The following is a 230,686-nucleotide window of genomic DNA, read 5'->3' as shown; positions in this document are numbered from 1 at the left end:
AAAAAGCTTTAGTTTGATTGAATTCCTTACCTATGAGTATAATCGGTATCACAATAAGCGAAGCTAAAAATATACTTAAATACAATATAATTGTCTCTAAACTAAATGGTAAAATTTCAGCCAATAAAAATGTGATTGTAGAAAGTGGCGTCCCATAGTAGCTAAGATCATTTGGCTGATGAAATCCAGCTATCATATCTCTAGCGCCCTCAGCATATGCGTAGCCATCATTTGTGCTTATCATTAGTTGGTTATTCCATATAAAATCACTATATCCACTAGCCCATATCACCCACTCCATCCGACAAAGTATGGCAAACAAATAGGCAATTATTATAAATATAGGAATTTGGTATTTATTTAAAATTTGCATATATATCCTCTAGTTCATTAATGAGATTTTTCGATATGATCGTTTTGTCAAATTCTCTAGCTCTTATAATAGCGTTTTTTTCATAATATTTGACAAAATCAGGCTCATCAATCGCTTTTTGCATAGCAATTTGCGTTGCATTTTCGTCCCCAACAGGCACTAAATATCCCCATTTATTTTCACCTATTAGCTCCCTAGCGCCACTTTTATGATCGCTCGAAATTACCAATTTCCCACATGCCAAAGCCTCTATCAAAGCGTTTGAAAACCCCTCAAACAAGCTTACAAATACAAAAGCATAGCATTTTGCCATATATTTATATGGATTACTATCAAATCCAAGTAAAAAGACTCTATTTTCCAAATTTAACTCTTTAATCAACCCTTCTAATCTCTGCCTTAAAACCCCTTCACCTAAGATAATTAGCGATTTATCGCAATTTTTAAGCTTAGAATAAGCTTTGATTAAAAGTTCATGATTTTTGCCGCTATCTAACCTACCAACGCTCAAGAAAAACTCCCCCTTAAACTCAATTGGCTCATCAGATTTAGCCTTGATATATTCAAGATCAATAGCGTTATAAAGCACTCGCATTTTCTTCTCATCAATGCCAAAATTATCACACAAATCACTCAAATTACCAAGACTATTTGGATAGATAAAATCAGCCTTTGGATAGAGATATCTAATCAAAAATTTACTAATTTTGGATTTTAAGCTATCATTAGAGTATAATACAGATGGTGTTGAGCACTCATTAAAAACTAAAGGTTTTTTATCTCCAAAAATCCTAGCCAAAGCCGCCACATAACAAGGGCGATTCATCCATACAAAATGTAGATCAATCCCGATCTCATCGCATAATTTTTTATATTTTAAGGCTAAAAATGGTAGCTTGGCAAATTTTAAAAAGCCATTTTCAAAAGGTTTTGAATTCTCCAAATAGTGAATTTTACTCTCATGTGGTATTTTATATGATATTGTCGAATTCATCAAAATTAGATGAACTTCATATCTCTTAACAAGCTCATTTAGTAGATTTGATACCACTCTTTCAGCGCCACCGCCAGCCATTGAGTAGATAAATAGTGATAATTTTTTCATTATTGTCCTTTTAGCTCTTTGATTAACTCTTCCCATTTAAGGGCGATATTCTCTGCTAAGAATCGGTATAAATTTATATTTTTTACTAAATTCACTCTTAAATTTTCATCTTTAATCGCTTTTATGATAACTCTACTTAGTGCTTGCGGGCTAAAATCTTTGGCTATTAGAGCATCTACCTCATCACGCAATATCTCCAAAGCCCCAGCCGTAGGGGTGCTAATCCTAACCACGCCATAAGCTCCAGCTTCATTTAAGACATTACCAAAAGCCTCGCTAAGGCTAGGTAAAACTAAAATCTCCGCCCTTTTATATAGCTCATCAAGTTCGCTAACATGGCCTACAAATTTGATACCCAATCCCAAATTCCTAGCCATTAACTCAAGCTTCTTACGCTCACTACCATCTCCTGCGATGATGATTTTATAACCATTTAAGAGATTTTTATCTATTAATGCAAGTGCGTCTAAATAGAGATTATAACCCTTTATAGGCTCTAATCTACCAACGCTTAAAATGAGTTTTTCTTTTTTAATTATATTTTGAGATTTAATATATAGAGGATTATATATAATTTTACAATTTTTAACAAAGCTATAATACTTCTTATCTATATTGCTTAACACCACCAAAGCATCGCAAAATCTATAGCTAAAATCTCGTATTTTACGCCAAATTTGTGATTTTAACGCATCATGGCTAAGGTGCTCTGTAGCGATAATTTTAGGCTTTAAAAATATAGTTGAGATGATTAAATTTATATTTGTTTGATCCATAAATGAGATGATGATATCGGGATTGGCTCTTTTGATATAGGCTCGAATTTTAAAAAATTTGCTAAATTTATTTAAGAAATTTCTATTTTCATAGATATTTAAATGTGTTATCTTGCCACTAATTTTATATAAATTTAAATTCTCTTCAAAATAGAGAGTCTCTACTTGATGATTTTTGCTAAACTCACGGCTCAAGAGCTCCACCACTCTCTCAGCCCCACCATTTCTAAGAGCTGAAATCACTAACATTATCTTCACTTCAAGGCCTTATTAATGAGATTTAACCAATTTTGATAGATATTTTCTAAATCAAATTTATCCCTATTTTCAAAGCTATTTTGCGCTAATCTCTTCCTTAAAAGCTCATCTTTTATAACTAAATTTAATCTCCCAGCCAAGCTTTTGGGGCTAAAATCATCGCTTATTAGCCCATCTATATTATCACAAATCAACTCACAAGCCCCAATCGTCGGCGTAGCAACCCTAGCAATTTTATAATAACAAGCTTCGATCAAGACATTGCCAAGGCCTTCATTTCGTGAGCTAGATACTATGATTTTGGCTCGTTTATAGTAGCTTTTCATATCATTAACTCTGTTTAGAAATTTGATTTTATCACTACTAAACTGATCTTTTAATCTCTTAAACTCACTACCATCACCGCAAATCTCAACCCTATAATCACCTAAATCGCAATATTGAAGCGAATTTAAAAATATATCACACCCTTTTATCGGCTCTAATCTACCAACAAATAGTATTAAATTCTCCTTTTTCATCTCCCCAATATCACTATCGCCAAAAAATGGATTATGGATCACAGATCTATTTTTAACATAGCTATAATATTGATAATCACTCCCACTAAGCACAGATAGCCCATCACAAAATGGATATAATAGCCTTTTAGCGATTTTCCACCTCCAAGATAAAAGGCTATGATGGCTGTGTTCTGAGATTATCAATTTTTGTTTTAGACCTAAATTCGCCATCAAGCAAAGCAAATTTGTGCTATCCATAAAGCTAATTATAATATCATATTTAGCACTTTTAAAAATCTTTCTAAGAGCTAAAATTTTATTAAATCGCTTTTTTAACCCCCAAAATCCACCGTTTGAAGTTGGTAAATTTATGATTTTTACACTTTTATTAATCTCATAAAATGGCTCTTTATTATCAAATTTAATAATATCTACGCTATTTTCAAGGCTCATTTGGTTTGCCAATAAACTAAGCACCCTTTCAGCCCCACCAAACTCAAGCGTAGATATCACAAACCCAACTCTCAAAATTTCCCCCTAATCTTGCGTATGAAGCTTGATTTTTGACTCTTGTCAAATATCATCACAAAAGCGATTAAATAGCCTAAAATCGATATCCCACTAGCATAAACTATAAACTCAACCCAACTACTTATCTCTAACATTTTTGATATTGGATACAAAACTCCTAATATAAAGGCAAAAATCGCAAGATTTTTAAAATATATAGGATAAAATGCCCCAAGCCCAATACCCAAATTCGCCCCAGCATTTGCCACATCAAATAGCGTTACTTTCAGCACTATTCCAACGCAAATTGCAATCATTATCTCCCTTAATCCAAACTCAAAAAAGCTAAGCCCCACAATCTGAATACAAAATACACAAATCGCCACAAATAGCATCACCAAAGCCGGCCTTTTGAGCTGATTGGTAATCAAATTTATACTAATTAATGGCCTAGCACTAGCAAATACAATAGATGGTAAAATAGATATTAGCACCAAATCATATATATAATCAATCTCATCTTGACTCTTAAAAGGCAACCAAAGCCTATAAAACTCATCAGCCAAAACCACAAACGAAGCGATCAAAGGCAAAGTTATGAAGCTCACACTTTTAAGGGCCAAAATCACCTCATCTCTAAGCGGCTTATTATCTGCGTGGATCTTCACAAGATGGGGATTCCACGCTACTGAAGTTGTGATTACAAAGCTTTCAATAATCATAGTTACAGACCTAGACAGAGCCAAAATTCCCATACTAACAGCGCTAATATAAATATTAACCAAAAGCAAGCTAACACCGCTTAATAGCACTTGGCTAAGCATATTAATACTATTAAATAATCCGCTTTTAGCTAGGACTTTTATAAAATTGATTTTAAAATATTTGGGGCTAAATCTTAAATTTAAACCAAATTTACGATTTAAATATAGAGCACTAAAAAATACAAAAATAGATGAGATCAAAGCCGCCACCGCGGTATAATATATCATCGCATCAAAAAGATAAAACAACAAAAGAACGCTCATAGCATATATAGTAGTAGATATGGCATTTCTAATCGAGATTAAATACATCTGATTTTTAATAAAGGCATGAACGCTAAAAATAGCATTAAATAGCCCTACACTAAAATTGATAAAATATATAGCAATTGTGAGTCTAACATCGCTTATAAGGGTTTGAGAGATATTAATAATAGATTGAATTTTAATCAAAAATATAAGTGAAATCAACGCCACAATAATGCTAAACAAAAAGTTAATTATCAAAACCGAGCTATAAAATTTAGAAGCTTTGAGCCAATTTCCTCTATGATATGCTGAAGCGATAAATCTACTAGCAACAGAGTTTATAACGATAGTTAGGATAAATCCATAATTTACAAGCGAATTTGCTAAAGCCAAAAATCCATAAGCTTCATCGCCTAAGACCTTTAAAATATATGGAGTTAAGAAAAAATTAATAGCCGTTTGTAGGCCAAATACAGCTATTGTAGTAATTAAATTTAGATACATATAGCCATTTTTTGTGATTTTAAATTTAACTTAGCGATCATCATTTTCCTTAAAATTAATAGCAGTAATTTTAGCTAAATTTAATAAATCTTAATTTAATCAAAAAATGGTAATTTAAGCCAAGATTAGATAATATTTTAAATTCGAAAATTATCAAGGATTTATTTATGGATTATTTGGCACTAGCTAAGAAGTATAAAACTCCGCTTTATATATATGATTTTGATCATATTAAAGCCCAATATGAGAAGCTAAAAAGGGAATTTAACGCTAGAAAATCACTAATTTGCTACGCCGTGAAGGCTAATTCAAATTTAAGCCTTTTAAAGCATATTGCCGCTCTTGGCGGTGGATTTGATTGTGTTAGTATCGGCGAGGTAAAACGAGCTATATTAGCAGGTGGTAGCAATTATAAGATAATTTATAGTGGTGTTGGCAAGAGCGATGAAGAGATTAAAGAGGCTCTAAATTTGGATATTTTGATGATAAATTTAGAGAGTTATGAAGAGATGCTAAGAGTAGAGCTAATAGCCAAAGAGCTAAATAAAAAGGCTAGAATTTCAGTGCGAGTAAATCCAAATGTAGATCCCAAAACCCATCCATATATATCCACAGGATTACATAAAAACAAATTTGGCGTAAGCATAGATGAAGCTAGAAAGATCTATCTCCACGCTCATAAAAGCGATTATTTAGACCCAGTTGGCATCCACTCTCATATAGGAAGTCAGCTAAGTGATATAAGCCCTGTGATAGAAGCGGCAAATATCGTTAGTAGCTTGCTTAAAGAGCTTAGAGCAGCTGATATAGATATCAAATTTTTTGATGTCGGCGGCGGAATAGGCATAAGATATAAAGATGAAAATGAGCCAAATTTATATGAATACGCTCAAGGAATTCTAGCCGCTTTAAAAGGCCAAGACGCCACGATAATCTGCGAACCTGGTAGATTTATAGTAGGCAATAGCGGTGAGTTGCTAACTAGCGTATTATATGAAAAGAGAAATACAAATAAACGCTTTGTAGTAGTAGATGCAGCGATGAATGATCTACTTCGCCCAAGCCTATATGAGGCTTATCATGAGATTGTAGCCTTAAAAGATGGCGCAAAAAGCCCGTGCGATGTAGTAGGGCCGATCTGCGAAAGTGGGGATTTTTTAGCCAAAGATATAGAGCTACCTAGGCTAGAACACGGCGATTTATTGGTTATCAAATCAGCTGGAGCATATGGATACTCAATGTCTAGTAACTACAATACAAGAGGGCGTGCCGCTCAAATCGCTATAGAAAGTGGCAAAGATCGCTTAATAGGTCAAAGAGAGAGCTTTGAAGATATGATTAGAAATGAAAAGGAGTTTATATAATGTATTTTATAGATGTCCAAGGTACATTAATAAGCGATAGTGATAAAAGTCCTATTAATGGTGCTTGTGAGCTGATTGAGAGATTAAATTTAGATAAAATTCCATATATTGTTATTACAAATAACACAAAAATCAAAAGCGATGAGTTTTTAAACACCTTAAGACAAAAGGGCTTAGCTATCAAAGATGGCGCTTATCTAGATCCATTTTGCGTATTAAATGAGACTATCAGCCCATCTAATGTAGCCTTATTTGGTGCGCCTGAGTTTGTAGATACGATGGAGAGTATAGGCTACACTCAAGATAGGAATAACCCAAAAGCGATTTTAATTGCTAGTTGGGATAAATTTAGCTTTGATGACTTTGCCACAATCAATGAATTAGCACTAAAAGGGGTCAAAATCATCGCTATGCATGAGACTAGCATTTACAAAAAAAATGGTAGATTATACCCTGGAGTTGGGGCTATTGCTAGTATGATCTCTTACGCTACTGGGGCAAATTTTAGTAGTATTGGCAAGCCTAGCTTGGGATTTTATACAGCAGCCCTTAAACTTTTAAAAGCTCAAGACAATAAGGCTAATTTCAAAGATATAACCATAATTAGCGATGATGCCACTGGCGATTTATATGGAGCCAAAGAGCTTGGTATGAAGACAAATTTGGTATTAAGTGGCAAGATAAGCAAAGATAATATCGCAAATTTAATTAGCGATAAAATTGATAATATTTATGATGATATTAGCGGGATTTTGGGGGTTATAGATGAGCATTGATGATCTAAGAGCTGGAATTGATAAGGTAGATAATGAGATCTTAAATTTACTAAATCAAAGAATGGAATTTGTCAAAAAAATTGGCGAAATCAAGCTTGGCTCAAACGCTCCAATCTATCGCCCAGAGCGTGAAAAAGCGATATTAGAAAGATTAAAATCCTTACCAAACAACACTCTAAGCCCAAAAGCAATTGAAGCTATATATTTAGAGATTTTTGCCGTTAGTCGCAACCTTGAGTTACCTCAAAAGGTGGCTTTTTTAGGCCCTATTGGGACTTACACTCATCAAGTAGCTCATAGCCGATTTGGTGCGATGAGTAGTTATAGCGCTATTAGTAGCATTGAAGGGGTCTTTCGTGAGCTAAATAACGGCGAGGCAAAATATGGCGTAGTCCCGATAGAAAACAACACCGAAGGCGCCGTAGGAGCGACACTTGATTGCCTTAGAAAATATAATAATGTCAAGATCGTATCTGAAATTTATATGGATATTCACCATAGCTTTATCAGCCTAAGCCAAAATATCAATGATATACAAAAGATCTACTCACACCCACAAGGCTATAACCAATGCCACACATTTTTAGATGATCACTCATTAAGCTCAGTTGAGTTTATCCCGACTAAATCCACAGCCCAAGCCGCACTTCTAGCATCGCAAGATCCGCATTCAGCGGCGATTTGCTCTAAGATAGCAGCGCATATTTATAAGGTGCCTATAATGTTTGAAAAGATCGAAGACAATCTAGCAAACAAGACTAGATTTTTTGTCTTAAGCGACTTTAAAAACGCCCAAACCAACTGCGACAAAACTAGTATTTTAGCACTCACAGCTCATCGCCCAGGTGGCTTGGTGGAGCTTTTAAATATGTTTAAAGATGGCGGAATAAATCTAACCAAACTTGAGAGCAGACCGACAAAACAAAATGATTTCAAAACCGTATTTTATATAGATTTTGAAGGCCATATAGATGATGAAAATGTGAGCAAAGTTTTACAAAAAGCTACCCAAAACGGCCATGAGATCACCTGGCTAGGTAGCTATCTAAATCAAGAAGGACAATAATGAATTTCAACCCACAAATATCAAATTTACCAATATACGAAGCTGGAAAACCAATAGAATTAGTCATTAGAGAATTTGGCATAAACCCAAAAGATATAATAAAATTAGCTAGCAATGAAAATCCCCTAGGATGCTCGCCACTTGCGCTAGAAGCTATGGAAAAATCCATAAAATCAGCGAATTTATATCCTGATGATAGCTACTATGAGCTAAAAGAGTCTTTGGCAAATTTATATATGGTAAATAGCAAAAATATTGTTATCGGAAGCGGAAGCGATCAGGTAATAGAGTTTATCATGCATGCTAAATTAGACCCAAGCAAGGCTATATTAAGCGCTGGTGTGACCTTTGCTATGTATGGAATTTACGCTCAACATATCGGCGCTAAAATCTATAAAACCACAAGCCCTAATCACGATCTAAATGAACTAAAAGCCCTATATAATCAGCATAAAAATGAGATTAAAGTTATATTTTTATGCTTACCAAATAACCCTCTTGGCGAATGCTTGGATGCTAGCGAAGTATATGAGTTTATCTCTGGTGTAGATAGCGATACACTAGTTGTGATCGATGGAGCGTATATGGAATTTGCTAAATTCAAAGATAAGAAAAAAGCTATAAACCCAAAAGATATAGTCTTGCTCTCAAACGCAATCTATCTAGGCACCTTCTCTAAAGCTTATGGTTTAGGCGGAATGAGAGTCGGATATGGAATCGCAAATGAGCTAATAATCAACAGGGTTAGCAAGCTTAGAGCGCCTTTTAATATCACCACACCGAGTCTAGCTGCGGCAATAGCAGCTATAAAAGATCAAAATTTCATAGATCAAACCTTACAAAACAATCTAAAAGAGATGAGCATATATGAAGCATTCGCCCAAGATAACCATATAGAGTTTATCCCAAGCTACACAAATTTCATAACTTTTGTATTTGATAATAGCAAAAATTCAACTAAAATTTGTGATAATCTACTAAGAAAAGGTATAATTCTACGCAATTTACAAAGCTATGGATTAAATGCTATAAGAATCACAATCGGAACAAAAGAGCAAAATATCAAAGTTTTAGAAGCATTGAAAAAGGAAATTTAATAGATTATGGATTTTAAAGCCCTATTTCAACAAATTAGTCAAGTCGTCCAAAACTTAAGCTTAAAGCAAAAGATAGTAGCTGCTAGCTCTATTGTTTTGGTGATTGGATTTTTGGTCTTTTTGATGCTATTTAGCACCAATAAAAGCCCAGAAGCTCAATTTGAAGGCTATAGCGTATTATTTCGCAATATAGACCCAGCTATGTCAGCTCAAATCATAAATGAGCTTGAAACACAAGGAGTTAGCTATAAACTAGCCGATGAGGGGACAATTTTAGTCCCAACTAATGATGTCTATCGCCAAAGAATAGCAATAGCAAGTCTTGGAATAGTAGGCGATAATAAAAAGGGCTTTGAAATTTACGATACTCAAGACTTTGGCGCTACTGAAAACGAACAAAGAGTCAAATTCCAAAGGGCAATCCAAGGAGAGCTATCTAAAACCATAGAGAGCCTAGAGCCAATAGAGCGAGCTAGTGTATATATCGCATTCCCTAAAGATAGCGTATTTACCGAGCGTCAAGTCCCGCCAACTGCCTCAGTAGTTGTGAAAATAAAAGATGGCTCAAAGCTAAATCGCAGACAGATTGAAGGGATAAAACGCATAGTATCTGGATCTGTGCCAAATTTGAAATTAGAAGATGTCAAGATAGTTACTCAAGATGGGGTATCTTTAGGTGATGATGATATAATGCTAGAAAACGAGCTTGTAGCAGCACAGATCAAATATAGAAGCGAATTTGAAAGCTCATATGAGCAAAAAATCATAGATATGATCGGCAAATTCATCGGTGGCAAAGATAAGGTTACGGCTAAGGTTAGCATTGAGTTTGACTTCTCAACCAAGGATAGCATAAATGAAATTTATGACCCAAATTCAGTTATTAGAAGTGAGCAAAATATAGAAGAAAAAAGGGAAGGAAAAGAGCCAAAAGATGTAGGCGGTGTGCCGGGTGCTGTTAGTAATATCGGCCCAGTCCAAGGCCTAGAAGATAATAAACCAACCGAGCTATACTCCAAAAATGTCGCCAATACCAACTATGAAATTTCAAAACAAACAATAAAAGTAAAAGATCAATACGCCACGATAAAAAGAGTAACCGCAGCCGTAGTCGTAGATGGAAAGTATGAATTCCAAACCCTAGAAGATGGCTCCAAAGCCCAAACCCCAACATATATCCCATTGGATAATACAGAATTAGACTCTATCAAAAGCCTAGTCCAACAAGCAATCGGCTATAACGCAAATAGAGGCGATGAAGTAACAGTTAGTAATTTCGAATTTAGAAAAACAGGCACAATTATACAATTAAGCCCACTTCAAAAAGTGATAGATACATATTTCAAACCAATTATGCCAATACTAAAATATCTAGTAGTTTTATTGATTTTATATATATTTTACAAAAAGGTTATCACGCCATTTCTTACTAAGATGCTTGAAGAGTCTAAAGAAGATGAGCTTGAGCCAGTTCCTGAAGAGACAAATATACAAGAAGAGGCCGAAGATACATTGGAGAAATTCAAAGCAGCTAGAAAGAGAGTTGAAGATGAGCTTGGTATCGGCGATAACTTTGATGAAAATGAGCTTAAATATGAAGTTATGCTAGAAAAACTCAAACTAATAGCAGGCGAAAGAAGTGAAGAGATCGCTACCTTACTTCAAACAATGTTAAAAAACGATAGCGGATTTAACTCTAATAAGGACTTTTGATGAAATTAACCGAAGAACAAAAGATGATTTATGATGATCTTAGTATGGCTGAAAAGATCGCTATTTTGCTTATTCAGCTAGGCGAAGATATCACGACTTTGCTTTTTTCTCATATGGATATTGATGTTATTACAGAGATATCCAAATACATCGCAACTGCTAAAACAATTGATAAAAGCGTTGCAGCCGCTGTTTTAGAAGAATTTTACGCCGTTAGCCAATCTAATCAATATCTCAAAAGTGGCGGTCTTGAGTATGCTAAGGAAATTCTATTTAGAACCTTTGGCCCAGAGATTGCTCAAAAGATCATGGATAAATTACAAAAATCTATGGAGACTACCAAATCATTTGGCTATCTTGGTCAAGTCCGCCCTCAACAACTAGCTGATTTCATCGTAAAAGAGCATCCACAAACCATTGCTTTGATAGTAGCTCACATGGACGCAACTAGCGCAGCTGAAACCTTAGTATATTTCCCAGATGATATCAGAAGCGAGGTTATAATCCGTATGGCAAACCTAGGCGATATCAGCCCATCAGTAGTTAAGCGTGTATCAACCGTGCTTGAGTCTAAATTAGAAAGTCTCACAAGCTATAAAGTCGAAGTCGGTGGCCCAAGAGCGGTTGCGGAAGTGCTAAACCGCCTTGGTCAAAAAGCAAGCAAATCTACAATTGATATAATAGAAAAAAACGACCCAAGCCTTGCTACAACAATCAAAGAGCTTATGTTTACATTTGAAGATATAAATTCACTTGATAATAGCGCTATTAGAGAGATCTTAAAAGTTGTAGATAAAAAAGTTTTGATGGTTGGTTTAAAAGGAAGTGGCGAAGAGTTAAAACAAAAATTCCTATCCAATATGAGCCAAAGAGCAAGCGAAGCATTTGTAGAAGAGATGCAATTTTTGGGTGCGGTGCGTGTAAAAGAGGTAGAAGAAGCACAAAGAAAAGTTGTAGAATTAGTCCAAAAACTAGCCGAAGATGGAGTATTCCAAGTAGGCGTAAGCGATGAGATGATAGAATGATATTAAGCAGTATAATTGACAAAACAAAGGGCGAACACACAGTAGAGCCTTATAGATTTAAAGTCTTAGCACTCCACTCACCAGAGCCAAAAGAGCTACCAAAAGAGCCTAAAATAGTACTCCCAACAGATGAGAATCAAGAACCTAACAATGAAGCTATAAACTCAGAACCAATACAAAATATCGAAGAAGAAAAACCAAACACAGTAGAATCTACATTTATAGAAGAGCTTTTAAAAAAAACAGATGAGCTAAGTGGAAATATCGTAAAACTACAAATGCAAATAGAAAATCAAGAGAGTGAATTTAAAATTCGCTTAGAAAACGAAACCGCAAGAGCCAAAGAAGAGGGCCTAAGGCAAGGCGCTGAAAATGCCAAAGCTCAATATGAAAATCTATTAAATGAAAATAACAAAAAATACGCTAGCTCAATCGAAAAGCTCGATGACCAAGCAGCCAAGCTAGAAGCTCTATTAAGCTCAAGCCAAAATGAGATCGCTGCTACGGCAATTGAGATAGCAAAAGAAGTTGTATTAAAAGAGATTAAAGATAGCTCATCTCAAATCGCTCTAAATATCGCCAAAAGCCTAATAGAAGAGCTAAATCAAGCCACAGCTATAGAAGTTAAGGTTAGCCCGCAAGATTATGAGTTTTTACAATCAAATTTATCTCAAAAATCTCATATCAAAATCACTAGCGATGACGCAGTCTTGGCCGGCGGAGTGATAGTATTAAGCGATATTGGCAATATAGATGGTAGCGTGATGAATCGATTTAATAAAATTAAAAAGATATTAAGCGAATAAAATGGATATAAAATCTTTAAAACCTAGCGAATTAGATACCCTAGCAGCCAATATTAGAGAGAGAATTTTAAGCGTAGTAAGCACAAATGGCGGGCATTTAAGCTCAAATTTAGGAGTCGTAGAGCTTAGTATTGCGATGCACTATGTCTTTAATCCGCCTAAAGATCCATTTATTTTTGATGTTAGCCATCAAAGTTACACCCACAAGCTATTAAGCGGTCGCTGGGATGAATTTGATAGTTTGCGTCAATTTGGTGGAATTAGCGGATATACCAAGCCTAATGAGAGCGAATATGACTACTTCATAGCTGGCCATAGCTCGACTTCTATTAGCCTTGCTGTTGGTGCCGCTAAGGCTATTAAGCTTAAAAACGAAGATAGATTACCCGTAGCTCTAATCGGCGATGGAGCATTAAGCGCTGGGATGGCGTATGAGGCTTTAAATGAGCTAGGCGATCTTAAATATCCATGTGTTATTATCTTAAATGATAATGAGATGAGTATCTCAAAACCGATTGGCGCTATGAGCAAATACCTATCACAGATGATGGCGGGGCCATTTTATCAAAAATTTAAAAGCAAAATTAATCAACTTTTAGAGCTTATGCCAGACTCAGCGGCTTATATGGCTAAAAGATTAGAAGAAGGCATTAGACTCATTACTCCTGGGATGTTTTTTGAAGAGCTTGGGCTTGAGTATATAGGTCCAGTAGATGGGCATAATATCAAGGATTTAATCTCAGCTCTTAGCGTAGCAAAAAATATGAAAAAACCAGTTATAATTCATGCCCAAACGATAAAAGGTAAAGGCTATGAGATCGCCGAAGGCCCAAAAGAGAAGTGGCATGGCGTAAGCCCATTTAATCCACAAAATGGCCTAGCTTTGAAAAAGCCAACCCAAAAGAGTGCTACTCAAATTTTTAGCGATCTGCTCTTAGAGCTTGCTAGCAAATATGATAATATCGTAGGAGTAACCGCAGCTATGCCTAGTGGCACAGGGCTTGGGGCGTTGATTGAGAGATTTCCAAATAGATTTTGGGATACAGCAATTGCCGAACAACACGCCGTTACATCCATGGCAGCGATGGCAAAAGAGGGATTTAAGCCCTATATCGCTATATACTCTACCTTTATGCAAAGGGCTTATGACCAAGTAATCCATGATTGTGCGATTTTGAATTTACCTGTTGTATTGTGTATGGATAGAGCAGGAATTGTCGGCGAAGATGGTGAGACTCATCAAGGAGCCTTTGATATTAGCTTTTTAAATGCTGTGCCAAATTTCAGCTTAGTTGCTCCAAGGGATGAGGCGATGTTTAGGCAGATTATGGAGTTTTCATACAAATTTAACTCACCTCTTGCTATTAGATATCCTAGGGGCAATTTTGGGCTTTGTGATGAGTTTAAACCTATTAAAATAGAGCTTGGCAAAGCTCAAATTCTATCGCAAAATATCGGCGATATCGCCTTTATCGGATATGGCAATGGCGTAGCTAAAGCCTGTAAAGTGGCTAAAATTTTAGATATTAATCCTACAATTATAGATCTGATTTTTATCAAACCACTTGATAAAGAGTTACTTTTAAATCTTGCTAAAAATCATAAAAAATGGTATATATTTAGTGATAGCGTTAAGCGTGGTGGAGTTGGTGAGATTTTATCTGGTTTTTTACAAGAAAATAACATTAATCATATTAATATCACTAGCTTTGAATATGAAGATAAATTTATCCCACACGGAGCTACAAATTTAGTAGAAGATAGCTTAAATATAAGCGCCGAAAAGATCGCCAATATCATAAATCAATCTCTTAAAAGATAAAAAATATTATTTGATAAAGTTAAATTTAAATATTTTTTTGATAGAATTAGCCCATTTTAATTAAGAGGAAAAAAGTATGGATTGCATGGAACTTTTAAAACAAGCCAAACTCAAAGCCACTCCACAAAGACTTTGCGTTCTAAAAATACTAAGTAATCACACACACCCAACAATAGATGAGCTATATGAACAGATCAAAACTGAATATCCATCTATATCCCTTGCGACAGTATATAAAAACCTAAACACCCTTATAAATGAAAATTTAGTAATAGAAGTCAATAGCCCAAATCAAAAGGCAAAATACGATATATACGAACACCCACACATCCATCTTGTATGTAACAATTGCGGAAATATCCAAGATATCAATGCTAGTGACGCACAGATGACCGCATACCAAACGCATTTAGAACAAAAAATAGGAAATCTAATCGATAGATTAAATATCGTAGCCAATATCTCAAGTTGCTCAAAATGCTGCTAAATTTAAAGTCTTATATATAAGGCTTTAAAGCTATATTTTAGTAGTTTTAGTGTAAAATTCTCACTTTCATTTAAGGATAAATTTTGCAAAATATAAACTATCTAGATATAACATCCAAACTCCCAAAGCTAGGTGCGAAAAAGCTATATTTTAGCCTAGATATTAGCGCTTATGATGGTGTTAGATTGCTAATTTTACAAAAGCTATTTTTAATTGATGGGCTTAGAAAAAGGTATTTAAAAGATAGAGATATAGCCTTGTTAATTAAGATAAATAGCTATTTTTTACAGATTAATACACTTATTAATAGCTTTGATTTTATATTCGATAAGCTTATAGTTGCTAAATTCAACAAACTCTTAGGCAAAATTTTACCACTTCTTGGAAATATCGAGAGCTTCAAAAAAGATAAAAATCATAAATTTAAAGAGCTGTTAAATGATATTGAGAGATACTTTGATAGCGGATTTGAGTCGTTTTGTTTTGAATTAGAGATATTCTTATATGATACGCACTCATTTTATTGTGCCTCAAACTCTTTGATATCTCATAGTGCATCTTATGCGATCCGCAAAAAAATCGTAAATTTAAGACAAAATATAAGAGCCAAAAGTGCGTTAAAATCAAATTTACTTCAAGAACTTTTGATACTTACTAATATATTTTTAGAGCTTTTTAAATTAGATAAATTCGACTCCAAACTAAGTAAAATTACAAATTTATACATAAAATATAAAAATATTAATGAAAAAAATATCAAAAAAAGCCTAAAAAAAGAGCTAAATAAAAAGCTAAAAAAATTTGATAAAAAGCTATCAAAACAATCCAAAAAGCTAAAATCACACTACCAAAAGGATAATTAAGTGCAAAATCAAGAGAAAATCATAGATATGTTTAACGAAATCGCCCCAACATACGATAAAGCAAATAAAATTCTAAGCTTTGGTATAGACGCCTCTTGGCGAAGCACTGCTTGTGATTTGGTACTTGAGAATTTCAACTCATCTTTACATATCACTGATGTAGCTTGCGGGACTGGCGATATGGTGCTTGCTTGGATAAATAGCGCTAAAAAAGCAAATCTAACTATCAAAAAAATCACCGCCATAGACCCAAGCGTAGAGATGCTAAAAGTAGCTAAAGCAAAGATTAAAGGGTGCGAATTTATAGAGTCTATGGCTGATAATTTAAAGCTAGAATCAAATACTCAAGATATTCTTAGCATCAGTTATGGTATCAGAAATGTCGTAGCTAGAAAACAAGCTTTGCGTGAGTTTAATCGTGTCTTAAAAATTGGCGGATATTTGGTAGTTTTGGAATTTACCAAAAGGCAAAAAGATGGCCTAATAGCAAAAATTCGAGATTTTTATCTCCAAAAAATCCTACCTACAATTGGCGGAATAATCAGCAAAAACAAAGAAGCCTATGAGTATCTACCAAAGAGTATAGATGGGTTTTTGGACTCAAATGAATTTTGTGCTGAAATTAAAAATAGCGGCTTTGAGATTGTGATGGTAAAGGGCTTTAGCATGGATATTAGCACAATGTTTATTGCTAAAAAGGTGAAAAATATATGACCGTAAGCGATCTAAATGAATCTGCTAAGGCTCTATTAGAGTCTCACTTCAACTCCATTGAGGTTGAAGGCGAGATTAGTCGCCTTACTAAGCACAATAGCGGACATTGGTACTTTACCCTAAAAGATGAAAAATCAGCCATTAGCGTCGCTATATATAAATTCGCTAATCAAAATATCAAATTTGATATCAAAGATGGTATGAAAGTTACCCTAATTGGCAAACTCTCAATCTATAGCCCAAATGGTAGCTATCAGTTTATCGCTAATCGCATAATGCCTATTGGCGTAGGAGAATTGGAGCTTGCTTTTAATCAACTTAAAGAGCGTTTAGCTGCTGCTGGGTTATTTGATAAAGAGCATAAAAAGCCACTACCAAAATACCCTAATAGAGTTGGCATTATCACAAGTGCGAGCTCAGCAGCATTTGCTGATATGTGTAGAGTGATTAATGATAGATATATTTTACCTAAATTTTATCTATTTAATTCCTTAGTTCAAGGAAATAACGCACCAGCAAATTTAATCAAAATGGTTAAAATCGCTGATAATATGGATCTTGATGTGATAGTCATAGCTAGGGGTGGAGGATCTAAAGAGGATCTTTGGTGCTTTAATAATGAAGCCTTAGCTTATGCTATTTATGAGGCTAAAACACCGATTATTTCAGCTGTTGGGCATGAGATTGATTATAGTATTAGTGATTTTGTAGCAGATCACAGATCGCTTACACCTACAGCTGCTATGGTGGATCTCCTCCCTGATAGCAATGAGCTTTATCAAAGACTTGATATCATCCAAAATAACCTAGAATCCATCTTAATATCCAAATTTAGTAGATATGAAAATCTACTTAATCTAGCAAAAACAGAGATAAAATCCAAAGCAATAGAGCAAAAAATAGCCCTAGCTACTCTTAATTTAGATAGTTTTAAGTCGAATTTGGATAACTTTTTACACAAAAAGCTAGATCTCGCTAGGTCCAAAATTGAGAAATTTGAGCTAGTTTTAAAAAGACAAGAGCACTTTTATAAGATCACAAAAAATATGGTTCAAATTATAAAAGATTCTCAAATAGTCTTGCTATCTGAGCTAAAGAGTGGCGATGAAATCACTATTAATTCGCAAGATACATCTAAACAAGCAATCATAAAATAAGGGGGATAAAATGAGTAGAGTTTTAAATTTTAGCGCTGGTCCAAGCGCAATTCCATTGGCTGTTTTAGAGCGCGCTAAGGCTGAATTTACCGATTATCACGGCTTTGGTTATAGCATTATGGAGGTAAGCCATAGGGGGAAAGTTTTTGAAGAATTACACAATAACGCCATTGCTAAGCTAAAAAGTTTTTATAATATCGGTGATGATTATGCGGTGCTATTTTTACAAGGTGGTGCGACTTTGCAATTTGCTCAAATTCCGATGAATATCTACACTGGTGGAGTGGCCGAATATGTAAATACCGGTGTTTGGACGCAAAAAGCAATCAAAGAAGCCAAAATCCAAAATATCAATTACAAGGTAATAGCAAGTAGCGAAGATACTAAATTTGATCACATTCCAAATTTTAATTTTAGTGATGATGCTGATTATGGCTATATCTGCTCTAATAATACAATTTATGGCACACAATACGCCACACTTCCAAGCCCAAAATGTCCTTTGGTAGTAGATAGTAGCTCTGACCTTTTAAGCCGTGATATTGATTTTAAAGCACACAATATCGGATTATTCTATGGTGGAGCACAAAAAAATGCCGGCCCGGCTGGAATTACAATAGTAATTATCAAAAAAGATTTAGCAAATAGAGTCAAAGAGAGTGTCCCAACCCCACTTCGCTATACTACACAGATCGAGGCAAACTCACTATCAAATACTCCGCCTACATTTGGAATTTATATGTTTGATCTAGTCTTAGACTGGATAAAAGACCAAGGCGGATTAAGCGCTATAAATGCAATAAATAGACAAAAAGCCGATATGCTTTATGAGTTGATTGATAATTCTGGATTTTATACAACATTTGCTAAGCCAGACTCAAGAAGTTTAATGAATGTAAGCTTCGCTACACCTAATGCGGAATTGGATATGAAATTTGTCAAATTAGCAGAAGAAAATGGCATGATAGGGCTAAAAGGCCATAGAATTTTAGGTGGTTTAAGAGCTTCAATATATAACGCAGTAACCACCCAAAGTGTCCAAACTCTATGCGAATTTATGAAAGAATTCCAAAGAACACACGGATAAACCTATCCTAAGCAAGCGCTTTTTCTAACTCTAAAATCCTAGTACTTATAGTCATGATTTTAGTTATTAAATTAGCAGCTTGCTCCGTTAAACTCATTAGCATATTTTTAGCATATTCATTTGGAATACTAGATAGAGCTTTTATTTTTTCTTCAACCTTAGATAATTGCTTTTTTAATCTTTCTAGTTGCTCCTCTAAAAGCTCTATAGTCTCTTGAATCATAGCAGTTGGACTTTTACTTTCTTGAGTATCCATATTATCATCTTTTTTATTAATTGAAATCTTTTTTGTATTGCTAAAATCTTGTGAAGTTATACCTATTGGATTGATTTGCATCTATTACTCCTATATTAATTCATTATATTTTAATATCGGAATAAATATTTAAATTTAAAGAAGTTTAAAGCCCCAAAAATGGAGCTTTAAATTGAATTATAGTTTATCACCATCAGTTGAAAGATAGCTAGCTACGCCTTCAGTTGTAGGTTTCATACCTTTATCACCTTTATTCCAACCAGCTGGGCAAACTTCACCATGTTCATTTGTAAATAGCATTGTATCTACCATTCTTACCATTTCATCGATATTTCTACCAAGTGGAAGGTCATTGATAACAGCGTGGCGAACTGTGCCATCTTTGTCTAATAAGAAGCTACCTCTTAGAGCAACTGCTTCATCAAATAATACATCAAATCCTTTTGCCCACTCTTTTTTAAGGTCAGCTACTAGTGGGAATTGAACTCTACCGATACCGCCTTGTTTAACATCAGTTTCTCTCCAAGCAAAGTGGCAATATTCATTATCTGTGCTAACACCAATTACTTCAATGCCTCTTTCTTTGAATTCTTTATATCTATGATCAAATGCTATAATCTCACTTGGACAAACAAAAGTAAAATCTTTTGGATAGAAAAACACTACCGCACCTTTTGGGCCGATATTTTTATATAGATCAAAATTTTCTTCAATTTGACCATTGCCTAGAACTGCTGTACCACTTAGTTGTGGTGCTTTATTAGTAACTATCATACTAAATCTCCTTAATAATTTTTATGAATTGCGAAATTGTATCTATGTAAAATTAACTATAATTAAACGCATATAAAATAATAGAAAAATTATTAAAAATATAAATTTAAAGAAAATTTTGCTATAATCGCCCAATTTTTTATCAAAGGAAAAAAATGCTAGGTGATTTTTTTTCAAAAATACGCAAAAAACAATCTCACCCAAGTGAGGCACCAAGCCATTGGGTAAAGTGTAATAGCTGTAGTTCTTTGATGTATTTTAAAGAAGTTGAGGCTTGCCATAATGTCTGCCCAAAATGCGGATATCATATGAGACTAAGCGCCCAGCAAAGAATAGAATTGATAACCGATATTGGAAGTTTTGTTGAATTTGATGCGAATTTAAAGCCTGTTGATCCTTTGAATTTCGTAGATAAAAAATCATATAAAAAAAGAATCGAAGAAGGCCAAAGCAAAAATGGCAAAACAAGCTCGGCAATATCAGGAGAAGCCACGATAGATGGTCAGCAAATTCAATTAGTGGTTTTTGATTTTGCTTTTATGGGCGGAAGCCTTAGCTCAGTTGAGGGCGAGAAGATCACTAGAGCCGTTCGCAGAGCCATAGAAAAGCGAAATCCACTTATTATAGTAAGCGCAAGTGGCGGAGCTAGAATGCAAGAGAGCACATTTAGCCTTATGCAAATGAGCAAAACAAGCGCAGCTTTAAAGTTATTAAGCGATAATAGATTGCCTTATATTTCTGTTCTTACAGATCCTACGATGGGTGGTGTTTCGGCCTCTTTTGCTTGGCTTGGAGATCTCATAATAGCCGAGCCAAAAGCATTAATTGGCTTTGCTGGTCAAAGAGTAATTGAACAAACCATAAAAGCAAGCTTGCCTGAGGGTTTTCAAAGAGCTGAATTTCTGCTAGAACACGGCCTTATAGATGCTATAGTGCCTAGAGATCAGCATAAAAAATATCTTAGCGATATGGTAAGATTTTTTATGAAAAATGATAGCTTTTATAATCCTATAAATGAGGCTATTTAGTGCAAATTTTGATCCATTGCCTTCAAAAACTTAGCGATGATATAGCCTTAAAAGATTATATAAAAATGAGTAGCAAATGGGCTGATATAAAAGAGATTAACAAATTTAATTCTCAAATCGCCAAAGCCCAAAAAGAAGGCGAATTCGCCTCTCATAAAGCCTATGAAGAAGCCTATAAACCTTGTATAAATGGCTATTGTATCGGACTTGATGAACGTGGAGTTATGCTTGATAGCTTTGAGTTTGCTAAACTTTTAAAAGATAAACCCCAAATTTCATTTTTTATCGGCGGGGCTTATGGTTTGGGTGATAATTTAAGAGCAAAAATGGATAAGCTAGTAAGCCTCTCTAGACTAACATTAGCTCATAAAATAGCCAAGCTTGTCTTATATGAGCAAATTTTTCGTGCTCTGTGTATAAACGCAAATCACCCTTATCATAAATAAAAGGAGTTATATGAAACAAAGCGATTTGGACTATTTCAAAGAGTTGCTTTTAGCTAGAAAAGAGCAAATTCAAAAAAACATCAACGACGCAGCTAATGAAATAGATGGTCTTAGACAAAGTGGCGCTACAGATGAGTTTGATTTTGCTAGTATCAGTGCCGATGAAGAGTTGGAACACTCAATATCGATCAAGCAACAACAAGAGCTAAATGAGATCGATCAATCTCTTAAAAAAATTGACTCTGGAGTTTATGGAATTTGTGATATGTGCGAAGATGATATCGATATTGAACGCCTAAAAGTCAAGCCACACGCAAGGTATTGTATCACATGTCGTGAAATTGCTGAAAAAACAATTATAAAATAGGAGATCCAAGATGAAAACTAGACGATTTTTTTTATATTCTATTATATATATTGGGATTATTTGGTTGGCTATATTCTCATTTGTCAATCAAAATTATGCCCTGAATATCCTTGGATATAGTCTTGATATCCCTATTGCGACTTGGGTTGTTTTGCCTTTGATTTTGTTTGCTATTTTAGCTCTTTTTCATATGAGTTATTATGGATTTAAGATCTATTTAGAAGGCAGAGCGATGAGAAATGATGCTCAAATTTACAATGTTTTAGCTAAAGAAATTTATCTTGGTTTAGAATCAAATAAAGATTTCAAAACAGATCTATTTAATGCATCAAGTGAAGTAACAAAATCTCTATCTCCATGGCTAAATTTAGGCAAACCAAACTTCGAAAATAGCGATTTAAAAGCAGCTTATGAGATTTGCTTTGAAGTTAAAAATGGCAAGGTTTGTGATTTGAAAAAATTTAAACTTTTAAAGACCAATCCGCTCTATATCCAAAACGAAAAAAACAAGATAAAAGCCGATTATAAATACGCCATCACCATCCTATCAAATAAAGAAACAAATGATGAGTTAATATCGGTAGCCTCTAAAGCCCTAGTCGAAAATGCGACATTTTTAGAGCTATCTAAATTCAATCCAACTTACACAAATAGCGATATTTTCATACTTATTGATAGATATGTTAATGATAAATTTGAGATTAGCACCAATGATATTTTTGCGACTATTAGTAAGGTGAAATTTACTCAAAATGAGTATATCCAAATAGCCAAAATCCTAAAAGCCAAAATCGACCCAGACCTTTTAATATCAATGTTTGAACGCCTTAAAAACGAAGAGCAATTAGCACTTGAAGCCTATCTATATCTACTTTATGATTTTGGCATGATAGATCGGTTAAGGGAGATTATCGCAAGCGAAAATAGCAAATTTGAACGGATAGAGACTCTACTATTTTTAAGAGATCATGGTAAAATTTCTAAAGCGGATCTATTTTATTAATGATAGATTTTAGCTCTAAGCCACTTTTTTTAGCTCCATTAGCTGGTTTTTCCGATCTGCCACTTCGCACCTTAGCCAAGAGATTTGGGTGCGATTGTACTATTAGTGAGATGATTAGCTCAAATGCCCTTGTATATGAAAATGACAAGACCATATCAATGCTTGAAAAATCCCCCCTAGAAACGCCCTATATCATTCAAATTGCCGGAAGTCAAAAGGATATAATAGCCAAAGCTGTGGATATTTTAAACAAATTTGATGGGATAGATGGAATCGATTTAAACTGCGGCTGCCCCGTACCAAAGGTAATCAAGCAAAACGCCGGCTCAGCTCTTTTAAACGATCCTAAGCTACTTTGTAATCTCATAGAAATCATCAAAACCAAATCCAACAAACGCTACACTTCAGTGAAAATTCGCCTAGGATTTAATACCAAAATGGCTCACGAAATCGCAAGAGATCTAGCAAATGCTGGGGCTGACTTTATCTGCGTTCATGGTCGCACAAGAGCCGGCGGATATAGCGCGCCAGTAGATTATGAAGCCATAGCCAAGATCAAAGCCTCTACCACAATTCCAGTCATTGCTAATGGCGATATAAATTTGGATAATTATCAAAAAGTTTTAGAGATAACTGGCTGCGATGGACTCATGATTGGTCGTGCTAGTATCGGCTCTCCATGGATTTTTAAAGAGATCAAAGATAGCCAAAGTTTAAATTTAGCTCAAAAAAAAGAGATCATCAAAGAACATTTTGAATTAATGCTAAAGACATATAGCGAGCATGCTGTTGGCATATTCCGCAAGCACTTACACGAATACTCCAAAGGCTTAAGCGGCGCTAGTGAATTTAGATCTAGTATCAACCAAATTCACTCACCAGATGATATGAGAGCCGAAATTGAGCGATTTTTTGATCCATGCAAGGCTATATATTAAAAGTCCAAAAAGTCAGAGATGAAGACTGCCTAGTCACCATCCTTGCCAAAAACAGACAGATAAAATGCTATAGATTTTACGGCGCTAGGCATCCTATTATAACGCAAGGATTTAAGCTAGATTTTGAGTTAGTTGAGAGTAAGGCGTTTTTGCCACATCTTCGCTCTACTATGCATCTGGGGTTTTCATGGTTGCTTGATAGAGATAGGCTCTTGATTTGGCAAAATTTTATGCGACTTTTGGCCACTCATCTGCGTGATGTAGAAGAGAGCGATGAGTTTTATTTTGAATTATTAGAGAGTTGTGCTAAAAAATTTTATCGCCAAAATCCGCTTAGAGTGCTGCTTGAAGCTTATATTTTGATTTTGAAATTTGAAGGCAGATTACATTTAGATAGCAACTGCTTTATTTGCGATGGCATTATCGCAGATGAAGTAGCACTCGGTAGGGCGTTTTTGCTCGCTCATCCTAAATGCATAGGCAAAAACAAATTACCCAAAGATGATATTATCAAATTTCTATCCACCGCATCTACAGCGCATTTGAGCGATGATATTATAAAAGAGCTATATTTGATTCTTTTAGAAGGATTATAAAAAACCCCATAAAACGAATTCAAATTTTATATAAATTTAAAAATATACTATTTAAATATATTATAAAATTTTTTCTATTTTGTGTTATCGTATTAATAATTATTTTGTATAATTATCTAAAAATATTGATAAAAGGATGATTATGAAAGTATTAATAGCACTAAGCGGAGGTGTAGATAGCTCAATGAGCGCAAAATATCTACAAGATCAAGGCTATAATATAGTAGGTTGCTATATGATGCTACACGGCAGAGAAGACTACCACAAAAAAAATATCGAAAATGTCAAAAAAGTTGGTGATTTTCTAAATATACCAACCCATGTTCTAGATCTACAAAACACATTTAAAAAAGAGGTTTATGATCTCTTTGTCAATTCATACAAAGATGGAATCACCCCAAATCCTTGCGCCCATTGTAATAGATTGATTAAATTTGGCGCTCTTTGGGAGTTTGCCAAAAGCCTTGGCTGCGACAAAATCGCTACCGGACACTACGCCAGAATAGAAAATGGACTAATCAAATCAGCAGTAGATGAGACCAAAGATCAAAGCTATTTTCTAGCAAATTTAGACCCAGAGATTTTGCCACATATTATATTCCCACTTGGCGATAAGTTCAAATCCGATATCAAAGCCCAAGCCGCTCAAATACCACAAATTTCATCCTTAGCAACACAAAAAGAGAGTAGCGAAATATGTTTTGTTGAGACAACTTATATCGATGTTTTAAAGCAACATTACAACACCAATCTACCAGGTATCGTTCGCAACGCAAATGGCGATGCTATCGGCACTCACGAAGGTTACATGCACTACACCATCGGCAAGCGAAAAGGCTTTAAAATCACAGGCGCCCACGATCCACACTATGTAACTGCCATCAATCCTAGCTCAAATGAGATCACCGTAGGCAAAAAAGATGATTTAGAGTGCTACGGCTTCAAAACTCGCAATTTCAACAATTTCACCCCGCAAAAAGAATTTGAATCTCTCGTTAAAATCAGATATAGATCCAAGCCAATTCCATGCATAGTCCGCCAAGAAGGCGATGGCGCAACTATTGAATTAAAAGGCAACGCCGGTGCCGTCGCAAGCGGCCAATTAGCGGTATTTTATGACAATGACCAACGAGTACTAGCAAGCGGATTTATAGCTTAAATTTCTTTAGATGGATTGATTTTTATTAATCCATCATTTTAAACTATGAAATTTTAAATTTATATTTTAATTATTCCAAACTATTTTTTCTTATTACATAATTTTATGATAATCTTAAATTTGCTAAAAAGATTTGGGGCGAATAATTTGGGTACCCCTATTTTAACTCCGCACGGCAACAAGTCGCCGTTTGCGACAGGGAGTTACACTCCCTTGACCCACCTAAAGCCCCACTTCGTGGGGTACCCCAGTTATCCACCACAAGTCTTTTTTAGCAAATTTAACTAATTTTATTAAAAACTCAAAAGAGTTTTTAATAAAATTAGTTAAATTTGTGCGAAGCACAGCACCTTAGAAGGCTTTTACAGGGGGTTAGGGGTTGTTAAGGGGGAAGGGGTAGCGGCTGCCAAAAAAGCACTCCCCCTTCCCACTTAAATTAAATTATCTTTTACTTCGCAGACTAGCAAAGCTAGTCTTTGCGACCAAAGACAAGTCTTTCACAGAGACCACCCTTTGGGGTTGCATTAGCTGGTTTTGGAAACGCACTAAAGCCCCACTTGCAGGGTACCTCACTTTAGACTTCAAATTTTTACTAAAATTTTTAATTTTAGAAAATTTGAATTTTAAATTTATATTTCTTTTTTATGGATTTAAATTTTTTGAAATATGAGAGAAATTTAAATTTCTATTATTCTAAAAATGATTTTTCTTAAAGCTCTTTTAAGTTTTAATAAAAATCATTTTACAAGTAATGTAAGTTTAACTACCATCACAAACCAACACCCCCCCCAAAAAAAACACAAAAAATAATCATCACACATTCCACTACTCTTTTTCAGTACTCTATCTCTTTTTTAAATCGCAATCTCCCCAAATCAACCAAAAATCCCTCACAACCTCAAAAATTTAATTATATTACAATTATAAATTCTTTTTAATCCTTTTTTTCTTTAATTTTTCATACGCCACCTACAGCTCAATTATAAAATCTAATATATTTAAGCTAAAATTAAAATTTATAAAATTACTTAGTAGATACACATATCTTTTTTAAATCAATAATAAAATAACTCTATGATAAATAAAAAAGTTATTTGATTGCTAATATTAAAATTTAAATAACTTAGATAAGCGAGGCAAATAAAGAAATTTTAATAAAAAGATAAATAATAACACAAATAAAAGTAATTACAATATATTAATTTAAAAAAATAAACATAAAAAAACTATTTAATAACATACCAATTTCATATATCTATACCTAAATCACTAATAAAAATAGAGCTATTATAAAGTTTCATAATGGTATATTAAACACCCTATCATATCATATCATATCATATCATATCATAACATTAATTATTTATAACCAAATCTCCTATTAAGAGTATAAAGTTAAAAATTCAAAAGCCTGGGGCAGATAATAAAGATAATAAAGATAATAAAGATAATAAAGATAATAAAGATAATAAAGATAATAAAGATAATAAAGATAATAAAGATAATAAAGATAATAAAGATAATAAAGATAATAAAGATATATTCAAAAGCATACAAACATTAAATCTGGGAATATAAATAAATATAAATAAATATAAATAAATATAAATAAATATAAATAAATATAAATAAATATAAATAAATATAAAAAATCTTTTAAAACTACAGTAATCATAAATAGTTTAACAATTTAAAAAGATTAATCTATAAATAATTCCATAAAAGAGGATTAAGAGATAAAAAGAAAGAATATTAAAAAGATTTTAACAAAGCTCGCAGCAACCTACTTTTCCAGCATCCCAGTAAGGGAGAGTATCATCGGCCATGAAAAGCTTAGCTTCTTGGTTCGAGATGGAGCAAGGCGTTTCCTAATCATGTATAGCCACGAGCAGTGTTAAATAAAATATCATATCAGAAAAGATGATATCTTATTTAACACTGCTTAGAGTATTAAAGCTAAAAATCACTAAGTTTAATATCTAAAAATATTCTAAAAACCTAAAAGGATTATATTTTATCCTTAACAAGGAAGTGATGCTTATAAGATAAGCAAACGAGCTATTAGTACTGGTCAGCTAAAGGACTCTCATCCATTACACACCCAGCCTATCAAACTAGTAGTCTACTAGAGCTCTTAAAAGAAGATTCATCTTGGAGTTGGCTTCGAGCTTAGATGCTTTCAGCTCTTATCACATCCCAGCTTAGCTACTCAGCGATGCTCTTGGCAGAACAACTGATACACCAGTGGCTGGTTCAACCCGGTCCTCTCGTACTAGGGTCAACTCTCCTCAATCTTCTTACGCCCACGGCAGATAGGGACCGAACTGTCTCACGACGTTCTGAACCCAGCTCGCGTACCGCTTTAAATGGCGAACAGCCATACCCTTGGGACCTGCTCCAGCCCCAGGATGCGATGAGCCGACATCGAGGTGCCAAACCTCCCCGTCGATGTGAGCTCTTGGGGGAGATCAGCCTGTTATCCCCGGGGTACCTTTTATCCTTTGAGCGATGGCCCTTCCACACAGAACCACCGGATCACTAAGACCGACTTTCGTCTCTGCTTGACATGTACGTCTCGCAGTTAAGCTGGCTTATGCCTTTATACTCTACGAACGATTTCCAACCGTTCTGAGCCAACCTTTGTAAGCCTCCGTTACACTTTGGGAGGCGACCGCCCCAGTCAAACTACCCACCAGACATTGTCCTACCTAAGGATAACTTAGGCTAGTTAGCTACCCAAATAAAGAAGAGTGGTATCTCAACAATGGCTCACCATAAACCAGAGTCTATGGATCAAAGCCTCCCACCTATCCTGCGCATCTTTATCCAAATAGCAGTGTCAAGCTGTAGTAAAGGTCCACGGGGTCTCTCCGTCTTGCCGCGGGTAGGAGGAATTTTCACCTCCACTACAATTTCACTGGATCCCTCTTTGAGACAGCTCCCATCTCGTTACGCCATTCATGCAGGTCGGTATTTAACCGACAAGGAATTTCGCTACCTTAGGACCGTTATAGTTACGGCCGCCGTTTACTCGGGCTTCGATCAAGAGCTTCGCTAATGCTAACCCCATCAATTAACCTTCGAGCACCGGGCAGGCGTCACACCCTATACATCCTCTTACGAGTTAGCAGAGTGCTGTGTTTATGGTAAACAGTCGGGAGGGACTCTTTGTTGTAACCTTCAATGCTTTAGGAGTAAATCTTAATACAAAGTTAGGCACACCTTATACCGAAGATACGGTGCTATTTTGCAGAGTTCCTTAAAGAGAGTTCTTCCACGCGCCTTAGAATACTCATCCCACCCACCTGTGTCGGTTTACGGTACGGGCAATTATTACTAAACTTAGAAACTTTTCTTGGCTCGATAGTATCATGGATTCTCCATCTACTCCGAAGAGCGTCAAGAGCCTTTGAGGTCTCGGATAGAGAGTTACGGATTTGCCTATAACTCAACCTACGCCCTTAGACTAGCACTTCCATCCGCTAGCTCCATTAACTTTAAGCGTCCTTCCATCGCACATAATAATTGGTATTGGAATATTAACCAATTTTCCATCGCATACCCCTTTCGGACTTTGCTTAGGACCCGACTAACCCTACGATGACGAGCATCGCGTAGGAAACCTTGGGTTTACGGCGAAGGGGATTCTCACCCCTTTTATCGCTACTCATGCCTGCATGCTCACTTCTATCCGCTCCAGCACTCCTTACCGGTATACCTTCAACGCTGAATAGAACGCTCTCCTACCACTTGCACTTAATTCTAACTACTTCTAATTATTTTAGCTAAACTATTTTCTCATAATTTAATTTATATGAGTACAATTAAATTATGAGAAATATAACTTAAAAGCTCATAGCCAAATTTATAATCAGAATTAAGTGCAAGTCTAAAGCTTCGGTACTCATTTTAGCCCCGTTATATTTTCCGCGCAGAATCACTAGACCAGTGAGCTATTACGCTTTCTTTAAAGGATGGCTGCTTCTAAGCCAACCTCCTGGTTGTTTCAGTAACTCCACATCGTTTTCCACTTAAATGAGATTTAGGGACCTTAGCTGTTAGTCTGGGTTGTTCCCCTCTCGACGACGGATTTTATCACTCGCCGCCTGACTGCTGTGATTACACTTTGCGCATTCGGAGTTTGATAGGGTTTGGTACATTGGTGTATGCCCTAGCCCATTCAGTGCTCTACCTCACAAAGTTACTACACAACGCTATACCTAAATATATTTCGGAGAGAACCAGCTATCACGATGTTTGATTGGCCTTTCACCCCTATCCACAAGTCATCAGGAGCCTTTTCAACGGCCGTCTGTTCGGTCCTCCACTGGCTCTTACACCAGTTTCAACCTGCTCATGGATAGATCACATCGTTTCGGGTCTGCAGCATCTGACTATACGCCCTATTAAGACTCGCTTTCGCTACGGCTCCGGGTTTCCTTAACCTCGCCAGACACCACAACTCGCAGGCTCATTATGCAAAAGGCAGTCCATCACCCTGATAAATCATAGGGCTCTGAATGATTGTAAGCAAATGGTTTCAGGTTCTATTTCACTCTGATCACCTCAGTTCTTTTCACCTTTCCCTCACGGTACTTGTGCACTATCGGTCTAGTAGTAGTATTTAGGGTTGGATAGTGGTCTACCCAGCTTCAGACAGGATTACACGTGTCCCGCCCTACTCAGGATACTGCTAAGTATAAACGCACTTTCATATACGGGAGTATCACCCTCTATGCTTAAGCTTTCCAACTTATTCTATTAGATTGTTTAAGTCTATATTGCAGTCCTACAACCCCACTAGCAAGCTAGTGGTTTGCCCTCTTACGCTTTCGCTCGCCGCTACTAGCGTAATCTCGTTTGATTTCTTTTCCTGTTGGTACTAAGATGTTTCAATTCCCAACGTTCGCTCCGCATTGCGGTAGTATATATCACTATATACTGGGTTGCCCCATTCAGAAATTCCCGGATCAAAGCCCCTTGACGGCTCCCCGAGACTTATCGCAGCCTGGCACGTCTTTCATCGCCTCTACTAGCCAAGGCATCCACCATTTGCTCTTAGTAGCTTACCTTTTTTTAATTAGATTATTGATATTCTAATTCGCATCACTTCCTTGTTAAAGATAAAAATAGATAGCTAATCTTAAAATATAAAGAAGATTTTTACTAGATTTTACTAGATTTTTTACTACTCTTTTCTTTTATTAAAGATATGGCTATTAGATTTATAATATTTGAATTTAAATTTAATAAGACGGAAAGTATTAACTACTATTAAGTAAGTTTTAAAGCTTAATAGCTTGTGAAGTTAATATTTATAAACTATATCTTTTATATTATTGGGATAACAGTGTTTGATATAGAATATTTGAAATTAAACTAAATTCAAAGCTCTAACAAGTCCTGTAAAATTGTTTTAAATATTAAAACTTGATTGTGACTTTTAACAATGGTAATTTAAGTAACTTCACTTTTTAAGATATTCTTTAAAAGTGAGTTGGAATTATACAAGAGTAATGCTTAAATAATTATTAAATTTCTAATATTTTTAAAAGAAATTTTACTAGAGTAAAAACAACAAAAAACATAATAATAGCAATAAATATATCTATAATCTTGTTAATTATCGGTTTTGATAAGAAGTGACTAAATTTTTTAGCACCAAAGCCTAATGAAAAAAACCAAATAAACGAAGCAGAAAGACTACCAAGTGCAAAAATTATCTTCTCTTTCATATCAAATGTTAGCGCTGAAGCTCCAACCACAAAAACAGTATCTAAATAAACATGTTGGTTTAAAAGCGTAATACAAAGGGTTAAAATAATAGTTTTTTTAATAGAAAAATTTGAATGTTCTATCTCAAATATTACACTATTTTTGGTAGAAAATGCTGAAATTAATGCTGTTATAGCATAATAACTAACAAATAAAATTCCAAGAACTGTGATTAATACATTTACTATCACATTTTTTGCTATAACTTCACCAACGCCGAAAATTCCAGCTAATATCAATACAAAATCACATAAAAAACATACAAGGCAAACATAAAATACATTATTTTTAGCTATACCTTGTCGCAAAACAAAAGCGTTTTGAGCTCCAATTGCCATAATAAGCGAAAGCGATAAAAAGAATCCTTTTAAAAAAATAAAATTTTGCATAACTATAATCCAAAAATTTTCTTTACTTTATCAAAATCATTTTTATTAACAAAAATATAATCTCTTTCGTAAGCTGATACAACTAATACGCTTATACATTCTTCTTTGAGAGGTCTTAATATCTCAAACAGAATTCCGCTTTGTGAAAAATCAAAAATTTCATCTATATAAAATGCTTTGAATAATTTGCGTATTACATGAACTTTTTAATTTATTTTTTTATAACTGTATAACAATCAAACTCATTAACTGCTCAAAACAAATCATCAGATAAATTTATTGTGGCATTTTATCTATTTTTTCTATTACAATTCCCCACTTTGAATTTTTAATTTCATTCTAAAACCTCTATATCAAAACCTACGCTAGACCTATAACCAACTTCGTTAATATTTATTTGAGAATTTTCTGTTACTTCATGCCATAATTCACTATTTAAATCCGGCTGGATAATTCCTTGACCATTTTTTAATATAGTTTCAAATATTTTTGTTTTTTTATCATTTGCATAAATTATACTTTTTGCGCCATTGATATTTTGTCTATCGATAACAAAAGCAGACATTATAAAATCCATTCCATCTTGGCGTATTCCTTCTGATGAATTTGTAGATTTTCTACCATTTTCACAGAATATAAGTGTATGATGAGCTGTAATTGCAAATTTATATTTTTTTGTATATCTACCTATTTTAAAAGAGATAAATTTAAGCATAGTTCTTAAATCATCATCAAATAAATTATCAGGTAATTCTTTAAATTTTCTTTCATTTTTTCCATAATCAAACTTTTCATCTGATACAGATGCAAGAGATTGGAGAAAATTATTTGCGAATATTCTTTCAATTTTATAATTTTCGTTTTTAATATCTATAATATATTTCGAAATAAGTCATTTTCTATTTGATTTAAATAATGAAATTGTTTTTAAAGCACTATTATCTAAATTTATAGATGAAAAATCAAAATTAATATTTTTATAAATTTCATCATTATTAATTTTCATAAATTTAGAGATATAATCGATTTTGTTTTTATGAAACAAATATAAATCATCTTCATATTCATCATAATATGATTGTAGTTTATTTTGAATTTTTTCTAAATCTAAACCAATGTCAATGTAATCAACAATAGTAATAGGAAAAACTATTTTATTCATTTCTTGCTCCTAAAAATAGGAATTAGATAAGATATAAAATAAATTAAGAAAGAGAATAAAATATTCATTAGTAGAAGAAATATAAATGGTGGGCCTAACAAGACTTGAACTTGTGACCTCACCCTTATCAGGGGTGCACTCTAACCAGCTGAGCTATAGGCCCTTAATAACTACTTTTAAAAATCAATCTCTCAAACCTAAACAAGTGTGATTGAGATATATTGAAGTGATAATTGTGAGATTATCACTTTGTACTCTAGAAAGGAGGTGATCCAACCGCAGGTTCTCCTACGGTTACCTTGTTACGACTTCACCCCAGTCGCTGATTCCACTGTGGGCGGTAGCTAGTTTAGCATTCCGACTTCGAGTGAAATCAACTCCCATGGTGTGACGGGCGGTGAGTACAAGACCCGGGAACGTATTCACCGTAGCATGGCTGATCTACGATTACTAGCGATTCCGGCTTCATGCTCTCGAGTTGCAGAGAACAATCCGAACTGGGACATATTTTATAGATTTGCTCCATCTCACGATATTGCGTCTCATTGTATATGCCATTGTAGCACGTGTGTCGCCCTGGGCATAAGGGCCATGATGACTTGACGTCGTCCACACCTTCCTCCTCCTTACGAAGGCAGTATATTTAGAGTGCTCAGCCAAACTGTTAGCAACTAAATACGTGGGTTGCGCTCGTTGCCGGACTTAACCGAACATCTCACGACACGAGCTGACGACAGCCGTGCAGCACCTGTCACTAAGTTCTAGCAAGCTAGCACCCTCTTATCTCTAAGAGGTTCTTAGGATATCAAGCCCAGGTAAGGTTCTTCGCGTATCATCGAATTAAACCACATGCTCCACCGCTTGTGCGGGTCCCCGTCTATTCCTTTGAGTTTTAATCTTGCGACCGTACTCCCCAGGCGGTATACTTAATCCGTTAGGTGCATTACTGCCATGACTAGCACAGCAACAACTAGTATACATCGTTTAGGGCGTGGACTACCAGGGTATCTAATCCTGTTTGCTCCCCACGCTTTCACGCATTAGCGTCAGTTGAGTTCTAGCAGATCGCCTTCGCAATGGGTATTCCTGGTGATCTCTACGGATTTTACCCCTACACCACCAATTCCATCTGCCTCTCCCTCACTCTAGATTATCAGTTTCTCAAGCAGTTTAATGGTTGAGCCATTAGATTTCACAAAAGACTTGATAATCCGCCTACGCGTCCTTTACGCCCAGTGATTCCGAGTAACGCTTGCACCCTCCGTATTACCGCGGCTGCTGGCACGGAGTTAGCCGGTGCTTATTCCTTAGGTACCGTCAAATTTCTTCCCTAAGAAAAGGAGTTTACGCTCCGAAAAGTGTCATCCTCCACGCGGCGTTGCTGCTTCAGGGTTTCCCCCATTGAGCAATATTCCCTACTGCTGCCTCCCGTAGGAGTCTGGACCGTGTCTCAGTTCCAGTGTGACTGATCATCCTCTCAGACCAGTTATGCGTCATAGCCTTGGTGAGCCATTACCTCACCAACTAGCTGATACAATATAGTCTCATCCTATGCCGAAAAAACTTTCCCAACTTAACTTGTGTTAAGAAGGAGTATGGAGTATTAGCAGTCATTTCTAACTGTTGTCCTCCAGCATAGGGCAGATTAACTATACATTACTCACCCGTGCGCCACTAACTCATAAGAGCAAGCTCTTACTTGTCCGTTCGACTTGCATGTATTAGGCACGCCGCCAGCGTTCACTCTGAGCCAGGATCAAACTCTCCATAAAAAAATACTTTACAAAATAGTAAAGCAAGATCTTTATTATGAAGTTTTAATCTAAAAACTTAATTGTTTGTAACTATTAAATTAGCAATTAATAATTTAAATAATTAAAATTGCTTGGCTCAATCGATCACTTGTTTAGATTTCAAAGATTGACTATAAAAGATAGTTTAACATTATAAAATTAAAAAACAAAACAGACGATTAAGATATGATTTATCCAACCTTTGAAGTGTGGTAAGATGGTTTCTTAATTCGTGAGCTGGAATTATATAAGAGTTATACTTAATGTATGCTTAAATTGAGTAGGATTTGGGTGGGAAAGTTGATTTAAATTCAAAATTTTATAACTTAATTTAATAATTTTTCTCATTTTTGTATAAATATTTTATATATTATGATAAAATTTTGGTTCGAAAATGGAGAAAAATATGGAAAAATATATAAATTTACTCAAAGAAAATAATCTCTTAAAAATTATAGATAAGCCTTGCGATATAGAGCTTGAGATCGCTCATATAAGTTATATAGAGGTTAAAAAAGATGATTCTAAGGCTTTAATATTTACTAATCCAACTAATAAAAATGGTGATAAATTTCCACCTGTGATAACAAATATTTTTGGTAGTTTTAAGGCACTTGAGATAATTTTTGGGCGTGATATTAGTGATATTTCTGATGAAATTTCAGCTCTTTTAAAGCCTAAAAAGCCAAATTCTCTGAAAGAAAAAATAGATTTTTTTGGCTATCTTTTGAGTTCAAAATCCATTTTTCCAAAAAGATTAAAAGGCAAGGGTATATGTCAAGAGTGCGAATTTAAAGAGCCAAATTTATATAAACTTCCGGTTTTGAAAACTTGGGATGATGATGGCGGCGCCTTTATCACGATGGGTCAAGTCTATACTAAGGCGTTAAATGGAACTACTCAAAATTTGGGTATGTATCGCCTTCAAGTCCATAGCCAAAATGAGCTTGGAATGCACTGGCAAATTCACAAAGATGGGGCGCATTTTTTTCATGAATATAAAAAAGCAGGGATGAAAATGCCAGTCAGCGTGGCGATCGGTGGCGATCCGTTATATATTTGGTGTGGGCAGGCTCCATTGCCAAAAAATATTTTTGAATTAATGCTATATGGATTTATCCGTAAAAAACCAGCAAAATTGGTAAAATCACTTACTAATGATATTTATGTGCCTTTTGATGCTGATTTTATTATCGAGGGATTTGTAGATCCAAATGAGCTAAGAGATGAGGGTAAATTTGGCGATCATACTGGCTATTATACCCCAATAGAGCCGTTTCCAGTAATGAAAGTAAGCAAAATTACGCATAAGAAAAATCCAATATTTGCTGCAACTGTCGTGGGCAAGCCGCCTTTAGAAGATAAATATATGGGATATGCAACTGAGCGTATATTTTTGCCACTTTTGCAAACTACTGCGCCAGATCTGATTGATTATAAAATGCCTGAAAATGGAGTATTTCATAACTTAATATTAGCTAAATTTAATAACCTTTACCCCGCTCACGCTCAGCAGTTGATGCATGCATTTTGGGGAGTTGGACAGATGAGCTTTGTCAAACACGCTATTTTCGTGCCTAGTGATGCGCCGAATTTGGGGGATTATAAAAATTTGGCTAAATTTGTCTTAGATCGATTCAGCCCTAAAAGCTGTCTAATCACAAGCGGAATTTGCGATCAATTAGATCATGCGAGTCCGAATTCGTGCTATGGTGGGAAATTAGGAATCGATGCTTCTATCGATAATGCCACGCAAGCGCCAAATATCTTAAGCGACGCTGAATTACTCAGTAAATTCCAAAAGATAGACCCTAATATCTTAGAAGTTTATCAATACTTCACCCAAACCAAAAACCCAATATGTATGGTAAAAATAGATAAAAAATCAAATTTAAAACCGCTTTTTAGCTCTATTTTGGCGCTTAGGGAGCATTTTAAAATATTGATTTTTACTGATAGCGATGCGAGATTGGATAATCCATATATGATGACTTGGCGTATCACAAATAGCATCGATGCTGGGCGTGATATATTTATAGATAATGAGCAGATTATAATCGACGCTACTAGAAAAAATATAGATGATAACTATACAAAAGAGTGGCCTAAAGAGACAAATTGTAATAAAAATATAGTAAATAACCTTATTAAAAGAGGTTTGATAGATGATGATACAAAATTATTTGAAAAATTTGAGATATTTGGCTGATGGTTGTAGCGATATTTGACTCTGGATTTGGGGGGCTAAGTCTTTTAAATGAGGCTAAAAAGGAGCTTAAAGGGTGTGATTTTATCTATTTTGCTGATAATGATAATGCACCTTATGGGGTAAAGAGCATTGATGAGATAAGAGCTCTTAGCACTGATGCGGTCGAGTTTTTACGCCCTATGGCTGATATAATCGTAATTGCGTGTAATACCGCCACGAGTGCTGCTATAAGCGACCTTAGGCAGAAATTTAGCATACCGATTATCGGGATGGAACCAGCAGTGAAGCTAGGTCAAAGCGAAGATGGCAATATACTAGTTATCGCTACGCCAGCTACGATAAAGGGTGCTAAGCTAAATGAGCTTTTAAAAAGATCAAATTTAAGCGATAAAACCTATCTTTTACCCATGCCAAAGCTAGTAGAATTCGCTCAAAATATGGAGTTTGTCTCACCATCGGTGAAGCGATATATAGCTGAGCAAATAGCTCAAATCAATGCTACAAATATATCACTTTTGGTGCTAGGATGTACGCATTTTAACTATTTTAAAGATAGTTTTGCTACTTTAATGCCAAATTGTAAGATTGTAGATGGGATAAATGGGACTATAAAGCAGATCAAAAGAAAATTAGATGAGCTAGAAAATGGCAAAAATTTAGATAAAAATTTGATCTACTACTCATCTAAAAAACAAAAAGATATAAATCTCATCACCCCATTTCTCTCAAGGCTTGATGAGATGAGAAAGATCTAATCAGATAAGCCGTGGGATATATACTTAGATTGCTATAAGCTATCTATTATTTAATCTTTTATATTGATTACAACCAAATTGATCGCCTAAATCGCACGCCTTGCCATAATACTCCTTAGCTATGGCATAATCTTGTCTTACTCCTTCGCCTACTTCGTATAAGATGCCAAGAAGGACACAACCATATGGATCTCCAGCATCACAAGCTTTTTGATATAGTTCGGCTGCTTTTTGATAGTTTTGTTTTACGCCTTTACCATCATAATATAGCCTTCCAAGAAGGCTACAACTATATGGTTCTCCACCATCACAAGCTTTTTGATATAGTTCAGAAGCTTTTTGGTAGTTCTGTTTTACACCTTCGCCCTTATAATATAAAGTTCCAAGAATGCCACAACCATATGGATTTCTGCCATCACAAGCTTTTTTAGATAGCTCGGCTGCTTTTTGGTAGTTTTGTCTTACACCTTTGCCCTCATAATATAAAGCTCCAAGAAAGCCACAACCAAGTAGATTTCCACCATCACAAGATTTTTGGTATAGTTCAGAAGCTTTTTGGTAGTTTTGTTTGACACCTTTGCCCTCTGCGTATAAGGTGCCAAGAAAGCCACAACCAAGTAGATTTCCACCATCACAAGCTTTTTGATATAGTTCAGAAGCTTTTTGGTAATTTTGTTTGACACCTTTGCCCTCATAATATAAAACTCCAAGAGAGGCACAACCACTTGGATTTCCGCCATCACAAGCTTTTTTAGATAGCTCGGCTGCTTTTTGGTAATTTTGTTTGACGCCTTCGCCAGTATAATATAGCTTTCCGAGAGAAAAGCAAGCACCCATATCACCATTATCACAAGAGCTTTCTAGCTTTTTAGGATCCATGTCCTTAGCCACAATCACGCTAAAAAGTAGCGCAACAATCCAAATAATCTTTGTCATCATATCTCCTTATATTATAAATTTAAAATTCAAATAAATTTAAACTTAAAATTCAAATCCATACCCACAACCATACTAAGTAGATAAGCCCTAAGATATATACTTAGATCATTATAAGCTATCTATTATTTAATCTTTTATATCCATCACAACCAAGTTGATTGCCTAAATCACACGCCTTGCCAAAATACTCCTTAGCTATAGCGTAATCTTGTCTTACGCCTTTGGCTTTTTCATATGCGATTCCAAGGTTAAGGCAACCTAGTGAGTTGGCATTATCACAAGCCTTTTGGGATGATTTGATAGCATTTTGGTAATTTTGTTTTAAGCCCTCGCCTTCACAATATAAGTTTATAAGGCTACCACAACCCCATAAATCGCCGTTATCACAGGCTTTTTCGTATAATTTTGCGGCTTTGCGGTAGTTTAGCTCTACGCCTTTGCCACTTACATACAGATCTCCAAGAGCAGAACAGGCAAATGCGTAATCATTATCGCAAGCTTTTTGATATAACTCGGCGGCTTTGTGGTAGCTTTGCTCTACAAATTTGCCATATTTATAGAAATATCCAAGATAAAAGCAAGCATCCATATCGCCATTATCGCAAGAGATTTCTAATTCTTTTAAATTCAAATCCTTAGCCACAACCACGCTAAAAAGTAGCGAAATAATCCAAATAAGCCTTTTCATAATATTTTTATTAAATTCCTATTCTACCGTTACGCTCTTAGCAAGGTTTCTTGGCATATCTACATCATTGCCTAATCTAATAGAAATTTCAAGCGCAAAAAGTTGTAAAACAACCATAATTTCAAAGAATTCACTCATCGGATGTGAGTGAGAATTAATCTTAATAAAGTCATCGCTAAGCTCAAATTCCAAAGGCGAAATGGTAGTGATGAAGGCATCTCTAGCGGCCAATTCTTCAACATTTGATTTAGTTTTATCATATAAGATAGTTTGTGGTAAGAGCGCTATTGTATATAGCCCCTCATCGGCCAAAGCGATTGGCCCGTGCTTCATCTCACCAGCCGGATAACCCTCGGCGTGTAGGTAGCTAATCTCTTTTAATTTCAATGCCCCTTCAAGAGCAAGCGGGTAAAATATATCCCTACCGATAAAGAAAAATCCATGCCCATGGACATAGTGCTTGGCTTTGCGATAGATTTTCTCTTGTAAGCTCTTATCGAAATTCACAACAGATGGGATATTTCTCAATGTTTTAATCTCATTTTCTAAGGTTTTATCATCGATCGTGTGGCGAATTTTAGCTAATTTTAGGGCTAACATCCATAAGCATATCATTTGAGTAGCAAAGGCTTTGGTACTTGCTACACCCTTTTCTATCCCAGCACGAGTTAGCAACACCTCTTTGGCCATTCTGACAATACTAGAATTATCCACATTACAGATAGCTAGGGTTTTTAAATTTGCGTTTTTAGCGATTTTTAAGGCTTCTAGCGTGTCTGCTGTTTCACCGCTTTGGCTAATTACTATAAATAGCGAATTTGGATTTAAAAATGGCTCTTTATATCTAAATTCGCTAGCCACAACTACGCTAGCTCTGATTTTGGCTAATCTTTCTAATAGATAGCTAGCAGCTAAGGCCGCATGGTAGCTAGTCCCACAAGCACACAAGACCACCTCATCAATATCATTAAATAAGCTTATATCGATATCCAAATTCAAATCATCATCGCTCAATCTACCCATCAAGCACTCAGCGATCACTTGAGACTGCTCATATATCTCTTTTTCCATAAAAAATCTATAACCATCTTTTAGGGCGTAGCCTTTGTCTTTTGGTAGTTCGGTGAAATTTGGCTTTATCTCTTGATTATTCTCATCAAATATAGTTAAATTTCCTAATTTCGCCACTCCATAACTGCCATCTTCTAGATATATAGCCTCCTTAGCTAGGCCGATTAATGGGGAATCCGAGCTAGATAGATAAATTTCATCCCCATCTCTAGCGATAATCAAAGGAGCCGCATTTTTAGCAAAAAATATCTCATCTGGAGCAGCCTTGGTAACAAGCAAGGTAGCATAAGCACCCTTTAATCTGCCAATTGTCTTTTTATAAGCTTCAAATGGGGTTTTAGCACTTTTATTATACTCTTCAAAAAGATGGACTATAACCTCTGTATCAGTCTGACTTAAAAACTTCACCCCACTAGCTTCTAGCTCATCTTTTAACTCTTTGTAATTTTCTATAATTCCATTATGAATAACAAAGCTATACTCACCTAAATGCGGATGAGCGTTTATCTCAGTAGGTTTGCCATGTGTCGCCCATCTAGTATGGCCTATAGCTACGCCATTACCCTGGTATTGGCACTCTTTCATTTTACTAGCTAAATTCTCAAGCTTACCAACAGCCTTATAATAGCTCATCTCATTACCTATGATAATCGCCATCCCCGCACTATCATATCCACGATATTCAAGCTCTTTTAATCCATTTAATATAATATTTTTTTTCTCTTTTTTACCGATATAGCCGACGATTCCACACATATTTTACTCCGTTATAATCTCTTTTAAAAACTCATCCACTACGCTCTTTAAATCATTATTTATAGATAAAAGAAACATATTTCTGGTACGATTTTTAATGGTTTGTATTCTAGCATTTGCTAGCTTAATTTGGAATTTGCTAAGCATACTTAGGATATAGATCATAAATCCACGCTGGTCTTTGGCGTTGATATTTAATTTCGCATAATTTTGAGAATAGTTCATATCAAAGCTAACTTCATTAGGCAAAATCACTGGCTTGTCATATTGCGGTTTCTCTTTAGAGCATAGTGCCTGGATAATCTCGCTTTTGCTCTTATCGATACTGGAATTATAATCTAGTCTTATATAGCTCTTACCATCAAAAAGCTCACAAATCTCCATATACGCAAGATCAAACCCACGAAGCTCCCTAAGAGCCATCGCCATATTCCAATTGCTCTTGGCTATGATTTGTAGGCTATGGCTAGTTAGTTCTAAATCGATATTTGAGCACTCACTAGCCCTAAGGGCAATATCTATTATCTGCTGCTGGCTATACTTGCTAAAGAGCAAATTTGACTCTATGCTTAGAATTTGCTCTTTTATATCCTTATCTAAAGCGATAAATTCTCTCTGTTTTTTGAGTAATTCTATCTTTTTTGTCCGTTTATTAACGCTATCCATCAAGCTCTCATCGCTATCAAAAGCACTCAAAGCACTATCATAAATTTGACGCAATTTGGCATTGTCAATATCGCTAAAATGATTTAAATTCCTAGCTTTTAACCTAGCGTAAGTTAGGATATATAGTAGTTTTAGAGCTTGTTTTTCTTTGATAGAGCTTACTAAATTTAGCATTATTGGCTCACTAATTGGCTCTGATAAGATATCTATTAATTGATTTTGATTTTTTATCAGATTTATCCCCATATTTATGGTCTTTTGTAATAGATCTAATTTCGCACAATACGATCTAAATATATTAGCGCTACTTACATAATTTGGCGAGGCTTGATGTATAAGTGCTACTAGCTTTAATAGCATTTTGCCATTAGCACAAAGATCATTATATAGACTAAGAACAAATCTATCTTGGATATTTTCTATCTCTCCTACGATCGCCACACAACTCTCATCTAGGCTATACTCACCTTCTAAACTAGCCAAATGAGTGCTAAACTCCATCGGCTTTATAATCTTAAATAGCTTTGAGCTATCTAAGAGTAGCTTTAAGATATCCTTACTATATCTACGATTTAATATCTTTTTTAATCCATCATATATTTTTGGATGGTTGCTATCATCTAAACGCTTTATATACATAAGCACACTTATATCAAATTTCAGCTCTACATCTGGCAAAAAGCTTAACTCTTTAAGCGCTGATTTGAGATCGATTGGCTTTTTGCGGCTTGGTGCGTAGATGGTATTTGCGATATTGTATAGACCGCTTGGCAAACGGCATATTCTAGCTGTGCCTAATGATATTTTCACCCCAAAAGCACGCCTAGCTAGATATCTTGAATAGATATATATAGTATGCATAGCCCATAGACATTTACTTAAGAGTATCTCTTGTGGGCTTAGACCCTTTTTGGCTTTTGTTTGCATAACTTCGGTTACCAAATCTAGATATTCACGCCCCAATATCTCGCCACCGCCGCTAATTTGAAGGGCAGAGCGAAGCGAGCTGATATAATCAAAAGCCAAATTCAACTCACTTAACTCATCTTCATCAATATACTTTAATATATTTGTCTTTAATGTCCCACCAAAAAGGCTAAAAAGCCAAAATATCCTTTTATAATCCATAAATCCGCCGCTACCATTAAGCAAATTTGGACTACAATCTAAATATTGCGGACAACTCATCGGCTCAAGCTTTCTTAAATGATAGCTAATTAGCTCATCTTTTTTCTTTTCATTGAGTTTTGAAATTTGATTTTTGATATTTTTATATAAGATTTTTGATCCACAAACCAAGCGAATATGGCTAAATAGCACCATAAGCTCAATATCATTAGCCAAAGATAATAGCTCATCTTTTTCACAAATTTTAGCCTCGATATCTAGGCCAACTTCTTTTAAGATATTAGCATATCTTTGCGCTATGGCATTTGAGTTGTATCCTAGCTCGTTTTTGTATATTATGGCTAGGTCGATATTGCTCTTGACACTCATCTCACCAAGTGCGTAGCTACCGATTGCCACCACACACAAAGGCACACTCTCATCACTTGGGTCAAACTCCCCAAATGAATCAAATTTGAGTATATTAAAGGCTGTTTTTAGAAATTTATCTATCTCTTTGGATTGATAAATCCCATAATTACGCCCACCAAGTCGCATAAAATTGCTTTTAAGGCTATTTTTACACTTTATAATCTCATCTTTAAGTTTTAAATTTGTTTTATTCATCAACTTCCCTTTGATAAATTCTATCTTAAATCAACTTTTAGCTAGATTAGATAAATTTGAATTTAGCTAATATTTTTAGCGCCACAATCAAATATTTTTACCCGTTACGCACTCGTAGATTAGGGATTTTTTATACTCTTTTAGTGCGGTAATCTGCTTAGTATAATTCTCATTTAATCTATCTATTTTTTCGCATTTTTTATCCAAAAATTCTGCTATTTCTTTTTGCTCATTGAGTGATGGAACAATTAACTTAATTAAAGCAAAATTTGAATAACGCATGGCTTGACCATCTCTAATCAAATTTGTAGTAGATTGAAGTGCATCTATATATTTTGACGATTTAAAAAGCCACCTAAAATAGCGATTATTAACAAATTTAGAATTTGGTATAAGCATAACATAAGCAGAACTTATAGAACCACTAACATTGCTATATTCTAATCCACCTTGAAAGCTTCTCATGCTTATAACAAAATCGCCTACTTCAACATGTTTTAAAATATCAAAGCCTTTTAGCACTTTTACCATATTGTAGCCTGTTTTTCGTGTATATTCTTCTTGTGAAATAATACCGAATTCCTGACTGGCTGTGTATTGAATTTCACCACTTTTTGCTTTTTGATTTCTTTGTTTAAATAGAATTTTAGGATTTATAACTTGCCAGTCGCTAGGAATTTGCGGACACCAAGGGATCCCACTATCTTTGAATTCCATATTTTTAGGATTTAGCCCTTTGGTTACGCACTCGCTTATAAGAGTTTTTTTTATACTCCTTTAAACTCTTAATTTTTCTCTCTAAATTGCTTAATCTTTTGTCAATTATCTCGCACTTTTTATCTAGAAATTCAGCTATTTCTTTTTGCTCATTGAGTGGGGGTAAAGGAATTTTAAAATTTTTAATACTATTTATAGAAACTCCACCAATTAAGCCAATTAAGTTTAATTTAAATTCAGAAATGAAAGATGGATTTTGACAATAATAATACAAGAATTTTTTTGAAAAATCAGGTTTAGCAACAAAACAGCAAAGTTTATTTACAAAACAAACATCTTTATTGATAAAAGATATTTTTCTACCTGCGCTACCACCTTCAATACAAAGCAAAATTGAATTTTTAGGCGCAATTTTAAAACTAGAATTTAATTTTGGTATATACATACCATTTTTATAATTCACCAAATTTGTATCAAGTTCAATATCTTTCGTTGCTATATAAGGCAAAGAATTCTCACTATTTGTAAAATTGTCTTTTTGGCTGTCACTTATACTATTACCAGTAAATAAATTTGCGACATACTTTATTTTTGAAATCTCCCAATGTTTCGGAATTTCGCCTATCCAAGGGATCCCACTATCTTTGAATTCAATATTTTGCTTACTCATCAAAAGGCAACCTTATTAGTTTTTTATATAGCATTTTATAAGAAAACTTATTATATAATTCACTCAGTTTAGGGATCAAATCGCCATGACTTAGGCAAATACTCGCAAGAGATGGTACCCTAAACTCTTTTATCTTGCCTACCAAATCTCACGCCCTTTTAATCTCTTTTTTAAATTTCACTCTCTTTGGCTCTGATATCATCACTAAATTAGCTTATAATCTATAAAAATTTATGATTTTAAGCCTTACCTTTTTATTGTTTTATCCAATAATTTTAAAACGCCTCTTGATTATATAAACTACTATAAGCTAAATTGTATTATTATTTTATTTACAAATGCTGATATCTCTAAAAGGCTATTTGATGCTTATATTATTGATTTAATCAAATTTTAACAAAATTTGACTTTAATAAATTTAAATTTTATTAATTAATATAAAAAATAAAATTATAGATAAAAGCAAATAAATGAATTTTAAAAAGAATAAAAATAAAATTAAGATAAATTTAGATAGAGCAGAGCCTAAGCCCTGCCCTACTAATCTAAATAGCATTGATATTTAGATTAGTCAAGTACCTTATGATTATAAGGTTTGTTATTTTTGTCTAGCTCTAAAAGCTTCGCATTTGGGCCATCATTGATATTATCATGTTCATAATATCTATCACCAGCTTTATGACCTTTAGCTGTGCTTTGGCGAGCGTCGTTTAGATCTACTTTGTAGCGAATTTCACCTGGATTTAACTTTTGGATATCTTCAAAACCTAAATCACTAGTTTTGAAATCACTAAATCCATATTTTAGAGCTATTTCGCTTAGTTTAGTTTGACCCATTCTAGCCATTTCTAGTGCTTGAAGCAACATTCTGCTAGCTTCTCTTGGACTATGGAAACCAGTTGAGTTTTCAGCACCTACGAAGTCGCCTCTCATTTGACCTTTTCTATGTAGCTCTAAAACTTCTTTTAATACTGCAGAGATTTTTTTGTCATCTGCTTTGCCATCTGTTTGGAACTCAGGAAGGGCGCCTAGTCTATCACGCATATTTTTAATATCATTTATTAGGCTTACTGTAGCATACTCTACTGATCTTAAATCAAATGCGATTGATCTTTGGATATCTTTAATTTGCGCTTTTAAATACTCTTCGCTTTGAGTGTGGCAGCTTTTACAAGCAGCGTTAATATCTTTAAGCGGAGAAGTAACATTGTGATTTGTCACTTTGCTTGAGCCTTTTCTTACATAAGGCATGTGACAATCAGCACAACTCACACCATTTGCCGCATGGACTGAGCTTGAGTATAGCTCTGTTTCTGGGTGTTGGATTTTTAGCATTGGTGCTTTTGTAATTTTGTGAGCCCAATCTTGTGGGAATATAGAGCGAGTTACATTCTCGTCATAATACTCATCAAACATCTCAATTCTAAATGGTTTATTTTTGCCCCATTGTTTCCATGGGAATACTAGCTCGATACCAGCAACTTCAATTTCAGTAGCTTTGTTGCCATCTCTCCAGCTATCGAATTCATCATAAGTTTTTTGAGTGCCGTTCCACCATTTTTTATCTGTATCACTAGCGATTGATTCACCGATAGTTTTAACTTTTTCACCTGTTGGGCGGAAATAGTATTCAACATGACATTGCGCACAAACTAAGCTTCTCATCTCACTTCTAGTAGCTTTCACACCTGTTACAGGATCTGGCTCATAGCCTCTCCATTTTGTCAAAGCATTGATTAAAGCGGTGCGAGTTACACGAAGTTCCATTGTATTTGGTACATGGCAGTCAGCGCAGGCAACACCCATTCTTTTACCGCCGTGAGGGCCGCTGTGTTCTGGGCTATTTTCTGTGATGCCTTCTAATGCTGGGACATTTTTGATCATTGTCCAGTATTTAGCACTATTAAATGAGATCCATTTTTCACGAGGAGTATCGCCTAAAGCAGCGTTATTTTCTAGCCATTTTGTCCAACCGCTATGGCAATTCATACAGGCAGCTGGCTGACCGTTAAAAGCAGGAAAACCATGTGAATTTAAGAAATCTTTATTGTTTCTTGCTGTATCCATTTGATCTACTTGAATCCAGAAGTGGCCACGCTCTTCATTTGCATCTATTGAAAATGGATATCCCGCCCATAAAATTGTAAGTTGCGGATATCTAATCAATTTGGAATAAGAGTGATTACCGCCAAATTCAGTCTCAAACGGTGCTTCAGTTTCGACTGTTTGATACATATCCATATGTTCAGGGAAATTTTTGCCCCAGACATTAAAGCGTGGATCATCATCACTCATAGTCACCACATCTTTAGAGACTGCACCAGCCATATCAGGCTGAGCTTTTTTGCTTGAGATGTCTTTGTTAAATAAAACAAAGCCGATCAAAACAATAATGGCTAATATCGCCAAAAGAGCCTTTTTCATACTCTATATCCTTTCTGTGAAATTAAATTTACTTTGTTGCCAAAGTTCATAAATCAGCCTAAAATCCACGAGTGTGACCTACACTAGCGTGGCATTTAACACAGCTTAGCTGCTCGTTGGCATGATTTATCTTTGTTGTTGGATTTACCACTACTGATACCATTTGAGAGTGGCAGCGAACGCAGTTTGCTTGAACCATATTTTTACTCATTTTAGTTGCAGTGAAATTTTGCGGTAAATCATCTAGCTTAAAGGTAAATGCATAAGCGTGAGATACGCCACTTTGGGCTTTGGCTATCCATTTATCTACAAATTCATTAGGCAAATGGCAGTCATTACAGCTTGCTATTGGCTTGCCGTTTATCTCTCTTGAGTGGGCGCTTTTACGCCAACTAGCATATACATCATTCATGACATGGCAGTTATTACAGGCGGCACTATCATCGCTAAAATACGACATACCTTTAGCATTGTAAAAAGTATATCCAGCAGCTATGATAATGATAGCTACAACAACTAAAAACCACATAAATGTAGAGTTTTTACTACTACTTTGCACTTTATCCTCCTTCCCCAAAAAGATAAAAATGTAAATGAAATTGTAATGAAATTTAATTTGTTTGTCAATAAAAATAAACTTAAAGTCGATTTTACGATGGTTTAAAGGCTTAATATTTACATTTTTTCGTCTAAATTTAGTTTAATTTTAATTAATATATTTTTTATCTTATTTTATACAACGGCTTTGGTTTGCCACTTTTTGCTCTTCCAACGCCAAGAATTTACAAATCCACGAAGCGCCTCATCAGCACAAAATCCAATCCAAACTCCCAAAATGCCAAGCCCAAAATTAAAGCATAAAATATATCCCACAGGCAACGAAACCCCAAACATAAACACCACTCCACTAAAAAAGCAAAATTTCGCATCGCCACTAGCACGAAGTGAATTTACCATTATGATATTAAATGTCCTTACTACTTCAAGGAAGATTGATAGCGTAAATAGCGGTATCATCAGCTCTTTTAAGCTTGGATTTAAATTTAGTGCGTTCATTGTCTCATCTTGGGCTAAAAAGCTAGTAAATGCTACCAAAAATGACGCCAAAACGCTAACATACAAGGCTCGCCAAGTGTGTTTATAAGCTATTTGTAGCTTTTTGGCGCCGACTAATTTGCCAATTATAATCTCATTTGCCACGCTGATTGCTTGACCTATCAACATTATAAATAGCGAAATTTGAAAATAAATAGTTTGGACGCTTAAATTCTCTTTGCCTAGACTAGCGACAAAACCAAATGCGATTGTGTATTGGACTATCCAAAGTAGATTCTCCCCAGCTGCCCAGCCGCCAATTTTGATAATTTTGCTTATAACGGCTCTTTCAAGCTTGATAAATTCGCTAAATTTAGGTATAAATTTCAATATATAAATGAGTATAAATATCAAAATAATTATAGCCACCACACGGCCAATTATAGTGGATAATCCAACACCAAAAAGCTCACTTTGGGTGAAATTCAACACATAATAATTGCCAATAAGTGTAACTCCATCCATCAAAATAGTAACAAACATAACGCTATAAGCTCTATTATAAACCCTAATTATCGATGCTAAAACTATCCCAACCGCATCAAAAAATAGGCAAATTCCAAGCATATATAGATAGATTGAGCTTTGAGCCATTAGCTCTTTTGGGACATTCATTAGCTCCAAAATCAACTCACCATGCCACACTATCCCAGCAGCACAAATTAAGCCTAAAATAGAGTTTAAAAATAGACTTTGATGGATGGCTTTGCGGGCTAAAATTTTATCCCTAGCGCCAATAGCTTGAGTTATAACTACTGAACAACCAATACTTAAAAAGGTAAAAATCGTGATAAAAATATCTAAAATTTGATTACCCGCACCCATAGCACCAACTAAGAAATTTGAGTGCGCTGCGACCATTAAGGTGTTGATAATAAGCGACAAATACCGCAAAAATAATTCAAAAAATATAGGCACGCTAAGGGCTTTTAAAGATAGTTGCTTAGAGGACATTTGACCGCCTAATTATGGGATTTTGGATAGATTATTTTATCAAATTTAATATAAAATATATTTTATTTATAACTTAAATTTATGATTATTTAGTTGTAATATTAAATTTATTTTAGATATAATTCTAGCTCAAAATTATGACAAATCTTCATAAAACATAGTTTTTGGCTATGTGGGATATAATATGCAATTTATATTTAGGAAAAACAGTGCAAGATTATACAGTTGTCTCTTTATTTAGTGGATGCGGTGGTTTGGATTTGGGAATTAGTGGAGGATTTTGTTATCTTGGTAAAGATTATAATAAAAATCCATTTAAAATTATCTGGGCTAATGATATCAATGAAAAAGCCACCAAAACACTAAAATTAAATTTTCCAAACACACATGTGATATGTGGTGATATTGTAAATATTTTAGATAACAATCATCAAAATAATTCTTTGTTTGATAATGATTTTAAACTACCAAAATACGCTGATATAGTAATAGGCGGGTTTCCTTGTCAAGATTTTAGCCTAGCTGGTAAAAGAAAAGGCTTACATGTTCAAAGAGGAAAACTATACCAAAGTATGGCCAAAACTATCAAACGACTAAAGCCAAAGCTATTTTTAGCTGAGAATGTCAAAGGATTAATATCATGGGAAAATGGCTTAGCTATTAAAACCATTACCGACGATTTTACAAAACTTGGATATGAAGTAAAATATAAACTATTTAATGCTGCAGATTATGGCGTACCACAAACTAGAGAGCGTGTTATAATCATTGGAATAAGAAATGATATAAAGGCTAAATTAAACTGGCCTATGCCTACACATTCAGCAGATGTGGGTGCAAATTTAAAGCCTTGGGTTACAATCAAAGAAGCGATTGGCGATTTAGAAGATGAAAGCTTGCATAACTCATTACCAAATAGCGGTTACTCGAAGGCTAAATTATATCAAGGCAAACAAGGCAACACCATCACAAAAGCCAATAAACCAGCTCCAACAATGAGAGCCGAACATCACGGTAATATCGAATTTCACTATAGTTTGCCAAGGCGATTATCGGCAAGAGAAGCTGCACGAATCCAAACATTTCCAGATGATTTTGAGTTTATCAAATCCACTACAGACGCATATAGACAAGTTGGTAACGCCGTTGCTCCAGTATTTGCATGGCACTTGGCACAAATGCTAAAAGATATTTTAAATCAACAAGGCACTTAAATGAGTATTTATGATAAACTATTTGATGATAAGCTAATTATAAAAAGGGTTAAAAATAAATTACCTCATCTATTTCAATTAGCAGAATTAGAAAGCTCAAGAAATGGCAAACTTGGCATGGAAATAGGCTCTGTTAGAGAGAGAATTCTTATAGCACTTTTAATGTATAAATTTGGCATAGATATCGTAGATCCAAATATTCCAATAACTGCACCTGAAATTGATGTAATAGTAAATAATGAACCACTATCTATAAAAACAATGACAACACAAAATAAATCTTGGATGCCAATTAAACTAATCTGGACTGTAGATCATCAAAAGGCAACTGAATTTAAAGAACGATATCAACCATCTTGCGCTATGATGATAGCTAAGATTTGCTGGAATTCTCAAGGCAAATTATTATTATTTTCTAAAAAATCTCAACTAGAAATATTAAATTTAATTGGTAAAGATAGATATATAAAATTGCCAAAACCCAATACAAACTCAAGAGGTGTAGAGATCACAACTGAAGCCCTTGCTATGCTAGAACAATCAAGTCACACAAAATGTATTGATATAAATTTTGTTAGAAAAAATATTGATTATAGAGAGATCTATACAAAATGGCTAGATGCTTGGATAGAAGATTACTAAATTAAAGGAGTTAAATGAAGCCAAAATACCATTTTTATAACAACACACTATACGCATTAAGTGGCATAAAGGCAATGTGGCGTGGTGAGAAGTCATTTCGCATTGAGATATTTATCATTGTGCCTTTATTTATCGTTATTTGGTTTTTACCGCTTGGTGCTTTGGAGCAGATAGCACTTGGGGTTAGCCTACTTTTTATCCTTGCGATGGAGTCCTTAAATAGCGCTATTGAGGCGTGTGTGGATCTTGTTAGTCCTGATTTTCATCCATTAGCTAAAATATCCAAAGATTGTGGTAGTGCGGCTGTATTTATCTCTATTTGTTCAGCGGTGCTGACTTGGATTATCATCTTATATAATCTAATTTGGTGAAACTATGCTTAAAAATAGCTTATATTGGGATGAATTTTATAAGAGCGAACACAAAGAGATTGCTAAACCTACGCTTTTTGCTAATTTCATTTATGAAACCTATATAAAAGATCAAAATATTGCGAATTTAATCGAATTTGGCTGCGGTAATGGTAGAGATAGTCTATATTTTGCCAAAAATAATTTAAGCGTTACTGCTATAGATAGCTCACATATCGCTATAAACGCTCTAAAAAAGCAAAATAGCGATATCAGATGGATAAATGCGGATTTTACTATATCTTTGGATATTAGAGATAAATTTGATATCTGTTATAGTAGATTTACTCTCCATGCCATAGATGATGCCGGTCAAAATGGCTTAATAGAAAATATCAAAGCCCTACTTAAGCCAAATGGCCTTTTTGTTATAGAGGCTAGAAGCATAAATGATGGCAAATTCGGCCTTGGCCAAAAGGTCGGCAAAAATGCCTTTATATTTGATAATCATTATCGCAGATTTATAGATCCAAATGAGCTAAAGATAGCTCTATCAAATAGCGGTTTTAATATAATTTATATAGATGAGAGCGGTGAGTTTGCCCCCATCAAAGATGAAAATTGCGTTTGTATAAGGGTGGTGGCTAGATATTAAGGCTATCTAGCTCGGCTTTGGTTTTTAAATTCAAATAGTCATTTGAGCTAAATCTCTTTGGAATTTCAATATAATTTTCGCCATACATAAAGCATAGATATTGATGATAATTTTTTAAAACACTTAGGCTAAAATCCTTATAATTTATGCGATCAAACCCACCATCAAATATTGCCCTTGGAAAATAAAAAAACCTCCCATCATCATAGTCACAAATCTTGAATTTACCATAATCATCAAAAAACCCAATATCTATAACAACCCCATCGCTATTTGTGATAGTAATCCGCTTGATATCACCAGATTTAAGCCTTATATCATCTTGGATATAACGCAAATTTACTTGATACTCGCCACCTAATAAATTTGGCAAATTCTTAGCCAAAAACTCTAAATCACCATATCTCATCACATATAAATCCACATCACTCACCACGCTCAAAGCCCTACCACGCAAGATAGATATAAGCCCAGAATTACAGATGAAATAATCCATCTCAATCTCATTAAAATACCTATCCAAAACCCGCATAATCTCATCAGTCAAACGCTCCCTAATAGGCGTAGAAAATGAGATATCCTTCTCATCTAAAACCATAATTTTATCACTTTTTAAGCCTAAATTTAGTAACTGAGCCTCCATCTCATCAGCCCAAATCCCACCAATATATACAAAATCAAATTCCAATCCCAAAATCTCATCAACGCTATAAATAGGAATATCCATATATTTACTGCCTTGATTTTGTTTGTTATTGTCTATAAAAGCAACAATATTATTATTTGTAGCAATAGCCCTATATATCGCTCTACCAGCTGCACCAGTGCCGAAAATAACTATATTTTTCATATAAAATCCTTTATTATTTTGTGATATTTTAACATATATAAAGGTTAAATTTAATACAATTTAGCCCAATTTTTTATATTTTTACAAATTTCTTGGGGGGGGGTAGGCATGAAAATTGAAATTCAAAATCTAATAATCCAAACGATCAAAACTATCAAAAAAGACGCCATCATAGATGAGAATTCATATATCTTTGGTAGTTCTAATGCTCTGTTTGATAGTGTTGGATTGATTGAATTAGTAGTAGAGTTAGAAGAGGCGATATATGAGAAATTCGGCCAAAATATCAGCCTATCTGACGCAAAGGCCATGAGCCAAAAGACTTCACCATTTATAAACATCAACTCCCTAACCAAATATATCCAAAAGTCCTTAAATGAGTAATATCATCATCACAGGCACTAGCAAAGGGATCGGCAATGCCCTTGCTAAACTCTATTTAGATGAAGGGCACACTATCATAGGCTGTTCTAAAAGCAAGCCCAATATCACCCACACAAACTACCATCACTACACATTAGACGCTAATGATGAGAAATCTGTAATTGATATGATTAGAGAGATTGGGCGTAAATTTAAAGTAGATATCTTAATAAACAATATCGGCACCGCCTCACTCAATCACATAGCCACTACAAATTTAGATTTAGTAGATGAGCTATATAGAGTGAATTTCAAAACTACATTTTTATTTACCAAAGAGGTAGCCAAAATTATGCTAAAGCACCGCCAAGGCTCTATAATCAATATCTCTACCATCGCAGTCCCATTAAGTCTAGAAGGCGAGGCGGTCTATGCTAGCATGAAATCCGCCATTGAGAAATTCACCCAAATCAGCGCTAAGGAATTTGGATATTATGGTATTAGGATAAATGCCTTAGGTATTTCGCTGACCAAAACTGATCTTACAAAAACCTTACCAAAAGATAAAATAGATAATATCTTATCTAAGCTTATTATCAAAGATTATTGCGAATTTCAAGATATTAAAAATACAATTGATTTCTTAACTAGTGATAAAAGCAGATTGATAACCGCTCAAACCATATATCTAGGTGGCGTATGCTAAACACGCTAAAATCTCATAAAGATAAGATCGCTATCATATTTAAAGGCCAAAAATTCAGCTATCAAGAGCTTATAGATAAAATATATGAGTATCAAAAATTATTTAAAACTCAAATTTCAAATAGCGATATAATAGCCCTAAAGGCTATTTATAGCTTTGAAAATATCGCTATATTTTTAGCTTTGTATCTAAATAAAAATATAATAGCCCTACTACCAAATAGCCCAAATTTAGATGAATACCTAAAAATCTCAAACGCTAATAAACTAATAAACTCAAATCACCAAATCCAAACCATAAGCCCCACAAACACAACAATCAAAACCCTAAATAACCAAAGCGGCCTAATCATATTCTCTAGCGGCACACTAAGTAAACCAAAAGCCATAATCCACAATCTAAATAATATGATAGAAAATCTCAAAGGCAAAAGACCAAAATCACTAAAGATTATTCTATTTTTGCTATTTGATCATATAGGTGGGATCAATACACTTTTAAGCGGCTTGATGAGTGGATCAACTCTCATTATAGCTAGCGATTTCTCGCCTAAAAATATATGTGAGCTAATCTCAAAATACAAAGCCAATATCTTGCCTACTACTCCAAGTTTTTTAAATTTACTTCTAATAACCAAAGAGTATGAAAACCACGATCTAAGCTCTCTAAAACTCATTACCTACGGCACTGAAAGGATGGATGAAAATATCTTGAGTAGACTTAAAAATATATTTAAAAATACCAAATTCATTCAAACTTTTGGCACTAGCGAGACGGGAATTTTACCTACCATATCCAAATCTTCTACCTCAACATACTTTAAGCTAAACCCAAATGAGTATAAGATCGAAAATGGAAAACTATTTTTAAGGTCCAAAACCATGTTTTTAGGCTATATGGGTTTAGAGAATAACGATAAATGGTTTGATAGCGGAGATTTGATCGAGTGCGATGAAAACGGATATATAAAGATCGTTGGTAGAGATAAAGAGGTTATAAATGTAGGCGGCAAAAAGCTTACAGCTAGTGAAGTTGAGAGCTGTATATTAGAGCTTAGCCAGATCAAAGATGCCTTGGTATATGCCTTGCCTTGTGAGCTTTTAGGTCAGATGGTGGCGTGCGATGTAGTGTGCGATCTACCCAAAACAGAAGCAAAAGAGCTGATAAAATCGCATTGTAAAGCCAAATTAGAGCGATACAAAATCCCACTCAAAATCAATGTAGTAGATAAAATCAATATCACAAATCGCTTTAAAAAAGATAGAAAGCTTAGATAAACTCCACCTTGCTATCATCAGCTAGGGATTTTACCTTATTAATTAGCCTATTATTTAGTGAGTTGAATTTGGATTTTTCTAATTTTAGAGTGTAGATTTCATCACTTTTGACTATCTCAAAGCCAAAAAATTGATTAAATCTCAACGCATTTTGGTTATTTAATCTAATCTTAGAGTAGATAAAATCGCTATTTTTTAAGATTTTTGATAAAAATAGATAAGCAAAGGCTGATCTAATCAAAGGCTCCACACTATTTTTATAAAAAATCCCCCAAAAATCATTATAAAAACTCACCCCACCCACAATCTCATCATCCAAAATCATAGCAAAATACGCCCCACTTGGCACCCCTAAAAGCCATTTTTGATGAGCATCTATATCGATAATTTCGCTATTTAAGCTCACCTGCCTTATCTTTCTATCATTTCTGATATTTAGAATTTCACCGCTCTCATCTTGACTTAATAGCTTATAATCTTTAAATTTAAATTTCATATCACTACTCTAAAATATATTTTATAAATCCATTATAACATTAAAAGTTTATATTTTAATATTTTGTCTTTGACTCTAGCAAAGTAAAAAATAAAAACCTAAATTCAAGCCGCTTTGTCAGATGGTTAGCTTTAAGTGGGCTGGGGGAGTGTAACTCCCTGCCGCAAACGGCGACTTGTTGCCGTGCGAAGTAAAAATGGGGGGGATACCCCCACGAAGTGGGGCTTTAGTGCGGGGTCAATGGCGAATGAGTCACATTCCAAATTTTCGCCACAAAACAACCTTAAATGGTTGTTTTGCTATTGCGAAAATTTTGTAAAAGCCTTTCAATGGGTGGCTTACGCCACGGATTTTTATAGGGGTACCCCGCTTGCGGGGCTTTAGGTGGGTCAAGGGAGTGCAACTCCCTGTCGCAAAGCTGGGCTTAGCTCAGCTGCGAAATTAAAATATTTTTATGAGCCAATTACGCCGCCATCTTTTTTACGGATTTGGACTATTGTACTTCGTGGAGTTAAGTTGCCGCCATTTGGATAGTGGCTATTTGCTAGATTTTCGCCTGGGTGTTGGATTCCTACAAACATCGTTGTATAATCTTCATTAAAGGCAATTCCCGTAATCTCACAAGCAACTGGCCCAGTCAAAAATCTTCTAACCTCGCCGGTGATAGGATTGGCGCATAGCATTTGGTTATTTCCCATCCCTTCGTAATCACCTTTATTTGAGTATTTGCCATCGGTTTGTATCCAAAGTCTGCCAAATTTGTCAAATTTCAATCCATCTGGGCTATTAAACATATTTTCTACATTGATATTGCTAGTTCCTTTTCTTAAATCATTTGGATATTTTAAAGGATTTCCCGCAAGTAAAAATATATCCCATTTAAAGCCACTATCAGCGTGATTACCGCCTTTTGGGGACCATCTTAAGATGTGGCCATAGATATTATTGGCTCTTGGATTTGACTCGCTCACTTCTGTTCTTTTGGTGTTGTTGGTTAGGGCAATATCCTGCACATAGCTTTTGACCTTTCCCTGCTCTGCCTGTTTCAAAAGCTGGTAGGTGTCTTTGCTCCATGCCACCGTTTCTTCCCGGACTTCTCCAGCAAATGTCTTTCCTTTCTCCGGCACATGCAAGCCCTGTTCCCAGCTCTGCTCGTTGCACCGTTCCTTTAAGTCTTTAAGGTCGTGCTTACTCAGAGGGTAATTTAGGGTATAACAAAATAACCCACCCGAATATCGTTTTTTTTATTTGGTGAGTTTGTTCTTTCAAATACGAAACAAAAAGAGCCGATGATTCGTGAATTGTTCCACAATTTCATCGGCTCTGCGTCTTAAGCGTCTGGCTCTTTGATGACAGTTATCTTCAAGTTGTCAACTTTAATCAATCTTTCTTGTCTGCATTTTGGACAATAAAGGGGATAATTCTCCAAAACAGTGTCCTTCCTAATTTTATTACGGGTTTTGCTCCCACAAACAGGACACAATATCCATTCGCATTTCATCATAATTAGTCTCTAATCCTTTCAAATCTCATTTTATATGACTTTTGCAAGCTGTTAAGCTAACTTGTGGAACATATGCCGAACCTTGTCTATACGGCTATTCGGGCGGCGGGGTTGGCAAATAAATTTACCAATAGCTGGCTGGTATCCTTTTAACTCTGTCAAGCAGACTCCCTGCCCATTTGTGAAACAAGTTAAATCGTTCCTGTATTCTTGAATACATCTAGCAGGGATTTCTCCTTTCAGAATGACCTCGTCATTCTTTATCTGAGTACTTACAATATCTGCACAATACCTTGGAGCATCATGATACGCCCGTGAGAGATATTCCTGCGGTGCATAAATTTCAAAGTGGAGATATGGCTCTAATAGTTCTGTCCCTGCTTTTTTTAAAGCCTGCTCCAATACGATAGGGGAAAGCAGCCGAAAGTCTGCGGGGGTACTTACAGGACTATAATACAATCCATATTCAAAACAGATTTTACAGTCTGTCACTTTCCATCCATACAGCCCCTGCTCGCAGCCATAAAGAACCCCCTCCATAACCGCATTTTGGAACGATTGATTTAAATATCCAAGTGAAACTCTGCTTTCATACTGCACTCCGCTTCCAATAGGGAGCGGCTCTATGGACAACCCGACAGAAGCCCAGAAAGGATTTGGCGGGACTTCTATGTGGATGGTATATTCTGCTTTTCTAAGCGGTCTTTCCATATATATAACAGTAGGCTCTTTTATTTCTGCCTCCACATGATATTTTTCCTCAAGGATGGCACAAATGACTTCCATCTGCACATTCCCCAAAAAAGAAAGTATAATCTCATGCGTTGTAGTATCCACATAATATTTTAAAAGAGGGTCGCCATCTGAAATTTCTGTAAGTGCCCCAAGCAATATTTCCCGCTGTTCAGGTTTCTTTACTGCAATCGTTGTTTGGAGCATAGGGAGAGGATTTTCAATAAATTTTCTCTGCGGCAACAGCATTTCGTTCCCCAAAATACTGTTTAGCTGCAAAACATCATTTGGTAAAATTACAATATCACCAGAGCAGGCTGTATCGGATGGATATAATTCACCGTTTGTCGGAACACACATCTCTGTGATTTTTATTTTCTCTTTTTCAGATATTCTAATAACATCCCTCAAATGCAATGTTCCGCTATATATACGCACATAAACAAAACGCCGCCTTTTCTCTGAATATTCAATCTTAAAAACCTGCCCGCATAATTCAGATTGACCTTCAGGCGTTGATGAATAAAATTTACTGGCAATCACTTCTATAAGCTGCCGAATCCCCAGATTGTTTTTAGCGCTTCCGTGATAAACGGGAAATAACGTTCCGTTTTGGAATCTCCTGTTTTCTTCCTGTTCCAGTTCTGACATTTTAAACGGTTTCCCTGACATATATTTCTCTAATAGTTCATCGTTTCCCATAATTACCGCATCCCACTGTTCCATATCGTCATTGTCCGTTACATTTATATGGGGATGCTGCCCAACCTTTTGCTTCACTATAATTTCCGAAGAAAGCTTTGCTTTCATTTCCCGATATACCATTGGCAAATCAATCCCCTCTTGGTCAATTTTATTGATGAAAAAGATTGTCGGAATCTTCATTGTCTGTAGTGCATGAAACAGTATACGGGTCTGTGCCTGTATGCCATCCTTTGCAGAAACTAATAATACTGCTCCGTCTAATACGGATAAAGAACGGTATACTTCCGCCAAAAAATCCATATGGCCTGGCGTATCTATAATGTTGACTTTTACATCCTCCCACTGAAAAGATGTCACTGCTGTCTGGATAGTGATTCCCCTTTGACGCTCCAAATTCATTGTATCTGTCCTTGTTGTGCCTTCATCTACGCTCCCTAGTTCTGCAATTGCACCACTGGTATACAATAAACTTTCCGTTAATGTTGTCTTTCCTGCGTCAACGTGAGCCAGAATGCCTAAGTTAATTATTTTCATGTGATTTTCTTCCTATCAACACCCAAAAAAGGGCATAAAAATACCCAGTGATAAATACTCCTATCACTGGGTAAATAACTCCAATAGCCCCAAAACACTTATATGTTTTCGGGCATATAAAATTACATGATAAAAGTATTCTTAAACTGGGTACAAAAAACTAAGCCCCATATTAAAAGTGAAACGGGACTGCTACTTTTTGTTCCCACTATCAAATTGACAGTTTATTTAAGAATACCTTGCCGCATATTTATTAACTCCTTGTATAATACTGAATCTAATTATATTCCTTAACCCTTTATTTGTCAAGCTGACAAACTAAAGCAGAAAAAGCGGCAGGATTTCCCCCTGCCACTAATCATCTGTTTATGCAAAAATAATTTCCTTTTCCACAATCTCCCTCGCACAAGCCCTTATGTTATTGAGGCATCCTGTCCATTCTAAGGCGTTTTCTGCCTTTAGCTGTTCCGTTATGCCCTGTGCCTGTTTCATACCCTCTATGAGCCTTTCAAAGCGTTCCTGTGCCTGTCTGTTGATGTCGGCAAGGTAGGCGTTTAGCCTGCCGCTTGTAAGAAGATTGGTGTATGTAACTTTACGGTACTGTTTTAGATAATCTAAATGCCGTTGCCCCCAGATGCCTATTGCCTGTTCTTCTTCGGCGGGTACAGTTAAGCACGGTATCAAATAATCCCCTTGCCTTTCGTATTTGCCGCCCAGTTCCTCAAATAATGATTTTGCCATTGTCTGTTACCTCCACATTCTTTTTTATTTTGAATGTCCGCAAAATCCGTCCTACATCCATTGGAGCTTATGACCGTTCTCATAATTTACGGAATTGACAATAAAGTGCGTGTGTATATGCCCCTTGTCTATATGCGTGGCTATCAGAACTTCATGCCCTTTCCATGCCTTTGTATGCTCTGCCAGCTCGACAGCGTTCTTGTGAGCCTGCTCCGGGGCTTATAACTGCTAAGTAAATTATAAAAAAATCTATAAAATTATATAAATATTTTATAGATTTTACTTGACTTATTTTTTAAAATTTGCTAAAATAGTCCTATGAATAAATTATTATCAATCGGTCAAGCTAGTAAAGCTCTTGGTGTTACTATCCAAACTCTTAGAAATTGGGATAAAAAAGGCTTATTAAAACCTGATGATATGACTAAGGGTGGAGAGCGTAGGTATAAGCTAGAAACATTAAAAGCTATAAATAAAAACCTAGTTTTTAATAAAGATAGCTTAAAAACTATTGCTTATGCTCGTGTTTCTAGCCACGACCAAAAAGATGATTTAATAAGGCAAGTTCAAGTCTTAGAGCTATATTGTTCTAAACAAGGCTTTAATTATGAAGTTATACAAGATTTAGGCTCTGGTATGAATTATTATAAAAAAGGCTTAACTAAATTGCTAAATCAAATTCTAGATGGCAAAGTAAAAAGATTAGTTTTAACTCACAAAGACAGACTTTTACGCTTTGGTGCTGAGCTAGTATTTGCTATATGTGAAGCCAAAGAAGTAGAAGTAATAATAATAAATAAAGGCGAAGAAAGCGTAAAATTTGAAGAAGAATTAGCCAAAGATGTGTTGGAAATAATCACAGTATTTTCAGCTAGACTTTATGGCTCACGCTCAAAGAAAAATAAAAAACTTTTAGATGAAATGCAAGAAGTGGTGGTAGAAAATGTCAGCAAATAATAATGAGCTTATTAGCATTTCTCATAAGATAGAGTTAAAGCCAAATAATAAAGCTAAAACTCATTTTAAAAAAGCCTTTGGTTGTGCTAGACTTGCTTATAATTGGGGACTTGCAAAATGGCAAGAATACTACAAGCAAGGCATTAAAGTAACACATTTAGATTTAAAAAAGGAATTTAATGCCATTAAAAAAGAACAATTCCCCTTTGTGTATGAAGTAAGTAAATATGCTACGCAACAGCCTTTTTTAAATCTAAATCTAGCATTTCAAAAATTTTTTAGAGATTTAAAACAAGGTAAAGTAAGCTATCCAAAATTTAAGAAAAAGAAAGATAATTTCGGCTCTTATTACATAGGTGGAGACCAAGCAATAATCAAAGATGAAAAATATCTAAAAGTGCCAAATTTAGGACTTGTAAAAATGAAAGAGAAATTGAGATTTAATGGTAAAATCAATTCTTTTACTATTTCTCAAAGTGCTGATAAATTCTTTGTTTCTTTTAGTATGCAAATTAGTAAAGATGAGTATCTAAAAACTCATAATAAAGCTAAAAATAATAATCTAGCACTTAGCATAGATGTAGGCTTAAAATCGTTTTTAAGTTTATCTAATGGCTTAGAGATAAAAGCACCTAAACCATTAGCTAAGTTTAATCGTTTAATGATAAAAAGAGCTAGACAGCTAAGCAAAAAGCAACACGCAAAAACCAAGCAAGAAGCATTACAAGGCATTAAAAAATCTAGCAATTATCTAAAAGCAAGTATTAAGCTAAATAAATTGCATCGTAAAATAGCAAATATAAGAAGTGATTTTTTACACAAGCTTACTTCTAGCTTGGTAGCAAATGCTAAATATTTTTGCTTAGAGGATTTAAATGTAAAAGGGATGATGAGTAATCATAGACTTGCTAAATCTATAAGCGATGTAAGTTTTTATGAGTTTAAAAGGCAACTAGAATATAAATCTAGCTACAACGATAAAGAAATCTATCAAGTAGATAGATTTTATCCTAGTTCTAAATTATGCTCTAATTGTGGAACTATAAAAGAAAATTTAGCTCTAAAAGATAGAGTTTATATTTGCGATGAATGTGGAATTAGCATTGATAGAGACTACAATGCTAGTCTTAATTTGCTTTCACAATTAAAGCAAAAAATAGGCAAAGTTCTTGCCGAATTTACGCCTGCGGACTTGACAGCTCTGCTAGATGATTTAGCAATAAATCAAATAGCAACTAGCAAGGTTGAAACAGGAATACAACAAAAATCCTATTTATAGAGTTTTATATCTTTTTATAGGATTTTATAGGTTTGTAAGAACGGTTACATATAGGTATTTTCCATCTGGGTCTGCTGCTATCCACTCAGGTCTATCCATAGGTGTAGCACCAACTATGCTAGCTGCTAATCTAGCATTTATCAAGACATCGCCTTGATTATGAAAGCCATTTTTGCTATCTAAGCCATTTTTGCCATACTCTAAGGCCACCCACTCGCCTATGCCTTTGAAATCGCCGGTATCTTTTAATTTAGCTACATATAGAGTGCCTTCATTTAAGATATCTTTATTTGGTTTATTTGGATTGTATTTGGCTTTGCTAACAAATTTATATATAAACTCATTAACCTCATCATCGCCCATATATACCACTACTTCGCCATTTTTGGCTATTACTACTTCAGCATTTTCGTGTTTAAATCTACCTAGGGCGGTGCGTTTGATTGGGGTTGAGTTTGGATTATATGGATCTATCTCTACTACCCAACCAAAGCGATTTGGCTCATTTTCGTTTTTAGCAATATCAAATCTCTCATCTAGTTTCCACTCATAATTCTCGCCTTTTACGCTAAGGCCATAGCGTTTTTGCGCTGGATTAAATGCGTAATTCTCATCACTAGACCCAAAGAAATCATCGAAATTCTCTTCACAAGTAAGATATGTTCCCCATGGCGTTTTGCCACTAGCGCAGTTATTCATGGTTCCATAGACTTCGCTACCGCTCTTATCGGCTTTTGTTTTCATAAGATTATGAGCTCTAGCTGGCCCTTGGATCTCCATTTTGGTATTAGCTGTGATTCTGCGATTATATGGCGAGTCTAGCACAACACTATAATCTCCATCGCTATTTCTAGCTATCTCAAATATACTTACTCCAACGGAATTTTGCTCATATTTAACATCATCTAGGCTCATATTTTTGCCATGGTGATTAAACATTATTTCTGGATTCATATACTCATTATTAACAGCTAAAATCGCTCTATCTTCATCAAGATCAAACCACGCCATACCATCGGTATTATCGCCAAATACCAAATTCGCATTTGCTATGGCTGCTTTATTTATAGTTTTGCTCTCATCAAAAGGCGTTGCCTTGCTAAAGAGCGGATCACCCCAACTAATTAACTTTTTAGCCTCATATCCTTTTGGGACTATGACGCTATCGCTTGTGCTAGGGGCGATTTGTTTAAATCCTATTAAAGGTTTTTTCTCACTAGCTAACACGCTAGAAGGCGAAAAAAATCCCGCATAAGCCAAAACAGCGCTAGAAACTTTCAGAAAATTTCTTCTTTCCATAAAAACTCCATATGATAAATTATGACGAAATTATAAAATCAGCTTGTAAAATTTTTATGATATTTTGGTTAAAAATATGTAAAATTTAGCCTTAAAATTTTAAAATACGAATTTAGAATATCCAAAGGAAAACAAGTGAGTAAAAAAATATTTATTTTAGGTACTGGGACTGATGTAGGCAAGAGCTATATAAGCGCCTTAATAGTCAAAAAAATGCGTGAATTTGGATTAAATATAGGATATTTCAAGCCTGTTTCGAGTGGGAATTTGTTATGCGATGATGGAGATATAATCCCGCTTGATGTGAAGTTTGTGCGTGAGTTTTCTAAGATTGAGCTTAGCTACTCTCAAATGAGTGAGTATAACTTTATTAAGCCTTATTCTCCGCATTTATCAGCTATAAATGAGAAAAAACAAGTAAATTTAGATAAAATTCTAGCTAAATTTAAAATCCTAGATGGGATTTGTGATTTTTTGGTGATTGAGGGTGCTGGTGGGGCGATCTGCCCTTTTAGATATGATGAAACAAAATTAATGCTACTTGATATACTAAAGGCTATAAATTCAAGCGTTATAATAGTCTCAGACGCAGCTCTAGGAGCGATAAATCAAGTGGGATTAACTAGCTTTTATCTAAGGCAAAATGTGATTGATATAAAGGGCGTGGTGTTAAATAATTTTGATGAGAATTGCCCAATTTGTGTTGATAATAAAAAGATGATAAAAGAGCTTTTTAGCTTAGAAATTCTCTCTTGCGTTAAAAGAGATGAGCTAAGCTTAAATATCCAAAAAGATGAGATTATAAAAATATTTAATTAAGGATCAAATATGCTATCAAATATAGCAAAGATGGATTTGGAGCTAATCTGGCATCCGTGTTCGCAAATGTATGATTATAAGGAGTTACCACCGATTGTGATAAAGCGTGGTAAGGGCGCAAAAATCTATGATGAAAATGATAAAGAGTATATAGATATTATCAGCTCTTGGTGGTGTAATCTACTAGGCCACTCAAATGAGTATATCAATCAAGCTATCACAAATCAGCTTAACAATATAGAGCATGTGATATTTGCCAATTTCACTCACGAAGGCGCTGTGAAATTAGCTAGTAGATTAAGGCGAATTCTCCCACCTAAGCTAGATAAATTCAACTTTTCAGATAATGGTAGCTCGGCTGTGGAGAGTGCGCTTAAAATGGCGTTTCAATATCAGCACCAAGTAGGCAACACACATAAGAATAAATTTATCTGCCTTAGTAATGCTTATCACGGCGAAACTATCGGTGCTTTGAGCGTTGGGGCGCTTGATTTGTATGCTAAAATTTATGAGCCGATGCTCTTAAAAGCCATCCGCATAAAAGCCCCTGATATGTATAGAAGCGAATTTGAAGGCGATAGCGATGAGATAGCTAGAAAATATTTTGAGCATTATGCGGTGCCGATTTTTGAAAAATATGGCAAAGAGAGTGTGGCTTTGATAGTTGAGCCTATACTTCAAGCTGCAGCTGGAATGATGATATATCCGCCTTTGTATCTTAAAAAGCTACGCCAAATTTGCGATGAGTATGGGGTATTACTAATAGCTGATGAGATAGCTACTGGATTTGGGCGGACTGGGCGGATGTTTGCTTGTGAGCACGCAAATATCAGCCCTGATATCATAACGCTCTCAAAGGGTCTAACTGGCGGATATATGCCTATGTCTGTCGTGGCTACGACTAATGAAATTTACAACGCCTTTTACGCTCCATACTCGCAAGGCAAGGCCTTTATGCACTCTCATACTTATAGCGGAAATCCACTTGGATGTGCTGCAGCGAATGCGGTTTTAGATATATTTGAGAGTCAAAATATCTTAAATTCAGCTCAACAAAACGCAATTTATCTAAATAATGAGATAATCTCTGCTTTAAACTCGCATAAAAATGTAGGTCAAATTCGCTCCATCGGACTCATAAACGCAATAGAGCTAGTAGAGCAAAAAGATAGCAAAAAAGCCTTTAATAAAGATCTAAGAATCGGATATCAAATTTACAAAAAAGCTCTAAAAAATGGTCTTATATTAAGGCCACTTGGCGATGTGATATACTTCAATCCACCGCTAAATATCCAAAAAGATGAGATGGATGAAGCGATAAAAAGGTGCGTAAAAAGCATTGATGAGATTCTTGGGGGATTTTAGTTTTTTAAGATTAAAATTGCAAATTTATAACTTAGCCTAAAATCATCATTAAAGTGTGAATTTAAGGCTTTATAAGAGCTTTTTGTGAGCTTAAATTCGCCCTTAATATTATTAACTCCAGTATGTTTAAGGTGAGTTAAAAGCTCTTTTAAATTGCTAAATTTTAGCTTTATTTGCCTCTCTTGAGCGTTTAAAATTTCAAAATTTTTGCTAAAAATTGCTCTTAGCTGGGCTAGATTTTTATACTCTAAGCTCTGATTTGTAAAGCTAGAAAGTTCCCTTAAAGTCCCATCAATAAATATACTAAAAGCCAAAATTCCGCCACTTTTTAAGCTAAATTTGAGCCTATCAGCCAAATTTTCAAGGGCATTAATCCATTGAAAAACAGAGCTTGAAATGATTAGATCTTGTCTATTTTGAATTTGTAAATTTGAAATATCCCCTATTTGAGTGCGGAATTTACTCATAAATTCACTCTCATAAAGGTCATTTAAAATCAAATTTTCATAACTCAAGTTATCTATAATTAATCTTGTCAAAACTCCGCTTCCAGCGCCAATTTCATAGATATCTTTGAAATTTTGCCTATAATCTTTAATAGTTTGTATCAAAGCATTTGCCGCATAAATCTGCGGTTTGGCATAAAGGTCATAAAATTTCGCATTTTTAAATTTCAACTATCTCTCCAAAGCTTTTAAAATTAAAAAATGCAAAATGCGGAGCGTTTATAATCCTAGCTTTATCCTTAAAATATTCTAAAACCGCCCTATTATCAAAGACCAAATCACGCTTACTCACATAAGCCCTATCCCATGAAATAGCGTTCTCACAGGGCAAAATAGCGTTTTTATAAAGATTTATAAGCTCTATGTTGGCATTTTTATTAAATGTAAAATCTCTCAATTTTTGCTCATTAATACCTAAAAAACAGAGCCTTTTAAAGCTCTCAAAATCAAACTCACTTATACTTTTATAAAAGATATCTTTTTTAATCCCATATTTTTCATCTATTCCAAAAGGGGTGCCATTTATAGCGATTGCGACCTTTAAGGGGGTATTTTTCAGCACCAAATTCGCAGCCCAAACGCCCATTGACCACGCTATTAAATATATATCTTTATTGGCTAAAATTTCCTTATCGAAGCCCAAATCGCTATAATCACTAACCACCAAAAGTCCATAATCTCCAAGCTCCAAGTGGCTAATGCTACTTTTATCAAATCCATAACCTAAAAATAACACAATAAGCTTTTTGCTATCTTTAATGAGATCCATTTTCATCTAAAATCCTTTTTAAGCTCACCAAATCATCAATTTCTAAATCCGCCCTTAAACTAATCCTAAGCCTAGCCTTCCCCTCTGGCACCGTAGGTGGCCTAATGGCTGGTATGAAATATCCAAGACTTTTTAAGCTATTTGAAAGCTTTAAAGTCTTAGCATTATCTCCTACGATAAAAGGCGAAATATGAGTGGAATTTAGCCCCAAAAAATTGATTAAATTCGCTAGATTTTCACGCTCTTTTGTGTAGTCTTTGCTTAACACAAAGTTACTCCAAGCTACATTTATAGGCGCCAAAGCGGTCGAGTATATAAGGCTTCTAGCACTATTTATGAATATATCTTTAAACTCATTTGAGCTTAAAATCACAGCCCCACTGCTACCTAGCGCCTTGCCAAGAGTAATAAGCATAAAATCAATATCACAACTCAATCTAGCACTAATCCCAAGCTCATCTAGAGCAAAAAATGAATGCGCCAAGTCGATATAGAGCATCACGCCATCATATCGCTTTTTTAAAGATAGCATAAACTCTATATCCGCTCTATCGCCATCCATGCTAAAAATCGCCTCGCTTAATATGATAATATGCTTAAATTTATCACAATTTTGCTTAACCAAACTCTCTAATGCTTCATTGTCATTATGGGCGTAGCGTTTGAATTTCGCATTTGAGAGTTTCAATGCATCTATCATACTAGCATGAATTAATTTATCAGCTATAAAGAGCGTATCATCACTATTTAAGGCGCTAATACAGCTTAAATTCGCACAATACCCAGAGTTGAAAATTACCGCACTTTTATGAAATTTAGCCTCAAACCAACTCTCCAAACGATCAAATTCATCACTTGAAGTATATACCAATCTACTAGCCCCAGAGCCAAAATACCACTCACTACCCAAACAAATTTGTAAAAATTCATCTCTTAATACCCTATTACTAGCTATCCCAAGATAGTCGTTACTACCTAAATTCAAGAGATTTTTACCATCTAAACTTAGAAATTTCAAGCTTATCTTAGAGTGCTTTAGCTCCCTAAAACTGCTATTTTGCTTCGCTTTTTCTATATCAAACATTATAACTCGCTTAAATTTGCCTTTTGAAAAGTTATAATTATATCAAAATGTAGCTATATATTTTAAATTTTAATTGAATTTACATAGCAACAAATGGAACAATTTATAATAATTTAAATAACGAGATAATCAAAGCACACGCTACTTATTAACTCACCATTAGCTAGGGACTATATGATAGAAAGTGTGTGGCAATACTTGGAGGACAATAAAAATCCACCATCTAGGATTAACACTCTAATAAAAATGGTTGGTGATTTAGACTTATCTCTTATTACCACAGAGCTACTGATGAACTTAAAAAGAACTATGTTAATCAGTGGTGTAAATGGTAAGCGGTACAAAGAGAGAACCTTTAATCACCTGTTAAGCACTCTTAGGACAACCTTTGAGACGCTAGAGCGAACTGGGGTTTATGAGTTTAAGAATAAACCTAATTTTAAAAAGCTAGCAGCTAGTATAAGAGAGAATAAGATAGTATGCTATAGCGATGCTGAGATAAATGAAATAGCTGAGTACTTTAAGAGTATCAGTAATAAGACAGGCAGCCTAGTAGATAGAGAGATGTATGAGTATTTTGTAATCAACTCTAATCTAGGACTAAGACCAGCTGAATACTATGAACTTAGGGTAGGTGATATAGACTTAGAAAACAAGACTATTACCATCAGTAGAGCTTTAAAAACACACTCTACTACATTAAAAGTAGGGACTACTAAGAACGCTAATAGTAGAACCTTACCCTTAGGTGGCATAACCTTAAAACTTTTAAGTGATATATGCGATAGGGTTAATTTAGCTTTATCTTTAGAAAGGTCAGAAGCTATGGAGTTATACCTGAAGGAACCTGAAGGATATCTGAAGGGAGTTTATTACTCAATAGCTAGAGGTCGTTACAAAGGATTAGATAGAGAAAATTATAAGAATTGTAAGATAAATAATTTGACACATAGCATATGTGTATCAAGGTGGAAAGATATGAATAAGGCTTTGGGTTTTGATAAGCGAATAAACGCTAAAGAGTATAACCAATATGCCTTAAGACATACTGTAGCAAGTCGTTTGGTTAGCCTAAAGAAGTTTTCAGCTTATAAGCTAATGCAGTATTTGGGACATAAAAATATACAAAGTAGTTTGAAGTATGTCCATCTAAATATCGATGATATAAGAGATGGAATTGGTGTAGGTGTGTGTTAAAGATTATTGGTTGCGAGAGAGGGACTTGAACCCCCGACCCTCGGGTTATGAGCCCGATGAGCTACCACTGCTCCATCTCGCGTCATAAGAGGTGGATGGGGTAAGAGGATTCGAACCTCTGAATGACAGGACCAAAACCTGTTGCCTTACCGCTTGGCGATACCCCAATATGAAATAAAAATGAATTGGAATTATACAATATTATTCAACTTTTGTCAAGCATTTTGGCGAAAAATATTCAAATTTATTCTAAATTTAACTTATGTTATAAAGTTAGTTTCTATCTTTTACATTATCAGTGTCAAGCTAATTTTGCGCTTATAAAAGTAGTAAAATTATATTTTAATTAAACAATAATATAACATTAGATTTGATTTATATAAATGGATTAAAGATATGAATATTGTAAGATTTAGAGCGAAATTCGCCCTAAATCTTTAAGTATATTAATGTAGTTTAGACCAAATTTTGCGTTTCCACGCCCAAGCAAATAAGCTAAGAATAGCAAAATATATCATAATATATATGCCCGTTGTCTCTCTCTCATCTTTTTTGCTATCACCTGATTCTCTCATATACTCAATAACCTGTTTTTGAGCTTTTTCATTTAGACCTACACGAGGCATAGATGTGCCTGGAAGCATTTTTTGAGTATCGTTGATAAAGTTGTTTAGATACAATTCATTTCTAGATCTAATATACATAGAAAGATCTGGTGGGGTCATACCTAGATATGTTGAAATGCTCTGTTTGTTGCCATTGGCAAATACATTGACATATTTCATATCGTGGCATCTAGCACAAGATTCTACAAATACATCTCTATCACTCATCTCTTTTGGTGCTATACTTTTAAAGTATGCTACTATATCGGCTATTTCTTGATTTAGATCGCCACCAGCACCATAAAATGCGGTCATAGGAAATGGATTTGTATCATTGAATTTATGTGTGACTTTTAACGCCATAGCTGGATCTTTGATAAGTGCAGCTAAGAATTTACCATCATATAGGTATCCGATATTGCTAAGATCTGGTGGAGCTACACCATAAGCTTCACTAGCACTTTTATCATCCATTGCTGGTTCAAATCCTGCTGATTTTATACTATGACATGCTGTACACCCAGCAGCTGCTACTAAACTCTCACCTGAGGTAGCATCACCTTTGCTAAGGTCAATGCTATTGATATCAGCCCAAAATGCGCTATATTTTTCTAAACTGGCTTTTGCTGATTCTAAGGTTTTTGTAGCACCTTCGATTATAGCTTTGTCACCACCCTCTTTAGCGGTTTTTAATGCTAATTCCGCTTTTTCTACATTGGTTTTTGCTAAATTTACATCCTCTTTAGCAAAATCAAAATTTGCTGGTTCAACATGCGGGTGTAAAACTGAGTGCGCATACGGCTCAACACCCCAATAAATAGCGCCTGTAACAAGGACGACAATTAAAAACGCTTTTAACTCTTTCATTTATTTGCCTTTCTTTCCTTGATTGTGATGATAGGAAGTACTACAAGTAGCAACGCAAGGTAACCGATTGAAGCAAAGAAACCTATCCAAGCATTAAATCCTGTTGGAGGAAGTTTGCCATACACTGTTAGGATTATTAAATCAATAATAAGCAACCAAAACCACACACAAAAGCCTTTTCTTTTGTGAGCTGGCGCTACAACATCACTTCTATCATATAAAGGCATAAATAGTAGTGAAATTCCGGCAAAAGCCATAGCCAAAGCACCTATATCAGCCGCTTTTAAAGGTCCAATATCAAAGAAAAATCCACGCAAAATTTCATATTGCCATAAGAAATACCACTCAGGATAGATATGAGTTGGTGTTTTAGCTGCGTTAGCTGGATCGAAGTTGATTGGATCCATGGCGAAATTAAAATGGAAACTCACTAAATAGAAGAAGAATATCATAAATAAAGATACATAAAAGAAATCTTTACTTAAAAATCCTGGCCAAAATGGGATAACTTTTGAATTTATAGTATCGCCTTTTAGATATTTTTCAGCTTCAAGCTCAAAATCTATCTCTTCACCTTCGAGATTATTTACATGTGGAACTCTAAGAGTATAAAAATGAAGCCCTATAACCATGATAATAACAATAGGTAATAAACATACATGAAGCATAAAAAATCTTGTAAGTGTAGGATCGCTAACTGCGTAATCCCCCCTAATCCACTCAACTAACGCACCGCCAATAAATGGAATTCCACCAAATAGTTGAGTGATAACTTGCGCTGCCCAGTAGCTCATCTGTCCCCATGGTAGCATATATCCACTAAATGCTTCAGCAGAGAAAATCAAGAAAAGCAACATACCGCTAATCCATATCATCTCACGGCCTTTTTTATATGAACCATAGTAAATTCCAACAAATGCGTGAATATAGATAATTAAGAAAATCACAGATGCCGCAACTGCGTGAATATGTCGCCATAACCAACCATACTCAACCTCTTTCATAATAGTGTAATTCACACTATCAAATGCCAAATTCGCATCTGGTTTATAATACATTAAAAGCAATAAACCACTGATAAAAAGCAAGGTAAATAAGACGGTTAAAATCACGCCCATTGCCCAAAGAAAATTGATATTTTTAGGTATCCAGTATTGCCCTGCTAGGACATTCCATAACTTTGTAAGAGCTATACGCTGATCGAACCAATCTCTTACGCTTGTAGCTTTTGTAATATGTGCCATAAATTCTCCCTTACGCTGTAGCGACTAATTTTTTGTACTCAGGGCCTTCTTCGCCTAGCACAAGTTTAGTCCCATCAATTTTAAATGGTGGAATATCTAGTGGGCGTGGTGGCGGACCAAATACATTCATACCATCAGAATCAAACTCTCCACCATGACAGGCACACTTAAACATCTTATCACTAGCACTCCAGCTAGGTATGCATCCAAGGTGCGTACAAAGACCGATTGTAACTATATAATTCTCATTACCTACCACTACATCTCTTGAAGGGTTAGCCTTCATATTCTCATCTTTTTTAATGATAAAAATAGGCTTTTTACGCCACTCTACTTGGCGAAATTCGCCAGGCTGCATAGGGCTTAGATCTACTGTGGTAAAACCTGCTGCTTTAACGCTAGGAAGCGGATCCCAAGACTTTTTCATCCCTACTAAAGCAAAAGCACCACCCACAGCTGCGACAGCGCCAAATGCCATTCCGATGAAATCTCGTCTTTCTTGCTTTTGAACAGACATTTCTTTCCTTTCTATTGATTTAATTATTAGCATTGAAATTAAGCTAACTTTTATAATATAAAAGTGAAACTAAAGCTACAATTCTACCATTTTAAAGTTAAAATTTTATTTAATTAGAATTGTTTTTATAAACAAAATTAGCCAAGCTCATTGGCTTAGCTAAGTGTAGATTTGTGCCTTTTAATAGCGATATGAAGGATATCTATCGCCGCTGGGGTGATTCCGCTGAGATTTGATGCGGCCGCTAAAGTCGGTGGAGCAAATTTGATTAACTTCTCGACCACTTCATTACTCAAGCCACTAATTGTCTTAAAATCCAAATCATTTGGAATTTTGATATTTAAAAGCCCTTTCATCTTCTCAACTTCTATATGCTGTTGTGCGATATAGTGATAATACTTCGCTTCTGTGAGAATTTGGTTTATTGAATTTTTGCTTAAATTCTCAAAAAACGGCTCAAGCTTTCTAAGCTTATTTTCGTCAAAGCTCTTTCTAGCGACCAATTTTTGTAGCGTTATCTTCTCACCTATTGGCTCTTCACCGATGGCGGCTAAAAATTCCAAAGTTTCTTTATTAGGCGTTATCTCTTTTGTAAGCAAAATTTCCATAGCTTTTTGTAATTCATCCCTTAAAGCCTCAACCTCATCATAAGCCTCTTTTGCGAGCAAACCTATCTCAAATCCATATTTACTAAGCCTTAAATTCGCATTATCCTCTCTTAAAAGTAATCTAAATTCCGCCCTGCTAGTAAACATTCTATAAGGCTCTTTTGTCCCTTTTGTGACTAGATCATCGATCAAAACCCCTATATAACTCTCATCTCTGCGTAAAATCAAAGGCTCTTTATTTTGTAAATTCAACGCAGCATTTATACCAGCCATAAGCCCTTGAGCGGCAGCCTCTTCATATCCTGTGGTGCCATTTATCTGCCCTGCTAGATATAACCCACTAATCTTTTTAGTTTCTAAGGTATGTTTAAGCTCGGTTGGATTGACATAATCATACTCTATAGCATATCCATGTCGCACGATAATCGCATTTTCAAAGCCCTTAATAGACCTTAGCATTGCTACTTGCGCATCATAAGGGAGTGAAGTTGAAAATCCATTTATATAGTATTCAGTCGCTTCTAAGGTTTGAGGCTCTATAAATAGATGATGGCGCTCCCTATCTCCAAAGCGGTTTATCTTATCTTCGATACTTGGACAATACCTTGGCCCTACTCCTTCTATCTGACCTGTAAATAGCGGTGCTCTATCGAAATTTGATCTGATAATATCGTGAGTAGTTTCATTGGTATAGGCTATATAGCATGGAAGTTGCTCTTTGCTCCAATTTTTACTTCTAAAGCTAAAAGGCTGTGGATCGATATCGCCATTTTGAATTTCTAAAACACTAAAATCAATTGAGCTTGCTAGTACTCTAGGGCAGGTGCCAGTCTTTAATCTACCCATTTCTAAATTCAGGCTTTTTAGCGAGCTTGATAGCTCTTTTGAGCTTAGCTCACCGACACGGCCGGCTTCTAGCTTATTGATTCCTACATGGATTAAGCCATTGAGAAATGTCCCCGTTGTTATGATGAGTTTTTGCGTGTGATAAGTGTTGTCTAAATGGGTTTTTACCCCTATTATTTTGTTATTTTGCGTTAAAATTTCAGTAGCGATCTCTTGAGTGATCTGTAAATTTGGCGTGTTTAAAAGCAAATTTCGCATATAAATTCGATATCTATCCATATCTATTTGAGCCCTACTACCACGCACTGCTGGGCCTTTACTCTCATTTAAGAGGCGAAACTGTATCCCGCACTCATCAGTCGTAAGCCCCATTTGACCACCTAAAGCGTCAATCTCTTTGACTAAATGCCCCTTGGCCAATCCGCCAATTGCGGGATTACAGCTAGCTGCACCGATTTGCTCGGCTAAAATTGTGATTAATAGAGTTTTGGCTCCCATTTTAGCTGCTGCGAGTGAGGCCTCGATCCCGGCATGTCCGCCACCAACTACGATAACATCATATTCCATAATTTGCCTTGTGATTTTTAGGGGCGATTTTATCTAATTTATAGTAAAAGATTTATAAATTTAGATTATAATTTCTCAATTCGAATTTGAGGTGATTATGTTTAATGGACTGATTCGTGAGATTGGTGTTGTGCGTAGTTTTGATGGTAAAAATCTAAGTATCAAGGCTACTCATAAACCAAATTTAGGTGATAGCATAGCGGTAAATGGGGCTTGTTTGAGCGTAACAAAGATTGATAAAGATGGATTTGTGGTAGAATTAAGCAGCGAAAGCGCTAATATATTGGCTTTGGAAAATTACAAAAACAGAGTCCATATAGAACCAGCTATGAAAATTGGCGATAGGATAGATGGGCATTTGATTCAAGGGCATATAGATGCTATTGGGGTTATTAGAGATATTAAGAGACTAGCAAGTGGGGTGGATTTTATCATAGAATTACCAAATGAAATTTTACATCTAATAGCCAAAAAAGGCGCCATCGCAGTTGAGGGCGTGAGCCTAACAATCAATGATATCAACTCAAATTTAATGCGTCTAACCCTAATCCCTATAAGTATGAAAGATACGCTATTTGGTGAGTTCCAAATAGGTAGAAGAGTCCATATAGAAAGCGATATTTTGGCTCGTTATATTGATAGAATTCTAAACTCAAAAAACCAAACTCTCACTTGGCAACAGGCTGATTTTTATGCTAGTATCTATTGATAACGATAAGGTTATTGCTGGTTTTACAACCAAATTTGGTGGTGTGAGCAAGGGTGTTTATGAGAGCTTAAACTTAGCCTATCATGTGGGCGATAATAAGCTAAAAGTAGAGCAAAATAGAGAAATTTTAGCTCACAAAATCAAAGCCAAAAAATTAATTTTCATGGAGCAAATTCACTCTGATATAGTCCAAAATTTAAGCGATATTAGCCAAATTTTAGAGCCTTGCGATGCGATTTTTACTAATTTAACCCAAGTTGGGCTATGTGTTATGGTGGCTGATTGTTCGCCTGTGCTTTTATATGATAAAAAGCTAAATTTAATCTCAGCTATCCATGCCGGTAGAGCTGGAGCCATCTCAAAAATCATAACCAAAACAATAGATAAAATGGGCTCAAATCCTAAAAATATCAAAGCAATAATAGGCCCAAATATCAAAAAAAATTGCTATGAAATTGGGGATTTAAATTTGGGGGAATTTAATAAATTTAAAGATGGTTTTAAATTTGATCTAGATGGGGCTTTGCGATTTGAGCTTGATGGCATCGGTGTCAAAGATTATGAATTTAGCGATATTTGCAGCCACTGCGATGATAGATTTTACTCATATCGCAAGAGCGGTTTAACTGGTAGATTTGCTGGTTTTATAATGTTAAAAGGATAAATTATGTATGAGAAATTCACCGATATCGAGCTTTTAAAAATCTCACAAAATGCTAGGAATTATGGATTGGAATTTGGAGAGAATTTGGCACTTTTGGAGCTATTTTTTCGCCCAAAAAAATTTGAAATAGAAAGTAGCGACCTAGAAAAAATCGCAGAAATTTTCTCTTCACTTCAAAGTATTAAAGAGAAATTTCAACTTAGCAAATAAAGCAAAAAATAAGTTAAATTTAGCTACAATTCGCACTTCATTTCACATATGCTAATCCTTGTTTAGTTGCAGTTAATGTCGCTGCTAAGGAGCATAGAGGAATAAACTAATCAAATTTTTTTAAGGAGAAACTCATGGTTACTATGAGAGATTTACTAGAGTGCGGTGTACATTTTGGTCACCAAACAAGACGCTGGAATCCAAAGATGAAAAAATTCATTTTTGGCGAGAGAAAAGGCATTTATATAATAGATTTACAAAAAACTATTAGATATTTCAGATATACTTATAATATAGTAAGAGACGCCGCAGCTGAAGGCAAAACAATACTATTTGTCGGCACTAAAAAACAAGCCGGTATCGCAGTAAAAGAGTATGCTGAAAAATGCGGTATGCCATATGTAAATCACAGATGGCTTGGCGGTATGATGACGAATTTTGGGACCATTAGACAATCAATTAGAAAACTTGAAGTTATAGAAGCTATGGAAGAAGATGGCTCTATAAATTTACTTACCAAAAAAGAAGCTTTAATGCTAAGACGCAAAAAAGAGAAGTTAATAGCAACTCTAGGCGGTATCAGAAATATAAAAACACTCCCTGATATGATATTTGTAATTGACACAGTAAAAGAGAGAATCGCAGTAGCAGAAGCTAACAAACTTAAAATACCAGTAGTGGCTCCTATAGATACAAACTGCGATCCAGATATCATTGACTACCCAATTCCAGGCAATGATGATGCTATCAGAAGCGTTCAGCTATTCTGCCAAGAGATGGCTGAAGCGATCAATGAGGGTAAAGCTTTAAGAGATCAAGATGGCGAAATCAGCGAAGAGATAGAAGCTCCAACTCAAGAAGAAAAAGATGAAATATTAGAAGAAGCTATGGCTGAAGGCGAGGAAGAGTAATGGAAATTAGCGCAAATATGGTAAAAGAGCTCCGTGAAAGCACTGGAGCTGGAATGATGGATTGTAAAAAGGCTCTTCAAGAAGCTAATGGAGATATGCAAAAAGCAGTTGATATACTAAGAGAAAAAGGTCTTGGCAAAGCTGCTAAAAAAGCTGATCGCTTAGCTAGCGAAGGTCTTGTAAGCGTAGTTGTAAGCAGTGATAACAAAACAGCTACTATAACAGAAATTAACTCTGAAACTGATTTTGTGGCTAAAAATGCTACATTTGTTGATTTAGTTAAAAATACAACTCTACATGTCCAAACTAACGCAATCACCACAATTGATGAGCTTAAAGAGTCAAGCATTGGCGGGGTTAAATTTGAAGAGTTTTTCCAAAGCCAAATCGCTACTATTGGTGAAAATTTAGTTGTAAGAAGATTTGAAACCATTAAAGCTAGCAAAAATGGAATTGTAGCTGGATATATCCACTCAAATAGCCGTGTTGGTGTCTTAATAGGCGCTGCTTGCGACTCTGAAGCGACAGCTAGCAAAATTGGCGATTTTTTAAGAAATCTTTGCATGCATGCAGCGGCTATGAAACCTCAAGTTATAAGCTATAAAGAGTTTAGCCCGGATTTTGTAGAAAAAGAGTATCTAGCTCTTAAAGGTGAGCTTGAAAAAGAGAATGAAGAGCTAGTCCGCCTTAAAAAACCGCTTCACAAAATACCTGAATTTGCTAGTAGAGCACAATTAAGCGATGAAGTGATAGCCAAAGCAACTGAAAAATTAAAAGAAGAGCTAAGAAAACAAGGCAAACCTGAAGCTATATGGGATAAAATCCTTCCAGGTCAAATAGAGAGATACATAGCTGACAATACTCAACTTGACCAACGACTTACTCTTTTAGGGCAATTCTATGTAATGGATGACAAAAAAACTATTGAGCAAGTAATAGCTGAAGAGGCTAAAAAACTTGGTGGTGAAATAGAAATTGTAAGCTATGTAAGATTCGAAGTTGGCGAAGGCTTAGAGAAAAAGACTGAGGATTTTGCTGCTGAAGTAGCTGCTCAAATGGCTTAATAATGTTAAAGGCGTTAAATTTATCTCATAAATTTGACTATTTGCTCTTTAACGATATAAATTTAGATATCAGACCCGCTACTACTACTGCTATTATGGGTGTTAGTGGTAGCGGAAAATCTACAATTTTACACATTTTATCTACACTTTTATCGCCTACTGATGGTGAAGTTATATATAATGATAAATCACTTTATAAGCTAAGTAGTGATGAACTTTTAAAAATTCGCAGATATGATTTTGGGATTATTTTTCAAGCACATTATCTTTTTAAAGGATTTAATGGCTTTGAAAATATCGAACTCGCCACTATATTAAGCGGTCAAAAAATTAATTTAAACCTCCTTAAAGCATTAAAAATCGATAAAGTAGTAAATCAAAAAATCGGCGAACTTAGCGGCGGCCAACAGCAAAGAGTTAGTATAGCTAGAGTATTAGCCAAAAATCCTAAAATTATTTTTGCTGATGAGCCGACTGGAAACCTAGATCAAACCACTGCTAAAGAGGTCATGAGCGTAATCTTTGACTATGTCAAAACCAATAACGCCGCTTTGGTCTTAGTAACGCACGATAAAGATATAGCCAAATTATGCGATATAAAATACCAACTATCTAATCAGCACTTAACTCAATACCAAATTTAACCAATTTCACCCAAATCCAAAAGGCATTTTTACAACTTTAAAAAACTCCACTCAAAAGGATTAACTAGCAAAGGCGATTATGAGACATACATTAGAGTTAAAAACTCCATTGAAGCTACTAAAAAACTGCTTGATTAAAATGCTAAAATAGCTCTTTAGCTTATGCCAAGGTATTTGGCAATGATAAAAACAATATATTTAATCTATCTAAAAAGCTTGATAGCTTAGATAAAAGCATACACATATTAAAACAATCGGATATGAATTTTGAAGAATACTCTAACTATCTAAAACAATTAGAAAAAAATAAAGAATTTCTATCTAATTTAATAGATGAAAGATTTGAAAAGATTGAAAAAATAGTAAAAGAAAAAAGGTAATAACATAGATAGAGATAGCTTCATATATAAAGAGTATAAAAAGGCTGTAAATTTACTAGATAAAGATAGCGTTATAAGAGAGAGAAAACTTCTCTTACTCTAAATCTAAAATAAGAGAAAATGAAGTTAAAGATAAAGAGATTTATTTGGGGAGATGATTTTGGTGTATGCTAATATCGCCTTAAATTTTTATTTTTTAAAAGCGATATGTTTGAGTTAGCTTAGTGTTGTGGTTTTTTGAAAATTTGATATGCTTTAATGCTTAAATAAACCAAAATGAAAGCACCTGCGATTAAGATATAATCAAGTCCGCTCATTATTTACTCCTTTTTTCTATGTATATCGCTATTGCCATTATTGCTATTCCTTCAATAATAGCTAAAAAGCCTTTAACTGTTGCTTCACCAAACTGCCAAGCAAAAGCACCATTTACAAAAATACCAAGTCCGATATTTTTAAATAATTCTATCATTTTTTGCCTTTAAATACTTAAAATTTTATATTATAAAATATTAATACACTGTTCCAAATCCAGTATCTCCATCTTCACTTAATGCTTCATATTTATTATTTGTATTTGTGCTTTTATTATTTTTATTTCTATTTTGCTCATTCTTAGCATTGATTTCTCTTGCTGTCTCATTGATGCTATTTACTGTGTCAGAATAAGCTTCTGTAAGCGTAGCACATCCATTAAAAATCCAACTACTAAAGCACCAATCACTAAACTTTTTTTCATTTTTCTTCCTTTGTTTAAAGTTCAACTATTTTAATAAATTTTTGGTAAATAATTATTTATAAATCTAAAAATTTTTTTAATTTTTGATATTTTTACTCTCCTAAAAATTGTTTAAAAACTTCTCTACATTATCACGCTCAAAATATTTATAATATTGTGTAGAGATACGCATTAAAATCATCTCTCTCTTAAACTTATCAGCTCGAGCTCATCACTTTGATAAATTTTATATAACGAAGCATTTACTAAATCTATATCATCAAAATTAGCCGCTATACCTAATTCTGGGGCAATTTCATCATAAAATAGCTCTATTTGCTCCCCTTTTTTGTAAGCACAATTCTAAAAGCATTTATAAAGTCTTGAGTGTTTGTAAAATTTTTGTATTTGTGTTTCAAGCCAAGTTGGATTGTGGTATAATTTACAACATTATAAACGCATTTGTAAAGAGTGCGGAGCAAAACTATATCCCATTAGTGAAGCAGAAGTTAAGGAAGTATTAGAAAAACAAGGCAATATAGAGCTATGCTTATGCTCTAAATGTAATAAAAAAGCATAACCGAAAGTAACCTAAGGATAAGCAAGATGGCAATTATAAAAGCTCAAGGTGGAATAATAGAAGCCCACCACGCTGACCCTATATGGGTTAGGGAACATTTTAAGCACGATATAGAATTACTTAGAACAGGCGAACTACCAAAGAAATCTGAAGTAGAAATAGCAAAAGCTAATGAATTGCTGTTAAGGATATGGGCTGTGTGGGGCATAGCCTTACTTGCTTGTATAGCCTATGGGTATAACCCTTGGTTTATAGCGGTTATTGTAATTGGGTTTATATTCTGTATAGGGGCTACTGGGGCAATATCAGGGCATAACTCAGGGCGTTCATTATGGCTAACGGCTAGGAATAATGGCTTTAGATATGATAGTGATAGTGATGTTACCTATATAGCTCAGTTACAATTAATGGGTTTGAGCTTAATACCAAAGGAGCTTAAGGAAAAGGCTGAAGCTGATTGTAGGATACTAAAGGGGCATACTATGTATAGGTATCCTATAACCTATGAGAAAATACATTTAAGTAGGCGTTGCAATAATTGGCTAAATGCTAAGATATCTTTTAAACTTGTTGATAGAGTTAGAACTATAGAAGTAACTACGAAAGATAGAAAGGTAGTTATAGAGATAGCAAAGCTAAAGAAATATGAAAAATATATACAAGGTATGGGGGGCTTTACGAATAATTTTGAGATGGACGGTAGGTCTTTTAATAAACTCTTTAGCTCTAAGACTGTGTATAATAACGCATCAATAAGTTTATATACTCTTTATGAGAGACATAAGGGGGAGTTGGGGATTGTGAAAAAACCACAGGCTTTTAGAGAGCTACATATAACAATCCACCCTAAAACTGGTGATAATAATTATAGGCTAGAGAAAACGGTAGAAGATTGGGAGATAGTAGAATTAGTTGATGAAAGGTTTAATCCTGATGTTTATAGAGCATTAGAAGATGATAAAGCATTAGATAAAGCAATTAAAGCAGAGTTAATATAAAGGAGAACAGAATGCAAAACACATATCTAGATAGGGTCAGTGAAGCTCTAACGCTTTTAAATAGATTAGATAATTTTAAACCACCTACTAATGGTAATGGTAATGCTGTAAAGAGCTACTCTATAAAGCTTTTTATATTGTTATTTACAATAGCAAAACACGAAGGAGAAACACAGGCTTTCTATGCTGAGTTACTAGGCTGGACTACGGCTAATACTAGCATTCACGCTAGATATCTCTATGATAATGGTTTTATAAGTAAAGCCTATGATGATAGAGATACTAGAAACTTAGCTAGAAAGTTATTTATAACACCAAAAGGAAGAGAGTTCATAGAAAACTTATTAAGAAAGGAGAGAAATTAAGCAAAATTATAAGAGGGTCTTATAATATAAGCAAAGGCAATAAGGTATGTTTAAATTAAAAGATGGTCGTTACAAAAGGGATTACCACCGCACTTAGATACTCGTTTCAAACCAAGTTGGATTGTGGTATAATTTGCAACATATATCCCCCTGTCTTACTGGTATGAAGCTTAATATATTTCAAACCAAGTTGGATTGTGGTATAATTTGCAACTGAAACGCTAGACAGACGTGAAGTAATTAAAGAAATTAGTTTCAAACCAAGTTGGATTGTGGTATAATTTGCAACATCTCAAGCTTTAGGCAGTGCGGGACAAATTAGCAGTTTCAAACCAAGTTGGATTGTGGTATAATTTGCAACTTAACTTTTTTGACATTTTTTCTTGACGGACTTTAATGTTTCAAACCAAGTTGGATTGTGGTATAATTTGCAACTATTTTGATAACTCACACTTACCCCATCAATTGAGGTTTCAAACCAAGTTGGATTGTGGTATAATTTGCAACAGCTCTTTAGCTATTTGATTTTTACTCCCCATATAGTTTCAAACCAAGTTGGATTGTGGTATAATTTGCAACGCCAAATTTTGCTGAAAGGCGAGAGAGTGACGATGCTGTTTCAAACCAAGTTGGATTGTGGTATAATTTGCAACTGGAGTTTTGGGAATGGGGGCAATAATTATCTATAGTTTCAAACCAAGTTGGATTGTGGTATAATTTGCAACGGGCGTCCGTGCCTAGAGTATTTTGGAGCTTATATCCGTTTCAAACCAAGTTGGATTGTGGTATAATTTGCAACATTAGCTTCTACATATACTCGCATAGTGATATTTAAGTTTCAAACCAAGTTGGATTGTGGTATAATTTGCAACTGATACTGGTTTTCTTAGAGCTAATGTTGCTTTTAGTTTCAAACCAAGTTGGATTGTGGTATAATTTGCAACTTAATGTGGCTCACGGAATATCCATTTAACATAAATGAGTTTCAAACCAAGTTGGATTGTGGTATAATTTGCAACAAAAATCAAGCCCTAGAGAGAAAATAAACGCATTTGTGTTTCAAACCAAGTTGGATTGTGGTATAATTTGCAACGTTTCTAATTGTATTTTTATAGGCTCCACTTTGAGGTTTCAAACCAAGTTGGATTGTGGTATAATTTGCAACATGTAGTTAAGGATGTTTTAAAAGGCAAATATTGGGAGTTTCAAACCAAGTTGGATTGTGGTATAATTTGCAACGGTATTTTAAGCGATTTTGGAAAATCATCACTATGTTTCAAACCAAGTTGGATTGTGGTATAATTTGCAACGAATTAGAGCAAGCTTATAATGAAAATGTAGAAAAGTTTCAAACCAAGTTGGATTGTGGTATAATTTGCAACCAGATATAGTAGCTAATTTTAGCCTAGACAAATTATTGTTTCAAACCAAGTTGGATTGTGGTATAATTTGCAACTCCACACAAAATGCCCTGTTTTAGGGATTTTGTGCTTAGTTAATTGTAAAATTTTTTCCACTTAGAAAAAAATCGCAAAAAGTGGCGAATTTGTGGAAAAATATGTTATAATTCAAGCGCAAATTATACCATAATCTAGCTTATAGCGTTTGAAATCACCACAAGGTGTTTTCATATCGGGGCAACTGCCTTTGGCACCCCCGGTTATTCTCTATCATCACAATAATTTTTAAACTCACATTGCGCACAAGCTGTAATGCTAGCTGAGCTTTGGGGGAAATATCCTTTTTCTAATAGATCTTGAATTTGCGTTAGTGTTTTATCAAAATAAGCTAAATCCTCTTTATAAATTTCAAAGATTTTAAATTTTAGATTATTTGAGTAGCATAAAATCACCCTATGAAAAGGCTTTTTAAAATGTTTGCTAGCAAGTTTAGAATATGCTATAAGCTGCATTTTTGCACCCTTGCTTAAAATTGGCTTTGATTGGTTTTTAAACTCTACTACTATTATCTCATCATCACATTCAAAGACCAAATCCAAAACTCCGCCAAATTTTTCATTTTCTAAATATAAATTTTTATGAGCTTTTTTAAAATTAAGTCTGAATTTAAGGAATTTTCTGCTTTTAAATAACTCATCTTGATAAGCGTGAAACTCGCTACCATGTTTTACATACTCTGGATATTTGGGCGAAAAATGACAAAAATTATAAAAATAAAATATTCTTGGGCAGAATATAAATTGTCTAATATGGCTTACTAAAATCATTTTATATACTTAAATAATATGGAATTCGAGTTTTTCAAAATCGCTTTTTTCATAGCCGATTAAATCTTCAAATTTTAAATCAAATTTAGTTATGATAACTTTATCATTTTTATCACAATATCTTGATAAAAATATTTTTATTTCAATTTTTTCAGCATTGCTAAGCTCACCGAAAAACACTGACTTTTGAACAGCTCTTAGCCCAAAATCTTTTAACATTTCAAAAACTTTTGAGCGATTTTTATTATCTTCTATATCATAAGCTATCAAATAATCCATTTTACCACCTAAAAATATATGATTTATATTTTTTATTATCACAAAAGAAAGCTGAAATTTTATAAATTTGCCTTTGGATAATGCTTTCTAATGTAAGTTTTCTATGATTATAGATAAGCTTTTTTCTCATTGTGTTAAGAATATTTGAAGCAATTAATCTCTTATCGTCTTGTTCTAAGCTATTTTTTAGAGATGAGCGAAGTTTGATAATATTTCTATCTACTACAAAACTGCGATATTCTTCCATAATATCAAGTGCTAAAGATGGTTTTGAGCTGCGCATAGAGTGAAGCACTCCAAAATATGGGTTAAGCCCGGCATTGATTATGCTTTTATAGACAAAATTTAGCAATATAGCATAGCCGTAATTTAGTGCTTGGTTGGTTATTTCTGTGCTATTTCTTTTGGTTCTTATCTCAAAACTATCAGCAAATAATCCATTTTGCTTTAAATACTCAAAATACGCATTTGCCACGCTGCCTTCTATACCAAAAATCTCGTCTTTATTAAGATTTTTATTTTTTAGTATTTGTAGGGCTTTTTGAAAGCTTGCTAAGATATTTTCTTTTTGCTTGGCGGTAAAATTCCTAGAAAAATATAAAATAGTAGAGCGTTGATTTTTAATTTTTCCTATGATAAGCTCTTTTGCTAAGATTATATCTTTGCCATTTGTCGCACTAGCAAACTGCTCTTTTAATACATTTACACCTTTATGCTCATAAAGTGTATGAGTGGCTGAAAAATTAGTAAAATTAGCATAAAATATCTTTATACCACGGATAGAACAAGCAAAGACTAAATCACTTGAAATATTAATTCCATTTGAGTTTATAGAAATAGTTTTGAGCGATTTTAGGGCTATTTCTTTGATGATTTCTCTATTTTTATAAACTACTAAACGCTGAGATTTTAGCCCTAAGAATAGCCCAAAGCTATTAAGCACTAGGTGCTTCATCGCTTAGAGCTTTTACTATAATCTCTTTATTTGCCTTTGAAGTGCTCTCTACGCAGTATTTTATAGCTAAAATATCATCGTTATTTTTGATAATTTCGATCTTATTATCTCTTGGTTTGCCTAAAAACTCCTTAAAATCATCGCATAAATATTTTTGGATAAAGGCATTTTCATCATTATCGTCATTGATATTTTGAATTTCTAGCTTACTTTTATCAAAGCTTACTAGCACTTCGTGTCTGTTTGCTTGGCTAAGGATAAAATCTAGCGAGATTATTTGTTTAGGGAGATTGTCTGCGATTTTTACTTTATAAATTTGCTTGGCATTTTTGCTTTGTAGGCTTAAAATTACCAAAATATCACTAATTCTAATTGGCAAAACATTTGTGCTGTAATATGGAATCTTTAAAATTTCTCTACTATCAATATCGATATAAGTTTTTGTAGCTATATCTTTATTTTTTAGTCCAGCAAAACCAGAATTTCGCTTAATAGCGTATTTAGTATCTTTGGCATAAACAGGCAGTGAGAAAGTAACTCTATTTTTGTCCCTTGCCCTTGGCTTGGCGTTTTTAGTATAAAATATCTCTTTGTAAAGCTCTATTACTTTATTTCTTTGTAGAGTTTTCTTCTCTTTGGCTTTTTCATCTAGCTTGATTGTATAGATTTTATCTTGGTTTTGAGATAAAATGGTGTAAAATTTATCTATATTTTTGGTGGCGGATTTAAGCTCTTTTGCCTCTTTTAACTCACCTTTTTCGTTAAAAAATATAGAAAAGATATCCTTGCGGATATAGCTTTTTAAGTAATTGTCTAGGAATTTTATATCTTTTAGAACGCTTGTATCTTTATCTTTAAAAGATTTAAAAATCAGCTCAAAAACCTTGTGAGTATCTACAAAGCCATTTTCTTTTAAAAGCTCATATTGAGTTAGAATTTTCTTTTGTTTTTCATCAAATTTACCCTCATAAACCAAAGAATAAACACTATCATCAAAGAGCTTTTTGCTTTTTTGGCTTTTTTGATTAAGCTCTAAATATTGCTTACTTTGCGGCAAAATTATATCGCTATTTTTTGGATAAATATCTTTAAAATAATCATAATCTGGCTCTATTTGGCCTTTAATTATTTTGCTATTTGCTAGATAAAAAACAATGCTAGCATCCACGCAGTGGCTATGGCTATCTTGGAACTCTTGTTTTGCTATGCTTGTATCATTTTGTGCTAGATCTTTTCTAGTAGAGCTTACTAGCTTTGAATCTATGAAATTTATATCGATTTCACTCTTTGTAAGCTTTGAAATTTTTTCAATTAATATATTTATAAATCGTTTTTGAGTGCCGTTTGAGTGCGTTTTTATGGTATCTAGCTTTAAAAGTCTTAGCGCTTTTTTAAAGCTATTATCATCTGTATCTAAAAAGAGCGCATGTCTAAATGCGATTTGCTCAAAAAAGCTAAGATTTCTAAAATTTGTAAAGTCATTTTCATCAATTTTGCTGATATTTTCATCGATAAAAGTTTTAAATGAATTTAAATCAGTGGTTTGTGTTTTAGCAAAAATATATTTTAGATAATTTTCATCTAAATTGCTTAATAGATATTTTGTGTTGCTTTTTATTTGATTGCTAGTAGAGCTTGTTGGGATTAGATTTGTTAGTGAGTTATATAGCCCTTTTGAGCGTGGCAAAATATGGTCATATTCGCAATTTATTTGGCTGATTTTAGCACCAGAATATGGGCAAATAAAGCTCTCTTCATCCTTTTGTCTCTCTTTGGCAAGTCCTAATTTGCTTAGGTTTGACTCAAAGTTAAATTTATTCATCTCTACATTTATTTGTATATTATAAATATCTGTAAAATCAATTTTTTTGATAATTTCATGAGCTAAGCGATCTAAATACATCTCTATTTTGCCATTTATTAGCCTTGCTGAATTTGAAGCTAAGCGTGATGCGATGGCTGATTTAGCACTTGATCGTATGAGATTTTCAAGTGTGTGAAATTTACAAGTTTTAGCAAAACCACGGCTTTTTTCATCAAATATTATGTCGCCAAGCTGAGTTAGGTAGTTGAAATTTGTGCTTATCGTGCTAGTATCAAAAGGCGCTTTAAAGCTGAAATTAGAGTTATGTTCTACTATTTTTTCCATAACTTTTTTATAATTTTTCAAAATCCATTCAAGCTCTTTGCTTGGTTCATGCTCTAAAATATGGAAAAATCTATTTTGATATCTCTTTTTTAATTCGCTTAGTCGCTCAAAAAATCCTTTGAAAGTTTGATTGCCACTTATTTTATTATTAGCGAAAAAATCTTCTAAATTTTCTATCTCTTTTTGCGTGATTGATTTTAGAAATAGAGCCGAAATTAGAGCGTTTTTATTCTTATTTTTGTGCGGAGTGTGTAAGCAACAAGGCTTTAAAAGCTCGTTCTTTATTGTACCCTTTTTAGCTAAATTTACTTCATCATAATATTTTTTAGCAAAATCTTTAAACTCTTTTAGCTCTGTGCTATTTAGTCTAATCTCTTGGGCAAAAATTTTAGCATTTTCATCTTTTTCTAAAAGCCTTGGATAAAGCTCTTTATCATCTAAAATTCCCTTTGAAATATCTAAAATTCTCTGTAAATATTTAGCTATTTCATTATCTTTGATATTATCTGCTAAAACGCCATTTTCATCGGTTTTTAAGCGTTCAAAATTGCTATTTGATAAAATTTTGCGCGCTATATCATTTAAACTTGGGGTGATTTTTTCATCATTTATTACAAGGGCTTGGCAAGATTGAGGTTTTTTGTTTTTGGCGTTTTCATAAGGTGGATAGTTATTATAGGCTCTGTATTTTTTAAAAATTCCAAAGTCGAAAAAGCATTTAAATTTTCTAAAATCCTGCTTTTATTAGCCTTTTCATCAGTGCTTATAAAATCTAAATAATTTATATTTCTTAATATATTCTTTTTTAGCTTAGCATCATCAAAGACTAAATCAAATTTAGCATTAAAATATCGCCTTAAAATTCTAGTTTGAAAATTGGCTATATTGCCTATAAAATAGTAGAATTCTTGAGAATTTTTAAATATTTTTAGTTTTAAAATTATATCTTTAAATGAATTTTCTATCTCGTTTTTAATATCTTTTAGATAGCTTTTTCTGTGTTTGTTGTTTTTAAAACTTTCATTTTTTATACTTTCTAAAAACTCCAAAATTGCGTTAATATTTTTATTTAAGATTTTATTTTTTTGCTCTTTTGCTTGATTTAGAATTTGCGCTTGATCATCTAAAAAAACTAAAATTTCATCATTTTCAAGCTCGTTAAAAATCTTGCTTATACTATTTTCAAAATCACTCAAAACTCTACAATCTTTAAAATAATATCCATCCAAGGCATTTAAAATCTCTAAGCTATCACTATCAATCTCTGCGTTAAAATTTACATTTAGATAGTTAAATCCACGATTTTTAAAAAGCCCAAATAGCTTTTCTTTTTGGTTATTACTTAAATTTTCTAACGGCAAAATCTCACCTAAAAGTCTTAAAACAAATCTATCTCTATCAAATGAGCGTCTAGTGTGCCTTCTAAGAGTTCTGTCGATTTTTGAAAAGTTTAATTTGCCTTTATCAAATTTTATATCAAAAGCATTTTTATCTATTATTTTATCATCTTGACAAGTGGCTATAAATATACCATTATTTATAGCGCCCATATCTATATTTATTGATAAAGATTTCATACTCTCCCCTTTTTAAACCTATTTTACTAAATAATTAAGCACTCTTGTTGCTATTTTATCAAAAATATACTAAATTTGATTAGATATTTTCATCCATTAATCATATTTTGTGGCTTAAAATAGACTAAAAATTTAAGATAAATTAGAAGTTTATAATGATATAATTTTGTTATGGGGATATGCCATAGGGCTGGTACCCCTATGGCAAATTCTGTCTCCATAGAAAGGAGAGTAGAATAAATGCTTAATGTATTTACGGTAATTATACTACTTTGTATAATTGTTGTCAAGGCTTATTAAGTCTTGCCCCACGAAAGTGGGGAAATACACCCCCTATGGCTTCTATTATTTTATCTTAAATTTTAGTAGCTCCAACAAGTTTTTGGAATTACTATTTTTTTATAATAATACTCTTCTGTCGTATAACAAGTTCTCGATCTCTCACCACCGCACTCATATGAGTAGCTTTTGTCTCATAGTGTCTATCATTTGGGTTTAATTTATCATACTCTTCTTTGGTTATCGATATGAGTTCATAGCCACGACTATAGCTTTGTGCCGTAATCCTTATCTAATATTTCACTTAAATACATTTTATATATCCTTTTTAAAAAATTTTAAATAAGATATATAAAATAGAAAAACATTAAATAAAAAGTAGCTTAAAGTTTTGACAATAAAAAATAATAATCTATAATATTATTAAATATTCAGAATATTTAATAATATTATTCTATTTTATAATTATTTTTTCAGAATAATTTATTATAACAATCTATATTTTTTAAACTCGCATTAAAATATTTTTATATATAATTAAGTCTATTTAAAATAAGGATATAAATGAAGATTTCAAATTTAATATATCTATCTATCATTCCTATGTTAGCTTGGGGGCAAGATAGCTACATAATAGAAGCTGATGGTGAGTTTGGCAAAGAGCTGAAAAATTTAGTAGAAAAACACGCCAAAGATAATAATCTAAGTGTGAAAATATACGAAAAATCAGATTCAACAGAGGATTATGAAACCGGTAGATTTCTAAATATAGGCGTGGATAAAAGAGCCAATTATAATAGCTCTAAAGGCAAAGAGTTATATGACAAGCAGTGTAAGTCTTGCCACGGCGACAAAGGAAGTAAAAAAGCTATGGGAGTCTCTGAGAGATTAAGCGATATAAGTGGCGATGAGATAGCTGATTCTATAGCTGGATATAGGGGTGATGCCCAATATGGTGGGAATTTAAAATACCTAATGGCACCGATAGCCACAAAATTAAATTTAAGAGATCTAGGCCACATAATAGCGTATTTAAAAGGCGATAACGCTTTTATCGTAGATGATGATAGTGATAGTGGCGAGATGAGAACCACTCCGACTAAACAAGGTAGTTATTTAGAATAAACTCAACACAAAGGATAAAGATGAAAAAGCTTTCATTAATTGCTTTGGCTGCGGCAATAGCTATAAGCTCAGCGGCTACTAAAGAGATCAAAATCGGCGTGATAATGCCTATCACGGGATCTGTCGCTGCGTATGGTCAGACTGCGTGGGCTGGGATCAAACTAGCTAATCAACTAGAGCCAACACTCAAAAATGGCGATAAAATTAGTTTGGTATTAGTGGATAATAAAGGCGATAAGGTAGAGACCGCCACAGCCACTACAAGGTTAGTTAGCGAAGATAAAGTAAGCGGATTAATCGGTGCTATGGTAACTGGAAATACTCAACAAGTATTACAAATCGCAGACGAAAAAAAGGTCCCGATGATCGCTCCAGCCGCCACTGCTGATAAGCTACTAGATAGATCAAAATATGGTGCTAGAGTTACTTTTATGGATTCATTTCAGGGGACAAGCTTTGCTTCGTGGGCGATAAAACAAGATATGAAAAATGCTATCTTGATAATAGATCAATCCACTTCATACTCAATAGGCCTAGCTAGAGCATTTAAAAAAGAGTTTGAAAAACAAGGTGGCAAAATTCTAAAAGAGCTAAAAATCAGCAGCGGAGATAAAGATTTCAAAGCTATAGTCTCACAAATCAATAGCCTAAATCCTGATTTGGTATATATGCCGTTTTATCATCCAGAGGCTGCGCTATTAGTGCGTCAAGCTAGGCAAATAGGCATTAAATCGCAATTTGCTAGTGGCGATGGTGTGAGCAATGATACATTTATAGAGCTAGCCGGAGATGCGTCTAATGGGTATTTATATACCGATGCTTTTGATAGCTCAAATCCACCAACAGCCAAATCAAAAGCCTTTATAGAAGCATACACCAAAGCAAACGGAAATGGCAATGTGCCTGGATTTAGCGCTCTTGGAGCGGATTCATACTATTTAATGATAGATGCGATGAATCGTTGCGCTGATGCCACTGATAAGGAGTGCATTAATAAAGAGATTAAAAACACTAAAAATTTTGAGGGCGTTTCAGGTATCATAAATATAGACAAAAAGGGCAACGCAGAGCGTTCTATCGTCATAAAAGAGATCGCTAGCGGCAAGGCTATGTATAAAGATACTGTAAATCCTAATTAAGCTAAATTTCACAATTTTGGTTTGAATGTATTATTAAATTCAAACCAAAATTTATATTCAAAGATAATTTATTAAATAATTAATATTTCACCATACTCATTATAGCGATAAATTTGCTTTTTACAATGATGATTAATCTTGGATTGTGAATTTAAAAGAGCCACTTGGATTAACAAGTGGCTAAAATATTAGTGTAAGCTCTCAATATAACTCATAGCACTAAGTGCAGCTACAGCACCATCTGCGGCGGCACTGACTACTTGCTTAGGCGCATCTTGTCTTAAATCTCCTGCGGCAAATAAACCTGGAATTGAAGTTTGCATTTTTAAATCCACTTTTACTTGACCTGATGGCAATATATCGCAAATAAATTTATCTCCATCTTTTAGCACTTCGTTTCTTACATTTAGACCCACAAATGTAAATATGCCAGGCACTGCTAAATCTCTTATGCTTCCATCTGCTAGTTTGACTTTCACCCCTTTTACACCAGCAGCGCTATCACCATAGACTTCATCTATAGTAGCATTTAAAATTAGCTCAATTTTCTCATTTTTCTTAACTTTTTCAACTGAGCTTGGAGCAGCTCTAAATGTATCACGGCGGTGAATTAGATATACTTTTGAGCAAATTCTAGTTAGATATTCAGCCTCTTCGATAGCCGTATCACCACCACCTAAAACAGCTACTTCTTTATTTTTATAAAAAAATCCATCGCATGTAGCGCAAGTGCTAACACCTTTACCGAAGAATTCATCTTCACCTTTAAAGCCAGCTCTTTTTGGGGTTGAGCCTGTACACACAATTACAGCTTTTGCTTGTTCAGTTTTACCACCTTCTAAAGTGATAGTAAAGCTGCCATCGCTATTTTTAGATACTTTTTCTACGGCCGCCATTTCGTGTTTTAGACCAAATCTAGTGCATTGTTCAAGCCACGGGCTCATAAAACTCATACCATCCATAACAGTAGCGACACCAGGATAATTCTCCATTTCAGAGCTATTAGTGATTTGACCACCAGGCATACCCTTTTCAAACATTACAACATTTTTTAACCCACCACGAGTAGCATAAAGCCCTGCACTAAGACCAGCTGGGCCACCACCAATTATAGCTACATCTAACATTATAGTCTCCTAATTTTAAATTTATATCTATACAATATTACAGATATATTACATAAAAATAAATTTAACTTAAAAATTGATTTGAAATGAAGTGAGTCGGGGCAAAGCCCCGTTTGAATTATAAAAGTGAGTTAAGTTTTTCTGCGATTGCAGTTTTAGATTGAGCGCCTATTAATGTCTCTTTGATCTCGCCGTCTTTGAAAAATAGCAAAGTAGGAATAGAGCGAACGCCGTATTCTACAGCTAGATCTTGAACTTCATCTGTATTTACTTTACAGATTTTAGCTTTACCATCGAACTCTTCAGCCAACTCATCAATAACTGGAGCTAGCATTCTACATGGTCCGCACCATGGCGCCCAAAAATCTACTAAAGCAACACCCTCTTTAGCGATATTGAAATTTTCAGCAGTTAATTCAATATATTTACCCATTTTATCTCCTTTGTGGTTTATAATAAAATTATACATTAAAAAAGTTAAATTAAAACTAACAATTATAATTTTATCTAACTCAAACTTCATCAAATCAAGAGTATTATAAAATATAAAAGTTAATAAATTTTATTAATTGTTAAATTTTAAATAACATAATATAAAAATTTATCAATATGATATATTTTCTACTAGCTCAATCTCATCACCATTGATACAGACCAAATCAATCTGATATGGCATATCCAAACCGTTGCTTAAAATATAAAAATCAATAGCTTTTATGATTTTTTCTAATTTGGATTTTGTGACTCTATATATGGTCTCATAATCTTTTGTAGAGGCTTTGACCTCTATAAAATGAAGAGTTGATCTGCTAGTAGCAATGATATCAATCTCTCCAAATTTGGTTTTGTAGTTTAATCCTAAAATTTTATAGCCTTTGGTAGCTAGATATTTGGCTGCTTTTTTCTCAGCTGCATGCCCAAAGAGATACTCTTTTAAGCCCAAATTAGCTCTCAATTCTAATCATAAATGGCTCAGCTTTGATAAAACTCTCATTTTTTAAACCACTAATAACTCTTAGCATATCAGCCTCCAAACAAGTATGAGTAGTAAAAAACAAAGTAGCATACTCTTCATCTTTGCTTTTTGCTTTTTGTAAAAAGCTATCTATAGAAAGGTTATTTTGGCTCATTAAATTTGTAATTTTGGCTAGTACTCCCACCTCATCAGCGACTTTTAACCTTAAATAATACTTAGTTTTAATCTCGCTTGGTTTTAATAACCTAAGTCTAGCCGATTCCAAAGGCATTTTGTAGCCAAGCATAGGATTTCTAATCTCTCTAGCGATATCTATAAGATCGCTTATGACAGCACTTGCTGTGGCACTTCCACCGGCTCCAGCCCCATAAAACAAACTCTCTCCGACAGCATCACCTACTACACTCACAGCATTCATAACGCCATTTACATTTGCCAACATCTTATCTTTGCTAATAAATGCCGGATGGACTCTTAGCTCCAGTGTTCCCTCGCCACGCTTAGCAATCGCTAAAAGTTTAATAGAATACTCAAATTCATTAGCAAAATATATATCTTCGCTACTAATTTGACTAATACCTTCTATCATGATATCTTCAGGTTTGGCATGCACACAATAAGCGATACTGGCTAGAATTAGCAATTTATGAGCCGTATCAAATCCCCCAATATCAAAGGTCGGATCAGCCTCGGCGTATCCTAGATCTTGTGCTTTTTTGAGCACTTCGTTAAATTTAGCTCCGCTACTCATCATACTACTTAAAATATAGTTACTAGTGCCGTTCATTATCCCAATGATTTTTTGAATATGATTAGCACTTAAACCCTCTCTTAGGGCTTTGATTATAGGAATTCCGCCAGCCACACTAGCCTCATAACCAAATGCCGTATCTCCAGCTAAGGCTTCAAGCTCATTTCTGTGATATGCTAAGAGGGCTTTATTTGCCGTTACTACTGCTTTTTTGCGTTTTAGAATTTGGCTTATTATCTCATAAGGTCTATCGATCCCGCCCATAAGTTCCACAAAAACATCAATATCATCTCTATCAATAACACTTTGTATATCATCACTTAGCGGTATTATAGGATTTTTGTGTTTGGATAAATCTCTTACTACACCAATTACAGGCTCTATGCTTACACCGGCTCTAGAAGCGATCAAATCGTTATTTTTGATAAGGACATTAGCAACTTCACTTCCTACTGTCCCAAAACCTAAAATCGCTACTCTCATTGAATTTCTTTTAAATATTTTTTAATATTTCTAGCTGCTTGGCGAATTCTATTTTCGTTTTCTATGAATGCGATTCTTACATAGTCATCACCAGCCACACCAAATCCAGAACCAGGGCTTACTGCGACACAGGCTTTGGTTAGGAGTTGTTTAGCGAATTCTTTACTTCCTATATTGCCTACTTGTGGTGGCAACTTCGCCCACGCAAACATACTAGCCCTTGGTTTTGCTATCTCCCAACCAGCCGCACTAAAAGCTTCTATGAGTGTATCCCTGCGTTTTTCATAAGTCTGTCTAATCTGCTCAACGCAATCTTGATCTCCATCTAGTGCTACGGTGGCCGCTACTTGGATTGGGGTAAACATACCATAGTCAAACCACGATTTTATCTTTTTGAGTGCGGCTACTAATTTTTTATTACCACATATAAATCCTACACGCCAACCGGCCATATTGTATGATTTAGATAGTGTGTAGCACTCTACTGCGACATCTTTGGCCCCATCGATTTCAAATATACTCGGAGTCTTATATCCATCAAATGTAAGCTCGGCATAAGCTATATCGCTAATGATATAAAATCTCTCACGCTTTGCGGTATCAACTAATCTTTCATAAAAGCTCTTTTGGCATGTTACGGTAGTTGGATTATGCGGGAAATTTACCACTACATATTTTGGTTTTGGGATGCTATCTTTTATAGCAATTTCTAAATTTTCAAAAAATTTATTCTCATCTAATTCATAATTTATATTATAGATTAAAGGCATTTTAGTTACATTGCCACCTGCTATGATAAATGCTTGAGTATGGATAGGATAAGCCGGATCAGGCACTATAGCGACATCGCCGGGATTTGTGATGGCTTGTACTAGATGGACAAAGCCCTCTTTGCTACCCATAGTGGCTACGGCTTCTGTCTCAGGGTCTAAGATTACACCATATTTTCTTTTATACCAATTACAAATGGCAACACGAAGTTTATAAATGCCTTGAGAAACGCTATAGCCGTGAGTTTTGTCTTTCATCGCACTTTCGCATAGCTTGTCTATTATGTGTTGTGGTGTTCTACCATCTGGATTTCCCATAGAAAAATCTATAATATCAGCACCATCTCTACGGGCTGCCATCTTGATCGCATTTACCTCGGCAAAGGCGTAATTAGGCAACCTCTCGATGGTATTAAATCTAATCTCATCAAACATAAATAACTCCTTAATTTGATTGTATATATATTTTTAAACCTCGTTTAATGTTTTCTAAACTAAAAGCATCATCTATAAGCATATAGTATGAATTTGGTGGAAATTTGATATAAATCTCCTTTTCTGGTCTATCTGATTTAATCTGTGTTATTAAATTCAAATCCCTATCAAGCACCTTTATAGAGCATATCCAGCTATCTGATGGGTGGCTTTTTATCAAGGCTTGGCTCTTGTCGTTGATATTTAAAAAATATGGCTCCAATGGTCTAGGCAACTCAAATTCTACATCGCTAATATATCTATGCGTAGATAATACAGCTCTTGAAGCATCTATACTATAAGTAAAGCTAAACTGCCCATCACGCTTGATATCTTTGATAAATATATTGTTTTTCATCAATTCTCTATACAAAATCCCCGGATCAAGGACAAATCGTGAGCTCATAGAGATTTGCCAAATTATCCCCTCGGTATCACTCTTTAAAGATTTGCTTAAAAAATATGAGTAACCAATGCTTTTTAAAGCTTCAGATACGCTCTTAAACATCAAAATATCGGAGCTTGGGCTATAAAATGAAATTTCTAAATTTACAGGCATAGAGTAGGTAAGATTTAAAAGCGAATTTACTCTTAGAGTATTTATGATTTTAGGATAATTTAAATTTCCATTATTGTCTATAAATTCAGATTGATTAACAAATATATTCTCTATTTTATCTATATTTTGGGCATACATTTGCTCTGAAATAATGCTTTTGATATTGCTGTGTAGATCGGCTCCAAAAGAGCTTAAAATAAGGATAAAATAAAGAGCGATTCCCCTTACCATTGAGCACCTTTGTTTAATTTGACAAACTCAGCATAATCAATCTCTTTTATCACTCCATTTTCAACTACAAATCTCAAAGGCTTTTGAAATTCAAATTTCTTTCTCTCCCCATCTTGTTCTAAAATCAGCTCCCCATGGCCTGTTTGGATAAGTTGGTCTATACTTAAATTCAGATCTATGGCGTTTTTTGTGGTGTATGATTTTTTGTTTGTGCCATCTAGGTTTTTTATCCCTATCCAGATGGTTTTATTTGGGATGATTTTGGCAATTTTATCGCTATTTTCTATCATTATCGGGGCTTGGATCTCTACGCTTGCGATGGTTAAATTTGACTCTAGCGTCTCGTTATCTTCTTTTGTAGCTGTGGTTTCATTGCTTTCACTACTGATATTTTCATCTATTTGAAGCGGAGTTACACTATTTGCTGTGGTCTGTAAATTCTCCTTAGCTGATTCCACCACTGAAGCACTAGAGTATGCTACGCTTTGATTTTTATCGAAATTTGGTAATTCTATCGAGTCTAAGATATCTGTAAATTTAACAACCCAAACGATAGCCACTACTATCAAAACTAATATCAACATAACGCTCAAAGCCCTGCTATTATCGCTTTTTGGTGTATATGCTGGGATCTTAGGCGCTACTGTGAAATTTGAGTTATCGCAACTGCCATTTTCCTTACAATATTCGTTATACTCATCTATCCATCCTTGAAGATCCAAATCATACTCACGACTTAAGATCTTAGCAAAGCCAGAAGCATTTAATTTGCGAAGTTTTTCGTAATTTTTCTCACACATATACTCTAAATACTCAGTCTCTATGTGTGTGCGTTTTGTGACCTCTTTAAGATCCATTTCTAAAAGTTTTTCTATACCATTAGCCATTTATAATCCTATCAAATAATATTCCAAATGCCACGCTGACATTTAAGCTATCCCAATCCTTACGCATATTAACGCCTAGGATCTCATCACACTTTTGTAATACCTTATTTGGTATTCCTTCGCCTTCGCTACCCATAATTATAACGCTCTTAGGATCAAATTTAAAATCCTTAACACTCTTGCCACCGGCATTTGCGGCATAAATTTTAAATCCAATTTGTCTTAGCTCATTTATCAAACCCAGCCCATCACTACAAAGAGCGATTGGCAACTCATACGCTGCACCGCTGCTAGATCGGATGATGCCTTGTATCGCTAAATTCTCATTTTTACCCACTATAACCACACCACCGGCACCCAAAGCATACGCAGTTCTAACTATCGCACCGATATTTCCCACATCGCTTAAACCATATAAAATCACCAAATAATCAGCCTTTTTAATCTCGCTTAAAGTGGCAAATTCATAATCTTTCACCTTGGCTAAAAAGCCTTGATGATTACCGCCACGAGCGAGAGCTTGAGCTTTTTGGTTATCAACTTTTTGAATTTTCAAGCCGACTTTTGCTATTTGGTGAAATATATCTTTATTAACCTCTTTTGCTAGATATATCTCTTCAAGCTTATCTTTGTGGTGTTTTAACAAATGTAAAAATAGCTGTTTTCCATAGACAATCATAGCGATTATGGTATCTAAAAGCCCTTAAATTTTAGCTTATTTTTGAAAAGAAAATTGAAATTTAATTAATTTTCATTATTAAATTTATATATTTTTATCTCTATTACTTAGTTTATTGTATATCTCTTTTACGCTTTTGCCTGTTAATTTGCTTAGCAATTTCGCCTTTTGCTTTGGCGCAATATCTAACTCATTTATATCATCTATAGTGATTTTTTCTTGGTTTATGATATTTGTAGCAGCGACTACTACGCACCACTCGCCTTTTAAGTTGGCATTTTGTAAGCTCAAAACTAAATTTTGCGCGCTATTTTTAAATTTGGTTTCAAATTTTTTTGTCGCCTCTTTGATAGCAAAAATCTCTCTAGTTGGTTCTAATTTTGCTATATCTTTTATTAGATTCAAAATTCGCTTTGGAGACTCATATATCACCACCGGATATGGCGAATTTAGAGCATTTTGTAAGGCTAAATCCCTATCTCTGCTAGTATTTGGCAAAAAGCCTAAAAAGCTAAATTCCTTCTCTATCAATCCACTAGCAGCCACCGCTAAAAGCAAGGCATTTGATCCACTTAATACCTCGTAATTTATAGAGTTATTTTGAGCAAATCTCACCAAAGCCACGCCTGGATCACTGATACAAGGCATTCCGGCATCGCTTACATAGACTACGATTTTTTCTATTAAATTATTAGGATCAAACTTAGCAAAAAACTCACTCTCATTATGAGTATGAAGAGAGTAAAATTCAGATGGATTTATCTCAAGATTATATTTTAAATTTAAAAGATTTATAAAAGATTTAGTAACTCTACTATCTTCGCAAATTATGATATCACAAAGGTTCAAGATGTCCAGGCATCTCTTTGAGATATCATCTAAATTGCCAATTGGCGTTGGAAGAAAGTAGAGCAAAAGATTATTTTATACCATATTTTTTCTTAAATTTATCTACACGACCTGCGCTATCTACGATCTTTTCACTACCTGTGAAAAATGGATGACAAGCACTGCAGATATCTACTTTAATCTCTGATTTGTTAGATCTGCTCTTAAATGTATTTCCGCAAGCGCAACTAACTGTGCATTCAACATACTCTGGATGTATATCTTTTTTCATTGCTTTTCCTTTTTTTGGGTTTAAAAGTTGGGATTTTATCTAAATTTGGCTTAAATTTCCTTGATTAATCTAGTCTCATTTGGTGCCATCTCTATGATCTCCCATGGTAAGCCTTGTTTATTTAGCTCATCCATAAATGGTTTGGCATCGAATTCTTCCATATTAAATACCCCTTTGGCACTCCAAATTCCCTTTGCTACCATCATTGAGCCTATCATTGCCGGCACTCCTGTAGTGTAGCTAACAGCGCCAACGCCGGTTTCTTGATAGCACTCTTGGTGATCGCATACATTATAGATATAAACTTTTCTTGGCTTATTATCTTTTATGCCTGTTATCACACAACCTATATTTGTCTTGCCTTTGGTTCTAGCGCCTAGGCTTGCTGGGTCAGGTAGTAAGGTTTTTAAAAATTGAATTGGCACGATTTTTACCCCATTGTGCTCAACTTCATCTATTCTTAGCATACCGACATTTTCTAGACATTTCATATGGGTTAGGTAGCTTTGACCAAAGGTCATAAAGAAGCGAATTTGCTTTAGAGTAGGGATATTTTTTACTAGGCTTTCTAGCTCTTCGTGGTATAGCAAATAGCTATCTTTTGGGCCGATTTTTGGATAATCCCAGCTAAATCCTATCTCCATCGGCTCGGTTTCTATCCATTTTCCATCTTTGTAGTATCTACCCTTTGCGCTAACTTCACGCAAATTTATCTCAGGATTAAAATTTGTAGCAAAAGCATACCCATGGTCTCCAGCATTACAATCCAAAATATCAATATACTCAATCTCATCAAATAGATATTGCTTCGCATAAGCACAATATACATTAGTAACGCCCGGATCAAATCCACTACCAAGAAGCGCCATAGTATTAGCGGATTTAAAATTACCATCTTTAGCCCATTGGAGTTTATACTCAAATTTAGCCGTGTCAGGATGCTCGTAATTAGCCGTATCTATATAGGCGATCCCTGCTTCTACACACGCATCCATAAGGGTTAAATCTTGATAAGGCAAAGCGACATTTAAAAGCAAATCAGCCTTAATATCTTTTATCAATTTCACAACTGCCTTTGTATCATCGGCGTCTATCACCGCTGTACCTATATCTACTCCGACTTTGTCTTTGATAAATTTAGCTATTTTATCGCATTTACTTTTGGTGCGACTAGCTAGAGTAATTTTGGTAAAAACTTGCGAATTCATAGCGCATTTTACCGTTGCTGCTTGGCTTACTCCGCCTGCTCCGATGATTAAGATATGACTCATTTTCTATCCTTTGTCTGAATTTTTGGTAATTATAGCCAAATTTAGCTAAAATTCACTCCATACTCTAAGCAAAAATTATTTTAACAAAAAATTAATATTTTCTAAATACTTATCTAAGCTCAAAAGCAATCTCCATAAAAATGCTATATTTTTTATCTATATTTTCTAAATTTGGCTTTGTCTTTTTAATCGCATTTAGCGCCGCTTCATTGAGCAATTTATGCTGGCTGGGGCGTGAGATTTTCTCATTACTTATACCGCTTTTATCTATTTGAAACTCCACGCCTACTACACCACTCAATCTAGCTCTTCTAGCGGCTCTTGGATAGATGGTATTTTGGGCGATTTCATCTTTTAATCTTTTAAATATTTCGCTATCGCTACTTAGTTTGGTGATTTGGTTTTGGCTAGGGGTTGATTCGTTTGATTTTGATGGACTATTTATAGGGGTATTTTGTTGCGATGATTGATAGGCTGCTTTGGTTAAATTTTGGGTTGGGGTTTGGGATTTTTGGGTTGATTTTTGGGATTTTTGAGCTGTGATTTTGCGGGTTTGTGGATCTGGCGTGCTTGGTGGATTTATAGATGAATTTGGCGGTTTTATGGGATTTAGCGAATTTGGTTTTATATCAGATTCTACTATATAAATTTCAAATTCACTAACTATTTTATCCTTGCCTAAATTTATTTTAGCGCCAAAGGTTATAAGAGCCACAAGCACAAAATATATCAATAGCGAAAATATGAATGAAGTTATATTGAGTGCTTTTTGCTCCATTTTAGAAATTTGCTCTTAATTTCACCCAAAAGCTTCGCCCCGGCTCATAAACTCTAGTAGTAGCCGGGATATCAAGCGTGGCTATTTCGGCGCCATTTTTGCTAGTGTGATAGCTATATAGTGCGTCGTTTAAATTTAGTGCTGCTAGCATAATTTGATAATTTTTGTATTTATATCCAGCATTTAGCCCAATAGTCCAAAAGCTATCGCTATAGCCTAAGTCCTTACCGGCGACATTGCCGTAATTCTCTTTATATCTATGTTGGCTAGCATTAGCATAAAAATCCAAATCGACAAACCACTCATTACGCACCAAACCGGCAACAGCTTTAAAAACCAAAGGCGAAATTTGCGGCAGTGGATCGCCATCTTTTAATCCATTTGTATCTTTCAAATTCTCGCCATAAACATACGATAACCCCGCACCAAGCTTATAAAAATTATTAATCAATATATTAGCATCTATCTCTCCACCCATCAAAAGGGCATCTGTATTAAATGAAGATGTGGCGCCATTGTAATTTAAAATGATATAATCATCTATTTTAGACACAAATAAATTTGTGCTTAAACTCAAATTCCCATTATCATAGATAGTACCTAGGTCGATTTGGTGATTTTTTTCGGTTTTTAAGCTCATTCCATCAACTTTTTGAAGTTCCCAAAAATCCGATGCTCTCTCAGCTCTACCAACCCCAGCATATAAGCTTAATGTATCAAAATATCTCTCATAACGCATAAATCCAGATATTGGGGTTTGAATTTTAGATCTATCAAATCTACCAGCAAGATATTTATCTATCTCAACCCTATCTAGTCTAATACCGCCAAATACCCCATAATCCTCACTAAGATACTCACTTTGAGTAAATACAGAAGATGTGCTAATTAGAGCATTTTTGTTATAATCCTTAGAAAAAAGCGTATTTCGTGCCTCGGTAGCATTAATGGCATTTTGAGTCATTCTGCTAGAATGCTTATCTTCTCTATAAGAGCCACCTATATATGTAGTTATGGTATCGAAATTTAGTTTTAACTCGGCTTTAGTGCCGATAATCTCTCTTTTTGGATTACTGATATTATATCTATTTGGCATTGCTGGTCTTAGGCTAAAATTATCCATCACATGATCTATATAGTGATAATAACCTTGTAAATTCAAAATGTGGCTACCTAAGGCCTGCTCTAAAGCTAGATTATAAGATTCTCTTTGAAACTTTGTCCCATCCATCGCCCTATCAGCATAAGCCGCCTCGCCATCGCCAAAGTCAGCACTAAGGCTAATAGCACTCTCTTCATTTGGTGTTAATGTGGCGATTATAGCGCCTTGTTTGCGAAAATACTCTGAATGGACTATGTTTCCATCGCCATCTTTGTAATTATCGCTTTGGTAAATTCCGCCATTTACTTGGATACTACCAAGCTCATTTCCGCCGATCGCCTCGCCACTTAACTCTCTTTGGTTAAAGCTACCAGCAAGCATAGATATATCAGCACCATAACTAAGCTCATTTAATCTAATAATCCCCCTATCAAACATCAATCCACCATTAACTAGTGCTCCATATCTCACATCTTGAGGGCCTTTGATTATCTTAATTGAGCGGTAATTTTGCGGTGCGATATAGGTTATAGCTGTATCCATCCGACCACCGCAACCGCCGTGAATTTCAGATCCATCTGTATATATAGGCAGTCTAGCTGAAAGCCCTGAGCGATATGATACTTCGCTACCGCCACCGCCTTTTCTAACCATGTTAAATCCACTTATATCAAGCAAAGATTTGGCTAGATCGGGTGAATTTAGTATAGTGTCTTTGGTGATTTGTGTAGTTATGGGATTGTCTAAAATGCTTTTTTCATAACTTTGAGTTACATTTACTCTACCTAAATTTAAATCTTGAGCGTATAAACTCGCAGCGGCACACAAAGCACAAAGCACTCTCATAAAATACTCCTTAAAATATTACAGATTAAGCCAAAATAATACTGAAATAATTATTACTTTATGCTTAATATTTATTTAAATTATATAAATTTAATAATATCTACTCAACATTTTAAGTATAGGCTTAGCTAGTTCTAACCCCTTAGATCGGTGTGAAATTTGAAGCTTGATACTCTCATCAATCTGCCCTATAGTCTTATCAAATCCATCAGGAATAAACATAAAATCATACCCAAAGCCATTATCCCCAAGCTCTCTATCGATGACTTCTCCATGCATAAATCCATGGACGCCATATCTGCCATATTTAGAGCCGATACCGATACAAGCGGTATAAAATGCCTTAGCGTGGCTTAAGCCTAATCTTTTTAACTCACTAATCAATTTTGCTCTATTGCTCGCATCACTTACCCCTTCACCACTATACCTAGCTGAGTAGATCCCAGGAGCAAAGCCAAGCGCTTCAACGCTTATCCCGCTATCATCACTTAGAGCTATACACTCATTTTCAATTCCAAGCTCTTTAATTTTCTCATACACAGCATCTGCTTTTATCATCGCATTTTCATAAAAGCTCTTGCCATACTCTTGTATCTCAAATGGCTTACATATATCACCCAAAGCCAAAACTTCAAATTGATTATAATAAGCTTTAATCTCCCTTACTTTATCCATATTATTTGTAGCTAAAACAATCTTCATCCAACCCTCCTATTTAGAATTTTTCTAACCCAAAATGCCACCGCACCCATCAAAACCACAAGGAGTAGGGCTAGCCAAAACTCATAGCTTTTATAATTTGCTATATTGCTACCTAAATTTATAAATAGCACCGCACTAATAAACTTGCCAAGCACCCCAGCAATGATAAATTTAACAAAATCAAACCTCAACGCCCCAGCCATGTAATTCACGACATTATAAGGCACAATCGGTATTAATCTAAGTAAAATTATTAGACTAAACTCATCTTTACAAAATTTATTTTTAACTCTCTCAAATTTAGCAGTATCAAAAGCCCCACTAAAATATCTTGCGATAAAATACATTATAGCTGAGTTTATCCCAACTCCTATCATCGCACAGATTAAAGCCTCCCAAAAGCCCAAAATCGCCCCACCGCCAATAGCCAAAATCCCAGCCGGAAATAAAAATATAGGCAAAATTACCCAAAATCCAATATAGATCGCCCAGCCAAATTCGCCATAATCGCTCATAAATTCGCTTAAATTTTGCTGATTAAAGCTAGATAAAATCACCACACAAAAAATTATAAAAAATATAAATAAAATTAATCTCATATTTTCTCTTTAAAAAATCATAATTCTAGCCAAATTTACCAAAATTTGATAATAAATTTAAGCATATTTAGATAAAATTCAGCCCAATTAATATCAAATTTGGATTTTGGATGAATCTTTTTGCTAGATATAGTTCATTTATATATTTTAAATATTTTCTTATTATCTTTATGGCTTTGGTTGGATTTTATGTAGTTATTGATACTTTAACTAACCTTAAAAATCTCCCAAATAGCGCTAATTTACAGATTATTTATGTTTGTTTGACTGCCTTAATCTCGATTAATTATATCTTGCCTATATCTTTAGTTTTGGCTTTAATTGTAACTATTATAAATTTAATTCGCTCCAATGAACTTGTGAGTTTCTACGCCTTAGGCGTTAGCAAAAATCGCTTGATAATACCTATTTTCACTATCGCTTTAATCATTAGCTTTGGTTATATCGGATTATGCTTTACTCAATTTGCCTACGCCAAAGAGCGTCAAGAGTCGCTTGAAGATTTCCAAAGTTTTGAGAGATTTACGAATTTGACATTTTTGCGTTTTGAGAATAAATTTATATATATTGATAAGCTTTTTGGCGATAAACAAAGCGCTAAGGATATTAGAATTTTTGATATGAATGGCTCTAAAATTATGAGCCAAACTATAGCCAAAGAGGCTAATTATGATGATAATATCTGGAGATTAAAAGATAATATAGTTGTTACTTTACCGCAAAATATCGAGCTAGGTAGTAGCGGGTTTGAGAGTAAGAATTTAGATGAGATAATCACTCTTAGCAACTTCCGCCCACGAATAATCGAAAATATCAAAAATAGTGATAATCTATACTCTATTAGCGATGCTATCGACTCTATAAAGACTTTAAAAAATGAAAATATCAATATCTCTAAAATCAAATCCGCACTATACTCAATGCTATTTTTCCCACTTTTTGCCCCGTTTATGGTGCTGATACTATACTATTATATGCCACTTACTGGGAGATTTGCTAGTTTGAGTATTGCTAGTTTTGCGGCGATTTTAGCTACTTTGTGCGTGTGGGGAGTGCTGTTTTTGCTTATTAGAATTAGCCTTAATGGAGCTATCGCGGCTGAATTTGGGATAATATTGCCTATTGTTTTATTAATGCTATTTGCTGGGTATAAGGTCTATGAGCATAGGTAAATTTGAATTTAGTTTAGGTTAGTTGTGGAATTTATAAATTATCTTACTCAAGAAAATGTGGTAACATTTTTTTTGCTACTTGTTAGGACTGGTGCTTTGATGGTGTTTTTCCCATTTTTTAACCATATGCAAATTCCCATAGTCATCAAAGCCACGCTCTCGCTACTACTTGCTTTTTATCTATTTCCACTTACGCCGCCAATGGCTAATCTTGATAGCTTAAATATCCAATATCTAATCCTAGAAACCCTATCTGAGCTTATGCTTGGACTATGTGCGGGGGTGCTTTTGCTATTAGTTTTTGGGGCGGTTCAGTTAGCCGGAGAGCAAATTTCAATGATTATGGGATTTTCTATGGCAACAGTTATTGACCCGCAAAGTGGCATAAACGCCCCATTAATCTCAAATATCTTAAATTTAATTGTTTTACTAGCTTTTTTGCTATTTGATGGACATCATTTGATACTATATTTTTTGGCTTATGGGCTTGAGTTTATCCCACTTGGAGGATTTTATCCAGAGCAAAATATCCTTAAATACGCAGCCCAAGGGATGGTAAATTTGTTTTTATATGGCTTTATCATCTCATTTCCTATATTAGCACTTACGCTAATGTCAGATTTGATTTTTGGTATGCTTATGAAAACTATGCCACAATTTAATCTATTAGTAGTTGGATATCCTATCAAAATCGCTATAGCATTTGTCGTCTTGATGGCTATACTTGCTATGATTGTGAAGGTCTTTACAACGCTTATGATGAAAGTTTTAAATGATTTACCTAGTTTATTTTATTAAATAAAGCAATAAATAATGAAAAATTTCGTAAAATATTGCAAAATTTTTAAGGGGCAAGTATATGAAGGTAATTTTACTAAACAATAACCCAGCAGTTTCAAAGCTAGTAAGCGTAAGCTTAAATAAGCTTGGATTTGAATTTGTTGAAATTGATAATTTAGAGAGTTTGGCTAGTGGTGATGCTGATTTGATTATATGTGATAGCGGACTTTATGATTCTAGCGTTGATTACCTAAAATATGCGAAAAATCAGCTATTTTTGATTCCTAGAACTAAATTTGAAGAGTATAATCTAGATCCCAAAAACACTCTACAAAAGCCATTTTTGCCAACTGATTTTATAGATATTATAAAAGAAATTTTAAATATCAATCCAAAAACAACTCAAAATAACGATATAAACACTCAAACGACATTTGCAGATGATATAAAGATCGGAAATGAATTTGGAGAAATTCAAGATTTGGATAGTATCTCATTTGATTCTGGTGATGATTTGAGTAGTTTTGGTGATTTTAGCGATGATGAATTATTAGGTGATACAAAGCATATAGATGATTTTACAGATAAAAAAGATGATGAAACTCTAAATGATGATTTTGTAGATAATAATGAAACGATGAATTTAGATGAGCCAGATGAGCCAATAGAAGAGCAATTTGTAGAAAATGAAGTCGATGAAACTGACAATATCACCCAAAATACAGATGAGCTTATAGAATTAGATGATAAAAAAGATGATGAGATATTTGAGTTAGATGATGAGATTAGCGAAGTTAGCGATGATGGCAACATTGATTTAAATAGTGATGAAATAAGTGAAATAAACGATGAAATAAGCGAAATTGATGAGAAAATCAGCGATGATAATCACACAGATGAGCTTATAGAATTAGATGATAAAAAAGATGATGAGATATTTGAGTTAGATGATGAGATTAGCGAAGTTAGCGATGATGGCAACATTGATTTAAATAGTGATGAAATAAGTGAAATTGATGAGAAAATCAGCGATAAAAAAAATAAAAATTCAAAACAATCTATAAAAGATATAACCGATGAGTATAAAAATATAGAGCTTGATATATCTGCTTTAGATAATCTCTCAGAAGATAATAGCGAAGATAAAATCAAAGAACCTATGATAGAAATTCAAGAAGCAGAAGAGCCAAAAGCGATTGATAATTTAGACTATTCAGATAATTTAAATGAGCTAAGCAATATGCTTGATGAAATTGACAATATGGATTGTGAGGAAGAGAGCGTGGATCAGACAAAGGAATTTAAAAGTAGCTGCGAGGCTAGCACAATTGATGATTTAAATGAAATCGATATCAAAAAAGCCCTAAATGAAACCATCACGCAAACCGATGAAGCCACCATAAAACAAGCCATTATAGAAGATTCAACTCCTACAAAAGACCAAACCCCAGAGCCAAATAACGATAGCTCACAAACAGATATAAACAGAGATGAATTAGCAAAAATTCTATCTACGCAAATCGGCGATGAGATTAGTAAAGCCCTAAGCAATAGCGCATTAAAAGATATATTAAAAGATATCGATATTAATGTAAATATCAGCTTCAAAGGCAAAAAATGAGCGGCCAAATTCTACTAATCAGCGGTCCTAGTGGAAGTGGCAAAAGCACACTATTATCACGCTTGATGAGTGAATTTGACAATATATATTTCTCTATTTCTAGCACCACAAGGTCGCCAAGAGATGGAGAAAAAGATGGAGTGGATTATCACTTTATTAGTGTTGATGAGTTCAAAAAAGGCATTGATAATGGCAAATTTTTAGAGTGGGCAAATGTCCATAAAAACTACTATGGCACTAGCCTTGAGCCGGTAGAAAAGGCCTTAAAAGATAATAAAGTAGTAATTTTTGATATTGATGTTCAAGGCTATTATCTAGCGATGAAGGAGTATAATGATATCATAACATCGGTATTTATCACCACAAAGGATAGGCATGAATTAAAAAGACGCTTGATAAAACGAGGTAGCGATGACGCTCAAACGATAGAAAATAGGCTATTTAATGCAGCAACAGAGATCGCTCACATCGGCGAATATGACTATTTAATAATCAATGATGATATAGATAACGCATATGAGAGATTAAAATCTATATTTATCTCAATGAGTTCAAAAAGTCAAAGTTTTAATATAAATGAGGTTATAGAGAGCTGGAGCGAGTGATAAATTCAATATTTTTAAACAAATTTAATTTAAGGAGAAAATTATGGGTAGTATGAGTATAAGTCACTGGTTGATTGTTTTGGCGATTATTGTTTTGCTTTTTGGCGCAAAAAAGATCCCTGAATTAGCAAAAGGTATGGGTAAAGGTATAAAAAGCTTCAAAAAAGAGATGGAAGATGATACCCCATTAGAGCAAATTCAAAAGAGCGAAGAGACAACTCAAACCAAAAAAGATGAAACTCAAAAGAGTGCCTAATGAGTGCTAAAGATACTCTAAAAAATGAGATAAGCACGATTTTAGGCCGTGAAGTCGTAGTAGAAAAACCAAAAGACAAATCTCTAGCTCACTACGCTACGCCAATCGCATTTAGTCTAGCCAAAGAGCTTAAAAAATCCCCCATAGCAATAGCTAATGAGATATCACAAAAATTTAACTCACCAAACTATGAAGTAAGTGCGGTCAATGGATATATAAATTTCAAATTAAGTGGCGAATTTTTAAATTCCTTAGCCAACGAAGCTTTAAAAAGTGGAGATAAATTCGGCTCAAAAGAGATAAAAAATCCTAAAAATATATTTTTAGAATATATCAGCGCCAACCCTACTGGCCCACTACACATAGGCCATGTGCGTGGAGCGGTGTATGGCGATACCTTAGCTAGAGTCGCTAGACATATCGGCGTGGGCGTCCATACGGAGTATTACATAAATGACGCTGGCAATCAAATAGATTTACTAGGAATCTCAATCTCGCTTAGAGCTCGTGAAATTTTATTTAATGAAATCGTGGAATATCCAGAGAAATATTATAGAGGTGAGTATATAGATGAGCTAGCCAAAGAGGCTTATGATAAATTTGGTAAAGATATTTTTGATCCTAATCGCAATCTCGAACTAGCCGAATTTGGCAAAGATAAGGTGCTTGATATAATCAAAAAAGATCTAGCAGATGCTGGAATTACCATAGATAACTGGGCAAGCGAGAAGTCGTATTATGGTGAGTTAGACTCCACTCTTAAGCGTTTAGAAAAAAGTGGTGAGGTATATAAAAAAGATGATACAACCTATATCGCCTCTACAAAACTTGGCGATGATAGTGATAGAGTCGTAGTGCGAAGCGATGGTCGCCCTACATATCTAGCCGGTGATATAATCTATCATAATGTCAAATTCGCTAGCGGATATGATAATTATATCAATATCTGGGGCGCTGATCACCATGGATATATCCCTAGATTGAAAGCGGCTATCAATTTTCTTGGTTATGATGAGAGCAAACTTGAAGTGATTTTAATGCAAATGGTAAGCCTATTAAAAGATGGAAAACCATTTAAAATGAGCAAAAGAGCAGGAACTAGTGTCTTAATGAGTGATATTTTAAGCGAAATTGGTAGCGATGCTTTGAGATTTATATTCATCTCCAAAGCCAACACTAGTAGCCTTGAGTTTGATATTGATGAGCTTAAAAAACAAGATAGCTCAAATCCGGTATTTTATATCAACTACGCTCACGCTAGAATAAATCAAATTTTCACAAAAGCAGCCAAATCACCAGCTGATGTGGCCAATGTCTCTTTGGCTAATTTAAGTGATGAGGGCAAAAATCTGCTATTTGAAGCTTTGATTATGCCTGAAATCTTAGAAGATGCCCTAAATCAAAGAAGCCTACACAAAATTCCAGATTATCTAAAATCCCTTAGTGCGAGTTTTCATAAATTCTATAATGAAAATAGAGTCGTAGGAAGCCAAAATGAAGATGAGCTATTAAAGCTATTTAGCGTCGTAGCCCTAAGTATCAAAGTAGCGCTAAATTTAATGGGAATCAAAGCCAAAGATATAATGGAAAATTAAGCAAATCCAAGCCAAATTTAGTAAATATCCGCTAAATTTGGCACAAATTTAATTAATTGGATTTTGTATTTAACTCTTTTAAAAACTCTTCTATATTGTATTTTGCCCTATACGCCTCACTCATAAGGTGAATCATGATATCACCAAGGTCAATCACAGTCCAATCTTCACTACTCTCAACACCCAAAAAATTCTCCCCAGCAGGCTTTAGCTCACTCTTTAAATCATCTAACAAAGCAGCCCCATGCCGTGCGGCCAAAGTGGTAGCTACAATTACAAATTTACTCAAATAATCCCTACCTTGCATATCGATAATTTCGATATTTTCAGCCTTTTTATCATCTAAAATTTTAACAATTTTATCTATTCTATTTTGCATTTTTATCCTTATAAAATTTCTCAACACTATCTAAAATAGCAGTTGGAATATGCTTAAAATTTAACTCAGATTTAATCTTTGAAGATGAGATTTTAACATTTATATCTAGTTTTTGCAAATTTGATTCAACCCTAATCCCATCTCTACTAGCCACAACGAAGCTTACAAGCTCCCTTAACTCATCAAATTTATGCCATTTATCTAAATTTTTTAGCTGATCAGCACCGATTATTAGATAAATTTTCTTAGGATTAAACTCACGCTTAAAATATCTCACACTCTCTATTGTAGCCACCGGTCGATTTTGCGAAATTTCATAATCACTTATTATAATTTTTTCATCTAGATTAGACCAAAGCTCATTACACCACTGAAGTCTCAAAAGCGGTGGCGCACCAAATTCGCTCTTAAAAGGGCTTAAAAATGTTGGAATAATAATAAGTTTATTAATATTTAAGCTCTTTAAGGCCTCTTTTACGATCATATCATGACCCAAATGTGGCGGGTCAAAACTTCCACCAAAAATAGCTATATTCAATTTTTTTTAACCTTTTTTTTAGTAAAATAACCAGATTATACCCAAAAAGGATGAAAATGGCACTTAAAATAGCAATTAATGGTTTTGGAAGAATCGGCAGATGTGCTGCTAGGATTATACTCAATAACCCAGCAGAGTATGAATTAAGCATTATAAACGATACTGCTGAGCGTAAAATGACTAGATATCTACTCAAATATGACACCGTTCATGGTGAATTCGATCAAGATGTAGAAGTTTTAAATGATGATTATATCGCTATCAATGGCAAAAAAATCAGAGTATATAGCACAAGAGATATCAATGATTTAGACCTAAAGGGAATTGATGTAGTATTAGAATGTACCGGCAAATTCCTTACAAAAGAGCAATGCCAAACCTACATCGCCAAAGGTGCTAAAAAGGTTATAATGAGCGCACCAGCTAAGGATGATACTCCAACATTTGTTTTAGGTGTAAATTCAGATAAATACGAAGGCCAAACAATCATCTCCAACGCAAGCTGTACTACCAACTGCTTAGGTCCTGTAACTAGGGTTTTAGAAGATCTTTATGGTATAAAAAAGGGCCTTATGACTACCATCCACGCATACACAAATGGCCAAAGCCTAGTAGATGTCAAATGCCGTGATTTTAGGCGTTCTAGAGCAGCTGCTGCTAATATGATCCCTACTAGCACAGGAGCTGCCAAAGCTATGAAATTAGTAATGCCTAGCCTAGATGGCAAACTACACGGACAAAGCATTAGAGTTCCAGTCCCAAATGTATCAATTGTAGATTTGACTGCTGTACTTGAAAAAAGCGTAACAAAAGATGAGCTAAATAACGCATTTGTAGAAGCTAGCAAAGGTAGCTTAAAGGGCATTATGGCTGTGGATTTTGATGAGAGAGTTAGTAGCGATTTTATCACCTCAAACTACTCAAGCATAGTAGCGGCTGATCTAACTCAAGTAATTTGCGGTGATATGATTAAGGTAATGGCGTGGTATGACAATGAGTGGGGCTATAGCAATCGCTTAGTTGAAATGGCTAAATTTATAAGCGAGAAGTGATATGAGTGAGATTATTTCTATAAAAGATATTGAATTTAAAAGTGGTAGCAAGGTTCTTGTAAGGTGCGATTTTAACACGCCTATGGATGAATTTAACAACATCACAGATGATAGAAGAATCCGCTCAGTTATCCCAACTATAAGATATATTTTAGATCAAGGTTGCTCTGTTATCTTAGCTAGCCACTTAGGTCGCCCAAAAAATGGCTACGAAGACAAATACTCACTTCTACCAGTAGCTAAAAGACTTGGTAGATTAATGGATAGAGAGATTAAATTTGCTCACGATGTAGTCGGCTACGATGCTAAAGAAAAGGTTCAAAAACTACAATCTGGCGAGATTTTGTTATTAGAAAATTTACGCTTTGAAAAGGGCGAGACAAAAGATGATATAAACTTGGCGAAATCTCTTAGCGAATTTGCTGATTACTATGTCAATGACGCTTTTGGCGTATGTCATAGAGCTCACTCTAGCGTCCATGCTATAACTCAATGCTACGATAGTGAGCATAAGGCTGCTGGATTTTTGCTAATTAAAGAGATTGAATTTGGTCAAAATCTAATCCGCCACCCTAGTCGCCCATTTGTCGCAGTAACGGGCGGATCAAAAGTAAGTGGCAAACTTCAAGCCCTAACCAATCTCTTGCCACGCATTGATAAATTAATCATCGGTGGCGGTATGGCATTTACATTTTTAAAAGCTCTTGGTGAAAATATCGGAAATTCCCTTTTAGAAGAGGAGCTTGTAGAAGAAGCATCAAACATTCTTAAAAAAGGCCGTGAGCTAGGCGTGAAAATTTATCTGCCTGTTGATGTCGTAGCGGCTCAAAGTTTTAGCAATGATAGTGCGATCAAGTATGTTCCTGTTCAAGAGATCCCAAATGGCTGGATGGGGCTAGATATCGGCCCAGCTAGCGTGAAGCTGTTTAAAGAGGCAATTGCCGATGCTCAAACCATCTGGTGGAATGGCCCTATGGGTGTTTTTGAGATGGATAAATTCAGCAAAGGTAGCATAAAAATGAGCCACGCTATTGGAGAGAGCTTTGCTACTACTGTGGTCGGCGGCGGCGATACTGCTGATGTAGTTGAGAGAGCTGGGGATACTGATGAGATGACCTTTATCTCAACAGGTGGTGGTGCTAGCTTGGAGCTTATAGAGGGCAAGGAGCTGCCTGGAGTTAGAGTGCTTTTAAGAGAAGATAATATATGATTTACGCTGCGAATTTAAAATGCAATCACACCAAAAAAAGCTACGAAATCTACGCTAATGAGCTTAGCAATGCCCTAAGCTCTAATAGCGATAGCGTGATTGTCTTTCCGCCATTTACAGCTCTAACTCAAAATAAATTTAAATTCACCCAAGGCGCACAAAACTTCTACCCCGCACCCAATGGCTCATTTACTGGTGAAATCGGTAGCGATATGCTAGATGAGCTTGATATCACAATGGTTATGATAGGGCATAGCGAGAGGAGAGCCTTAGGCGAAGACGAGCCGTTTTTAAGAGCGAAATTTGACTATGCTCAAAGCAAAGGCTGGGATATCATCTACTGTATCGGCGAAGATGATATAACTCACATGAATGGTAGCACCAAAGAGTTTTTAAGCGATCAATTATCAAATATAAATTTAAATTACGAAAATCTAGTGATAGCTTATGAGCCGATCTGGGCTATTGGTACTGGCAAGAGTGCTAAGGCTGAGTTTATAGCTGAAATTTTAGATTTTATATCGACTAAAACAACAGCGCCACTACTATATGGCGGTAGCGTAAATATAACAAATATTGATGAGATAAAAGCGATAAAATCATGCGATGGCGTGCTTGTAGGGACTGCTAGCTGGGACGCTAAGAAATTTTTAGAGATTATCAATAAAGGATAAAAATGATATTAGAAGGCAAAAAGGGATTAATAGTCGGCGTAGCAAATAAGATGAGTATAGCCTATGGTATCGCAAAAGCGTGTAAAGACCAGGGGGCGGATTTGGCTTTTACATTTTTAAATGATGCTATCAAAAAGCGTGTTGAGCCTATCGCAGCTGAACTTGAAAGCTCTTATATATATGAGCTAGACGTAAATAATCAATCCCATCTTGACTCTTTGGCCGATAAGATAAAATCTGATTTTGGCCAGATTGATTTTGTCGTTCATGCGGTGGCCTTTGCTCCTAAAGAGGCATTAGAGGGTGAATTTATTAATACCACAAAAGAGGCTTTCGATATAGCGATGGATACTAGCGTATATTCGCTTATAAGCCTTACTAGAGCTGTTCTACCTGTGCTTAAAAGTGGTGGAGCGATTTTGACTCTAAGCTATCTTGGCGGAGCTAAATTTGTCCCACATTATAATGTAATGGGCGTAGCTAAAGCAGCTCTTGAGAGTAGCGTAAGATATCTTGCTCATGACCTTGGAGCTAAAAATATTAGAGTAAATGCTATCTCAGCAGGGCCGATTAAAACCTTAGCAGCAAGTGGAATTGGCGATTTTAAAATGATTTTACACTGGAATGAGTGTAACGCCCCATTAAAAAGAAATGTCAGCATAGAAGATGTAGGTAAAAGCGGAATGTATCTTTTAAGCGATCTTTCTAGTGGCGTAACAGGTGAAGTTCATTATGTAGATGCTGGATACAACATAATGGGAATGGGCGATATAGCAGAGCAAAATGGCGCCACCATCCTTGCGTGGGATAAATTCAAAGAGTAAATTTGATAAAAGTGTTTTATTAAAAACACTTTTCTTTTTGAGTAATTCTATTTAATTCTGGCAAATTAAGCTGGATATTTTGAATTTCATTTAAAGCATTTTTACAATATGAGTTCATATTTTCATTAAGTCCATAGTAAGCCCATACACCTTTTCTCTCAACACTTAAAAAGCCGGCGTCTTTTAGGATTTTTAAGTGCCTTGAAAGGCGAGATTGTATCATTTGTAAAGAATTTTGTAAATCACATACGCAAAGAGTGCCGTATTTGTGTAAAAAAGCTAGAATTTTTACTCTGCTTTCATCATTTAAAGCTCCCGTAATTTTTAAAAAATCATCTAAATTTTTCATTTTATCCCTACAAAAATATATCTATTAATACACCAAATATTATAGCGGTCAAAAGCACACAAGAGATAAATATCAGTAAGAAATTCATTTTAAAAATGCGTTTTAACAAGATAAGCTCTGGCAAAGAGCAGCCACCTCCGGCTATCAAAAAACTCATTACCGCCCCCAAAGATACACCACAATCTATCAAAGATAGCCCTATCGGGATGATAGCCTCAACCCTAATATATAGCAAAACTCCTACAAAAGCAGCTATCACAACGCTAAAAATCTCAAATTCTGCTAAATAACTTTGTAAAAACTCTTTTGGGACAAAACCATAGATAATAGCTCCGATACCCATACCTATGACGATATACGGAAGTAGTTTTTTATAATCTTTTAACACTTTTATAAATAGATCTTTATAGCTACTTTTAGTTTGAGAATTTAAGCTCTGTTTTTGAGTGCTAAAATTTATTATTTTAGTTTGGCAGCAGTTTTGTTTGCTTATATTGTGATGATTTGATGGCGTAAAATACTCTTTTTTGATAAAATCATCGTTTAAAAATTTATCAGAGTTAAATTTAGAAATACTCAAAGAAAATATAAAAACAAAAATAAAAATAAATAATATATAAAATAAGCTAAGATTTAAACCAAATGATATAACTAACATAGCAATGATTATCGGATTTACAAGTGGTGAGACTAAAAGATAAGCCACGCTTACCCCAAAGCTTACCCCTGATTTTAACAAACCGCTTAACAAAGGTATGGTAGAACAAGAGCAAAATGGCGTTAAAGCACCTAAAAACATAGCTTTGATATAGCTCAAAAGAGAGTTTGCACTTAGATATCTCTCTATTTTCTTAGAAAATTTCTGATTTAATAGTGCCACTATAAAAGCAATCGCGATAAATAAAACAGAAAGTTCAATAAAATAAAATATAAAAGCTTTAATGCTTTCAAGAAGTTTTTCTAACATCTATTCCCCTTATAAAATAAATTTTTGTAATCATATCATAAAAATTATAATATGTCAAGATATATTGATATATTGAATTATATTTTTTAGTTATGTTTTGACTAGACAAACTTAAATATCAAAGCACAATCACTCATCAAATACTAATCAAATTTCAAATTTTATTAAAATCGATAACCCCAAATATCCTTTTAGGATTAAATTTTAACACCCAAATTATATTCACAATTAAGCCAAATAATAGTAAAATGCCACGCAAAAAAGGAGCATAAATGTCCTACTCCAAAAAAGATCTAATCTCCACAAAAGATCTTAGCCGTGATGATATATTTCAGATTTTAAATTTAGCCAAAGATTACAAAAATTTAAATTTAAAAAATGAGAAAAAATCCCCACTTTTAAAGGGCGTTACGGTTGTAAATTCATTTTTCGAAAACTCCACTAGAACTCGCACAAGCTTTGAAATCGCCGCCAAAAGACTCTCAAGCGATGCTATAAATTTCACCGCTAGCAATTCTAGCACAAATAAAGGCGAAACACTAATCGATACAATCAAAAATATAGAATCTATGAAAACAGATATATTTATAATGCGTCATAGTAGCTCAGGTGCTGCTAAATTCGTAGCTTCTCACACTCCAAGCTGCGTTATAAATGCCGGCGATGGATGCAATGAGCACCCCACTCAAGCTTTGCTAGATCTATTTACTATCTATGATAAATTTGGCTCATTTGATAACCTAAGTGTATCGATAATCGGCGATATAGCACACTCTAGAGTAGCAAGGTCAAATATCTATGCTATGCAGACCCTAGGTATCAAAGTCAAGCTATTTGGCCCACCTCAAATGATGCAATATGCTAGAGTTTTTGGCTGCGAAATTTGTAAAGATATGGATGAGGCTGTGCGTGATAGTGATGCTATTATCATGCTTAGAATTCAGCTAGAAAGAAGCGATGATGAGACGCCTTTTCCTAGTATTAGAGAGTATAGTAGATATTTTGGCCTTAGTAAAAACAGAATGAAACAAGCCAAAGATAACGCTATAATCCTTCATCCAGGCCCAATAAATCGTGGAGTAGAGCTAAATAGCGATGTAGCAGACGACCCAAGAGTCTCTAATATACTAAACCAAGTAGAAAATGGCGTAGCTATAAGAATGGCTATATTAGATATAGTTTATAAAAACCTTAAAGGGCTATAATGAAAATTCTAATCAAAAATGGAACCATAATCAACGCTAATGAGAGCAAAAAAGCAAATATATTAATAGAAAATGATAAGATAATAGATATAACTCTAGATGAGCCAAATGCTGATAATATCATTGACGCTAATGGCAAACTCATAATGCCTGGACTCATCGATATCCATGTGCATTTTAGAGATCCGGGATTTGAGTATAAAGATGATATTATAAGTGGCTCTGAAACTGCTGTAGCTGGGGGTGTAACTGCTTGTTGCCCTATGGCAAATACAAATCCTGTTAATGATAATGCCACAATCACTAGAGATATGATTAAAAAGGCCAAAAAACGAGGCCTAATAGATTTAATGCCAATAGGAGCTATAACAAAAGGTATGAAAGGTGGCGGTATAACCGAGATGGGCGAGATGAGTGAGGCTGGATGCGTGGCATTTAGCGATGATGGATTGCCTGTGAGCTCTAGCGATGTTATGAGAGCTGCGCTTGAGTATTCAGCCTTTCACGGCTCATTTATCATAAATCACTCTCAAGACTGCTCGCTATGTAGAAATGGCCACATGAATGAAGGGCCGATGTCTATGAAGCTAGGTATAAAAGGCATGCCAAGAGAGCAAGAAGAGATAATGATAAGTAGAGATATGCTCTTAGCTAAACTCACAGGCGGCCATATACATATAGCTCATGTGAGTAGTGCTTGGAGCTTAAAACTCATTGAAATAGCCAAAAAAGAGGGTATTAATATAACTTGTGAAATCTGTCCGCACCACTTCACCTTCGATGATAGCTATCTTGAAAACTATGATACAAACTACAAAATGTCCCCACCACTTCGCACAAAAGCCGATGTAGAGGCTATGAGAGAGGGGTTAAAAAATGGCGTGATAGATATCATCTGTACAGATCACGCACCGCACCATTTAGATGAGAAAGAGAGGGAATTTGATAAGGCTCCATTTGGGATTTTAGGTCTTCAAACCTTAATTCCGCTTACTTTAAATTTAGTTAGAGATGGGGTGATAAGCTTAAATAAGATGGTAGAGCTAACTAGCCTAAATCCAGCTAAACTACTCAAATTAAACGATCGTGGCAAGATAGAGATCGGATATTTAGCTGATATCACAATTGTTGATCCTGAATTTGAGTATATCTATGATGATAATCTAAATAAATCTAAATCCAAAAATTCGCCACTCCTAGGCAAAAAGCTAAAAGGTGGCGCTATAAAAACTATAAAATCCGGAAAATTAGTATATGATTTTCCAAATGTGGTGGCGTGATGAGATCAGCATTTACTATGATAGAATTGGTTTTTGTGATTGTGGTGCTAGGAATACTAGCTAGTATAGCTGTCCCTAGGCTCATTGCGACTAAGGATGACGCAAGTGCGATGACTTCGGCAACTTTGTTAAAAGATACGATTGTCCAACTCACGGCATATTACACTATAAATGGCAAACTCCCTGCTGGCGAGCTAAAATCTCAATCAAATTTAGATAAATTGGCCCCAACCTATAATAAATCATACAACAATAACGAAACTTGGACAAAATGCCTAACTATCACTCTCACAAGCGATACTATAGGCATAGATGATGCTAATTTAGATGATGAACCTCTATGTAAAACTCTAGTCAAAATCCCAGCTGTTAAAGAGTGGATAGATAATGATATCACACTAAGCGGTGGTGGAATATTTAATTAACCAAAATGGCTATGGAATTTAATTTCTAGCCATTTAGCCTTTTAGCGAATTTGTTTTTATTGCCCAAATAGACAAATGTCAAGACCTCGGCCACAGCTTTAAATAGATTGGCTGGGATCTGATCATCCACATCGCACAATCTATATAGCTCACGAGCTAATGGGGGATTTTCTACGATTTGAACCCCATGCTCGATCCCAATTTGTCTAATACGAAGTGCTAAATGATCAACCCCTTTAGCCAATACCACAGGTGCGGACTCTTTGTCTTTATCATATCTTATAGCTACGGCGTAGTGAGTTGGGTTAGTGATGATAGCATCTGCTGCGGGGATATTTTGCATCATACGCTTTTTAGCTGCTTGCATCTGTAACTGACGGATACGCCCTTTGACTCTAGGGTCTCCATCCATCTGCTTATACTCATCTTTGACCTCTTGTTTGGACATTCTAAGTCCTTTAAAATATTGATATCTCACGATAAAAACATCAGCAATCGCAATAATCATAAATAGCAAAAGCATAATCCCAGCAAGAATAAACATCTTGTTTCTAAGCCACACAAGCTGATCAAACATAGTATAAAACATAGTATAAGGTAGCTCAGTGATAAATTGTAAAAATACATAAAACGCACAACCAAATATAGCTGAAACTTTAATTAATATCTTTGCTGTCTCGACTGCTTTTTTAAGTGAAAAGAGATTTCCAAGCCCCTTAATCGGATCAAGCTTAGAGAAATTTGGCATCAAAGGCTCAGTAGTAAATATAAAACCAAATTGCATAACATTAGAGATAATTCCAGCTATCATCACACAAATAAGCAAAGGCAAAAGTATAAGCAAAGATTGTAAAATTGAGTGTATCACAATCTTAAAAAATAGCTCTCTAGTAAGCGGCGTTCCGATAATATCTTGGTAATATAGATATAAATTCATCACCCTATCGCCCATAAAACCCATCAAAGCAATGAGTGCCACGCAACCTACTAGCAAGGTAACAAATCCACTTAAATCTTGAGATTTAGGGACATTGCCTTTATTTCTAGCATCTTCAATCTTTTTGGAGGTCGCCTCTTCGGTCTTCTCTTGATCGTCTGCCATTTAGCCTACTTAATTTCTCTTAGCATAATCATCATATCCAAATTCACGCCAAACAACCACATCGCCACTCTCATCTATCATCGCTAAACTTGGGAGTTTTACGCCGTTAAATGTAGTGTTTTTGACTATGGTATAGTGAATTTGATCTTCAAAAATTATCTTATCACCGATATTTATAGGATTATCAAATTTATAAATCGCATCACCAGCCTCAGCCCCAACTATATCACCAGCCAAGCAAGTCGCCCCGCCAAATCTATAGCTAAATTTGCCATTTTGGCTCTCTCCTCTAATCTTAGGACGATAAGGCATCAAAATAGTATCAGGCATATGACACTCGGCTGATGCATCAATGATACAGCTCTTTTGCTCATTATCCACAATATCCAACACCGAAGCAATCAAAAATCCGCACTCCCAACCAACCGCTTCACCCGGCTCAATATATACTTCAAGACTATATTTTTCAGCTAAATTTTTAAGGAGTTTTATCAGCAAATCAACATTATAACCAGCCTTGGTAATGTGATGGCCACCACCTAAATTCACCCATTTCATACTAGGCAAAATCTCTCCAAACTGCTCTTCAAAAGCTCTTAAAACCATCTCCAAACTCTCAGCGCTCTCTTCGCAAAGTGCGTGAAAATGAAGTCCATCAATACCATCTATATTATCAAATTCGAAATTTTCTTTCGTGATACCAAGCCTAGAAAATCTAGCGCACGGATTATACATATCAGTCGGACTAGCTGAGACATTTGGATTAACCCTTAGGCCGATACTTGCGTTGCTATTTCTCGCCTTTGTAGCAAAGCGTTTCCACTGATTAAAACTATTGAAAACCACATGATTGCTAATACTTAGCACCTCATCAATCTCATCATCTTTAAAGGCCGGTGAGTATGTGTGAATCTCTTTAAAATTATGCTCTTTAGCGTATTTGGCTTCGATCAGGCCACTACAAGTAGCACCATCTAACATAGTAGCTACAAGTGGCATACTAGGTGAAAACGCAAATCCTTTAAGCGCACAAAGAACCTTCGCTCCACTCGATTTAGCAACATAATTGAGTAAATTTAAATTTGCTTTAAGCTTAGTTATCTCACAGACATAAGCTGGAGTTTTGATATCTTCTAATCTCATAATAATCCTAAATTTAATTGGGGTATTATATCAAATTTAAATTAAGATAATTTTAGGCCTTGAGAGTAAATTTAGACGAAATTGCCGATATATCGTTTGAATTTGCTAGAGCCAAAACAGCTTCTTTGGCGTGCGATAAGATCCCATCAAGCTTTTCTAGCTCACTGCTATCAAATTTACCCAAAACATAATCAATAACACTCTTATCACTACGGCCTATTCCTATGCGGACTCTATCATAGTTATTGTCTATTAAAGAATCAATAGATTTGATCCCATTATGGCCGCCGCTACTTCCGCCATTTTTAAATCTCATCGCACCAAAAGCAATATCAAGATCATCATGGATAACGATAATGTGATTAGGTTTGTAAAAATCATTTACAGCTTTTAAGGATTTGCCACTTGAATTCATATATGTGGATGGTTTAAGAAGAAGAAGTGAGCCATTTTTGTATAGCTCACCTTGAAATTTAGCCGAACTTACATCGCTATATCCACCATCTTTTAAGATTAGATCAATAAGCATAAATCCAACATTATGGCGAGTATTTTCATACTCTTTGCCAATGTTGCCAAGTCCGGCTATTAGAGTCATTACTTAGCTTTTACTACACCTAAGACAGCTACACGACCTGCATCAATGATGCGCACATTTTGTGGAGCCTCAATATCACGAACTAAAATAGTATCATCGATATCAAGCGGCGATACATCTACTTTAAAGCTATCTGGTAGATCTTTGCCTTTACATTTAACTTTTAAGCGTTTTTTAGATTGTAGTAAAACGCCTTTATTTTTGATACCTGCTGGAGTGCCTACAGGAACAACTGGGACAAGGTATTTAGACTCAACATCTGGTAAAACAACTTTCAAATCAACATGCTTTAAAATACTTGTTACTGGGTGTTTTTGGTAATCTACAACCACAACATTATAAGTTTTACCACCTACGCTGACATCAAATTTCAAACCGCTTTTAGCCTTAACAGCTTTGATAAAATCATTTACTTTAAAAGCAGCATTGATATTTTCAATACCTTTTGCGTAAATGTTAGCGATTAGATAACCATCTTTCCTAAGAGCTTTTGTGCTTCTTTTGTCAATACTCTCTCTAACAATGCCTTCTAACATTATCTTTCCTTAAAATAAAATAGTTGGCAATTATAGCCAAAAAATATAAATTTAATCTTATAAAAGCGATACCAAAATCTCATCAAAAGCCGCTACAAAAGCCTCTAAACCCTCATCTAAAAGATCTGTGCAAACTCTTTTATAATCTATATTAGCTGCCTTGGCATTTGCCATAAATTTAGATATTTCTTCATCACTTGGCAAGGCTTTAGGGGTGAAATCTCCATTAGCTATAAATGCTTTTATGGTATCAAGTGGTGCTGTATTAATGGAATTTGGATATAAAAGCTCCTTGATATAATAATCAGGCGTAAGATTATCTCCCTTAACTCCTGTGCTAGCAAATAGCGTTCTTACATTGCTTTGGTTAGAATTTTGAATTTGATTATATATATTTGTAGCGTTGTAAATACCATATTTGGCCTTTTCATCTAGCCTATCATCAAGCAATCTATCAAAACGACTAACAAATACGCTTATAACACCTTGTGGGAGTATGGCTTGTGGGAATCTTTTTTGATATTTTTTTGTCCCTTCTTTGAAAGCCTCTAAACACTCATCCGCTTGAGATTGCGAAAAAATCAGCGTAGCATTGACATTAATACCCTTTTTCATAAGCTCACTCATCGCCTCAAATCCAGGTGAAATAGCTGGAATTTTAATCATCACATTTGGCATCTTAATCGCATTATATAATCTTTTTCCCTCATCGATGATATCACTAGCTAAGATCAAATTTGGATCTACTTCAATGCTTACAAAGCCATCATCACCCCTAGCGTAATTGCTAAGTAGCTTAGTAGCCGCCATTTTGATATCATTAGTGGCTAGAATTTCATATAGTTTTTTAGCATCTTTTTTTCTAAATTTATCTTTTAGCTCATTATAAGCTGTTGAGTTACAAATAGCATTTTTAAAGATGCTTGGATTGCTTGTAGCGCCGTTAATTGTGCCATTTTGGATTAATTCTGTGAACTCTAAATTTATAAAATTACTCTCTAAAAAATCACACCAAAGAGAAAAATTGATCTCTTTCATCTTCTACCTTTATATAATTTTTTTAATCTCATTTAAATTTTTGATATCTACAATATGAGTTGCGACCTCTTTTAATACCTTATTAGCACAAAAGGCAATGCCTGTGTTAGCTTCTTTAAACATAGAAACATCATTAGCTCCATCGCCCACACAAGCCACTTCATTCTTGCTTAAACCTAGAAGTTCTTTAAGCCTTTTAAGCATCTTGCCCTTAGAGTCGCCAAACATCATCTCACCGCCTACATTTCCTGTTAGAATTCCATTTTTATGATGAAGTTCATTAGCAAAATTTATATCAAAACCAAGCTTATTTTGTGCTATATCTGTAGCTATATGAAATCCACCGCTAAATACAACTGTTTTGATATTTTTGGATTTTAAATATGAGATGATATCACTAGCACCAGTGATAAATGGTAAATTCGAAGCAATTTCTAAAGCTTTATTAAACTCTAATCCCTCAATTAGTCTAACTCTTTGTATTAAACTCTCGTAAAAATCAAGCTCACCCGCCATCGCTCTAGCAGTTATCTCGCCAACTTCTTTATCCTTGCCCATCGCACTTGAAAGGATGGTGATAGTCTCACCATCCATCAAAGTAGAATCAAAATCAAAAACACAAAGTTTTATCATTTAATTTCCTTAAAAATCGCGCTTTAATAAAGATTCAACCTTTAATATCGTTAAGATATTATTATCTCTTTTGCCAATACCTTGTATCATTCCTTTATCTTTTGCCAAAGTTTCAGGCGGCTGGTCAATTTGATTAGTGTTTATTCTAATCGCTTCAGTTAGCCTATCTATAACAAACCCTGCGATATTCTCGCTATCTTGCATAACGATATATCTAGTATTTGGAGTCATTTTGCTAGGTTCTAGATTAAATCTAATTCTTAAATCTATTAAAGGAATTACACTGCCCCTAAGATTAAAGACACCTAACACATATGGTGGGACACTAGGGACTCTAGTGTATTCAATTGGCTTAATAATCTCTTTGATATATAAAATCGGAATAGCAAATTCCTCATCCCCAACGATAAAGCCTACTAGTTGTTCTATCTCTTCTCTATCTTTGGCACTCTCTGGTTCGCTTATTTGCTGTTTTTGTCTTTGTAAAACTTCACCTAATTTATCGCTCATTTTACTTCCTTACACTAGCTTTATATTTTTTCTTACGACATTTTCTAAGTATTCTGGTGAGTATGGTTTGGTGATATACTCAGTCATACCTACTTCTACGCCTCTTAAGCGGTCGCTCTTGCTTGTTCTACTGGTAACGGCAATTAATGGTAGATTGCGATATTTGGAGTATTTTCTAATCTCGCCTGCTAAGGTATAGCCATCCATTCTAGGCATTTCGATATCTATTAGCATCGCATCTATGCTGTGATCACCTGATTTTACTATATTTAGTGCTTCTATACCATTGGTCGCTTCTATCACAGTTACGCCGATTGGTTCAAGCGATTTTTGCATAATTGTTCTATCCATCTTAGAGTCATCTACGATTAAGACTTTATAGTCACTTGGTTTTTCTTTTTTAGACATTTGTGCGCTTGATTCCATACTAGCTCTGATATCTATCTTAATCTCTTTTGCCATATCCATAATCATACCGACATCAACAATTAAGGTTACCTTACCATCACCCCTTATGGTACCACCGGCAATTCCACGGATATTTTGTAAGTAATTACCAAGCGATTTGATAACGATCTCTTCTTGGCCGATCAAGCTATCTACGATGATACCAAGTTTACTATCAGCTACATTGATTACAACTACATAGGTTTGATCGCCACTTTCAAATATCTGTTTAACACCAAATAGATCGCTAAGTCTAACAAGACTAAGGACTTCATCACGAAGTCTAAGGACATTTTTGCCTTCGATTGTGTAGATATTATCTACTGGGACTCTTACAGTTTCTTTAACACTTGCTAATGGTATAGCGTAGAATTCCTCTTGAGAGCCTACTAACAATGATTGGATAATGGCTAGTGTTAGTGGAATTTTGAGCTTCATTATCGTTCCTCTACCTACTTCGCTATCTATATCTATGATACCATTTAGCTTTTCGATATTTGTCTTGACAACATCCATTCCCACGCCACGACCGCTGACATTTGTAACTTGCTTAGCCATAGAAAATCCTGGCTTAAATATAAGCGAAAATGCCTCTTTATCAGTCATGCTATCAACTTCTCTTTCTGTGATTAAGCCTCTTTCAAGTGCTTTCATTTTCACAGCTAAAGCGTCAATTCCCTTACCATCATCTACGATTTCAACGACAATGTGATTGCCTTCATTATATGCTTTTAGCTCGATTACACCCTTTTCAGGTTTGCCGGCTGCTAGCCTATCTTTTGGATCTTCGATGCCGTGATCGCATGAATTTCTAATAATATGAACAAGCGGATCGCCGATCTCTTCTACTATTGATTTGTCTAATTCTGTCTCTTCACCGCTTATCTCTAGATCGATTTGTTTGCCTAACTCACGGCTTAGGTCACGCACCATTCTTGGGAATTTGTTAAATACCTTAGCGATTGGTAGCATTCTAGTTTTCATAACAGCAAGTTGAATATCAGTAGTAACCAAACTTAGCTGACTTACAACTTGATTTAACTCTTCTAAGAATTTTTCGCCCTCATATCTCTCTTCTACATCATCATAAATTTTAAGAAGTCTATTTTTACCAAGGACTAATTCTCCGATTAAATTCATCAAATTATCAAGTCTTTTAACCTCAACTCTGATGGTTTGCTCTACAGCTGATGCGCTAGATTGCGCTGGGGTATTTGACTCTTTTTGTTGTGGTTTAGATCCCTTATGTGCTGGAGCTTCAACCTTAGGTGCTGGAGCCTCTGGCTGCTCATTTTGCTTTTGTTTTTCTTTTCTAGCTTGATCTTCAGCTTTACGCACTTTAAGCAATCTCTCAATTTCAGCTTCAACTTCAGCTTCACTTAAGCTATTTACATCTACTTCTGGCTCTTGATCCATTGCTGATGGCTCTTTGCCGTCTTCTTTTGGTTCGTCTTTTGGCTCTTCTTTGGCTTCTTCTTTAACTTCGTCTTTTGACTTAGAAGAGCTTATATCTTTGCCTTCATTAATAGCTGTTAATCTATCGCATATATCAGATATACTCACACCCGCATCAACATCATTTCCACGCTCTCTAATGCTTCTTAAAAGTGCTTTCATCATATCTACTGATTCTAAAACAACGTCCATAATATCTGGAGTTATCTTTAACTCTCCGTGGCGAGCTTTATTAAGCACATCTTCCATATGGTGCGTAAGCTTTGTTAAGACATCAAAATTTAAAAATGATGAGCTACCTTTTACTGTGTGAGCAACACGGAAAATACGATTTAATAGCTCTAAATCCTCAGGATTAGACTCTAGCTCAACCAAATCATGATCTATTTGTTCAATAAGCTCAAATGCCTCGACTAAAAAGTCTTCTAGTATCTCTTGCATATCATCCATAAATCACCTCTTAACTAATATATTTTTTGCGTGATTCAATCACTTTTGAAACAGCGGCATAAAATTCTGTAGCATTAAATTTGGTTAAGAATACATCACCGCCTGCATCCTTGCCATGAAGCTCACTAAATTCATTACTCAATGATGAGTTAAAGATGATAGGAATATTAGCAAATCTCTTATCATCTTTTACATTAGCAGCAAAGTGGAATCCATCCATCTGAGGCATCTCAACATCGCTAATGATAACACGAAGATTATCTTCTAAATCCTCTTTATACATCGCATATAGGTCATTTAACTTCTCTAAGCCCTCTACACCATCTTTGGCTTCAACTACTCTTAAGCCCATTTTTGTAAGTGCTTCATTGACTAATCTTCTAGCAGTCAAGCTATCATCTAAGATAAGCGCAACACCGCTAAATTTATGAATTTCATTGACCTCAACTTCCATTTTTGGCTGATAAATTCCTAGCTCTTCTACGATGCTCTCAAGATCTAAAATAAGCAAAACATCATCATTTTCTATTCTTGTGACGCCTGTGATTTTAGATCTATCCAAAGTCCCTGTGCCAGCACTCCCTGCGAAATTAGCTGGTTCTATATCTTTCCAATTTATACGCCTAATTCTTTTGGCCTCATGGACGATAAAACCGATAAAAATATTGCTAAATTCAGCAATTATTACCCTAGGCTTTAAAATCGCCTCTTTAGGCTCTTCTATTTGCATCCATTTAGCAAGATTTATAACTGGTATAACCACGCCACGCAGGTCAAAAATCCCTTCAATATAATCAGGCACACCTGGTAGTTCGGTGAGATTTGGCATCTTTATGATCTCTTTTACCTTAGCGACATTAACGCCGTAAATTCCTTCATATACGGTGTCTTTGCCTTGTTTTAAGATACGAAAATCAACAAGCTCCATCTCATTCGAACCCGTTTTTAAGATATTATCATCAAACATTTGGGCTCCTTATAAGTTGAAATTTAATTTCATCGGTGTATTCTACAATAAAATAACTACGCTCAGACGCAAAACAAGGTAAATTTATATAATCTTTTGAATTTATCTCAAATCTAACCCCTTGATGATAGTGCCCTTCAATTACAATATCACCTTGGTAATTAGCGATTTTTTGACTTATTAGCTCTTTGAAATTTGGTATTTTATAGGATAAATTCTTATCTTTTTGAGTAGATAAAATCCACTTAGATATCTTGTGATTTAAGCTCTTATCTATAAAATCCATCAATTTTAAAAACCAATTATTTCTAAGAAATTTAAGTATATTTTGTGTAAAAAATCCCAAAAATATATCACCGTGAGCTATTGCTACACGCTTATCATCAAGGGTAAAAATAGCTGGTTGAGATGAGATAGGATAGATTGTGATACCCTTAAAAACGGAGCTAAGATTAAAATCATGATTGCCTTCGAAATAGTGAATTTCACTCTTTTTAGCAAGCAAATTTAGCTCTTCAATCCACTCTTTATAAAATATTTGAGTATAACTAGTGGAGCTAAGAAAATCAAATATATCACCAACCAAAAATATCTGTGGTGGCAGCGGCAAAGCGCCACTATTGAAGCTTTTAATAAGTTTTAAGAATTGGGATCTTTTAGCGTTTTCATGTGCATCAGCTATAAAAATCGCCCCATCTAAAATTCTCATATAGAATTCCCAATAATCGGCAAAGCCACCGCCTCATCTATCCCGAGCATTAAATTCGCATTTGCTAAGGCTTGAGATGAAGCGCCACGAAGAAGATTATCTATGCTAGAATTTATCCAAATCTTGCCCCCATTATTTATCGCAAAAATATCACAAAAATGCGTTCCAGCGACATCTTTGATACTAACAGGCTCACGCCTAATGCGTATAAATTTCTCATCTTTATAAAAATTTTCTAAAATGCTTATTGGGTCAATATCCTTAAATTCAGGCTTTAAAACCCCATAGCTACTAACTAGCATTCCACGACTAAGCGGGATTAAATGTGGCACAAACATTACATCAATATTGGTATTATGAGTTAAATTCAGATGCTCTTTAATCTCATCGCTATGCCTGTGGGTAAGTGGCGAATAGGCATTCATATTCTCATTTACGCTTATGAAGTGGCTACTAGATTTTAGGCTCTTTCCAGCTCCGCTTAATCCGCTTTTAGCATCGATCATAACACCAAATTTAGGATCTACCATATTGGCAAAAGGCAACAAACCCAAAAGCGAACAAGTAGGATAACACCCCGGATTAGCTACTAAATTTGCCTTTTTAATCCTATCTCTATTTATCTCCACTAGCCCATAAACGGCATCTTTTAATCCATCTTTATCCAAATGAGCGCAATAATTCTTCTCATAATTTTCTAAGCTCACACGATAATCAGCCGATAAATCTACGATTTTTATATCGCTTTTTCTTAGCTCTTTAGCGATTTTCATTCCTTCGCTATGTGGCAAAGCCAAAAATACTAAATCACATCTAGCCTTGATTTCATCGGTATTTGCCGCTTCGATTGGCATATCGATAACGCCTTTTAAACTAGTAAAGCTTTGAGCCAAATTCCCACTACTACTAGCCCCCGCATAACTAAGCTCAAAATTTGGATGAGCCACTATCATTTTAACTAATTCAAGCCCTGTATAACCACTAATTCCAACTATCCCTACTCTGATCTTATCTGCCATTTTCATCCTTAAGTTAATCAAATTCACTCAAAAGCTATATCTTGATATTTTACTTCGACTATCTCTATCTCGCTTTTGCCATTTGGCAAGGTCAAAATCACCTCATCGCCTGCTTTTTTGCCGATTAATTGCTTGGCAATTGGTGTTGAAATAGAGATTAGCCCACGGCTAAGATCGCTCTCGGTTATCCCTACGATAGTGTATGTCGTCTCAACTTCGCTATCGATATCCATTATAGTTACAGTTGAGCCAAATTTAACCTTATCATGCTCATACTCACTAGGGTCAATTACCTTGGCTCTACTTACTATATCGCTAAGTTCGGCTATGCGATTTTCTATAAAGGCTTGTTTCTCTCTAGCAGCGTGATACTCGGCATTTTCTTTTAGGTCGCCGTGGCTTCTTGCTATATCTATCTCTTTTACTATCGCTGGTCTTTGGATTGTCTTTAGATCTTTTAATTCAGCTGTAATCTTCTCATAACCATAGATTGTCATTGGTTCTGTCATGGCTTTTCCTTTTAAATTTGATTTAGGATTTTATCCTATTTTATCTTAAAATCATATCAGCAATGCTCTTAGCACTTCCGTGTTTTAGATACTCTCTTAGCTCCTTAGCGGCCTTTATAAATTTATTTTCATTATAATTATTATAAGATTTGATTAAATTTTGGGCGTTGGCATCTTCTTGGATTAGCTCATCATGTAAAGGCTCTTTACCCATGAAATCAAATATTATATTTGCTAATCCGGCATATTTTAACTTCACAAGCTTTCTAGCAAGCCATATATCAATCGCTTTTGCCTTATAGCAAAGCACAAAAGGCACTCCTATCAAGGCTGCCTCCAAAGTCGCTGTCCCAGAGCAAATAAAAGCAAAATCGCTTTTTATCAATGCTTCTTTAGTATCATAAACAATCTCAAATTCACTCACATTCCCATAATACTCAGCAATATTATTAGCCAAAAATGGCGGAATTACCAAAAGTTTTTTGCCATTAATATTTTTAGCTACCTCTTTGTATAGTGGCATTAAGCGACTTATCTCGCTTCTTCTAGATCCTGGCATAAATGATATTATAGAGTTTTTATCATAAGAATTTTTTTGGATATCTATCTCATCTAAGAGTGGATGGCCTACATATTGGCTTCTATGATAAAATTTACTATCAAAAGGCAAAATAGATGCTAAAGTATCACAATATCTCTCTACCTTAGCTACTCGCTTTGGCTTCCACGCCCAAACCTGTGGCAAGATATAGTATATTATCTCGCATTTTAAATTCGCCTCTTTTATCGCTTTTGCCAAAGGCAGGTTAAAAGCTGGGCTATCTATTAGCAAAACTTTATCGCAAGTTTTAGCTAGCTCCACCATCTGTTTTAACGCTCTTTTGGCCTTAAATATCAGTGGTAAAATCTCCACAAACCCCATAGCGCTAAACTCTTTACTATCATAAAGAGCAGCACCAAATCTCTTATCAAAAATCCCACAAATCTCCACCCCATCAATATGAGTTAAAATCTCTTTAAGGTGTAAATTTGCCGATGCTTCTAGGCAAGAAACTAAAATTTTCATAATTTCCCTTTTAAATTTAGCTCAAATTATAGCCAACAATTTAAAAATTACAGGTAAAATTCATCAAAAAAGGATATAAGTGAAAGAGATTTTAATAACAAACGATGATGGTTTTGAGGCAGCTGGGATACTGGCTTTGCGTGATACACTTAGCCAAATAGCTAATGTAGTAGTAGTCGCTCCAAGTAGCGAAAAATCAGCTTGTTCGCACTCTATTACTCTTACTCGCCCACTTAGATTTATTCAGCTTGATGATGGATTTTTCAAACTTGATGATGCTACGCCTAGTGATTGTGTATATCTTGCGCTTGAGACAATGTATAAAAATAAAAAGCCTGATCTTATAATAAGTGGGATAAATCACGGCGCAAATGTAGGCGAAGATATCACCTATTCAGGCACTTGCGGTGGTGCTATGGAGGGCACACTTCAAGGGGTTTGCTCCATTGCGGTTTCGCAACTATATAAAAATGATAGTTTGGATAAATTTGGATTTAGCTTAGCTTGTGAAGTTACTTTGGATTTAATCAAAAATATATTTGAAAATGGCTATCCATTAAGCGGTAGAGAGTTTTTAAATTTAAATATCCCCGCTATTCCAAAAAGCGAATATAAAGGGCTAAAAATCGTCCCCGCAGGTCAGCAAAGCTATAACACAAACGCCCAAATCCATCGCAATCCAAGAGGGCTAGAGTACTACTGGCTAGGGACACCAGGGATTAGATATGCTGCTAATTTAGGCTATGAGTGTGATATATCGGTGCTTGATGAAAACTACGCTAGTCTAACGCCAATTAAGCTTGATATGACCGCTCACAAAAGCATAGAAACTATAAAAAAATGGATTTAAAATGGTTGATAGATTTACTAGAAGTCGCTGGATTTTTGGCGATAAATTTCAAAAACTCCAAGACTCCAAAGTCTTAGTATGTGGTTGCGGTGGTGTGGGTGGCGTGTGTATCGATGCGCTCTATCGTAGTGGCGTTGGACATATCACGGCGATTGATTGCGATAAATTCGATATTACCAACCAAAATCGCCAAATAGGTAGCGAAAATATCGGTGAGTATAAAACAGATGTATTTGCTAGATTATATCCTGGTTTAAAGACACTAAATTTAAAGCTAACCCCTAGCGTGATAAGCGAATTTGATTTTAGTGAATTTGATCTTATAATAGATTGTATCGATGATATCCCTGCCAAAGTAGCAATAGCCAAAATTTGCTCCAAAAGACTGCTTAGCTCAATGGGTGGCGCTAAAAGGTTAGATCCAACAAAAATAAAAGTCGCAAGTATCTGGAAAACTACAAATGATCCATTTGCTAGAAAAATAAGATATGAGCTTAAAAAAGCTGGATTTAAGGGTGATTATAAGGTGGTATTTTCTACCGAAGCACCAAATTGCGTGAATTTAGGAAGTTTTATAGGTGTAACTGCTAGTTTTGGACTAAATTTAGCTAGTTTAGCTGTAAATAGGCTGATTAAATGATAAAAAACTTTTGGCAAAATTATAAGCTTATCTCAAATCCAAGCATAACTTTGCCAAATATGGCTAGTCGAGCTGGGAGTATAGCTGAGAGTGAATTTTTCGATACAATTAGTCAAATTAAAGGACTAAATATCTACAAAAATAAGCGTGTCAAAGATAGCCAATCTGGATTACATGAGATTGATTTTATCATTGTAGATGGGCTTAATATCTATCTTATAGAGTTTAAGCACTGGGTTGGAAATATCGATATCAAGGGCGACGAGTGGATACAAACTACCAAAAATCGCACCACTCTTCATCAAGATCCATTTGCTAAACTGATTAAAAATACTCAAATTTTTAAAGATTATCTCCAAAATAAAGAGGTTGATTTGAGTAAATTTAATATTTTAAGCTTTGTTGTTTTTGACAAAACTAGAATCAATCTATCAAGACAAATTCTCAAAAATAAACAGATTATTACCAAACATAATTTTTTGAAATTCATAGATAAAAATCGTAGCAAAACTCGCCCCGACATAATCGAAGAAGATAAGCTTAAGCAGATATTAAGCTCTATGACGATCTGGTCAAGGCTGCATCTATATGGTGGTGAGATCTTAACAGGATCGATTAGGTATTTTTTAATCGGTAGTAAAAAGAAAAAATTGCCAAAGCATTTTAGAGTAAATTTAGATCTAAACTGGCAAAGAAACAACACAATAAGCTTTATCAACGCACTATTTGGCAGACGAAAAAAGCTCAAAATCAAATCCAAAATTTACAAAATCCGCCCAAATGATAGCATAGGATTTATAAAAGCTGGGGAATTTGAGATTAAGCATATTCAATTTGGCCTTATAGAAAAAATCGTAAAAGATGATGAGATCATCTAATCTTTTTGATATTGGTTTTTGAAATTTTGTAGATTTTTGAGGCTGGGGCTGGGGTGAATTTCGTATCTATGATTATATCCGCATTAGCCACCGCAAATTCGATATCAAATCCCTTTTTATGAGGGTTTGCGCTAGTAGAATATGCCCATTCTAATTTATCTAATAATTTAGCATGAGGATGATCTTTTACCACTCTTATAGCTTGTGAATTTGGGTAGATAAATGTTGTTTTTTTGGTGCGGCGGATTAAATTTTTATATTTTTTAGGCGCTCTTGAAAGCTCTTTTAATGCGCTAAATTTACTTACACAGATCAAGCAAGGCTGATTTAAAGGGCGATTTTTAAGCCTATTTAACTCTTCTAAGCTTTGGCTTAAAAATCCAGCTGTGGTATCAGTCTGAGCTAAATAGATCATAAAAACTCTATCCTAGCCCCAAAATCAGCCACGCCATTATAATCAGCAGCAATAGCGATAAAATCAATATCCCTACTCATAACCTCATCTAACTTGATACTAAATTTAACCATCCAAACGCCTATAAAGTTTGATTTATTAGCGTAATTTTATTTAAAAATTTTAAATTTCTAATTTTTGATTAGATAAATTTAGCTATTTTGTATGCTTTTTATCATCTCCATTATGCTTTGTGCTGATTTGAAATTCTCATTTTTAATCTCAGATGGCGGAATCTCTATACCAAAAGTCTCTTCGATCTCAGAGATAGCATCCACAATATCAAATGAGCTAAATAGCCCATCATCAACCAAATTTTTCTCATTTTCGTAGTCAATTTGGTCATTAACCCTTTTTAACGCCTCAATTAGTTTTGTCATTTTTTATCCTTTCATATTAAGATTGTATGTATTTTTTGGTTCTCTAATTAATTCAAATTTACCATTTTCATATATATAAATGCTAGGTAAATCTCTACTTAAAAAAAGATAACTCGCCTCTGTACTACTATAAGCACCTGTATTTAAAAAACATAAAATATCGCCAATTTTTAGCTCATTAAGCTCCGCACTTCTAGTTATAACATCATTTGTACTACAAATAGGACCACATAGAGTGTAAGCTTTGATTAAATTTTTATCGCTGGAATTTAAAATTATAGGATTTTTCATCCCCATCATTTGACCATAATAATTTAAATGATTCATTCCACCATCTAAAATAGCATAATTTACATTTTGGCTAGTTTTGACATCCCCTACCTTACTAGCGTAAAATCCGCATTTAGCGACCAAATACCGCCCAAGTTCTACGCAAACTGGAATTTTAAAACTCTCAAGATCATTTTTTAAAGTTTCTAAATTTACACTATCTTTTTCTCCATCAAAATACGCCACACCAAGCCCAGCGCCATACTCAAGCTCTTTAAATTTATATTTACTTAAAAACTTACTCAATCTAGCAATATCAAAATGCCATTTTTTATCTCTGAAAGTTCCCGCAAAATAGTGAAGTCCCAAAATATCTAAACTATCATCTTTTAAAATCTCAAAAATCAAATTCTCATCGATACCAAAGTGATTATCACTACTTAATCTTAAGAAAACACCAACACTTTTATCTAAATTTTTTATCATCTCTAATTGCGATTGACTCTCTATATTAAATAGCCTTACTCCGTATTCTAGTGCCGATTTTACGCCATCTAGACTTTTTAAAACTCCTGTATAAAAAATCTTTTTAGCTGGGATTTTATAAGCTTTACAAATTTCAAATTCCCCCTCGCTACACACTTCAATGCGCTCCACAAAAGGCTCTACAATGCCTACTAAAAGAGGATTTGCCTTCATCGCATAGCAGAGCTTAAAAGGCCAAAGAGCATTTTTAACTATATTTAAATGCTCTTTTAAAATATCTATATCAAAGACAAAAGCTGGGCTATTTAGGCTAGAATTTATATAGTTATGAGCCGTTTTTTCTATCATTTCATCTCCTTTAATGCGTTTCTATCAATTTTTCCGTTTTTATTTATTGGCATATTTTTTAGATAAATTAGCTTATTTGGTATCATATAAAATGGCAAATTCTCTCTTAAAAACTCGCTTAACTCGCTCGTCTTATCACTCCCACTATAATAGACATTAAGTTTATCATTTTCATAAATCGCACACACCATCTCTACGCCATTTAGTTTGTGTGCCATTTTTTCTATCTCACTTAGTTCTATCCTATGCCCCATTCGTTTGATTTGGTGGTCTTTTCTGCCTTTAAAATGTAAAAGATTATTCTCATCCAAATAGCCTAAATCACCAGTTTTGTAGTATCTCTGTCCTAACTCATTGGCGCAAAATACGCTATTATCACCACCCAAATATCCAAGCCCTACGCAAATTCCACTTACACAAATTTGCCCAACTATATTAGCTTCTATGATAAGCTTATCATTTTCATCTATTAAAAATACAAGACGATTAGCAAAAGCCTTACCTATAATATCAAGCCCATTTTCAAATTCATCCCCACTAAGAGTATGATAAGTAGCATTACAAGTAATCTCACTTGGCCCATAAACATTGATAAATTCAGTATTGTCTAAATAAGAACTAAGTCTAGCTATATGCTTTGCTGGCATAATCTCGCCACTATAAATTATCTTTCTTAAATTTGGTTTTTTATAGCTAAGGGCTTTCATCACACTTAAAAACACAAGCGCAGAAACAGCCCAAATCAGCACAGTGCTATCCTCTATAAAATCCATTAAATTATTAGCATTTGTAAAATACTCTCTTGGGATTAATAAGCATGAAGCACCTAAAAATAGAGTGCTATAAATATCTTTTACACTCACATCAAAGTCAAATGGCGCTTGATTTGCAAAGATATCGCTAGATTTTAACCCCAAAGTATCACAAAATATAGGGATAAAGTCAATCACACTAGCATGGCTGATTAATACCCCTTTGGGGGTGCCGCCGGTGCTACCACTAGTAAAATTACAATACAAAGGATTTGTGCTAATATGCCTATCTCTTATGATTTTTAAGATATTCTCATTTATGCTTGAATTTAGAATTTCGCTTATCTTAAAGACTTTTATATTTCTAAACAGCTCTTTTGTCTCATTATATATTTCATTATCACAAATAATAACACTTGGATTTAAAATTTCACGCATTGCGTTTTTTCTTACATTTGGCAAACTAGGCTCAATCACACTATAAAAGCACCCCGCTTGAACAGCCCCCAAGCATAGCGCACAAGCTAAGACAAGATTTTTTAGCATGTATTGCTACTGCGCCATTTGCTTTCAAACTAGCAAGTGATGAGCCGATTTTTTTAGAATTTTCTAAAAGCTCTTTAAAGCTAAGCAAGTTATTATAGCCATCTTTAAAAGCTATTTTACCAGGATTATTTTCAGCTTGATTTTCTAAAAATTCTAAGATATTAGTCATTTATTATCCTTTGTAAAAGATATCTCTTTTTCTTGTGCTAAAAGCTCAAATATCTCATTTAATGAGCGTAAATTTCCATTTTTTACCACGCTAGATATTTCATTAGCTATTTTGTTTAATTCGATTTCATCATTTTTTAAATTAAAATAATCAAACACGCTTAGCATTAAAAGATTTTTTAATCTTTTAATATTTTCTACATCTTTATTATTTAACATAAAAGGCATTGAAGAAAAATGTGAGCTAATATCTATAAAAAAGCTTTTAACATTTTGATATTTTGCTATTCTTTGAACTTCATATGCGTCTGCAATTTCATTCTTACCAGCTACAGCGTATATTTGTATATTATCCATTTTATCTAATAAAAGAGACTCTAAATTACCATATTTTTGTAGATCGCTTAATATTTTACTATCTTCATTGGCGATATTTAAAAGTCTTTTATACTCAAAGGGATTTTTAAAATTTTCTAAAAAATGCTTATTCACAGGATACAAACCCCCCCCCCCAGAGAAAGAAAGAACATTAAAGCTAATATCTTTTAATCTTTTGGCTAGTAAAATACCATATAAACAACTAGCAAATCCACCCTTAGAAGTGCCAACTAAAATAATATTTGTATAGTTATTTTCTATTATGATTTTTTCTAAATTTAGACTTACTTCTTCTACATTTCCAAAATAAAATATCTTAGGATCGCAAGCCAAATAAAGCGTATCAAAATCTACAATATACTTATATAAATCGAAATTATCATTAACAGAAAAACTTATTATTAAAGTATTAGAGTATTCCATTTTTTGACATTTTTTGCTAAATTCAGATTTGTAGTTTTTCGGCCATTTATAAATTGTTTTTAGCTTATCTGTCATTGTTATTCCTTTTAATTGTTATGCTTGAATTTTTGCTTTTTATAACAATGATATTTGATGATATTTTATAATCCATAACTTCTTGCCAATCTCCTGCTAATTTAATTTTTGGTTTTGTGGTTAAGCAACAAGCAAAAGCTCTTAGAAAACATGAAATTTTTTCAAATTTCCAAGATAAATTTAATTTTGCTTTATTTGGTAATTCTTTATTGTGATAGCTAACACCTTTATTTTTTTGTTTTATAGGTTTAACATTATCATTTTTTATATCATCAAAGAGTTTTTTAAATAAATTTATAGCTAAATCTCCTTGCTTATATACAAGCTCTAATGAATCCATTTTATCAGTAATTTTAATTCTATCACAAGCCAAAATATCGCCGGTATCTATCCCGCTTTCTACTAAATGCCAGCAAACTCCTGTATATTTATCACCATTATAAATAGCCCACATAGCCGCATTTAAACCACGATGCCTAGGTAAAAGTGCGTTATGGTAATTTATAATTGTGTTATTTTCTACGCATAAAGGCTTAAATACATATAGATTATTTGCACTGATAATAAAACAATTTTTTAAAGAGTTAAAGTGATCATCCCCCTCTTTCCCGCTATATAAAATAGCATTTTCAAAATCATTTTTTACTATTTCATATATTCCTAGCGCTACTCTGCCTCTACCAACTACTATAATATTTTCAAATTTTGTATTTTTAAAAATTTTCATAATAGCTCCTAAATATTTTGTATCAAGTATATAATCAAACTATTTTTGTAATCTGAATTTAAGCACTTTTTGTGCAATTCTGCTTTATAAAACTTTGGCATATCATAAATGATTTTTTCTATATCTCTTTTTAACATTTTATCTCTACTTATAAAGTGAAGTTATTTTACCGGTGGTGATGAGCTCATCTATAAGTATATTTAAATTTTGAAGACTTTTACCATCTTGATAAAATATTTGATTTACGATTTCTACTGCTTTGTTATTATCTTCATCTATTTTCTCAGCCCCTTGGTGTCTGCGAACTAGATTAAGCATTTTTTTATTATCATCAACATATTTGTGATCCAAAAACATCATAAAAGTAACTTGATGGATGTGTGTTTTTATATCATCAAAAATTTTAAGATATTTACAATCACTAAATGATTGTGCGTTTTTATAATCTCGCTCATTAAATTTACCTATAATTACATAAATAAAAAGATTTTGCCTAGGAAGTTGAAGTTTGTGTTTAAGCACATCTACTGGACCATATTTTCTTATATTTACGATATGATCTTTGATATGGACATCTGAAATATTATAGATCTTTTCTGAATGATCAGAGGCTGGAGCACAAGCTATAGTATAAAACTGAGTAAAAGCACATTTACCTGACAAAATTTGCGAATAAAGCAAAGCCGCCCGCCCAGTAGAAGAGCCGCCAAATATGATAACCCTAGTATATCCAAATTCTCTAATTCTCTCAATTAGATAATTTACCAACTCATCAATATGATGAAGAAAGTTAACATTTCCATAACCACATTTAGATTTTAAAAATGTGTTTATATATTCAGAAGTATATTTTATATCAATAAAATTAGATTTAAAATAACTACCACCACTCCAAAAACTACCTTGCGAAAAAACAATAACAAGTGTATCTTTATAAAATGGATCAGCTGATTTTTTATAAATCATCTCATATTCTGGTGGTAGCTTAGTATTGATTATATTAAGTTTTCTTTTGCTTGTCATGTATTTAAAATACCACTGCGTTGGTACTCTACGCCATGCCCAGCGAGATTTAAACGCATCAAAGAGTATAATTCGTAAAAATCTTATGAGTTTTTCTTTCATCCATCCCCCCCCGTTTTAAATTTATTAAATAATTTACAAATAAGATGGTAATTCTACCCCCCCCATAAACAAAAAGTAAATATCAGAGTAAAAATCATGATAAAAAATTTAATGTTTCATTGCAATCAAAATGATATTTTTATATTAATATTAATAAAATTCAAGAAATTTAAATTTAATTTATAGTGATCAATAAAATAGTAATTTTAAATTTGATTTATTGGATAAATTTGAGATATTTAGTTTCAGCTCTATAGCTACATTTTTAAAATTATCTTAAAATGTAGCTATAAAATCTGCAATATTTATATCATTTTTTTAAATACTCTTGTAAGCTTTTGACCTCTAAGGCTGCTTCATTGGAGCTAATAGAGCTAGCTGCGACTAGGGCTGCGTTCATATTGGTAAAATATGGGATTTTAAATCTAAGCACCGCTTGGCGGATTTTTACAGCGTCGCTAGTGCTAGATTTGTTATCACTGGTATTGACAGCTAGGGCTATATCGCCGTTTTTTAGCCTGTCTTCGATATTTGGGCGACCTTCGCTGATTTTATAAACCATCTCGCATTTTACTCCAGCTTGAGCTAGAGTTTTATATGTACCACCAGTTGCTACAATCTCAAAACCTAAATTTTCAAATTTCTTAGCCAGTTCAATACCGCGGTTCTTATCTGCATCAGCTAAACTGATAAAGACAGTACCACCACTTGGCAAGTTATTTTTAGCTGCAATTTGTGATTTAACAAAGCTCTTTTCAAAACTATCACTAATACCCATAACCTCACCAGTGCTTTTCATCTCTGGCCCTAAGATTAGATCAGCTCCACTTAATTTATTAAATGGGAACACGCTCTCTTTCACGCATACTACGCCATTTAAACTAGGCTTATAAATTTCGCCATCAAATTTAACTACTTTAAATTGATCATAAAACTCAAGCGCCTCTTTTAAATTGCCTTGCCACATTACGCGTGTTGCCACCTTGGCCATTGGCAAGCCTGTAGCTTTACTGACAAAAGGCACCGTGCGACTAGCCCTTGGATTAACCTCAATGATATAAAGTTTATTATCATACACAGCAAATTGAATATTCATAAGCCCTATAACACCAAGCTTTAAAGCGATATCTTTGGTGCATTTTTCTACTTGATCTATGATATCTTGGCTTAAGTTTTGCGGTGGAAGTATGCTAGCGCTATCGCCACTATGAATTCCAGCCTCTTCTATATGCTCCATAATCGCACCGATATAGACATCTTTGCCATCGCTAATAGCATCTACATCAAGCTCAGTGGCATCTTGGAGGAATTTATCTAAAAGAACTGGAGAGTTGTTGCTCACTTTCACTGCTTCGCTCATATACTCTTTTAGCTCACTTTCGCTATGGACTCTTCTCATAGCTCTACCACCTAAAACATAGCTAGGACGCACCAAGACTGGATAACCGATTTTACCCGCCTTTTCTAAGGCTTCAGACTCGCTAGTGGCTGTATCATTATCAGGTTGAGCTACGGCAATGGATCTTATAAATTCGCTAAATTTCTTTCTATCTTCGGCTATATCGATTACTCTAGCGGTTGTTCCTATGATTTTTGCCCCAATCATTGATAGTCGCTTAGAGAATTTAAGTGGGGTTTGACCACCAAAATGGACGATAACCCCATCTGGATTTTCTCGTTCTATAACCGCTCTTAAATGCTCAAAATCGATCGGCTCAAAATACAAAATATCACTAGTATCATAATCAGTTGAGACGGTTTCTGGATTGCAATTATACATTATAGTCGTGATACCTAAATCCCTTAGAGCATAACTCGCATGCACACAACAATAATCAAACTCAATCCCTTGACCTATACGATTAGGCCCACCACCTATTATCAAGACTTTTTTGTTGTTGCTATTTAAAGGTAGATTTGGTAAATTTGGGGTTATATTTGTGCTGCTATATAGATATGGCGTAAGGGCTAAAAACTCACCAGCACAAGTATCAACCTCGCTATATTCTAAGGCGATTTTATGACGCATTCTAGCATAATATATATCATTTTGGCTTAGCTCTAAATTGTCTTTATAGTTGATTAAATACGCTATCATTTTATCACTAAAGCCCCAAGTTTTAGCCTTTCTTAATAGCTCTTTATCATTTAAAATATCCATATCAATTAGGTTTTCAAATTCAATTATCTCATAAATTTGAGTTAAAAACCATCTATCAATTTTGGTTAATTCATAAACTTCTTCTACGCTTTTGCCATTTCTAAAAGCTTGAGCGATATATAAAATTCGATTTTCGTGAGCGTTTCTAAGGCCAAATACCAACTCATCATCGCTTAAACTTAAGTGATTAAATCCGCTATAATCTTTTTCTAAGCTACAAAGAGCCTTTTGGACGCTCTCTTTAAAGCTTCTGCCAATTGCCATTACCTCGCCCACACTCTTCATCGCAGTGCCTAGATATGGATTTGAGCCTGGGAATTTCTCAAATGTAAAGCGTGGAATTTTAGTTACGATATAGTCAATTACAGGCTCAAAACTCGCTGGTGTGCCCGTGATATCATTTTTGATCTCATCAAGAGTAAAGCCCACAGCAAGCATTGTAGCGACCTTGGCTATCGGATATCCTGTGGCCTTACTAGCTAATGCTGAGCTTCTACTAACTCGTGGATTCATCTCGATTACAGTCATTCTACCATTTTTAGGATTTATAGCGAACTGGACATTGCTCCCACCTGTATCCACGCCTATCTCACGCAAGATTTTAAAGCTGGCATCTCTCATATATTGATACTCTTTATCAGTTAGAGTAAGGGCTGGGGCTATGGTTATACTATCTCCTGTATGTACTCCCATCGGATCGAAATTCTCGATTGAGCAGACAATTATGCAGTTATCAGCTCTGTCTCTGATAACCTCCATCTCATACTCTTTCCATCCTAATAGGCTCTCTTCGATTAAAATTTCATTTATAGGGCTAGCCTCGATCCCACTCTCAGCAATATCCCTAAACTCATCGATATTATACGCCACGCCACTACCGGCACCACCTAAGGTATAACTAGCTCTTATTATCAGCGGAAATCCTATCTCATTAGCAGCATTTAAGGCCTCTTGCATATTATAAGCATACATAGATTTTGGCAAGTCCATACCGATCTTAATCATAGCTTCTTTAAATGCCACCCTATCTTCGCCTTTTTTGATAGCTTCAGGATTCGCACCTAGGAATTTGACATTGCCAAGCATATTATTTTCATAAAGCTCCATTGCGACATTTAACGCCACTTGACCACCCATAGTAGGCAAAATCGCATCCACGCTCTCTTTTTGTATAATGCGACTTATGCTCTCTTTGGTTATAGGCTCTATGTAGGTTGCATCAGCAAAATCAGGATCTGTCATTATGGTAGCTGGATTGGAGTTAATAAGCACAACTCTATATCCTAACTCTTTTAAAGTCTTAGCAGCTTGAGTCCCGCTATAATCAAACTCACAAGCTTGACCGATAATAATAGGCCCGCTTCCTATTAATAAAATTGTCTTGATATCTTCTCTTTTTGGCATACTATACCTCTCTTATTTTGTTCGCATTTTAAGGCGTGTAAAAGCTTAGTTGGATTTTGTTAAATTTGAGTGTAATTATATTTAATTATAGATAAAAAATAGCATAAAAATGGGCAAAATTTAAGAATTTAATTCAATTTAAAAGAAATTTAAATGTTATTGATTTGTTATTATATATAGATAGCTTGGGACTTGAATTTTTAGATCAGTTTCTACAATGGCACTTTTATAAAGCTCCTCTTCATATACTTTGCTGATTTTACCAACTGGCACCCCACCAAAAAATATCCCATCAAGTCCGCTAGTATAGACCTCATCGCCTACTTTTGGATTTAGCCATTGAGCGATAAATTTAATCGTAATGCCACTACCATTTCCCATAGCGATACCGGCTATATGCTCCTCTCCGATACTTACAGAAAATGTGGATTTTGGATCAGTTTGAAGTAGAGCTAGTGGATTTCCATCTTTATTTACTACGATGCCTGCAGTTTTGCCTTGCGATATTAGGCCATAAATTCTATCTTCGTCAAATTCATCAAAATCTATCCAAATTTTATCATGATCGCCAATATTCATATATGAAAGCGCCCTAACAAGCTTCACATCAGGGTTAAATCTAGTTGAGTTTTGCTCACTTAGCAAGGCGTCTAGCTTATAAGCAAAGGCCGAGAGCAAGGTCGCAGAGTGCTCTAACTCGGCATTTTGCTCTCTAAGGGCTTTTATCTCATCAGCTTGATTGAAGTGCTCTTCTATAGTCTGGGCGATAAAATCCCTTGTATCTTGATATAGTGATAAAACAAAATTTGTGCTATTTATCACTACGCTTCTAGCGTAATCGCTTAGGTAAAAAGATATAAAACCTAAGCAGATAATTATTAAGATAAATTTGATTTTATTCATTTATTAATTGTTGTAATAGACCTATCTCTTCTAAAGCTTTTCCAGTGCCTCTAGCCACCGCAAGAAGTGGTTCATCAGCTACATAAACAGGCAATTTGACAATATCAGCAAGATATTTATCTAATCCCCTAATCAACGCTCCACCACCAGTTAATACAACTCCACGCTCTACGATATCACCAGCTAAATCAGGCGGCATATTTTCTAAAACAGTTTTTAAAGCATCAGCAATCTCTTTTAAAGGCTCTCTCATCGCCTCTCTAATATCTTCACTAGTAAGCTCTATACGGCTTAACAATCCGCTCACTTGGTCTCTACCTTTGACAACCATGGATAGCTCTTTTGGTAGTTGCATCGCCGAGCCAATTTTGATCTTGATCTCTTCACCATTTCTCTCACCAATTAGCAAATTATACTTCTCTTTTACATAATTCACAATGCTCGCATCTAGCTTATCCCCAGCCGTTCTAATGCTTTTAGATATCACTAATCCGCCCAAAGATACAACGCCAATTTCAGTAGTACCGCCACCGATATCTACAACCAAGCTACCTTGTGGCTCACGGATTGGTAAATTTGCCCCGATGGCTGCGGCCATCGGCTCTTCTATCAAAAACACCTCTCTAGCACCAGCTGATAGTGCGCTCTCTCTTACAGCTTTTCTCTCAACTTGAGTTAAGCCATATGGGACTGAGATAATGATTCTAGGGCGTAAAAATGTCTTTCTTCTATGAGTTTTTTCTATAAAGTGTCTAATCATCTTTTCAGTCATATCAAAATCAGCGATAACCCCATCTCTCATAGGGCGGATAGCCTCTATATCGCCAGGCGTTTTACCGACCATCTCTTTAGCATCATGCCCAACGGCTAATATCTTTTGTTTGCCATACTTCTCTCTTTGGACAGCTACAACGCTTGGTTCATTTATCACAATGCCTTTATCTTTTACCAATACCAAAGTATTTGCCGTGCCTAGATCAATACCCATATCACTAGAAAACAACCCTACTAATTGATCTAAAATCATATATCTCCTTTACTTAGCTTTCATTAATAATGGTTTTGCTTCACCATCGATTACGCTTTTTGATATTATCACATCATAGCCATTTAACTCTGGAAGATCATACATAATATCTATCATCACATCTTCCATTATGCTTCTTAAACCCCTAGCGCCAGTTTTTCTCTTGATGGCTTGATTTGCCACTTCTTTTATAGCTTCATCTTCAAATTTAAGCCTTGCCCCATCAATCGCAAATAGCTTTTCATACTGCTTTAAAAGAGCGTTTTTAGGCTGAGTTAAGATATTTACCATATCATCAATTGTAATCTCATTTAAAGTCGTAATAGCATGTAATCTACCAATCAACTCAGGAATTAATCCAAAATGCACCAAATCATCAGGCTCTACAAGGCTTAATAAATTTGATTTTTCATTTTTGCCTCTTTTTTCTTGGTTAAATCCTAAGACATTTTTGCCAAGCCTACGCTCAATAATATCTTTTAACCCATCAAAAGCCCCACCACAAACAAACAAAATATTTGTAGTATCAATCTGGATAAAATCTTGATTTGGGTGCTTTCTACCGCCTTTTGGTGGGATATTTACCACGCTTCCTTCAATGATTTTGAGCAGTGCTTGTTGGACGCCCTCGCCACTTACATCGCGAGTAATCGATCTATTTTCACCCATTCTAGCAATCTTATCAATCTCATCAACAAAGACAATCCCTTGCTGCGCTCTCTCCACATCGCCACCCGCTGCGTTTAATAGCTTTGTAAGGATATTTTCTACATCTTCGCCTACATATCCAGCTTCAGTCAAGCTTGTAGCATCACAAATAGCTATAGGAACATCTAAAAATCTAGCCAAAGTCTGTGCCATTAGAGTCTTACCGCTTCCAGTAGGGCCAATTAATAAGATATTTGATTTTGAAATTTCAGTATCATCGTCAATGCTATGTTGTTTAAATATTCTTTTATAATGATTATACACGCCTACGCTAAATACCTTTTTGGCTCTCTCTTGACCGATTACATAATCATCCAAAACGCCTTTTAAAATTTTTGGTGTTATATCTTTGTAATTTGCGTTTAAGCTAGCCCTTTGCCCTATCTCTTCTCCATGAACTGCGTTATATGCAGCATCTACGCAAAATTCACATATAAATGAGCTATCACTCTCATTAGCTAAAAGTTTTCTATCATCTGCTTCACTCTCACCGCAAAAACTACACTTTCTAGCCATTAATCTCTCCCCTTATCAAGCGGTATTCCCCTTTTTGTATTTATGATAAATTCGCACATTTTTCTAGCCTCTAAGGTAGGATTTTGATCCAAAAGCTCTAAAGCTCTATCCTTTAATCCACCACCACTTCTAAATAGAAATTTATAAGCTTTATTGATCTGCTCTACAATATCTTTATCAAATCTTCTTCTAATTCCAACTAAATTTAAACTTCTTATATAAGCCCTATTGCCTTCAGCTAAACAAAACGGCACTATATCTTGAGATAAGGCAGAAGCTCCAGCTATCATACAACTCTCACCGATATGGACAAATTGATGAACCGGTGTAAGCCCGCCAATCACCGCATAATCATCTATAACAACATGCCCAGCCAAAGTCACGCCATTAGCCAAGATAATCCCATCACCCAAGCGACAATCATGAGCTATATGAGTATATGCCATTATAAAATTATTATCACCAATATTAGTGTATCCATCGCCTTTTTTGGTGCCTGAGTTTATGGTAGCAAATTCTCTAATAGTAACATTATCACCGATTCTAACCCCGCCGGTATCTTCTATAGAGTGGCTGATATCTTGCGGGATATCGCCTACAATTGCATAGCTATAAATTTTGCCACCTTTGCCAATGTGCGTATCTCCAATAATTCTAGCGCCTTGTTTAATGATGACATTATCACCTAAAACTGCCTTTGAACTCACAAAAGCATAAGGCTCGATAACACACCCATCGCCTAAAATAGCACCATCTTCAACAACTGCTGTACTATGAATCTGCATATTTTGCTCGTAATTATTTATCTACTATCATCGCTTTTAGCTCGGCCTCAGCTACTAGCGTATCATCTACATAAGCTTGACCGCCTAAAACCCATATATTGCCCCTATGCTTTAAAACCTCTAATCTATACTCCAATCTATCGCCCGGGCGGACTGGGGATCTAAATTTAGCCCCATCAATACTCATAAAATAAACAACCTTATCTTCTGCGTTGATCTGCTCTTTTTCGGCTATACTCTTAAATGCTAGTATCCCGCCAGCTTGAGCCATACCCTCGATAATCATAACGCCCGGATATATCGGATGCCCTGGGAAATGCCCTTGAAAAACCTGCTCGGCAATCGTAACATTCTTATACCCTTTAATATGCTTATTTGGCTCTAACTCCACCACTCTATCAATAAGCAAAAATGGATATCTATGTGGTAATATTTTTTGGATTTCAACTACATCTATCATAAAAAACCTCTGAATACAAAGTGCTAGATTGTATCTAAATTTAGCCAAATATTAGTTTAATTTTATAAAAAATATCAAAATTTAGCCAAATTTAGAATTACTATTTGACCTTTATCGCCTCGATACTTGCAGGAAATATCTCACTATCAGCTTGTAGTGTATATTTGGCTGTTTTTATCTCATCTATTACGATTATAGGGCTTATATCAAATTTGGATTTAACGATCTTTTTGCGTATTTTTAGCTCTTGGTTTAATTTTGGCGGATTATAGATTAATTCTAATGTATTTTTATACTTAAATCTGCCAAGTTTGTTAAATTTAGCTAGACTTATAAGCTTAATATCATCTTTATTAATAGCGACAAAATTAGAGCTTTTTTCAATGCTAAATTTAGAGCTTTTTAATCTAAAATGAGAATAAAATAAAAAATAGCTAGGTATAGCGATATTATCAGCCTTTAAACTACCAAATCTCAATCTATAATTTAAAATTTTCTCTCTTATTAAATCAAATTTAATCTTTGATTTTTCTAATTTTCTTACTTTTTTATATAATTTTAATCTATAGCCTATCGAGCCTGGCTGAATTTGAGCGCCAAGTGGCTCGCACAGCTCATCAATCACGGTTTCATTATGTCGCTGCTTGATTAGTCCATAGATACAACCGCAATAATTTTGGTGATACAACTTATCATTTTTTGCTAGCTCAAACTGCTTTTGAGTGCCACCATTTTTTCTTAAATCCACTGCGATAGCTTCTAAATTTGTCCCTTTTATAGCATTATTTAAGGCACTTTCTAACTGCTTAAAATCTTTTTTAGGACTCATTAATAGGGTTGTAGTAATCTTTTTACAGCCTAATTTTATCGCCTCTTTGGCACTATTTCCCACACGAAAATCAAAGCAATACGCACATCTTTTGCCCTTTTCAGGCTCATCTTCTAGCCCCTTAGTGCCTTTTAACCACTCTTCATACTCATACTCACCGCAAATCACCTCTACACCAAGCTTTTTAGAGCTTCTTTTGACATCTTGAAATCTTAGCAAAAACTCGCTATAAGGATGGATATTTGGGTCATAAAAATAGCCAATTATTCGCTCATTTGGATAGAGTTTTTTAAGCTCAGCTATGAAATAGTGGCTATCAACGCTACAACATATATGAACTAGCAAATTCGCCTACTTTGTAAGCTCATCTAAGACTTTAAGAGCGTGGCCAGCGGCTTTTACACTTTTATAAACTTTTGAGATTTTCCCATCTTTATCTATTATAAAAGTCGTGCGAACTATCCCTAAATACTCTTTTCCATAGTTTTTTCTAACTTGCCAAACTCCATAAGCCTTAGCCACTTCTTTATCCATATCACTAAGCAAAATATGCCTTAAGCTATGTTTTAAGGTAAATCCAGCGTGGCTTTTAGGACTATCAGGGCTTATACCTACAATAACGCAATCATTAGCGATAAACTCATCATAATTTGCGCTAAATTCACACGCTTCAGTGGTACAGCCTGGCGTATTATCCTTTGGATAAAAATACAAAATCACATTTTTACCCTTAAAATCTTTAAGCGAAATTTTAACCCCATCAGCATTTTCTAGCTCAAATTCAGGCGCTTTATCACCGGCTTTTAAGGTAACTTTACGCTCTAAATCCTCTTGGGTGAAATTTGGATTTTTAGCCTCCATTATTTGCCCTCTTTCATAGCTTGGACAGATTTACCACCAAAATATGTCGCATCACTTCTAATCTCATCAAAATTTATAACCACACGCTCAGGCTTTTTGCCTAGATCATTTACCATAATATCAGTGATTTTCACAGCGATTTCATCGAGTTTTTGGCGACTTGGCATAGGGTCAGCTAGTTTGATATTTATAATTGGCATATCTTTCCTTTGTGAATAAAATTTGGGAAATTATATCTAAATTTAAAAAACAAAAGTTAAAATTCAAAATTTTGTTATTGCGTTACCATCTTTTAAAACTCATTATAGTTTTAAAATATTATTAAATCTGTGCGAAGCACAAAATTTTCGCAATAGGCGTTTTATCTTGTAGATGAAACGACGGCGAAAATTTGGAATAATTAACCAATTTAGAGTAATAGCCAAATAACCTTAAATAGTTATTTGTGGCGAAAATTTGAAATAATTAACCTTAAAAGGCTTTTACAGGGGGGGGGTTAGGGGTTGTTAAGGGGGAAGTCAAGGTGTTGCTATCCTTCGTAGCGTCGCAAACGATGATTTACATCGTTTTGCAGTTACGCTACTCAGATGCCAAAAAAGCGCTCCCCTTCCCCCTTAAAAAGAAACTTTTCTAAAGTTTATCGCAAAGACTAGCTTTGCTAGTCTGCGAAGTAAAAAAAATAAAAACGAAGTCAAAAAATAAATAAATCAAAAATAACTTAAATTAAAATTTTTTCTTTTTGACTTCTGCGACGACGACTTCAGCTATGCTATCAACTTCATTTGCTACTATATTGCTATCTTGTGCGATCTGTCTATTTTGTCTAGTTAGACCATCGACATTTACTATAGCTTCGTTGATTTGGTTTATAGCTGTTGTTTACTCGCTGATACTTTGGCTCATCTCATTTATGCTTTGGCTTAGGATATTGACATTTGCTTCGATTTCGCCTAGGGATTTTTGAGTTCTTTCAGCTAGTTTTCTGACCTCATCAGCCACCACGGCAAATCCCCTACCATGCTCTCCAGCACGAGCAGCTTCGATAGCTGCGTTTAGGGCTAATAAATTTGTTTGGTCTGCGATATCTCTAATTATTGTGATTATGTTTTTGATATCTTCGCTCTGTTTGATAACTTCACTAGCTCTATCATTTATAGAGTTCATTGAGCTACTCATCTCTTCAACCGCTGCGGCACTCTCTTGTAGGGATTCGCTTTGAGATTTAGCGCCTTCGTTTAGTGATGCGACAAAGCCTTTTAGCTCATCGGCTTTATTTTGTAGGTTGTTGGCTTGTTCTAGATTGGCTTTTAGCATTTTAGTAACTTCATCGCCTAGTAGATTGGTGACTATCTCTACTTCGCCTTTTGGATTATCTATCCTTACTGTGAAATCTAGTTGTTTGAATTTATCAAATACACTTTGGATAGCGTTAATATCGCTACCTACTTTTTGTTCTAGGACATCTAGCATTTTGTTTAGGACATTTTTGAGTTTTAATAGCTCTGGTGAAGCTGGGTTCAGAGTGATTCTAGCGGTTAGATTTCCGTTTTCTACTTCGCTAGCTCTTTTTAAAGACTCTTCAACGGCTTTTGAGTCTTTGTCTAAATTTGATTTTACAATTACGATATTATCGTTGATAGCCTTAGCCATTTGGCTGATTTCATCGTTATTGGTAATTACTGCTAGGCGAGCATCGGCTCTTTTGTAATTTAAGAAATCGAAGAAATCTGATAGTAAAGCTCTGATATTTTCTATTCTAGTAATTAGCATTTTTGTAGCGAAGAATAGGAAAAATCCACCGATTATAGCGACGATGATACCTACAACTGCTAGGCTATTTCTAGCTGATGAGACTTCAGCGAAAATCTCTCTAGTAGGGACTAATGTAGCAAGACCCCAATTCTCATCTACATTATGCATATCTATTTTAGATAGGTTAAATTGAGCGTGCTCTTGTAGATTTTGGCTCATAGCTGCTGCTGTAGCATAATCAACTTCTTCATTATTTAGGACTGGGAGTAGTTGAGTTAAATTTGGATTTACTTGTTGGATAGCTAATCCTCTATTTTGTGGGTTAGGATTGGCTACCATTATACCTTTGTTTGAGATTAAGAAGCTTATATCACTTTTGTATAGTTTAATCTCTTTTAATCTATCTATAAAATATGTTTCTAAATCCAAATCAGCACCGATTATACCTATTGTTTTGCCTCTATATTTCACAGGGAAAGTCATAGAAGCCATTGTTATGTTTTTGCCCTCTATATGATCACTAAAAGGCTCGGTTAATCTTGGTTTGCTAAGGCCGTTTGCGTAATAATCTTTGCTTTTAAAGTTATCTTCGATACGCTCAAGTCTGTTGTGATAATTGACATATATAGCTAGATCGCCAGCTTGAGTATATCGTGGGTCGTTTGAATTTGGATTTTTGGCGTATATGCTATCATCTGTAGCGTAGAAGAATATACCAGCGGCTATTTTTTGATCTTTTATAGCTTCGCTTAGCATATTTGTTATGATGTCAACAGGCATAGCGATACCGGAATTTAATGATGATTCCATAGCTGTTTTATAAGCATTTAAGCCATCAGAAATTTTGTTAAATTCAGCAGCGATGTAATTTGCTTGTGATAAAGAACCAGCCTCCATGAAGGCAGCAGAATTCGACTCGGCCCTATTTGTGGCTTGATATGTGGCGATACCAGCAACGGTAGCTACTATCAAGGCGGTAAATACAAAACCCGCAAGAGCAAGTTTAACTGATAGTTTCATATTTTTAAACATACTTATCCTTTGAAATTTTTTATTGCATATTTTAACTCATATTAGATTTATAATAACTTAAAATATAAATTTAAGTTATTATAAAATAATTTTATTATTTAGATTAGCTAAAATTATTTTAGCAATTATTTGCAATTTAGAGTGTAATTTGTGCTATGGTTATTAAAATGCGATGGATAAGGCATAGTAAAGCTAAAGCTTTTATATTCTCCGCTTTTTAGATCCTTGACTATGAGAAATTCGCCTTTTTGTGAGCTTTTTGGCCCACGAGAGCCACTGATATAGGTATCAAAAAACCCACGAGCCTCAAAAGCACTAGCTTCTAGCTTCTCAACTGGGGTATTGATAAGCTCAATATTGATCACGCAAGAGTTGATATATCCATATCCTACATTTCTGATAATACCACTATAACTGATACTCTCATTGATTAAAGTCCTTTTGCCCATGAGATTTTCTATAACTGCTACTTTGGTGTATTTGTCTATAAGCATCATAGATATCACAGTTATACAGCTCATCACAGTTACATTAACTATTAAAAAGCTGATGGCGACTTTGACTCTTTTTTCTTTTAAAATTATAAGAGCGGTAAAGCCTATGAAAAGGACAATGATAATGATAAGAACTAAGATGTGAAATAGGTTAAAATAGCTCATTAGAAACACTCCGAATTTAAGATAGTATTGTAATTTTGTGGGCGAAAATCTTTGATTATAAATTTAATCTCTTTCATTTGACTTGGCATAATATCTTGGATTATGGTGGTTTGAGTGTGAAATGGAGATAGCCTGAATTTGAAATCTTGAATGCGGTTTTGACCGATATTATGAAAGCTTAATTTGACTCTACATATTTTAAATGCTCTTTTAGAAGTGTTGGTTAGATTAATATCAGCTATAAGGGTATCAGAGTATGATAACTGTCTAAGTGGTGCTATCACTAACTCTCTAGGACGCATTGTATCATCTATAAATTTAAGCGAATAAAATAGCCCCGCACCAAGCCCACCAAAGTCAAAAATAAAGATAAATAGAGCTAGTAGAGGCTTTTTAAAAAGTAGATAAAGAGCCAAAACAAGCAAGGCAAAAAAGAGCAAAATCACCCATGAGATAGCGACATAATCATAAAATCCAAAATTATTAATATAAAATTTGATAGTTGTAGATAGATTATTTATCACGGGAGTTTTTCTCTATTATTCCACTTACGCCCTCACGGCGTTTAAGCTCATCTAATATAGCATTTGGATGGATATCGCAATCAGCCAAAGCTATAATCATATGAAACAGCAAATCAGCCGCTTCATAGATAATATCGTATTTTGGGTCATTTGGCTTATGTTCGCCGAAATTTTCTAAATTTAAATTTGAGTATAATTTGAATCTTTGTAGCTCTTTTATAGCTAGATTAAGCTCGCAACTCTCTTCGGCCATCTTTTTTAGATAAGAATCTGGGGATTTGGAATAGAGCTTGGATATGTAGGATTTGTCACTTGGGTTTAATTTTCTATCTAGGGCTATGTGGTATAGATGGTCTAATATATCGTATTTTATCGTTTTATTAAGATCTAAATCGCTATTTTTTTCTAAATTTAAGTGGTTAAAAAAGCAAGATTTCGCTCCCGTGTGACAAGCGGCGTTGCCTATTTGCTCGACTTTTAATAGCAAAGCATCATTATCACAATCCAAAGATATAGATTTTACTATTTGGAAATTTCCGCTCTCTTGACCTTTTTTCCAAATTTGAGATTTAGTGCGTGAGTAGTAATGGGCTAGATTGCTACTTTGAGTTAGTTCTAGGGCTTCTTGATTCATATATGCTAGCATCAAGACTTCGCCACTGCTATACTCTTGGACTACAACTGGCAACAATCCATCAATCTTATCCCAATTTACTATCACACTCATCTAAAATCCTTAATTTTGTGCTGAAATTTGCTTTTGTTTGTCTTTTGTATCTACCCAAATATTTGGGACAGCGCCACCAGGAGTTAAGAAAATTTTCGCATCTTGATTGGTTTTTAAAGCTTCGTTAAAGCCTTTTTGAGTCTCAATTTGTTTGAGTTCTAAAAGATTATTTGTCAAGCTTCTTGCGATTTGTGAATTTGAGTAGGCTTGCGCATCGGCTTCGATTTTAACAGCATCGGCTCTACCTTGGGCTTCGATTTTAACGGCTTCGGCAGTACCTTTGGCAAGGGCTGCTTTTTTGAGTGCTTCTTGATTTGCTCTTTCAACTTCGTATTTGGTTCTTTCGGCCTCTTGTTTGGCTATTTGAACCCTTTCTATCTGCTCTTTTACCTTTGGTGGCAATATTATCTCTCTTAGTTGGACGCTAGCTAACTCTACAGGTTGATTTGGTTGCTTGTCGATATCAGAGCGAATTCCCATATCGATAGCTGCGGCGATATCGTTTCTGCGTTCTGGTAGCTCTTCGGCTGTGTATTTACCTGTTACATTTCTAACTACATTTCTCACTACTGGGTCTATAATTTTATTCTCCCAACTAAAGCCCCATGCGGCTATGGTTTGCGGTGCGTTTTGTGGATTTAGGCGGTATTGGACGGTGATATCCATACTAACAGGAAGCCCCCTTGAGTCAAGGACTGAAATTGTATCTTTGGTCTCTATACCGCTACCTCTCAAATTTGCTTCGTTTCTGCCTTCTGTGGAAGTGTAGTTGATTTGGCGGACTTTGGTATCAACTGTGCGAACTTCTTGGATAAAAGGCAAAAAGAAGTGAAACCCTGGCTGGAGTGGATTTGGGTCAAATTTACCGGCTGTAGATTTGATGCCTACTTCACCGGAGTTTATAACCACAAATGGTTTAGCAACTACCAAAATCACAATAATAGCTATCAAAGCATATATAATACCACTAAATTTGCCTAAACCACCGCTTAAATTTGGTACATTTGGCTTTTTGAAGTTAAAATTTGGCTTTTTATCATCGCTATTTGAGTTGCTATTTTTTTTGTTGAAATAATCATTTAAATCTGCCGGCAATTCTCATCCTTTTAATTTATATAAGTAAGTAGATTTTCGTATTTTGGATTTTTACCCATTACTAAATCAAAATATGCCTCTTGCAAGGCTTTTGAGATTGGGCCTCTTTTACCATTGCCGATGATTCTGCCATCTATGCTACTAATTGGTGTAACTTCAGCTGCAGTACCAGTAAAAAACGCTTCATCAGCATTATAGGCTTCATCTCTTGTGATTCTTTGGCGTAGGAGTGTGTATCCTAGATCTTTGACTACTTGGATTACATTTTTTTGTGTGATACTCTCTAAGCTTGTATCATTTGGTGGGGTTATTATCACGCCATCTTTGACTATAAAAAAGCACTCACCACTACCTTCAGAGATAAAGCCTTGCGGATCAAGCAATAAAGCTTCATCGCAACCAGCTTCGCGTGCTTCGAAATTTGCCATTTGAGAATTAAAGTAGTTTGCGCTTGCTTTAGCCTTTGCCATCATAGAAAATGGAGCCGGCTTTATCCAAGATGAGATTTTGACTTTTATCCCTTTTTCTAGCGCTTCTTCGCCCATATACGCACCCCACTGCCACGCTGCGATGGCTACATTTGTAGGGCAACCAATGTGGCTTACGCCCATTTTGCCATAGCCTAAAAATACAATTGGACGGATATAGACATTGTCTGTGTAGGTGTTGCTTTTTAGTAAATTTACGTGAGCTTGATTTATCTCTTCTTGAGTAAATGGAATTTTAATCCCACAAACCTTAGCTGATTCAAATAGCCTTTTTGTGTGAGCTTCAAGAGATAAAATCGCTAATCCCTTTGGTGTCATATAGGCTCTAACGCCTTCAAATACGGCATTTCCATAATGTAATGAGTGAGTCAAAACATGAATTGTAGCCTCATGCCATTTAACTAATTTGCCATCATACCATATGTGTTCTGCTTCTGGTAGTGCCATCGTAGCTCCTTTGTGAAAAATTTTTAGGCGATATTTTATCTAAATTTAATTAATAAGTTTATAACTTTAAGTCTATTTGGGCTAAATTTAGCCTTAAAATATCTTTTTCTCCCACTCAAGTGCTGAAGAGATAATGGTCTCTAAACTATCTTTTTTAGGCTTCCAAGAAGTGAGATTTCTTAATTTTGATGAATCAGCGATCAATATAGCCGGATCGCCCAATCTCCTTGGAGCATCCATAACTTCAAAATCCACTCCGCTAATTTTTTTAGCCATATTTATCACCTCAAGTACGCTAAATCCATGCCCATAACCTACATTAAATATATCACTATCATTATCATCAAGATAATCAAGCACCGCCAAATGCGCATCGGCTAAATCCTCAATATGGATATAATCTCTAATACAAGTCCCATCTTTAGTATCATAATCTCTACCAAAAATACTCATATTAGCTCTTTTGCCGGTTATGGTTTGTGTGGCGACTTTGATTAGGTGAGTGGCGTTTGGATAGTTTTGACCGATTAATCCATCCAAACTGGCCCCAGCGACATTAAAATATCTTAAAATTCCAAATTTAAAATCGCTATTAGCGGCCGCAGCGTCTTTTAAGATTTGCTCGCTCATAAGCTTACTATTACCATATGGATTTATCGGATTTTGCGGGCTGTTTTCGCATACCACGCCATTTTCTGGCTCGCCATAAGTAGCAGCTGTAGAGCTAAATATAAATTTTTTAACCCCAAATTTCAATGCTAGATTGATTAAATTTGCCGTGTTGGCCGTGTTGTTTAGATAATATTTTAGCGGATTTTGCATACTTTCAAATACCTCTATATAGGCCGCAAAATGTATAATCGCATCAAATTTATGAGTAGAAAAAATCTCTTCTAATAAAGCCGTATCAGCTAAATCGCATTTGATAAACTCAAATTTCCCCACACTCTCAAGTGCTACCAAGGCGTCCCTAGACCCACTATAAAAATTATCAATTACAGTTATTTTATCGCTATTTTTCTCCAAAAGCGCCTTTAAAACATGTGAGCCTATGTATCCAGCACCACCTGTGATTAAAATATTCATTTTTACTCCTTAAATTTATTTAGCTTTACGGCAAAAATATACCATCAAATCGCTATTTTCGTATATTTCAAATTTAAATTTTTGATATAGATTAATAGCTTTTAAATTATCCTTATAAGCCTTAGCTAGGATCTTGCTAACCTTTAAAATATCAAAAGCATAATCTATGATAACACTCATCAATATATCCCCCATTTGGCGTAAATTTGGATTGGCATATATACCAAATTCACACGAAATTTCACTTATATTGACAAACGAAACCACGCCGATTGGCTCGCCGCTTTGATAAACCAAAAAATACCTTTTATCGCTACTATTTTTTAGAGATTTTATAAAGCTCAAATGCTCCTTTAAATCAATATGCTTATTTACCATATATTTAGCGATTTTAGGGTCATTTCTCCACTTATAAACTAGCTCTATCTCAGAGCTATTAAAATCTTTGAAATTTACTAGCTTAATCTTATCAATAATCCTTTCTAGCATCTATCTCCTCGCTTTTATCCACCCAGCCATATTCGCACCACTCAAATTTAACCTCATCGATATTTTTAAATTTATTACACTCCCATTTCTCAAAGCCTAGCATTCGCATTGTTTGGCCATATTTGTAACCCTCTTTTTGCTCTTTGGTCTTTGGCTCATAATAAATCACCGCATTTAACGCCGCTACTACTAAGCATAATATTGCTAATTTTCTCATCATTCGCTCCTTTTGATTCTTAGAAATATTGGAAATCTTGGTTTATTATTTTTGGTTAAATTTTGAAATTTATATGTGATTATGGTGCCTATCTTTGGTGGATTTGCTCTCATTTCATCACTAAATCCAGAGCCAATTTTAAACTCTATTTTACTAAATATATCCACGCAATTTAGCGATCCCATTGTCCTTTTTAATCTACCTTTACCTTCATTTATAGCGACTATTTCACACTCGCTATCATGCCATTTTTTCAGCTTTAATATCGATGAGCTGCGACCGCTAATATATTTGGCATTTGGGTCACGCACCACCACGCCCTCTGCGCCACTAGCTACTAACTCATCTAAAAAAGCAAAAGCGTGATTATTGTCTTTGATCTCAATCTGCTCAATAACCCTTATAAATTCACTTGGATTTGCCTTTAAAAAATTATTTAAATAATCCATTTTTTGATACAAATTACCATCAAATTTAGGCAGATCAAATACCATATATTTGATTTTATCCCATGCTCTATCATCTGGCGTTTCATCTAAAACAGTAGAGGCGATAAACTCAAATTCCCCCACCCCACTCCACAGCTCACCATCAAGGGCAAAATCCGGTAGCTCATTTATAAACTTAGTTGGGGCATTGATAATCTTACCACTACGACTTTTTAAGACCTTGCCATCCCAAATAGCACGAACTCCATCGTATTTTTCGCTCATTACCCAGCCGGTTAAATTCTCATCTTTATACTCTTTAAGTAGCATAACCTCGCCAAAAGAGGTAGCACAAAATAGCCAAAATAGCACTAAAAATCTAATCAACTTTTATCCTATCAAACTCATTTTGTATATATTGACAGAATACTGGAGTATAGCTCATATCTGGTTTTTTATCCTTTAAATACTCGCTCATTAAATTTAGATAATCAATATAATCATCTATATTTAACTTCCCACGAAGTAGCTCATATTTTAAAAACAGCCAATATGTATTTAGCACATCAGACTCACAATACTCATCGATTTTATCTTGTTTATTATTATAATACAAGCTCATCACCTCATCACCACAAACATCATATTTGCCCGGTAAATTCAAGCTAGAACAAAGTAGATCAAGCTTAAGCCCACTCACAGCCTTAAAATCACTAATATGATCAAGCAAATCTAAGTGAAAAATCCCATCATATCTACTTCTATAATTACACCACTTATCCTTGCCATTTGCTCTATCATTGGTATTAAAATACTCACTAGCATCAAGATTATATCGCATTGCCCTTATCATTAGCATAGGTAGATCAAAGCCCCTGCCATTATAACTAATCAATCTTGGATTATGCTCATTTATAAATTTAATAAATTCAGAGATTTTCTCTTTTTCGCTACTACCTGCTATGGTAGATACTCTCTTAAATCGCCCAAACTCATCAGCAATTACAGCGCTAATCGTAACAACCTTATGAAAACAAACAGGCAAAAACTCACTCCCACTTTGCTCCTTTTGCGCTTTTAGAGCCATTTTAGCCACGCTCTCATCATCGCCATCATAGCCATACGCCACTCTCAAAGAATCACTATCTGGAATAGTTTCGCAATCAAAAACACAGATATATCCGCTCATAATTACCAACTTTTAATCAAATTTAGATAAAATAATAGCAAAAAATTTTGGAAAATTAGTTGAAAATAGCAATTATTAGATTATCTGCTCTTGGCGATATCATTCATACTAGCATTGTGATACAATTCATTAAAAAGCATTATAAAAATGCGGATATTACTTGGTTTGTTGATGAGAAATTTAGCTCAATTTTAAGGCTTATTAGCGGTATCAATATAGCTACCCTGCCTTTAAAAGATAAAAAATTTTATAAAAGTTATAAAATTTTAAGGCAATTTAGGGGCAAATTTGATATCATCATTGATTTTCAAGGGCTTATAAAATCAGCAATTGTAGCAAAAATTTTAGGCAACAATATATCTGGATTTGATAAAAATAGCATTAAAGAACCGCTAGCTTCGATATTTTATAAAAGCAAATTTAAGATTGATTATAATGAAAATATCATAAAGCGAAATCTAAGTCTAGCTAGCTTGGCTTTGGGTTTTAAGTATAGTGATGATGAGATTAGACACAAATCTGCTTGTTTCATCCTAGCTAAAAGCCCAAAACCATCTAAAACTATCCTTATAGCGCCATTTGCTAGCGAGCCAAGCAAGTGTTATAATAAATTTAAAGATATTATAAATTTATTAAAAGATTATGAGATAAATATAATTTCTGGCAACCAAAATGAGCTACAAAAAGCAAAATTAATAGCCCAAAATACCCACGCTAAGGTTTTAGAGCCTATGAGCTTAGAGATGGTGGTTAGTTTGCTTTGTGATACTGGATTAGTCATCGGCAATGATAGCGGTATAACTCACCTAGCTTGGGCGCAAAATAGAGCCTCTATCACGCTATTTGGCAACCGACCAAGTCATAGAAATAGCTATCAAACACGCATTAATCGCACCATCGATATAGGCAAGAAAATTGATGCTAAAAATATAGATAAGAGCGATTATTGTATCAATGATATACCGGCTATTAGCGTGGCGAATTTAGCAAGGGAGATTTTGAATTTGGAGAATTTGTATGATTGATTTTGTATATTTTTTGCTTTATAAAATATTTAAATTTATCGCAAACTACACGCCTATGAAGTTTCAAAATCTGCTTTTAGACGCACTTGCTAGGCTGTTTTATAAATTTGATAAGAAGCATACAAATATAATGAGAATTAACCTTAAAATGTGTAAATTTGATAATATAGAAAAGATTATTTTAGATACTTATCGCAACTTTGCCTACTTTGGTATGGAGTTTTTGCGTAATCAAAATAGCTCAAAAGAGCAGATTTTATCCAAAGTGGAGTTTAAAAATGAAGAAATTTTGGATAAATTCAAAGACCGCCCCATCATCATCACAACCGCACATTATGGCAATTGGGAGCTTTTTAGCCTTGCGATGGCGGCGAAATTTGGCGCTGTTAGCATCGTAGGTAGAAATCTTGATAGCCCTTCAATGGATAAGATTTTAAGCCAAAAAAGAGCTAAATTCGATATAGAAGTAATACCTAAAAGCGGTGGCGCCAAGATGATTATCAAAGCACTACAAAAAAGGCGCCTTCTAGGGATTTTAGTCGATCAAAATATCGATATTAGAGATGGATTAGAGTGTGAGTTTTTCTCTCACAAAATAGCTCACACACACGCTGCTAGCATCTTTGCGTCTAAACTAAATGCGGTGATAATCCCAGCTTTTATCCAAAGATATGGCGATAAAAATTTAATCATCTTTTATGATCCAATCGATATTAATGCCCTAAATGGGGATAAAATTCAGCTCGCCACGCAATACCAAAGCGACGCTACGCAAAAAATTATAATCTCAAAACCAGATGAGTATTTTTGGATGCATAAGAAATTTAAACACTTCTACCCAGAGATATATAGATGAAGATATTAGTTATTAAATTTAGATTTATCGGCGATGTATTATTAACTACGCCTTTGATATCCAATCTCAAAGCCCACTATCCAGATGCCTCTATACACTTTGCTCTAAATAGCGGCACGCAAGCAGTGATAGAAAATAACCCGCAAATTGATAAAATCCATATCTATGAGCGAAATTCAATCAATAAATCAAATATATTTAAAAAACTTTGGCTTGAGATCAAATACGCCCTTAGATTAAGAAAAGAGAAATTCGATATCGTGATAAATACCGAAATGAGCGATCGTGGGATATTTTTAGCTAAATTTTGCGGAGCTAAAACCATAGTCTCACATAAAAGCAATAGCCAAATTTTAAACAAATTTATCACAAATATCTCTAATCCATCAGGCCACATCGTAATGCAAAATTTATCCGCTATAACCGCCCTTAATAAAGAAATTTTAAGCACAAAAGTGAGTTTGTATTTTAAAAATTATGATTTAAATTTGCCGCCAAATTTCATACATATTCATCCAATGGCTAGATTTAATTATAAATGCCTTAGCGATGAGATTATGGCTAAAATTATTGATTTTTGTGAGCTTAAGCTAGATAAAAGAGTGGTTTTAACCTGTGATAAAAATCAAAATGAGATAGATAGAATGGGGCATATTTTATCTTTGTGCGCATCAAAACCAATTGTATTTATGGGGAATTTAACCTTAGATCAAGTGGCGTTTTTAAGCTCTCAATCAGATCTTTATATCGGTGTTGATACTGCTATAATGCATATTGCTGCGGCAAATAATATCCCTTGTATAGCGCTATTTGGGCCTAGCTATACTGGCGTGTGGGGGCCTTGGGATAACTCTAAGTTTAAAAGCTATTATCAAAACAAAAATGGAATTCAAAAAATGGGTCGCCACACAGTGATCCAAAGCACTCTAAAATGCGTCCCATGCGGCAAAGAGGGCTGTAATGACTCACAAATTAGCGATTGTCTAAACTCCTTAGATATAAACTGGATTATAAATGAGATCAAAAATCACTTTATTAGCTAAATTTAGAAATATAAACCAATTTATAAGCCTAGCTATGCTAAAATAAAATTATGAAAAATATAGAGATATTAGAGTTTAACTTCACCACCAAAAACCAAAGATTTATAGAGCGATTAAAGGCCATTTTAAACGCAAAAGGCTTTAAGGCTAGTAGCAAGAACTACGATAATATCAAGGCTACAAAACTTCTTAAAATCAACAAGCTAGCCAAAAAACAAAAAAATGATAATTTCTATATCTGCTTAGATAGATTTGATAGTGCTGATATATATTTGGCTTTTGATGGAGTTTGGCAAATATATAAAAAATTAGATAAATTTTGGTTTTTAAATCCGCTTAAAATCATAAATACCATAGTCGAAAAAAACTGCATAAATAACTCTATAAAAATCATAACAAACTCAAATTTAACTCGCTATCAATTAGAGACAATCTACGATATAAAACCAGGCAAAATCACCACCATATATCCAGGAATCAACCTACCAACTCAAATTCAAAAAGGTAGCGCCAAATTAGAATTAAGCAAAGAGCTTGGCATCGATATAGAATTGCCAATTATCCTATTTGTCTCAAATGATCTAAAAAAAGATGGAATAGATAAATTCATAGAGTTATTAGCCCAAATTCAAAGCAAATTTAATGCTATAATCATCAGTAGCGATAAATCCATCGCAAAATATAAAAAACTAGCCAATAAATCAAATATTAGAGCAATTTTCAAATCCACCCCCAAAACGCTAAATCGCTATTATGAGGCTGCTGATATATTTGCCCTGCCTTCGCTTTATAACTCATTTAGCACTCAAATTTTAGAAGCTTTGAGCTATGGTTGCGTATGTTTTAGCAGTGATAGTAACGGCGCTAGCGAGATTTTGGATGATGAGTTTATCGTAAAATCCATAGATGAAACAGCTAAATATATCGATAATCTTCTTAATGATCATAATTTAATGCTTGAAATATCAACTAAAAATATAAATCTAGCCAAAAATTTCACAGCAGATAAAAGCATAAATGAGATAGCAAAGGTAATTAGTGAAAATATTCATTGAGTTGCCAACTTGGCTTGGCGATGGAGTTATGAGTAGCGCTGCAATAGCCAATATAAGAGCGAATTTCAAAGATGTGGATTTTACATTTTTTGGTTCGCACGCCTCAACGGCTCTATTTGAAAAGAGCGGAAATATCATCATAGACAGATCCAAAAAATCCAAATTCCGCCTACTCTATCTATATAAATTCGCCAAATCCCTACCGAAATTTGATGCTTTCATCAGTTTTAGAAGCCACCTTGCCTCTAAGGCTTTAGCGTTTTTTATAGATGCTCCAAAAAGCGCCATCTATAAAACAATAAATCCAAAAGATCATCTTGTAATCGACTACTTAAATTTCAGCTCCAAAGCCCTAAATATAGATATTTTAACTGACAAATTAGAGCTTGACTTTACTCCGGTTAAATACCCAAAGCCAACCCTAGGTATAAATCCAGGTGCTACCTATGGAAGTGCCAAAAGATGGTATCCAAGTTACTTTGCCGAGGTGGCGACTGAATTGAGTGGTAAGTTTGATATTGTGATATTTGGTGGGATCGGCGAAAGTGAAATTTGCCATCAAATTAGCAAAATTCTATCTACAAATAGCGTCCCCCACCAAAATCTCTGCGGCAAGACAACTATCAGCGAACTAGCTAGTTATATAGCTGGGCTTGATCTATTCATCACTAATGATAGTGGCCCCATGCATATAGCCGCAACCTTCAAAACTCCTACCATAGCACTATTTGGGCCGACTAATTTTACTCGCACTAGCCCATACAATAACCCAAATGCTAGACTAGCTCATCTAAACTTGGATTGTATGCCTTGTATGAAAAGAGTATGCCCTCTTGGCACTCATGAGTGTATGAAGGCACTAAAACCTGATGTGGTTTTAAATTTAATTAATGAGCTTAACTAAACGCCCCATCCACAGCTGCGCAAATCGTATGAATTATCAAAATATGCATCTCTTGGATTCTAGCTGTGTCATTAGATGGAACTACGATATTTATATCACACGCATCATTCATCGCTCCACCGCCCTTGCCACTTAATCCAACGCTTTTTATACCATTTTCCTTAGCTACTTGGATAGCTTTTAAGACATTTTGACTATTACCACTAGTGCTAATCGCAACTAATAGATCTCCAGCCCTACCAACTCCGCTAAGTTGCCTTGAAAATATCATATCATATCCATAGTCATTGCCAATAGCAGTTATCGCAGATGTATCGGTACTAAGTGCTATAGCCCCTAGAGAGGCTCTCTCGCTTTTGTATCTACCTGTAAGCTCAGCGGCAAAATGTTGAGCATCGGCCGCACTTCCGCCATTGCCACAAATGATTATTTTATTACCATTTTTAAGCGTATCTATAACGATATTTGCCACCTTCATCACTTGCTCTTCCACAGACAAAACCGAATTCGCCACCTCTAAATGCGACCTTAACTCATCACTAAATATACTCATAATCACCCTTTAATTTCTTATTTTTTCTATTATATTTGTAGTGCTCTTGCCCTCTACAAATTCAATCAACTCAACTCTTTTAGCAAACTCGCTACCTACAACCACCTTGCCCTCATAATCAGCACCCTTAACTAGCACATCAGGCCCAATAGCCTTAATCATCTCATAAGGCGTATCATCATCAAATATCACTACAAAATCCACAAATTCCATAGCGCACAGCATAGCCGCCCTATCAAACTGCGTATTTACCGGTCTGCTATCACCTTTTAAGCCCCTAACTGAACTATCTGAATTCAACCCAACGACCAATATATCACCAAGCATCTTAGCCTTTTGTAAGTAGCTAATATGCCCAAAATGTAAAATATCAAAACACCCATTTGTAAATACCAAGCTCTTGCCGCTTCTATCAACTTTCAAAAGCTCATCAAGTTTTACTAATTTTCGCTCAAAACCTATCTTTTTGCTCTTTAAGCTCTCTATCTCTCCCCAACTAGCGTCCGCACTTCCTACCTTTCCTACCACAACGGCTGCGGCTAAATTCGCATTATCTATAGCATCTTCGATACTCATCTTACTAGCTAGGCAATACCCCAAAGTAGCCAAGACACTATCCCCCGCACCCGTAACATCAAAAACCTCTTTTGCTAAAGCTGGGAATTTAACCATCTTTTGAGCCAAAAGCCCTATCCCATCTTCACTTAAAGTGATCAAAGAATACTCAAGCTCGTAATTCATCTTCATAGTTTTTAGAGCTAATTCCAGTTTCTCATCACTATCAATCACAAACCCCAAAGCCTCGCTTGCCTCTTTTTTATTCGGCGTTAGAAGTGTTGCGCCCTTGTATTTACTATAATCTTTCCCTTTAGGATCTACTAAGACCATTTTGGCGCTGTTTTTGGTAATTGAGATTATCTGTTTTGTTAGATAATCACTCAAAACTCCCTTACCATAATCACTTAACAAAACAATATCATAACTATTCAAAATGCCTTGGAATTTACCCACTATCTCATCAGCGCAATCAATATCGCTAGTGCTCTCTGTATCTAGCCTAAGAACCTGTTGATGAGTTACCATTACACGGCTTTTTTGGCTAGATTTGCGTCCTTTTTGTGCGATCACTAGCTCAGCTTTTGCGCCACGATCTTTTAAAAGCTTTAAAATTTCACCACCTAACTCATCATCGCCAACTACGCTTATTACGCCAACTTCAGCCCCAAGAGCGATCAAATTCGAAACTACATTCCCACAACCGCCTAATCTTTTGGTTTCGTTTTTGATATTTACTACTTGAACTGGGGCTTCTGGGCTTATGCGATCACAACTCCCCCATATATAGTGGTCAATCATCAAATCCCCAACTACCAACACTCTACTCATTTTCTAAACTCGCTATTATAAATTCGCTTTATCGCTGGCAAATACTCTCTTATCCCATCTTCAAGGCTATATTTTGGCTCATATTTTAAGCCAATTTTTGTAGGCGATATATCAGCTTGAGTGAAGTATTGATATTGTGATGCAAATGGATTTTTGATATATTCATTGCCTAAGCTTACGCCGATTTCTCGCTGTAAGATATCAGCGATATCTTGAAAGCTTCTAGCATTGCCCGTGCCGACATTATAGACTCCGCTATCGCCATTTATCGCTAATTCATTGGCTAAAATTATATCTTTTATATAAACAAAATCCCTTTTTATCTTATCACTTCCTTCAAATAACCTTGGGGCATTGCCACTTAGAATTTGTAATCCAAATTGCAATACCATAGATGCGGTTTTGTTTTTATAAAATTCCCCATCACCATATACATTAAAATACCTAAGCCCAACTATATGAAGTCCCGTTTTAGCGTGATACTCTCGCCCCATCTCATCCATCATAAGCTTGCTAAACCCATAGACATTAGCCGGATTTTCACCTACACCTACACTTTGTGGGCTTGGAGCGTCCCCATATGTAGCACCGCTACTAGCATAGACCACTTTAGAGCCATTTTGGTATGCGATATCTAAAATATCTTTAAATGAGTTTAAATTCACTCTCATAATCTCATCTTGTTCAGCCACCGTAGTATCAGAGATAGCAGCCTCGTGATATATCACATCTGGCGCAAAATCACGCATTTTTTTGATCGTATCAATATCGCAGATATCACCACAATATATATCGCCTCTAAAGCCAATTAAATTTTTATAATGGCCAAAGCTTTTTAAATTTCCATTGCTAAAAGTCTCATTAGAGCGGAATTTATCCACCACCAAAACTTCATTTTCACCCATAAAATGCTTAGCCAAATTCGACCCTATAAATCCTGCTCCACCAGTTATCAATACTCTCATCTTAACCCCTTTATATACTCCAAAACATCCATCACGCTACTAAATTTATCCCCATCAAGCAAAAAGCCCTTGCCAACTCCAGCGCCACTAGCTGCGTCAATATCACTTTGCTTATCACCTATCATAATTGAGCTTTTCATATCTATATTAAATTCGCTCAAAGCCTTTAAAAACATACCAGACTTCGGCTTTCTACACTCGCAATTATCATCAGGCGCATGCGGACAATAGTAAATTTTTTTGATATTCACACCTTTGGCTTTAAACTCATTTATCATATACTCACTAAGTTTATCAAAATCAGCTTGAGTGTAGTATTTACGGCCTATGCCAGATTGATTTGTTACGACAAAAATCTCAAATCCAAGCTCTATAAAACCCCTTAAAGCCACAAAAATCCCAGGCATAAACTCAAAATCTTCTATACGATACACATAACCGGGGTCTTTATTTATCACCCCATCACGATCTAAAAATAGTGCTTTAATCTTTTTCATAAAGTGGATTTTATCTATATTTTAGTTTAAATTCACTTAATATAGATAAATTTATTTGATAATTTATATCCCTAAATTAAAAATTTAATTTTAATTTTTAATCTAAATTTCAGAATATTGCCACTATAATACTCTTATAAAATCTCCCAAAAAAGGATATAAAATGAAAAAAATAGTTTTATTAGTTGCATTAGCCTGTGTTGGTGCATTCGCTGCTGATGGTGCTGACATTTACAAAAAATGTGCAGTTTGTCATGGTGCTAAAGCTGAAAAAAAATATCTAAATAAAGTTCCAGCTCTAGTTGATACAGATCCAGCTCAAAGATTAGCTGATATGAAAGCTTATAAAGCTGGCACTCTAAATGATGGTAAAGGCAAAATCGGCATGGGCGCTATCATGAAAGGCCAAATGGCTACTTTAAGCGATGCTGATATGGAAGCTGTAAGCAACTATATTTCAACTCTTAAATAACTCTATCTAGCTAGGTTTATCCTAGCTAGTTCTTTTAAATATCTTTTTCCTAATTTTAATCTGGCGGTCTATAACTCTTATTTTTCATAAGCTCTTTTTTACGATTTTCTAAATTTACAGCATCATTTAACGCATCTTCACTATCAAATTTTGTCCCATCTAAAAATTTAGAATAGTCATCAAACTGCTTAGTTTTCACTCCCCACAAAAGCCCCAAAAGTGCCAACGCACCAAGCAAAGTAGAGATCCCAAGCATTATAGCTATCACAGCGCCCATTTTTATCCTTTTAATCTTATTTTAGTTGAGTTTAAAACCACAATTATAGAGCTTAAAGACATAGAGATTGCCGCAAATAGCGGTATTATATAGCCCATCATAGCAAGCGGAATTGTAAGAGCGTTATAAATCAAGGTAAAAATCAAATTCTCTTTAATAGTCCTAAAAGTTAGCTTAGATAGCTTCAAAGCCCTTAAAAGCGAATTTAAATTATCATCTAGTAAAACTACATCGCTCTTTTCTATACTAATTTGCGCTCCACTTCCCATACAGATCCCCACACTAGCTGTGCTTAATGCCACTATATCATTAACTCCATCACCTATCATCACCACTGGGGATTTGGAATTTAAATCTTTGATTATTTGAGCTTTTTGGATCGGGTCTTGACTAGCGTAAAATTCATCTATATTTAGCCTATTTGCAATCTTTGTAGCCACACTAGCGTTATCGCCTGTTAGCATTACTACCTTATATCCATCTTTTTTTAAGCTATTTATAACGGCTTTTGACTCATCTCTTAGCTCATCTTCAAGCTCAAATTTCGCCACAACTTCTTTTCCCACAGCAAAATAATACCCTAGCCCACTCGCTTCAAATTCCCCAAATCCCATTTGCGCCATAAACTTCGCACTACCGCCATAAATATCCAAATCCCCATATTTCGCACTCATACCTAAGCCATTATGGTTAGTTATATCACTTAAATTAAGCTCTTTAGCAATGATAAAATCCCTTATAGCCACACTCACAGGATGAGTAGAAGAAAGGGCTAAAGAGTATAATAAATCTTGATTATACTCTTTAAATTTTGTCGCTTTAATCACTTTAAGCTTGGATTTTGATAGTGTGCCAGTTTTGTCAAATACCACACAACTACACTTAGCCAAGCTCTCAATCACCTTAGCTTCTTTAAATATTATCCCACCACGCATCGCACTACCTAAGGCTATAAGAGTAGCCACAGGCGTAGCAAGGCTTAAAGCACACGGACAAGCTATTATAATCACACTCACAGCTATAATTATCGCCGTGCTAATCTCCCCACTATCAAAAAGCCAAAACCCAAAGGTCATAAGCCCCAAAATCAAGATAGTTAGCGAAAATTTAGCTGAAATTTGATTAGCTAGAATTTCGATTTTTGGCTTTTTAAAGCTCGCATTATGTAATAAATCAATTATCTTACTAAGAATAGAGCTTTTAAATAGCTCACTAGCCCTATACTCCACGCTCCCATCTACGCACACAGCTCCGCTTATAATCTTTTGACCCTCGCTTATAACCACTGGCAAACTCTCGCCATTAATACTAGATAGATCAAAGCTCCCAGCCCCACTAACCACGACCCCATCTATCATCACTCGCTCACCACTTCGGACTTTGATTATCTCGCCAGGTTTTATATCATTTACATCTTTTAACTCGAATTTCCCATCTCGTTTTACATAAATTTGATTTACCAAAAGCGCCCCAAGAGAGTCTAGGGTATCGATTGACTTTTTCTTGCTAATTACTTCAAGAAATTTACCTATAAATACAAATGTAATTATCATAGCCACAGAGTCAAAATATACTTCGCCACTTCTACTAAGCATAGCATAAACTGAGTAAAAATAGGCTATATTAGCTCCCGCACAAATGCTTAAATCCATATTAGCTTGGCGATTTTTAATGGCAAGATACGCCCCTTTGTAAAACTCACTTCCTGTATAAAACAGCACAGGAGAGGCCAAAACAAACTCAGCAAAATGTAAAATATCTTTGATATCATCGCTCATTCCGCTAAAGTACCCACCATACAAAGCCACCGCCACCCACATAATATTCATAGTACAAAATAGCCCAACAAGCATCTTAGAGTAAAATTCTCGCCGTTTTTGACTCGCTCTTAAATCTGCTTTTTTAGGATCATATGGGATTGGCGTGTAGCCTATGGAGTTGATTTTGCGTAGGATCTCATCTAATTTTATTATACTATCGTCCCATTTTATATAGGCTTTATGAGTGGCCGAATTTAAGCTAACTTCGATAATCCCATCGCTTGAGATTAGCACCTTTTCATTGAGCCACACACAAGCTGAGCAGTGAATTCCATCGATAATAAGATAAATTTCGCTAAATCCATCGCTATTTTTGACATAATTTTTATAAAATGCTTCGCTATCTATTTGGATTAAATTTGGTGCTTTGAAGTGCTTTTGATTGCCTAATTTATCATAAAATTCGCCTAAATTATGCGAATTTAAAAAATTATAAACGCTCATACATCCATTACAGCAAAACTCATTGCCACTTTCATCAGTGATCGCCGCTCGTTGATCAAACTCACCCTTACAATGCAAACAGATAAAATTTCCCATATCAAACCTAAATTTTTCTAAGATTTTATAATAAATTTGCTTATATAAGGCTCATAAACTTAAATTTATTTTGCGATAATCGCTTAAATTTTTAAGCAAAGTTAGGATAGAATTAAGTTTTTTAACTATTTTAAGGGATAAAAATGCGTGGATATAAGATTTTTTCTGGGACAGCAAATGTAGAATTTTCTAAAATGGTAGCCAAATATTTAGGAATTCCCCTAAGTGAAGCAAGTATCAAAAGATTTAGCGATGGCGAAATTAGCGTTCAAATCGGCGAAAGCGTGCGTGGCAAAGATGTATTTATCATTCAACCAACCTGTGCACCAGCTAATATAAATTTAATGGAGCTTTTGATCCTAACTGATGCTCTAAAACGCTCAAGCGCTAGCTCTATAACCGCAGTTGTGCCATACTTTGGCTATGCTAGACAAGATAGAAAAGCCGCCCCAAGAGTGCCGATAACAGCAAAATTAGTAGCCAATATGATGCAAACTGCTGGCATAGATAGAGTAGTTACTATGGATCTTCACGCTGGGCAAATTCAAGGCTTTTTCGATATTCCTGTTGATAATCTATATGGTACAATCGTATTTTTAGACTATGTAAAAAATAAAAATCTTAAAAATCCTATAGTCGCTAGTCCTGATGTAGGCGGCGTAGCTCGTGCTAGAACCTTGGCTAAGAGTTTGGATTTGGATATGGTAATTGTAGATAAACGCCGTGAAAAGGCCAATGAAAGCGAAGTTATGAATATAATAGGCGATGTAAATGGCAAGGATGTAATCCTAATCGATGATATGATCGATACAGCAGGCACAATAGTCAAAGCCGCTGAAGTATTTAAGAAAAATGGCGCCACAAGCGTAATGGCCTTTTGTACTCATCCGGTTTTAAGCGGGCCTGCGTATGATAGGATAAATAGCGGAGTCTTAGATGAGCTAGTCACGACTGATACTATCCCACTCAAAGAGCAAAGCCCATATATCAAGGTCTTAACCACAGCGCCACTATTTGGCGAAGTGATCCGCAGAGTATATCACGATGAGAGCGTAAATAGCTTGTTTTATTAAAGTTTTATGTGGGTATTGCCAAATTTACAATACCCACTTTGGCTCATCTCTATTTTCTCACCACTAAAACAACACTATCCCAATCAATACCATACGCCTCATCAAGCCCAAAACCGCCACATTCTGGCTAAATTAAAGCTTAAAATCAAAATTAAATTTCAATTATTAGATTAATTATTTTTAAATTTAGTTATAATCCATTCTTAAAAGCATTAAAGGAGTATAAATGGCAAAACTTCAATCAGTAGAACCACAAATCGCAGACTTAGCAAATGGTTGGCTAAAATCATATGGACTAGACTACAAACTAGAACAAGAATCAACTGGCAATAGCCAAATTGACAACGCATTAAATGAATATTACTCAAAAAATGGCGGACAAGGTGGCAATCGCCCTGATGCTAAACTCTTATTAGAAGATAAGTGGGGTGTGGTATATCCTATCCTTATAGAGTATAAAGGTTATAAAGATAAATTAATAAAATTAGATGATAAAAATCAAGTAGCAAATAAAACTGATAAAAACGAACCTGATTTTAAAAATATCAACTCTTATGCGCTAAATGGCGCAGTCCATTACGCAAATGCGATTTTACACTATACAAATTACGAAGATATTATTTCAATTGGAATGAGTGGCTATAAAGATGATTTTGGTGCTTTAAAGCACGAAATCGCCGTTTATCTCGTCTCAAAAAGCAATTTTGGTATAGGTCAAGAAGTAGGCAAATTTAGCGATTTTTCATTTTTAAAAAAAGAAAATTTTAATGATTTTATAGACAAAGTAAAAGAGCTAAGCCTAAGCGATGAAGAAAAAGCACAAATCAAAGAAAAATTAGACCTAGAAATAGCCACAAGCTTAACAAAACTAAATAATGATATTTACAAAAACGAAAGCGGACTTGGAGAAAATGATAGAGTCTATCTAGTAACGGCTTCTATCATCGCTACAATTGGAATTCCAAACGCTGTAAAGCCACTAGAAAAAGCCGAGCTAAAAAGCCTAAATGAAGATGGTAATAGAGATGGCGATATCTTAATGCGAAAAGTAAAGGCGTTTTTAAACAAAAAAGCTATCCCAGATGACAAAAAACCCTCATCACTCGCACACTAGAAAATACCATTTTAAGTGAAAATTTAAATAGAGTGATAAATGGCGAAACCCAACTAAAAAGAGTTTTTAGCAAGATTGTAGATGACCTTGGGATTTATTATAAAACTGATTTAAGCACAGATTTTACTGGCAAGCTCTTTAATGAAATGTATTCTTGGCTAGGATTTAGTCAAGATAAGCTAAATGATGTCGTGCTAACGCCATCTTATGTAGCTACACTTTTAGCTAAACTCGCTAGAGTAAATAAAGATAGCTTCGTTTGGGACTTCGCTACTGGCTCGGCGGGGCTTTTGGTCGCTGCTATGAATGAGATGATAAAAGATGCCAAAAATGAGATAAAATCATCAGATGAGCTAAGAATAAAAATCGCTAATATCAAAGCAAAGCAACTTCTAGGGCTTGAAATTTTGCCTAGCGTTTATATGTTAGCAATTTTAAATATGATTTTAATGGGCGATGGTAGCTCAAATATCTTAAATAAAGATAGTTTAACTGATTTTAGCGGAAATTACGGCTTTGGTGAAAATGATGGAGTAGAATTCCCCGCCACTGCCTTTATCCTAAATCCCCCTTACTCAGCTGCTGGCTGCGGTATGGTTTTTGTCCAAAAAGCCCTAAAAATGATGAAAAAAGGCTACGCCGCTATAATCATACAAGGCTCAGCCGGCTCTGGCAAAGCAAGCGAATATAATAAAAAAATCTTAGAGCAAAACACACTAATAGCAAGTATAAAAATGCCTATAGACCTTTTCATCGGCAAATCAAGCGTCCAAACCTACATTTATGTATTTCGCATAGGTGAAAAGCACAATAAAGATGAGATGGTTAAATTTATAGATTTTTCAAATGATGGCTACACTAGAGCAAATCGCAAAAAGGCAAAAGCTAGTCTAAATCTTCGTGATACAGGCGATGCAAAAGCTAGATATGATGAATTAGTAAATCTCGTGCGCTTTGGCAAATCTAAGCTAAATATTTTTACAGACAAAGAATACCACGAAGAGACAATAGACCCAAATAGTGGCTCTGACTGGAACAAATGTGCGCCTATTGATACAACGCCTACTTTAAACGACTTTAAAAAATGCGTAAGCGACTATCTAGCTTGGGAAGTAGCTCAAATCATAAAAAATGAAACAACACAAAATTTAAACCAAAAGGATTTACTTTAGCAAAGAGCTAGAAAAAATAAAGTGGAGTGAGTTTAGAATCGGGGATTTGTTTGATATTGTAGGAACAAAATCTCTAGATAGCAATGCGGTGGATTTTGTAGAACATGGAATAAACTTCGTCGGCAGAACCTTTGAAAACAACGGCATCCAAGGCAAAATTAAAAAGCAAAAATTTGAGCCAAATGCGCCATTTACTATCACAGCGACCGTTATAGGCAATTACAAATATGTCAAATATCAAAAAGAGCCTTATTATTGCTCACAAAATATTAATAAATTAACGCCAAAGCCTATTTTTATAAAATGGTCTGAAAAAATCGCCATTTTTTTAATGACAAATATTTGGCGTTTTGTTTCTATGTATGATGGACAACAAGGCGGTTATAAACTAGATGATATAAAAAATCATAAAATCAAACTACCCATAACCGCTAGTGGCGAAATAGATTTTGATTTTATGGAGAGCTTTATAGCGGAGCTAGAAGCGGAGCGTGTGCGTGAGCTAGAAGCGGAGCGTGTGCGTGAGCTAGAAGCCTATCTAAAAGCCTCTGGTCTAAGTGATACTACTTTAAACCCTGATGAAAAGAGCGCTTTAAATACTTGGAATTCTAGAATTTGGCAAGAGTTTAGAATTGGGGATTTGTTTGATATTAAAACTACTTCACAAAAATTAAGCAAAAAAGATAGCGTAGAAAATGGGAAATTCCCTATTTATTCAGCAGAAAGTCAAAATGGTGGTATTTGTGGATATTGTAATGAAATTCCAGCCTTTACAATCAGCAATGAAAAACCATTTTTTGTAATTTTTGGAGACCACACAAAAGCTTTTAATATAGTAAAAAATGATTTTTGTGTGGCTGATAATGTAAAAGTTTTAGAGCCTAAATTTTTCAACATAAAATTTATTTTATTTATTATTGCTGTTTGGCAAAAAGGAATTCCAAATTTAGGCTATGCTAGACATTGGAGTGTAGCAAAAAATATTCAAATAAAACTACCCATAACCGCTAGTGGCGAAATAGATTTTGATTTTATGGAGAGTTTTATAAAAGCTATCCAAAAAGAGTGTATAAAAGGAGTGGGTAGCTATTTAAGCAAAAACATAGCCACCACAAAAGAGATAATTAAAAGATAAATAAATTTAAAGATTGAAATTTATTAATCCGCCATTTTATAATTATCAAATTTAGCCTTAAATTTGATAATTTATCTCTTTTTATCCCTTTTTATCTCATTTATCTCAAAATATAATTTTATTAATCCGCCTTTATACCAAGTTTTGGTGGCTTTGATAAGGGCTTGGCCTAGTCTGTATGGTGCGCTTTGTTTTTCAGCTAGAGCGGATCTGTAATCTTCGTAATGCTCTATTGGTGGGACTTTTAAATTTGGTTTGGTTTGTATGATTTTGCGATACTCTATCTTTTGGCGTCTATGCTTTAAAGCGATAGCTAATAAAATAAAAGGCAATTTAATCTTGCCAAATATAGTTGTGTGATTTTCTATCATCGCATAACCAAGTTTGTAAGCTAGGTGATATCTTATTCTCTCTATGGCGTAATTGGCTTTACAAATGAAGCCACCTTTATACTCGCTGCCACCGCATTTTAGCCATTTTTGGTAGTATTTATCCCAAATTTCGCCCCAAAATTGATAAACTAGCTCATTATTCCAAAACCGCCCATCTCGCCCCCAAGCGTGGATTATCGATGCTCCTATGCTTTTACGCCAAAATGTGCTACTAGTGTATTCATAGCCTAGATTTTTGACTTTAAATTTATTATCTAAGATTAATAAGCTAAGCACGCCTTGGTCATTGGCTCCATATTTTGCGCTGTAATTGTAAATTTGATTATAGCACTCTTTTGGGTTTGGGATTGTATCATAGTAGGCCACAATCCCACTCCTATAAACTCTACAATCTTTAAATTCGCCATTATAATCCCTAAGTGTTGGATTTAAAAGGCTCTTGCCCCTATGAGCGCTAAAGTGATAACCCTTCAATTTAAATAGCTCACCAACTCCTTTAAGTAATAAAATATCAAAATCAAGATATACTATACACTCACACTCATCAAGCAACAAAAGTGGCTCAAACATTCCATAAGCCATATGTGTCCAGCGAGAGAAAAAGGGCGAATTTAAGATATTTTGGTTATTTGTGTGTGGCTTTAATCTCTTAGCAAAATCATCCTTGGTAAAGCTAATAAATTTAACCTTCGCCCCACCAGCAACCCTAGCAAACGCTTCTAGCTCACTTTGAGTAAATCCATCATGAACGATATAAAATATATCAACTTCACCGCCCATTACCTCAGCGATATTTGCCACCATTGTCCCGATAGCAAAGGCGGAGTTACTAGTCGCTGCTAATAAAATTCCATTTTTATATGGTTTTTTCATAGATTAATATCTATGCTCATCGATGATAGCACGAACTAGCCTTACAACCCCAAATATCAGCGTCAAAATCACAAAAATTGTGATGATATTATACATTTTATTTGGATATGCAGCGCTATCTGGTACATATGGGCTTTGGATCACTACTACTTGCTTAGCCTTTCTACCGATCTCAATTCTAGTTGTTTCAACAGCTGTGATAGCTGTCTTATATACATCCTCAGCAAAGCTTAAATTCAGATACAAAGCCTCAAATTGCGCTACAACATCATTTAATTTATCTTGAGAAGCATTGGATGCTACCTTGCGTCTTTCTTTTTCTAACTGCTCTTTATGCGCTCTTAATTCGGCTTTTAACGCTACAATTTCAGGCGCATTGTCATTGAGATAACTTCTCATAGTGTTTAATTCGGTCTCTTTTTTGGATATTTGAAGCTCTATTTCGGTGATAAATCCAGCCTTGGTTTTAGCTAGGCTTTGAGGGTCAAATACCCCATACTCATTTTGAAAAGCCAAAAGCTCATTTTTGGCATCTTTATATTTTTGTTTAGCACTCTCTAGCTCACCTTGGGCAAACCTTAGCTGCTCTCTAGCGATATTGTGCGAAATTTCATTTATAAATCTCTCACACTCTTCTAAAATAGCGGCCGAGATATTGCGAGCATCTTCAGGGCTAAAGCTCTCTACAGCGACATTTAAAAGCCCTGTTGCATCATCAAATAATATATGAATTCTATCTCTATAATATTTTAGATAACTCTCTTTGCTAGTTGATGGGTAGATACGGAAAAATAGATCTATTTTTTGCTTTTCATAAAGCGATCTTAAATTTATCTTTTCATCAAGTTTTTGGAGCATATCAAAGGATTTTATATACTCTTGTAAAAGCTTGATATCTTCAGTTGAGCTAGATGCTACCCCTACTAAACTCTCTATTCCGCTTAAAGATATTGGTGAGCTACCATCTGTGGATTTAACGCTTAGAGAGACATTACTAACATATCTATCAGCAGCGATAAAGGTATAATAAAATATCACCACAATCATTATACAAATAACAGTTTTAAAACTATCAAGTCTATTTAGACGCTCTTTGTGTTGTTTTAGATCCTTAATAGATCTTAAAATCATAGCTCTTTTATTCAACTGCATATCCTTTTATACATTTCAATTCCCTCTTTGACATCGTCATAAACTGTCGCCGTACCATAATTGACCAATATCACCTTATCGCACCACTGCTCTATCTCGCTCATATTGTGAGAGACCATTATTACTTTAGAATTGCTTAATTTTTCTTTATAAATAGCGTCGCTTTTTTGTTTAAATTTCGCATCGCCCACAGCCCCAGCCTCATCTATCAAATAATAATCAAAGTCAAAAGCCATACTAAGCCCAAATCCAATTCTAGATCTCATACCAGAAGAGTAGGTATTCATCGGTTCATCAAAGTATTTACCAATCTCGGCAAATTCCTCAATATAACGCACCTTCTCTTCTAAGGCCTCGCCCCTATATCCATAAACTCTAGCTACAAACTTCACATTATCCCTAGCTGAAAGTGCGTGTTGGAATCCACCAGCTAGGCCAACAGGCCATGAGATTTTCTTATCCGTGATGACTCTACCGGCATTTGGAATATCAGCTCCGCTCAAAAGTCGCATAAGAGTGGATTTACCAGCGCCATTTCTACCGATTAGGCCAATACTACAATCATCAGGAAATGTGAAGGTAAATTCACGAAAGACAAAGTGCTTATCACCATTGCTTAGTGGGTAAAATTTGGTCAAATTGTCTAATTTTATCATGGTCTGCTCGCTACAAGTTCTCTTCTTTTATAATAGTAAAACCAAAATCCTATGAATAATAGCACTATATTAAAAACCAATGGATAAGCCAAATTCACACCATCAGCTAGCGGATATCCATCAAAATAATAATATTTTATACTCTCGCAAATATGAAGCATAGGGTTATAAAGCATATATTTTAATATATTAGATGGAATTATCCAAATAGGGAAAATCACGCAAGATAGTATATACAAACCAGTTGTAAAATATGTCAAAACAATCTTAAGTGGCTCCATAAAATGCGTAATAATCGCAAATATCACACCAAGGCTAAATCCAGATAGTACCATCAGACAAAAGCTAAAAGTCATAGCCAAAAAATCCCTAGGCACCACATCATAGCCCATTATCCATCCTGCTAAAACCATCACACAAAAAAATATCAAAGAGTACATATAAAACTCAAGCAAAGTTCTAGCTAAAAATACATGAATTGGTCTAACCGGCTTATAAAAAAACAGAGTTAAATTCCCAGCTATCCCACCCATAAGCTGCGTAACGATATTTCTAAACATAAAAAACGGAATTATCCCACAAGCCAAAAACATAAAAATAGGCGTCCCACCAGGCACAGATAAATTCGTAATATACTCACGGATCAAGGTTACTAAAGTAGTGATCACAAGGATTTGCATCAGTGGCTCACCAACTACCCAGAAGTAACCTAGATGCCTATTTTTGCCAAATCTAGTTTTTAGCTCTCTAAAAAATAGCGCCCTTATGACATTTAGCACTATATCCTCCGCAAAATTGTTTGATAAATTATAACAAAATAAGGCTACAAATCGGCCCAAAAACTATTTAAATTCCACCCCATCTTTTAGATAATAGCTCCCAATTATCTGTGTATTATCCACCAAATATGCCCTAAATTTGGCATAAAGCTCACTATCAACTCTAGATTGAATAGTCCAAAATTTATCTAAATTTATATCTTTTGTTGTAAGGCCTTTGATATCATACATAGATTTTCCAAGGCAAATTACAGGCTTAGAGTAGCTTAAGGCGTTTAGCCCAACGGTGCTATTGATTAAAATTACAGCTTTTGAGTTTTTGATTATCGTAGGCAAATGAGCATCAAATACAGCCATCACACGCCCTTCAACCTTATAAATTTGAGCTAAATAGCTAATATATGAGCTATAATTTTTCTTGCCTCTATCCATTGGATGATGCTTAAAGATCAAAATCATATCCTTAGGCGCATTCTTAGAAAATGATGAGATAATATACTCAATAAAGCTCTCCATAGTCTTAAATCTAGAGTGAGTTCTAACCTGAAAATCATCATGAGTTTGAAGTGCTACAAAATAGTATCTCCCACTTAACTCCCCATCTAAACGCTCATTTAAATTTTTTTCGCTAAATTTATATTTAATCTTTCTAAAAAGATTGCGAATCCCATAAAATCCCTCTCTAATAGGCGAAAAATCACGATGATGAATATAGTTAGGATATAAAAAATAGAATATATTTGCTATTAGATAATACTGCACCGCCCACCACGCCATCAAGGCATAAGTAGAGGTGGATTTAGCTGAAAATGGCTTGGTTAGTGGCTTGTAAGCATCATAAAATTCCCTATCTCTAGGCATTTTAGAGTGGTTATTGACCCCATAAGACTCCATTGTGATAAATCCAGGCCGCAAATACCCCTCTTCAAAGACATAAACACTAATCCCCAAATTCCTAGCTATCTTAATAGCCATTTTGTGATAAAATCTACAATCCCCAAATAAAAAGACAATATCAATATTATTATCTTGATAAAATTTATTTATAAATTTAGGCCACTGCTTTGGCTTGGCTTTATATGCGATATAATTTTTACTTTTAGAAAAATAGGCATCGCCAGCATTAAATCCAATTCTAGTTACAAAAGCGCCCTTTTTGGTACAAATCTTATCAAGCTTATTAAAAAAATCCCCCATAGGGCCTTGTAAAAGCAAGACATTTTTGCCTTTAATAGCTGTAATTCTCTCTTCTAATCTCATCTTTTTATCACAAATAAAACTACATATAAAATTTTCTGCCCTATTCTAGCATATAGTGACCAGACCTTATGTAAAAACGCATTTATCGGCTTTTGAAGCTCTTGCTTTTGCTCTTGTAAAGCCAAAACCAAATCACTAGCCCCACAAGGCTCTAAACTCACCGGATGGATATATCTAGGATAGATTATATAGGCTCCAGCAATTAATTCATCTATATTTAAATTTCTACAACGCCTTAGAAGTTGCTTTTTATCATCGCTCAGCCCCCATCCAGCCCAAAACGGCCTACCATAGCAAATAACCCTTTTACCACGCAATATAGCCTCTAAGCCACTTGTAGAGGTCATTGTGTGAATCTCATCAGCTATATCAAGTAGCACAGGCATACTCACCCCAGTTACAATCTCATCGCAATATTTTAGCGCTTCGCTCTCATCTACTTGGCCTATTCTATTGCCACTTAGCACATCAGGATGAGGCTTGTAGATGATATGAGCTTTAGGAGAGCTTAATCTAGCTTGTTTGATTAGCTCGATATTTTTCATCCCATCAGCGCCGATTTTTACACTAGCGTCATCTTCGACTTGACCAATAACTAAGGCTATTTTTTTGCTATTTTTAGGGGTAATTATACCATCTTTATCATCATTATATTTTGAAATTTTGCTATTTATTAAATTTTGTTTTAATTTTATTGCCTCTTCTAACTCATAAGCGCTGAATTTATGATAATTTAATATATTTTCTAATCTGCTTGGTTTTGTGGTATCAAAATATATCCCAACATCATCAAAAACCAAAGAATACGGCCTAGTAAGATCGCTTCCTAGCCCAATGGAGCGGATAAAGCCATCTTCCACCCTTATTATACTCACGCCATTTTCATCGCACCATTTCTGTAGTTTTGGATACTCTTTTTTGCCCCAGATATAGACTAATGAGCTAGGATTTAATCCCTTTTTTAATGCTAAAAGAAGTGGATCTTTGCTAAATGTGCTTATGAAATTTAAATTTCCACCCAAAAATGGCACCATAAATTTCCGCTTCCAAATAGAAAATCCAAATAAAAATTTTTTATTATTATCCATATTTAATTTAGAATTTTTTATGATATTTATCTGTGGCAAAAGGCTGTTTAGGGTAGTTTTATCGCCTTTATATGGATCAATATATTTAGCATAAATCATATATGCCCCAGCAAAGAGCTGCTCTATACTTAGCTTTCTATTTCGCCTACTTGGAGCTTTTACCCTATCATCACTTAGCCCCCAACCAGCGTAAAATGGCACTCCAAAACAGACGCATTTACACCCACACATCAAGGCCTCAAAGCCCATGCCAGAGCTTTTGGTATATACCTTATCTATATGCTTTAATAGCGAAATTGGATTTATATCTTGAGTGATGATTTTGATTTGTGGGGGCAAATTTGATATATCTATATCAGATTTTTTCTTGCCATTTAGTGCGTCAGGATGAATCTTTAAAAGTATATTAGCACCGATATTTTCATCTATAGCAGCCCTTATCATCTCACCGCTACTAACCCTATCCCCAAGACCATAAATCAGCGACGCATCACCGCTAGTTTGGGCTATTATGAGGATATTTTTGCCTTTATTTAGCTCATATTTTTCTATTAATTCTTGTGTGATATCTGGGGCGTTATTGTATTTTGAGATATTGTGCGTGGTGATAAAATCCATACACCACCTAGCCTCTTGTAAAATCTCATCGCTAAATTTATAATTTGCCAAAATCTCTTCTAGCCTGCTTGGCCTAGTGGCATCATAGTAAATCCCGATATCATCTTCAACTATGCTAAACGCCTTCGCACCATCAATCCCAAGCCCAACCGAGCGGATAAATCCATCTTCTAAAAGCCGAAACTCCCCATCAAATTTGGCGGATAAATCAATAGCATTTTGACCTGATCTTTTGCGTCCCCAACCATAAAATTTGCTATTTTTGTCTATGGATGTAAATTTAAAATATTTTTTAATTTTATACAAGCGGATTACATTTTTTATCAATTTTTTAGAACTACTATAGCCATCAAATTTCATACCAAACCTAATTATTATATAAATTTGGCAATTATACCTAATAAAAAATAAAATAGATATAAATAAATTTAATACAAAATATATCCAAATTGGCTAGATTGCTGACCAAATTCAGCCTTATTTTATAAAAGTGCCATTATAATCCCTTAATCAAAAATGAATGGATAAATATGTTTAAATTCAAATCTACAATTCTTATGCTATCTTTAAGTGCTACATTTGCTCTGGCTGATGGGTATTTTATCGGATTTAGTGGTGGCTTAAATCATAGCTTGGTCGATGAAGATAATTATGATTTAATATCAGATAATAATCTCTTATTATCCCCTAAATTTGGCTATCAAATAAACAATACGCACAGATACTATCTATCATATGAATATGGTGGCAAATCAAGTGGTAGTAGAAGCTATGATATCGAACTAGCTGGCGTAGTTATAGCAAATGAGTGGGAAAAATATGAATTTACTTCTCATAGATTTTTATTAGGATATGACTACACTCCACTAATACGGCAAAATTTAAGAGCCGATATAGGCGTATTTGCGGGATACGCCTTGGGTAAATTTGATGTAGAAAATAGCTTAATACAAGATATAGCCCCAGCAATCCCTAGCTATCTTGATGGATATTTAGCTATGGAGCAAAATTAGGTGCTTTGTATGAAATGGATGATAGATGGGATATAGAATTTGGTGCAAAAATTATGCGTACAATGTATAAAAGTAAAGATTTGGATATAAGCTTTGATTATGGTGGCACAACCTATAAGATAGAAGATAAGCCATTTAGACTAAAACAGCTTGATATGGGAGCATATCTTGGCGTGAGTTATAGGTTTTAATTTAAATTTATTTGTTAGTTTTAAGTAATATTTTATATAATTTAGCTTTTAATTTTTATAAGGAGTTTTTATGCAAGGATATTCTTTAGCATCATCAACTTGGGATGAAAAAGAGTTAAACGCCATTAATGAAGTTATCAAAAGCGATATCTTTACAATGGGCAAGAAAGTAGCCGAATTTGAAAAAGATTTCGCTAAATTTGTCGGATCAAAATACGCCGTTATGACAAGCTCAGGCTCGACAGCGAATTTAATCGCAACTGCAGCATTATTTTATACCAAAAATAATAAACTAAAAAGAGGCGATGAAGTAATCGTCCCAGCCGTATCTTGGAGCACTACATATTACCCACTTCATCAATATGGCCTTAAACTCAAATTTGTTGATGTAGATTTACATACACTAAATTATGATTTAGAAGCGTTAAAAAACGCTATAAGCGATAAAACAAAGATGATAATGTGTGTAAATTTACTCGGAAATCCAAATGATTTTGACGCTATTAAAGCTATGATTTGTGATAAAAATATAATTTTATTAGAAGATAATTGCGAGTCAATGGGTGCCGAATATAAAGGCAAACAAGCCGGAACATTTGGTATTATGGGGACATTTTCTACATTTTACTCTCACCATATGGCTACTATGGAGGGCGGTTTTGTCGTTACTGATGATGAAGAGCTTTATCACATTTTATTATGTCTTAGGGCACATGGCTGGACTAGAAATTTGCCAAAAGATAATCTAGTAGCACCAAAAAGCGATGATTGGTTTAGTGAATCGTTTAGATTTGTATTGCCTGGATACAATGTCCGCCCTGTTGAAATGAGTGGGGCAATTGGTATAGAACAGCTAAAAAAACTTCCAAATTTCTTAAAACATAGAAGAGAAAATGCCAAGCTCTTTAAACAATATTTTGATAATCATCCTGATTTTATCATACAACAAGAAATTGGCTCTAGCTCGTGGTTTGGATTTTCACTCATTATAAAACCTAACTCAAAATTAAAAAGAGCTGATATTATCAAACTTTTAGAAGCTAATAATATAGAGTATCGCCCTATTGCTACTGGTGATTTTACTCAAAATGAGGTTATCAAATATTTTGATTACGAAATTTTTGGCGAATTAAAAAACGCAAAATATCTACAAGAAAATGGCTTTTTCGTAGGCAATCACCAAATAGATATTAGCAATCAAATCAATTTGCTAAATAGCGTTATAGGGGGGGGGCAGACCTCTAAATAATAAATTTCAAATTTCTATCGCTTATCTTAGCGAGCTAAAGGCTGCGTGATGGCGATAGAATTTGATATACAAGAATCTAAAAAACTAAAAGGCGTTTATATCATCACTCCTAATAAATTTAGGGATTTAAGGGGTGAGATTTGGTCAGCATTTACTAGCGAAGCTATCGATAAACTCCTTCCAAATAATCTAAGATTTATCCATGATAAATTTATTTACTCAAAGCACAATGTAATCCGTGGCATTCATGGCGATAAAAATACATACAAATTAGCTACTTGCGTATATGGGCAGATCCACCAAGTAGTAGTAGATTGCCGTGAAGATTCTCCTACATATTTACAATATGAAGAGTTTATAATAGACGCTGATAATCAAAAGATGATTTTAGTCCCAGCTGGTTTTGGCAATGCTCATTATGTTAGCTCACAAAGTGCGGTCTATTATTACAAATGTGCGTATATAGGCAAATATACAGACGCAGATGAGCAATTTACTTATGCTTGGAATGACCCTAGAATAGGCATAGAGTGGCCTACAACTAATCCGATTTTATCAGAGCGAGATATGCTTATCACGCAAAATTAAAACTTAAATTTAAGTAAAAATTAGGCAAATTAATGTAATAATTATGGGCTAAATAAGCCCATTATCAAGGAAATAAATGGAGAAAAACTCTAAAATTTATATCGCAGGACATAGAGGTCTAGTCGGTAGTGCTATTTTACGAAAATTACAAAATGATGGTTATCTAAATTTGATATATAAAACACATGATGAATTAGATCTTACTAATCAGCAAGAAGTTAAAAAATTTTTTGAGATAGAAAAACCGGAATTTGTGATACTCTGTGCCGCCAAAGCTGGTGGAATAGGCGCCAATAGCAAATATAGAGCAGATTTCATCTATCAAAATTTAATGATAGAGTGTAATGTCATCCATCAAGCATATTTAAGTGGTGTTAAAAAATTGCTTTTTATAGCTTCAACTACAGTTTATCCTAAAAACGCCACCTTGCCAACTAATGAATCTTGGATGTTAAAAGGTGATTTGGATTATGCTAATAAGCCTTATGCCTTATCCAAAATCGCTGGTTGTTTGATGTGTGAGTCATATAATTTACAATACAACACAAATTTCATATCCATAACTCCTACAAATTTATATGGTGACAATGACAAATTTGATTTAGAAAAATCACATGTAGTCCCTGGAATTTTAAGAAAAATGCACTTAGCCAAACTCCTAAATGAAAATAGATATGATGAGCTACTAAATGATTTAAATATACCAAATTTAGATGAAGCTTTAGTTTATTTAAACAAATTTGGCATAAATGAAAATAGCGTAGAAATATGGGGTGATGGCACTCCTACAAGAGAATTTTTACATAGTGATGACCTAGCAGAGGCTGCCTTGTTTATCATGAAAAAGATAAATTTTAAAGATCTTATCGATAACTCACAAGAGATACAAAATACCCATCTAAATATAGGTCCAAATAAAAATATTACAATTAAAGAGCTAGCAACATTAATCAAAGAGATAGTTGGATTTAAAGGCGATTTGACTTTTAACGCTAATCGCCCTAATGGAGCAATGAATAAACTAACTGATTGTTCAAAAATTCACTCTTTAGGCTGGAAACATAAAATAAATTTAGAAGAAGGAGTCAAAATGCTGTATCAATGGTATAAAAATGGGGGGGGGTATGAGCTAAATTTAAAATCAATAAATAATTATAAATTTACCCCAAGTCCTTACACTCTTAAAAGGAGTGTAAATGGATAAAACCTCTAAAATTTATATCGCAGGACATACAGGAACACTTGGCTCTGCTATATTAACAGAATTAAAAGAGCAAAATTACACAAATTTAATTTATAAATCAAGACTTGAATTAGATCTCACAAATCAAAAAGCTGTAGCTGATTTTTTTAAAACACAAAAACCCGAATATGTATTTTTGTGTGCAGCAAAACTTGATACTTTAGGGCTTTTTACACCTGCTAATGTAATTTATGAAAATAGCATGCTTCAAGCAAATATTATAAATTCTGCCTATGAAAATAATGTTAAAAAGCTTATATTTTATGGCTCAGCTTGGGCCTATCCACAAAAAGCCAATAATCCTATAACCGAACAAGATTTATTAAATGGCAAATTAGATACCAAAGCCGTGGCGTATGGTTTGTCAAAAATCATAGGCACAAAAATGTGCGAAGCTTATAATCTACAATACAACACTAATTTTATAACCCTATATCTTTCTAATCTATACGGGCAAACGGCTGAATTTGACCTTACAAAAGCTAAAGTTTTGCCGGCTTTACTTAGAAAATTTCATTTGGCTAAACTATTAAATGAAGATAAATTTGATTTAGTTTTAAAAGATTTAAATCTTGACAAAAATGAAGCTAAAAAAGTTTTAGACAAATTTGGTATAAGCAAAGAATATGTAGAAATTTGGGGAAGCGGAAATGTTGTGCGTGAGTTTCTTCATGCTAAAGATTTGGCAGATGCTTCTATTTTTGTTATGAAAAATGTAAATTTCGATAGTCTTAAATCAGAACAAGAAACACACTTAAATGTTGGCAGTGGCGAATTTTTAAGTATTAAAGAATTGGCATTTTTGATTAAAGATATTGTCGGATTTAATGGCGATATTAAATTTAATACAGATAAGCCAGATTCTACAATGGATAGAATGCTTGATACTTCAAAAATCAAAAGTCTAGGCTGGAAACATAAAATAAATTTAGAAGAAGGAGTCAAAATGCTGTATCAATGGTATAAAAATGGGGGGGGGTATGAGCTAAATTTAAAATCAATAAATAATTCTAAATTTACTCATTTATATTCAAATTGCAATTTCACTATGCCTTTTGGCTTAGGCTCAAAGGCTGCGTGATGGCGATAGAGTTTGATATACAAGAATCTAAAAAACTAAAAGGCGTTTATATCATCACTCCTAGCAAATTCAAAGACTTAAGGGGTGAGATTTGGTCGGCGTATTCAAGTGAAGCGATATTAAAACTTTTACCAAATGGTTTGAATTTTGTCCTTGATAAATTTACACTTTCAAAACCAAATGTTTTAAGAGGCATTCATGGCGATCATAAATCTTGGAAGCTTGTAACTTGCGTAACTGGTGAAATTCACCAAGTTGTAATAGATTGCCAAAAAGAATCCCCAACATATCTACAATATGAAAATTCATTATCAACTCCGATAATCAAAAATTGATTTTAATCCCGCCACGATTTGGCAATGCTCAATATGTTAGCTCAAAATGCGACTCTATGTATTATTACAAATGGGCTTATGAGGGCGAATATGTCGATGCAAGTGATCAATTTACATTTGCTTGGAATGATCCTAGAATCGCAATTGATTGGCCTACTAATACTCCAATTTTATCAAATAGGGATATTGAAGCAATGACACAAGATCATACAAAAGGATTCTAAATGGATAAAAACTCTAAAATTTATATAGCTGGGCATAATGGGCTAGTAGGAAGTATGATTTTAGCAGAGTTGCAAAAGCAAGGCTATAATAATATAATCTACAAAACGCACGATCAATTAGATTTGATAGATCAAAAGTCTGTTGATGAATTTTTCAAAACTCAACTACCTGAATATGTATTTTTCAGTGCTGCTTTTGTGGGTGGATTTATCAAACAAAAGAAATATCCGGCTGAATTTTTATACAATAATATCATGATGCAAAATAATGTTATTTGGGCTGCGGCCAAATACGGCGTCAAAAAATTAATATATTTAGCCTCAGCATGTGTCTATCCAAAAGACGCCCCATTGCCGCTTCGTGAGAGCTATATGCTAGAAGGTGCATTTCAGCCAAATAATGAGAGTTATGCTATTGGCAAGGTTGCTGGGATTAAACTATGTGAATATCTAAATTTAGAAAAAGGAAAAAACTTTTTATGTGTTGCTCCAACTAGTATCTATGGAGAAAATGATAATTTTGATTTAGAAGATTCTCATGTTCAAGCTGGAATTTTCCGTAAAATTTATCTAGCAAAATGTTTAAATGAAGGAAATTTAGATCTATTATCTAAAGATTTGGGCTTAGATAAAGAGTTGGCTTTGGAATTTTGCCACAAACACGGCATATATGATACTCATATACAGATGATAGGCACAGGCGCTGCTGCTAGGGATTTAGCTAATTTTTGTATATATTTAGCCTCTAATATAGATTTTAAAGATCTGTGCGAGTATGATGAAAACGGAAATTTGATAAGTTCTTTTGTAAATTTCACAAATGAAGACCCAATTAGCATTAAAGAGTTAGCTCATTTGATAGCTAAAATTATGGATTACAAAGGTGAGCTTCTCTTTGAAAAAGAGCTTAGCAAAGATGATGGGACTCTTAAAAAATCAATGAGTAAAGATAAATTTAATAAACTTGGCTTTAAAAATCAAATTTCTATTGAAAAAGGCCTTAAAATGATGATAGAAGCATATAGCGCTAGGGGGGGGGCAGAGCGTAACTATCTAATTTTCTTTTATGCTCTTTATAGACTTCGTAATATTTCTCTTTATTATACCAATTTTAATACTAGTAATAAGGAGAAATAATGCTATTATATCAATTTTTAAATCAATATTATTCTCAAATTTCAGTTTTAAATTTAGAAGAGCTTAGGGATAAAACTATCTTTATAACAGGCTCTAATGGCTTGATAGGTTCTAATTTTGTAAGCTATTTTTATTATTTAAATAAAAATTTTAATTTTAATATTAAAATTATCGCTCATAGCTTTTCAAAACCTATTTGGTTTTTGCCTCAAGATGATAATATAACATATCTAAATTCAGATCTCAATAATCTAAAAATAGATTTTAAATTTGATTATTTGATACATGCTGCTACATATGGACAGCCTAAAAAAGTGTTAGAAAACAGAGTTGGCACTATACTATATAAATAGTGCTTCGTTAATACAATTGAGATAAAAAGGCCAAAATATTTACGCTTTGATGCTACGGCGCTTTTAAACTTAGAATATGACGCTTATGATATTAATAATGGTTTTAAAGATATTAAAGATATTTTAAATTCTCTAAGTTAAAATCAAACACCGCTAATTTAGATTATTTTTAGCAAGCTAGTGATATACTAGTTTGCTAAATTTAAATTAAAGGCGCTAATATGAAAGCTCTAATTACAGGATTTACAGGGCAAGTTGGCTCACAAATGGCAGATTTTTTGCTAGAAAATACGGATTATGATGTTATAGGTATGATGCGTTGGCAAGAACCTATGGACAATATCTATCATTTAAGTGATAGGATCAATAAAAAAGATAGAATCAGTATTTTTTATGCAGATTTAAATGATTACTCTAGTCTTCAAAAACTTTTTGAGAGTCAAAGACCGGATGTGATCTTTCATTTGGCCGCACAGTCTTACCCAAAAACTTCTTTTGACATACCTATAGAAACATTACAAACAAATATCATAGGCACAGCAAATATTTTGGAAAACATTAGAATTTTAAAGGCAAAAGATGGATATGACCCTGTAGTGCATATCTGCTCTTCAAGTGAAGTTTATGGTAAAGCAAAAGTAGGGATTAAACTTAATGAAGAAACAGCTTTTCACGGTGCAAGTCCTTATAGCATAAGCAAAATTGGCACTGATTATTTGGGAAGATTTTATGGCGAAGCTTATAACATTCGCACTTTTGTTACAAGAATGGGAACGCATAGTGGCCCAAGAAGAAGCGATGTGTTTTTTGAAAGCACAGTTGCAAAACAAATTGCTTTAATTGAAGCGGGTTATCAAGAGCCTGTTATCAAGGTTGGAAATCTTTCGAGTGTAAGAACCTTTCAAGATTGTCGTGATGCTATAAGGGCTTATTATCTACTTTCTCTTGAGAGTCAAAAGGGTAATATTCCTTGCGGAGAAGCTTTTAATATAGCAGGAGAAGAGGCTTTTAAACTTCCTGAAGTTATAGATATATTGCTAAATTTTAGTGATATGGGGGGGGGTATTGAGGTAAGACAAGTTGAAGATAGGATGCGTCCTATTGATGCTGACTATCAAATGTTTGATAATAGTAAAATAAAGAGTTTTATCGATTGGAAAGCTGAAATTCCTGTTAGACAAATGCTTAAAGATTTGCTAAATCATTGGAGAAATGAAATTAAGAGAGGCAGAATTCCTTTAAATCGATAAAACCATCGATTTAAAGGAAAAATATGTCAAAAAAAGTTTTAATTACAGGTGGTGCAGGTTATATAGGTTCGGTTTTAACACCGATTTTACTTGAAAAAGGTTATGAAGTTTGTGTGATTGATAATTTGATGTTTGATCAAATCTCTCTTTTATCTTGTTCTCATAATAAAAATTTTACTTTTATAAATGGTGACGCTATGGATGAAAATCTCATTAAGCAAGAGGTAGCAAAAGCTGATATTATTATTCCCCTAGCTGCTTTGGTTGGAGCTCCACTTTGTAAAAGAAATCCAAAATTAGCTAAAATGATCAATTATGAAGCTGTAAAAATGATAAGTGATTTTGCAAGTCCTTCTCAAATATTTATTTATCACAATACAAATAGCGGTTATGGTATAGGAGAAAAAGATGCAATGTGCACTGAAGAATCTCCCTTGCGTCCTATCTCAGAATATGGGATCGATAAAGTGCACGCGGAGCAATATTTGCTTGATAAAGGAAATTGTGTAACTTTTCGTTTGGCTACTGTTTTTGGAATTTCACCTAGAATGAGACTTGATTTACTTGTTAATGATTTTACCTATCGTGCATATAAAGATAAATTTATAGTGCTTTTTGAAGAGCATTTTAGACGCAATTATATTCATGTTCGCGATGTGGTTAAAGGATTTATTCATGGAATTGAGAATTATGATAAGATGAAGGGTCAGGCTTATAATATGGGATTAAGTTCTGCAAATTTGACTAAAAGACAGCTTGCTGAAACGATTAAAAAGTATATTCCTGATTTTTATATCCATTCAGCCAGCATAGGCGAAGATCCGGATAAAAGAGATTATTTGGTTTCAAATGCTAAATTAGAGGCTACAGGTTGGAAACCAGATAATACTTTAGAAGATGGCATTGAAGAACTTTTAAGAGCGTTTAAAATGATGAAAGTTAATCGCTTTGCAAATGTTTAAATAATATTATATAGAAGTTAAGTATATTTTGCTATAATTTTATAATAAATTATAGCAAAATAAGTAGTAATTCAATGAAAACCATACGCACGCAAACTCCTCTTCGCCTTGGTTTAGCAGGTGGTGGAACTGATATAAATTTATATTGTGATAAATACACAGGTTATGTTTTAAATGCAACTATATCTTTATATATACATTGCACTTTGATCGAAAGAGAAGATGGAAAAATCATTTTTGATTCGCCTGATACAAATTCTTACTCTGAGTACGAAAGTAAAGAATTCTTAGGAAATGATGGAAAATTAGATATTTTTAAAAGTATTTATAATCGCATTGTAAAAGATTTTACAAAAAAACCTTTAAGTTTTTCTTTGCATACATACTCAGATGTACCAAGTGGTAGTGGTTTGGGCGGAAGCTCAACTTTGGTTGTAGGGGTTATAAAAGCCTTTGCAGAATGGCTTAATCTACCTTTAGGAGAATATGAAATCGCTAAGCTTGCTTATGAGATAGAAAGAGAAGATTTAGGCATAGTAGGCGGAGCACAAGATCAATACGCCGCAACTTTTGGTGGCTTTAATTTTATGGAATTTTATGATAATAAAAGAGTCATTGTTAATCCTTTGCGTATTAAAAATTGGATAGCTAGTGAGCTTGAAGCTAGAACTGTGCTTTATTTTACAAATATTACAAGAGAAGCAAAAGATATAGAAGAACATAAAAAAGGAAAGCTCGGAGATGAAAAATCCCTTGAAGCTATGCACGCTATAAAACAAGATGCTATAAAGATGAAAGAAGCTTTGTTTAAGGCGGATTTTGATACTTTGGCACAAATTTTAGGAAAATCTTGGCAGTCAAAAAAAATCATTTCAGAAATCGTTAGCAATGATGAGCTTGAAAGAATTTATCATTTAGCTATGCAAAATGGAGCTTATAGTGGCAAAACTAGTGGAGCAGGAGCAGGTGGATTTATGTTTTTCTTTGTAGATCCTACTAAAAAATATAATTTAATCAAAGCTTTAAACAAAGAGCAAGGTTATGTGCAAGATTTTTCATTTACAAAAGAGGGGGTTAAATCATGGAGAATTTAAATTCTTATATAAAAGAACATTTTCAAGAATCAATTTTAGTAAAAGAGCAAATTTTAAAAGATGAGAATTTGATAACTCTTATTAAAAATGCTTCATTAGAAGTCATAAAAGCTTATAAAAATGGTAACAAAACTTTACTTGCAGGAAATGGTGGTAGTGCTGCAGATGCACAGCATATCGCAGGGGAATTTGTAAGTAGGTTTTATTTTGATAGACCCGGTATCGCAAGTATTGCACTTACTACAGATACTAGCATATTAACAGCTATTGGCAATGACTATGGTTATGAAAATTTATTTGCAAGACAAGTGCAAGCACAGGGTGTTAAAGGAGATGTTTTTATAGGAATTTCTACAAGTGGAAATAGCGCAAATATCATAGAAGCCCTAAAAGTATGTAAAGAAAAAGAGATAATCTCTATAGGACTTACTGGTCAAAGCGGCGGCAAAATGGCTGATTTGTGTGATTATTGTATCAAAGTGCCATCAAATTGCACCCCTAGAATTCAAGAATCTCACATTGTTATAGGGCATATTATTTGTGCTATCGTAGAAGAAGAGATATTTGGAAAAGGTTTTAAATAGATGAATAGCCCTAAAGAAGCAATCATCTTATGTGGCGGACTTGGAACACGCCTTAAAAGCGTGTTACCAAACCTGCCAAAACCTATGGCACCTGTTAAAAACAAACCTTTCTTAGCGTTTATCCTAGAGTATTTAAAAAGACAAAATATCAAAAAAGTTATCTTAGCCGTTTCATATAAATATGAAATAATACAAAATTATTTTCAAAATTCATATTTAGATATGGAGATTGTCTATAGCATAGAAGATGAGCCACTAGACACTGGTGGAGCGATTGTGAAAGCCTTAAAATTAGTAGATCAAAATAGCGTATATATACTTAATGGTGATACAATTTTTGATATAAATCTAAACAATTTAAAACTAGATGATAGCAAAATTTGTATAGCTTTAAAACATATGAATAATTTTGATAGATATGGGAGTGTAAATATCGATAAAAATCATAATATAACAGCATTTAATGAGAAAAAATTCACACCCGATGGATTTATCAATGGCGGAATTTATTTAATTACAAAAGATATATTTGATATATTTAATTTACAAAATAAATTCTCATTTGAAGAGTTTTTTCAAAATAATTTTTTAGCTCTCAAAGCTAGAGCCTGCGTGTTTGATGACTACTTCATTGATATTGGAATCCCGCAAGACTATCAAGCTTTTATTGATATTAATTAATTTTCTTAAAACCTATATTTCAACCAAATTTGATAATAAATTAATATATTTTATAAATTTAATCATCAATTATCTTAACTCAATCCACCGGTTGGATTATAGCTGCTTGTTTGATTTCAGGCATTATCGCCCAAAGCTTAGCTAGATCTACGCTAAAGCCCTCTCTTAATTCACATCTATTTATTCCTACTCTTTGCCATGGCTCTAAATTTGGGTTAAAAAATGTGCTTATACACTCTTTACCACCTAGGACTAGTGATCTTATCTCTACAGCATCACTTAGTAGTGGAATGAGTTGAAATACAGTCTCAAACTTCTTTCTATCTAAATCCCCAATACAATTCTTTAAAGCAAAAAATCCACTCTCATCTATTCCTAAGCACTCATTTATATCATTAGCTGATACAAACTGAACATACTCTAAACCTAAATTCGCAAAGCTATCAACCCTTTTAATATCATCAATTATAGTTGGTTCAAATGCCTTAACCTCTCTTAGATTATAATTAAAGGTCTCATCTGATTTACCTAAATTGACTACTAAAGGCATACCTGTATCAAGGGATCTTAGGCTTAGAGGTAAGGTAAATGGATCAAACCCATCTTGGTTGTTTGAATTATTTGATTTTAAATTTGGTTTATCATTTAAATCACTGATTTTAATTCTATCTGGAGCTTTTGTTTCATCTGGGGCTTTGCTTATATCTCCAGCAAATCCCTTAGAGCTATCAAGCTTTAAAAAGCTCATATCTTGCTTTGGTTGATCTATTTTAGCTCCGCTACAACTGATGATAAATATAGATATTAAAGATATTAAAGATATTTTTATAGCTATTTTCATGGAAATCTCCTAAATGTTACAGGGAAGTGGTCACTTGCTATGTGAGTTCTAAATCCACTAAAGAATGTGCTAGCTGATATTGGTGGTAGTGGTGCTGGTGCTATAGCTCTATTAGAGTTACCTACTACAGCGTAATCTAGAGTTCTTCTAGCGCTTATTTGAGTTATTGCGTTATTAGTAACTATCCTAGTTCTAAGTCTTAGCTCTAATTCAAATGTGCTAAGCAGATCTACTGGCTCTCTATTAAAATCTCCCATTATAATCCAATTGGTATTAGCTAGGGTTGGGGTGCTTTGAAAGAATAGATCTATATTATGCACAATAGCTGAAGCATCAGCTCCACCATTAGCTAATGCGTGAATACTAAAGAATGCATCATTATTAATTCTAATTCCTAGCATTGGTCTTGAGGCTGTTGTTGGAGGTGGTCGTAAGAATACTTCATCAGCTTGTCTTCTACTAGCTAGGGCTAAATTTACTCTATTACCACCTAAATCTGTCCTAGCATAGTATATAAAGATTAGATCAGGTCTTAGTCTGGTGCCTATATTCCATACATGCTCAGTTACAACTACACTAGTACCAAATGCTCTAAATTCTCTTCCAGTTGGCTCGGCTGTAGCGGGTAAGGTGCCAGCTTCTTGGATAGCTAAGACATCTATTCCATTAGCTCCAGAGAACATTTGAGCTATACTAATGCTCCATTTAGCCTCGCTACTAGCACTTGAGCCTTGCATATTCCAAGTGGCTGTTTTAAAATCATCTATATTAGCATATAAACTTATAAAGCTAAATAATAGTATTATTAATATATTTTTCATTGTTGATATCCTAAGAGTGGAGAAGTTGGTGCTGCTTCAGGGATAAATACCCATTGTTGATTAAAATTTGGCTTAAAATTACACTCTCTCATAGCAAGACTATAGTAGCTGCCAGTTTGAGTTAGTGAGCCAAGATCTGTTGTGATACACTTACTAGAAGCACTAGATTTGATCTGAATGGCGCCATTGTCCATAGCTGATAGTTGCCATTGTTGGGATTTGTTATTGATATCGCAATTTCTGTGAGTGATACCACCACCTTCATCATGGATACAAGTATTAGTAAGGAAATTTATAATCAAAGCTATATCATTACCTAGATTTAAAACTTGCCAAGACCTAGCTCTACCAAACTCTTTAGAGTTATCTAAGGTATATCCCCATAGCCAATTACCAGGAGCTAATGCCCAAACTGTGATTGCTGAGCCACCCTTTGGGTTTATTATAGTTAGTGGGGTGGATTTAGATCCAAGAGATGGGGATGAGCCTAGAGTAGCTGGGGCGGTTAATAGCGGTGGCTGGGTTATTTGGGGTGGTTGATTAGATGAATTTGACTGATTATTTGATGGGGTGGTATTTGCTAATGGATTAGATGGATCTGCTAAATCAAGTTTATTAAATATAGGTGTTTTTAGAGAATTATGAGTGAAATTATCATCCATTATAGGCGGATAATATGGCGACTTGCTTGAAGAGCAAGATATGAAAATTAAAGATATAAATAGCATAAATAGCAAATTTCTCATTTGTGGCCTTTGAGTTGGTGTGCTTTATCAATTTATCTTTTGAATTTGAATTTTTATTTTTAAATTTAAAAATTGATATTTTAAATTTTATTTTTCAAATTTATATTACTTGAATAATTATATTATTCTTGATTAATTTTGATAATTGATTTTAAAACTGATTGTAGCTAAATTTGATTTAAAGGAGTATAAAGAGGTTTAAAAAGAGATTTATAATAGTTGATTATATTTATTTGTGTTTTAGGTTTGTTTGGACTATTTCATTTAGATTTTACTAAATGAAATAGTTGGTATTTATGAATTTTATTTATGGTGTGGTTTTAATGATTTGGTGATTATCTTTATGCTCTTTGGTGATATTTTTACATTTAAACCATAGAGTTAGGTAGCCTAGTTTTAGTTTAGATTTATCAGCATTTATTAGAGCCTCTCCGAGTTTGTAGCTTAGATGCTCTTTTATCTTTATAGCCTCATTGTAATCTGGATATGATTCAAGTGGTGGAAGCTTTAAGCTTGGGTTAGCTTTAATTTTTTCTTGATAGAGTTGTTGATTTTTTTGGTGGGTTTCTTTGATATAGCTTAGAATATAAGGCATTCTTATATATCCCCATAAGCTTTTTGAATTTGCTATCATAGCTTCGCCAAGTTTATAAGAGAGTTGGTTTTTAATGCGGGATTTGGCGGTGCCGATAACTTGTTGATTTATATTTTCTGTACTTGCTAGTTGCAAAATTTTAATTTTTTCTTTTAGCTCTTTATTCTCTTGGATTGTATCATAACCATATCCTAGCTCTTTTTCTAAGATTTGAGCTTTTAGTTTTTTGTTTATTAGATCTTGTTCTAAATTTGAAATTTCTAAGGATTGTTTTTTAATTGGATAGGAGTTGATCTCGGTGTTTAGGGTGTTTAGTTGGTTGTTTAAATAGTTGATAGTATCTTGGGATGTTTGGAGTTCAATAGGGAATTTTAATTTCAGATATTCTTTTGAATAAAAGTTAAATACTTCTATAAAATCTCTTCTTTGTAAGAAAAAATCTCTATACAATTTATAATCGATAAGAATTGTAAAAACTTCTGGATAAATGTATGCCTCAAATGCATCATACGGATAGTTTGTGAAAAAACAATATCACCTTCATTGATATGTCTCATATCTATAACTGGCATTCTAACAAAGGGATTAAATGGACAAAAGCAGTGTTTTTCTGGTAGTTTAAAATATTTCATCATATCATCTACTATATAAAAGTCGATATATTTTGAAATATTTAGTGGTGTAGCAAATAAAACATCCAACCTAGTATATAAAAAATAATCATATTTTATATTATTTTCTATTTCGTATCTTTCTCTTAATCTATTTCCTCTTTTTTTGGATTCCACTACCCCATGAATCCCATCTTCTAAATGCTCTATCAAAATAGCTTTTGGATTATATATCTGTTTTATATCATCTATATCGCTTTGACTAAGCGGATAGATATCAAATATATCTTGGCCTTCATGCCAACTTCCACTACTGCTACTACTCATATCCCAAGTATGGATAAATATATCTATCTCCCAGCCATCTTGTTGATTTGGTTCGACTATATACTTAAAGAAACTATCATATGTCTTCTTATAGGTTCTTGTATGCCCAAAAAATTGTATTGCTAATCTTTTTTGAACCATAATTATCCTTTAATAAATTTTATATACTTTTTCAAATCATCTGGTGTGCCTATGCCGTGCATATCATCAAATTTCATTAAAAAGCAGCCTATTTTGGCGCCATTTTTGATAGCATAGTTATATGAAGGAGCTGTGTAAAACTCATTATTGACCCTATTGTTTCTAACGATCATATCGATAGCTGAATCTACAAACAATCTTCCCTTAGAAAAGAGATATATCCCCACAGTGGCGATATCTGATATAAGCTCTTTTTCTCTTACTTCTATTATTAGGTCTTTATCCATCTTGACAAAAGACCATTTGGGGCTTTTTTCTAAATCTTTAAAGCATAGAATTGAGCCATCTAAGCCCCTATCAAGTGCGTCATCAATGTATTTTTGGATATCTATATCTACGATTTGATCTGAATTTGCTATCATCAAAGGCGTATCATTATCTATAAGTTCTCTAGCGTGTAAAACAGAACAAGCAGTGCCCTCTGTCAGAGTCTCTACGCATACAAAGCTAACATTATAATCTTTGGCTATTAAATTACATAGCTCTTTTTCTTGTTCGAAATGGGATTTTTGTAAAATGATTATATAGTGTGCATCATCAACTTTTAAATTCTCTAAAACTCTTACAATCATCGGCTTACCTAACACATCTATAAAAGGCTTTGGCTTGGTATATCCTTCTTTGGCAAATCTACTCCCAGCCCCTGCTGCTGGTATCAAAATATTTATTTTACTCATTGTTTTCTCCATATTTTCCTAGATATTTATCATTTTTAGCGGCTGGGATTTTGACTACTACATTTTGAGAATCTTCTAAAGCCTCAAAATCTGTATCTTCAAATGGGGCTATCGTGATGATATCGCCTTCGCTATATATCACGCCGTTCATTTTGACTTTGCCTTTGGTTATCACTGTGATTTCGGTGGCTATTTTGTGGTAATGCCTCTCTTCATAATCACCTTTTTTGTAGCTTTTTACCCCTACTTCTACTTGATCTGATTTTAATACATTTGGTTCAAAATCACCTACAAACCAACCCCGAATCATACTATCTAAATTATCGATTTTCATTTTTTGCCTTTTTATGCTCTTTTATTATGCGCCTAATCTCAAATAGCAGCCAATACCCCCCCCCACCGGTGATAAAGCCTTTGTTATTAGCTTTTATCAAAGCCTCTCCAAGTTTATAGCTTAGATGGTTTTTAATCTTTATGGCTTCATTGTAATCTGGATAGGTCTCAAGTGGTGGGAGCTTAAGATTTGGATGCTTTTTGATGATTTTTTCGTAAGATTTTTGTTCGTTGTTATGCTCTTTTTTGATATGGTTTAATTTAAAAGGCATTTTTATATAGCCTAATAAGCTTTTTGAATTTGCTATCATAGCTTCGCCAAGTTTATAGCTTAGATGGTTTTTGATTATTTGTGTGGCAAGTCTAGTGCTTAATAATTTAGGGCAATTTAATATATCAAAGAATAGAATATAATCTTGATCTCTATTTGTGTCTATATTTTCTAAATCTTTTAATAGGGCTTTTTGGATATTTGGTATCCTTGGGTTATAATCTATCTTGTTATATTTGATAAAATTTGTATTGTTTATTTTTAGACCTATAAACTTTACACACCGAACGAGTATGCTGTGGTCTAAAAATCCAATTGGAGCACAGCAAATACCACTTGGAAAATATTTAAAATAATCTAAATGCCTATATCTGCTAGCTTTATCAAATAGCGATAAAAGCTCTATCATAGCATATCTTTTGCCATAAAGGGATATATCCATCATACCCCAATCATACTCTTCGCATATTATTTCATTATCTTGTTGTAATGTTTCGATAAATTTTAAATCAAAATCTATAGAGTATATTTTATCTGGTCTTAATACAATGATATAGTCGTAGTAAAAATTATTTTTTGTTTCATATTCTAATAGCAAATTAACAACTTGCCAAAATCCATAAAACATTTTAGTTGAATTCACAATCTCCAAATTTGATGGATATTGCTTTAAATACTCTTGTTCGTTTGATAATTTTATTGATTTGACATTATCTAATCGTTTTATCTTTTCTAATAAATCATTATCTATATGTTTATCTATCTCTTTTTCTAATATTTTATATACTTCTGGAAAAAGTTTTTTAAAATCACTATTAGATCCTATAAATTCTTTAGGGGCAAATTCGATAATATCTTGACTATACCAATTCCTTATCCAGCCCACACCTAAGCCACCTACACCTGGCCAAATCTTATAGCTATCCCATGAAGCTATAAAGACATCTGGATTTAACGATTTGAATTTACCAATAGTGTCATTTAAATATTCTATAAAATTCTCACCCCTAAAAGCTCCGCTTATACATAATGCTACCTTAGCCATCTACCACCTCATACAGATATGCCCTAAGGGCTGAAATTTGGTTATTCTCATTCCACTCTATGATATCTACGCCTTCTAAATGCTTATCATCTAAAATCAGTACAAACTCTATAAAGCTAGTTTTGTCATCTGTGTAGATATTTTTGGCTTTGAAATTTAAATTTTGGCAATTGTTAAAAATATTTAAAATAGCTTTTAGGCATTTATCTTTGCCTTCTAGTCTTTTAACGACTGGATCTTCTAATGAAAACTCATCGCTTAACATGCTTGATATAGCATCCAAATCTTTTGCGTTAAAGCTATCTATATAATCTTGAGTTAATCTTTTAAGCATTTTTAATCCTTTCATAATCTCTAATCTTCTCCATACTATAAAAAGTATGATATAACTCATTATCTATCTTATATACTCCAACATTTTTACCCATTAAAATAAGCTCATTTAAGGTAGGTGCTATATAGAATTGCCCATTTAGATGGGAGTCGTTGATTATCATTTTTTGACTAGCTTGGATAAAATCCACACCTTGTTTGTAATAATAAAATCCCGCAATTGCGTTTTTGCTAATTGGCTTTTTCTCCACTGCTTCTATCACATTTGAGTTATTATCCACTCTTACATAGGCCCATCTAGGATGGATAGAGTCAAATGCGATTACCCCAGCATCATAATCTTTGAAATAATCTAAAACAATATTTAAATTTATATCAAAAATTTGATCTGCGTTAGCGATGATTAGTGGTGAGTTATCATCTATATAATCAATAGCCAAAAGAGCGCTACACGCCATACCTTGTGTAGGGTTTTTAAGCGTGATGATATGGGCGCTTGGGTCTAATACCTTGATAGCTTCATCTAGGTGAAATTCGCTTACATCATCATCTTTAAGTATAAAAATGAATTGCTTGTTGGTAATCTCTTTATAATTATCTATCAATATCTCTATCATGGTTTTGCCACAAATCTCAACAAAAGGCTTAGGAAAGATAATCTCATCTTCTTTAAAAAAATTGCTTTTCCCCGCTAGTGGAATAACGATATTTATCATAAATCCCCCTTTTGAAATTTAAAAATATGCTCTTTGATATTCTCATAATTGACATCGCTAACTTCTTTTACTATCATCACATTAGCCCCACTTGCTCTTGCTGCTTTAATGCCATTTTCATTATCTTCTACTATCATACACTCATTTGGTTTTAACCCAAATTTGGCTATAGCTTTGTTATACATCTCTGGGTCTGGTTTGCCGTGCTTGACATCTTCATTAGAGATATAAAAATCCAAATATGGATTAAGGGCAGCTTTTTGCATCATTACATCAATTGTATTATAGATAGAATTAGAACAAACTGCCATTTTATACCCCTCTTTATGTAGTTTAGATAGGGCGTATTGGTGATAAAATCTAGGCTTACAAGATTGATAGACAATCTCCATTGTATAAAGTTGCTTAATTTGATTGATAAAATTATGTAAAGATTTAGGCAGTTTTCTATCAACTGATAATATCTCTAGCTTTTTCTTTGTCGGTAATCCATCAAATGTGGTTAAATGCTCTAAATAGCTAATCTCTAATCCAAATAGCCTAAGCGCTCTATTTAACGCTTCATAATGCCAATCTTTGGCTTCTATCAATACTCCATCCATATCGAAAATTACTGCTTTAATTTGACTCATTAAAAAACCTCCTAGCTTCTGCTACTTTATCAGTACATAACATTAAATTTGGATTATTTAATCTAATTTCAATCTCTTTATACTCTTGCCACTCTTTGGTGTAATCTCTTTTGTGTAAATCTGGTGAGACTATGCAAATTTGTTTGTTATTTTTAAGGTGAGATTCTATGATTTTTTCATCTATCCAATGTGTGTGAAATTCATCTAGCCAAACCCCTTTGGCATCTTGATAAAATGGCGGAGTAGTCTCATACTCGCTTTGGCGTGTAAAGAGATTTAATCCATGCTTTATATACCCTAGCGCATCTGGAACGGACATATCAAAGACAAAGTAATTTTCTATTTTATATTTTTGAAGTATGGATTTAAGCTCTATTTGTAAGCCATCTGATTTAATATTTAGAGCTAGAGTTGAGTTGGTATGAATATTATAGTTAGAGTATAGAGATAGAAAATCATCTAAACTTAAAGAGTCTTTTGTAGCGATATCATGGGAGATTACAAGTGAGCCATTATAATCTCTAATATCAGTCTCTACCCCCCCCCTATAAGGTTGAGATATATCTTTTAAGCAATATTCAAATTCCTTTTTAAATGCTATGAGATGGTTTTTTTCACTGCTATATTGCCACCAACCACGATGGGATAGTATCTGCATCATAAGACCTTTGATTTTTGTTAAAATTTAAAGTCTCATTTTAGCTAAATTTTATTTAAATGGGTATAAATTAAACGATAAATTAATTTGATATTTTAAATTTATTGATTTTTAATAGCGAAATTTAGCTTAAAAATTTAGATAGACAAAATAAAATTAAATTTATTCTCTCTATCTAATGCCCTTACAGATCTATCACCACTTTAGCAGCGATTGCTAGTTGATATAGAATTTGGGTTAAGATACTTGTAGCTTGTAGCATTTTGGTCTCTACTTTTGGTAAAACCAAAATCGAATCCCCCGGATAGACATTCTCGCCACTTGAAGCTCTGAATTTACCGGCTTTGCCATTGGCTGATACTAGGATAACTCTACTACTATCGGCCCTAGAGCTTAGATCGCCAGCCATCTTGATATAATCTTCAATATCAGAATCCGCCACATGGGTAAAGGCCCCTGGCATAGAGACTTCGCCTTGGACGATGACGATATTATCCTTAGTTGGGATATATATGGTATCATCTTCTTGTAATACGATTTGGTAGATATCATCTTTATTACTAATTACTACTTGACCTTTTGGCTCTACCATTCTAGCACGCTCTATAAAATCCAAAATCGCCTTAGCTTCAGTTGCTCTAATTTGCGCTTCTTGAGTTGTATCTGATGAAGTTGTAAGGGCGATGGACTCAAGCTCTCTTAGGTACGATTCTATCAAATTTTTTTGCATTTTAGCCACGCTTTTTCTAAATAGCTGAAGTGCATCTATATTTGACTGCGGATTAAAGCCGATCTTATCCATAAGATCCCCAAGAGTAGCCCCCTTTGGCATCACTATCGCTCGTGATCCGCTATGCTCTCCATCTATATTTACACGCACCTCTCTAGCAGAGTGATCAGTCATAAACTCCACCGCATCACCGGCCCTTAGGCTAACAGAGTCGAATTTAGCTAGTGGATAGCTATTGATTTGAATTTGGCTATTGTCTGTGTGGCTTCTTACGATTGCTTGAGTTACGACTGGTTTGATACCAGCTAGTCTTGATAGCTCTTTTAAGCTCATTGTGCCGTCTTTGGCTTCAAATCTATATGAGCGAAGCACCTCTCCGCTAGCACTCATATACGCCCCTACACTACCTACTAATATCACATCGCCATTTTTAAGCGCAAACATCTCGATCTTGCCATCTACCATAAAATCATACAGATCTATACTCTTATATGGCTGATTATTGCGAACTACTGTAATATTACGAAAGCTACCATATTGCGGATTTATACCACCGGCCTTGTCTATAAACTGAATCAAAGAATCAGAGCTAAGTCCTTGATATAGGCCTGGTTTATTGACATTTCCTGTAACAAATATAGAGACATTTTGATAAATTCCCATATCCGCATAGACATGAACATTCTCTTTAAATACCCTTTTTACACTCTTTGATATAGTCGTAACTAAATTTGAGTTTTTCACACCTAGAAGTCTGATAACGCCAACTTTTGGCAAAAATATATTACCTTGAGAATCAACCGTTAATTGCTGCTCAAACTCATACGCACCCCATAACTTCACATTTACCACATCACCAATAGCTAAAATATAATCTGGATTATAGATATGTTGGCTCACCATAGTGAAGTTGCCATTAAATAAATTCTCGCCAAAAACGCTTTGAGTAGTGGTATTGGTATAGATACTTTGATTTAGATCTGGCGAGGTGGTTTGATTTGTGGTATTAGATTGCGTGGTTAGTGCTGATGAGTTTATTGAATTTATAGATTCTGTTTGCAGTGCTGCCGTAGCGGTGGTAGCGATAATAGCTAAAATTGATAACAATCTTTTCATTTATAATCTTTCCAAATTTCCTTTAAAGCTTGAATTTTACTTAAAATCCATTAAAATATAGCTTAAAATCTTAGCTATTTTTATTGAATTTTCTTTTGCCTATTGTCTGTTCATTTAGCCTTCTACTAAGCATCAGATCTATAATTGGTTGCTCTCTTTTGTTGGCTCTTTGGCAGTGGTTTTTTTGGAATTTATCTGTTATAAAAATCACGATTTTAGCCCATCTTTTATGACGCATTCTCCAGGCATGGCTAGAGACTGACTCCCACGCATAGCCGTTAAATATAGTTGCATTGACAAAGTGATCAAGTGCTCTAACCCCTTGTCTAGCACGAGTTGGATCGCCAAAAGTGCCTACAATAGTAATATAAATATAACCAATTATTGCTAGCGGCACCAAAGCACAAAGCAAGATAGTCCCAGCTAATTTCTCTTTTAATCTCAAATTTAGTGCCTTTGAGTCATCTTAATCATCATTCCATTTGCTGAACGGATAGTGAGCCTGCCTACTACATCAGGGATGAAGCCATCTTTTAACTCTAGTTTAAATTCCCTTAAAATATTAGCCAAAATTATGATTGCTTCTTGCATAGCAAAGCCATGTCCGATGCAAACTCTCTCACCTAGGCCAAAGGGCATATACCTTTCTTTTGGGATATTTTCATTATGCCTTTCTGGCCTAAACTCATGTGGGGCTTCCCAATAATCATCATGCCTATGTATCAGCCACGGAGCTACCACTACGCCAGCGCCCTTTTGTAAGACTTTATCTCTGATTTTTATCTCATTTTTGTTTTGACGAGCAAAAAAGCCAACCGGCGGATATAGTCTTAGTGCTTCTTTAAAAACATTGGTTAGATACTTCATATCTCTTATATCAGAAATTTCAAATTTGCTATCTTTGTTGATGCTAATTATCTCATTATAGGCCTTTTGTTGCGCATCTTGATCTAGGCTTAGGCAATATAGCGTCCATGTAAGTGAGCTAGCTGTGGTCTCATGACCTGCTAAAAATAGCATTGAGACCTGATCTAGGATCTCTTCAAAGCTAAATCTCTCCCCGCTATCAGCATCAGTAGTGTGTAAAAGCGAGGATAAGATATCGCAATGCGTATCATTAGCGTAGTTATCATATCTAGGTTTGATGATATTTGAAAGATTTTTTCTAATCACCGCTCCGGCTTTTATCCTTTTGTTTTCGCCAAGCAAATTTGATAACCATTGTGGCACACAAAAAAACTTTCTAATAGCCGTTTTGGCAGTCTCTTCTTGGAAAGTTACAAAAGCGTCTAAAATCTCCTTGCCCTTTTCTTCATCTAGTTTTGCGCTCATTATCGTGCGAAATATCACATCAGCAGTTACAAAGGTCATATGCTCATCAACTTCGACGACGGCGCCATCTTCATACTTTCTAAATCTCTCCATCATATCAGCAGCCGCACTACTCATAAGATCAAAAACTTTGCTAATCCTAGTCATCTCAAAGCTAGGCCGCAAAAGCTCTCTTTGCTTTTTCCACACTTCGCCATTGGTGGTAAATATACTCACGCCCAAAAGTGGCTTTAAAAGCTCGTGTAGCATATCGCTTTTTGGAAATTCCTTTACATTATCTACCATAATTTTGCGAACTTCTTTAGGATCATTTACCACAAAAAGATCAAATCCAGGCATTTTGACTCTACCAACTCGCATTTTATAGCTCTTTTCATATAAACCATCAAGCCACGATCTGCGTTTTAAGAAAAATGTAGTGATGAGTCCAGCTTTGCTACTATGCGGTTTTGGGTGAAATGGACAAACTCCCATAATTGGCTCCTTAAAATTTCTTATCTTCAAGTCTGTTAGGGTCTATGGTTAAATAAAAATAATCATACCCACCACGAATTTGAGTTGCTTTAAGATACAAAAAATGAACTTGATACCACTTATATCTTATATTTTTGTATGTTTTTTTATCATAAATTTTAAAAAATCCAACTGATATTAGCTTTGGTGATTTAGCATTTCGCCTTAAAAGCTTGATATAATCTACCTTAAAAAAGCACGCTCCATCAATCTTAGAGCTAAAATCCAGCCAGGTGATGCCAGAATTTGCTACTATCTCAAGCTCTTTTTTAAATTTATCTGCGTATTTATGAAATGATACAAGCGGAATACATCCGCCTATTAAAACAAGCTTTAAATTTGATATATTTAGCCCTTCAATCTTGCTTTTTTCTATCACTCTTGCCACGCTACTAATAGCTATAATCGCCCCAACGCTATGAGCTACTATCATCACTTCGTCATTGCTAAATTTATTATTTTTTAAGCTTTTTATAATCTCATTAGCAAAGCTCTCATTTCTCTCATTAATGCCTTTAATCTCGCTTCTAGCATATTTATAACAAAATCTATAAATGCTAAGTAGCCAAAACATCCCCGCATTCATCCCTAAATAGAATATCCCCTTAGTAGCTAGATAAAAGAGTAAAATAGAACAAATAATCCACAAAATATAATTTTGGATAAAATAGCTAAGCCCGTAACAAAAAAATCCCGTCAAAAAATATGACAACAATATAAAAACTATAGGATAATATCCAGCAATTAGCTGAGTGCGTGAGTATCTAGCCACCATATAGACAGCGCCGGATATAGGGTAATTAAAGAGCGCCACAAACAAAGCCCCAAAAACTTCAAAAAATCTTTTACAAAAATGCTCTTTTACTATATCGTTCCAAATGAGAAAATTATATTTGGTTTTAACGCCCTTATAATAGGCATTAAAATAGAATAGCTCATCTTTTTTGAGTTTGCTTATATTTAGCTCATTTTGCTCTATTGCGCTTGTTTTATGGATATTGTTTTTAAAGATGGAGTAGTAGTATTTTGGGCTTCTAGGATCAAATCCAGCTATATAAAACACTTCTCGCACTACACCCCCCCCCATATTTTTATTTTATTAATTATGAAATTTATAAAGTGACTATTCTAGCAAATTTAATCATAATCAATACTTAAATTAAGATTAAAAATACCCTATTAGCCTCACTATAAACTAGTTTTTAAATTTGATTTTTTCTATCCAATCATCTAGAGTTTTTTCAAATCCAATAGAGTTGCTATGATAGAATTTAATATCTTTTTGCATATACTTTTGCTCCACCCATCCACCAAAATCATGCGGATATAGATAGTCTTTTTTGGCCTCATCTGTATTAATAAGATATGGCGGCACTGGTAAGGCTGGATTTTTAGCTATATAATCAAGTGCGAAATTTATAGCCTTGTAACTAGAGTTGGATTTAGGCGAACTAGCCAGATAGACGGCACATTGACTTAGGATAATTCTAGCTTCTGGATAGCCTATTTTTGATGCTGCTAGCATGGTATTTGTGGCTACATTTAGGGCATTTGGATTGGCATTACCTATATCCTCGCTAGCAAAAATCACCATCCTTCTAGCCAAAAACTCAGGCTCCTCCTCAGCTGCTATAAGCCTTGCTAGGTAGTATATCGCCGCATCGATATCACTACCCCTTAGGCTCTTTATCATCGCACTTATTAGGTTATAATGGGTATCTTTACTACTGCTACCTTCGCTAAAGCTAGAGCATCTTAGGGTTTTTAAAATCTTTAAATTTATATTTTTATCCACACTTAGGGCGTATTCTAGCAAATTTAGCATACTTCTAGCATCGCCACCGCTAGAGCTGATGAGATAATCCTTAGCACTCTCATCAATCTCAAAATATACACTCTTTTGAATATCAGCTAATAAAAGCTCTAAATCCCTATATGATAGTGGTTTAAACTCAAATATCATCATCCTAGAGCGGATTCCGCTACTTACAGAGAATTTGGGATTTTCGGTGGTGGCGCCAATTATAATACATTTTTTCTCTTCCATTGGGATCAAAAGCGTCTCTTGTTGAGTCTTGCTAAGGCGATGAAATTCATCGATAAATATAAGTGGTAAATATAGTGAGCCGTCAAATTTAGCTATGATTTTACGGACTTCTTCGCTTTTTAAATTCGCCCCATCAAGCTCGAAAAATTCATAATCCATCTCCTTAGCAATGATCTTAGCCATCGTAGTTTTGCCACTTCCGGCTGTGCCGTAAAACAAGCTATGTGGTATATTTTTATTCTCTATAAATTTCGTAAAAATTTCTCTAATATCATCTTGACCTACCATTTGGCTGATTTTTGTCGGTCTAAATTTAAGGCTTAAATTCATATTTTTCCTTCTATCTATGATGGTTGAGTGAAATTATACAATAATAAAAATCTTTAAATAGCTAAATAGTAGAAAATGGATAAAATAGCGATAGATTAGCGAAATTTAAAAGCGATTATGGCTCCAAATTTCGCTAAAAAGCGTGATATAATAACGCTTAAAATTCACTTAGTGAGAGCAGCCACAACCGCAACCACCGCCGATAGCTTTCAATGCTGCGTCGTAGTTTGGCTCAGTTGTGATTTCGCTAACTAGCTCTTTATAAACTACAACACCATTTGGATCAATTACGAAAATAGCACGAGTTAGCAATCCAGCAAGCGGACTACTAGCTAGTAAAACACCATACTCTTTGCCAAATTTCGCACCTCTGAAATCACTAGCCACTCTTAAATTTTCGATTCCTTCAGTCGAGCAAAATCTCCCCATAGCAAATGGAAGATCTAACGATATAACCGTAGCTTCAACATTGCTTTTGCTAGCTACTTTTTGGTTAAATGTTCTAGCTTCAGTCGCACAAACTCCTGTATCTAGGCTTGGGACTACTATTAAGACTTGGAATTTCCCACTTGCGCCGCCTACTTTTAGGCTAGATAGATCCTTAGCTACTAGATCAACTTCTGGCGCTCTTTGACCTACATTTACGCCTTTTCCTTCTAACTCTACTGCTGTACCTTTGAAAGTTACTGACATGTTAAATCCTTATATAAATTTAAAAATGAAATAATACAAAATTAAGATAAATAAACTCTTAATAACTCTTTTGGACTACGATAGTTCCAGCTAACAGATCGTGTAAATTCCGCTTATCTCTCCTAAAAAAGCAAAAAAACGACCCACCTATAATAAAAGTGGTAATAAAGAAAAAATATCTAAGCAGATAGATGATCAAATTCGCCTTTTTGCCATTTAAGCCAACTAGATAGATCCCTTGTGCCTTATACCCAGGACTTTGAGCCTTAAAAACAAAAAACAGAGATTGTATCAGCCCAAAAACTAGCCAAACCAAAAATATAGCTAGTTGATTGCTTTGAAACTCATCCTTGCCATTTAAAATTATATAAGTCATAAGATACAAAAGCGGAGCCGCTATAAAAAACATATCCATAATAAACGCTTTTACCCTACTAAAGATATTAGCGGCTACTGCCTTACTCATGCGTTGCCACGGCTCCCAGGCTTGAATGCTTTTGAGCCATTTTTACACAATGGACAAGACTCTGGCGGATAAATTTCAAACTCAAAATTACCAAGAGCAAAAAGCGGTTTATTAATCGGCAATTTACAGCTATCTTTTCTTTCGTTATTTAATCCACTAACAGAACAAAATCCACGATTCGCAAGCGCCGCAAATCCCACTACAACGCCACCTAAACTCTCAATAATCTTCGCACTCTCTAAGGCCGATCCGCCTGTTGTGATGATATCTTCGCATATTATAAATCTCTCGCCTTTTTCAACGCTAAATCCACGCCTAAGGCTCATCACGCTATCTACCCTTTCAGCAAAGATAAATCTCTTTTTACCAGCTCTAGCTAGCTCATATCCGGCCAAAATCCCCCCAAGCGCAGGCGAGCAAACACTATCAAATTCAACTCCAGCTTGTGAAATTTGCTTATATAACTCATCACACAAAACGCCTGTTAAAATCGGATCTTCTAAGACCTTAGCACTCTGTAGATAAAATTGCGAGTGATTGCCACTACTTAGCAAAAAATGCCCCTCTAAATAGGCTTTGGCATCTTTGTAAATTTGTTCTAAATTCATATCAAACCTTTAAAAGTTCAGCTTCTTTATCTTTTACTATTTGATCTACTTTGGTGATATAATTATCGGTGATTTTTTGGACTTCGTCATAGCCTTTTTTGATCTCATCTTCGCTTAGGGTTTTGTCTTTTTCTATCTTTTTGATCTCATCATTAGCATCTTTTCTGATGTTTCTGATAGCTACTTTGGCTTTTTCGCCCATCGCTTTTGCCTCTTTGGCATTTTTTTGGCGATCTTCTGTTGTCATCGGAGGGAAAAATAGCTTAACACTCTCGCCATCGTTATTTGGATTTACGCCTATATTTGCCGCTTGAATCGCCGTAGCGATAGTTTTTAGCATAGATTTTTCCCATGGAGTGATGGTAATTGTGCTAGCATCAGTAGCTAAAACGGTGGCAACTTGATTTAAGGCAGTAGGGCTTCCATAGTAATCTACATGGACATGATCTAAGATATTAATGCTCACTTTGCCGGTGCGAAGTGTGGTAAAATCACGCTTTAAAGCCTCTAACGCTTTGTCGTTGTGTAGTTTTTGGTTGTTGTAAATTTCATTTAGCATATCTATCCTTTTAGTTGGCTGTTGTGTTATTTTCAGCTGTTGGTGCCGCTGGTGCTGTAGGTATTATGTTGGTATTTGGGGCTTGTGGTGCTTGGATTGAATCAAATTTCGCACTATCAACTACAGAATCACGCAAAGATTGATTATATGTATATCCAAGGGCTAGGGTGTTAATAACAAACAAAAAGCCCATAAAAAATGTAAATTTAGCCAAAAATCCAGCTGGACCTTTGGCCCCAAATAGACTTTCGTTGCTCCCGCTATAAACTCCAAGACCCATAGATGCGCTCTTTTGCAGTAATATAACAATAGTCAAAATGACTGCTAACAAAACCTGAATAATAAGAAAAACTGAACTCACGAGTATCCTTTGAATAGTGTAATTAACTGGCGATTATATCAAAATAAATTAAAAATTTAGTTAAGCCACCACAGCGGTGGCTATGATTATTCTCGGTTAAATATGCCAAGAAGATTAAGAAGAGAGATAAATAAATTTAAAATATCTAGATACAACGAAACTGCCGCAAGCACAGGACTATCATATCCGCCACGCAAAATCATCTGAGTATCATATAAGATATATGCACTAAATAGTATCGCACCAACTGCTGAAATAATGGTTGCTAACATTGTGCTTTGGAAGAATAAATTCAAAAGTCCAGCAACCACAATCACAATTAGCGTGATAAATAGCATTTTACCCATTGATGAAAAATCACGCTTAGTATTAAAAGCAAAAATAGTTAGCCCACCAAAAGCCACAGTAGTCATCAAAAATGCTTGAGTAATTATATGCCCCATACCAGCACCAATATAGGTATTAAGCGCTGGACCTAAAGTAAGGCCACTCACAAAGGTAAATCCAAATAGCAAAAATAGCGCTAGAGTTGGGTTTTTACGAGTGAAAAATAGCCCAAAAAGCATCGCAAATTCAAGGATCAAAAGCACCCAGCTAAAGCTTTTGACATAATCAACACCGATATAAGCACCCGCAGTCGCAGCCAAAAGAGAAGCACTAAGAAGCTTATAAGTTTGCTTAACAAAAGTCGCTCTAGCGCTTATGGATTGCTCACTCTCATAAGCGCGACTAAAATCACTTTGCTGTGATGAAAGATTTCTATTATATAGACTCATTTTTCCTCCAATTTAAATTTGCGCATAAGTCTAGCAAAATAAATTTAACACTAAATAAAAAATTTAAAAATATCTCACTCTACCCAGCTTAAAAAGAATACCTAGCATTTAAATTCACAGCCAAATCAGTATCGTAATCGCCGAAGGCTGATTTTTCTAAAGTTAAGCCAATTCTTAAATTCTCACTAGCTACCATATTTAGACCCAAATTCATAAGCATTCTAGAGTCTTTATCATTGTTTTTAGCGCTATCGCCATCTATTAGGATTTCAGCATTTTTCACCATCTCCCATTGATAGCTAAGACCACCAAGCGCATAAGCCCTAATCTTGCCTAGCCAAACCTCTCTAGCGAAGTTAAATCCAGCCCTACCAACTAGCAAATCAGAGCTTTTAATTTCCATTTCAAACCCATTGCTATTTATAGTTGCGCCACTAGTGTTGAGATAGACAAACTCGGCTTGAGGCTCGATATAAAAATTATTAAAATCAAATCTATATCCAAATTCCCCACCTAGATAGAGTGAGTTTGTATTATAATCACTATTTAAAAAGCTCAAACTCATATTTGGGAAGTTATAATCCATTTTGTGGTTATTGCTTGTGTATTTTGCGATGGCATCCACATACCAGCCATTATCAAATACTCCAGAGATATAAAATCCACCGCCGATTGTTTTGACATCGCCTTTTGCGTTATCGCCATCTATATCGCTACTTGTGTGAGTTACTGTAATACCGCTAAAGATAGATCCACCTGAAATTTGGCTTTGTTTATCAAAACCAGCTTGAACATGGGTAAATTTATTCTCAAATCCATCGCTACTGCCCTGTCCGCCCAAAATTCTAGCCCAGCTACCAGCAGTTGCGTTAATACCTCTTAACTCACCCATCCTTTTATTTAGATTATTGATATCAGCGTAGTTTATATCCATACTTAGCTTAGAAGCGTCGTTGGCCTCTTTGAGCGCTGCTTGATTTGTAGATTTGGTTATATCTATGCCACCATTATCATTTTTAGTAATGTTGTAATTAACCAAGCCTCTATTTACCACAAGCGGAGTGCTTAAATTTGGGTTATATAAGGCTATATCTTTGCCGTTTTTTTGGATTTTGTATAGGGTTGTATCGCCTATTGTTTCTAAGGCTAGATTAAGCTCACTATGTTTATTTACCTCATTTTGGACAGATTGAGTAATTAAATTTGTGCCACTTTCGCTAGAGATACCGCCTTGATTATTGGAATTTCCGCTGTTGTTGTTGCCATTTTCTGGAGTTGTGCTACCACTACCAGTATTACCTTGATTTGTGTTTTCGTTGCCAGTAGAGCCTTGGTTATTTAAATTTCCGGTGTTGCTTTGGTTACCACTATTTTGGCTACCTGAATTTCCAGTATTTTCTGTATTTTCGGTGTTGCTTGAGCCTTGATTGCCTTCACTAGTTGAAATTCCGCAAGCCCACTCACTGCCAGCTAAAACGCTTAATAAGCAATCTTTTCTATTAGAGCTATCCACATATGTGCCGTTATTTCTAGCTTCGTCTATGCTTAGATATGTAATACTATAAATCTCATAAAGATCCGTAACATAAGTATTTGTGCTAGCTACATAGTAGCTATAAAGAAAGCGGAAAGTTTCATTGCCTTTATTATCAGGGGCGTAATTGCCTATAACCTCTCTTAGAGTGAGTTGGCCAGCCTTATCTTTGACAGAGTCGCTCACATAGCCTTTTTTGATCTTGCCAGTTTTTTCATCGACTTCAATCCCCCAAAGCGTAACCGTGTGAGTATCATCAGTAAGCGCAGCTACGACCTTGCCTGTTTGGAAGTTTTCTATCAAAGATTTTGTGATACCTTCACTTTGATAGTTATATCTCTCAGTCCAAAATGGCGCTCCACTAATCTTAGTTGGACCATACTCTCTTTCTAAATATGTTGGATTATTGTTATTTTCGTAGATTTTGAAATTTGGCGAAAACTCTTCAAGATAGTAGATCATCCCACGATACGGTTGTAATCCACCTTGAATATGTGGATATTTCTGATAAAACCAATCTGTGATAGCTTCATTGCCTTGTGGTGCACCTTCTTTTAAATCTACATCGATTGTTAAATTCTTTTGCCACCAGCCAAGAGTGTTACCAGCTACGGCGCCCCAGCATTGATTTGGATGCTGCAAATACGCACTCCAACCACTATTTATACTCACGCCACTAGCCCAAAACTCACTCGCTGATAGAGATGAGCAAGTACAAGCTAAAATAATGATTTTTGAAACTTTAGAATTCATCGTACCCCCCCCCTATATTTTAAAGGCGCCGATTTTAACATATACAAACCAAAAATAAAATAAATTTTTATATGTCAAACCTAAATTTCTTATAAGATTTATTTATATTTCGATCGGAATTTGATTGATTTAACTACCTATCTTAACTCAATCCACCGGTTGGATTATAGCTGCTTGTTTGATTTCAGGCATTATCGCCCAAAGCTTAGCTAGATCTACGCTAAAGCCCTCTCTTAATTCACATCTATTTATTCCTACTCTTTGCCATGGCTCTAAATTTGGGTTAAAAAATGTGCTTATACACTCTTTACCACCTAGGACTAGTGATCTTATCTCTACAGCATCACTTAGTAGTGGAATGAGTTGAAATACAGTCTCAAACTTCTTTCTATCTAAATCCCCAATACAATTCTTTAAAGCAAAAAATCCACTCTCATCTATTCCTAAGCACTCATTTATATCATTAGCTGATACAAACTGAACATACTCTAAACCTAAATTCGCAAAGCTATCAACCCTTTTAATATCATCAATTATAGTTGGTTCAAATGCCTTAACCTCTCTTAGATTATAATTAAAGGTCTCATCTGATTTACCTAAATTGACTACTAAAGGCATACCTGTATCAAGTGATCTTAGACTTAAAGGTAAGGTAAACGGATCAAACCCATCTTGATTATTTGAATTGTTTGAATTATTTGATTTTAAATTTGATTTAAAGGAGTATAAAGAGGTTTAAAAAGAGATTTATAATAGTTGATTATATATTAAATTTAATTATATTTATTTGTGTTTTAGGTTTGTTTGGACTATTTCATTTATATTTTACTAAATGAAATAGTTGGTATTTATGAATTTTTTTATGGTGTGGTTTTAATGATTTGGGTTGTTTGGGCTATTTTTGTGATTATCTTTATGCTCTTTGGTGATATTTTTACATTTAAACCATAGGGTTAGGTAGCCTAGTTTTAGTTTAGATTTATCGGCATTTATTAGAGCCTCTCCGAGTTTGTAGCTTAGATGGTTTTTAAGCTTTATAGCCTCATTGTAATCTGGATATGACTCAAGTGGTGGGAGCTTTAAGCTTGGGTTAGCTTTAATCTTTTCTTGATAGAGTTTTTGATTTTTTTGGTGAGTTTCTTTGATATAACTTAGAATATAAGGCATTCTGATATAACCTAATAAGCTTTTTGAATTCTCAATCATAGCTTGACCAAGTTTATAGCTTAGTTGGTTTTTAATGCGGGATTTGGCGGTGCTATTATAATTAAATCTTGCTTTATTTCTTTTGTCTCTTTTTTTAAACAATTTAGCCCATCTTGTGTAGATAGTGATGAGTTGATTTTAACCACCGGCGGCGTAAGCAAAGCTATTGATTTGTCTTTAAACCTTGTTTCGTTCCATAAAAATCTCATATTATCTATAGATGATAACTTTGTAGCTAATGCCATAGCGTTAATCATTGAAAACAATCTACTACCAGTCCCATCGCTACGATTCATAACAACTAATTTTTTATAACTTTGATTCATTATCTTTACCCCAAATACTCTTTTCTAAATCATTAATAATATTCTTTGCTGCATTACTTTCAAGTAGCTTGCTTTCTTCTAAGGCTTTTAATCGCTCTTCTTTTTTATAATCATCATTTTGCAATATCACTCTATCTAGGGTGGATATTAACTCATCATTATCATATACTTTATAGAATGTATCAATGATTTTTTTAAATGGAGGCACTGGATGCATTTGGCAATTATTTGATATTAAATGTATAATTGGTTTTTTGGTGCAAAAATATTCTGTCAAAAATGAACCACAATCAGTAATTAAAGCTTTTGAATCAAAAAATAAATCTATATAACTAGAGTCATAACAACATTTTGCTATTTTTTCCCATTCGTTATAATACCATTCTATTTTTTGATTATCCCAATTGGTTTCTTGTATTAACTTAAATTTTAATGTAGGATGTGGTTTAAATGCCCAGGTTATTTCTGGATGATTTTTAGCATACTCTAAAATTAATTCACCATTTTGTAAAAATGTTCCAATCTGTTGCCTACCTCCAGATATAGAATGATGTGGCGCATAGATTATATATCGCCCTTTTGAAACCTCATTGCGCTCTTGATTATTCAAAAAATAATCTAGCATAGTATGACCGGTAGCCTTTATATTACTAAGTCCTGACCAAGCAGAAAAAATATTTTTATAAAATTCATTGGCTATATAGTACCGAAATAGATATTTGAATAAAGGTTGAGCTGTATCAAGCCATTTGTTTCCATAATTTGGAGCATGGTATGGAATATAGCATAATAAAGATTCTTTGGAAGTTTTTATATATGATTGAATTTTACTTATTCCCCATGGTTGTTGATAAAAAATAATATCCGCTTTGAATATGGCAAGATCTAAATTTTTTCCATTATCTAGATCATAAGCTAATACTGTTTTATGTGTATTTTTAAATAGCTGATAGTTTTGCAATACTATCTCTTTTTGTTCTTCTACATCTAGTTTAAGCTGATAATCTGCTATATTGATAGTTATCATCGGCTCAAATTTATCAGATTTTTCCATTTCATCATATAGACTTTGGGCTTTCCATTTAGAATTTTCACTAACCAAAAATAAAACTTTTAACTGCTTTTTACCTCGTAATCTTTTAATAATTTTTGCTTGAATCCTTGGCAGCTCTCTCATATCCTTATCTAATTTTTGGGCAGATGTAATCTGGTCGCAAATCTTTTTAAAATCTGTTCTACTAGATTTGGTAGGAAATACCCACCATAATTTCTTAATCCATTGATAATTTATCCAAAATCCTTTATGGTATTTCCATTTAAAGCCTAAAAAATTTACAATACGACTCTTACCATCGCTATGATTTTTATAGCTCAATGCTCTTTTAAATACATAAAATATCTGTCTATGCCAGTATGGGTGAGATATCATAGAGTGAAAATCATTATAATTTTGCTTACTAAGAATATCTTTTAAATTGCTTATATCAAAATTATTTTTTATTTCTATAAAAAAATTTCTTATTTCAGTATAAAAAATTTTTTTATCTTTCTTGGTTAAGGATCTAGAAATATGTCTATACCAGTATAAGGTTAAAGCTATTCTACATTTAAGAAATATGTTTATATGATTATTGCTCATATCTTGTTTATATTGATATATCTTATTAATTGAATATTGATTTGCAGCAATTAAATCCCCATATCTCTGACTTGATTTAGAAGTTTCAGAATTATTGCGAATTCTATAATTATATAAAATATTATTTATAGCAATAAATTTTTTGGCATGCAAAAGTGAAGACATGGTAAATATATGATCTTCATAACTATAAGAAGAGCCAAATCTAATATTATATTTATTTAAAAAATTTTTGCTATATATATTTGTAAACGGAAACATTGTAGGAAGATAATACTCTGGACATTCATCTACATTTATACTATCTAAATCAAAATATTTATGAAAATGTGTTAATCTTTTAGTGTTTGGTTCTAATTCGCCTGTATCATCAAGATATCTATTAAGAGAGAAAAATGCTATATCATTATCGCCTTTGCTGATTTTATCGTAGCATATCTCACAAGCATTAAGTTCATACCAATCATCAGGATCACAAAACATTATATAATCACCTTTAGCTATATCGATACCCCTATTTCTAGCTACTCCTGGACCTTGATTTATCTCTTGTTCTAAAACTATTATTCTATTATCTTTATTGGCGTATTCTTTAAGTATAGATAGGCTATTATCAGTAGATTTATCATCTATGCATATTATCTCTATATCTTTAAGAGTTTGATTTATTAAGCTATCTAAACACTCTTTTAAATATAATTCTACATTATATATTGGTAATATTATTGAAATTTTTGGCATTTTTTATTCCTTAATTATTTATATTAATACATCTTGCCCATAATATGATTTTTACCATGCTGACAATTATAATCCCTATAAAACATATATTTTGAAAATTCTCCAATATTCATAGATCAGATCCAAATTAACTTTAAACTTGCTCTTTTAACTCTTTAAGCATTTATCAACTCCTTTTTGATACGAAATGTGTGTTCTAAGCCAACATTTATATCATATAGTGGCTTCCATCTCATATTAATCAGCTTTTGAGCTGATAGAACAGAATCTGCTTGTTTGGAGTATCCTTTTTGCTCTATCTCATCTGGTAATTCAAATTTAAGATTTACATTGGCTATATTTGCTAAAATTTGAGCATATTGGGCTATTGTGGCTATTGAATGCGGATTTGCGATATTATAAACTTCAGATTTTACACCATTTAATAATATAAAAAGCAAGGCACTAACTGCATCAGCTACATAGCAATATGTTCTACGCTGAGCACCTTTGCTTTTCATAACTATATCTTTGCCTAAAAGAGCATTTCTTAAAAATTGCGCATCTGCTCTAGAGTTATCATCAGTAATTGTATGTCCATATACGTAACACAGCCTAGCAATGTTTGTATGTATTCCAAATTGATCGCAATATGATACGCACAGAGTTTCAGCGGCTCTTTTAGATTCAGGATAGCAAGAACGTGCTATCTTAGTATCAACCACCCCTAAATCATCTTCTGTAAAATCATGGTCTATATTATTTCCATAAATTTCACCACTAGAAAGATATAAGAATTTCGAATTTGATTTTTTAGCTAATTCTAAAAGATTCATCGTTCCAAATAAATTAGCTTTCATAGTGCCAACTGGATCTTGTGAATATGCAAGTGGATGAGCATTGCTAGCAGCATGGATAATATAATCAAATTTATCATTAATTTTTAATGGCTCATTTAAATCTTGTTCTATTAATTTAATATTTTGGTTATTAAATCTAAATTTAAGCTTGTCAATCGATCTTGACATAGCATATACTTTAGCTCCGGCAAAGCTCAAATAATCAACTAAATATGAACCAATTAATCCATTTGCTCCTGTAATTAGAAATTTTTTATTGGTAAAATCATAATTTAATAGTTGGCTAATTTTATTGTATTCATCTATTTGGATTTTAGTTATCATTTTTATCTCCAATTAATAAGGCTCTAAATATATCCATATCTTCTAAAGTTGTTAATTTAATATTTTTTTCAGATCCTTTTGAAAAATAAACTTTTTCTCCTATTTCTATCATTAAAGTACAGCTAGCTATAGAGTTTGTGATATTTAATTCCGCAGCTTTTTTATGGGCATTCTTTATAATTCCAAGCTTAAACCCGTGTGGTGTTTGGGTACGTTTTAGATTGTCTCTAGGATATGATGATTTAGAAGATACTCCATCTTGAGTTTCAAGCATAGCTTCTTGACATGGTATGCATGTAATAGCGTTATCATATCGTCTAGTCACATCAATACATTCGGTAATAATATCTTTTGATAAATTTGGCCTATTGCCATCATGAATTAAAACAATATTATCATCTCCGTAATGCTCTGCCAAACCCATAATTCCATTTTTAATTGATTCTTGCCCAACGGCTCCTGCAGGGAAGATATGCTTTAATTTGGTAATCTTATACTGTTTAGCATAACTCTCTAATATATGCTCCCATCCATCAAGACATACAACAGCTATAATATCTATCTCTGGATGATTTTCGAATTTTTCCATAGTATAAGCGATAATTGGTTTATCATAAACTGTTAAAAACTGCTTAGGAATCGCTTGCCCCATCCTTGATCCAATACCACCAGCAATAATTAGCGCAATTACTTCCATTACATCTCCAATTTATCAATAAATTTTACTTATCAAAATTCCTAATTTATAAGACCTATGTTTTAGCACTCTTAATGCATAATCTCTATCCCAGTAGTTATCTATATCAAATTCATATTTTTTAGTGTAGGATTTGTCTTTTAAAATTTGATAGATATAAAGTGGGGTTTTTAAAAAGTTTTTTAATGAAATTTTAGAACTAATTAGTATTAAACCAATCCAATAATACACACTAGAATGCACTAGAGCAAAGGCTCCGATATTATGCTCTTTGGCGTATTTTTTAGCTATAGGTAGATATCTCTTATACCCAAGCGGATCATTTGAGAAATTTGATAAATTCAAAGCCAGCATACAATAACGATTTAAAAAGGTTTTTTCTAAAAATTTATATGTATTTTTATTGTTTTTAAAATCCTTAATGGCAGATGAGAGCATAACAGCAGCACCGCCACAGCGATAATATTTAGAAAATATCATAGGATTATCATAAAAATATTTTAGATATTGTTTCAACCTATATGGGACTAGGCTATTGATTTTACCGCCGTAATTAATAGTGCTATCTTTTCTTATTGTGTAGTTATAGAGCTTTTTAGGCAGGATGCTAATTTTATTAGCCTTAGCAAACAATACAATCCCAAAATAGTTATCCTCGCCGTGGATATCTAAAAATCTTAAATTTATATTTTTTAGATAATTAACATCTATCATAACCCAGCAACCACTAGCAAAGCTATGTAAATTCATATTTTGGCTTAATTCTAACCAATCTTTATTTGAGATGATGGTTTTGTTTTGTAGATTATAGTTTTCAATACTAGTTGGAAATATTTATATTAATTATTATGGAATATTATTTTTTATAATAATTTTTTTATATGTATTTAAAATAAATTTCGATATAATTTCATTTTAGTTAATCATTTTTAGGTTTGGTAAGAAATATGAGCGATAAAAGCGTTGGCGTGATAGTGCCTATTTATAATACTAGTCAATACCTAGATAAATGCCTAAATTCTATATCTTCACAAACTTATAAAAATATTAAAATATTTCTCATAGATGATGGTAGCACAGATAAAAATGTAGATAAGATCATCCGATCTTACATCACAACTGACGCAAGATTTACAACCACTAAAATACCAAATTCCGGTCAAGGTGTGGCTAGAAATTTAGGTATAGAGCATTTTTTAAACATAGATAAAACAGATTATATACTCTTTGTCGATTCTGATGACTATATAGATGAAAATTGCATAGAAGAATTGATAGTAAATGTTGGTGATTCTGACTTTATATGGTTTGATTTTAGATATAAATTTATCAATTCCAAACCACATAATCACCCAACTAGTATTGAAAACTATAATCTTCAAAACAAAACCATCATCTCAAATAAAGAGTGCTTAGAATTAAGCCAAAAGTAGTTCTATAAGGAATTAAATAATGAAGCGTGTTTTGACATTTGGGACATTTGATCTATTTCATTATGGTCATTTGATGATTTTACAAAGGGCTGCAGGTTTAGGAGATGAGCTATTTGTAGGAGTATCATCTGACGCATTGAATTTTTCTAAAAAGAATCGCTATCCTATATATTCTCAAATGGAAAGAATGGAGATAATTAAATCTTTAAAGTGTGTAACTGAAGTGTTTTTAGAAGAGTCCTTGGAGCTAAAAAGAGAATATTTACTTAAGTATAATGCCAATATTTTAGCAATGGGTAATGATTGGGAAGGTAAATTTGATGAATTTAAAGATATAGTAGATGTCGTTTATCTACCTAGAACACCTAGTATATCTACTACAGAATTAATAGAAAAGATTCGTGTATGAGCATTAAAAATATAATCAAAAATACATATATAGAAACAAAAGGATATTTATATTGTTCTACTTTGATATGTTTTTTAATTAATTTATATATGCAAAAATCAACACAACAACGATACGCAAAGCAATTAATTAATATATTAAATAATATGCAAAATTATTTTGCATATTATTATAAGGCAAAATATAATTTTTATTTTGCCAATTATGAAGTAAGTCTTAAAAATATTAATATTTTTTTGAAAAGATATCCCTATCATGTAGAAGGCAGATATCTAAAGTCACAAATTTTATATTGCATGGGAAATAAAGAAAATTCTTGGAAAATTTTAGAAAATATTTTAGAATTCAGTGCAAGATTCAAAACTTGGCTTATGCTTAGTAAAATAGTAGAAAACGAATATGATTTTAATAAATTTGAAAATTTATATTATAAATATAATCAAAATACAAATAAACAAATTACGCTATATCTTATACATGCTGGAATCAAAGGTATGGCTTATAAACAGACTAAGCATTATTTAGAAGATTTAATTTTAAATCATAAATTTGATTCTAAAAATAAAATATCGAAAAAAAAATTAAATAACAAAGATGCGATAAATGCCCTAAAAGATATTAAATTTTTTTTTGATAAATTAAATATTAAAATATTTTTAGTTAGTGGCACTTTTTTAGGTTGTATAAGAGAAGGAAGAATACTATCTCATGATTATGATATAGATATAGGAATTTTTAATGAGTCTATAAATTGCAATATTGCTAAAGCTATATGTAAAGAAGGTCTATTTTGCATACATGAATACAATACCCCTGGTATTATAAAAGTAAAGCATATAAATGGAATTTTAATAGATATTTTTATACATTACAAAGAAGATGATAAAGTATATCATTTAGGCGGCAAAGCTAAATGGTATAATACGCTATTTGAGCTTAAAGAGTATGAGTTTTTAGGTGAAAAATATTTTGGTGCAAAAGATTTTAATCTATATTTAACTGAAAATTATGGAGAAGATTGGAGAATTCCAAAGACTTCTTTTGATAATGTATTAGATACACCAAATGCTATAATAATTAATGATGATCTATATATTTTACATCTTTATAAACTATTAATGAGTAAATATTCTATATATTGCCAAGAAAAAATACTTAATGAACTTTACAAGTATGATGAAAATAATTTTATAAATAAATATAAAATTCATAAAGGATATTAGATGTTAAACCCTCTATTTAATTACTATTTTTCTATGGGAGCTTTATACTATCATCGTAACAAAAACTATCAAAAAGCACTTGATTGCTATATTAAAGCGAATTCTTATAATAAAAATAATGCTAAATGTATTTTTAAAATCGGAATGTGTTATTTTAAAATGCAAGATTGGAATAATGCAAAAACATATATTCAAAATGCAATAGCATTAAATCCAAATCAAAAACACTGGAAAAAACAATTAGATCAATCTCAAAACCATATAGAATCTGGCGGCATATCCCGTGGAAAGCTTTGGTGGAAAGAGGTAGAGGATTTAAAAGATGAGATTGCAACCAAAGGCGGGAATTTTGTAAGATATAAAAATCTTGCTATTGCTCTTGAGATGATGTTAAGATTTAAAGAAGCTGCACAAGCTTATTCTCAAGCATTAAAAACATTGCAAGATTTATCTGGTATTGATGCTGAATATTATTATAAAATGGGTTATTGCTATGAAAAAGGCATGGAGAATCAAAGTGATTTAGATTTAGCAAAAGAGTTATACAAAAAAGCAATATCCATTGATGAAAGATTAGAATCAAATTTATATGGAATAGGTGTATTTCATCAAAATAAAAATTTATGGATAGAAGCCAATAAGGCATATTTAGAATATTACAATGATAACATATCAATTAATCATGATGATAATATGCTATATAAAATAGGAATGAGTTTTGATATGCTTTATGACTGGGAAAATGCAGCTATATACTACGAAAAGGCATTAGAGATTAATTACCATAGGCCTTATACTCATTATAGATTGGGTTTTGTTTATGAGAGACAAAAAGAGTATAAAAAAGCAGCTTATTGTTATCAAGAAGCTGTAGCTCGCAATAGCGAACATAAGCCATATTGGTATTATAGATTGGGTTATTGTCTTAATAAATTAGGCAAATTTGAAGAAGCAAATAAGGCATTTATAGATATGGAAATATTCCAGCGTCAGCCTAAATACACTAATAATTTATCTAAAAATCACGCATTTGTACAAAAAATGACCTATGTTGAATTTAACAAAAACGAATCCATAAAAGATAATATAATTTTATATCAATCCCATACTGCTAAATATATGAGTTGTAATCCATATGCAATTTTTTCTTATTTATTACAAAATAATGATTTTAAGCATTTCACACATATATGGGCAATTCAGGATTTAAACGATATACCAAGTAGATTTAAAAAAATAAAAAATATTATTTTTGTAAAAACTGGAAGTGTGTTATATTTAAAATATTTAGCAAGTGCTAAATATTTAATAAACTCAGGTAATTTTTTTAGATTTTTTACTAGAAGAGAAGGACAAAAATATCTAAATACATGGCATGGGATACCTTGGAAGCATTTGGGTAAAGATATAAAAACTGGATTTATGCCTTTTGAAGTAACTCAAAAAGATTTTTTACAATCCACACATATAATATCACCTAATAGACATACATCAGATGTATTGCTAAAAAAATATGATATAGAAAATATATATACAGGAATATGCTATGAAAGCGGATATCCAAGAATCGATTTAACTTTAAATTTAGATAGTAATAGGGCTAAAGAAATAAAAGATATCTTAAAAATTAAAAATAATCAGAAAGTTGTTTTATATGCACCAACTTATAGAAATAGTTTTGAGAGTGGAAATATTAATTTTAAAAAACTAATTTCTGATATAAAAATATTCCAAACTTGCGGATATAAGGTGTTGTTTAGAGGGCATTATGTCTTAGAAAATAAATTGTTAGAACAAGGCATTGATTTTGTTCCAAGAAATATAGATACTAATGAACTTTTAAACATTGTTGATGTTTTAATTAGTGATTATTCATCTATTAGTTTTGATTATATGGTTTTAGATAGACCTATTATATATTATGTTTATGATTATAATGAGTATGAAAAAGATCATGGTTTGTATTTTGATATAAGAATGATTTCATCTATATTTTGCAAAACAGCTCAAGAGGTTTTAAATATTTTAAAAGATGATAATAGGCTAGAAAAATGCAAACCAAATAAAGAAATTAAAAATATGTTTATTGCAAATGAGGATGGTCAAGCTACTCAAAGAGTGGTAGATATGTTTTTTTTAAACAAAATTGATAAGGAAAAAGTATATAAAGTACAAGACCAGAGCAAAATTAATATGCTTATTTATCCAGGTAGTCTAGATGTAAATGGAATAACATCTTCTTTTATTAATTTTATAAATTATATTGATACAGATAGATATGATATTAGTATTGCTGTAGATGTTTGGTTGTTGAAAAATGATCAAAATAAACTAAATAATATAAACAAAATAAAAGATAAAGTTCATATTTTAGGAAATCCAAATATTTTATCAATGGATTATGAAGAAGAGTATATTTTAACGCATCCTGTATTTAAAATTAGAAGATATAATGATAAGCAAGAACAAATTATGCAATCAATTTTTGAAAGAGATTTTAGATGCCTATATGGAGATTCTAAATTTGATGTATTAATTAATTTTGATGGCTATGGAGAATTATGGATATCTAGATTTGCATATTCTAAAAGCCCTGCTAAAAAGCTTATTTATTTCCATAGTGATATGCAAGCAGAATTTCTCTTAAAATTTCCATATTTGGAGAAATGTTTTAATCTTTGTAGATATTTTGATAAAATACTTTCAGTTTCTAATTTATTAAATGAGATTAATTCTAGTTTTTTACATAAAAAATACGGTATTGCGAGCGATAAATTTTCATTTATTAATAATATAATTGATTATCAAAATATTATTTTTAAAAAAAATTGGTCGCTTAAAAATAAAGATGAGAAAATTATTTTTGATTCTAGATATAGAATTTTTATTACTATTGGAAGATTTTCAAAAGAAAAAAATCATATAGCCTTAATTGAATCATTTAAAGAGATTCATAAAAAACACAAGGATATAAGGCTTGTAATTATTGGCGATGGTCCATTAAAAGGGCAAATGGATAAGATAATTAAAAAACTTAATATGTCTAATGTTATTTTTCTATTAGGTCGCAAAGAAAATCCATATTCATATTTAAATAAAGCAAATTATTTTATTTTACCTTCATTGCATGAGGGACAGCCTATTGTTATTTTAGAAGCTTTAGTCTTGCAAAAACCTATTATTGCATCAGATATAGCGGGATGCAGGGATGTTTTAAATAATAGAGGTGGCATCTTAGTTAAAACATCTAAAGAAGGATTTATGCATGGCATACAATGCGCTTTAGATAATAAAATACCTATAAAGCAATTTAATTACATAGAATACAATGATAAAATTTTAAGTGAATTTGATAAATTATTAGAAGCAAGAACTATAAAAGACTATAAGCCAAAGAAAATTTACGATTCTCCTTGTATTATAATGGCCAAACCAGATGGTTTTGGAATGAGAATTTTTTCATTAATTGCTGGATTAGTTTTATCTAAAAAAACAGAATTACCATTTTATTTTAAATGGGAACCCGTTGAAGATGTCATTGGAAATAAATATGAGATGTTTAACGCAAAACATAATTTATCCTTTTCTATAGGAGATGAAAAATTAATATTTGATAATGAATTTTTAGATAAGCATTTAATATTTGATAAACAAATCAGCAACAATCATGGCTTTATGATACATAATACAAAAAGGACTTTTGAAGATATTAAAAAGGGTCCTTATGAAAATCCTTGGGGATGGTATGCTCCAAGTATAGGTGGAGGTATAATTAGTAATTGGATAGAAAATTATTCTCAAGAAGAATGTTATGCAGATTTTGCTAAGGCTTATAAGGAAATTACATTTTCAAAAGAATTTGCTCTTATACAAAAAAATGCTAGTAATATCGCAAAAGAACTAGGGCATTTTATCGCTATCCACATAAGGGGTGCCGATATTATATTTTCTTCAACTTATAAAAAAGCTTCGCTGTATGGCTTTATTGGAGATAAGTATTTTCCTTATGAAATAGCTTTGGAATTAATTCAAGAAAAAATAGACAAACAAACAAAAATTTTAATTTTTACACAAGATATTAAGGCTAGTAAAATTTTAATAGATAGTGTTGGACGATGCAATATATATTTAGCTGATGAATTTGCTAAATCATATAGCGATTTGACACAAAGAGCATTTTTTGAAATGAATTTGATGTCTTATGCAGATATTATTTATACTCCTGGTATATCTTTGCAAAAATCTGCCTTTTCTCAAGTACCATCTTGTATTGCTGGAATTAAAAAAGATATCTCATTCCACGATGTGTATACCTTAAATGAACAATATGAAATACTTAAGAAAAATATATTAAAGTTAAATATAGATTCATTATATCATTCTATGGCGTATTTTAGACTTTATCAATTATCCTTAAAAATTAATGGCTATAACTCTAAAACACTAGAATATTTACTACAAGCAAAAAAACAAGATAATGATAATATAGCTTGGGACTTAAATATGTTAGATTTTTACTTGCATAATAATAATTTAAAAGCAGTAGAATCATGGCTTAAAGAAAATTTACAAGAAAAATATCAAGATATATTTGATACATTATTTATGCATAGCGGTCTTGTTTATAAATATCATATATCTCAATATTTAAAGCTTAATCTATCTAAACAGTATCCTTATATAGTTTATTTGATAATGAAGTTAGCTGAGTATAGAAAAGATGGTAAGAAATATAAACAAGCTTTAGAAATATTAGAAAAATATAATAAAGATATAATTAATGATTTAGGGGTATAAATGAGATTAGCAGTTCATTTATTTGGTCATGTAAGAACATATAAGCAAACTTATCAATCTTTTTTAAAATATGTTATAGAAATTAATAGACAAGATGGCTGGGAGATAGATATTTTTTTACATACTTGGAATAAATTTGATGAAGCTTCTCCTTTAGGTCATTACTATCCAGGTTTAACTAATGTTACTTTAAAAAATGAAGATATTAAAGAAATATTAACATTATATAATCCAGTAGATTATTTAATAGAGGAATTGCCTAGTGGAGTTATCGGACTTCCGCTGACTATTCAAAAAGTTAATCAAATAAGGCAAAATTATTCTAAGAAAATGAATATAACTTATGATTATTACTTATATACTAGACCAGATATTATGTTTTATTACAATTTAAAAATTAATGAATATCTTAAACTATATAAACCCATAAGAAATATAAATAATGGCTGGGAGGGAGTATTTAAGGATTATAAATTGCCATCACGGGTAAATTTTGTTTCTAGTAATGCTTTTAGATTTGGTGTTTTAGATTATAGAATGCCAAATGAAGGAGATTTGGTTTGGTTTAGCAATTTTGAAAATGATATAAGTCCACATGATGCATATAAAAAAGATAGTAATATTTTAAATATATTTATAAAATATCGTTGGCAATATGAATTTATTATATGGAGAGCAAATATGAAAAATATTGATCCATTAATAGATATTAAAAAATCTATCTTGCAATCAAAAGAAGTTGAATTATCAAAAATACAAACTAAATTACTAGATAAAATTGAAGAATCAAAAAATGCTCAAATTTTACTTAACTCTTTAAAAACTAAAAAAGATATTTTAGAAATCCAAATTCTAGAAAAACAAAATCATAATTTAGAATTAAAAAATAAAAAATTAGAAATTGATCTAGATATTTTTAAGCCATATGTGCCAATATATTTAAAATTTAATGCTAAAAACTCAGCTAAATATCGTATAAAAAATCACTTAAGCTATAAATTAGGTTCTGCTATGATAGCAAACTCTAAAAGCATATGGGGATATATAAGAATGCCTTATGTATTAAGCTATATAAAAGATATGCATAAAAAAGAACAAATAGCCTATAATGAAAAAATTAAAGCTAATCCAAGCTTAAAACTCCCACCACTAGAGTCATATCCAGATTACAAAGAAGCTTTAAAATGCAAAAATCACTTAAGCTATAAACTAGGAAATGCCTTTTTAAAAGCACATAAATATCGTTTTTTAGGTGGATATATTTGGTTATTATTCGAAATTAGAAATATTATAAAGGAAAAAAATGTTAAATGAAATTAATAAAAGC

At 34.1% G+C, this 230,686-nt stretch carries 226 protein-coding genes, 3 tRNA genes, 3 rRNA genes, 7 pseudogenes and 1 CRISPR repeat array (2 of these 240 cut by a window edge); of the genes and pseudogenes, 88 read left to right on the top strand and 151 right to left on the bottom strand.

Annotation, left to right across the window (positions count from 1 at the left end; all coding sequences use genetic code 11):
• The 5 genes in view from CLAN_RS01785 to CLAN_RS01765 are tightly spaced (at most 5 nt apart) and all read right to left on the bottom strand, a layout consistent with a single transcriptional unit that may run on beyond the window.
• Positions 1 to 373, bottom strand: partial view of an STT3 domain-containing protein gene (locus CLAN_RS01785; RefSeq protein WP_096013636.1) — the start only. It extends 1,718 nt beyond the left edge of the window; only the first 373 of its 2,091 coding nucleotides appear in the window; the start codon lies at positions 371 to 373; the stop codon falls past the left edge of the window.
• Positions 357 to 1,478 (bottom strand): N-acetylgalactosamine-N,N'-diacetylbacillosaminyl-diphospho-undecaprenol 4-alpha-N-acetylgalactosaminyltransferase, encoded by a 1,122-nt coding sequence (gene pglJ / locus CLAN_RS01780; RefSeq protein WP_100590442.1) that lies wholly within the window; start codon positions 1,476 to 1,478, stop codon positions 357 to 359. The genes CLAN_RS01785 and pglJ overlap by 17 nt, the downstream gene beginning before the upstream one ends.
• A complete protein-coding gene (locus tag CLAN_RS01775) occupies positions 1,478 to 2,503 on the bottom strand; it encodes a glycosyltransferase (RefSeq protein WP_232045879.1) in 1,026 nt (341 codons plus the stop codon). Before CLAN_RS01775 ends, pglJ begins: the two co-directional genes overlap by 1 nt.
• Before the next feature lie 5 nt (positions 2,504 to 2,508).
• Positions 2,509 to 3,543, bottom strand: coding sequence for a glycosyltransferase (locus tag CLAN_RS01770; protein ID WP_096024112.1), 1,035 nt, complete (start codon positions 3,541 to 3,543; stop codon positions 2,509 to 2,511).
• The gene (locus CLAN_RS01765; RefSeq protein ID WP_100590440.1) at positions 3,540 to 5,042 is read right to left on the bottom strand and encodes an oligosaccharide flippase family protein; all 1,503 of its coding nucleotides are present in this window, start codon (positions 5,040 to 5,042) and stop codon (positions 3,540 to 3,542) included. Before CLAN_RS01765 ends, CLAN_RS01770 begins: the two co-directional genes overlap by 4 nt.
• 167 nt (positions 5,043 to 5,209) lie before the next feature.
• Here CLAN_RS01765 and lysA point away from each other — a divergent pair, with 167 nt between their 5' ends.
• The 13 genes from lysA to serC all read left to right on the top strand — a co-directional run bounded on the left by lysA (position 5,210) and on the right by serC (position 19,019).
• On the top strand, positions 5,210 to 6,406 hold the full coding sequence (gene lysA / locus CLAN_RS01760) for a diaminopimelate decarboxylase (protein WP_096016925.1): 1,197 nt from the start codon (positions 5,210 to 5,212) through the stop codon (positions 6,404 to 6,406).
• Positions 6,406 to 7,182: an HAD-IIA family hydrolase gene (locus tag CLAN_RS01755; protein ID WP_096018177.1), complete on the top strand. Its 777-nt coding sequence runs from the start codon at positions 6,406 to 6,408 to the stop codon at positions 7,180 to 7,182. Before lysA ends, CLAN_RS01755 begins: the two co-directional genes overlap by 1 nt.
• Positions 7,172 to 8,248, top strand: coding sequence for a prephenate dehydratase (gene pheA, locus CLAN_RS01750; RefSeq protein WP_096018178.1), 1,077 nt, complete (start codon positions 7,172 to 7,174; stop codon positions 8,246 to 8,248). Before CLAN_RS01755 ends, pheA begins: the two co-directional genes overlap by 11 nt.
• On the top strand, positions 8,248 to 9,345 hold the full coding sequence (hisC, locus tag CLAN_RS01745; RefSeq protein ID WP_096018179.1) for a histidinol-phosphate transaminase: 1,098 nt from the start codon (positions 8,248 to 8,250) through the stop codon (positions 9,343 to 9,345). The genes pheA and hisC overlap by 1 nt, the downstream gene beginning before the upstream one ends.
• Before the next feature lie 6 nt (positions 9,346 to 9,351).
• Positions 9,352 to 11,058 carry a flagellar basal-body MS-ring/collar protein FliF gene (fliF, locus tag CLAN_RS01740; protein ID WP_096016692.1) on the top strand — a complete coding sequence of 569 codons (1,707 nt, stop codon included), beginning with the start codon at positions 9,352 to 9,354 and terminating at the stop codon, positions 11,056 to 11,058.
• The gene (gene fliG, locus CLAN_RS01735; protein ID WP_096015526.1) at positions 11,055 to 12,083 is read left to right on the top strand and encodes a flagellar motor switch protein FliG; all 1,029 of its coding nucleotides are present in this window, start codon (positions 11,055 to 11,057) and stop codon (positions 12,081 to 12,083) included. The genes fliF and fliG overlap by 4 nt, the downstream gene beginning before the upstream one ends.
• Positions 12,080 to 12,889, top strand: coding sequence for a flagellar assembly protein FliH (gene fliH, locus CLAN_RS01730; RefSeq protein ID WP_096013647.1), 810 nt, complete (start codon positions 12,080 to 12,082; stop codon positions 12,887 to 12,889). The genes fliG and fliH overlap by 4 nt, the downstream gene beginning before the upstream one ends.
• A 1-nt stretch (position 12,890) precedes the next feature.
• Entirely contained in the window at positions 12,891 to 14,711 is a 1,821-nt protein-coding gene (gene dxs, locus CLAN_RS01725) for a 1-deoxy-D-xylulose-5-phosphate synthase (protein ID WP_096013648.1), read from the top strand.
• 76 nt (positions 14,712 to 14,787) lie between these two features.
• The gene (locus CLAN_RS01720) at positions 14,788 to 15,198 is read left to right on the top strand and encodes a Fur family transcriptional regulator (protein WP_100590439.1); all 411 of its coding nucleotides are present in this window, start codon (positions 14,788 to 14,790) and stop codon (positions 15,196 to 15,198) included.
• An 83-nt stretch (positions 15,199 to 15,281) separates the two neighbouring features.
• Positions 15,282 to 16,061 (top strand): hypothetical protein, encoded by a 780-nt coding sequence (locus CLAN_RS01715; RefSeq protein ID WP_096023926.1) that lies wholly within the window; start codon positions 15,282 to 15,284, stop codon positions 16,059 to 16,061.
• The gene (ubiE, locus tag CLAN_RS01710) at positions 16,062 to 16,775 is read left to right on the top strand and encodes a bifunctional demethylmenaquinone methyltransferase/2-methoxy-6-polyprenyl-1,4-benzoquinol methylase UbiE (protein ID WP_100590438.1); all 714 of its coding nucleotides are present in this window, start codon (positions 16,062 to 16,064) and stop codon (positions 16,773 to 16,775) included. It begins immediately after the preceding gene.
• Positions 16,772 to 17,932 (top strand): exodeoxyribonuclease VII large subunit, encoded by a 1,161-nt coding sequence (gene xseA / locus CLAN_RS01705; RefSeq protein WP_100590437.1) that lies wholly within the window; start codon positions 16,772 to 16,774, stop codon positions 17,930 to 17,932. The genes ubiE and xseA overlap by 4 nt, the downstream gene beginning before the upstream one ends.
• A 10-nt stretch (positions 17,933 to 17,942) precedes the next feature.
• Positions 17,943 to 19,019: a 3-phosphoserine/phosphohydroxythreonine transaminase gene (gene serC / locus CLAN_RS01700; RefSeq protein WP_100590436.1), complete on the top strand. Its 1,077-nt coding sequence runs from the start codon at positions 17,943 to 17,945 to the stop codon at positions 19,017 to 19,019.
• A gap of 7 nt (positions 19,020 to 19,026) precedes the next feature.
• Here the strand turns inward: serC and CLAN_RS01695 are convergent, their stop codons facing one another.
• Together CLAN_RS01695 and CLAN_RS01690 are read right to left on the bottom strand one after the other, a co-directional pair.
• Positions 19,027 to 19,356 (bottom strand): hypothetical protein, encoded by a 330-nt coding sequence (locus tag CLAN_RS01695; protein WP_100590435.1) that lies wholly within the window; start codon positions 19,354 to 19,356, stop codon positions 19,027 to 19,029.
• A 96-nt stretch (positions 19,357 to 19,452) separates the two neighbouring features.
• Positions 19,453 to 20,049, bottom strand: coding sequence for a peroxiredoxin (locus tag CLAN_RS01690; protein ID WP_096013654.1), 597 nt, complete (start codon positions 20,047 to 20,049; stop codon positions 19,453 to 19,455).
• A 155-nt stretch (positions 20,050 to 20,204) separates the two neighbouring features.
• Between CLAN_RS01690 and accD the strand changes: the two genes are divergently transcribed.
• The 7 genes from accD to mnmA all read left to right on the top strand — a co-directional run bounded on the left by accD (position 20,205) and on the right by mnmA (position 25,586).
• The gene (gene accD, locus CLAN_RS01685) at positions 20,205 to 21,077 is read left to right on the top strand and encodes an acetyl-CoA carboxylase, carboxyltransferase subunit beta (RefSeq protein ID WP_096015518.1); all 873 of its coding nucleotides are present in this window, start codon (positions 20,205 to 20,207) and stop codon (positions 21,075 to 21,077) included.
• Entirely contained in the window at positions 21,077 to 21,523 is a 447-nt protein-coding gene (locus CLAN_RS01680; RefSeq protein WP_096013656.1) for a 23S rRNA (pseudouridine(1915)-N(3))-methyltransferase RlmH, read from the top strand. Before accD ends, CLAN_RS01680 begins: the two co-directional genes overlap by 1 nt.
• A 10-nt stretch (positions 21,524 to 21,533) precedes the next feature.
• Entirely contained in the window at positions 21,534 to 21,890 is a 357-nt protein-coding gene (gene dksA / locus CLAN_RS01675) for an RNA polymerase-binding protein DksA (protein ID WP_096013657.1), read from the top strand.
• Between the two features lie 10 nt (positions 21,891 to 21,900).
• Positions 21,901 to 22,893 (top strand): hypothetical protein, encoded by a 993-nt coding sequence (locus tag CLAN_RS01670; RefSeq protein ID WP_096013658.1) that lies wholly within the window; start codon positions 21,901 to 21,903, stop codon positions 22,891 to 22,893.
• Entirely contained in the window at positions 22,893 to 23,831 is a 939-nt protein-coding gene (locus tag CLAN_RS01665; protein ID WP_096013659.1) for a tRNA dihydrouridine synthase, read from the top strand. Before CLAN_RS01670 ends, CLAN_RS01665 begins: the two co-directional genes overlap by 1 nt.
• The gene (recO, locus tag CLAN_RS01660) at positions 23,813 to 24,427 is read left to right on the top strand and encodes a recombination protein RecO (RefSeq protein WP_096013660.1); all 615 of its coding nucleotides are present in this window, start codon (positions 23,813 to 23,815) and stop codon (positions 24,425 to 24,427) included. The genes CLAN_RS01665 and recO overlap by 19 nt, the downstream gene beginning before the upstream one ends.
• Before the next feature lie 142 nt (positions 24,428 to 24,569).
• Complete coding sequence (gene mnmA / locus CLAN_RS01655) at positions 24,570 to 25,586, top strand: tRNA 2-thiouridine(34) synthase MnmA (protein WP_096013661.1); 1,017 nt, start codon at positions 24,570 to 24,572, stop codon at positions 25,584 to 25,586.
• A gap of 1,770 nt (positions 25,587 to 27,356) precedes the next feature.
• Here mnmA and rrf read toward each other — a convergent pair.
• The 8 genes from rrf to CLAN_RS01615 all read right to left on the bottom strand — a co-directional run bounded on the left by rrf (position 27,357) and on the right by CLAN_RS01615 (position 34,684).
• Positions 27,357 to 27,476: ribosomal RNA gene (rrf, locus tag CLAN_RS01650) — 5S ribosomal RNA — on the bottom strand.
• A gap of 151 nt (positions 27,477 to 27,627) precedes the next feature.
• Positions 27,628 to 30,658: ribosomal RNA gene (locus tag CLAN_RS01645) — 23S ribosomal RNA — on the bottom strand.
• Between the two features lie 459 nt (positions 30,659 to 31,117).
• The gene (locus CLAN_RS01640) at positions 31,118 to 31,750 is read right to left on the bottom strand and encodes a LysE/ArgO family amino acid transporter (RefSeq protein ID WP_100590434.1); all 633 of its coding nucleotides are present in this window, start codon (positions 31,748 to 31,750) and stop codon (positions 31,118 to 31,120) included.
• A 2-nt stretch (positions 31,751 to 31,752) separates the two neighbouring features.
• Positions 31,753 to 31,944, bottom strand: coding sequence for an ACT domain-containing protein (locus CLAN_RS08475; RefSeq protein ID WP_096030236.1), 192 nt, complete (start codon positions 31,942 to 31,944; stop codon positions 31,753 to 31,755).
• 140 nt (positions 31,945 to 32,084) lie between these two features.
• Positions 32,085 to 32,597, bottom strand: coding sequence for a 2OG-Fe dioxygenase family protein (locus tag CLAN_RS01630; RefSeq protein ID WP_332057408.1), 513 nt, complete (start codon positions 32,595 to 32,597; stop codon positions 32,085 to 32,087).
• Positions 32,598 to 32,642: 45 nt separating this feature from the next.
• Positions 32,643 to 32,912, bottom strand: coding sequence for a hypothetical protein (locus CLAN_RS01625; protein WP_096019622.1), 270 nt, complete (start codon positions 32,910 to 32,912; stop codon positions 32,643 to 32,645).
• Positions 32,913 to 32,998: 86 nt separating this feature from the next.
• Positions 32,999 to 33,075, bottom strand: a tRNA-Ile gene (locus tag CLAN_RS01620).
• A gap of 97 nt (positions 33,076 to 33,172) precedes the next feature.
• A 16S ribosomal RNA gene (locus CLAN_RS01615) occupies positions 33,173 to 34,684 on the bottom strand.
• A gap of 427 nt (positions 34,685 to 35,111) precedes the next feature.
• Between CLAN_RS01615 and CLAN_RS01610 the strand changes: the two genes are divergently transcribed.
• Entirely contained in the window at positions 35,112 to 36,914 is a 1,803-nt protein-coding gene (locus CLAN_RS01610; protein WP_100590432.1) for a menaquinone biosynthesis decarboxylase, read from the top strand.
• The gene (gene murI, locus CLAN_RS01605) at positions 36,914 to 37,669 is read left to right on the top strand and encodes a glutamate racemase (protein ID WP_100590431.1); all 756 of its coding nucleotides are present in this window, start codon (positions 36,914 to 36,916) and stop codon (positions 37,667 to 37,669) included. Before CLAN_RS01610 ends, murI begins: the two co-directional genes overlap by 1 nt.
• A 39-nt stretch (positions 37,670 to 37,708) precedes the next feature.
• On the opposite strand, the gene CLAN_RS01600 is transcribed toward murI, so the two are convergent.
• The 9 genes from CLAN_RS01600 to CLAN_RS01560 all read right to left on the bottom strand — a co-directional run bounded on the left by CLAN_RS01600 (position 37,709) and on the right by CLAN_RS01560 (position 49,383).
• Positions 37,709 to 38,605, bottom strand: a complete 897-nt coding sequence (locus CLAN_RS01600) for a tetratricopeptide repeat protein (protein WP_167368918.1) — start codon at positions 38,603 to 38,605, stop codon at positions 37,709 to 37,711.
• 118 nt (positions 38,606 to 38,723) lie between these two features.
• Positions 38,724 to 39,296, bottom strand: a complete 573-nt coding sequence (locus CLAN_RS01595; RefSeq protein ID WP_100590429.1) for a tetratricopeptide repeat protein — start codon at positions 39,294 to 39,296, stop codon at positions 38,724 to 38,726.
• Positions 39,297 to 39,314: 18 nt separating this feature from the next.
• A complete protein-coding gene (glmS, locus tag CLAN_RS01590; RefSeq protein WP_100590428.1) occupies positions 39,315 to 41,123 on the bottom strand; it encodes a glutamine--fructose-6-phosphate transaminase (isomerizing) in 1,809 nt (602 codons plus the stop codon).
• A 3-nt stretch (positions 41,124 to 41,126) separates the two neighbouring features.
• Positions 41,127 to 43,523, bottom strand: coding sequence for a nucleotidyltransferase family protein (locus tag CLAN_RS01585; protein ID WP_100590427.1), 2,397 nt, complete (start codon positions 43,521 to 43,523; stop codon positions 41,127 to 41,129).
• Between the two features lie 87 nt (positions 43,524 to 43,610).
• Complete coding sequence (locus CLAN_RS01580) at positions 43,611 to 44,240, bottom strand: restriction endonuclease subunit S (protein WP_100590426.1); 630 nt, start codon at positions 44,238 to 44,240, stop codon at positions 43,611 to 43,613.
• 4 nt (positions 44,241 to 44,244) lie between these two features.
• On the bottom strand, positions 44,245 to 44,910 hold the full coding sequence (locus tag CLAN_RS01575) for a restriction endonuclease subunit S (RefSeq protein ID WP_100590425.1): 666 nt from the start codon (positions 44,908 to 44,910) through the stop codon (positions 44,245 to 44,247).
• A 567-nt stretch (positions 44,911 to 45,477) separates the two neighbouring features.
• Positions 45,478 to 47,334, bottom strand: coding sequence for an ammonia-forming cytochrome c nitrite reductase subunit c552 (locus CLAN_RS01570; protein WP_100590424.1), 1,857 nt, complete (start codon positions 47,332 to 47,334; stop codon positions 45,478 to 45,480).
• Positions 47,335 to 47,392: 58 nt separating this feature from the next.
• Positions 47,393 to 47,863, bottom strand: coding sequence for a cytochrome c nitrite reductase small subunit (gene nrfH, locus CLAN_RS01565; protein WP_086225007.1), 471 nt, complete (start codon positions 47,861 to 47,863; stop codon positions 47,393 to 47,395).
• A gap of 203 nt (positions 47,864 to 48,066) precedes the next feature.
• The gene (locus CLAN_RS01560) at positions 48,067 to 49,383 is read right to left on the bottom strand and encodes an MATE family efflux transporter (protein WP_096023898.1); all 1,317 of its coding nucleotides are present in this window, start codon (positions 49,381 to 49,383) and stop codon (positions 48,067 to 48,069) included.
• 209 nt (positions 49,384 to 49,592) lie between these two features.
• Between CLAN_RS01560 and CLAN_RS01555 the strand changes: the two genes are divergently transcribed.
• Genes CLAN_RS01555 through CLAN_RS01540 form a run of 4 tightly spaced genes read left to right on the top strand, consistent with a single transcriptional unit; the run spans position 49,593 to position 52,244 of the window.
• Positions 49,593 to 50,597 (top strand): DNA cytosine methyltransferase, encoded by a 1,005-nt coding sequence (locus CLAN_RS01555; RefSeq protein ID WP_232045847.1) that lies wholly within the window; start codon positions 49,593 to 49,595, stop codon positions 50,595 to 50,597.
• A complete protein-coding gene (locus tag CLAN_RS01550; protein WP_086241415.1) occupies positions 50,598 to 51,239 on the top strand; it encodes a ThaI family type II restriction endonuclease in 642 nt (213 codons plus the stop codon). It abuts the gene before it with no gap.
• A 14-nt stretch (positions 51,240 to 51,253) separates the two neighbouring features.
• Positions 51,254 to 51,610 (top strand): diacylglycerol kinase, encoded by a 357-nt coding sequence (locus CLAN_RS01545; protein ID WP_100590422.1) that lies wholly within the window; start codon positions 51,254 to 51,256, stop codon positions 51,608 to 51,610.
• A 4-nt stretch (positions 51,611 to 51,614) separates the two neighbouring features.
• Positions 51,615 to 52,244 carry a class I SAM-dependent methyltransferase gene (locus CLAN_RS01540; RefSeq protein ID WP_100590421.1) on the top strand — a complete coding sequence of 210 codons (630 nt, stop codon included), beginning with the start codon at positions 51,615 to 51,617 and terminating at the stop codon, positions 52,242 to 52,244.
• On the opposite strand, the gene CLAN_RS01535 is transcribed toward CLAN_RS01540, so the two are convergent.
• Positions 52,234 to 53,094, bottom strand: a complete 861-nt coding sequence (locus CLAN_RS01535; protein ID WP_100590420.1) for a nucleoside-diphosphate sugar epimerase/dehydratase — start codon at positions 53,092 to 53,094, stop codon at positions 52,234 to 52,236. The two genes, CLAN_RS01540 and CLAN_RS01535, sit on opposite strands and share 11 nt — an antisense overlap.
• 108 nt (positions 53,095 to 53,202) lie before the next feature.
• Here CLAN_RS01535 and CLAN_RS01530 point away from each other — a divergent pair, with 108 nt between their 5' ends.
• Genes CLAN_RS01530 through CLAN_RS01520 form a run of 3 tightly spaced genes read left to right on the top strand, consistent with a single transcriptional unit; the run spans position 53,203 to position 55,440 of the window.
• Positions 53,203 to 53,478 (top strand): hypothetical protein, encoded by a 276-nt coding sequence (locus tag CLAN_RS01530; RefSeq protein WP_096014909.1) that lies wholly within the window; start codon positions 53,203 to 53,205, stop codon positions 53,476 to 53,478.
• Positions 53,471 to 54,163 (top strand): SDR family NAD(P)-dependent oxidoreductase, encoded by a 693-nt coding sequence (locus tag CLAN_RS01525; RefSeq protein ID WP_100590419.1) that lies wholly within the window; start codon positions 53,471 to 53,473, stop codon positions 54,161 to 54,163. Before CLAN_RS01530 ends, CLAN_RS01525 begins: the two co-directional genes overlap by 8 nt.
• Complete coding sequence (locus CLAN_RS01520) at positions 54,157 to 55,440, top strand: ANL family adenylate-forming protein (protein WP_100590418.1); 1,284 nt, start codon at positions 54,157 to 54,159, stop codon at positions 55,438 to 55,440. The genes CLAN_RS01525 and CLAN_RS01520 overlap by 7 nt, the downstream gene beginning before the upstream one ends.
• Here CLAN_RS01520 and CLAN_RS01515 read toward each other — a convergent pair.
• From CLAN_RS01515 to CLAN_RS08470, 6 genes and pseudogenes are all read right to left on the bottom strand, one after another.
• Positions 55,433 to 55,936 (bottom strand): hypothetical protein, encoded by a 504-nt coding sequence (locus tag CLAN_RS01515; RefSeq protein ID WP_100590417.1) that lies wholly within the window; start codon positions 55,934 to 55,936, stop codon positions 55,433 to 55,435. The genes CLAN_RS01520 and CLAN_RS01515 overlap by 8 nt on opposite strands.
• 452 nt (positions 55,937 to 56,388) lie before the next feature.
• Positions 56,389 to 56,934: pseudogene (locus CLAN_RS01510) on the bottom strand (PhoX family protein); the annotation flags it as partial.
• Between the two features lie 332 nt (positions 56,935 to 57,266).
• Complete coding sequence (locus CLAN_RS01500; protein WP_004614788.1) at positions 57,267 to 57,437, bottom strand: cysteine-rich KTR domain-containing protein; 171 nt, start codon at positions 57,435 to 57,437, stop codon at positions 57,267 to 57,269.
• A 54-nt stretch (positions 57,438 to 57,491) separates the two neighbouring features.
• On the bottom strand, positions 57,492 to 59,411 hold the full coding sequence (gene tet(O), locus CLAN_RS01495; RefSeq protein ID WP_002857791.1) for a tetracycline resistance ribosomal protection protein Tet(O): 1,920 nt from the start codon (positions 59,409 to 59,411) through the stop codon (positions 57,492 to 57,494).
• A 366-nt stretch (positions 59,412 to 59,777) separates the two neighbouring features.
• A complete protein-coding gene (locus CLAN_RS01490; protein WP_001129922.1) occupies positions 59,778 to 60,152 on the bottom strand; it encodes a TnpV protein in 375 nt (124 codons plus the stop codon).
• Positions 60,153 to 60,203: 51 nt separating this feature from the next.
• Positions 60,204 to 60,356: pseudogene (locus tag CLAN_RS08470) on the bottom strand (relaxase/mobilization nuclease domain-containing protein); the annotation flags it as partial.
• A gap of 114 nt (positions 60,357 to 60,470) precedes the next feature.
• Between CLAN_RS08470 and CLAN_RS01480 the strand changes: the two are divergent.
• Positions 60,471 to 61,109 carry an IS607-like element ISChh1 family transposase gene (locus tag CLAN_RS01480; RefSeq protein ID WP_002782963.1) on the top strand — a complete coding sequence of 213 codons (639 nt, stop codon included), beginning with the start codon at positions 60,471 to 60,473 and terminating at the stop codon, positions 61,107 to 61,109.
• Entirely contained in the window at positions 61,096 to 62,388 is a 1,293-nt protein-coding gene (locus CLAN_RS01475) for an RNA-guided endonuclease InsQ/TnpB family protein (protein WP_172618492.1), read from the top strand. The genes CLAN_RS01480 and CLAN_RS01475 overlap by 14 nt, the downstream gene beginning before the upstream one ends.
• 30 nt (positions 62,389 to 62,418) lie before the next feature.
• Here the strand turns inward: CLAN_RS01475 and CLAN_RS01470 are convergent.
• Positions 62,419 to 63,687, bottom strand: a pseudogene (locus CLAN_RS01470) (PhoX family protein); the annotation flags it as partial.
• A gap of 135 nt (positions 63,688 to 63,822) precedes the next feature.
• Here CLAN_RS01470 and bioD point away from each other — a divergent pair.
• Together bioD and bioA are read left to right on the top strand one after the other, a co-directional pair.
• On the top strand, positions 63,823 to 64,506 hold the full coding sequence (bioD, locus tag CLAN_RS01465) for a dethiobiotin synthase (protein ID WP_167368917.1): 684 nt from the start codon (positions 63,823 to 63,825) through the stop codon (positions 64,504 to 64,506).
• 9 nt (positions 64,507 to 64,515) lie between these two features.
• Positions 64,516 to 65,871 carry an adenosylmethionine--8-amino-7-oxononanoate transaminase gene (gene bioA, locus CLAN_RS01460; protein WP_100590413.1) on the top strand — a complete coding sequence of 452 codons (1,356 nt, stop codon included), beginning with the start codon at positions 64,516 to 64,518 and terminating at the stop codon, positions 65,869 to 65,871.
• On the opposite strand, the gene CLAN_RS01455 is transcribed toward bioA, so the two are convergent.
• Genes CLAN_RS01455 through CLAN_RS01445 form a run of 3 tightly spaced genes read right to left on the bottom strand, consistent with a single transcriptional unit; the run spans position 65,868 to position 68,230 of the window.
• Positions 65,868 to 66,548, bottom strand: a complete 681-nt coding sequence (locus tag CLAN_RS01455; protein ID WP_100590412.1) for a methyltransferase domain-containing protein — start codon at positions 66,546 to 66,548, stop codon at positions 65,868 to 65,870. The genes bioA and CLAN_RS01455 overlap by 4 nt on opposite strands.
• Positions 66,538 to 67,152: a pimeloyl-ACP methyl esterase BioG family protein gene (locus tag CLAN_RS01450; protein WP_100590411.1), complete on the bottom strand. Its 615-nt coding sequence runs from the start codon at positions 67,150 to 67,152 to the stop codon at positions 66,538 to 66,540. Before CLAN_RS01450 ends, CLAN_RS01455 begins: the two co-directional genes overlap by 11 nt.
• Entirely contained in the window at positions 67,133 to 68,230 is a 1,098-nt protein-coding gene (locus tag CLAN_RS01445; protein ID WP_100590410.1) for an aminotransferase class I/II-fold pyridoxal phosphate-dependent enzyme, read from the bottom strand. Before CLAN_RS01445 ends, CLAN_RS01450 begins: the two co-directional genes overlap by 20 nt.
• A 174-nt stretch (positions 68,231 to 68,404) precedes the next feature.
• On the opposite strand from CLAN_RS01445, the gene CLAN_RS01440 reads away from it, so the two are divergent.
• Positions 68,405 to 69,427 carry a tyrosine-type recombinase/integrase gene (locus CLAN_RS01440; protein ID WP_100590409.1) on the top strand — a complete coding sequence of 341 codons (1,023 nt, stop codon included), beginning with the start codon at positions 68,405 to 68,407 and terminating at the stop codon, positions 69,425 to 69,427.
• Positions 69,428 to 69,434: 7 nt separating this feature from the next.
• On the opposite strand, the gene CLAN_RS01435 is transcribed toward CLAN_RS01440, so the two are convergent.
• The 6 genes from CLAN_RS01435 to mnmG all read right to left on the bottom strand — a co-directional run bounded on the left by CLAN_RS01435 (position 69,435) and on the right by mnmG (position 74,681).
• Positions 69,435 to 69,509: transfer RNA gene (locus CLAN_RS01435), tRNA-Met, on the bottom strand.
• A gap of 10 nt (positions 69,510 to 69,519) precedes the next feature.
• Positions 69,520 to 69,594: transfer RNA gene (locus CLAN_RS01430), tRNA-Gln, on the bottom strand.
• 279 nt (positions 69,595 to 69,873) lie between these two features.
• Entirely contained in the window at positions 69,874 to 70,899 is a 1,026-nt protein-coding gene (locus tag CLAN_RS01425; protein WP_096018501.1) for a c-type cytochrome, read from the bottom strand.
• Positions 70,896 to 72,143, bottom strand: a complete 1,248-nt coding sequence (locus tag CLAN_RS01420) for a cytochrome b (protein ID WP_086304975.1) — start codon at positions 72,141 to 72,143, stop codon at positions 70,896 to 70,898. Before CLAN_RS01420 ends, CLAN_RS01425 begins: the two co-directional genes overlap by 4 nt.
• A gap of 10 nt (positions 72,144 to 72,153) precedes the next feature.
• Positions 72,154 to 72,660 (bottom strand): ubiquinol-cytochrome c reductase iron-sulfur subunit, encoded by a 507-nt coding sequence (gene petA / locus CLAN_RS01415; RefSeq protein WP_086225557.1) that lies wholly within the window; start codon positions 72,658 to 72,660, stop codon positions 72,154 to 72,156.
• Between the two features lie 155 nt (positions 72,661 to 72,815).
• Complete coding sequence (mnmG, locus tag CLAN_RS01410; RefSeq protein WP_100590408.1) at positions 72,816 to 74,681, bottom strand: tRNA uridine-5-carboxymethylaminomethyl(34) synthesis enzyme MnmG; 1,866 nt, start codon at positions 74,679 to 74,681, stop codon at positions 72,816 to 72,818.
• Positions 74,682 to 74,778: 97 nt separating this feature from the next.
• Between mnmG and ribE the strand changes: the two genes are divergently transcribed.
• From ribE to CLAN_RS01380, 6 genes are all read left to right on the top strand, one after another.
• Positions 74,779 to 75,390: a riboflavin synthase gene (gene ribE / locus CLAN_RS01405; protein WP_086234998.1), complete on the top strand. Its 612-nt coding sequence runs from the start codon at positions 74,779 to 74,781 to the stop codon at positions 75,388 to 75,390.
• Complete coding sequence (gene pgeF / locus CLAN_RS01400) at positions 75,374 to 76,054, top strand: peptidoglycan editing factor PgeF (protein ID WP_100590407.1); 681 nt, start codon at positions 75,374 to 75,376, stop codon at positions 76,052 to 76,054. Before ribE ends, pgeF begins: the two co-directional genes overlap by 17 nt.
• Before the next feature lie 3 nt (positions 76,055 to 76,057).
• A complete protein-coding gene (locus CLAN_RS01395; protein WP_086225553.1) occupies positions 76,058 to 76,264 on the top strand; it encodes a hypothetical protein in 207 nt (68 codons plus the stop codon).
• A 134-nt stretch (positions 76,265 to 76,398) separates the two neighbouring features.
• Positions 76,399 to 77,175, top strand: a complete 777-nt coding sequence (gene rpsB, locus CLAN_RS01390; protein ID WP_086225552.1) for a 30S ribosomal protein S2 — start codon at positions 76,399 to 76,401, stop codon at positions 77,173 to 77,175.
• On the top strand, positions 77,175 to 78,239 hold the full coding sequence (gene tsf / locus CLAN_RS01385; RefSeq protein ID WP_086226836.1) for a translation elongation factor Ts: 1,065 nt from the start codon (positions 77,175 to 77,177) through the stop codon (positions 78,237 to 78,239). Before rpsB ends, tsf begins: the two co-directional genes overlap by 1 nt.
• Positions 78,240 to 78,241: 2 nt before the next feature.
• A complete protein-coding gene (locus tag CLAN_RS01380) occupies positions 78,242 to 78,883 on the top strand; it encodes an ABC transporter ATP-binding protein (RefSeq protein ID WP_096017684.1) in 642 nt (213 codons plus the stop codon).
• A 696-nt stretch (positions 78,884 to 79,579) separates the two neighbouring features.
• Here CLAN_RS01380 and CLAN_RS08260 read toward each other — a convergent pair.
• The gene (locus CLAN_RS08260) at positions 79,580 to 79,735 is read right to left on the bottom strand and encodes a hypothetical protein (protein ID WP_167368916.1); all 156 of its coding nucleotides are present in this window, start codon (positions 79,733 to 79,735) and stop codon (positions 79,580 to 79,582) included.
• A gap of 40 nt (positions 79,736 to 79,775) precedes the next feature.
• On the bottom strand, positions 79,776 to 80,027 hold the full coding sequence (locus CLAN_RS01375; protein WP_096014874.1) for a hypothetical protein: 252 nt from the start codon (positions 80,025 to 80,027) through the stop codon (positions 79,776 to 79,778).
• 560 nt (positions 80,028 to 80,587) lie between these two features.
• On the opposite strand from CLAN_RS01375, the gene CLAN_RS01370 reads away from it, so the two are divergent.
• Both CLAN_RS01370 and CLAN_RS01365 read left to right on the top strand, forming a co-directional pair.
• Complete coding sequence (locus CLAN_RS01370) at positions 80,588 to 81,559, top strand: hypothetical protein (RefSeq protein ID WP_100590406.1); 972 nt, start codon at positions 80,588 to 80,590, stop codon at positions 81,557 to 81,559.
• 11 nt (positions 81,560 to 81,570) lie between these two features.
• Positions 81,571 to 81,924 (top strand): helix-turn-helix domain-containing protein, encoded by a 354-nt coding sequence (locus CLAN_RS01365; RefSeq protein WP_100590405.1) that lies wholly within the window; start codon positions 81,571 to 81,573, stop codon positions 81,922 to 81,924.
• A 103-nt stretch (positions 81,925 to 82,027) separates the two neighbouring features.
• Positions 82,028 to 83,380: a CRISPR direct-repeat array (repeat unit 37 nt; unit sequence GTTTCAAACCAAGTTGGATTGTGGTATAATTTGCAAC).
• Positions 83,381 to 83,584: 204 nt separating this feature from the next.
• Here CLAN_RS01365 and cas4 read toward each other — a convergent pair.
• The 5 genes and pseudogenes from cas4 to CLAN_RS08445 form a co-directional block, all read right to left on the bottom strand.
• Positions 83,585 to 84,151, bottom strand: a complete 567-nt coding sequence (gene cas4, locus CLAN_RS01360; RefSeq protein ID WP_100590404.1) for a CRISPR-associated protein Cas4 — start codon at positions 84,149 to 84,151, stop codon at positions 83,585 to 83,587.
• Between the two features lie 9 nt (positions 84,152 to 84,160).
• Complete coding sequence (cas2, locus tag CLAN_RS01355; protein ID WP_141080632.1) at positions 84,161 to 84,430, bottom strand: CRISPR-associated endonuclease Cas2; 270 nt, start codon at positions 84,428 to 84,430, stop codon at positions 84,161 to 84,163.
• Position 84,431: 1 nt separating this feature from the next.
• Positions 84,432 to 85,385 (bottom strand): CRISPR-associated endonuclease Cas1, encoded by a 954-nt coding sequence (gene cas1 / locus CLAN_RS01350; protein WP_100590403.1) that lies wholly within the window; start codon positions 85,383 to 85,385, stop codon positions 84,432 to 84,434.
• Positions 85,366 to 87,207, bottom strand: a complete 1,842-nt coding sequence (locus CLAN_RS01345) for an HNH endonuclease domain-containing protein (protein WP_332057407.1) — start codon at positions 87,205 to 87,207, stop codon at positions 85,366 to 85,368. Before CLAN_RS01345 ends, cas1 begins: the two co-directional genes overlap by 20 nt.
• 207 nt (positions 87,208 to 87,414) lie before the next feature.
• Positions 87,415 to 89,084, bottom strand: a pseudogene (locus tag CLAN_RS08445) (hypothetical protein); the annotation flags it as partial.
• An 870-nt stretch (positions 89,085 to 89,954) separates the two neighbouring features.
• Here CLAN_RS08445 and CLAN_RS01335 point away from each other — a divergent pair.
• Both CLAN_RS01335 and CLAN_RS01330 read left to right on the top strand, forming a co-directional pair.
• The gene (locus tag CLAN_RS01335) at positions 89,955 to 90,515 is read left to right on the top strand and encodes a c-type cytochrome (protein ID WP_100590400.1); all 561 of its coding nucleotides are present in this window, start codon (positions 89,955 to 89,957) and stop codon (positions 90,513 to 90,515) included.
• Positions 90,516 to 90,535: 20 nt separating this feature from the next.
• The gene (locus CLAN_RS01330) at positions 90,536 to 91,654 is read left to right on the top strand and encodes an ABC transporter substrate-binding protein (RefSeq protein WP_100590399.1); all 1,119 of its coding nucleotides are present in this window, start codon (positions 90,536 to 90,538) and stop codon (positions 91,652 to 91,654) included.
• 188 nt (positions 91,655 to 91,842) lie between these two features.
• On the opposite strand, the gene trxB is transcribed toward CLAN_RS01330, so the two are convergent.
• From trxB to CLAN_RS01255, 15 genes are all read right to left on the bottom strand, one after another.
• Complete coding sequence (gene trxB, locus CLAN_RS01325) at positions 91,843 to 92,781, bottom strand: thioredoxin-disulfide reductase (RefSeq protein WP_100590398.1); 939 nt, start codon at positions 92,779 to 92,781, stop codon at positions 91,843 to 91,845.
• 118 nt (positions 92,782 to 92,899) lie between these two features.
• Positions 92,900 to 93,214 (bottom strand): thioredoxin, encoded by a 315-nt coding sequence (trxA, locus tag CLAN_RS01320; protein WP_086287782.1) that lies wholly within the window; start codon positions 93,212 to 93,214, stop codon positions 92,900 to 92,902.
• A gap of 171 nt (positions 93,215 to 93,385) precedes the next feature.
• Positions 93,386 to 93,724 carry a YraN family protein gene (locus CLAN_RS01315; protein WP_096018522.1) on the bottom strand — a complete coding sequence of 113 codons (339 nt, stop codon included), beginning with the start codon at positions 93,722 to 93,724 and terminating at the stop codon, positions 93,386 to 93,388.
• Between the two features lies 1 nt (position 93,725).
• A complete protein-coding gene (locus CLAN_RS01310) occupies positions 93,726 to 94,991 on the bottom strand; it encodes a homoserine dehydrogenase (RefSeq protein ID WP_096025832.1) in 1,266 nt (421 codons plus the stop codon).
• Positions 94,988 to 96,196 (bottom strand): LL-diaminopimelate aminotransferase, encoded by a 1,209-nt coding sequence (locus CLAN_RS01305; protein ID WP_100590397.1) that lies wholly within the window; start codon positions 96,194 to 96,196, stop codon positions 94,988 to 94,990. The genes CLAN_RS01310 and CLAN_RS01305 overlap by 4 nt, the downstream gene beginning before the upstream one ends.
• A 10-nt stretch (positions 96,197 to 96,206) precedes the next feature.
• The gene (locus tag CLAN_RS01300) at positions 96,207 to 97,025 is read right to left on the bottom strand and encodes a hypothetical protein (RefSeq protein WP_100590396.1); all 819 of its coding nucleotides are present in this window, start codon (positions 97,023 to 97,025) and stop codon (positions 96,207 to 96,209) included.
• On the bottom strand, positions 97,019 to 97,912 hold the full coding sequence (locus tag CLAN_RS01295) for a hypothetical protein (RefSeq protein WP_100590395.1): 894 nt from the start codon (positions 97,910 to 97,912) through the stop codon (positions 97,019 to 97,021). Before CLAN_RS01295 ends, CLAN_RS01300 begins: the two co-directional genes overlap by 7 nt.
• Complete coding sequence (gene rlmB, locus CLAN_RS01290) at positions 97,905 to 98,591, bottom strand: 23S rRNA (guanosine(2251)-2'-O)-methyltransferase RlmB (RefSeq protein WP_100590394.1); 687 nt, start codon at positions 98,589 to 98,591, stop codon at positions 97,905 to 97,907. The genes CLAN_RS01295 and rlmB overlap by 8 nt, the downstream gene beginning before the upstream one ends.
• Before the next feature lie 84 nt (positions 98,592 to 98,675).
• Entirely contained in the window at positions 98,676 to 99,506 is an 831-nt protein-coding gene (gene rsmI / locus CLAN_RS01285; protein WP_096025128.1) for a 16S rRNA (cytidine(1402)-2'-O)-methyltransferase, read from the bottom strand.
• A gap of 4 nt (positions 99,507 to 99,510) precedes the next feature.
• Positions 99,511 to 99,711, bottom strand: coding sequence for a 50S ribosomal protein L31 (gene rpmE / locus CLAN_RS01280; protein WP_096014859.1), 201 nt, complete (start codon positions 99,709 to 99,711; stop codon positions 99,511 to 99,513).
• A gap of 50 nt (positions 99,712 to 99,761) precedes the next feature.
• The gene (locus CLAN_RS01275; protein WP_096027639.1) at positions 99,762 to 100,982 is read right to left on the bottom strand and encodes a saccharopine dehydrogenase family protein; all 1,221 of its coding nucleotides are present in this window, start codon (positions 100,980 to 100,982) and stop codon (positions 99,762 to 99,764) included.
• A 109-nt stretch (positions 100,983 to 101,091) separates the two neighbouring features.
• Complete coding sequence (locus tag CLAN_RS01270) at positions 101,092 to 101,760, bottom strand: energy transducer TonB (protein ID WP_100590393.1); 669 nt, start codon at positions 101,758 to 101,760, stop codon at positions 101,092 to 101,094.
• Between the two features lies 1 nt (position 101,761).
• Positions 101,762 to 103,708: a TonB-dependent receptor domain-containing protein gene (locus CLAN_RS01265; RefSeq protein ID WP_100590392.1), complete on the bottom strand. Its 1,947-nt coding sequence runs from the start codon at positions 103,706 to 103,708 to the stop codon at positions 101,762 to 101,764.
• 90 nt (positions 103,709 to 103,798) lie between these two features.
• The gene (locus CLAN_RS01260) at positions 103,799 to 104,410 is read right to left on the bottom strand and encodes a non-canonical purine NTP pyrophosphatase (RefSeq protein ID WP_100590391.1); all 612 of its coding nucleotides are present in this window, start codon (positions 104,408 to 104,410) and stop codon (positions 103,799 to 103,801) included.
• Positions 104,407 to 105,009, bottom strand: a complete 603-nt coding sequence (locus CLAN_RS01255) for a TVP38/TMEM64 family protein (protein ID WP_100590390.1) — start codon at positions 105,007 to 105,009, stop codon at positions 104,407 to 104,409. The genes CLAN_RS01260 and CLAN_RS01255 overlap by 4 nt, the downstream gene beginning before the upstream one ends.
• 110 nt (positions 105,010 to 105,119) lie before the next feature.
• Here CLAN_RS01255 and CLAN_RS01250 point away from each other — a divergent pair, with 110 nt between their 5' ends.
• The 6 genes from CLAN_RS01250 (at position 105,120) to argS (ending at position 111,038) form a co-directional block, all read left to right on the top strand.
• Positions 105,120 to 106,181 (top strand): LptF/LptG family permease, encoded by a 1,062-nt coding sequence (locus tag CLAN_RS01250; RefSeq protein ID WP_100590389.1) that lies wholly within the window; start codon positions 105,120 to 105,122, stop codon positions 106,179 to 106,181.
• Positions 106,182 to 106,205: 24 nt separating this feature from the next.
• A complete protein-coding gene (fliR, locus tag CLAN_RS01245) occupies positions 106,206 to 106,979 on the top strand; it encodes a flagellar biosynthetic protein FliR (RefSeq protein WP_096020770.1) in 774 nt (257 codons plus the stop codon).
• 61 nt (positions 106,980 to 107,040) lie between these two features.
• A complete protein-coding gene (locus CLAN_RS01240; protein ID WP_100590388.1) occupies positions 107,041 to 108,582 on the top strand; it encodes a hypothetical protein in 1,542 nt (513 codons plus the stop codon).
• A complete protein-coding gene (gene gmk / locus CLAN_RS01235) occupies positions 108,579 to 109,187 on the top strand; it encodes a guanylate kinase (RefSeq protein WP_096013947.1) in 609 nt (202 codons plus the stop codon). Before CLAN_RS01240 ends, gmk begins: the two co-directional genes overlap by 4 nt.
• Before the next feature lie 43 nt (positions 109,188 to 109,230).
• Positions 109,231 to 109,443, top strand: a complete 213-nt coding sequence (tatA, locus tag CLAN_RS01230) for a twin-arginine translocase TatA/TatE family subunit (protein ID WP_096013946.1) — start codon at positions 109,231 to 109,233, stop codon at positions 109,441 to 109,443.
• The gene (argS, locus tag CLAN_RS01225; protein WP_096018484.1) at positions 109,443 to 111,038 is read left to right on the top strand and encodes an arginine--tRNA ligase; all 1,596 of its coding nucleotides are present in this window, start codon (positions 109,443 to 109,445) and stop codon (positions 111,036 to 111,038) included. The genes tatA and argS overlap by 1 nt, the downstream gene beginning before the upstream one ends.
• A gap of 52 nt (positions 111,039 to 111,090) precedes the next feature.
• Here argS and rsfS read toward each other — a convergent pair whose 3' ends face one another.
• Positions 111,091 to 111,417: a ribosome silencing factor gene (rsfS, locus tag CLAN_RS01220; RefSeq protein ID WP_096013944.1), complete on the bottom strand. Its 327-nt coding sequence runs from the start codon at positions 111,415 to 111,417 to the stop codon at positions 111,091 to 111,093.
• On the bottom strand, positions 111,407 to 111,955 hold the full coding sequence (nadD, locus tag CLAN_RS01215) for a nicotinate (nicotinamide) nucleotide adenylyltransferase (protein ID WP_096013943.1): 549 nt from the start codon (positions 111,953 to 111,955) through the stop codon (positions 111,407 to 111,409). The genes rsfS and nadD overlap by 11 nt, the downstream gene beginning before the upstream one ends.
• 56 nt (positions 111,956 to 112,011) lie before the next feature.
• On the opposite strand from nadD, the gene gap reads away from it, so the two are divergent.
• From gap to fabI, 4 genes are read left to right on the top strand one after another with little or no spacing between them, the layout of a single operon-like run.
• Positions 112,012 to 113,007, top strand: a complete 996-nt coding sequence (gap, locus tag CLAN_RS01210; protein ID WP_100590387.1) for a type I glyceraldehyde-3-phosphate dehydrogenase — start codon at positions 112,012 to 112,014, stop codon at positions 113,005 to 113,007.
• A 1-nt stretch (position 113,008) separates the two neighbouring features.
• On the top strand, positions 113,009 to 114,217 hold the full coding sequence (locus tag CLAN_RS01205; protein ID WP_086233854.1) for a phosphoglycerate kinase: 1,209 nt from the start codon (positions 113,009 to 113,011) through the stop codon (positions 114,215 to 114,217).
• Complete coding sequence (locus CLAN_RS01200; protein ID WP_063997808.1) at positions 114,214 to 114,891, top strand: triose-phosphate isomerase; 678 nt, start codon at positions 114,214 to 114,216, stop codon at positions 114,889 to 114,891. Before CLAN_RS01205 ends, CLAN_RS01200 begins: the two co-directional genes overlap by 4 nt.
• A 2-nt stretch (positions 114,892 to 114,893) precedes the next feature.
• Complete coding sequence (gene fabI / locus CLAN_RS01195; RefSeq protein ID WP_096013941.1) at positions 114,894 to 115,715, top strand: enoyl-ACP reductase FabI; 822 nt, start codon at positions 114,894 to 114,896, stop codon at positions 115,713 to 115,715.
• Positions 115,716 to 115,734: 19 nt separating this feature from the next.
• Here the strand turns inward: fabI and CLAN_RS01190 are convergent, their stop codons facing one another.
• Together CLAN_RS01190 and CLAN_RS01185 are read right to left on the bottom strand one after the other, a co-directional pair.
• Complete coding sequence (locus CLAN_RS01190; protein WP_096015406.1) at positions 115,735 to 116,064, bottom strand: ArsR/SmtB family transcription factor; 330 nt, start codon at positions 116,062 to 116,064, stop codon at positions 115,735 to 115,737.
• A 7-nt stretch (positions 116,065 to 116,071) separates the two neighbouring features.
• Positions 116,072 to 117,031, bottom strand: a complete 960-nt coding sequence (locus CLAN_RS01185) for a permease (RefSeq protein ID WP_100590386.1) — start codon at positions 117,029 to 117,031, stop codon at positions 116,072 to 116,074.
• A gap of 272 nt (positions 117,032 to 117,303) precedes the next feature.
• On the opposite strand from CLAN_RS01185, the gene CLAN_RS01180 reads away from it, so the two are divergent.
• Genes CLAN_RS01180 through CLAN_RS01170 form a run of 3 tightly spaced genes read left to right on the top strand, consistent with a single transcriptional unit; the run spans position 117,304 to position 119,941 of the window.
• Positions 117,304 to 118,236, top strand: a complete 933-nt coding sequence (locus tag CLAN_RS01180; protein ID WP_100590385.1) for an aspartate carbamoyltransferase catalytic subunit — start codon at positions 117,304 to 117,306, stop codon at positions 118,234 to 118,236.
• Positions 118,236 to 119,516: a dihydroorotase gene (locus CLAN_RS01175; RefSeq protein WP_100590384.1), complete on the top strand. Its 1,281-nt coding sequence runs from the start codon at positions 118,236 to 118,238 to the stop codon at positions 119,514 to 119,516. Before CLAN_RS01180 ends, CLAN_RS01175 begins: the two co-directional genes overlap by 1 nt.
• Positions 119,516 to 119,941, top strand: coding sequence for a type II secretion system protein (locus CLAN_RS01170; protein WP_167368915.1), 426 nt, complete (start codon positions 119,516 to 119,518; stop codon positions 119,939 to 119,941). Before CLAN_RS01175 ends, CLAN_RS01170 begins: the two co-directional genes overlap by 1 nt.
• A gap of 25 nt (positions 119,942 to 119,966) precedes the next feature.
• On the opposite strand, the gene flhB is transcribed toward CLAN_RS01170, so the two are convergent.
• From flhB to lpxB, 13 genes are read right to left on the bottom strand one after another with little or no spacing between them, the layout of a single operon-like run.
• Positions 119,967 to 121,043, bottom strand: a complete 1,077-nt coding sequence (gene flhB, locus CLAN_RS01165) for a flagellar biosynthesis protein FlhB (protein WP_096013936.1) — start codon at positions 121,041 to 121,043, stop codon at positions 119,967 to 119,969.
• A 9-nt stretch (positions 121,044 to 121,052) separates the two neighbouring features.
• Positions 121,053 to 122,186, bottom strand: a complete 1,134-nt coding sequence (gene nspC / locus CLAN_RS01160; protein ID WP_100590383.1) for a carboxynorspermidine decarboxylase — start codon at positions 122,184 to 122,186, stop codon at positions 121,053 to 121,055.
• Between the two features lie 52 nt (positions 122,187 to 122,238).
• The gene (gene pth / locus CLAN_RS01155) at positions 122,239 to 122,784 is read right to left on the bottom strand and encodes an aminoacyl-tRNA hydrolase (protein ID WP_100590382.1); all 546 of its coding nucleotides are present in this window, start codon (positions 122,782 to 122,784) and stop codon (positions 122,239 to 122,241) included.
• Positions 122,784 to 123,320 carry a 50S ribosomal protein L25/general stress protein Ctc gene (locus CLAN_RS01150; RefSeq protein WP_086225509.1) on the bottom strand — a complete coding sequence of 179 codons (537 nt, stop codon included), beginning with the start codon at positions 123,318 to 123,320 and terminating at the stop codon, positions 122,784 to 122,786. Before CLAN_RS01150 ends, pth begins: the two co-directional genes overlap by 1 nt.
• Before the next feature lie 57 nt (positions 123,321 to 123,377).
• Positions 123,378 to 124,358 (bottom strand): transaldolase, encoded by a 981-nt coding sequence (locus tag CLAN_RS01145; protein WP_100590381.1) that lies wholly within the window; start codon positions 124,356 to 124,358, stop codon positions 123,378 to 123,380.
• A 9-nt stretch (positions 124,359 to 124,367) separates the two neighbouring features.
• Positions 124,368 to 124,991, bottom strand: a complete 624-nt coding sequence (gene serB / locus CLAN_RS01140; RefSeq protein ID WP_096013932.1) for a phosphoserine phosphatase SerB — start codon at positions 124,989 to 124,991, stop codon at positions 124,368 to 124,370.
• 9 nt (positions 124,992 to 125,000) lie between these two features.
• Positions 125,001 to 125,501, bottom strand: coding sequence for a chemotaxis protein CheW (locus tag CLAN_RS01135; protein ID WP_096013931.1), 501 nt, complete (start codon positions 125,499 to 125,501; stop codon positions 125,001 to 125,003).
• A gap of 9 nt (positions 125,502 to 125,510) precedes the next feature.
• On the bottom strand, positions 125,511 to 127,853 hold the full coding sequence (locus CLAN_RS01130) for a hybrid sensor histidine kinase/response regulator (protein WP_096025155.1): 2,343 nt from the start codon (positions 127,851 to 127,853) through the stop codon (positions 125,511 to 125,513).
• 10 nt (positions 127,854 to 127,863) lie between these two features.
• Positions 127,864 to 128,820, bottom strand: coding sequence for a chemotaxis protein (locus CLAN_RS01125; protein WP_096013929.1), 957 nt, complete (start codon positions 128,818 to 128,820; stop codon positions 127,864 to 127,866).
• Positions 128,813 to 129,529, bottom strand: coding sequence for a UDP-2,3-diacylglucosamine diphosphatase (locus tag CLAN_RS01120; protein ID WP_100590380.1), 717 nt, complete (start codon positions 129,527 to 129,529; stop codon positions 128,813 to 128,815). Before CLAN_RS01120 ends, CLAN_RS01125 begins: the two co-directional genes overlap by 8 nt.
• A complete protein-coding gene (gene argC / locus CLAN_RS01115; RefSeq protein WP_415270420.1) occupies positions 129,526 to 130,548 on the bottom strand; it encodes an N-acetyl-gamma-glutamyl-phosphate reductase in 1,023 nt (340 codons plus the stop codon). Before argC ends, CLAN_RS01120 begins: the two co-directional genes overlap by 4 nt.
• Positions 130,549 to 130,571: 23 nt before the next feature.
• Positions 130,572 to 131,057, bottom strand: coding sequence for a transcription elongation factor GreA (gene greA, locus CLAN_RS01110; protein WP_086235041.1), 486 nt, complete (start codon positions 131,055 to 131,057; stop codon positions 130,572 to 130,574).
• Between the two features lie 40 nt (positions 131,058 to 131,097).
• Positions 131,098 to 132,123: a lipid-A-disaccharide synthase gene (lpxB, locus tag CLAN_RS01105; RefSeq protein WP_100590379.1), complete on the bottom strand. Its 1,026-nt coding sequence runs from the start codon at positions 132,121 to 132,123 to the stop codon at positions 131,098 to 131,100.
• Between the two features lie 79 nt (positions 132,124 to 132,202).
• Between lpxB and surE the strand changes: the two genes are divergently transcribed.
• Genes surE through CLAN_RS01090 form a run of 3 tightly spaced genes read left to right on the top strand, consistent with a single transcriptional unit; the run spans position 132,203 to position 134,491 of the window.
• A complete protein-coding gene (surE, locus tag CLAN_RS01100) occupies positions 132,203 to 132,973 on the top strand; it encodes a 5'/3'-nucleotidase SurE (RefSeq protein ID WP_100590378.1) in 771 nt (256 codons plus the stop codon).
• A 1-nt stretch (position 132,974) separates the two neighbouring features.
• Complete coding sequence (locus tag CLAN_RS01095) at positions 132,975 to 133,613, top strand: ThiF family adenylyltransferase (RefSeq protein ID WP_086233997.1); 639 nt, start codon at positions 132,975 to 132,977, stop codon at positions 133,611 to 133,613.
• Complete coding sequence (locus CLAN_RS01090) at positions 133,610 to 134,491, top strand: nuclease-related domain-containing protein (protein ID WP_167368914.1); 882 nt, start codon at positions 133,610 to 133,612, stop codon at positions 134,489 to 134,491. Before CLAN_RS01095 ends, CLAN_RS01090 begins: the two co-directional genes overlap by 4 nt.
• Here CLAN_RS01090 and CLAN_RS01085 read toward each other — a convergent pair.
• From CLAN_RS01085 to CLAN_RS00950, 28 genes are all read right to left on the bottom strand, one after another.
• On the bottom strand, positions 134,484 to 134,906 hold the full coding sequence (locus CLAN_RS01085) for a Sua5/YciO/YrdC/YwlC family protein (protein WP_100590377.1): 423 nt from the start codon (positions 134,904 to 134,906) through the stop codon (positions 134,484 to 134,486). The genes CLAN_RS01090 and CLAN_RS01085 overlap by 8 nt on opposite strands.
• A gap of 191 nt (positions 134,907 to 135,097) precedes the next feature.
• Positions 135,098 to 135,325 carry an acyl carrier protein gene (locus CLAN_RS01080; protein ID WP_086233995.1) on the bottom strand — a complete coding sequence of 76 codons (228 nt, stop codon included), beginning with the start codon at positions 135,323 to 135,325 and terminating at the stop codon, positions 135,098 to 135,100.
• Between the two features lie 3 nt (positions 135,326 to 135,328).
• Complete coding sequence (locus tag CLAN_RS01075) at positions 135,329 to 136,429, bottom strand: diaminopimelate decarboxylase family protein (RefSeq protein WP_100590376.1); 1,101 nt, start codon at positions 136,427 to 136,429, stop codon at positions 135,329 to 135,331.
• Positions 136,426 to 137,727, bottom strand: a complete 1,302-nt coding sequence (locus CLAN_RS01070; protein ID WP_100590375.1) for an AMP-binding protein — start codon at positions 137,725 to 137,727, stop codon at positions 136,426 to 136,428. Before CLAN_RS01070 ends, CLAN_RS01075 begins: the two co-directional genes overlap by 4 nt.
• Complete coding sequence (locus CLAN_RS01065; protein WP_100590374.1) at positions 137,660 to 137,896, bottom strand: AMP-binding protein; 237 nt, start codon at positions 137,894 to 137,896, stop codon at positions 137,660 to 137,662. The genes CLAN_RS01070 and CLAN_RS01065 overlap by 68 nt, the downstream gene beginning before the upstream one ends.
• Positions 137,893 to 138,771, bottom strand: a complete 879-nt coding sequence (locus CLAN_RS01060; RefSeq protein WP_100590373.1) for a hypothetical protein — start codon at positions 138,769 to 138,771, stop codon at positions 137,893 to 137,895. Before CLAN_RS01060 ends, CLAN_RS01065 begins: the two co-directional genes overlap by 4 nt.
• Positions 138,761 to 139,498: a formyltransferase family protein gene (locus CLAN_RS01055; protein WP_100590372.1), complete on the bottom strand. Its 738-nt coding sequence runs from the start codon at positions 139,496 to 139,498 to the stop codon at positions 138,761 to 138,763. Before CLAN_RS01055 ends, CLAN_RS01060 begins: the two co-directional genes overlap by 11 nt.
• 144 nt (positions 139,499 to 139,642) lie before the next feature.
• Complete coding sequence (locus CLAN_RS01050; RefSeq protein ID WP_141082139.1) at positions 139,643 to 140,623, bottom strand: hypothetical protein; 981 nt, start codon at positions 140,621 to 140,623, stop codon at positions 139,643 to 139,645.
• A gap of 310 nt (positions 140,624 to 140,933) precedes the next feature.
• Complete coding sequence (carB, locus tag CLAN_RS01045) at positions 140,934 to 144,188, bottom strand: carbamoyl-phosphate synthase large subunit (protein ID WP_100590371.1); 3,255 nt, start codon at positions 144,186 to 144,188, stop codon at positions 140,934 to 140,936.
• A gap of 156 nt (positions 144,189 to 144,344) precedes the next feature.
• On the bottom strand, positions 144,345 to 145,091 hold the full coding sequence (gene mreC, locus CLAN_RS01040; protein ID WP_096017643.1) for a rod shape-determining protein MreC: 747 nt from the start codon (positions 145,089 to 145,091) through the stop codon (positions 144,345 to 144,347).
• A complete protein-coding gene (locus CLAN_RS01035; protein ID WP_096013918.1) occupies positions 145,084 to 146,118 on the bottom strand; it encodes a rod shape-determining protein in 1,035 nt (344 codons plus the stop codon). Before CLAN_RS01035 ends, mreC begins: the two co-directional genes overlap by 8 nt.
• A gap of 9 nt (positions 146,119 to 146,127) precedes the next feature.
• On the bottom strand, positions 146,128 to 147,342 hold the full coding sequence (clpX, locus tag CLAN_RS01030) for an ATP-dependent Clp protease ATP-binding subunit ClpX (protein ID WP_096022965.1): 1,215 nt from the start codon (positions 147,340 to 147,342) through the stop codon (positions 146,128 to 146,130).
• A complete protein-coding gene (gene lpxA, locus CLAN_RS01025; protein ID WP_096016180.1) occupies positions 147,342 to 148,127 on the bottom strand; it encodes an acyl-ACP--UDP-N-acetylglucosamine O-acyltransferase in 786 nt (261 codons plus the stop codon). Before lpxA ends, clpX begins: the two co-directional genes overlap by 1 nt.
• Positions 148,128 to 148,140: 13 nt before the next feature.
• Positions 148,141 to 148,587, bottom strand: coding sequence for a 3-hydroxyacyl-ACP dehydratase FabZ (gene fabZ / locus CLAN_RS01020; RefSeq protein WP_096015425.1), 447 nt, complete (start codon positions 148,585 to 148,587; stop codon positions 148,141 to 148,143).
• Between the two features lie 100 nt (positions 148,588 to 148,687).
• On the bottom strand, positions 148,688 to 149,761 hold the full coding sequence (locus tag CLAN_RS01015) for an epoxyqueuosine reductase QueH (protein ID WP_100590370.1): 1,074 nt from the start codon (positions 149,759 to 149,761) through the stop codon (positions 148,688 to 148,690).
• Positions 149,762 to 149,767: 6 nt separating this feature from the next.
• A complete protein-coding gene (bcp, locus tag CLAN_RS01010; RefSeq protein ID WP_100590369.1) occupies positions 149,768 to 150,277 on the bottom strand; it encodes a thioredoxin-dependent thiol peroxidase in 510 nt (169 codons plus the stop codon).
• Entirely contained in the window at positions 150,277 to 150,477 is a 201-nt protein-coding gene (locus tag CLAN_RS01005; protein WP_096013912.1) for a tautomerase family protein, read from the bottom strand. Before CLAN_RS01005 ends, bcp begins: the two co-directional genes overlap by 1 nt.
• A 679-nt stretch (positions 150,478 to 151,156) precedes the next feature.
• Entirely contained in the window at positions 151,157 to 152,785 is a 1,629-nt protein-coding gene (locus CLAN_RS08375; RefSeq protein ID WP_415270424.1) for a methyl-accepting chemotaxis protein, read from the bottom strand.
• Between the two features lie 401 nt (positions 152,786 to 153,186).
• The gene (locus tag CLAN_RS00995) at positions 153,187 to 153,720 is read right to left on the bottom strand and encodes a DUF2393 family protein (RefSeq protein ID WP_096013910.1); all 534 of its coding nucleotides are present in this window, start codon (positions 153,718 to 153,720) and stop codon (positions 153,187 to 153,189) included.
• Positions 153,720 to 154,244: a DUF2393 family protein gene (locus tag CLAN_RS00990; RefSeq protein ID WP_096027901.1), complete on the bottom strand. Its 525-nt coding sequence runs from the start codon at positions 154,242 to 154,244 to the stop codon at positions 153,720 to 153,722. The genes CLAN_RS00995 and CLAN_RS00990 overlap by 1 nt, the downstream gene beginning before the upstream one ends.
• Complete coding sequence (hisIE, locus tag CLAN_RS00985) at positions 154,234 to 154,971, bottom strand: bifunctional phosphoribosyl-AMP cyclohydrolase/phosphoribosyl-ATP diphosphatase HisIE (protein WP_100590368.1); 738 nt, start codon at positions 154,969 to 154,971, stop codon at positions 154,234 to 154,236. Before hisIE ends, CLAN_RS00990 begins: the two co-directional genes overlap by 11 nt.
• A 9-nt stretch (positions 154,972 to 154,980) precedes the next feature.
• On the bottom strand, positions 154,981 to 156,066 hold the full coding sequence (locus CLAN_RS00980) for an SPFH domain-containing protein (protein ID WP_096016677.1): 1,086 nt from the start codon (positions 156,064 to 156,066) through the stop codon (positions 154,981 to 154,983).
• Positions 156,067 to 156,077: 11 nt separating this feature from the next.
• Positions 156,078 to 157,001, bottom strand: a complete 924-nt coding sequence (locus CLAN_RS00975) for a branched-chain amino acid transaminase (RefSeq protein WP_100590367.1) — start codon at positions 156,999 to 157,001, stop codon at positions 156,078 to 156,080.
• A gap of 93 nt (positions 157,002 to 157,094) precedes the next feature.
• A complete protein-coding gene (galE, locus tag CLAN_RS00970; RefSeq protein WP_096025813.1) occupies positions 157,095 to 158,087 on the bottom strand; it encodes a UDP-glucose 4-epimerase GalE in 993 nt (330 codons plus the stop codon).
• A gap of 15 nt (positions 158,088 to 158,102) precedes the next feature.
• Positions 158,103 to 158,576: a UDP-4-amino-4,6-dideoxy-N-acetyl-beta-L-altrosamine N-acetyltransferase gene (gene pseH, locus CLAN_RS00965; protein WP_096023810.1), complete on the bottom strand. Its 474-nt coding sequence runs from the start codon at positions 158,574 to 158,576 to the stop codon at positions 158,103 to 158,105.
• Positions 158,557 to 158,793: a hypothetical protein gene (locus CLAN_RS00960; protein WP_096013903.1), complete on the bottom strand. Its 237-nt coding sequence runs from the start codon at positions 158,791 to 158,793 to the stop codon at positions 158,557 to 158,559. The genes pseH and CLAN_RS00960 overlap by 20 nt, the downstream gene beginning before the upstream one ends.
• Complete coding sequence (locus CLAN_RS00955; RefSeq protein WP_232045845.1) at positions 158,793 to 159,608, bottom strand: DNA ligase; 816 nt, start codon at positions 159,606 to 159,608, stop codon at positions 158,793 to 158,795. Before CLAN_RS00955 ends, CLAN_RS00960 begins: the two co-directional genes overlap by 1 nt.
• Positions 159,601 to 160,410 carry a 3'-5' exonuclease gene (locus tag CLAN_RS00950; protein ID WP_172618491.1) on the bottom strand — a complete coding sequence of 270 codons (810 nt, stop codon included), beginning with the start codon at positions 160,408 to 160,410 and terminating at the stop codon, positions 159,601 to 159,603. Before CLAN_RS00950 ends, CLAN_RS00955 begins: the two co-directional genes overlap by 8 nt.
• Before the next feature lie 59 nt (positions 160,411 to 160,469).
• Here CLAN_RS00950 and waaC point away from each other — a divergent pair, with 59 nt between their 5' ends.
• The 5 genes from waaC to CLAN_RS00925 are packed head-to-tail and all read left to right on the top strand — an operon-like array spanning position 160,470 to position 165,293.
• A complete protein-coding gene (gene waaC, locus CLAN_RS00945) occupies positions 160,470 to 161,435 on the top strand; it encodes a lipopolysaccharide heptosyltransferase I (RefSeq protein ID WP_100590366.1) in 966 nt (321 codons plus the stop codon).
• Positions 161,428 to 162,291 carry a lipid A biosynthesis lauroyl acyltransferase gene (locus tag CLAN_RS00940; RefSeq protein ID WP_100590365.1) on the top strand — a complete coding sequence of 288 codons (864 nt, stop codon included), beginning with the start codon at positions 161,428 to 161,430 and terminating at the stop codon, positions 162,289 to 162,291. Before waaC ends, CLAN_RS00940 begins: the two co-directional genes overlap by 8 nt.
• Entirely contained in the window at positions 162,288 to 163,334 is a 1,047-nt protein-coding gene (locus tag CLAN_RS00935) for a glycosyltransferase family 9 protein (RefSeq protein WP_100590364.1), read from the top strand. The genes CLAN_RS00940 and CLAN_RS00935 overlap by 4 nt, the downstream gene beginning before the upstream one ends.
• Before the next feature lie 50 nt (positions 163,335 to 163,384).
• Positions 163,385 to 164,389 carry a glycosyltransferase family 4 protein gene (locus tag CLAN_RS00930; RefSeq protein ID WP_100590363.1) on the top strand — a complete coding sequence of 335 codons (1,005 nt, stop codon included), beginning with the start codon at positions 163,385 to 163,387 and terminating at the stop codon, positions 164,387 to 164,389.
• Positions 164,373 to 165,293, top strand: coding sequence for a glycosyltransferase family 9 protein (locus tag CLAN_RS00925; protein WP_100590362.1), 921 nt, complete (start codon positions 164,373 to 164,375; stop codon positions 165,291 to 165,293). The genes CLAN_RS00930 and CLAN_RS00925 overlap by 17 nt, the downstream gene beginning before the upstream one ends.
• Here CLAN_RS00925 and gmhA read toward each other — a convergent pair.
• The 4 genes from gmhA to gmhB are packed head-to-tail and all read right to left on the bottom strand — an operon-like array spanning position 165,286 to position 168,694.
• Entirely contained in the window at positions 165,286 to 165,849 is a 564-nt protein-coding gene (gene gmhA / locus CLAN_RS00920) for a D-sedoheptulose 7-phosphate isomerase (protein WP_415270423.1), read from the bottom strand. The genes CLAN_RS00925 and gmhA overlap by 8 nt on opposite strands.
• Before the next feature lie 6 nt (positions 165,850 to 165,855).
• Positions 165,856 to 167,232, bottom strand: a complete 1,377-nt coding sequence (rfaE1, locus tag CLAN_RS00915; RefSeq protein WP_096013896.1) for a D-glycero-beta-D-manno-heptose-7-phosphate kinase — start codon at positions 167,230 to 167,232, stop codon at positions 165,856 to 165,858.
• A complete protein-coding gene (gene rfaD / locus CLAN_RS00910) occupies positions 167,229 to 168,197 on the bottom strand; it encodes an ADP-glyceromanno-heptose 6-epimerase (protein ID WP_100590360.1) in 969 nt (322 codons plus the stop codon). The genes rfaE1 and rfaD overlap by 4 nt, the downstream gene beginning before the upstream one ends.
• On the bottom strand, positions 168,194 to 168,694 hold the full coding sequence (gene gmhB / locus CLAN_RS00905) for a D-glycero-beta-D-manno-heptose 1,7-bisphosphate 7-phosphatase (protein WP_096013894.1): 501 nt from the start codon (positions 168,692 to 168,694) through the stop codon (positions 168,194 to 168,196). Before gmhB ends, rfaD begins: the two co-directional genes overlap by 4 nt.
• 163 nt (positions 168,695 to 168,857) lie before the next feature.
• On the opposite strand from gmhB, the gene CLAN_RS00900 reads away from it, so the two are divergent.
• On the top strand, positions 168,858 to 169,166 hold the full coding sequence (locus CLAN_RS00900; RefSeq protein ID WP_096013893.1) for a c-type cytochrome: 309 nt from the start codon (positions 168,858 to 168,860) through the stop codon (positions 169,164 to 169,166).
• 55 nt (positions 169,167 to 169,221) lie between these two features.
• Here CLAN_RS00900 and ccoS read toward each other — a convergent pair whose 3' ends face one another.
• A complete protein-coding gene (gene ccoS / locus CLAN_RS00895; RefSeq protein WP_096018699.1) occupies positions 169,222 to 169,443 on the bottom strand; it encodes a cbb3-type cytochrome oxidase assembly protein CcoS in 222 nt (73 codons plus the stop codon).
• 2 nt (positions 169,444 to 169,445) lie between these two features.
• Complete coding sequence (locus CLAN_RS00890) at positions 169,446 to 171,803, bottom strand: heavy metal translocating P-type ATPase (protein ID WP_100590359.1); 2,358 nt, start codon at positions 171,801 to 171,803, stop codon at positions 169,446 to 169,448.
• A gap of 143 nt (positions 171,804 to 171,946) precedes the next feature.
• On the opposite strand from CLAN_RS00890, the gene CLAN_RS00885 reads away from it, so the two are divergent.
• Both CLAN_RS00885 and CLAN_RS08465 read left to right on the top strand, forming a co-directional pair.
• Positions 171,947 to 172,876: a ribose-phosphate pyrophosphokinase gene (locus tag CLAN_RS00885; RefSeq protein WP_096013890.1), complete on the top strand. Its 930-nt coding sequence runs from the start codon at positions 171,947 to 171,949 to the stop codon at positions 172,874 to 172,876.
• A gap of 226 nt (positions 172,877 to 173,102) precedes the next feature.
• Positions 173,103 to 176,297: pseudogene (locus tag CLAN_RS08465) on the top strand (restriction endonuclease subunit S).
• Between the two features lie 71 nt (positions 176,298 to 176,368).
• Here the strand turns inward: CLAN_RS08465 and CLAN_RS00870 are convergent.
• From CLAN_RS00870 to CLAN_RS00845, 6 genes are all read right to left on the bottom strand, one after another.
• Positions 176,369 to 177,562, bottom strand: coding sequence for a glycosyltransferase family protein (locus CLAN_RS00870; RefSeq protein WP_100590357.1), 1,194 nt, complete (start codon positions 177,560 to 177,562; stop codon positions 176,369 to 176,371).
• 3 nt (positions 177,563 to 177,565) lie between these two features.
• Complete coding sequence (locus tag CLAN_RS00865; protein ID WP_415270419.1) at positions 177,566 to 178,708, bottom strand: KpsE/RkpR family capsule polysaccharide export protein; 1,143 nt, start codon at positions 178,706 to 178,708, stop codon at positions 177,566 to 177,568.
• Positions 178,705 to 179,370, bottom strand: a complete 666-nt coding sequence (locus CLAN_RS00860; RefSeq protein WP_100590356.1) for an ABC transporter ATP-binding protein — start codon at positions 179,368 to 179,370, stop codon at positions 178,705 to 178,707. The genes CLAN_RS00865 and CLAN_RS00860 overlap by 4 nt, the downstream gene beginning before the upstream one ends.
• Positions 179,367 to 180,149 (bottom strand): capsule polysaccharide transporter KpsM, encoded by a 783-nt coding sequence (gene kpsM, locus CLAN_RS00855; protein ID WP_100591033.1) that lies wholly within the window; start codon positions 180,147 to 180,149, stop codon positions 179,367 to 179,369. The genes CLAN_RS00860 and kpsM overlap by 4 nt, the downstream gene beginning before the upstream one ends.
• 63 nt (positions 180,150 to 180,212) lie before the next feature.
• A complete protein-coding gene (locus tag CLAN_RS00850) occupies positions 180,213 to 181,409 on the bottom strand; it encodes a capsule biosynthesis protein (protein ID WP_100590355.1) in 1,197 nt (398 codons plus the stop codon).
• Entirely contained in the window at positions 181,406 to 183,475 is a 2,070-nt protein-coding gene (locus tag CLAN_RS00845; RefSeq protein WP_100590354.1) for a capsular polysaccharide biosynthesis protein, read from the bottom strand. Before CLAN_RS00845 ends, CLAN_RS00850 begins: the two co-directional genes overlap by 4 nt.
• 170 nt (positions 183,476 to 183,645) lie before the next feature.
• On the opposite strand from CLAN_RS00845, the gene CLAN_RS00840 reads away from it, so the two are divergent.
• The 14 genes and pseudogenes from CLAN_RS00840 (at position 183,646) to hddC (ending at position 195,100) form a co-directional block, all read left to right on the top strand.
• Positions 183,646 to 184,128 (top strand): hypothetical protein, encoded by a 483-nt coding sequence (locus CLAN_RS00840; RefSeq protein WP_100590353.1) that lies wholly within the window; start codon positions 183,646 to 183,648, stop codon positions 184,126 to 184,128.
• A gap of 5 nt (positions 184,129 to 184,133) precedes the next feature.
• Positions 184,134 to 184,319: a hypothetical protein gene (locus CLAN_RS08220; RefSeq protein WP_147525225.1), complete on the top strand. Its 186-nt coding sequence runs from the start codon at positions 184,134 to 184,136 to the stop codon at positions 184,317 to 184,319.
• A 70-nt stretch (positions 184,320 to 184,389) separates the two neighbouring features.
• A complete protein-coding gene (locus CLAN_RS00835) occupies positions 184,390 to 185,568 on the top strand; it encodes a DegT/DnrJ/EryC1/StrS family aminotransferase (protein WP_100590352.1) in 1,179 nt (392 codons plus the stop codon).
• Positions 185,569 to 185,616: 48 nt separating this feature from the next.
• Positions 185,617 to 186,156, top strand: a complete 540-nt coding sequence (locus CLAN_RS00830) for a dTDP-4-dehydrorhamnose 3,5-epimerase family protein (protein WP_100590351.1) — start codon at positions 185,617 to 185,619, stop codon at positions 186,154 to 186,156.
• Positions 186,157 to 186,232: 76 nt separating this feature from the next.
• The gene (locus CLAN_RS00825) at positions 186,233 to 187,360 is read left to right on the top strand and encodes a GDP-L-fucose synthase family protein (protein WP_100590350.1); all 1,128 of its coding nucleotides are present in this window, start codon (positions 186,233 to 186,235) and stop codon (positions 187,358 to 187,360) included.
• Positions 187,353 to 188,480 (top strand): NAD-dependent epimerase/dehydratase family protein, encoded by a 1,128-nt coding sequence (locus CLAN_RS00820; protein WP_100590349.1) that lies wholly within the window; start codon positions 187,353 to 187,355, stop codon positions 188,478 to 188,480. The genes CLAN_RS00825 and CLAN_RS00820 overlap by 8 nt, the downstream gene beginning before the upstream one ends.
• Positions 188,480 to 189,039: pseudogene (locus CLAN_RS00815) on the top strand (dTDP-4-dehydrorhamnose 3,5-epimerase family protein). The gene CLAN_RS00820 and the pseudogene CLAN_RS00815 overlap by 1 nt, the downstream one beginning before the upstream one ends.
• Entirely contained in the window at positions 189,040 to 190,176 is a 1,137-nt protein-coding gene (locus CLAN_RS00810; RefSeq protein ID WP_100590348.1) for an NAD-dependent epimerase/dehydratase family protein, read from the top strand. It abuts the pseudogene before it with no gap.
• Positions 190,176 to 190,529 (top strand): Rossmann-fold NAD(P)-binding domain-containing protein, encoded by a 354-nt coding sequence (locus CLAN_RS00805; protein ID WP_100590347.1) that lies wholly within the window; start codon positions 190,176 to 190,178, stop codon positions 190,527 to 190,529. Before CLAN_RS00810 ends, CLAN_RS00805 begins: the two co-directional genes overlap by 1 nt.
• Before the next feature lie 221 nt (positions 190,530 to 190,750).
• The gene (locus CLAN_RS00800; protein ID WP_100590346.1) at positions 190,751 to 191,779 is read left to right on the top strand and encodes a GDP-mannose 4,6-dehydratase; all 1,029 of its coding nucleotides are present in this window, start codon (positions 190,751 to 190,753) and stop codon (positions 191,777 to 191,779) included.
• A 23-nt stretch (positions 191,780 to 191,802) separates the two neighbouring features.
• Positions 191,803 to 192,741, top strand: coding sequence for an NAD-dependent epimerase/dehydratase (locus CLAN_RS00795; protein ID WP_100590345.1), 939 nt, complete (start codon positions 191,803 to 191,805; stop codon positions 192,739 to 192,741).
• A gap of 74 nt (positions 192,742 to 192,815) precedes the next feature.
• Positions 192,816 to 193,835, top strand: a complete 1,020-nt coding sequence (hddA, locus tag CLAN_RS00790) for a D-glycero-D-manno-heptose 7-phosphate kinase (RefSeq protein ID WP_100590344.1) — start codon at positions 192,816 to 192,818, stop codon at positions 193,833 to 193,835.
• A complete protein-coding gene (gene gmhA2 / locus CLAN_RS00785) occupies positions 193,823 to 194,419 on the top strand; it encodes a D-sedoheptulose 7-phosphate isomerase (protein WP_100590343.1) in 597 nt (198 codons plus the stop codon). Before hddA ends, gmhA2 begins: the two co-directional genes overlap by 13 nt.
• Entirely contained in the window at positions 194,420 to 195,100 is a 681-nt protein-coding gene (hddC, locus tag CLAN_RS00780; RefSeq protein WP_100590342.1) for a D-glycero-D-manno-heptose 1-phosphate guanosyltransferase, read from the top strand.
• Between the two features lie 79 nt (positions 195,101 to 195,179).
• Here hddC and CLAN_RS00775 read toward each other — a convergent pair whose 3' ends face one another.
• The 31 genes and pseudogenes from CLAN_RS00775 to CLAN_RS00625 all read right to left on the bottom strand — a co-directional run bounded on the left by CLAN_RS00775 (position 195,180) and on the right by CLAN_RS00625 (position 222,247).
• Positions 195,180 to 195,941, bottom strand: coding sequence for an RICIN domain-containing protein (locus tag CLAN_RS00775; protein ID WP_100590341.1), 762 nt, complete (start codon positions 195,939 to 195,941; stop codon positions 195,180 to 195,182).
• The gene (locus CLAN_RS00770) at positions 195,938 to 196,762 is read right to left on the bottom strand and encodes a cytolethal distending toxin subunit B family protein (RefSeq protein ID WP_100590315.1); all 825 of its coding nucleotides are present in this window, start codon (positions 196,760 to 196,762) and stop codon (positions 195,938 to 195,940) included. The genes CLAN_RS00775 and CLAN_RS00770 overlap by 4 nt, the downstream gene beginning before the upstream one ends.
• The gene (locus CLAN_RS00765; RefSeq protein WP_100590316.1) at positions 196,759 to 197,508 is read right to left on the bottom strand and encodes a ricin-type beta-trefoil lectin domain protein; all 750 of its coding nucleotides are present in this window, start codon (positions 197,506 to 197,508) and stop codon (positions 196,759 to 196,761) included. Before CLAN_RS00765 ends, CLAN_RS00770 begins: the two co-directional genes overlap by 4 nt.
• 307 nt (positions 197,509 to 197,815) lie before the next feature.
• Entirely contained in the window at positions 197,816 to 198,553 is a 738-nt protein-coding gene (locus CLAN_RS00760) for a hypothetical protein (protein WP_100590340.1), read from the bottom strand.
• A complete protein-coding gene (locus CLAN_RS00755; protein ID WP_100590339.1) occupies positions 198,514 to 199,182 on the bottom strand; it encodes a hypothetical protein in 669 nt (222 codons plus the stop codon). The genes CLAN_RS00760 and CLAN_RS00755 overlap by 40 nt, the downstream gene beginning before the upstream one ends.
• A 2-nt stretch (positions 199,183 to 199,184) precedes the next feature.
• Positions 199,185 to 199,910 carry a glycosyltransferase family 2 protein gene (locus tag CLAN_RS00750; RefSeq protein ID WP_100591032.1) on the bottom strand — a complete coding sequence of 242 codons (726 nt, stop codon included), beginning with the start codon at positions 199,908 to 199,910 and terminating at the stop codon, positions 199,185 to 199,187.
• Position 199,911: 1 nt separating this feature from the next.
• Positions 199,912 to 200,253, bottom strand: coding sequence for a cupin domain-containing protein (locus CLAN_RS00745; protein WP_086304115.1), 342 nt, complete (start codon positions 200,251 to 200,253; stop codon positions 199,912 to 199,914).
• Entirely contained in the window at positions 200,240 to 201,568 is a 1,329-nt protein-coding gene (locus CLAN_RS00740) for a capsular biosynthesis protein (RefSeq protein ID WP_100590338.1), read from the bottom strand. The genes CLAN_RS00745 and CLAN_RS00740 overlap by 14 nt, the downstream gene beginning before the upstream one ends.
• On the bottom strand, positions 201,561 to 201,902 hold the full coding sequence (locus CLAN_RS00735; protein WP_100590337.1) for a nuclear transport factor 2 family protein: 342 nt from the start codon (positions 201,900 to 201,902) through the stop codon (positions 201,561 to 201,563). The genes CLAN_RS00740 and CLAN_RS00735 overlap by 8 nt, the downstream gene beginning before the upstream one ends.
• Entirely contained in the window at positions 201,895 to 202,617 is a 723-nt protein-coding gene (locus tag CLAN_RS00730) for a glycosyltransferase family 2 protein (protein WP_096024618.1), read from the bottom strand. The genes CLAN_RS00735 and CLAN_RS00730 overlap by 8 nt, the downstream gene beginning before the upstream one ends.
• A complete protein-coding gene (locus CLAN_RS00725; RefSeq protein ID WP_100590336.1) occupies positions 202,614 to 203,249 on the bottom strand; it encodes an HAD family hydrolase in 636 nt (211 codons plus the stop codon). The genes CLAN_RS00730 and CLAN_RS00725 overlap by 4 nt, the downstream gene beginning before the upstream one ends.
• Complete coding sequence (locus CLAN_RS00720; RefSeq protein WP_100590335.1) at positions 203,236 to 203,907, bottom strand: PI-PLC domain-containing protein; 672 nt, start codon at positions 203,905 to 203,907, stop codon at positions 203,236 to 203,238. The genes CLAN_RS00725 and CLAN_RS00720 overlap by 14 nt, the downstream gene beginning before the upstream one ends.
• A 184-nt stretch (positions 203,908 to 204,091) precedes the next feature.
• Complete coding sequence (locus CLAN_RS00715; protein ID WP_100590334.1) at positions 204,092 to 205,753, bottom strand: polysaccharide biosynthesis/export family protein; 1,662 nt, start codon at positions 205,751 to 205,753, stop codon at positions 204,092 to 204,094.
• A 70-nt stretch (positions 205,754 to 205,823) separates the two neighbouring features.
• Positions 205,824 to 206,198 (bottom strand): hypothetical protein, encoded by a 375-nt coding sequence (locus CLAN_RS00710; protein ID WP_096013857.1) that lies wholly within the window; start codon positions 206,196 to 206,198, stop codon positions 205,824 to 205,826.
• Between the two features lie 2 nt (positions 206,199 to 206,200).
• Positions 206,201 to 207,559, bottom strand: a complete 1,359-nt coding sequence (locus CLAN_RS00705) for a cytochrome P450 (RefSeq protein WP_100590333.1) — start codon at positions 207,557 to 207,559, stop codon at positions 206,201 to 206,203.
• Between the two features lie 10 nt (positions 207,560 to 207,569).
• Positions 207,570 to 208,670, bottom strand: a complete 1,101-nt coding sequence (locus tag CLAN_RS00700) for an alpha/beta hydrolase (RefSeq protein ID WP_147525224.1) — start codon at positions 208,668 to 208,670, stop codon at positions 207,570 to 207,572.
• 123 nt (positions 208,671 to 208,793) lie between these two features.
• The gene (locus tag CLAN_RS00695) at positions 208,794 to 209,975 is read right to left on the bottom strand and encodes a replication-associated recombination protein A (protein WP_100590331.1); all 1,182 of its coding nucleotides are present in this window, start codon (positions 209,973 to 209,975) and stop codon (positions 208,794 to 208,796) included.
• A 168-nt stretch (positions 209,976 to 210,143) separates the two neighbouring features.
• Positions 210,144 to 210,668 (bottom strand): thiol peroxidase, encoded by a 525-nt coding sequence (gene tpx / locus CLAN_RS00690; protein ID WP_086228868.1) that lies wholly within the window; start codon positions 210,666 to 210,668, stop codon positions 210,144 to 210,146.
• A gap of 58 nt (positions 210,669 to 210,726) precedes the next feature.
• Positions 210,727 to 211,134 carry an RDD family protein gene (locus CLAN_RS00685; protein WP_096018549.1) on the bottom strand — a complete coding sequence of 136 codons (408 nt, stop codon included), beginning with the start codon at positions 211,132 to 211,134 and terminating at the stop codon, positions 210,727 to 210,729.
• Positions 211,131 to 211,742, bottom strand: coding sequence for an orotate phosphoribosyltransferase (gene pyrE / locus CLAN_RS00680; RefSeq protein WP_100590330.1), 612 nt, complete (start codon positions 211,740 to 211,742; stop codon positions 211,131 to 211,133). The genes CLAN_RS00685 and pyrE overlap by 4 nt, the downstream gene beginning before the upstream one ends.
• 1 nt (position 211,743) lies before the next feature.
• Complete coding sequence (gene frr / locus CLAN_RS00675) at positions 211,744 to 212,301, bottom strand: ribosome recycling factor (protein ID WP_096013863.1); 558 nt, start codon at positions 212,299 to 212,301, stop codon at positions 211,744 to 211,746.
• A 10-nt stretch (positions 212,302 to 212,311) separates the two neighbouring features.
• Positions 212,312 to 212,662 (bottom strand): preprotein translocase subunit SecG, encoded by a 351-nt coding sequence (gene secG / locus CLAN_RS00670; protein ID WP_100590329.1) that lies wholly within the window; start codon positions 212,660 to 212,662, stop codon positions 212,312 to 212,314.
• An 86-nt stretch (positions 212,663 to 212,748) separates the two neighbouring features.
• Entirely contained in the window at positions 212,749 to 213,438 is a 690-nt protein-coding gene (locus CLAN_RS00665; RefSeq protein ID WP_096015656.1) for a Bax inhibitor-1/YccA family protein, read from the bottom strand.
• A gap of 88 nt (positions 213,439 to 213,526) precedes the next feature.
• Positions 213,527 to 215,725, bottom strand: coding sequence for an autotransporter outer membrane beta-barrel domain-containing protein (locus CLAN_RS00660; protein WP_100590328.1), 2,199 nt, complete (start codon positions 215,723 to 215,725; stop codon positions 213,527 to 213,529).
• A 147-nt stretch (positions 215,726 to 215,872) separates the two neighbouring features.
• Positions 215,873 to 216,358, bottom strand: a pseudogene (locus CLAN_RS00655) (hypothetical protein); the annotation flags it as partial.
• Between the two features lie 240 nt (positions 216,359 to 216,598).
• Entirely contained in the window at positions 216,599 to 217,033 is a 435-nt protein-coding gene (locus tag CLAN_RS08370) for a hypothetical protein (protein ID WP_232045843.1), read from the bottom strand.
• Positions 216,952 to 217,257 (bottom strand): hypothetical protein, encoded by a 306-nt coding sequence (locus CLAN_RS00645; protein ID WP_096021303.1) that lies wholly within the window; start codon positions 217,255 to 217,257, stop codon positions 216,952 to 216,954. Before CLAN_RS00645 ends, CLAN_RS08370 begins: the two co-directional genes overlap by 82 nt.
• Positions 217,241 to 219,637 carry a glycosyltransferase family 2 protein gene (locus CLAN_RS00640; RefSeq protein ID WP_100590326.1) on the bottom strand — a complete coding sequence of 799 codons (2,397 nt, stop codon included), beginning with the start codon at positions 219,635 to 219,637 and terminating at the stop codon, positions 217,241 to 217,243. The genes CLAN_RS00645 and CLAN_RS00640 overlap by 17 nt, the downstream gene beginning before the upstream one ends.
• Positions 219,638 to 219,792: 155 nt before the next feature.
• The gene (locus CLAN_RS00635) at positions 219,793 to 220,800 is read right to left on the bottom strand and encodes an NAD-dependent epimerase/dehydratase family protein (RefSeq protein WP_100590325.1); all 1,008 of its coding nucleotides are present in this window, start codon (positions 220,798 to 220,800) and stop codon (positions 219,793 to 219,795) included.
• Positions 220,790 to 221,497: an IspD/TarI family cytidylyltransferase gene (locus tag CLAN_RS00630; protein ID WP_100590324.1), complete on the bottom strand. Its 708-nt coding sequence runs from the start codon at positions 221,495 to 221,497 to the stop codon at positions 220,790 to 220,792. The genes CLAN_RS00635 and CLAN_RS00630 overlap by 11 nt, the downstream gene beginning before the upstream one ends.
• A gap of 15 nt (positions 221,498 to 221,512) precedes the next feature.
• Positions 221,513 to 222,247 (bottom strand): hypothetical protein, encoded by a 735-nt coding sequence (locus tag CLAN_RS00625; RefSeq protein WP_100590323.1) that lies wholly within the window; start codon positions 222,245 to 222,247, stop codon positions 221,513 to 221,515.
• A 197-nt stretch (positions 222,248 to 222,444) separates the two neighbouring features.
• Here CLAN_RS00625 and CLAN_RS00620 point away from each other — a divergent pair, with 197 nt between their 5' ends.
• The 6 genes in view from CLAN_RS00620 to CLAN_RS08340 are tightly spaced (at most 19 nt apart) and all read left to right on the top strand, a layout consistent with a single transcriptional unit that may run on beyond the window.
• The gene (locus tag CLAN_RS00620) at positions 222,445 to 222,930 is read left to right on the top strand and encodes a glycosyltransferase family A protein (protein ID WP_100590322.1); all 486 of its coding nucleotides are present in this window, start codon (positions 222,445 to 222,447) and stop codon (positions 222,928 to 222,930) included.
• A 19-nt stretch (positions 222,931 to 222,949) separates the two neighbouring features.
• Positions 222,950 to 223,339, top strand: a complete 390-nt coding sequence (locus CLAN_RS00615; RefSeq protein ID WP_100590321.1) for an FAD synthase family protein — start codon at positions 222,950 to 222,952, stop codon at positions 223,337 to 223,339.
• Positions 223,336 to 224,562, top strand: coding sequence for a hypothetical protein (locus CLAN_RS00610; protein ID WP_100590320.1), 1,227 nt, complete (start codon positions 223,336 to 223,338; stop codon positions 224,560 to 224,562). The genes CLAN_RS00615 and CLAN_RS00610 overlap by 4 nt, the downstream gene beginning before the upstream one ends.
• The gene (locus CLAN_RS00605) at positions 224,563 to 229,359 is read left to right on the top strand and encodes a CDP-glycerol glycerophosphotransferase family protein (RefSeq protein WP_100590319.1); all 4,797 of its coding nucleotides are present in this window, start codon (positions 224,563 to 224,565) and stop codon (positions 229,357 to 229,359) included. It abuts the gene before it with no gap.
• The gene (locus CLAN_RS00600) at positions 229,360 to 230,673 is read left to right on the top strand and encodes an alpha-2,3-sialyltransferase (RefSeq protein WP_100590318.1); all 1,314 of its coding nucleotides are present in this window, start codon (positions 229,360 to 229,362) and stop codon (positions 230,671 to 230,673) included.
• A protein-coding gene (locus CLAN_RS08340) for a hypothetical protein (protein WP_100590317.1) crosses the window boundary here: on the top strand, positions 230,663 to 230,686 show its start. 2,088 nt of this gene lie beyond the right edge of the window; 24 of the gene's 2,112 nt are visible here — the first part of the coding sequence; the start codon lies at positions 230,663 to 230,665; its stop codon lies off the right edge, out of view. The genes CLAN_RS00600 and CLAN_RS08340 overlap by 11 nt, the downstream gene beginning before the upstream one ends.

Origin of the sequence: Campylobacter lanienae NCTC 13004 (genome assembly GCF_002139935.1) — a bacterium.
Lineage (GTDB): Bacteria > Campylobacterota > Campylobacteria > Campylobacterales > Campylobacteraceae > Campylobacter > Campylobacter lanienae.
Note: the sequence above shows the minus strand (reverse complement) of the source record. Positions and strands in the feature narration are given on the sequence as shown.

Coding starts and splice junctions, on each gene's coding strand:
- pglJ (WP_100590442.1), bottom strand. CDS start 1,478: ATGAAAAAATTATCACTATTTATCTACTCAATGGCTGGCGGTGGCGCT.
- CLAN_RS01775 (WP_232045879.1), bottom strand. CDS start 2,503: ATGTTAGTGATTTCAGCTCTTAGAAATGGTGGGGCTGAGAGAGTGGTG.
- CLAN_RS01765 (WP_100590440.1), bottom strand. CDS start 5,042: ATGTATCTAAATTTAATTACTACAATAGCTGTATTTGGCCTACAAACG.
- lysA (WP_096016925.1), top strand. CDS start 5,210: ATGGATTATTTGGCACTAGCTAAGAAGTATAAAACTCCGCTTTATATA.
- CLAN_RS01755 (WP_096018177.1), top strand. CDS start 6,406: ATGTATTTTATAGATGTCCAAGGTACATTAATAAGCGATAGTGATAAA.
- pheA (WP_096018178.1), top strand. CDS start 7,172: ATGAGCATTGATGATCTAAGAGCTGGAATTGATAAGGTAGATAATGAG.
- hisC (WP_096018179.1), top strand. CDS start 8,248: ATGAATTTCAACCCACAAATATCAAATTTACCAATATACGAAGCTGGA.
- fliF (WP_096016692.1), top strand. CDS start 9,352: ATGGATTTTAAAGCCCTATTTCAACAAATTAGTCAAGTCGTCCAAAAC.
- fliH (WP_096013647.1), top strand. CDS start 12,080: ATGATATTAAGCAGTATAATTGACAAAACAAAGGGCGAACACACAGTA.
- dxs (WP_096013648.1), top strand. CDS start 12,891: ATGGATATAAAATCTTTAAAACCTAGCGAATTAGATACCCTAGCAGCC.
- CLAN_RS01720 (WP_100590439.1), top strand. CDS start 14,788: ATGGATTGCATGGAACTTTTAAAACAAGCCAAACTCAAAGCCACTCCA.
- xseA (WP_100590437.1), top strand. CDS start 16,772: ATGACCGTAAGCGATCTAAATGAATCTGCTAAGGCTCTATTAGAGTCT.
- serC (WP_100590436.1), top strand. CDS start 17,943: ATGAGTAGAGTTTTAAATTTTAGCGCTGGTCCAAGCGCAATTCCATTG.
- CLAN_RS01695 (WP_100590435.1), bottom strand. CDS start 19,356: ATGCAAATCAATCCAATAGGTATAACTTCACAAGATTTTAGCAATACA.
- CLAN_RS01690 (WP_096013654.1), bottom strand. CDS start 20,049: ATGATAGTTACTAATAAAGCACCACAACTAAGTGGTACAGCAGTTCTA.
- accD (WP_096015518.1), top strand. CDS start 20,205: ATGCTAGGTGATTTTTTTTCAAAAATACGCAAAAAACAATCTCACCCA.
- dksA (WP_096013657.1), top strand. CDS start 21,534: ATGAAACAAAGCGATTTGGACTATTTCAAAGAGTTGCTTTTAGCTAGA.
- CLAN_RS01670 (WP_096013658.1), top strand. CDS start 21,901: ATGAAAACTAGACGATTTTTTTTATATTCTATTATATATATTGGGATT.
- CLAN_RS01665 (WP_096013659.1), top strand. CDS start 22,893: ATGATAGATTTTAGCTCTAAGCCACTTTTTTTAGCTCCATTAGCTGGT.
- recO (WP_096013660.1), top strand. CDS start 23,813: ATGCAAGGCTATATATTAAAAGTCCAAAAAGTCAGAGATGAAGACTGC.
- mnmA (WP_096013661.1), top strand. CDS start 24,570: ATGAAAGTATTAATAGCACTAAGCGGAGGTGTAGATAGCTCAATGAGC.
- CLAN_RS01640 (WP_100590434.1), bottom strand. CDS start 31,750: ATGCAAAATTTTATTTTTTTAAAAGGATTCTTTTTATCGCTTTCGCTT.
- CLAN_RS01625 (WP_096019622.1), bottom strand. CDS start 32,912: ATGAATAAAATAGTTTTTCCTATTACTATTGTTGATTACATTGACATT.
- CLAN_RS01610 (WP_100590432.1), top strand. CDS start 35,112: ATGGAAAAATATATAAATTTACTCAAAGAAAATAATCTCTTAAAAATT.
- murI (WP_100590431.1), top strand. CDS start 36,914: ATGGTTGTAGCGATATTTGACTCTGGATTTGGGGGGCTAAGTCTTTTA.
- CLAN_RS01600 (WP_167368918.1), bottom strand. CDS start 38,605: ATGACAAAGATTATTTGGATTGTTGCGCTACTTTTTAGCGTGATTGTG.
- CLAN_RS01595 (WP_100590429.1), bottom strand. CDS start 39,296: ATGAAAAGGCTTATTTGGATTATTTCGCTACTTTTTAGCGTGGTTGTG.
- glmS (WP_100590428.1), bottom strand. CDS start 41,123: ATGTGTGGAATCGTCGGCTATATCGGTAAAAAAGAGAAAAAAAATATT.
- CLAN_RS01585 (WP_100590427.1), bottom strand. CDS start 43,523: ATGAATAAAACAAATTTAAAACTTAAAGATGAGATTATAAAGTGTAAA.
- CLAN_RS01580 (WP_100590426.1), bottom strand. CDS start 44,240: ATGGAATTCAAAGATAGTGGGATCCCTTGGTGTCCGCAAATTCCTAGC.
- CLAN_RS01575 (WP_100590425.1), bottom strand. CDS start 44,910: ATGAGTAAGCAAAATATTGAATTCAAAGATAGTGGGATCCCTTGGATA.
- CLAN_RS01570 (WP_100590424.1), bottom strand. CDS start 47,334: ATGAAAAAGGCTCTTTTGGCGATATTAGCCATTATTGTTTTGATCGGC.
- nrfH (WP_086225007.1), bottom strand. CDS start 47,863: ATGTGGTTTTTAGTTGTTGTAGCTATCATTATCATAGCTGCTGGATAT.
- CLAN_RS01560 (WP_096023898.1), bottom strand. CDS start 49,383: ATGTCCTCTAAGCAACTATCTTTAAAAGCCCTTAGCGTGCCTATATTT.
- CLAN_RS01550 (WP_086241415.1), top strand. CDS start 50,598: ATGAGTATTTATGATAAACTATTTGATGATAAGCTAATTATAAAAAGG.
- CLAN_RS01545 (WP_100590422.1), top strand. CDS start 51,254: ATGAAGCCAAAATACCATTTTTATAACAACACACTATACGCATTAAGT.
- CLAN_RS01540 (WP_100590421.1), top strand. CDS start 51,615: ATGCTTAAAAATAGCTTATATTGGGATGAATTTTATAAGAGCGAACAC.
- CLAN_RS01535 (WP_100590420.1), bottom strand. CDS start 53,094: ATGAAAAATATAGTTATTTTCGGCACTGGTGCAGCTGGTAGAGCGATA.
- CLAN_RS01530 (WP_096014909.1), top strand. CDS start 53,203: ATGAAAATTGAAATTCAAAATCTAATAATCCAAACGATCAAAACTATC.
- CLAN_RS01525 (WP_100590419.1), top strand. CDS start 53,471: ATGAGTAATATCATCATCACAGGCACTAGCAAAGGGATCGGCAATGCC.
- CLAN_RS01520 (WP_100590418.1), top strand. CDS start 54,157: ATGCTAAACACGCTAAAATCTCATAAAGATAAGATCGCTATCATATTT.
- CLAN_RS01515 (WP_100590417.1), bottom strand. CDS start 55,936: ATGAAATTTAAATTTAAAGATTATAAGCTATTAAGTCAAGATGAGAGC.
- CLAN_RS01500 (WP_004614788.1), bottom strand. CDS start 57,437: ATGAAATGCGAATGGATATTGTGTCCTGTTTGTGGGAGCAAAACCCGT.
- CLAN_RS01490 (WP_001129922.1), bottom strand. CDS start 60,152: ATGGCAAAATCATTATTTGAGGAACTGGGCGGCAAATACGAAAGGCAA.
- CLAN_RS01480 (WP_002782963.1), top strand. CDS start 60,471: ATGAATAAATTATTATCAATCGGTCAAGCTAGTAAAGCTCTTGGTGTT.
- CLAN_RS01475 (WP_172618492.1), top strand. CDS start 61,096: ATGTCAGCAAATAATAATGAGCTTATTAGCATTTCTCATAAGATAGAG.
- bioA (WP_100590413.1), top strand. CDS start 64,516: ATGCTATCAAATATAGCAAAGATGGATTTGGAGCTAATCTGGCATCCG.
- CLAN_RS01450 (WP_100590411.1), bottom strand. CDS start 67,152: ATGAAAATGGATCTCATTAAAGATAGCAAAAAGCTTATTGTGTTATTT.
- CLAN_RS01445 (WP_100590410.1), bottom strand. CDS start 68,230: ATGTTTGATATAGAAAAAGCGAAGCAAAATAGCAGTTTTAGGGAGCTA.
- CLAN_RS01440 (WP_100590409.1), top strand. CDS start 68,405: ATGATAGAAAGTGTGTGGCAATACTTGGAGGACAATAAAAATCCACCA.
- CLAN_RS01425 (WP_096018501.1), bottom strand. CDS start 70,899: ATGAAAGAGTTAAAAGCGTTTTTAATTGTCGTCCTTGTTACAGGCGCT.
- CLAN_RS01420 (WP_086304975.1), bottom strand. CDS start 72,143: ATGGCACATATTACAAAAGCTACAAGCGTAAGAGATTGGTTCGATCAG.
- petA (WP_086225557.1), bottom strand. CDS start 72,660: ATGTCTGTTCAAAAGCAAGAAAGACGAGATTTCATCGGAATGGCATTT.
- mnmG (WP_100590408.1), bottom strand. CDS start 74,681: ATGGAATATGATGTTATCGTAGTTGGTGGCGGACATGCCGGGATCGAG.
- ribE (WP_086234998.1), top strand. CDS start 74,779: ATGTTTAATGGACTGATTCGTGAGATTGGTGTTGTGCGTAGTTTTGAT.
- pgeF (WP_100590407.1), top strand. CDS start 75,374: ATGCTAGTATCTATTGATAACGATAAGGTTATTGCTGGTTTTACAACC.
- CLAN_RS01395 (WP_086225553.1), top strand. CDS start 76,058: ATGTATGAGAAATTCACCGATATCGAGCTTTTAAAAATCTCACAAAAT.
- rpsB (WP_086225552.1), top strand. CDS start 76,399: ATGGTTACTATGAGAGATTTACTAGAGTGCGGTGTACATTTTGGTCAC.
- tsf (WP_086226836.1), top strand. CDS start 77,175: ATGGAAATTAGCGCAAATATGGTAAAAGAGCTCCGTGAAAGCACTGGA.
- CLAN_RS01380 (WP_096017684.1), top strand. CDS start 78,242: ATGTTAAAGGCGTTAAATTTATCTCATAAATTTGACTATTTGCTCTTT.
- CLAN_RS08260 (WP_167368916.1), bottom strand. CDS start 79,735: ATGATAGAATTATTTAAAAATATCGGACTTGGTATTTTTGTAAATGGT.
- CLAN_RS01370 (WP_100590406.1), top strand. CDS start 80,588: ATGGCAATTATAAAAGCTCAAGGTGGAATAATAGAAGCCCACCACGCT.
- CLAN_RS01365 (WP_100590405.1), top strand. CDS start 81,571: ATGCAAAACACATATCTAGATAGGGTCAGTGAAGCTCTAACGCTTTTA.
- cas4 (WP_100590404.1), bottom strand. CDS start 84,151: ATGATTTTAGTAAGCCATATTAGACAATTTATATTCTGCCCAAGAATA.
- cas2 (WP_141080632.1), bottom strand. CDS start 84,430: ATGGATTATTTGATAGCTTATGATATAGAAGATAATAAAAATCGCTCA.
- cas1 (WP_100590403.1), bottom strand. CDS start 85,385: ATGAAGCACCTAGTGCTTAATAGCTTTGGGCTATTCTTAGGGCTAAAA.
- CLAN_RS01345 (WP_332057407.1), bottom strand. CDS start 87,207: ATGAATAAATTTAACTTTGAGTCAAACCTAAGCAAATTAGGACTTGCC.
- CLAN_RS01335 (WP_100590400.1), top strand. CDS start 89,955: ATGAAGATTTCAAATTTAATATATCTATCTATCATTCCTATGTTAGCT.
- CLAN_RS01330 (WP_100590399.1), top strand. CDS start 90,536: ATGAAAAAGCTTTCATTAATTGCTTTGGCTGCGGCAATAGCTATAAGC.
- trxB (WP_100590398.1), bottom strand. CDS start 92,781: ATGTTAGATGTAGCTATAATTGGTGGTGGCCCAGCTGGTCTTAGTGCA.
- trxA (WP_086287782.1), bottom strand. CDS start 93,214: ATGGGTAAATATATTGAATTAACTGCTGAAAATTTCAATATCGCTAAA.
- CLAN_RS01310 (WP_096025832.1), bottom strand. CDS start 94,991: ATGAGAGTAGCGATTTTAGGTTTTGGGACAGTAGGAAGTGAAGTTGCT.
- CLAN_RS01305 (WP_100590397.1), bottom strand. CDS start 96,196: ATGTTTGATGAGATTAGATTTAATACCATCGAGAGGTTGCCTAATTAC.
- CLAN_RS01300 (WP_100590396.1), bottom strand. CDS start 97,025: ATGGTAAGGGGAATCGCTCTTTATTTTATCCTTATTTTAAGCTCTTTT.
- CLAN_RS01295 (WP_100590395.1), bottom strand. CDS start 97,912: ATGGCTAATGGTATAGAAAAACTTTTAGAAATGGATCTTAAAGAGGTC.
- rlmB (WP_100590394.1), bottom strand. CDS start 98,591: ATGATTGTCTATGGAAAACAGCTATTTTTACATTTGTTAAAACACCAC.
- rpmE (WP_096014859.1), bottom strand. CDS start 99,711: ATGAAAAAAGATATACATCCAGAGTATGTTGAATGCACAGTTAGTTGC.
- CLAN_RS01275 (WP_096027639.1), bottom strand. CDS start 100,982: ATGAGTCATATCTTAATCATCGGAGCAGGCGGAGTAAGCCAAGCAGCA.
- CLAN_RS01270 (WP_100590393.1), bottom strand. CDS start 101,760: ATGGAGCAAAAAGCACTCAATATAACTTCATTCATATTTTCGCTATTG.
- CLAN_RS01265 (WP_100590392.1), bottom strand. CDS start 103,708: ATGAGAGTGCTTTGTGCTTTGTGTGCCGCTGCGAGTTTATACGCTCAA.
- CLAN_RS01260 (WP_100590391.1), bottom strand. CDS start 104,410: ATGAAGATTGTTTTAGCTACAAATAATATGGATAAAGTAAGGGAGATT.
- CLAN_RS01255 (WP_100590390.1), bottom strand. CDS start 105,009: ATGAGATTAATTTTATTTATATTTTTTATAATTTTTTGTGTGGTGATT.
- CLAN_RS01250 (WP_100590389.1), top strand. CDS start 105,120: ATGAATCTTTTTGCTAGATATAGTTCATTTATATATTTTAAATATTTT.
- CLAN_RS01240 (WP_100590388.1), top strand. CDS start 107,041: ATGAAGGTAATTTTACTAAACAATAACCCAGCAGTTTCAAAGCTAGTA.
- gmk (WP_096013947.1), top strand. CDS start 108,579: ATGAGCGGCCAAATTCTACTAATCAGCGGTCCTAGTGGAAGTGGCAAA.
- tatA (WP_096013946.1), top strand. CDS start 109,231: ATGGGTAGTATGAGTATAAGTCACTGGTTGATTGTTTTGGCGATTATT.
- argS (WP_096018484.1), top strand. CDS start 109,443: ATGAGTGCTAAAGATACTCTAAAAAATGAGATAAGCACGATTTTAGGC.
- rsfS (WP_096013944.1), bottom strand. CDS start 111,417: ATGCAAAATAGAATAGATAAAATTGTTAAAATTTTAGATGATAAAAAG.
- gap (WP_100590387.1), top strand. CDS start 112,012: ATGGCACTTAAAATAGCAATTAATGGTTTTGGAAGAATCGGCAGATGT.
- CLAN_RS01205 (WP_086233854.1), top strand. CDS start 113,009: ATGAGTGAGATTATTTCTATAAAAGATATTGAATTTAAAAGTGGTAGC.
- CLAN_RS01200 (WP_063997808.1), top strand. CDS start 114,214: ATGATTTACGCTGCGAATTTAAAATGCAATCACACCAAAAAAAGCTAC.
- fabI (WP_096013941.1), top strand. CDS start 114,894: ATGATATTAGAAGGCAAAAAGGGATTAATAGTCGGCGTAGCAAATAAG.
- CLAN_RS01190 (WP_096015406.1), bottom strand. CDS start 116,064: ATGAAAAATTTAGATGATTTTTTAAAAATTACGGGAGCTTTAAATGAT.
- CLAN_RS01185 (WP_100590386.1), bottom strand. CDS start 117,031: ATGTTAGAAAAACTTCTTGAAAGCATTAAAGCTTTTATATTTTATTTT.
- CLAN_RS01180 (WP_100590385.1), top strand. CDS start 117,304: ATGTCCTACTCCAAAAAAGATCTAATCTCCACAAAAGATCTTAGCCGT.
- CLAN_RS01175 (WP_100590384.1), top strand. CDS start 118,236: ATGAAAATTCTAATCAAAAATGGAACCATAATCAACGCTAATGAGAGC.
- CLAN_RS01170 (WP_167368915.1), top strand. CDS start 119,516: ATGAGATCAGCATTTACTATGATAGAATTGGTTTTTGTGATTGTGGTG.
- flhB (WP_096013936.1), bottom strand. CDS start 121,043: ATGGCAGACGATCAAGAGAAGACCGAAGAGGCGACCTCCAAAAAGATT.
- nspC (WP_100590383.1), bottom strand. CDS start 122,186: ATGAGATTAGAAGATATCAAAACTCCAGCTTATGTCTGTGAGATAACT.
- pth (WP_100590382.1), bottom strand. CDS start 122,784: ATGACTCTAATAGCCGGACTTGGCAACATTGGCAAAGAGTATGAAAAT.
- CLAN_RS01150 (WP_086225509.1), bottom strand. CDS start 123,320: ATGTTAGAAGGCATTGTTAGAGAGAGTATTGACAAAAGAAGCACAAAA.
- CLAN_RS01145 (WP_100590381.1), bottom strand. CDS start 124,358: ATGAAAGAGATCAATTTTTCTCTTTGGTGTGATTTTTTAGAGAGTAAT.
- serB (WP_096013932.1), bottom strand. CDS start 124,991: ATGATAAAACTTTGTGTTTTTGATTTTGATTCTACTTTGATGGATGGT.
- CLAN_RS01135 (WP_096013931.1), bottom strand. CDS start 125,501: ATGAGCGATAAATTAGGTGAAGTTTTACAAAGACAAAAACAGCAAATA.
- CLAN_RS01130 (WP_096025155.1), bottom strand. CDS start 127,853: ATGGATGATATGCAAGAGATACTAGAAGACTTTTTAGTCGAGGCATTT.
- CLAN_RS01125 (WP_096013929.1), bottom strand. CDS start 128,820: ATGTTTGATGATAATATCTTAAAAACGGGTTCGAATGAGATGGAGCTT.
- CLAN_RS01120 (WP_100590380.1), bottom strand. CDS start 129,529: ATGAGAATTTTAGATGGGGCGATTTTTATAGCTGATGCACATGAAAAC.
- argC (WP_415270420.1), bottom strand. CDS start 130,548: ATGGCAGATAAGATCAGAGTAGGGATAGTTGGAATTAGTGGTTATACA.
- greA (WP_086235041.1), bottom strand. CDS start 131,057: ATGACAGAACCAATGACAATCTATGGTTATGAGAAGATTACAGCTGAA.
- lpxB (WP_100590379.1), bottom strand. CDS start 132,123: ATGAAAATTTTAGTTTCTTGCCTAGAAGCATCGGCAAATTTACACCTT.
- CLAN_RS01095 (WP_086233997.1), top strand. CDS start 132,975: ATGGTTGATAGATTTACTAGAAGTCGCTGGATTTTTGGCGATAAATTT.
- CLAN_RS01090 (WP_167368914.1), top strand. CDS start 133,610: ATGATAAAAAACTTTTGGCAAAATTATAAGCTTATCTCAAATCCAAGC.
- CLAN_RS01085 (WP_100590377.1), bottom strand. CDS start 134,906: ATGATCTATTTAGCTCAGACTGATACCACAGCTGGATTTTTAAGCCAA.
- CLAN_RS01080 (WP_086233995.1), bottom strand. CDS start 135,325: ATGACAAAACTAATTGAGGCGTTAAAAAGGGTTAATGACCAAATTGAC.
- CLAN_RS01075 (WP_100590376.1), bottom strand. CDS start 136,429: ATGATAGAAAAAACGGCTCATAACTATATAAATTCTAGCCTAAATAGC.
- CLAN_RS01070 (WP_100590375.1), bottom strand. CDS start 137,727: ATGCTAAAAAATCTTGTCTTAGCTTGTGCGCTATGCTTGGGGGCTGTT.
- CLAN_RS01065 (WP_100590374.1), bottom strand. CDS start 137,896: ATGACTAATATCTTAGAATTTTTAGAAAATCAAGCTGAAAATAATCCT.
- CLAN_RS01060 (WP_100590373.1), bottom strand. CDS start 138,771: ATGACAGATAAGCTAAAAACAATTTATAAATGGCCGAAAAACTACAAA.
- CLAN_RS01055 (WP_100590372.1), bottom strand. CDS start 139,498: ATGAAAATTTTTAAAAATACAAAATTTGAAAATATTATAGTAGTTGGT.
- CLAN_RS01050 (WP_141082139.1), bottom strand. CDS start 140,623: ATGAAAGAAAAACTCATAAGATTTTTACGAATTATACTCTTTGATGCG.
- carB (WP_100590371.1), bottom strand. CDS start 144,188: ATGCCAAAAAGAGAAGATATCAAGACAATTTTATTAATAGGAAGCGGG.
- mreC (WP_096017643.1), bottom strand. CDS start 145,091: ATGAATAAAATCAAATTTATCTTAATAATTATCTGCTTAGGTTTTATA.
- CLAN_RS01035 (WP_096013918.1), bottom strand. CDS start 146,118: ATGATTTTAGATCAATTAGTAGGGTTGTTTTCTAGTGATATGGGTATT.
- clpX (WP_096022965.1), bottom strand. CDS start 147,342: ATGGCTAGAAAGTGTAGTTTTTGCGGTGAGAGTGAAGCAGATGATAGA.
- lpxA (WP_096016180.1), bottom strand. CDS start 148,127: ATGCAGATTCATAGTACAGCAGTTGTTGAAGATGGTGCTATTTTAGGC.
- fabZ (WP_096015425.1), bottom strand. CDS start 148,587: ATGATAGATGTAGTTGAAATCCAAAAAATATTACCACATAGATATCCA.
- bcp (WP_100590369.1), bottom strand. CDS start 150,277: ATGGAGGCTAAAAATCCAAATTTCACCCAAGAGGATTTAGAGCGTAAA.
- CLAN_RS01005 (WP_096013912.1), bottom strand. CDS start 150,477: ATGCCAATTATAAATATCAAACTAGCTGACCCTATGCCAAGTCGCCAA.
- CLAN_RS08375 (WP_415270424.1), bottom strand. CDS start 152,785: ATGCTAAGCGAAGCTATAAAAGATCAAAAAATAGCCGCTGGTATATTC.
- CLAN_RS00995 (WP_096013910.1), bottom strand. CDS start 153,720: ATGAGCTATTTTAACCTATTTCACATCTTAGTTCTTATCATTATCATT.
- hisIE (WP_100590368.1), bottom strand. CDS start 154,971: ATGAGTGTGATAGTAAATTGGGATAAGATTGATGGATTGTTGCCAGTT.
- CLAN_RS00975 (WP_100590367.1), bottom strand. CDS start 157,001: ATGGCACTACCAGAAGCAGAACACATATGGTATGATGGCAAATTAGTT.
- galE (WP_096025813.1), bottom strand. CDS start 158,087: ATGAATATTTTAATCACAGGTGGTGCTGGATACATAGGCTCACATGTT.
- pseH (WP_096023810.1), bottom strand. CDS start 158,576: ATGCTAGAAAGGATTATTGATAAGATTAAGCTAGTAAATTTCAAAGAT.
- CLAN_RS00960 (WP_096013903.1), bottom strand. CDS start 158,793: ATGAGAAAATTAGCAATATTATGCTTAGTAGTAGCGGCGTTAAATGCG.
- CLAN_RS00950 (WP_172618491.1), bottom strand. CDS start 160,410: ATGAGCGGATATATCTGTGTTTTTGATTGCGAAACTATTCCAGATAGT.
- CLAN_RS00940 (WP_100590365.1), top strand. CDS start 161,428: ATGATTGATTTTGTATATTTTTTGCTTTATAAAATATTTAAATTTATC.
- CLAN_RS00935 (WP_100590364.1), top strand. CDS start 162,288: ATGAAGATATTAGTTATTAAATTTAGATTTATCGGCGATGTATTATTA.
- CLAN_RS00930 (WP_100590363.1), top strand. CDS start 163,385: ATGAAAAATATAGAGATATTAGAGTTTAACTTCACCACCAAAAACCAA.
- rfaE1 (WP_096013896.1), bottom strand. CDS start 167,232: ATGAGTAGAGTGTTGGTAGTTGGGGATTTGATGATTGACCACTATATA.
- rfaD (WP_100590360.1), bottom strand. CDS start 168,197: ATGAGAGTATTGATAACTGGTGGAGCAGGATTTATAGGGTCGAATTTG.
- gmhB (WP_096013894.1), bottom strand. CDS start 168,694: ATGAAAAAGATTAAAGCACTATTTTTAGATCGTGATGGGGTGATAAAT.
- CLAN_RS00900 (WP_096013893.1), top strand. CDS start 168,858: ATGAAAAAAATAGTTTTATTAGTTGCATTAGCCTGTGTTGGTGCATTC.
- ccoS (WP_096018699.1), bottom strand. CDS start 169,443: ATGGGCGCTGTGATAGCTATAATGCTTGGGATCTCTACTTTGCTTGGT.
- CLAN_RS00890 (WP_100590359.1), bottom strand. CDS start 171,803: ATGGGAAATTTTATCTGTTTGCATTGTAAGGGTGAGTTTGATCAACGA.
- CLAN_RS00885 (WP_096013890.1), top strand. CDS start 171,947: ATGCGTGGATATAAGATTTTTTCTGGGACAGCAAATGTAGAATTTTCT.
- CLAN_RS00870 (WP_100590357.1), bottom strand. CDS start 177,562: ATGAAAAAACCATATAAAAATGGAATTTTATTAGCAGCGACTAGTAAC.
- CLAN_RS00860 (WP_100590356.1), bottom strand. CDS start 179,370: ATGATAAAATTAGACAATTTGACCAAATTTTACCCACTAAGCAATGGT.
- CLAN_RS00850 (WP_100590355.1), bottom strand. CDS start 181,409: ATGAGATTAGAAGAGAGAATTACAGCTATTAAAGGCAAAAATGTCTTG.
- CLAN_RS00845 (WP_100590354.1), bottom strand. CDS start 183,475: ATGAAATTTGATGGCTATAGTAGTTCTAAAAAATTGATAAAAAATGTA.
- CLAN_RS00840 (WP_100590353.1), top strand. CDS start 183,646: ATGTTTAAATTCAAATCTACAATTCTTATGCTATCTTTAAGTGCTACA.
- CLAN_RS00835 (WP_100590352.1), top strand. CDS start 184,390: ATGCAAGGATATTCTTTAGCATCATCAACTTGGGATGAAAAAGAGTTA.
- CLAN_RS00830 (WP_100590351.1), top strand. CDS start 185,617: ATGGCGATAGAATTTGATATACAAGAATCTAAAAAACTAAAAGGCGTT.
- CLAN_RS00825 (WP_100590350.1), top strand. CDS start 186,233: ATGGAGAAAAACTCTAAAATTTATATCGCAGGACATAGAGGTCTAGTC.
- CLAN_RS00820 (WP_100590349.1), top strand. CDS start 187,353: ATGGATAAAACCTCTAAAATTTATATCGCAGGACATACAGGAACACTT.
- CLAN_RS00810 (WP_100590348.1), top strand. CDS start 189,040: ATGGATAAAAACTCTAAAATTTATATAGCTGGGCATAATGGGCTAGTA.
- CLAN_RS00805 (WP_100590347.1), top strand. CDS start 190,176: ATGCTATTATATCAATTTTTAAATCAATATTATTCTCAAATTTCAGTT.
- CLAN_RS00800 (WP_100590346.1), top strand. CDS start 190,751: ATGAAAGCTCTAATTACAGGATTTACAGGGCAAGTTGGCTCACAAATG.
- CLAN_RS00795 (WP_100590345.1), top strand. CDS start 191,803: ATGTCAAAAAAAGTTTTAATTACAGGTGGTGCAGGTTATATAGGTTCG.
- hddA (WP_100590344.1), top strand. CDS start 192,816: ATGAAAACCATACGCACGCAAACTCCTCTTCGCCTTGGTTTAGCAGGT.
- gmhA2 (WP_100590343.1), top strand. CDS start 193,823: ATGGAGAATTTAAATTCTTATATAAAAGAACATTTTCAAGAATCAATT.
- hddC (WP_100590342.1), top strand. CDS start 194,420: ATGAATAGCCCTAAAGAAGCAATCATCTTATGTGGCGGACTTGGAACA.
- CLAN_RS00775 (WP_100590341.1), bottom strand. CDS start 195,941: ATGAAAATAGCTATAAAAATATCTTTAATATCTTTAATATCTATATTT.
- CLAN_RS00770 (WP_100590315.1), bottom strand. CDS start 196,762: ATGAAAAATATATTAATAATACTATTATTTAGCTTTATAAGTTTATAT.
- CLAN_RS00765 (WP_100590316.1), bottom strand. CDS start 197,508: ATGAGAAATTTGCTATTTATGCTATTTATATCTTTAATTTTCATATCT.
- CLAN_RS00755 (WP_100590339.1), bottom strand. CDS start 199,182: ATGGTTCAAAAAAGATTAGCAATACAATTTTTTGGGCATACAAGAACC.
- CLAN_RS00745 (WP_086304115.1), bottom strand. CDS start 200,253: ATGAAAATCGATAATTTAGATAGTATGATTCGGGGTTGGTTTGTAGGT.
- CLAN_RS00740 (WP_100590338.1), bottom strand. CDS start 201,568: ATGGCTAAGGTAGCATTATGTATAAGCGGAGCTTTTAGGGGTGAGAAT.
- CLAN_RS00735 (WP_100590337.1), bottom strand. CDS start 201,902: ATGCTTAAAAGATTAACTCAAGATTATATAGATAGCTTTAACGCAAAA.
- CLAN_RS00730 (WP_096024618.1), bottom strand. CDS start 202,617: ATGATAAATATCGTTATTCCACTAGCGGGGAAAAGCAATTTTTTTAAA.
- CLAN_RS00725 (WP_100590336.1), bottom strand. CDS start 203,249: ATGAGTCAAATTAAAGCAGTAATTTTCGATATGGATGGAGTATTGATA.
- CLAN_RS00720 (WP_100590335.1), bottom strand. CDS start 203,907: ATGCAGATACTATCCCATCGTGGTTGGTGGCAATATAGCAGTGAAAAA.
- CLAN_RS00715 (WP_100590334.1), bottom strand. CDS start 205,753: ATGAAAAGATTGTTATCAATTTTAGCTATTATCGCTACCACCGCTACG.
- CLAN_RS00705 (WP_100590333.1), bottom strand. CDS start 207,559: ATGGGAGTTTGTCCATTTCACCCAAAACCGCATAGTAGCAAAGCTGGA.
- CLAN_RS00695 (WP_100590331.1), bottom strand. CDS start 209,975: ATGAATTTAAGCCTTAAATTTAGACCGACAAAAATCAGCCAAATGGTA.
- tpx (WP_086228868.1), bottom strand. CDS start 210,668: ATGTCAGTAACTTTCAAAGGTACAGCAGTAGAGTTAGAAGGAAAAGGC.
- CLAN_RS00685 (WP_096018549.1), bottom strand. CDS start 211,134: ATGAGTAAGGCAGTAGCCGCTAATATCTTTAGTAGGGTAAAAGCGTTT.
- pyrE (WP_100590330.1), bottom strand. CDS start 211,742: ATGAATTTAGAACAAATTTACAAAGATGCCAAAGCCTATTTAGAGGGG.
- frr (WP_096013863.1), bottom strand. CDS start 212,301: ATGCTAAATGAAATTTACAACAACCAAAAACTACACAACGACAAAGCG.
- CLAN_RS00665 (WP_096015656.1), bottom strand. CDS start 213,438: ATGAGTCTATATAATAGAAATCTTTCATCACAGCAAAGTGATTTTAGT.
- CLAN_RS00660 (WP_100590328.1), bottom strand. CDS start 215,725: ATGAATTCTAAAGTTTCAAAAATCATTATTTTAGCTTGTACTTGCTCA.
- CLAN_RS00645 (WP_096021303.1), bottom strand. CDS start 217,257: ATGAATCAAAGTTATAAAAAATTAGTTGTTATGAATCGTAGCGATGGG.
- CLAN_RS00640 (WP_100590326.1), bottom strand. CDS start 219,637: ATGCCAAAAATTTCAATAATATTACCAATATATAATGTAGAATTATAT.
- CLAN_RS00635 (WP_100590325.1), bottom strand. CDS start 220,800: ATGATAACTAAAATCCAAATAGATGAATACAATAAAATTAGCCAACTA.
- CLAN_RS00630 (WP_100590324.1), bottom strand. CDS start 221,497: ATGGAAGTAATTGCGCTAATTATTGCTGGTGGTATTGGATCAAGGATG.
- CLAN_RS00625 (WP_100590323.1), bottom strand. CDS start 222,247: ATGAATTTACATAGCTTTGCTAGTGGTTGCTGGGTTATGATAGATGTT.
- CLAN_RS00620 (WP_100590322.1), top strand. CDS start 222,445: ATGAGCGATAAAAGCGTTGGCGTGATAGTGCCTATTTATAATACTAGT.
- CLAN_RS00615 (WP_100590321.1), top strand. CDS start 222,950: ATGAAGCGTGTTTTGACATTTGGGACATTTGATCTATTTCATTATGGT.
- CLAN_RS00610 (WP_100590320.1), top strand. CDS start 223,336: ATGAGCATTAAAAATATAATCAAAAATACATATATAGAAACAAAAGGA.
- CLAN_RS00605 (WP_100590319.1), top strand. CDS start 224,563: ATGTTAAACCCTCTATTTAATTACTATTTTTCTATGGGAGCTTTATAC.
- CLAN_RS00600 (WP_100590318.1), top strand. CDS start 229,360: ATGAGATTAGCAGTTCATTTATTTGGTCATGTAAGAACATATAAGCAA.